Below are 230,686 nucleotides of genomic sequence, written 5' to 3'. Positions count from 1 at the left end.
CAGGTAGATCCCTTTTTCATTGTTGTGTGGAGCTGTTGAGTGTCTGATGTGTATGTCTATACTAAAAGTATTGTCTTTTTCTCGTCAGAGAATACAGAATCTTTTTCTGTATAAACTAGTTTTAAATTAGCTGGCTTTATTTTAGTGTCAAATGTTAATTGATTCAGGGGAGGTAGCTTAATTGCTATAGAACGAATTGAATCAAAAATAAAACAGGAAAACGTGATGTGTGAATTATTGTATCCTAGTAATGAACTATTATCGGGAATTCGTTTACCAGAAAGTGCCATGATTGCGGGAGAAGAACATTTAGCATTACGTTTCCTGGAAGGAATGAAAGCGGAGCCCCTGATCAGTTTCCATTCTGGTCAAATTACGGGATACGAATTTCTTAGTCAGCTTTCTGCTGGTATCTGTAGTGAGATTTTTTTTCGCCAACAGTCTGCAGGTTCACTGGCAGAGTTATTTTTACTTCAGCTACGCCTGAGTTCAGGTTTGACTACCAAAAAACGTTTTTTGAATCTCCCTGTCAGGGTGCTTGTCAGGAGATCTTTGTGTGAGATTATTTGTCGCAATAATCTGAATGGTATTGTCGTGGAGATCCAGGATCCTGAACATTTGACAGACCTCTGCTCTGAGGAACAGGATTATTTGCGTCAAAACCTGAATCACTTACTGTTTGCAGGTGCTGAAGTTTATGCTGACGATGTCAGCCCGGCATGGATGAAAACACTGTCCGGGAGGAAATTACCCCTGTCGGGTATGAAAGTCTCACGACAACAGTTTCTGTCTCAAATAGATAACTATACGTTCTCTCACCCGAGGCTTCATCCATCGAGTGATTCAGCCACTTGTCTGGTGGCAGAAGGCATCGAAACACCAGAGCAGTGCATGCTGGCTATTATGCTTGGTTTTACTCATGGTCAGGGATGGCTCTGGCCGGCAAATGTATGGCGCTTTGTGCTGGAGCGGTCATCTTAGCTATATTCTCTTTCTCAGGGCGATCACAGATCCCTCATTGTGTCCATCCGGAGAGAGTCAAATTTGCTGCAGAAGTGGATGAAAGCCGGACTTTTTTCACCGTTGAAATAAGTTCTCAATAAACTGGGAAAAGAACACATCAGAAAAAGAATATACGCAGGCAAAACCAATTTTACGTCTTAAGTGATTAATTTTGAAATGAATGTGGCGGTGAGGGGTGCCGCGTTCGCAGTCTGTCCAACTGGCTGCGCCAGTAGTCGAACCCCGGTCCGGGCTTCTCATCCCCGCCATGCTGTGCATTATGCGAAAAAAAAAGCCCGTACTTGCGTACGAGCTCTTCTTTAAATATGGCGGTGAGGCGGGGATTCGAACCCCGGATACGTTGCCGTATACACACTTTCCAGGCGTGCTCCTTCAGCCACTCGGACACCTCACCATATTGTATTGCTGCCTGACCGCTTGGGGGGCAACGGGGCGCTACTATAGGGAGTTGCGCTAAAACGGTCAAGCAGAATTTACGTGTTCACTCTCGTTTGGTTACGCAATGTACATATTCCTCCGTCCGGGCAGGCGCGGAGGATAAGATTAGCGCTTAGAGTCCAGTTTTTCGCCGTTAGTCACAACTTCCTGGGCTTTGCTGTAACTCTCGATCAGCAACTGATAAGCCGGGAAGATCTTGGTATACACTTCCGCCCATTCAGCGGCGTCTTCACGGTTCCATGTCCCCTGAATTTCAGACGCGACGGCGGCGGTATCCATCGGGACGACGCCAGTCTGAACAACACGAGCCAGGGTGATTTCCTGCGCCATTTTGCTGTAAGTACCGGAAGCGTCGATCACTGCGAAAACTTTGTAGCCTTCCGCAACCGCGCTGATGGCCGGGAAAGCCATGCACACGCTGGTGATCGTACCGGCGATGATCAGCGTCTTACGACCCGTTGCTTTGACGGCTTTCACGAAGTCTTCGTTATCCCAGGCGTTGATTTCACCTTTACGCGCTACGTATTGGGCATGTGGCGCATTGGCGTGGATCTCTGGGATCAACGGACCGTTAGGCCCCTGTGGTACAGATGCCGTGGTAATCACCGGCATCTTCGCCAGCGTTGCCATTTTAGCCAGCGCGGCGGCACGCGCACGCAGTTCTGGCATGGGCATATCGCCGACGGTCTGGAACAGCCCGCTTTGATGATCAATAAGCAGCATGACGGAATCATTCACATCGATGACCGGACGTGAGCCATTAAAGTTTGCAGGACTGGACATATTCTTCTCCTTCGATTCAGATTTGGCCAAAGCGGCCTGAGTTAAAATCGCGTACGGCTTCGGCGATTTCTTGCTTCGTGTTCATTACAAATGGACCGTAACCCACAATCGGCTCGTTCAACGGTTCGCCAGACAGCAGCAGCACGCAGGCATCGCTGGTGGCTTCAATGTGTAGCGTTTTCCCCTGCTGGCTGAACACCACCAGTTGCGCTTCGCCGGCAGGCGTGGTGCCGTTCACAGTGATATTCCCTTTCAGTACCACCAGAGCGGTACTCCATCCTTCCGGTTGGGAAAACGTAAGTTGATGATTACGTTGCAGGCGCATATCCCATACATTCAGTGGTGAAAAGGTATGTGCCGGGCCTTTTGTCTCTTGATAGTTACCTGCAATCACGCGCACGCTGCCTGCGTCATCTGGCAGGGCGACTGTGGGAATAACATCGCTACTGATGCCCTGATAGCCGGGCACGGCCATTTTGTCTTTTGCCGGAAGATTGACCCACAGCTGCACCATTTCCAGTTCGCCACCCTGGCGGGTAAATTCAGGTGAGTGGAACTCTTCGTGCAATATCCCTGCGCCCGCGGTCATCCACTGCACGTCGCCGGGGCCGATAATGCCGCCGCGACCGGTTGAATCACGGTGTTCAACTTCGCCGCTGTAAACGATGGTCACCGTCTCAAAACCACGGTGAGGGTGCTCGCCTACGCCGCGTTTTTCATTACCTGGCGCGAATGTATGTGGACCGGCGTAATCCAGCAGCAGGAACGGACTTAACTGTTCTGCATGAGACTGGTAAGAGAACATCGAGCGAACCGGAAATCCATCGCCCACCCAGTGCGGGCGAGGTGCGGTGTAGACGCCTGTGACTTGTTTCATATGTGTCTCCTCGGTGGCGTTGTCTTGATGTTAATAAGCTTATATTCATGACAGCGAGCTGAGTAGTCGCTAAAATAGTCCTCACTGTCTCATAAATAGGACAATAAGATGACAAAGCCGGATCTCAATGATTTTGCATGGTTTGTACATGTTGTAGAGGAAGGGGGATTCGCGGCGGCGGGTCGGGCGCTTGATGAACCGAAATCAAAACTGAGCCGACGGATAGCGCAACTGGAAGAGCGGTTGGGGGTACGACTGATTCAGCGAACCACCCGGCAGTTTAACGTGACTGAAGTTGGGCAAACCTTTTACGAACACTGTAAGGCGATGCTGGTGGAAGCGCAGGCGGCACAGGATGCCATTGCCGCGCTGCAGGTTGAACCTCGTGGGATTGTGAAGCTGACGTGCCCGGTTACGTTGCTGCATGTGCATATCGGACCAATGCTTGCCCGCTTTATGGCGCGTTATCCTGACGTATCAGTGCAACTGGAGGCCACGAACCGCCGTGTTGATGTGGTTGGAGAAGGTCTGGACGTGGCGATTCGCGTCAGGCCTCGACCATTTGAAGATAGCGATCTGGTGATGCGAGTTCTGGCGGACAGGGGGCATCGTTTGTATGCCAGTCCGCAGCTAATCGAGAAAATGGGAGCGCTACATTCTCCGGCTGAATTGACTCGCTGGCCGGGTCTGAGCCTGGCCTCCGGTAAACATGTACATCGTTGGGAGTTATTTGGCCCGCAGGAAGCACGTGCGGAGGTACACTTCACGCCACGAATGATCACCACCGATATGCTTGCGCTACGTGAAGCTGCTGTTGCCGGTGTAGGGGTTGTGCAACTTCCTCAGTTGATGGTAAAAGATCAATTAGCTGCAGGCGAGCTGGTGGCATTACTCGACGGCTGGGAACCGAAGCGAGAAATTATTCACGCAGTCTTTCCATCACGCAGGGGATTATTGCCGTCAGTGCGCGCATTAGTCGATTTCTTAACGGAAGAATATGCGCGGATGATTGAGGATTAAATACCTGGCTTCAGCCCACAAAAAAGGCCGGTTAAACCGACCTTTTATTATCTGGACGCCGTTCAGGCGTTAAAAACAATCAGCGACTACGGAAGACAATGCGGCCTTTGCTCAGGTCGTACGGGGTCAGCTCAACAGTCACTTTGTCGCCCGTCAGGATGCGGATATAGTTTTTACGCATTTTACCGGAGATGTGTGCAGTAACCACGTGACCGTTTTCTAACTCTACGCGGAACATGGTATTAGGTAACGTATCGAGAACGGTACCCTGCATTTCAATATTGTCTTCTTTGGCCATCTAATCCTCTGGGGTATCACTACCGTAATTTGAACCGGCAAGATAATGCCGAAGTTCTTTTAATAAGTAAAGATTTGTGCGTTTAAAACACAGCAAATCGGGTTTGGCGCATTACTCTAACCACACACGGCAAAGCTGCACTTAAAGCGCAACGTGTAAGGGAACGAGGAGATAAACGATAGGCGTGGCCTGACGCGAACTGTTCCTTAACGGCGGCGGGGTAATGGGCTAAACCAACTCTGCGCGACAATTATAACACCCCGACAAAAAATGTGCCGAAAACATTCACTTCTGAGGCGAAAATAACGTCCTGGGAACCCAGAAATGGCTCGGTAGCCGCTGCTGGCGCAGTCTGCTCAGGTGTTCAAGGTACTCCCGACGCGGCGTTTCGACGGCGCCCAGCGAGGCTGTGTGGCTATTTAATACCTGGCAGTCGATTAATTTTCCGCCCTGATTTACAAATTCAGCGCAAAAAACGAGCAGTGCTGTTTTGGACGCATTTTCCTGACGGCTGAACATCGATTCGCCACAAAACAACGTACCTTGTGCCACGCCATACATACCGCCCACTAATTCATTTTGTCGCCACACTTCGATTGAGTGCGCATGCCCCAGTTCGTGCAGGCGGTGGTATGCGTCCACCACATCATGCGTAATCCAGGTACCTTCTTCCCGGTCATTCGCACAGCCTTCAATCACCTGCCCAAACGCGTAATTGAGCGTCACGCGATAAGGCGAATTTTTATGAAAGCGCTTCATGCTGCGGCTGAGGTGAAATTTGTCGGGCCAAAGAACAGCGCGCGGATCGGGCGACCACCAAAGGATAGGGTCGCCAGGCGAAAACCACGGGAAAATACCGCGCTGGTAGGCCATCAGCAGACGGGCAGGGCAAAGGTCACCGCCAAGCGCCAACAAGCCATTAGGCTCGCGTAAAGCGCCTTCCGGTGACGGGAAGGCTATAGAATGTCGGGACAGTTGCACCAGGCGCATGACAGCGAAACTCCACTACGCGAGTTTGATCGTTCAATAATAGCTTACAGACGTTGCTTAAACTGGTAATAACGCCCCTGCCTGGCTAACAGATCTGCGTGATTACCTTGCTCAATAATTTGTCCGTTGTCCATTACTATTATTTGATCAAAACGCGACAGCCCGCGCAGTCGGTGTGTAACCATCAGGACGGTTTTATCGCGCATCACATCGCTAATTAATTCAAGCATTTGGCTCTCTGTGGTGGCATCAAGCCCTTCGGTGGGTTCATCCAGCAGCATCAGCGGAGCATCGTGCAATAAGGCGCGGGCGATAGCCAGACGACGGAGCTCGCCGCCTGAAAGTTGACGACCGCCTTCGCCCAGCCAGGCGTTAAGGCCATCACCTTCAAGCAGTTTCTCCAGCCCGACGCGGCGCAATACTGCGGACAATGCGTCGTCGCTGGCGTGTGGTGCTGCCAGCAGCAGATTGTCGCGAAGCGTCGCGCTGAACAGGTGTACGCGCTGTGGCACGACGCTGATGCTCTGGCGCAGCGCGGTTTCAGTGAGGGCTGCAATCGGCTGTTCATTAATCAGGATTTCGCCGCACTGCGGATCCCATGCGCGGGTCAGCAATTGTAGCAGCGTTGATTTACCACAGCCGGTACGACCGAGAATCGCAATGTGTTCACCGGGCGTGGCCTGCAGGGAAAGGGTATCGAGCGCTTTTTGCGCCTGTCCCGGGTAGCTGAATGATACGTCGCGTAGCGTAAGAGTCACCTGCCCGGAAATCGTCGAGCCGGTATCCGGGAAGGCGACTTCCGGCTGCTGTTCAGTCAGTTCGGTGATGCGCAGCGCAGAGGCAATAACTTGGCCGAGATGCTGAAACGCGCCGGTTACTGGTGCTAACGCTTCGAACGCAGCAAGCGCACAGAAGACAAAGAGTGCGATCAGCGCGCCGGGCTGGGTATTGCCGCCCACGCCACCGGAGGCCATCCATAGCATCATAATCACCGCCAGCGCACCGACTAACAGCATCACCGCTTGTGATAATGCCGTTAATTCAGACTGACGTCGCTGGGCTTCGTGCCACTGCAACTCAGTCGCTTCCATTTGCGCGCGATAACGTTCACTGGCACCAAAAATGGTCAATTCAGCCTGGCCCTGTAGCCAGGATGTTAACTGCTGACGATATTGCCCACGCAGATGCGTCAGACTTTGTCCGGTGCTTTTGCCTGCCTGATAAAAGAGCGGTGGCAGGATAAATAAGGTCAGCAGCATAATGCCACCGAGGGTGACAGCCAGCGTGAAATCGAGAACGCTTAACCCCAGCGTAACCACCATGATGACGACAAAAGCGCCCACCAGTGGGGAGATCACGCGTAAGTACAGATGATCGAGCGTGTCGACGTCAGCCACCACGCGGTTGAGCAATTCACCCTGTCCATAACGGGACAGGCCAGCAGGGGAGAGCGGCAGTAGTTTGCTGAAGGTATAAATACGCAAATGTTGCAACACGCGGAATGTCGCATCGTGGCTGACCAGACGCTCGAAATAACGACCCGCGGTACGGGTGATCGCCGCACCGCGTACGCCTGCGGCAGGGAGCATATAGTTAAAGCTGTAAATCCCGGTGACGCCAACCACTGCCGAAGCGGACAGGAACCAACCTGAAAGCGTCAGCAAGCCAATGCTTGCCAGCAGCGTGACGATGGCCAGAACGATCCCTAACGTTAACATCCATTTGTGACGTTTATACAGCGTCAGATAAGGTAGCAAAGCGCGCATTCAGATGTCCTCCTGACGATGAGCCAGTAATGTCGCAAACGCCCCGTTGGCTGCGCCCAGTTCGGTCCAGGTACCTTGTTCAACGATCTGCCCATCCTGCATCACCCAGATAACGTTCCAGTCGGCAAGATCTTCCAACTGATGCGTCACCATCAGCGTGGTCTGGCGGCGCGATGCCGCGTTCAACGCTTGCATCACGCGTTGTTCGCTGTGTGCATCAAGGCTGGCGGCGGGTTCGTCCAGCAGCAGTAACTGACACGGATTGAGTAAGGCGCGAGCCACGGCAACGCGCTGTGCTTGTCCAACGGAAAGTCGAGCCGCCTGATCGCCCACTGGCGTATCCACACCCTGCGGCAGCAGCGGTAAAAACTCGCTGACCCAGGCGCTGTCGAGTGCAGCTTGCAGCTGTTCTTCGCTGGCATCTGGGCGAGCCAGTAGCACGTTTTCACGTAACGTGGAGGCAGGAAGCTGAGGGTTTTGCCCGACCCATGACAGTTGTTTGCGCCAGGAGTCAGGCGACAGGTCGCGCAGTTCAAAGCCGTTAATTCGCAGCGAACCTTGATAAGAGAGGAAACCTGACAGGACATTGAGCAGAGAACTTTTGCCGGAGCCGCTGCGTCCAACCAGCACCGCGCGTTGACCAGCCGCCAACGCAAAATTGAGCGGACCGGCCAGCACTTTGCCTTCCGGCGAGGTGATGACCAGATCTCGTGCTTCAATTGACACGGCGTCTTTTGTCGCCAGCTCAATATCGCCACGTTCAGGATGAGCCAACGGGGTTTCCATAAAGGTTTTCAGGCTGTCCGCAGCCCCCACCGCTTGCGCTTTAGCGTGATAAAACGTGCCCAGATCGCGCAAGGGCTGGAAAAACTCCGGAGCCAGAATGAGCGCGAGGAAGCCTGCCGCCAGCGTGACGCCCGTCCCGTAGTGGCCGAAATCAAGTTCTCCAAGGTAGGAAAAACCAAAGTAAACCGCGACAAGCGCAATAGAAAGCGAGGTAAAGAATTCAAGGACACCGGATGACAGGAACGCCAGGCGCAGCACTTCCATGGTGCGTTGGCGGAAATCTTGCGACGCAGCACGGATGCTTTCCGTTTCGGCTTCACCGCGACCAAATATTCTTAGCGTCTCCATGCCCCGCAAGCGATCGAGGAAATGACCGCTGAGGCGGGCAAGAGCCTGAAAATTGCGGCGGTTAGCATCGGCTGCGCCCATACCGACCATTGCCATGAACAATGGGATCAACGGGGCAGTTCCAAGCAGAATAAGAGCGGCCACCCAGTTTGAGGGGAATACCGCCGCCACAATTAATAAGGGGACGCACACGGCCAGCGCCATTTGCGGCAGATAACGCGCATAGTAATCATGCATATCGTCAATCTGCTCCAGGATCAACGTGGCCCAACTCCCGGCCGGTTTGCCTTTTATCCAGGCCGGACCTGCCTGTTGTAGACGGTCAAGCACCTGGCGGCGAATTTCAAAGCGAATATGCTGCCCTGCGTGAAACCCGACCCGTTCGCGTAACCAGACGACCCATGCCCGCAGGATGAAAATCAATACCAGTACGATGAAAGGAAGCAGAAGCGCTTCTCGGGGAATATTGGCCATGATCATATGGTCCAGAATTCGGGCCATGAGCCAGGCCTGAGCGACGATTAACAGTCCGCTCACGAACCCCAACAGGCGCGAAATGTTCAGCCATCGTTGGGAAATTACACTTTGCTGTTTTAACCAGCGGGTCAGCTCTTTTTGACGGGTTTTATTCATTGCACGCTTAGCAGGTGAGTTATTGGAATTTTTGGGCAGGGCAATGTTACAACGAGGCAAAAATAAAGGCGACTTATAGTCGCCTTTTTTACTTTTGTTACTGATTTGTAAAACTTATTTGTTAGCGTCCGCAAGTCCGTCGAGATAACGTTCTGCATCAAGTGCGGCCATACAGCCCGTGCCCGCAGAGGTAATCGCCTGGCGATAAATATGGTCCATCACATCACCAGCTGCGAAAACACCCGGAATGCTGGTTTGGGTGGCATTGCCGTGAATACCGGACTGAACTTTGATGTAGCCGTTTTCCAGTTCAAGCTGACCGTCGAAAATAGCGGTATTCGGGCTGTGGCCGATAGCGACAAACAGCCCGGCAACGTCCAGTGATTCCACGTTGTCAGTGTTTTGCGTATCGCGCAGGCGGAGTCCGGTTACGCCCATTTGATCGCCGGTCACTTCTTCCAGCGTACGGTGGGTGTGCAGCACGATGTTGCCGTTCTCAACTTTATCCATCAAACGTTTGATGAGAATTTTCTCCGCGCGGAAGCTGTCGCGACGGTGAATCAAATGCACTTCAGATGCGATATTCGCCAGATACAGCGCTTCTTCAACAGCAGTGTTGCCGCCGCCGATCACCGCAACTTTTTGGTTACGATAGAAGAAACCGTCGCAGGTCGCGCAGGCGGAAACGCCACGGCCTTTAAATGCTTCCTCTGAAGGCAGACCCAGGTAACGTGCTGAAGCGCCGGTGGCGATGATCAGTGCGTCACAGGTGTATTCACCACTGTCGCCGGTCAGACGGAAAGGACGGTTTTGCAGATCAACTTTGCTGATGTGATCAAAAATGATTTCAGTGTCAAATTTGGTTGCATGTTCGTGCATACGCTCCATCAGCAGTGGGCCAGTAAGATCGTGCGGATCGCCAGGCCAGTTTTCCACTTCTGTTGTTGTGGTCAACTGACCACCTTTTTCCATACCGGTAATCAGGACCGGTTGCAGGTTAGCGCGTGCAGCGTAGACCGCAGCGGTATATCCCGCAGGGCCTGAGCCCAGAATAAGAAGTTTACTGTGTTTGGTTGCGCCCATGAGATCCCCATAGTTGTTGGCAGGCAATGAGCAGGATTGTAGGGAATTTACAGACGTAAAAAAAGAGTATGGCGATTTTGTTAACAATATGTGTAATAGCAGAAACCGATGAGCGGGGGTAATTATCCGTAATACTATAACGATTTCTACTTAAAATCGGTCAGTTATAAGGTGATAAAATGACGATTTTCCATCACTGCGAATGAATAACTGGCATGTTGTACTAAAAATCGATGTTTTGCTTTGACAATCACCTGCTGTTTTGCGAAAACATTCAAGGAAGAAAAAAACTGTGTCATGTATGTGCTGCATAATCATGCATGTAGATACCATGTTTACCGTGTTAGCGAAATCTACGCATGGTGTGGACAGATGCCATTCGTGATGTCGATAGCCGCCGACAGGCAACGGTCTTCTCACCATAAACCCAGGCATTGCGAACCGAAAATCCCTCTGGGTTGCGGTTAATTTTGATGGGTAGCGACTCTGAACAGTGATGTTAGTAGAGTCAGGCAGGAGTAGGGAAGGAATACAGAGAGACAATAATAATGGTAGATAGTAAGAAGCGCCCTGGCAAAGATCTCGACCGTATTGATCGTAACATTCTTAATGAGCTGCAAAAGGATGGGCGTATTTCTAACGTCGAGCTTTCTAAACGTGTGGGACTTTCACCAACGCCCTGCCTTGAGCGTGTGCGTCGGTTGGAAAGACAGGGTTTTATTCAGGGCTATACAGCGCTGTTAAACCCGCATTATCTGGATGCATCACTTCTGGTTTTTGTTGAGATTACTCTGAATCGTGGCGCCCCGGATGTGTTTGAACAATTTAACTCTGCAGTACAAAAACTTGAAGAAATTCAAGAGTGTCATTTGGTTTCCGGTGATTTCGACTATTTGCTGAAAACACGCGTACCGGATATGTCGGCATACCGTAAGCTGTTGGGGGAAACCCTGCTGCGTCTGCCTGGCGTGAATGACACACGTACTTATGTAGTAATGGAAGAAGTCAAACAGAGCAATCGTCTGGTAATTAAGACGCGCTAACACGGAACAGGTGCAAAATCGACGTAGTTTGATTACACTCCTGTTAATCCATACAGCAACAGTGCCGGGGTAACCCGGTGCTGTTGTCCGTTTTAGCATCGGGCAGGAAAAGCCTAAAACCTGGAGAGCCGTTTTTGAGCCAGGAATACACTGAAGACAAAGACGTCACATTGACGAAGTTAAGCAGCGGGCGCCGACTTCTGGAAGCGCTACTGATCCTTATTGCCCTTTTTGCCGTCTGGTTGATGGCGGCCTTACTCAGCTTTAATCCTTCGGATCCCAGTTGGTCGCAAACGGCGTGGCATGAACCAATTCATAATCTGGGCGGAATACCCGGCGCATGGCTGGCAGACACGCTGTTCTTTATTTTTGGCATCATGGCCTACACCATTCCCGTCATCATTGTTGGCGGCTGTTGGTTTGCATGGCGACACCAGGCCAGCGACGAATACGTCGATTATTTTGCCGTTTCGCTGCGCATTATTGGCGTTTTGGCGCTGATTCTCACATCCTGCGGACTTGCCGCAATCAATGCCGATGACATCTGGTATTTCGCCTCTGGCGGCGTGATTGGCAGCTTGCTCAGTACTACCCTGCAACCATTACTGCACAGCAGCGGCGGTACGTTGACGTTATTGTGCATTTGGGCTGCTGGATTAACGCTATTTACCGGTTGGTCGTGGGTTAGCATTGCGGAAAAACTGGGCGGTTGGTTACTCAATATCCTGACGTTTGCCAGCAACCGTACCCGCCGTGACGATACCTGGGTCGATGACGAAGAATATGAAGATGAAGACGAATCTATCGACGCCGCTGATGGTAAACCTCATGAATCGCGCCGGGCTCGTATTCTTCGTGGTGCGTTAGCGCGCCGTAAGCGTCTGGCAGAGAAGTTTACCAACCCACTGGGCCGTCATACTGATGCCGCGCTGTTCTCCGGCAAACGCATGGATGATGAAGACGAAATTGAATACAGCGCCCGCGGTGTTGTGGCCGATCCTAACGATGTGCTGTTTTCCGGCAATCGCGCGACGTTGCCTGAATATGACGAACTGGACCCGCTGCTGAATGGTCATTCGGTAACAGAGCCTGTGGCCGCCGCAGCTGCAGCAACAACGGCTGCGCAGGCCTGGAGCGCGCCGGTTGATCCGCTGCTGCAAACGTCGCCAGTGACCAACCCCGTTATGGAACAAGCGGCCCCAGCTGTAGCCTGGCAATCCGCGCCAGGCGCGCAAACCGGGGATGCGGTGATTGCGCCAGCACCTGAAGGTTATCCGCAGCCAACCCAGTACGCGCAGCCACCGGTACAGCAACAGTATGAACCCTGGCAGCAGCCGGTAGTGGAGCAGAGTCCTCAGCCACAATATTATGCGCCACAGACCGCGGAACCCACATATGCGCAGCCCCTCGCGCCGCAAGCGCAGGCATTTACCGCGGAGCAAAACTGGCAGCCGGAACCTGTTTACCAACCGGAACCACTGCAGCAACCTGTCAATCAACAGGAGTCAACTTTACAACAGAACGCCGCATTCCAGCAGCCTGCTTATCAGCCGGAGCCAGTGCAGCAACCTGTTTATCATCAGGAATCAACTTTTCAACAGAGCGCTCCGTTCCAGCAGCCTGTGGTTGAACAACCGACGGTGATGGAACCTGAGCCAGTGGTTGAAGAGGTTAAACCGACTCGTCCGCCGCTTTACTATTTTGAAGAAGTTGAAGAGAAACGTGCGCGTGAGCGTGAGCAACTGGCTGCCTGGTATCAACCGATACCAGAGCCGGTTCAGGAGCCTGAACGTGTTAAGCCGTCTATGCCATCTATGCCGACGGCTACATCCATTCCGCCCGTTGAGTCTGTTGCTGCCGTTGCGCCGCTGGCCGCAGGCGTAAAAAGCGCCGCTTTGGGGGCGGGGGCCGCTGCCGCAGCGCCTGTCTTTAGCCTTGCGGGTGGCGGTGCGCCGCGTCCACAGGTGAAAGAGGGTATTGGTCCGCAGTTACCGCGTCCGAATCGTGTGCGCGTGCCTACTCGTCGGGAATTGGCGTCGTATGGCATCAAACTGCCGTCACAGCGTATGGCTGAAGAGAAAGCCCGCGAAGAGCAGCTTGATACAGATGCGTACAGTGACGATGAAATTGATGCCATGCAGCAAGATGAGCTGGCACGTCAGTTTGCCCAGTCGCAGCAGCACCGCTATGGCGAAGAATATCAGGATGATACCCATCAAACTGATGACGAAGATTCAGCTGCAGAAGCGGAACTGGCTCGCCAGTTTGCCTCTTCCCAGCAGCAACGTTATTCTGGTGAGCAGCCAGCCGGAGCGAATCCGTTTTCTCTCGATGACTTTGAATTTTCGCCAATGAAAACGCTGGTGGAAGAGGGGCCGCATGAGCCGCTGTTTACGCCTGGCGTGATGCCGGAGCCTGTGCCACAGTACCAGGAACCTGTTGCACCGCAGCAGCATTATCAGCAGCCAGCGCAGCCTGTCGCACCGCAGCAGCATTATCAGCATCCAGCGCAGCCTGTTGCACCGCAGCAGCATTATCAGCAGCCAGCGCAGCCTGTTGCACCGCAGCAGCATTATCAGCAGCCAGCGCAGCCTGTCGCACCGCAGCAGCATTATCAGCAGCCAGCGCAACCTGTTACACCGCCGCCGCAGGATAGCCTGATCCATCCGCTCCTGATGCGCAATGGCGATAGCCGTCCGGCGCATCGTCCAAACACGCCGCTGCCATCGTTAGATCTGCTCACACCGCCGCCGAGCGAAGTTGAGCCAATTGATACATTCGCGCTGGAGCAAATGGCACGTCTGGTGGAAGCGCGTCTGGCGGATTTCCGCATTAAAGCCGATGTGGTGAACTATTCCCCAGGCCCGGTGATAACCCGCTTTGAGCTTAATCTTGCTCCTGGGGTTAAAGCGGCACGTATTTCCAACCTGTCGCGCGATCTGGCGCGTTCGTTGTCTACCGCAGCGGTACGTGTTGTCGAGGTTATTCCGGGCAAACCGTATGTCGGACTGGAGTTACCGAACAAAAAACGTCAAACCGTTTATCTGCGCGAAGTGTTGGATAACACCAAATTCCGTGATAACTCATCTCCGCTGACCGTGGTGTTGGGTAAAGATATTGCGGGCGAACCGGTGGTGGCCGATCTGGCGAAAATGCCGCACCTGCTGGTGGCAGGGACAACCGGTTCCGGTAAGTCTGTTGGGGTGAACGCCATGATCCTCAGCATGCTGTACAAGGCGCAGCCGGAAGACGTTCGCTTTATCATGATTGACCCGAAAATGCTGGAACTGTCAGTTTATGAAGGCATTCCGCATCTGCTGACTGAAGTTGTGACCGACATGAAAGATGCTGCTAACGCCTTGCGCTGGAGCGTCAATGAAATGGAACGTCGCTACAAGCTGATGTCGGCGCTTGGGGTGCGTAACCTTGCTGGTTATAACGAGAAAATCGCCGAAGCAGCCCGCATGGGTCGTCCGATTCCGGACCCATACTGGAAGCCGGGCGACAGCATGGATGTTCAGCATCCGGTGCTGGAAAAACTGCCGTATATCGTTGTGTTGGTAGATGAATTCGCCGACCTGATGATGACCGTAGGTAAAAAGGTGGAAGAACTGATTGCTCGCCTGGCGCAAAAAGCGCGTGCGGCAGGGATACACCTGGTGCTGGCGACCCAGCGACCGTCGGTCGACGTTATCACCGGTCTGATTAAAGCGAATATTCCAACGCGTATCGCCTTTACCGTCTCCAGTAAAATTGACTCGCGTACCATTCTTGACCAGGGCGGAGCGGAATCGCTGTTAGGTATGGGGGACATGCTTTATTCCGCACCAAACTCGACGATCCCTGTGCGTGTTCACGGCGCCTTTGTTCGTGATGAAGAAGTTCACGCGGTGGTTCAGGACTGGAAGGCGCGCGGTCGTCCGCAATACGTTGACGGCATTACCTCTGACAGCGAAAGCGAAGGCGGCGGTGGCGGCTTTGATGGTGGCGAAGAGTTGGATCCGCTGTTCGATCAGGCGGTAAACTTTGTGACCCAGAAACGCAAAGCCTCAATCTCCGGCGTCCAGCGTCAGTTCCGCATCGGTTACAACCGAGCTGCGCGCATCATCGAACAAATGGAAGCGCAGGGAATTGTCAGCGAACAAGGACATAATGGTAATCGTGAAGTGCTGGCTCCGCCGCCCTTCGAATGATTGCAAAGTTAAGTAATTCAGTATTTTCTACTTTCCTCATGCTGATTTTTGGCCTGAAATGGATAGCAGAGGGATCTCCCCGTTGGGAGTGACGTATTTTGAGGAATAACGATGAAAAGAATCGCAATCACCTGTGCATTACTGTCTAGCTTTGTGGTGAGCAGCGTCTGGGCTGACGCTGCCAGCGACCTGAAAAGCCGCCTGGATAAAGTCAGTAGCTTCCATGCCAGCTTTACTCAGAAGGTCACGGACGGTAGCGGCGCAGCAGTGCAAGAAGGTCAGGGTGATTTATGGGTTAAACGTCCTAATCTGTTTAACTGGCATATGACGCAGCCTGACGAGAGTATCCTGGTTTCCGATGGGAAAACGCTGTGGTTCTTTAACCCGTTTGTTGAACAGGCGACCGCGACCTGGCTGAAAGACGCCACTGGCAATACGCCGTTCATGCTGATTGCACGTAACCAGGCCAGCGACTGGCAGCAGTACAACATTAAGCAAAACGGTGATGATTTCGTACTGACGCCTAAAACCAGTAGCGGTAACCTGAAGCAGTTTACGATCAATGTTGGGCGTGACGGGACGATCCACCAGTTTAGCGCCGTTGAACAAGACGATCAGCGCAGCAGTTATCAGCTGAAATCTCAGCAGAATGGTGCGATCGAACCTTCCAAATTCACCTTTACCCCGCCGCAAGGTGTAACGGTTGACGATCAACGTAAGTAGAGGCGTGTGAGTGAGCAATCTGTCGCTCGACTTTTCTGATAATACTTTTCAGCCACTGGCCGCGCGCATGCGGCCAGAAAATTTAGCGCAGTATATCGGACAGCAGCATCTGCTGGCTGCGGGTAAGCCTTTGCCACGCGCTATCGAGGCAGGGCATCTGCACTCCATGATTTTATGGGGACCACCGGGAACGGGCAAAACCACCCTTGCCGAAGTTATTGCCCGTTACGCCAACGCTGATGTTGAACGCATTTCGGCGGTTACGTCTGGTGTGAAAGAAATTCGTGAAGCGATTGAGCGTGCGCGTCAGAACCGTAACGCTGGTCGGCGTACGATCCTGTTTGTGGACGAAGTTCACCGTTTTAATAAAAGCCAACAGGATGCATTTTTACCGCATATTGAAGACGGAACCATCACGTTTATTGGCGCGACAACAGAAAACCCCTCGTTTGAGCTGAACTCAGCGCTGCTATCACGTGCACGCGTTTACTTACTGAAATCGTTAACCACCGACGATATTGAACTGGTACTGGACCAGGCGATGTCAGACAAAGCGCGGGGCTACGGCGGACAGGATATCGTACTCCCGCCTGAGACGCGTCGGGCGATTGCCGAACTGGTTAATGGTGACGCGCGCCGGGCGCTGAATACGCTGGAAATGATGGCCGATATGGCCGAAGTTGATGATTCCGGCAAGCGCATATTGAAAGCAGAATTGCTCACTGAAATTGCCGGTGAACGCACCGCGCGTTTCGATAATAAAGGCGATCGTTTTTACGATCTCATCTCCGCATTACACAAGTCGGTACGCGGGAGTGCACCGGATGCAGCGCTTTATTGGTATGCACGTATTATCACCGCTGGTGGTGATCCGCTGTACGTTGCCCGCCGCTGTCTGGCGATTGCCTCTGAAGATGTTGGTAATGCCGATCCTCGCGCTATGCAAGTGGCGATTTCTGCATGGGATTGCTTTACTCGCGTGGGGCCAGCTGAAGGCGAACGCGCGATTGCTCAGGCGATTGTTTATCTGGCCTGTGCGCCGAAGAGTAATGCAGTTTACACCGCCTTTAAAGCCGCACTTGCTGATGCCCGTGAACGTCCGGATTACGACGTGCCGGTCCACCTGCGTAATGCGCCGACTAAGCTGATGAAAGAGATGGGCTACGGTCAGGAATATCGTTACGCCCATGATGAGCCAAATGCATATGCCGCCGGAGAAGAGTACTTCCCGCAGGAAATGGCACAAACGCGCTATTATCATCCCACAAACAGAGGTCTTGAAGGCAAGATTGGCGAAAAGCTCGCCTGGCTCGCCGGACAGGATCAAAATAGCCCTATAAAACGCTACCGTTAGTGTTATCGTTGCGGTAATGTTGTCTCTGTATCCCTGTGACCGCAGGCTGTGGTCACTTTCTCCTATTTTAATTCGATAAGCACAGGATAAGCATGCTCGATCCCAATCTGCTGCGTAATGAGCCAGACGCAGTCGCAGAAAAACTGGCAAGCCGGGGCTTTAAGCTGGATGTAGATAAGCTGCGCGCTCTTGAAGAGCGTCGTAAAGTTCTGCAGGTACAAACTGAAAACCTGCAGGCAGAGCGTAACTCTCGATCGAAATCCATCGGCCAGGCAAAAGCGCGCGGGGAAGATATCGAGTCTTTACGTCTGGAAGTGAACAAACTGGGCGAAGAGCTGGATGCCGCGAAAGCTGAACTTGATACCTTACAGGCTGAGATCCGCGATATTGCGCTGACTATTCCTAACCTGCCAGCAGACGAAGTTCCGGTAGGTAAAGATGAAAATGATAACGTCGAAGTCAGCCGCTGGGGTACACCGCGCGAGTTCGATTTCGAGGTGCGCGATCACGTTACCCTGGGTGAAATGCACACGGGTCTTGATTTCGCTGCGGCGGTTAAGCTGACCGGCTCTCGTTTCGTTGTTATGAAAGGCCAGATTGCGCGTATGCACCGAGCGCTGTCCCAGTTCATGCTTGATCTGCACACTGAGCAGCATGGTTACAGCGAAAACTATGTCCCGTATCTGGTTAACCATGACACCCTGTACGGCACAGGCCAATTACCGAAATTTGCTGGCGACTTGTTCCACACGCGTCCGTTGGATGAAGAAGCTGACAGCAGCAACTATGCGCTGATCCCAACGGCAGAAGTGCCGCTGACAAACCTGGTACGTGACGAAATCATCGACGAAGATGCGCTGCCGATCAAAATGACTGCGCATACGCCGTGCTTCCGTTCTGAAGCAGGTTCTTACGGCCGTGACACTCGTGGTCTGATCCGTATGCACCAGTTCGATAAAGTTGAGATGGTGCAGATTGTTCGTCCAGAAGATTCGATGGATGCGCTGGAAGAGATGACCGGTCATGCTGAGAAGGTCCTGCAACTGCTGGGTCTGCCGTATCGCAAGATCATCCTGTGCACTGGCGACATGGGCTTCGGCGCATGCAAAACCTACGATCTGGAAGTATGGATCCCGGCACAGAATACCTATCGCGAAATCTCTTCTTGCTCCAACGTGTGGGATTTCCAGGCTCGTCGCATGCAGGCGCGTTGTCGCAGCAAATCCGACAAAAAGACCCGTTTAGTGCATACGCTGAATGGTTCTGGTCTGGCGGTAGGACGTACGCTGGTTGCGGTAATGGAAAACTATCAGCAGGCTGATGGCCGCATTCAGGTTCCGGAAGTATTGCGTCCGTACATGAATGGCCTGGAATTCATCGGTTAAGCTACTTTTCTCTGCTAAAAAAGCGCCTCAGGGCGCTTTTTTTACACCTGTTTGACGCTGGACAATAACACCTACTCATTCAGGAGTAATACTGCCTTCGAACGAAGGTTGGTATTTATCACTGCCTTTCTGCAAATTCATTACCTACCTGTCTGTATATCGATAGTAACGTTATATAAAAATCTATACAACGAATATTTGCCTTTTGTTTATTGTGAGCAGCAGAGTGAGCCACTATGAAAACTAAGATCCCCGATGCCGTACTGGCAGCTGAGGTTAGTCGCCGCGGTCTGGTGAAAACGACGGCGATAGGCGGGCTGGCGGTGGCCAGTAGCGCGTTTACCCTGCCATTTACCCGTATTGCAAATGCCGCAGAGGCCCTTAATCCAAAACAGATTAATGAGAAAGTGATCTGGAGCGCGTGTACGGTGAACTGTGGTAGCCGCTGCCCGCTGCGTATGCATGTGGTAGACGGTGAAATAAAGTATGTCGAAACCGACAACACCGGTGATGACAACTATGATGGTCTGCACCAGGTACGCGCCTGTCTGCGTGGGCGCTCCATGCGTCGTCGCGTCTATAATCCCGATCGTCTGAAATATCCGATGAAACGCGTCGGTAAGCGCGGTGAAGGTAAGTTTGAGCGTATCAGCTGGGATGAAGCCTACGAAATCATTGCCAGTAATATGCAGCGTCTTATTAAAGACTACGGCAACGAGTCTATCTATCTGAACTACGGTACCGGTACGCTGGGGGGCACCATGACGCGCTCCTGGCCGCCGGGCAAAACGCTGGTGGCACGGTTGATGAACTGCTGCGGCGGTTACCTGAACCACTACGGGGATTACTCTTCTGCGCAGATCGCTGCCGGGTTGAACTATACCTATGGCGGTTGGGCAGACGGCAACAGCCCGTCCGACATTGAAAACAGCAAGCTGGTGGTCCTGTTTGGTAATAACCCTGGTGAAACGCGTATGAGCGGGGGCGGGGTAACCTATTACCTTGAACAGGCGCGACAGAAATCCAATGCTCGTATGATTATTATCGATCCCCGCTACACGGATACCGGCGCGGGCCGAGAAGATGAATGGATCCCGATCCGTCCAGGCACCGATGCGGCGCTGGTTAATGGTCTGGCGTATGTCCTGATCACCGAAAACATGGTTGATCAACCGTTCCTCGACAAATACTGCGTGGGTTACGACGAGAAAACCTTACCGGCCGACGCGCCTAAGAACGGTCACTATAAGGCATATATTCTTGGGCAGGGCAAAGATGGTATTGCCAAGACGCCTGAGTGGGCGGCGCAGATTACTGGCATTCCCGCTGAACGTATTGTCAAACTGGCTCGTGAAATTGGTAGCGCAAAACCGGCATACATCAGTCAGGGGTGGGGGCCGCAGCGTCACGCCAATGGTGAAATAGCGACTCGCGCTATTTCTATGCTGGCTATCCTGACCGGTAACGTTGGCATCAACGGCGGCAATAGCGGGGCACGTGAAGGCTCATACAGTTTGCCGTTTGAGCGTATGCCTACGTTGGAAAACCCTGTAGAAACCAGCATCTCGATGTTTATGTGGACGGACGCGATTGAGCGAGGCCCGGAGATGACGGCCCTGCGTGACGGTGTGCGCGGCAAAGACAAGCTTGATGTTCCCATTAAGATGATCTGGAACTATGCTGGTAACTGTTTAATTAACCAGCACTCTGACATCAACCGTACGCATGAAATCCTGCAGGATGAGAAGAAGTGCGAGATGATCGTCGTCATCGACTGTCATATGACTTCCTCGGCTAAATATGCGGATATTTTGCTACCGGATTGCACTGCCTCCGAACAGATGGACTTCGCGCTGGATGCCTCATGCGGGAATATGTCCTATGTGATTTTCACCGATCAGGCAATCAAACCACGCTTCGAATGCAAGACTATCTACCAGATGACCAGCGAACTGGCGAAACGCCTTGGCGTTGAGCAGCAGTTTACAGAAGGTCGAACTCAGGAAGAGTGGATGCGTCATCTCTACGAGCAGTCACGCAAAGCGATTCCTGAACTGCCAACGTTTGAAGAATTCCGTAAGCAAGGGATCTTTAAACAGCGCGACCCACAAGGGCATCACGTCGCGTACAAAGCGTTCCGCGAAGATCCTAAAGCTAATCCGTTGACCACCCCGTCAGGTAAGATCGAAATTTATTCGCAACAGCTTGCCGAGATTGCGGCAACCTGGGAACTGCCGGAAGGTGATGTGATCGATCCGTTGCCGATTTATACCCCTGGATTTGAAAGCCTGAACGATCCGTTGGTGGAGAAATTCCCTCTGCAACTGACCGGCTTCCATTACAAGTCTCGTGTCCATTCGACCTATGGCAACGTGGATGTTCTAAAAGCATCCTGCCGTCAGGAAATGTGGATCAACCCTATGGATGCGCAGCGACGCGGCATTAACAACGGCGACAAGGTGCGTATCTTTAACGATCGTGGTGAAGTGCATATCGAGGCGAAAGTGACGCCGCGTATGATGCCTGGTGTGGTGGCATTAGGCGAAGGCGCCTGGTATGACCCGGATGCAAAACGCGTGGATCAGGGCGGTTGCATTAACGTCCTGACAACTCAGCGTCCGTCTCCTCTCGCGAAGGGGAACCCGTCACACACGAACCTTGTTCAGGTTGAAAAGGCGTAAGGAGTAACCGATGACAACCCAGTATGGATTTTTTATTGATTCCAGCCGTTGCACCGGTTGCAAAACCTGCGAACTGGCCTGCAAAGATTTCAAAAATTTAACCCCGGAGGTCAGCTTCCGCCGCATTTATGAGTATGCAGGCGGTGACTGGCAGGAGGACAACGGCGTCTGGCATCAGAATGTCTTTGCCTATTACCTCTCCATTGCCTGTAACCACTGTGAGGATCCGGCCTGTACCAAGGTATGTCCGAGCGGCGCGATGCACAAACGTGAAGATGGTTTTGTCGTTGTCGATGAAGACGTGTGCATTGGCTGTCGGTATTGCCACATGGCCTGTCCTTACGGTGCGCCGCAGTACAATGCTGAAAAAGGGCATATGACAAAATGTGACGGCTGCCATGAGCGTGTCGCTGAAGGCAAGAAACCTATCTGTGTCGAATCCTGCCCGTTGCGTGCGCTGGATTTTGGCCCGATTGAAGAGCTGCGCAAAAAGCATGGTTCCCTGGCTGCGGTTGCGCCACTGCCGGGTGCGCACTTTACCAAACCAAGTATTGTCATCAAACCTAACGCCAATAGCCGCCCGACCGGGGATACCACAGGTTATCTGGCTAATCCGAAGGAGGTGTAAGATGGGAAGTGGATGGCATGAATGGCCGCTGATGATCTTCACGGTCTTCGGACAGTGTGTGGTTGGTGGCTTTATTGTTCTGGCGCTGGCGCTGATGAAAGGGGACTTACGTCCTGAAACGCAGCAGCGCGTGATCGCCTGCATGTTTGGACTGTGGGTATTGATGGGTATTGGCTTTATTGCTTCTATGCTTCATCTGGGCTCGCCGATGCGCGCCTTTAACTCACTCAATCGTGTAGGGTCTTCGGCGTTGAGTAACGAAATTGCCAGCGGCTCCATCTTCTTTGCCGTTGGTGGTATCGGCTGGCTGCTGGCCACGTTGAAAAAAATGTCGCCCGCGTTACGCAATCTGTGGTTAGTTGTCACCATGGTACTGGGCGTGATTTTTGTCTGGATGATGGTACGTGTGTATAACACTATCGATACTGTACCGACCTGGTACAGCGTCTGGACACCGTTGGGCTTCTTCCTGACGATGTTTATGGGCGGTCCGCTGCTGGGGTATCTGTTACTGAGAATTGCCGGTGTTGACGGTTGGGCGATGCGCTTGCTGCCGGCTATCTCAGTGCTTGCTCTGGTGGTGAGCGCCATCATGTCAGTAATGCAGGGGGCTGAACTGGCGACGATCCACAGTTCGATTCAGCAGGCGTCTGCGCTGGTTCCGGATTACGGATCGCTCATGGCGTGGCGGATTGTGGCGCTGGCATTAGCGCTGTGCTGCTGGATTGTACCGCAAGTGAAGGGTTACCAGCCTGCAGTTCCGTTGCTTTCCGTCGCATTTATTCTGTTGCTTGTTGGAGAGTTAATAGGTCGTGGCGTGTTCTACGGCCTGCATATGACCGTTGGTATGGCGGTAGCGAGCTAAATGATAAACCGGGGCTTAGCCCCGGTTTTTTACTTCTGTTTCGTTAACGTGTCGTAGCTGGTCATCAGATTGCGATAATCGGGGATGTGGTTAGAGAACAACGTTGCCAGCCCCTCGATATCGCTGCGCCAGTCGCGGTGCAGCTCGCATGCGACGCCAAACCACGTCATCAGTTGAGCACCGGCCTGCGACATCCGATCCCATGCTGAATGGCGGGTAATTTCATTAAATGTGCCTGAGGCATCGGTGACAACAAAGACGTCAAAACCTTCTTCAATAGCCGAGAGCGCAGGGAAGGCAACGCAAACTTCCGTCACGACGCCGGCGATAATCAGCTGTTTTTTGCCGGTCGCTTTCACCGCTTTCACGAAATCTTCATTATCCCACGCGTTAATGTTTCCGGGGCGAGCAATATAGGGCGCGTCGGGAAATTGCGCTTTTAGCTCCGGCACCAGCGGCCCATTGGGTCCGGTCTCAAAACTGGTTGTCAGAATGGTCGGGAGTTTGAAGTATTTTGCTAAGTCACCGAGGGCAAGCACGTTATTTTTAAATTTATCGGGATCGATATCCCGAACCAGAGAGAGCAGGCCAGCCTGATGGTCGACCAGCAGTACTGCCGCATTATCTTTATCAAGTCTCACGTAAGGTTTAGTCATGATATTTCTCCTGTTCAGCATCAGTGGGGAAAATTTGATGAGTTTAAGTCTACAGAGAGAGCGAAATTTGGATTAGATAGGTAAAAAGGAACTCACAGTTCTATTTTGAGGACAATGCAGGTTTGCATCCCGCATAGAGTTTAGTAAGAAATAAAAGCACGGGGAGTCCATGAAATTTTTCGACTGAACGGAACGCGAGATTTTTGTTTTAGATCAATAAAAACAAGCAGATGTGTTTTTGAGCTTTTTATCTATTCACATTAAGAATCAGTAATGCAAATCGATCGGCCAGAAAGCGCCACAGCCCTCTGATTACGCCGATTGACAATGTTTTTGGCAGTGGCATGATGCGCATGAAATTTGAACTTCCTCACGGTTTTTATTCATGTCCACCTATACTCGTCCCGTCATGCTGCTGCTGTGCGGGCTGCTTCTGTTGACCCTGGCGATCGCCGTGTTAAACACGCTCGTCCCGCTTTGGCTCGCCCATGAAAACCTGCCCACCTGGCAGGTAGGCGTGGTGAGCTCGTCTTACTTTACCGGTAATCTGGTAGGGACGTTGTTGACCGGGTATTTAATCAAACACCTTGGCTTTAATCGCAGCTATTACATCGCCTCGTTTATTTTTGCTGCGGGTTGTGTCGGGTTGGGGATTATGGTGGGATTCTGGAGCTGGATGACCTGGCGCTTTATCGCCGGTGTTGGCTGCGCCATGATTTGGGTGGTGGTGGAAAGCGCGCTGATGTGCAGCGGGACTTCGCGTAATCGCGGACGTTTACTTGCCGCCTATATGATGATCTATTATGTGGGGACGTTTTTAGGCCAGCTGCTGGTGAGTAAAGTATCCACGGAATTGATGAACGTCCTGCCGTGGGTGACAGGGACTATCCTGGCTGGTGTTTTGCCACTGCTCTTTACTCGCATTGCCAATCAGCAGGGTGATGAGCAGAAGTCCACACCTATTGTCTCCATGCTGAAACTGCGACAGGCGCGCCTGGGCGTGAATGGCTGTATCATTTCCGGGATTGTGCTGGGGTCTTTGTATGGCCTGATGCCGCTGTATCTCAACCATCAGGGAGTGAGCAACGCCAGTATTGGCTTCTGGATGGCTGTTCTGGTTAGTGCCGGAATTCTGGGACAGTGGCCGATTGGCCGCCTGGCGGATAAGCTGGGACGCCTGTTGGTTTTACGCGTCCAGGTTTTCGTGGTCATCGTTGGCAGTATCGCCATGCTAAATCAGGCGGCGATGGCGCCCGCATTGTTTATGTTGGGTGCTGCAGGTTTTACCCTCTATCCGGTGGCGATGGCCTGGGCCTGTGAAAAGGTGGAACATCATCAGCTGGTCGCCATGAATCAGGCATTGTTATTAAGCTATACCGTGGGCAGCCTGCTTGGTCCTTCATTTACCGCGATGCTGATGCAAAATTATTCAGATAGCTTGCTGTTTATCATGATCGCCAGCGTATCGTTTATTTATTTACTGATGCTGTTACGTAAAACGGGCCATACGCCCAATTCTATTGCGCATGTTTGATCTGATTTAACACAAACCGACCAGGTTCCCATACATATTGTTTATGTATGCTTTATGTGGACCTGGTATTATTTAATCGCACGCATCTGTCCTGAAAATAAAGTGTGCAGAAGGTTATAGTTTTACATCCCGCCGTTTCCGCTCGTTCATTTTAACGCGCATAATCCCACGCCTTATATATTAATACTCAAAAAGCTTCTACGAAGGATCGCGTATGGCTGGTGTGCAGGAAAAACAATTGCGATGGTACAACATCGCATTGATGTCGTTTATCACCGTTTGGGGTTTTGGCAACGTTGTTAACAACTATGCTAATCAGGGACTGGTTGTTGTCTCCTCATGGATATTTATTTTTGCGCTCTATTTTATTCCCTATGCGCTGATTGTTGGACAACTTGGTTCTACCTTTAAAGATGGGAAAGGCGGGGTCAGTACCTGGATTAAGCACACGATGGGGCCAGGCCTTGCCTATCTTGCTGCATGGACCTATTGGGTCGTGCATATTCCTTATCTGGCGCAAAAGCCGCAGGCCATTCTGATTGCGCTGGGATGGGCGCTAAAAGGCGATGGGTCACTGATAAAAGAGTATACCGTTGTGGCCCTGCAAGGACTGACGCTGGCGCTATTTGTCTTTTTCATGTGGGTTGCGTCCCGTGGTATGAAATCACTGAAAATTGTGGGCTCAGTGGCGGGCATCGCGATGTTCGTGATGTCTATTCTGTATGTCGTGATGGCGGTAACTGCTCCGGCGATCACCGATGTGCAGATAGCAACAACCAATATCACATGGGAATCGTTCATCCCGCATATCGATTTTACCTATATTACCACGATCTCAATGCTGGTCTTTGCCGTTGGCGGCGCCGAGAAAATATCACCTTACGTTAATCAGACACGTAATCCGGGCAAAGAATTTCCGAAAGGGATGCTCGTCCTGGCGGTGATGGTGGCAGTGTGTGCGATCCTCGGGTCGCTGGCCATGGGGATGATGTTTGACTCCCGGCATATTCCTGATGATCTCATGACCAATGGTCAATATTACGCCTTCCAGAAATTGGGCGAGTATTATGGTATGGGTAACTCGCTGATGGTTATTTACGCTATTGCCAACACATTAGGACAGATCGCGGCATTAGTATTTTCTATTGATGCACCGCTTAAAGTTCTGCTGGGCGATGCGGATCGTAAATATATTCCGGAAAGCCTGTGTAAAACCAATGCCTCGGGGACACCGGTCAATGGTTATATTCTGACGCTGGTGCTGGTAGCGATTTTGATTATGTTGCCAACCCTGGGGATTGGCGACATGAACAATCTCTACAAGTGGTTGCTAAATCTCAATTCAGTCGTGATGCCATTGCGTTATCTATGGGTGTTTGTGGCGTTTATTGCTGTTATTCGCCTGGCGCAGAAGTATAAGCCGGAATATGTCTTTATCCGGAATCGATCGCTGGCGATGACGGTGGGGATCTGGTGCTTCGCTTTTACCGCATTTGCTTGTCTGACCGGGATCTTCCCGAAAATGGAAGCCTTTACCCCTGAGTGGACATTCCAGCTCACGCTGAATATCGTGACGCCGTTTGTGCTGGTAGGATTGGGGTTGATTTTCCCGCTACTGGCGAGAAGAGGGCGCTAAGGTAGAGTCTGGTGGGTAACGGGTCCGTTACCCACCATAAATATCAATACATCACTTTATGTCCATATTGCTCGAGAATGCCTTTCACGCGCTCCATGGTCTCTTTCTTCGGCGGCTTAACGCCGTCCAGCTTGTACTCTTCACCCATCGCCACCCATTTGTGCTTGCCCAGTTCGTGGTAAGGCAGCAGCTCGATTTTTTCGACGTTGCCCATATCGCGGGTAAACTCGCCCAGGCGGTGTGCGGAATCGTCATCGTCAGACCAGCCAGGCACGACTACGTAGCGGATCCAAACCTTGATATCTTTGTTAGACAAATAGCGAGCGAACTCCAGCGTACGATGGTTAGATACGCCTACCAGATTCTGATGGATTTCATCGTTCATCTGTTTGAGATCGAGCATTACCAGGTCGGTGACTTCCAGCAGTTCATCAATCACCGGATCGTAGCGGCGAACAAAACCGTTGGTATCCAGACAGGTATGAATGCCTTCTTTTTTACAGGCGCGGAACCAGTCACGTACGAATTCAGCTTGCAGGATAGCCTCACCGCCGGACGCTGTCACACCGCCGCCGGAAGCGTTCATAAAGTGGCGATAGGTCACGACCTCTTTCATTAATTCATCGACGGTGACTTCTTTACCGCCGTGCGTATCCCATGTGTCGCGGTTGTGGCAATACAGGCAGCGCATCAGGCAGCCCTGGAAAAAGGTAATAAAACGGATGCCCGGGCCATCAACAGTGCCACAGGATTCAAAGGAGTGAATGCGACCAATAACTGACATTGCGGTGTTTCTCCAGGTGTGGCCCATCCGGGGCCAGTGTTAGTGCACAGTTATTAACTGTGTCGAGTCTGTTTTGGCTGATATCCATAAGTATAGATAGCTGACAAAGCAGGCTATTAAAAAGGCCCCACTTACGTGGAGCCTTTATTGTACGCTTTTTAAAGTACGATTTCAGTCAAAACCAATTACATGGTCTGAGTGAAGGTACGAGTAATAACGTCCTGCTGCTGTTCTTTAGTCAGGGAGTTAAAACGTACTGCGTAGCCAGAAACACGGATGGTCAGCTGCGGATATTTTTCCGGATGTTCCATCGCATCCAGCAGCATTTCACGGTTCATGACGTTCACGTTCAGGTGCTGACCACCTTCGATGGATGCTTCGTGGTGGAAGTAGCCATCCATCAGACCAGCCAGGTTGGTCTTACGAACTTCGTCGTCTTTACCCAGTGCGTTCGGAACGATAGAGAAGGTGTAAGAGATACCATCTTTAGCGTATGCAAACGGCAGTTTAGCAACGGAGGTCAGAGAGGCAACAGCACCTTTCTGGTCACGACCGTGCATTGGGTTAGCACCCGGTCCGAATGGCGCGCCAGCACGACGACCGTCTGGGGTGTTACCCGTTTTCTTACCATAAACCACGTTAGAGGTGATGGTCAGAACAGACTGAGTCGGGATAGCGTTACGATAAGTAGTCAGTTTCTGAATTTTCTTCATGAAACGTTCTACCAGATCAACCGCCATGTCATCAACGCGAGAGTCGTTGTTACCAAACTGCGGGTATTCGCCTTCGATTTCGAAGTCGATAGCCAGACCGTCTTCGTCACGAATCGGCTTAACTTTCGCATATTTGATTGCAGACAGGGAGTCAGCAGCGACGGACAGACCAGCGATACCACACGCCATGGTGCGGATAACGTCACGGTCATGCAGTGCCATCAGAGAGGCTTCGTAGCTGTACTTGTCGTGCATGTAATGGATAACGTTCAGTGCGGTGACGTACTGTTTAGCCAGCCAGTCCATGAAGTGATCCATGCGGTCCATCACTTCGTCGAAGTTCAGAACGTCGCCTTTGATCGGTTCAGATTTAGGACCAACCTGCATTTTCAGTTTTTCATCAACGCCGCCGTTGATTGCGTACAGCATGGTTTTCGCCAGGTTTGCACGCGCACCGAAGAACTGCATTTGTTTACCAACAACCATCGGGCTTACGCAGCAAGCGATAGCGTAATCGTCGTTGTTGAAGTCCGGACGCATCAGGTCATCGTTCTCGTACTGCAGAGAAGAGGTGTCGATGGACACTTTAGCGGCGAATTTCTTGAAGTTCAGAGGCAGTTTTTCAGACCACAGAACGGTGATGTTCGGCTCCGGAGAAGGACCCATGGTGTACAGGGTGTTCAGGAAGCGGAAGCTGTTTTTGGTAACCAGAGTACGGCCATCAACGCCCATACCACCGATAGATTCAGTTGCCCAGATTGGGTCACCGGAGAACAGTTCATCGTATTCTGGGGTACGCAGGAAGCGAACCATACGCAGTTTCATGACCAGGTGGTCAATCATTTCCTGAGCGTCTTGTTCGGTGATTTTGCCTGCTTTCAGATCGCGTTCGATGTAAGCATCCAGGAAGGTGGATACGCGACCGAAGGACATTGCTGCGCCGTTCTGAGATTTAACCGCGGCCAGGTAGCCGAAGTAAGTCCACTGGATAGCTTCCTGAGCGTTGGTAGCCGGACCAGAGATATCGCAGCCATATTTAGCAGCCATTTCTTTGATCTGACCCAGTGCGCGGTGCTGTTCAGCGATTTCTTCACGCAGACGGATAGTTGCTTCCAGGTTTACGCCGTTTTCCAGATCGGACTGCAGAGAGACGAACTGAGCGTATTTGTCTTTCATCAGGTAGTCGATACCGTACAGCGCAACGCGACGGTAGTCACCGATGATACGGCCACGGCCATACGCATCTGGCAGACCAGTCAGAACACCGGATTTACGGCAGTTCAGAATGTCTTTGGTGTAAACATCGAATACGCCCTGGTTGTGGGTTTTGCGGTATTCGGTGAAGATTTTTTTCAGCATCGGGTCCAGTTCGCGGTTGTACGCTTTGCAGGAACCTTCAACCATTTTGATGCCGCCAAACGGAATGATCGCACGTTTCAGCGGAGCTTCAGTCTGCAGACCAACAATTTTCTCGAGCGCTTTGTTGATGTAGCCAGCGTCGTGAGAAGTGATGGTAGAAGCAACGGAGGTGTCAAAGTCAACAGGCGCGTGAGTGCGGTTTTCCTGTTTAACGCCTTCCATCACGCTGTCCCACAGTGCAGTGGTCGCATCAGTTGCGCCAGCCAGGAAGGACTCGTCACCCTCATATGGAGTGTAGTTTTTCTGAATGAAGTCACGTACGTTTACTTCATTCTGCCAGTCACCTTTGGTAAAACCTTCCCAGGCTGTGGCTAACTTTTCATTAAGCTCGGACATGTAACACCTACCTTCTTAAGTGGATTTTTTATTTACTGCGTGTAATGGGCATCATCAGATTAATGATGATCGTTACCACGCAGATAAATGACCCAGTATGTCAACCCGACCAACAAACCGCCGCCGATAATGTTACCGATCGTAACCGGAATCAGGTTATCGGTGATGAAATTCATCACGGTCAGGTGAGAAAAATTCTCCGGAGAAGACCCAACAGCGGTCCAGAATTCCGGGGTGGCGAAATCGCGTATTACAATACCCATAGGGATCATAAACATGTTTGCGATACTGTGCTCAAAACCGCTGGCAACAAACATTGCGACCGGTAATACCATGATAAACGCTTTGTCCATCAGGCTGCGGCCAGAGTAGCTCATCCATACCGCCAGGCACACCATCAGGTTAGCAAGGATGCCAAGGCTTACTGCCTCAACAAAAGTATGGTGCACTTTGTGGTCGGCTGTTTGCAGGACGTTGAGCCCCCACGCGCCGTTGGCGGTCATGTATTCGCCGGAAAGCCACATCAGTAGCACGAAGAGCAAGCAACCCACCAGGTTACCGACATACACGTTAAGCCAGTTTTTAGCCAATTGGCCCCAGGTAATACGACCACTGGCTTTTGCTACGACAATCAATACGGTTGAGGTGAAGAGGTCTGCGCCGCAGACAACGCAAAGAATCAGCCCCAGGGAAAAGCAGATACCACCTACTAATTTTGCCATGCCGAAAGGCATAGTTCCGGTACCGGTTGTTGCGGTGATATAGAAAACAAAGGCAATTGAAATGAATACACCGGCAGTAATTGCCAGATAGAACGTCTTAAGCGGATGTTTCGTTGCTTTATAGACGCCTGCTTCTTCGGCAACTTTGGCCATTGCAGCAGGAAGAATAAGATCAAAAGGGTTGTCAGCTTTCACACTAACTCTCTCTTTATTAAGTCGGCGACGAGATACTAACAAAGCATTATAGATGAGAATTTGATATAGATCATATCTCGCCTGGCTTATAGGCCCGTAAGACGCATGGTTTTTATGCAATTACGGAGTAACTTGTTGATTATCCACATAAAAATAAATTTTAAAAATTATAAAGTGAGTTGAATTTTTTCTTTTTGTCTCCTGTTAGACGGTTAATTAAAATGGAGTAATTGAGATAAAAAACTGCATTAATACGCTAATTTTTTTAATATCAACTACTAATATTTAACCTTGTTTTTACATTTATTTTCCGATTTGACCAAAATAAAAAAACAGGGCGCTCAAAGCGCCCCGTAATATATCCCAGACAAAACTTTTAGCCTACTTAGCGCAGGCTGACTGTCATTATTTTGACCAATGTGCCGCTTTCGCGCGCTGTAGTTTTTCATAGGCTTTCAGCAGAGACTGATGCGCCGGGAAAGCCTGCAGATCGCTATCAACGGTTTGCAACCCGTAGAATGGCGCTTCGCCACTCAATGCTGCACTTGCCGCTTCAACCGCCTCGGCACCGTACATGCGGACAAACGCATTCAGATATTGCAGCGGCTGACGATCTTCTTCCTGAGAGAGCAGAAGCAGCGTTTGCAGACAGCGGTAGTAGTTGGCACGTTCAGCGCTAAAGACGGAGGCATTGAATTCCATCGTCCATTCTGTCCAGACCAGCGCCTGCTCCAGGTCGCCACCGGCCAGCGCCAGCATCACTTTTAGCTCGCCAATACGCAGGGTGTACCAACCGTTATCCGCGCCGGTTGCCAGACCAAGTAGTTCGCGGACGCGGGTGAAGTCGTCAAAGCCTTCTTCATCCAGTTGTTCGATCAGGTTGAGATAGTCTTCTTTATCCCATTCACTTCCCGGCAGAGAGAGGATGGTGTCACGCAGATGGGCGCCCATGGCGTTGTTGGCTAACCACAGATCTTCAGACGGGTAGATGTCAGACATTCCCGGAACAATAATGCGGCAGGCGTAAACGCTCAGATGCTCATAGTCGGCGATATACACTTCTTTATCTTCAGCATTGAAGATAGCCATTAGGGTGGCGAACTCTTCTTCCGTGGTGCCAGAGAAATTCCAGTCAACGAACGGATAGTCGGCATCCTGCTTGAACAGATCCCATGAAATCAGACCGCTGGAATCAATGAAGTGGGTTTCAAGGTTAGTGTGTTCAGCCACTTCTTCGTCGTCAAAAGTCGGTGGGGTGAAGACATCAAGGTCTTTCAGACCACGGCCCTGCAACAGTTCAGTGACGGTACGCTCCAGTGCTACGCCGAAATCCGGGTGCGCGCCGAAGGAGGCAAAGCAGGTACCGTTCGCCGGGTTGAACAGGACAACGCAAATCACCGGATACTTGCCGCCCAGCGAGCCATCGTAGGCGAAAATTGGGAAACCTTCCGCTTCCAGTTTGGCGATGGACTCCACCACAGCCGGATAGCGCGCCATGACTTCGGCCGGGATTTCCGGCAGGCTGATGCTTTCCGCAATAATGCGGTTCTTCACATGACGCTCAAAGACTTCAGACAGGCCCTGAACGCGAGCTTCGTTTCGCGTGTTACCCGCAGACATGCCGTTAGAAACATACAGGTTGCCGATAATATTCATCGGTATATAGACGGTCTGGTTATCAGACTGGCGGGTAAACGGCAGACCGCAGACGCCACGTTCTTCATTACCGGACTGTAGATCGATAAGCATGCTGCCAGTCAGTTCGTTTTCTGGATCGTAAAACGCTCGCAGTCGTGCATCCAGCAGACCTTCTGGTACATCGTCGTTTTCAGTCAGCGGGAACCATTTTTCGTTCGGGTAATGCACGAACGGACCGTTGGCGATGGTTTCACCCAGCCAGAAATCCGCAAAGAAGTAGTTAGTCGACAGACGCTCAAAGTATTCGCCCAACGCGGAAGCCAGTGCCGCTTTTTTTGTCGCGCCTTTCCCGTTGGTAAAGCACAACGCGCATTCTTTGTCGCGAATATGTACAGACCAGACGTTAGGGACGGGATTCAACCACGAGGCTTCCTCAATTTGAAAACCAAGGTCGAGCAATTTTTGCTGGAAGCGAGCGATGGAGTCTTCCAGAGCGGCATCTTTGCCGGGGATAAATGTTTGCGTCATGAAAATCACTTTTGTCGTACGGAAAGCGCGCAATGATACGGGTTTTCAATGAACGGCGCTATCGTCGCCGGATTCCAGGCGTAAATAAAAGCATTAGCTATGCTTTCTTACAGCCAACCACGTTTAGAGCATATTAATGAAAGCATTCGATTTACACCGTATGGCGCTTGATAAAGTGCCGATGGATTTTCTGGGCGAAGTTGCTTTGCGCAGCCTCTATACCTTTATATTGGTTTTTCTGTTTTTAAAAATCACCGGACGTCGCGGCGTACGTCAGATGTCGCTTTTTGAAGTCCTGATCATCCTTACGCTGGGTTCCGCAGCGGGAGACGTGGCGTTTTATGATGATGTTCCAATGCTGCCGGTGCTGGTGGTCTTTATTACCCTTGCAGTGCTGTACCGGTTGGTAATGTGGTTGATGGCACACAGCGAAAAAATGGAGGATTTGCTGGAGGGGAAGCCTGTTGTGATCATTGAAGATGGTGAGCTGGCATGGTCAAAGCTCAATAGCGCCAATATGACGGAATTCGAGTTCTTTATGGAATTGCGTTTGAACGGCGTAGAGCAATTAGGACAGGTGAAACTGGCCATTCTGGAAACGAACGGGCAAATCAGCGTCTATTTCTATGCCAATGAAGATGTAAAGCCGGGACTCAGTATTCTGCCAAAACGCTGTACGCAACGCTTTAAGATAATGCCTGAAGCTGGGGACTATGCCTGCATACGTTGCAGTGAAGTGGTGCAAATGAATGCCGGCGATCATCAATTATGCCCGCGCTGTGCAAATCCAGAATGGTCGAAGGCCAGTCGGGCAAAACGGGTTACCTGACAGCGAAAATCTCGGTTTTTACCCGTCAATCCGATAGATTCTGTTGTGTGACCAACGACACATTTTTACCCTGGTCATTTTTACCCATTGCGGCGCGTGTCACTGAATGATAAAACCGATATCCACAGGAATAACTTATACCAATATCTGTCACCGGATTATCGTCAATGACAGGATGTTGATTGGACAACAACACAACGTGGTGAGGGGAAATGGCTCAGGTCTTCAATTTTAGTTCAGGTCCGGCAATGCTACCGGCAGAAGTACTTAAACTGGCTCAACAGGATCTTCGCGACTGGAACGGTCTTGGCACGTCGGTGATGGAAATTAGCCACCGTGGCAAAGAATTCATTCAAGTCGCAGAGGAAGCAGAGCAGGATTTTCGCGATCTTCTCAGTATCCCCTCCAACTATAAAGTGTTGTTCTGCCATGGCGGTGGCCGTGGGCAATTCGCGGGTATCCCGTTAAATATTCTGGGTGACAAAACCACGGCGGATTACGTGGATGCTGGGTATTGGGCCGCCAGTGCAATTAAAGAAGCGAAGAAGTACTGTACGCCAAACGTTATCGACGCCAAAGTCACCGTTGACGGACTGCGTGCCGTTAAGCCGATGAGTGAATGGCAGCTTTCTGACAATGCGGCGTACTTGCACTATTGCCCGAATGAAACCATCGATGGCATTGCGATCGATGAAACGCCGAATTTTGCCAGCGACGTGGTGGTTACGGCGGATCTGTCCTCGACCATTCTTTCCGCACCGATTGACGTAAGCCGCTATGGCGTAATTTATGCCGGAGCGCAGAAAAACATTGGCCCGGCGGGGCTGACGATTGTCATCGTGCGTGAAGATTTGCTGGGTAAGGCCCATGTGTCTTGCCCGTCAATCCTCGATTATACCGTGCTGAATGACAACGACTCCATGTTTAATACGCCGCCAACTTTTGCCTGGTATCTGTCTGGCCTGGTCTTTAAATGGCTGAAAGAGCAGGGCGGTGTTAACGCGATGGATAAAATTAACCAGCAAAAAGCGGAACTGCTGTATGGCGTAATCGATAACAGCGATTTCTACCGTAATGACGTGGCGAAATCGAACCGTTCTCGCATGAACGTCCCGTTCCAGTTGGCTGATAGCACGCTGGATAAACTCTTCCTGGAAGAGTCTTTCGCTGCGGGCCTGCATGCGCTGAAAGGGCATCGTGTGGTCGGCGGTATGCGCGCGTCCATCTACAATGCAATGCCGCTGGAAGGTGTAAAAGCGCTGACCGATTTCATGGTCGATTTCGAGCGTCGCCGCGGTTAATCAGCTTTATTTTCATCCCCACAGCCAACCTGTGGGGTTTTTATGTCTGTTTTTGAGAGTCGAGTTTCATGGAATCCCTGACGTTACAACCCATTGCGCGGGTGGATGGCACCATCAATCTGCCTGGATCCAAAAGTGTTTCTAACCGCGCTTTGCTGCTGGCTGCATTAGCAAATGGCACCACTGTTCTGACCAACCTGTTGGACAGCGATGATGTCCGCCATATGCTTAATGCTCTGAATGCGTTAGGGATTATCTATACCCTTTCAGCCGATCGCACGCGTTGCGAGATAATCGGTAATGGCGGTGCGCTGCATGCAGAAGGTGCTGTGGAGCTGTTCCTTGGCAATGCCGGAACCGCAATGCGCCCGCTGGCCGCAGCGCTGTGCCTGGGCAACAATGACATCGTGCTCACGGGCGAACCGCGCATGAAAGAGCGCCCGATTGGTCATTTGGTTGATGCGCTACGCCAGGGCGGAGCCAACATTGAATACCTGGAGCAGGAAAACTATCCGCCTTTACGTCTGCGCGGTGGTTTCACCGGAGGACAGGTTGAGGTTGACGGCAGCGTATCCAGCCAGTTCCTCACGGCATTGCTGATGACTGCGCCGCTGGCGCGGCAGGACACGACGATCGTCATTAAAGGCGAGCTGGTATCCAAACCTTACATTGATATCACACTGAACCTGATGAAAACGTTTGGTGTTGAAATTGAGAATCAGAACTACCAGCGCTTTGTCGTGCAGGGTCAGCAGCAGTATCAGTCGCCGGGTGCATATCTGGTTGAAGGTGATGCTTCATCAGCTTCCTATTTTCTCGCGGCAGGCGCTATTAAAGGCGGTACGGTAAAAGTCACCGGGATTGGCCGAAACAGTATGCAGGGTGATATTCGCTTCGCTGATGTACTGGAAAAAATGGGGGCGAAAATCACCTGGGGTGATGACTTTATTGCCTGTACTCACGGTGAGCTGAATGCAGTAGATATGGATATGAACCATATTCCCGATGCGGCGATGACCATTGCCACGGCTGCGTTGTTCGCTAAAGGCACCACGACCTTACGTAATATCTACAACTGGCGCGTCAAAGAGACCGACCGCCTGTTCGCGATGGCGACCGAGTTGCGTAAAGTGGGGGCGACGGTGGAAGAGGGCGAGGACTATATTCGCGTTACACCGCCAGCGACGTTACAGTTTGCAGATATCGCGACCTACAACGATCACCGCATGGCGATGTGTTTCTCGCTGGTGGCGTTGTCTGACACGCCGGTAACCATTCTGGACCCTAAATGTACTGCCAAAACCTTCCCGGATTATTTCGAACAGCTGGCGCGTATTAGTACACCTGTCTGATTTTATTGCCGCACCCTTGGGTGCGGCACATTCCGTCATCTCCGGCTGTCTATTTATTCTACACTCAGCTTCAATGATTCTGCATTTTTCACACAAAGATAACGATCGTTGTCGTTGGCGCGTATAATGCGCGGCGTTCACGTTAACGTATGCCCGTTTAAGGAGAAAAAGATGACGGCAATTGCCCCGGTTATTACCATTGATGGCCCAAGCGGTGCAGGAAAAGGCACCTTGTGCAAGGCAATGGCGGAAGCATTGCAGTGGCATCTGTTAGATTCAGGCGCGATCTACCGCGTACTGGCGCTCGCAGCGTTGCATCACCATGTTGATGTCACTTCTGAAGATGCTCTGGTACCGCTTGCCTCACACCTGGATGTGCGTTTTATCTCAACGGACGGCAACCTGGAAGTCATTCTGGAAGGCGAAGATGTTAGCGGCGAAATCCGCACCCAGGAAGTGGCGAATGCAGCCTCTCAGGTCGCTGCGTTTCCTCGCGTGCGCGAAGCGCTGTTACGCCGCCAACGCGCATTTCGTGAAGCGCCCGGCCTGATTGCCGACGGGCGTGACATGGGAACCGTGGTGTTCCCGGATGCTCCGGTGAAAATTTTTCTGGACGCCTCCTCGCAAGAACGTGCGCACAGACGTATGCTACAGTTGCAGGAAAAGGGCTTTAGTGTTAACTTTGAACGCCTTTTGGCCGAGATCGAAGAACGCGATTACCGCGATCGTAATCGTGCTGTAGCGCCGCTTGTTCCCGCTGCTGATGCTTTAGTTTTGGATTCAACCCGATTAAGCATTGAGCAAGTGATTGAAAAAGCGTTACAATACGCGCGCCAAAAACTGGCTCTCGCTTAAGTGCGACCGAATTTGCAGTACCCCCGTTGCAATGGATTGACAGCGGGTATGTTAAACAACCCCATCCGGCACGGAGCCAGGTGGACGTTAAATATGAAACCTGAAGATTAAACATGACTGAATCTTTTGCTCAACTGTTTGAAGAATCCTTAAAAGAAATCGAAACCCGTCCGGGTTCCATCGTTCGTGGTGTTGTTGTTGCTATCGACAAAGACGTAGTACTGGTTGACGCTGGTCTGAAATCTGAGTCCGCCATTCCGGCAGAGCAGTTCAAAAACGCCCAGGGCGAGCTGGAAATCCAGGTTGGTGACGAAGTTGACGTTGCTCTGGATGCAGTAGAAGACGGCTTCGGTGAAACCCTGCTGTCCCGTGAAAAAGCTAAACGTCACGAAGCTTGGATCACGCTGGAAAAAGCTTACGAAGAAGCTGCAACCGTTACTGGTGTTATCAATGGCAAAGTCAAGGGTGGCTTCACTGTTGAGCTGAATGGTATTCGCGCGTTCCTGCCGGGTTCTCTGGTAGACGTTCGTCCGGTCCGCGACACGCTGCACCTGGAAGGCAAAGAGCTTGAATTCAAAGTAATCAAGCTGGATCAGAAGCGTAACAACGTTGTTGTTTCCCGTCGTGCCGTTATCGAATCCGAAAACAGCGCAGAACGCGATCAGCTGCTGGAAAACCTGCAGGAAGGCATGGAAGTTAAAGGTATCGTTAAGAACCTCACTGACTACGGTGCATTCGTTGATCTGGGTGGCGTTGACGGCCTGCTGCACATCACCGACATGGCATGGAAACGCGTTAAGCATCCGAGCGAAATCGTAAACGTTGGCGACGAAATCACTGTTAAAGTGCTGAAGTTCGACCGCGAGCGTACTCGTGTATCTCTGGGCCTGAAACAGCTGGGCGAAGATCCATGGGTAGCTATCGCTAAGCGTTATCCGGAAGGTACCAAACTGACTGGTCGCGTGACCAACCTGACCGACTACGGCTGCTTCGTTGAAATCGAAGAAGGCGTTGAAGGCCTGGTTCACGTTTCCGAAATGGATTGGACCAACAAAAACATCCACCCGTCCAAAGTTGTTAACGTTGGCGACGTAGTGGAAGTTATGGTTCTGGATATCGACGAAGAACGTCGTCGTATCTCCCTGGGTCTGAAGCAGTGCAAAAACAACCCATGGCAGCAGTTCGCGGAAACCCACAACAAGGGCGACCGTGTTGAAGGTAAAATCAAGTCTATCACTGACTTCGGTATCTTCATCGGCCTGGACGGCGGCATCGACGGCCTGGTTCACCTGTCTGACATCTCCTGGAACGTTGCAGGCGAAGAAGCAGTTCGTGAATACAAAAAAGGCGACGAAATCGCAGCCGTTGTTCTGCAGGTTGACGCAGAGCGTGAGCGTATCTCTCTGGGCGTTAAACAACTCGCAGAAGATCCGTTCAACAACTGGGTTGCACTGAACAAGAAAGGCGCAATCGTAAACGGTAAAGTCACTGCAGTTGACGCTAAAGGCGCAACCGTAGAACTGGCTGACGGCGTTGAAGGTTACCTGCGCGCTTCTGAAGCTTCCCGTGACCGCGTTGAAGATGCAACTCTGGTTCTGAGCGTAGGCGACGACGTTGAAGCGAAATTCACCGGCGTTGATCGTAAGAACCGTGCAATCAGCCTGTCTGTTCGTGCTAAAGACGAAGCTGATGAGAAAGATGCAATCGCAACTGTTAACAAACAGGAAGATGCTAACTTCTCTAACAACGCAATGGCTGAAGCTTTCAAAGCAGCTAAAGGCGAGTAATATCGAGTGCTCTAAATCCTTTGTGCTGTTAACAGCACAAAGGGTGACGAGTAGCTTGACAGATTACAGGATTCGTCCTGTAATCAATGACAAAGGGCGGCTACGGCCGCCCTTAATCAATGCAGCAGCTAATTATGCCTTTAAGGAACCGGAGGAATCATGACCAAGTCAGAATTGATTGAAAGACTTGCAACCCAGCAACCTCATATTCCCGCGAAAGCGGTTGAAGATGCAGTTAAAGAGATGCTGGAACATATGGCCTCGACTCTTGCGCAGGGCGAGCGTATTGAAATCCGCGGTTTCGGCAGCTTCTCTTTGCATTACCGCGCACCACGCACCGGACGTAATCCGAAGACCGGCGATAAAGTGGACCTGGAAGGAAAATACGTTCCGCACTTTAAACCAGGTAAAGAACTGCGCGATCGCGCCAATATTTACGGTTAAGTTTTTAGCGAAACTTAACGCCGAGAAAAGCACCCGCATGGGTGCTTTTTTCATTTCTGTTTGCTAATTCCGGAATCCTCATCCCAGTTAATTTGTACGTTACTTCCGCCGCTAAATGTCAGCGGAACGCACGCCGTATAACGATAAATTGTTGCCAGACAACTGTCGAAGAGTGCTGCACACTCCCTGCTACAGGGAGGTAATTGATGAAAATAACAACGGTTAGTACGTGCGCATTATTCGGCATTCTCCCGCTTATATTATTACCCGTGCTGCCAGGCATGCTGTGCATCAGCGTTGTATTTTGTCTGGCGTGTGTACTCTGTCTTTTTTCCTGTAGGCATTTGCGTTTTGCCGGAATAACCCTACTGTTCTTTCTTTGGGGCATCCTGGCAGCAAAAGATGCTCTGTGGGCTGGTAATACGCTCCCTGCGAAAACCCAGCAAGCTGTTGTGCGGATAACCGGAACTGACAATATGACGACGCACTATGGTCAGATTACGCATCTGCAGGGGAAACGCCTCTTTCCCTCCGTCGGAATTATCCTGTATGGACAGTACTTACCTGGTGACGTTTGTGCGGGTCAGACATGGGCGATGACGCTGAAGGTCCGTGCCGTACACGGCCAATTGAACGAGGGAGGATTTGATAGCCAGCGTTATGCGTTGGCGCAGCACCAACCCTTGACGGGACGATTTTCGCAGGCCTCGGTTATCACACCACAATGTAGCCTGCGAGCGCAGTATCTTGCCTCGTTGAAAACCACGCTAGCTGATTTCTCCTGGCAGCAGGTCATACTGGGGCTGGGAATGGGGGAGCGCTTGTCCGTGTCGCAAGAGGTGAAATACATTATGCGTGATACCGGCACGGCGCATTTGATGGCGATTTCCGGGCTGCATATTGCATTTGCCGCCCTTCTGGCTGCAGGAATAATTCGCGCGGGCCAATTTTTCATGCCAACCAGGTGGATTTGCTGGCAGATTCCGTTAGTAGGGGGGATCGTCTGTGCAACATTCTATGCCTGGCTAACGGGGTTGCAACCCCCGGCATTACGGACGGTTGTTGCGCTGCTGGTCTGGGGGGCGCTAAAACTTAGCGGCAGGCAGTGGAATGGATGGTCGGTGTGGATCTGTTGTCTGGCAGCCATTCTGGTGGTAGATCCTGTCGCCGTTCTTTCACAAAGTCTGTGGTTGTCTGCTTTTGCCGTTGCAGCGCTGCTGTTCTGGTATCAATGGGTTCCTGCGCCAAATTGGCCGTTATCGTTCGTTGGACGTCAATTCCTGGCGCTTGCTCATCTGCAACTGGGTATTACGCTTCTGCTTCTGCCGGTGCAAATCGCGATGTTCCACGGTTTCAGTCTGACCTCTTTTCTGGCGAATTTGTTTGCCGTACCGCTGGTCACGTTTATTGCCGTACCCTTGATATTAGCAGGCATGATCGTGCATTTAACCGGGCTGGTGATGGTTGAATCGGGCCTGTGGTTTTTAGCCGATCGCTCTCTGGCGCTGCTGTTTTGGGGACTCAGGAGCCTGCCTGAAGGGTGGACCAATATTGATGCACGCTGGCAAGGGTTTGCATTTTTACCCGGACTGACGATCATCGCATGGCGCCTAAATATCTTGCGTACGCTACCGGTGGTCTGTTTCACGGTGCTGATTATATTGAGTGGGCCATTCTGGCGTACCTCACGTACTGATGTGTGGCAAGTGCATATGCTGGATGTCGGGCAGGGGCTGGCGATGGTGATTGAGCGTAATGGGAAAGCGCTGCTTTATGATACAGGTCTGGCATGGCCTGAAGGTGATAGCGCGCAACAGCTGATTATTCCCTGGTTACGCTGGCACAATCTGGAGCCGGAAGGGGTAATTTTAAGCCATGAGCATATGGATCACCGGGGCGGGTTAGGCTCGCTGCAGAAAGCCTGGCCGTCGCTATGGATAAGAAGTCCGCTAGGTTGGGAAGGGCATCTGCCCTGTTTTCGCGGGGAAAGTTGGCGATGGCAAGGATTAACCTTTAGTGCGCACTGGCCGGTGCGTGGCAATACAGATGTAGGGAATAACCACTCTTGCGTGGTTAAAGTTGATGATGGGTATCAGAGTATTCTGCTGACCGGCGATATTGAGTCTCCCGCTGAACAAAAAATGCTAAGTCACTACTGGCAGCATCTGCAGTCTACGGTGGTGCAGGTTCCACATCATGGCAGCAATACCTCATCATCACTGGCGTTGATTCAGCGGGTCGGCGGACAGGCTGCGTTAGCCTCTGCATCCCGTTACAATGCCTGGCGTCTACCGTCCTGGAAGGTGAAACAGCGTTATCAACAACAAAATTATCAATGGCTGGATACACCACATCAGGGGCAGATCACGCTGGATTTCTATCAAAACAACTGGCGAATACACAGCTTGCGGGATCAGATTTTACCTCGTTGGTATCATCAGTGGTTTGGCGTGTCGGAGGATAACGGGTAGAATATGCGGCTATTCTAACAAATGCCGGTTTTTTGAATGCATAACGATAAAGATCTCTCTACGTGGCAGACGTTTCGCCGACTATGGCCAACCATAGCGCCTTTTAAATCGGGTCTGATCGTGGCGGGTATAGCGTTAGTCCTTAACGCGGCCAGCGATACCTTCATGTTATCGCTCCTTAAGCCATTACTGGATGATGGTTTTGGTAAAACCGATCGCTCAGTGCTGCTGTGGATGCCGCTGGTGGTCATTGGACTGATGATAGTTCGTGGCTTAACCAGCTATGTCTCCAGCTACTGTATCTCATGGGTGTCAGGCAAAGTGGTTATGACCATGCGCCGCCGCCTCTTTGGTCACATGATGGGCATGCCGGTCTCCTTCTTTGATAAGCAGTCTACAGGTACGCTGCTGTCACGTATTACCTATGATTCAGAGCAGGTCGCGTCATCATCTTCTGGCGCGCTAATCACCGTGGTACGTGAAGGTGCCTCGATTATTGGCCTGTTTATCATGATGTTCTATTACAGCTGGCAGCTGTCATTGATCCTGATTGTGCTGGCGCCAATTGTGTCAGTGGCAATCCGAGTGGTTTCCAAGCGCTTTCGTAACATCAGTAAAAACATGCAAAACACCATGGGGCAGGTTACGACCAGTGCGGAGCAGATGCTGAAAGGCCACAAAGAAGTTTTGATTTTTGGTGGCCAGGAAGTCGAAACCAAGCGCTTTGATAAAGTCAGCAACAAGATGCGTCTGCAGGGGATGAAGATGGTTTCTGCCTCTTCTATCTCTGACCCTATCATCCAGCTGATTGCGTCTTTGGCGCTGGCCTTCGTGTTATATGCGGCCAGCTTCCCAAGCGTAATGGAAAACCTGACGGCAGGGACAATTACCGTTGTCTTCTCCTCAATGATCGCGCTGATGCGTCCGTTAAAATCGCTGACTAACGTCAACGCGCAGTTCCAGCGCGGTATGGCAGCATGCCAGACTTTATTTACTATTCTGGATAGCGAACAGGAAAAAGATGAAGGTAAACGCGTTATCGAACGTGCGACCGGCGATCTCGAGTTCCGCAATGTGACTTTCACCTATCCAGGACGTGAAGCACCGGCTCTGCGCGACATCAACCTGAACATTCCAGCGGGCAAAACCGTTGCTCTGGTTGGCCGTTCGGGATCTGGTAAATCCACCATCGCCAGCCTGATTACGCGCTTCTACGATATCGATGAAGGGCAGATTCTGATGGACGGACACGATCTGCGCGAATATACCCTGGCGTCCCTGCGCGATCAGGTCGCGTTGGTTTCGCAGAATGTGCATCTGTTTAACGATACAGTCGCCAACAACATCGCCTACGCGCGTACCGATATGTACAGTCGCGAGCAGATCGAAAAAGCGGCACAGATGGCCTACGCCATGGATTTCATCAATAAGATGGATAATGGGCTGGATACGGTGATTGGCGAAAACGGCGTCCTGCTTTCCGGTGGCCAGCGCCAGCGTATCGCTATCGCCCGCGCCTTGTTGCGTGACAGCCCGATTCTGATCCTTGATGAAGCAACGTCGGCTCTCGATACAGAATCCGAACGCGCGATTCAGGCTGCTCTGGATGAACTTCAGAAAAACCGTACTTCCCTGGTGATTGCTCACCGTCTTTCTACCATTGAACAAGCGGACGAAATCATCGTGGTGGAAGACGGTATTATTGTTGAACGTGGAACCCATAGCGAGCTGATTGAGCAGCGCGGGGTCTATGCGCAATTACACAAAATGCAATTCGGCCAATGATCGCACGAATCTGGTCTGGTGAGTCGCCACTGTGGCGGCTGTTACTTCCACTCTCCTGGCTGTATGGCCTGGTGAGTGGCGGGATCCGCCTATGCTACAAGCTTGGGCTGAAACGCGCATGGCGCGCGCCAGTACCGGTTGTGGTGGTCGGAAACCTTACAGCCGGCGGCAATGGCAAAACACCGGTGGTAATTTGGCTGGTTGAACAACTGCAGCAACGCGGGATTCGCGTGGGCGTAGTGTCGCGTGGTTACGGTGGGAAAGCGGCTGCTTACCCGTTGGTATTGACTGCAGAGACCACCACCGCAGAAGCGGGTGATGAACCGGTGCTGATAGCCCAACGTACCGGCGTGCCGGTAGCGGTATCCCCGGTAAGATCGGATGCGGTAAAAGCCATTTTGGCCCATCACGACGTGCAGATCATTGTGACGGACGATGGTCTACAGCATTATCGTCTGGCGCGGGATGTTGAAATCGTGGTTATTGATGGTGAACGTCGGTTTGGCAATGGCTGGTGGCTTCCCGCAGGCCCAATGCGGGAACGCGCAGGTCGCCTTAAATCGGTAGATGCGACTATTGTGAACGGTGGAGTTGCGCAGCCAGGGGAAATCCCGATGCGACTTGAACCTGGACTGGCGGTTAATTTACGCACGGGCGAACGCCGCGATGTGGCGCTCCTGCCCAATATTGTCGCTATGGCGGGCATCGGCCATCCACCGCGTTTTTTCGCCACACTGGAAGCGTGTGGGGCCAGAGTGCAAAAATGTATCGCGCTGGCAGACCATCAGTCTCTGACCTACAGTGAGGTCAGCGCGCTTGCCAACCCCGGACAAACGCTGGTGATGACGGAAAAAGATGCGGTTAAATGTCGTGCATTTGCTGATGAAAACTGGTGGTATTTACCGGTTGACGCTCATTTGTCAGGCGACCGGCCTGACGTGTTGCTGGATAGCTTAATCTCGCTGACTCGCTAACGGGTTCATACTGCGGCAGCGAATCATTTATGAGGCCATAAATGTCGTTGCCGCGTCTTTCTCTGACGGATGCCCGCCATCTTCACCTTGCGGCCCAGGGGCTGCTGAAAAAAACACGCCGCCGGGCAACGCCTGCAGATATTCTTCCCACCATTTCGCGCATGTCGTTACTGCAAATCGATACCATCAATATTGTCGCGCGTAGCCCCTATCTGGTGCTGTTTAGTCGTTTGGGCAATTACTCGCCCCAGTGGCTGGATGACTCACTCCTGCAGGGTGAATTGATCGAATACTGGGCGCATGAGGCCTGCTTTTTGCCACGCAGCGACTTTATGTTGATCCGCCACCGCATGCTGGCCCCGGAGAAAATGGGCTGGAAGTATCAAGCGGCGTGGATGAAAGAACATGCGCAGGAGATCGAGCAACTGCTCCAGCACATCCAGCATAACGGAGCAGTACGCTCTGTCGATTTTGAGCATCCGCGCAAGGGTGCCAGCGGCTGGTGGGAATGGAAACCGCACAAACGCCATCTTGAAGGCTTGTTCACTGCCGGGAAAGTCATGGTAGTTGAACGGCGTAATTTCCAGCGCGTGTATGATTTAACCCATCGCGTCATGCCGCACTGGGATGATGAACGCGACCTACTTTCGCAGGAAGATGCTGAAAGCGTCATGCTGGATAACAGCGCCCGCAGTCTGGGGATTTTTCGCGAACAGTGGCTGGCAGACTATTACCGACTGAAGCGCCCGGCGCTAAAAAGCTGGTGTGAGGTGCGCAAAGAACAGCAACAAATTATTCCTGTCGACGTTGAAGGGCTGGGAACGCTATGGCTGCATAGTCACCTTCAGCCGCAGTTGGAACAGGCGCTGGCGGGTAAATTAACGGCGACCCATAGCGCTGTTTTATCGCCTTTTGATCCGGTGGTTTGGGATCGTAAACGGGCAGAGCAGCTATTCGACTTTAGCTATCGGCTGGAATGCTATACGCCAGCGCCGAAACGTCAATATGGTTATTTTGTCTTGCCGTTGCTGCATCACGGGCAGTTGGTTGGGCGGATGGATGCCAAAATGCACCGCAAAACGGGCGTACTGGAGGTTATTTCGCTGTGGTTGCAGGATGGCGTCAAACCAGGGGGCACTTTGCGAAAAGGATTGTTTCAGGCGATTGATGATTTTGCCCGCTGGCAGCAGGCAACTCGCGTAACGCTGGGGCGCTATCCTGAAGGTTTATTTGCTGATGCAAGCCATGGTTGGGAAATAGACCCAGCCCTGTAAGCGATTATGTTAATATTTACGGATTCACAATCCGGTCCATCTGGAGGAACTATGGATCATCGTCTGCTTGAAATCATTGCCTGCCCGGTATGCAATGGCAAACTCTGGTTTAACCAGGAAAAACAGGAACTGATTTGTAAACTGGATAACCTTGCTTTCCCACTGCGTGATGGCATTCCCGTGTTACTGGAAACCGAAGCCCGCATTCTGACTGCTGATGAGAGTAAATCATGAGTTTTGTGGTCATTATTCCTGCGCGTTATGCGTCCACTCGTCTGCCGGGCAAGCCGCTACTGGATATCAACGGCAAGCCAATGATCGTGCATGTCCTGGAGCGTGCGCGTGAATCTGGCGCCGAACGCATCATCGTTGCGACCGATCACGAAGATGTTGCTCGCGCGGTAGAAGCGGTAGGCGGTGAAGTATGTATGACTCGCGCGGATCACCAGTCCGGTACGGAGCGCCTGGCGGAAGTTGTCGAGAAATGTGGCTTTAGCGACGATACCGTTATTGTGAACGTTCAGGGTGATGAGCCGATGATCCCGGCGGTCATTATTCGCCAGGTCGCTGAGAATCTGGCGCAGCGCCAGGTTGGTATGGCGACCCTTGCAGCCCCGATTCACAGCGCGGAAGAGGCCTTTAATCCGAATGCGGTAAAAGTTGTTCTGGACGCCGAAGGGTATGCGCTCTATTTTTCACGCGCGACCATTCCGTGGGATCGTGACCGTTTCGCCAAAAGCCTGGAAACGGTGGGTGACACCTTCCTGCGTCATTTGGGTATTTACGGCTATCGTGCCGGGTTTATCCGCCGCTATGTTAACTGGCAGCCCAGCCCGCTTGAGCATATTGAAATGCTGGAGCAGTTACGCGTGCTGTGGTACGGCGAAAAAATTCACGTTGCCGTCGCAAAAGAAGTCCCCGGAACCGGCGTAGACACTGCCGAAGACCTTGAACGCGTGCGCGCTGAAATGCGTTAGTTTTTCTCATGACACTCCCCCCGGTGATGCGAATTTTTGGGAGGAGTGTCGTATCGTTACGTTTTCCCTCCACTTTTCTTTTCATCAATTGATCTCATCCGGGTGACATCTGTCTGCACGACGCTCATTATGAAAGCAGTAGCATTAATGAGGGCAATCTGAAATGGAACAGTTGCGTGCCGAACTCAGCCATCTGCTGGGCGAAAAACTCAGTCGTATAGAATGCGTGAATGAAAAAGTGGATACGGCCCTGTGGGCACTGTACGACAGCCAGGGAAATCCAATGCCGCTGATGGCAAGAAGTTTCACTACGCCGGGTATGGCGCAGCAGCTGGCATGGAAAACTTCGATGCTGGCGCGCAGTGGAACGGTACGTATGCCCGTTATTTATGGAGTCTTAACGCACGAGGAGCATCCCGGTCCCGATGTGCTACTGCTTGAACGTTTACGCGGGGTGCCGGTTGAAGCGCCAGCCCGAACGCCCGAACGTTGGGAACATTTAAAGGATCAGATTGTAGAAGGTCTGCTGTCATGGCATCGGCAGGATAGCCGTGGCTGCGTGGGAATGGTGGATAACACGCAAGAGAATGTCTGGCCATCCTGGTATCGTCAACGAGTTGAGGTGCTGTGGACTACGTTAAGTCAGTTCAACAATACCGGGCTGACGATGCAGGACAAGCGGATCCTGTTTCGGACCCGCGAGTGTTTGCCCGCTTTATTTGAAGGATTCAATGATAACTGCGTGTTGATCCATGGTAATTTCAGTTTACGCAGCATGCTTAAAGACGCCCGTAGCGATCAGCTTCTGGCCATGGTGGGACCCGGTTTGATGCTGTGGGCACCCAGGGAATATGAATTGTTCCGTTTAATGGATAATGCGCTGGCGGAAAGCCTGCTATGGCAATACCTGCAGCGCGCGCCAGTAGCGGAGTCGTTCATCTGGCGGCGCTGGTTATATGTGTTATGGGATGAGGTGGCGCAATTGGTTAACACCGGGCGTTTTAATCGTTCCAACTTTGACCTGGCTACGAAATCACTGCTGCCGTGGCTCGCCTGAACCTTTTAGCCACTGCCATATGCGCCCCAGCGTTTCGTAACCCGCGCGGTCGCTATGCATCAGCCAGACGGGTGAAGGAATCGCGCGTTCCCACGGATTAAGCGGAGAATCAATCGCTAACTGATTAGCTGGCGCTGGCAAAGGATGTAACCCGGCCTGCTGGAAGAAGATCATCGCTCGCGGCAAGTGTGAGGCTGAGGTTACCAGCAAGAACGGCGCGTTACCGATGGCCTGTTTTACCGCGGCGGCTTCTTCTTCGGTATCTTTCGGTTGATCCAGGGTGATTATTTCATCGGCTGGCACCCCCAGCGACTGCGCAACGCGTGCACCAGCTTCTGCGGTACTGACGTTATTAGTTTTTGCGGCAGCGCCAGTAAAGATAAGCTTAGATCCCGGGTTTGCGCGCCATAGGCGAATACCTTCACTCAGGCGTGGAAGGCTGTTGTTGATCAGGTTTGAACTTGGTGCCCACTGCGGATTCCAGGTATATCCGCCCCCCAACACCACAATGTACTCCACTTTTTGTTTATCCTGCCAGGTTGGATAACTATCCTCAATCGGTTTCAACAAGCTATCGGCGACGGGCTGCAAACTTAAAAGTAACAGCGCCAGCCAACTCAGGCTAATACACACTTTCCCTGTTTTTTGAAAACGGCTAAACCAGATCAGTGCCAGGCCTATACCCATCATAATTAGCATCAGTGGCAGCGGCAGCATCATACCGCCCATCACTTTCTTCAGCGTAAAAAGCATGCTTTTTGGTTCCTTTTTTAACCATACAGCAGGGGATCTGCAGGGATATTACACCAGGAAGGTTCCTTCTTGGCGTGGGTGTGACAAAATAGCGGTTTTACTTAGTCACCCTAAAGCCAGTATGTGGAGAGCCCGATGCGGGATCGCAATTTTGATGACATTGCAGAGAAGTTTTCCCGTAACATTTACGGCACCACCAAAGGTCAACTAAGGCAGGCTATCCTTTGGCAGGATCTGGATCGATTACTGGACTCGTTCGGTGAGCAAAAACTGCACATTCTGGATGCCGGTGGTGGTGAAGGGCAAACGGCCATTAAAATGGCAGAACGTGGACATTTTGTCACATTATGCGATCTGTCAGGCGAGATGATCGCTCGTGCGCAACAGGCGGCAGAGGCAAAAGGTGTGAGCGGAAACATGCATTTTATACAATGCGCCGCTCAGGATGTTGCTTCGCATTTGGAAAGCCCGGTTGATCTGATATTGTTTCATGCTGTGCTGGAGTGGGTGACAGATCCGGTCGGCGTGTTGCAGAGTTTATGGTCAGTGCTGCGTTCTGGCGGCGCGCTGTCGTTAATGTTCTACAATGCTAACGGTCTGTTGATGCACAACATGGTCGCAGGGAACTTTGACTATGTTCAGGTGGGGATGCCGAAACGTAAAAAGCGTACGCTTTCACCGGATTACCCACGCGATCCGGGGCAGGTCTACCAGTGGCTGGAAGAGATCGGTTGGCAAATTACCGGTAAAACGGGCGTCCGCGTGTTTCATGATTATCTGCGAGATAAGCACAAACAGCATGACGATTACGAAATGTTACTTGAGTTAGAAACGCGCTATTGCCGTCAGGAACCGTATATCAGCCTTGGGCGCTATATTCACGTCACCGCGATTAAACGTCCGGCCCGAGCCGCAGATGCAAGGATAATTTATGAGTGAATTTTCCCAGACAGTCCCCGAACTGGTTGCCTGGGCCAGAAAAAATGACTTCTCCATCTCTCTGCCGGTAGACCGACTTTCGTTCCTGCTGGCTGTCGCCACACTGAACGGTGAGCGACTCGACGGCGAGATGAGTGAAGGTGAGCTGGTGGATGCGTTCCGCCATGTGAGTGATGCGTTTGAGCAAACCAGCGAAACCATCGGCGTGCGCGCCAACAACGCGATCAACGATATGGTGCGTCAACGTCTGCTGAACCGCTTTACCAGCGAGCAGGCTGAAGGCAACGCCATTTATCGTTTAACGCCGCTCGGAATTGGCATCACGGATTACTATATTCGACAGCGCGAATTCTCTACGCTGCGTCTTTCCATGCAGCTGTCAATTGTTGCCGGTGAACTGAAGCGCGCGGCGGATGCGGCGGAAGAAGGTGGCGATGAGTTTCACTGGCATCGCAACGTCTACGCGCCATTGAAATATTCGGTGGCGGAGATTTTCGACAGCATCGATCTGACTCAGCGCATCATGGATGAACAGCAGCAGCAGGTAAAAGACGATATCGCGCAGTTGCTGAACAAAGACTGGCGAGCGGCGATTTCCAGCTGTGAACTGCTGCTTTCTGAAACGTCTGGTACGCTGCGTGAATTGCAAGATACGCTGGAAGCGGCAGGGGATAAGCTACAGGCTAACCTGTTACGCATTCAGGACGCCACGATGACGCATGACGATCTGCATTTTGTCGACCGGCTGGTGTTTGACTTACAAAGCAAGCTCGATCGCATTATCAGTTGGGGCCAGCAATCTATTGATTTGTGGATCGGTTACGATCGACATGTGCATAAGTTTATCCGTACCGCGATCGATATGGATAAAAACCGCGTCTTTGCCCAGCGTCTGCGCCAGTCTGTGCAGACATACTTTGACGAACCGTGGGCGCTAACCTATGCCAACGCCGATCGTCTGCTGGATATGCGCGACGAAGAGATGCTACTGCGTGACGAAGAGGTCACTGGTGAGCTTCCGGCCGATCTGGAATACGAAGAGTTTAACGAAATCCGTGAACAGCTGGCGGCGATCATCGAAGAACAGCTGGCTATCTACAAATCCAGACAAACACCACTGGATCTCGGTTTGGTCGTGCGCGAGTATCTGGCGCAATACCCACGTGCCCGTCACTTCGACGTTGCGCGTATTGTTATTGATCAGGCGGTACGTCTTGGCGTAGCGCAAGCAGATTTCACCGGACTGCCCGCAAAATGGCAGCCGATTAATGATTACGGAGCCAAGGTACAGGCGCATGTCATTGACAAATATTGAACAAGTGATGCCGGTTAAGCTGGCGCAGGCGCTGGCGAACCCGTTATTTCCAGCGCTGGATAGCGCCTTACGTTCAGGCCGTCATATCGGCCTGGATGAACTGGATAATCATGCCTTCCTGATGGATTTTCAGGAATATTTTGAAGAGTTTTACAGCCGCTATAACGTGGAATTGATCCGTGCGCCGGAGGGGTTCTTCTACCTTCGTCCACGTTCAACGACGCTCATTCCCCGTTCGGTTCTGTCTGAACTGGACATGATGGTCGGTAAAATTCTTTGTTATCTCTACCTCAGCCCGGAACGCCTGGCGAACGAAGGGATTTTTACCCAGCAAGAGCTGTATGACGAGCTGCTGACGCTGGCGGATGAAGCCAAACTGCTGAAGCTGGTGAACAACCGTTCAACCGGTTCGGACGTTGATCGCCAGAAACTCCAGGAAAAGGTTCGTTCTTCGCTAAACCGCCTGCGCCGTTTAGGCATGGTGTGGTTTATGGGTCATGACAGCAGCAAATTCCGAATTACGGAATCAGTCTTCCGCTTTGGCGCGGATGTGCGCAGCGGTGACGATCCGCGCGAAGCACAGCGTCGCTTAATTCGTGATGGCGAAGCGATGCCGGTCGAGAACCGCCTGCAGCTCAACGATGAGCCCGAAGAGAATCAGCTGGACAGTGGAGAAGAAGAATAATGATTGAACGCGGTAAATTTCGCTCACTTACGCTGATTAACTGGAATGGTTTTTTTGCCCGTACGTTCGACCTTGATGAACTGGTTACCACGCTGTCAGGCGGTAACGGTGCGGGTAAATCCACTACCATGGCGGCATTTGTTACGGCGCTTATCCCTGACTTGACCCTGCTGCATTTCCGTAACACCACCGAAGCCGGTGCAACCAGCGGTTCACGTGATAAAGGCCTGCACGGTAAGCTGAAAGCGGGTGTCTGTTACTCAATGCTTGACGTCCTCAACTCGCGCCATCAGCGTGTGGTCGTGGGTGTGCGTCTGCAGCAGGTTGCTGGCCGCGATCGTAAAGTGGATATCAAACCGTTTGCCATTCAGGGACTGCCGATGTCCGTGCAGCCAACCCAACTGGTAACGGAAACACTGAATGAACGCCAGGCGCGCGTGCTGCCCCTCTCTGAGCTGAAAGAGAAGCTTGATGAGATGGAAGGCGTGCAGTTTAAGCAGTTCAACTCGATAACCGATTATCACTCGCTGATGTTCGATCTGGGCATCATCGCCCGTCGTCTGCGCTCAGCCTCAGACCGCAGTAAGTTCTATCGCCTGATTGAAGCATCGCTGTACGGCGGGATCTCCAGCGCCATTACCCGCTCGCTGCGTGACTACCTGCTACCGGAAAACGGTGGGGTGCGTAAAGCGTTCCAGGATATGGAAGCTGCGCTACGTGAAAACCGCATGACGCTGGAAGCGATTCGCGTAACCCAGTCTGATCGCGACCTGTTTAAGCATTTGATCAGCGAGGCGACCAACTATGTGGCCGCAGATTATATGCGCCACGCCAACGAACGTCGTATCCATCTTGATAAAGCGCTGGAATATCGCCGTGAGCTGCATACCTCACGCAAGCAACTGGCCGCAGAGCAGTATAAGCATGTGGATATGGCGCGTGAACTGGGTGAGCATAACGGCGCTGAAGGCGATCTGGAAGCCGATTATCAGGCTGCGAGCGATCACCTGAATCTGGTGCAAACCGCGCTGCGTCAGCAGGAAAAAATTGAACGCTACGAAGCGGATCTCGAAGAACTGCAGGTTCGTCTCGAAGAACAAAATGAGGTGGTCGCGGAAGCCGTTGACCGCCAGGATGAAAACGAAGCCCGCGCGGAAGCCGCCGAACTGGAAGTAGATGAGCTGAAAAGCCAGCTTGCCGATTACCAGCAAGCGCTGGATGTCCAGCAAACGCGCGCCATCCAGTACACTCAGGCGATTCAGGCGCTAAATCGGGCGAAAGAGCTCTGTCACTTACCGGATCTGACGCCCGACAGTGCTGTCGAATGGCTGGAGACGTTCCAGGCGAAAGAGCAGGAAGCCACGGAAAAACTGCTGACGCTGGAACAAAAAATGAGCGTGGCACAAACCGCGCACAGCCAGTTCGAGCAGGCTTATCAGCTGGTGGCGGCTATCAACGGTCCGCTGGCGCGCGGTGAAGCCTGGAGCGTGGCGCGCGAACTGTTGCGGGAAGGTGTTGAGCAGCGCCATCTGGCGGAGCAGGTTCAGCCGTTACGTATGCGCCTCAGCGAGCTGGAGCAGCGTCTGCGCGAACAGCAAGACGCCGAGCGTCTGCTGGCTGAATTCTGCAAGCGTCAGGGTAAACAGTTCGACATCGATGAGCTGGAAGCGCTTCACCAGGAGCTGGAAGCACGTATCGCCGCCTTGTCTGACAGCGTCTCTTCTGCCAGCGAACAACGTATGACGTTGCGTCAGGAGCAGGAGCAACTTCAGTCTCGTATCCAGCATCTGATGAAGCGTGCGCCTGTCTGGCTGGCCGCGCAAAATAGCCTGAACCAGCTTAGCGAGCAGTGTGGCGAAGAATTTACCTCCAGCCAGGACGTCACCGAGTACCTGCAGCAGTTGCTGGAGCGCGAGCGTGAAGCCATTGTTGAGCGTGATGAAGTCGGCGCGCGCAAAAATGCGGTTGATGAAGAGATTGAACGTTTAAGTCAGCCGGGCGGGGCGGAAGATCAGCGTCTGAACGCGCTGGCGGAACGCTTCGGCGGCGTTCTGCTGTCTGAAATCTATGACGATGTTAGCCTTGAAGATGCGCCGTACTTCTCTGCGCTGTACGGTCCTTCGCGTCATGCTATCGTGGTGCCGGATCTGTCGCTGATCACCGAACAGCTTGAAGGACTGACGGATTGTCCGGAAGATCTCTATTTCATCGAAGGGGATCCTCAGTCGTTTGATGACAGCGTTTTCAGCGTTGATGAGCTGGAAAAAGCGGTAGTAGTAAAAACCGCCGAGCGTCAATGGCGTTATTCCCGCTTCCCGACGGTGCCGATTTTTGGTCGTGCCGCGCGCGAAAGCCGTATCGAAACCCTGCATGCCGAGCGTGAAGGGCTGTCTGAACGTTTTGCAACGCTCTCCTTTGACGTCCAGAAAACCCAACGTCTGCACCAGGCGTTTAGCCGCTTTATCGGCAGCCATCTGTCGGTGGCGTTTGAAGCCGACCCGGAAGCGGAAATTCGTCAACTGAATGGCCGTCGCGTTGAACTGGAACGTGCGCTGACCAATCATGAAAATGATAATCAGCAAAGCCGTATGCAGTTTGAACAGGCGAAAGAGGGGGTTTCTGCTCTTAACCGTCTGCTGCCGCGTTTGAATCTGTTGGCAGATGACACGTTGGCCGATCGTGTGGACGAAATTCGTGAGCGTCTGGATGAAGCCCAGGAAGCAGCGCGTTTTGTGCAGCAGCACGGCAATCAGTTAGCCAAACTGGAGCCGATGGTTTCGGTTCTGCAAAATGACCCTGAGCAGTTTGAACAACTGAAGGAAGACTACGCATATTCCCAGCAGATGCAGCGCGATGCGCGTCAGCAGGCTTTTGCCCTGACCGAAGTGGTGCAGCGCCGGGCGCACTTTAGCTATTCCGACTCGGCCGAAATGCTGAGCGGTAACAGCGATCTAAACGAAAAACTGCGTGAACGTCTTGAACAGGCGGAAGCTGAACGTACCCGCGCCCGTGAAGCTTTGCGCAGCCACGCCGCGCAGTTAAGCCAGTACAATCAGGTCATGGCGTCGCTGAAAAGCTCGTACGACACCAAAAAAGAGCTGCTTAACGATTTACAACGTGAACTGCAGGACATTGGCGTTCGCGCGGACAGCGGTGCCGAAGAGCGTGCGCGTATCCGTCGTGATGAACTGCATGCGCAGCTCAGTAACAACCGCGCTCGTCGCAACCAACTGGAAAAAGCGCTGACCTTCTGCGAAGCGGAGATGGATAACCTGACCCGCAAGCTGCGCAAGCTGGAACGCGATTATTTTGAGATGCGCGAGCAGGTGGTTACTGCGAAAGCGGGATGGTGTGCGGTAATGCGAATGGTGAAAGACAACGGTGTTGAACGTCGTCTGCACCGTCGTGAATTGGCGTATCTGTCCGGTGATGAACTGCGCTCTATGTCGGATAAGGCGCTCGGCGCGCTGCGTCTGGCCGTTGCGGATAACGAACATCTGCGCGATGTGCTGCGCATGTCTGAAGATCCAAAACGTCCAGAGCGTAAAATTCAGTTCTTTGTCGCGGTTTACCAACATCTGCGTGAACGTATTCGCCAGGATATTATCCGTACCGACGATCCGGTTGAAGCCATCGAACAGATGGAGATTGAACTGAGCCGTCTGACGGAAGAATTAACCTCCCGCGAACAGAAGCTGGCGATCAGCTCTCGCAGCGTGGCGAATATTATTCGTAAGACGATCCAGCGCGAACAGAACCGTATTCGCATGCTGAACCAGGGGCTGCAAAGCGTGTCGTTTGGCCAGGTAAACAGCGTGCGTCTGAACGTCAACGTACGTGAGACCCATGCCACCTTGCTGGACGTACTTTCCGAGCAGCATGAGCAGCACCAGGATCTGTTTAACAGCAATCGTCTGACCTTCTCTGAAGCGCTGGCGAAGCTGTATCAACGTCTGAATCCGCAGATTGACATGGGACAGCGTACGCCGCAAACCATAGGTGAAGAGCTGTTGGACTACCGTAACTATCTGGAGATGGAAGTTGAGGTAAACCGAGGTTCTGACGGTTGGCTGCGTGCTGAATCAGGCGCGTTGTCAACGGGGGAAGCGATCGGTACCGGGATGTCTATTCTGGTGATGGTCGTACAAAGCTGGGAAGATGAAGGGCGTAGACTGCGCGGGAAAGATATTTCTCCTTGCCGTCTGCTGTTCCTTGACGAAGCTGCGCGACTTGATGCGCGCTCTATCGCGACCCTGTTTGAACTGTGCGAACGTCTGCAAATGCAGCTGATTATCGCCGCGCCGGAAAACATCAGCCCGGAGAAAGGCACAACCTACAAACTGGTGCGTAAAGTCTTCCAGAACACTGAACACGTTCACGTGGTTGGTCTGCGTGGGTTTGCGCCTCAGTTACCTGAGCCGCTGCCAGGGACCGAAGATGCCTCGTCGCAGGCAAGCTGAATAAAAAGGCGGTCAAATGACCGCCTTTCTTCTTTTCCGAAAAGTCTCAATTGCAGGTGCAATTTCTTTTAACTTCTTTACATTATACCAGGTAAAACATTGGCGAAGTTTATATACTGAAGTTAAGCCTGACGGGTATGCAGGCTTACTCGTCATACTTCAGTTGTATTGGCGTCTACAGGCGTTCCACACCCGGTTAATGGTGCCTGGCTATAGAGTATGATAAAGAAAACAGGGGGCAAGGGATGTTGCTTAATAAAATGTATGGTCGTCGGCTGTCGGCAATCAGTTTGTGCCTGGCCGTAACATTCGCTCCACTGTTCAATGCGCAGGCCGATGAGCCTGAAATGATCCCTGGCGATAGCTCAGCGAGCGTCAGTGAACAGCCAACAGCGTTATCGCAACCGCAGGTACAATCTTCCGCGACGGCTATCATGGCGGGAATTCAACCGCTGCCGCAGGGCGTGTCCGTTGATCAAGCCCGCGCCGAATTACAATCTCAACTTCCAGCGGGCTTCACGCCGGTTTATATGAACCAGCTGGAACTGCTGTATGCCGCACGCGAAATGAAACCGATGTGGGAAAATCGTGATGCGGTAAAAGCCTTTCAGCAACAGTTAGCCGAGGTGGCGATTGCCGGGTTTCAGCCGCAGTTTACCTCTTGGGTTGCGCTTCTGACTGACCCGGCAGTGTCCGGCCAGGCGCGAGACATTGTGCTGTCTGATGCAATGATGGGATATCTGCACTTTATAGCCAATATTCCCGTTAAAGGAAATCGCTGGCTCTATAGCGATAAGCCCTATGCGCTGACGACGCCGCCGATTTCTGTGATCAACCAGTGGCAGGTCGCGCTGGATAACGGCCAACTGACGTCGTTCGTCGCCAGCCTGGCGCCACAGCATCCGCAGTACGCCGTAATGCATGACTCACTACTCAAGCTGGTGAGCGATACGCAACCCTGGCCACGGTTAACCAGTACCGCGACGCTGCGTCCGGGAGAGTGGAGTAACGACATTCCCGCGCTGCGTGAAATTTTGCGCCGTACTGGAATGCTGGGGTCTGCCGTCAGTACGTCTGCTAAAGAAGGTCGTAGCGCTTACGATCGTGAACTTGTCGACGCGGTAAAGCGGTTTCAGACATGGCAGGGGCTTGGCGCCGATGGCGCGATTGGCCCTGCGACGCGTGACTGGCTGAACGTAACGCCTGCTCAGCGTGCGGGAGTGCTGGCGTTAAATATTCAACGCTTGCGCCTGCTGCCGAGCGATCTGTCTACCGGTATCATGGTAAACATTCCTGCCTACTCGCTGGTTTATTATCAGAACGGAAATCAGGTGCTAGCCTCGCGCGTTATCGTCGGGCGCCCCGATCGTAAAACGCCGATGATGAGCAGTGCGCTGAATAATGTGGTCGTTAACCCGCCGTGGAATGTGCCGCCGACGCTGGCCCGAAAAGATATCTTGCCTAAATTATGGAATGATCCGGGGTATCTTGAACGCCATGGCTATACCGTGATGCGCGGCTGGAACAGTAAAGAGACGATAGATCCGTGGCAGGTTGACTGGGCCACCATCACCGCCTCTAATTTGCCGTTCCGCTTCCAGCAGGCTCCGGGTGCACGTAACTCGCTCGGGCGCTATAAATTCAATATGCCGAGTTCGGATGCTATTTATCTGCACGATACGCCGAACCACAATCTGTTCCAGAAGGAAACGCGGGCGTTAAGCTCCGGCTGCGTACGTGTGAATAAGGCATCTGAGTTAGCGAATATGCTGCTACAGGATGCGGGATGGAATGATACGCGCATCTCGGATGCCCTGAAGCAAGGGGATACGCGATACGTGAATATCCGGCAGAATATTCCGGTTAACCTCTATTATCTGACCGCATTTGTTGGCCCGGATGGCCGCACGCAGTATCGTACAGATATTTACAATTACGATCTGACAGCGCGATCCAGTGCACAAATTGTGTCAAAAGCTGAACAATTAATCAGATAAATGAAGCAGTTCGAGGAAAATGATTGTCGTAAGTTATGCGGGAAACGGGGCGGAATGGCTGTAAGCCCCGTGTTTCCTGGGGTTGGGAGCCTTGACGTGGACTACTTAGCCAGATAAGGTTTCTCGCGTGCGCTAGAGCATACATACGATAACATTGACCTTGTAGACCTTAATACCATGGACAAATTTGACGCTAATCGCCGCAAACTGCTGGCGCTTGGTGGTATTGCCCTCGGCGCTGCCATCCTGCCTACGCCCGCGTTTGCCACTCTTTCCACCCCACGTCCGCGTATATTGACTCTGAATAACCTGCATACCGGTGAGTCAATAAAAGCAGAGTTTTTTGATGGCAGGGGCTATATTCAGGACGAATTAGTAAAACTTAACCACTTTTTCCGTGATTTTCGGGCCAATAAAGTGAAATCCATTGACCCGGGATTGTTTGATCAACTCTTCCGTCTGCAGGGCCTGCTGGGCACGCGTAAACCCGTACAGCTAATCTCAGGCTATCGCTCTATCGATACCAATAACGAACTCCGTGCACGCAGCCGGGGTGTGGCAAAGAAAAGCTACCACACCAAAGGCCAGGCCATGGATTTCCATATTGAAGGCATCGCATTAAGCAATATTCGCAAAGCTGCGTTATCTATGCGCGCAGGTGGTGTAGGATACTACCCCAGCAGTAACTTTGTGCATATCGACACCGGGCCTGCCCGGCACTGGTGATCCATAAGCTTAATGAAACAGGAGCTGTATGAACTATCGTATTATTCCGGTCACTGCATTCGCCCAGAACTGCTCGTTAATCTGGTGTGAGCAGACTCGTCTGGCCGCGCTGGTCGATCCCGGCGGTGATGCCGAGAAAATCAAACAGGAAGTGGATGCCAGCGGTCTGACGCTTATGCAGATTCTGCTTACCCACGGTCATCTTGACCATGTAGGGGCAGCGGCTGAACTGGCACAGCATTATGGTGTTCCGGTTATTGGTCCGGAAAAAGAAGATGAGTTCTGGTTACAGGGACTCCCAGCTCAGAGCCGCATGTTTGGCCTGGGCGATTGTGAGCCGCTGACGCCCGATCGCTGGCTGAATGAAGGCGACAGAGTAAGCGTTGGCAACGTGACGTTACAGGTACTGCATTGCCCGGGCCACACGCCGGGACATGTGGTTTTCTTTGATGAGCAATCAAAGTTACTGATTTCTGGTGATGTGATTTTCAAAGGCGGCGTAGGGCGCAGCGATTTTCCACGCGGAGATCACAACCAATTGATTGATTCGATTAAACGTAAACTTTTACCATTGGGTGATGACGTGACGTTTATTCCGGGTCACGGCCCACTTTCTACACTGGGTAACGAACGGCTACATAACCCGTTCCTGCAGGATGAAATGCCCGTCTGGTAACACCGCAGATAAATAAAAAGGCCGCGATTGCGGCCTTTTTTATGCGCGATAAATTACAGTACTGCGACAATCGCTTCGCACAGCGGTGCCATGTTATCTGGCGTCATTCCTGCGACGTTTACACGCCCGGAAGCGACGGCATAGACACCAAACTCTTCACGCAGACGCAGAACCTGTTCTTTTGTCAGGCCGCTGAAAGAGAACATGCCGTTCTGTTTGATGATAAAGCTGAAGTCGCTGTTCGCACCTTTTTCCTGCAGCGTATTCACGAACAGTAAACGCATGCGCTGAATGCGTTGGCGCATATCAGTCAGTTCCTGTTCCCAGATAGCCCGCAACGCGTCGTTGCTCAGAATCGTGGCAACTACGGATGCTCCGTGGGCTGGCGGGTTGGAATAGTTAGCGCGAATGGCGGATTTCATCTGACTAAACGCACGGTCGACGGTTTCAGCATCAGCTGCAACCAGCGTACAGGCGCCTACGCGCTCATTGTAAAGACCAAAGTTCTTGGAGTAGGAACTGGCGACAATCAGCTCTTTGTGCAGCGCGGCGAACGCGCGCAGACCTTCGGCATCTTCTTCCAGACCGCGGGCAAAGCCCTGGTATGCGAAGTCAAACAGCGGCAACCATCCTTTTTCGACAGAAAGCTGAGCCAACGTTTGCCACTGTTCAAGCGTAGGATCGATACCGGTTGGGTTATGGCAGCAGCCGTGGAACAGTACTACATCGCCAGCCTGCGCTTCGCTGAGGCTTGCCAGCAGCGCATCAAAGTCTAATGAGTGGTTCGCTGCATCATAATAGTTGTATTCACGAACTTCCAGACCGGCAGAGTTAAAGACGCTCTTATGGTTCGGCCAGCTTGGATTGCTCACCCATACGCGTTTAGTCGACGTATTTTTTGCGAGGAAATCAGCTGCCACTCGCAGTGCGCCAGTGCCGCCAGGAGTCTGTGCTGTACGTGCGCGCTTATCAATGATAAGCGAACTCGTTTTACCAAACAGTAATTCCTGAGTGCAACGACCAAACTCTGGAATACCGTCAATGCCAAGGTAATTTTTGGTGGTTTCATTTTCCAGTATATATTGCTCGGCTTTTTTAACGCTGGTCAGTACTGGCGTTTTGCCTGTCTCATCTTTATATACACCGATCCCGAGGTTTATTTTTCCAGGGCGATCATCGGCACGAAACAAATCAGCCAGACCCAAAATGGGGTCGGCAGGAGCAGCGGTAATGTTCTCAAACATGACGAGGTTCCATAGTGATTACAGAAGGGAAGTCCGCTATCAGGTTAACGGTAGATTTACAAAATGCCAACCGTTACTGGCGAAAAGCTGAGGTGTTTTTTTAAGACGCAAGAATCCGCTGGCAGATATAAAAAAACAGGACCGAAGTCCTGTTTTTAAGGCATTTAACAAAGAGGTCTGCTATTAGAACTGGTAAACGATACCAACTGCAACGATGTCGTCAGAGTTCACGCCCAGTTTGTTGTCAGAATCGATTTGGTTAATCTTGTAGTCAACATAGGTGGACATGTTTTTGTTGAAGTAGTAGGTCGCACCTACTTCGAAGTAATCGACCAGATCCACATCACCGATACCTTCTACGTCTTTCGCTTTAGACTTGTTGTAGGAGAGGGACGGACGCAGGCCGAAATCGAACTGGTACTGAGCAACGACGAATACGTCTTCAGTTTTGTTCGCAAAACCGCTGTTACCAGCACCTGAGATGCGGGTCGCGTTACGGGTTTCACCGTAGTTAGCTGCCAGGTAGATGTTGTTAGCATCGTATTTCACGCCGGTCGCCCACTGCTCAGCTTTTTTACCGCCATTGCCGTAGAAAGAGTTTTCCTGCGCGTTGGTGCGGTCAGCTGCGCCGTAAGCACCCACGATACCGAAACCATCCATTTCGTAGCTTACAGAACCGCCAACGCCGTCGCCGTTAGAGCGACCGGTATTGCCATCACGTTCGTTTTTACCCAAATACTGGATACCGAAGTTCAGACCGTCAACCAGACCGAAGAAGTTGGAGTTACGGTAGGTTGCAACACCACCAACACGACCAACGAAGAAGTTGTCGCTGTATGCGGTGTCACCACCAAATTCTGGCAGCATATCGGTGTAACCCAGAGCATCGTAAACGATACCGTAGTTACGACCGTAGTCGAAAGAACCCAGGTCTGCGTATTTCAGACCAGCGAATGCCAGACGGGTTTTGTTGCCGTTCTGAGCGTCACTACCGCCTTCAGAGTTGTTACCGGCAAAGTTGTATTCCCACTGACCGTAACCGGACAGCTCGGAGTTAATCTGAGTTTCCCCTTTGAAACCAAGACGAGCATAAGTCTGATCGCCATCGTCAGCAGCGCTGTCAGAAAAATAATGCAGACCAACGGTTTTACCGTAGATATCCAGCTTGTTACCATCTTTGTTGTAAACTTCTGCAGCGTTAGCTGCCCCGGCTACCAGCAGAGCAGGGATAACCACTGCCAGAATATTGCGCTTCATCATTATTTATTACCCTCATTGGTTTTTATATGACACCTGCCACTGCCGCCAATAAATTCCGTCAATTAAAATTTACGGAACTATTGATGAGAGTTTGGTGTCTTTATGTGTCTGACAGGCATCTTTCCATTCAAACTATCGTTTCGCTACCGTCAAAGTGCTACAAATATAAAGATTTGGTTTCAGAAAGAAAAAATGTGTAACAAAATGTTGTTTTTGTGCAACTTTGTGAACAACGTCAAACTTCAGATGTCTCTGCACTAAAATTCACCGCTTTTAATTCTATTTATATGATTTTCTTATGTTTAATTTTGATAAGGCATTTTTTGCTGTGTTGCATCGCAAAGATCCGGTTTTCCAGATGGCTATTTTTGGACGTCTGGAATGCTGTGCGCGTGGTCATAAAATGTACTATTTAATCAGAAAATGCTAATCCACAATAAAAGTGCTGATTTTTTTTGTGCGAATGTGTTGCGGTGAAATAATAAGTAACAGGAAAAGGGAAAGTTGTGTTTTAAGTGAAGAGTCCCATCGTGGGGAAACGGGTACAAAAAAGGCCAGCAGTGCTGGCCTTTGAATCAAACATTCAGGTTTAGAAAGTGGCGTTACGCGGTGTACGCGGGAATGGGATAACGTCACGGACGTTTTGTACGCCAGTAACGTAAGCGATTAAACGCTCAAAGCCCAAACCGAAGCCGGAATGCGGAACGGTACCGTAGCGACGCAGGTCGCGATACCACCAGTAATCTTCTTTATTCAGACCCATTTCCAGCATGCGGGCATCCAGTACGTCCAGACGTTCTTCACGCTGAGAACCACCGATGATTTCACCGATTCCCGGAGCCAGAACGTCCATTGCCGCAACGGTTTTACCGTCTTCATTAAGGCGCATATAAAACGCTTTGATATCTTTCGGGTAGTTTTTAACTACGACCGGCGCTTTAAAGTGCTCTTCAGCAAGATAACGCTCATGCTCGGAAGAGAGATCCACACCCCAGTAAACCGGGTTTTCGAACTTTTTGCCGCATTTTTCCAGAATGCTCACCGCGTCGGTATAGTCCACTTGCGCGAAGTCAGCGTCAATAAAACGTTCCAGGCGCGCAATCGCATCTTTGTCGACTCGTTCAGCGAAGAATTTCATATCATCCGCACGCTCTGCCAATACGGCTTTGAACGCGTATTTCAGCATCGCTTCAGCCAGACCTGCAACATCGTTCAGGTCGGCGAACGCCACTTCGGGTTCCAGCATCCAGAACTCTGCCAGGTGACGACTGGTGTTAGAGTTTTCCGCACGGAAAGTCGGACCAAAGGTATAAATTTTGGACAGGGCGCAGGCGTAAGTTTCGCCGTTTAACTGACCGGAAACGGTCAGGAACGCTTCCTTACCAAAGAAGTCTTTATCGAAATCGACTTTACCCTGATCGTTACGCGGCAGGTTTTCCAGATCCAGCGTAGAAACACGGAACATTTCACCCGCACCTTCCGTATCGGAAGCGGTGATCAGCGGAGTCGATACCCAGAAGAAACCCTGCTCGTGGAAGAAGCGATGCAGCGCTTGCGCCAGCGTATGACGTACGCGCGCTACCGCACCAATCATATTGGTACGCGGACGCATGTGCGCCACTTCACGCAGATACTCAATGCTATGACGCTTAGCCGCCATTGGGTAGGTATCAGGATCTTCAACCCAGCCCGCGACTTCAACCTCAGTGGCCTGAATTTCAAAGCTCTGTCCTTGCCCAGGGGATGCAACGACTTTACCCGTTACAATAACTGAACAACCTGTCGTCAGGCGCAGTACGTCCTGATTGTAATTGGGCAGAGAATTATTGATGACGGCCTGTACAGGATCAAAGCAGGAACCGTCATAAACGGCGAGGAAGGAGATGCCAGCTTTTGAATCTCGGCGGGTACGCACCCATCCGCGCACGGTGACTTCGCTGTCAACGGCTACGCGGCCCTGGAGTACGTCGGCTACAGGCACAACGCTCATAATATTCTCTCTGTTAATAGTCGGATATATAAACACATGTCCACCCGCAATGGGGGGATACCTATGTTACCTGGCATCTGCAATCAGACAAGCAGAATTCGTAGCTGGAGTGAAAGATTTCGGAAATAAATGCGAATTAGGGAGCCCAAATGGCTCCCTGGAAGGTTTAACTGGCTTTTTTAATATGCGGGAGATCGAAGGCTTTGCGCAGCGCACGAACAAACGCTTTATCGTGGCAGATGGTTTTACCCGGGCTGTCAGATAACTTCGCCACTGGTTTGCCGTTACATTCCACCAGCTTGATGACTATATTGAGCGGCTTAACCTGGGGAATATCACAGGTTAGTCGTGTCCCAATGCCAAAACTCAACTGCACACGAGAAGAGAAGTGGCGGTAGAGCTCAATCGCTTTTTTCAGATCGAGGTTATCTGAAAACACCAGCGTTTTGCTCAGCGGGTCAATACCCAGTTTTTCATAATGGGCGATGGCTTTTTCACCCCATTCCACCGGATCGCCTGAGTCATGGCGTAAACCCTGGTAGCGGGTCGCAAACTCGACGCCAAAGTCGCGTAGAAACGCATCCATGGTGATGCAATCTGTCAGCGCGATGCCGAGTTGGTCAGGGTATTCATTTAACCAGGCGGCCAGAGCAACGCGCTGGCTGGTGGCAAGCTCGGGGCTGATTTGCTGATGAGCCTGGAACCACTCATGCGCCTGCGTACCCATTGGTGTTAATGACAGGCGGCGGGCGAGATCGTAGTTGCTGGTACCGACAAACCAGGACTCTTGCTGCAGGCGTTTAACAATAGCCTGCTGGACTTCACGTGAAAAACGACGACGCGTGCCGAAATCCATCAGATGGAAGCGGGACATATCGACATCTTTTGTTAAAGCAGAGAATTCTACTAGTTTACTTTCCAACTCATCGAGTGCCTGTGGGACGCCTGATTCAGGCGAACGGTAATGGTGTACCAGCTCGCTTATTACCGCCAACAGCGGAACTTCCCACATGATCACTTCGCGCCATGGACCAGTTAAGCGAATGTTCAACTTACCGTTATCATTGGTGACGCAAACCTGTTCCGGGTTATAGCGGAAATCACTTAACCAGGTAAGGTAATCAGCTTTGAAGAAAGGCAGGCCGGAGAGCCACTGGTACTCGTCCTCCTGCAGTCGCAGGTGCTGCATAGCATTCACCTGCTCACGAATAGAATCGGCATAAATACCGAGCAGGTCATCGCCACGGCAACGAAATTCAGCCGCTACTTGTACATCATAGTAGTGGTGAAAAACGGCTTGCTGCATATGCAACTTATAAGCGTCTGTATCCAGCAGCGAGTGCAGAACAGGAGAAGCGAATTGTGTCATAGGTGCGCAGTAGCATCCTCTCACGGGAGCGTTTAGTACAATAAACAACTAAGAAAACCGCTGGAGTATACCCTGTTTAGCGATTTATTGAACCCCGATCACACCATAAGCTGTCTTTCTGGTCGAGGGCAATTCGTGCCGCGTGTTATAAAAATGTAGCAAAAAGGGCGTTTGTGCCTGAAAAGATGAACATTCTGCGTAGCGCGATTTACGCAACAGGAATAGACTGAAGCCGAGACTCTACCAAAGATGCTAAAGGTTTTTTTATGACACAACAGCCACAAGCCAAATACCGCCACGATTATCGTGCTCCGGATTACCAGATTACTGATATTGACTTGACCTTTGACCTGGATGCTGAAAAAACCGTGGTCACCGCAGTGAGCCAGGCTGTCCGTCATGGCGCGTCCGACGCGCCCCTGCACCTGAATGGCGAAGATTTGACCCTGGTGTCAATCCACGTGAATGATGAACCGTGGCAAGCATATAAAGAAGAAGAGGGCGCTCTGGTCATCAATCAACTGCCGGAACGTTTTACGCTGCGTATCGTGAATGAAATTAGCCCAGCGGCGAATACCGCGCTGGAAGGGCTTTACAAGTCAGGAGATGCGCTGTGTACCCAGTGCGAAGCAGAAGGTTTCCGCCATATTACCTGGTATCTTGATCGCCCGGACGTGCTGGCGCGCTTTACTACCAAAATTATCGCCGATAAAACCCAATATCCGTTCCTGCTTTCCAACGGCAACCGCGTGGCGCAGGGCGAACTGGAAAACGGTCGCCATTGGGTTCAGTGGCAGGATCCCTTCCCTAAACCGTGCTATCTGTTTGCGCTGGTAGCGGGTGTTTTCGACGTGCTGCGTGACACTTTTACCACCCGCTCCGGGCGTGAAGTGGCACTGGAACTGTACGTCGATCGCGGCAACCTGGACCGCGCGCCGTGGGCGATGACCTCGCTGAAAAACTCCATGAAATGGGATGAAGAGCGTTTTGGCCTCGAATATGACCTCGACATCTATATGATTGTCGCCGTGGATTTCTTCAACATGGGCGCGATGGAGAATAAAGGACTGAACATCTTTAACTCCAAATACGTGCTGGCACGTACCGATACCGCTACTGACAAAGACTACCTCGATATTGAGCGCGTCATTGGGCACGAATATTTCCATAATTGGACTGGCAACCGCGTGACCTGTCGCGACTGGTTCCAGTTGAGCCTGAAAGAGGGGTTAACCGTGTTTCGCGATCAGGAATTCAGTTCCGATCTTGGCTCACGTGCGGTAAACCGTATCAGCAATGTGCGTACCATGCGCGGTCTGCAGTTTGCTGAGGACGCCAGCCCGATGGCGCATCCTATCCGCCCGGATATGGTTATCGAAATGAACAATTTCTATACCCTGACCGTCTATGAGAAGGGTGCAGAAGTCATTCGTATGATCCACACCCTGTTGGGGGAGGCTAACTTCCAGAAAGGGATGCAGCTGTACTTTGAGCGTCATGATGGCAGCGCTGCAACCTGTGATGATTTTGTGCAGGCGATGGAGGATGCGTCCAACGTCGATCTCTCGCATTTCCGCCGCTGGTACAGTCAGTCCGGTACGCCGATTTTGACCGTGCGTGATGACTATAACCCATCAACGGAAGAGTACACGCTGACTATCAGCCAGCGCACGCCGGCCACGCCGGATCAGGCAGAAAAACAACCGCTGCATATTCCTTTCGCCCTCGAGTTGTATGACAACGAAGGGAAAGTGATCCCGTTACAAAAAGGCGGGCACCCGGTGAATTCAGTACTCAACGTTACCCAGGCAGAGCAGACGTTTGTCTTTGATAACGTCTACTTCCAGCCGGTACCCGCGCTGCTGTGCGAATTCTCCGCGCCGGTGAAACTGGAATATAAATGGAGCGATCAGCAACTGACCTTCCTGATGCGTCATGCGCGTAACGATTTTTCTCGTTGGGATGCGGCGCAAAGCCTGCTGGCGACCTATATTAAGCTCAACGTTGCCCGTCATCAGCAGGGACAGCCGCTGTCACTGCCGGTACACGTGGCCGATGCATTCCGCGCGATTTTACTGGATGAGAAAATCGATCCGGCGCTGGCGGCTGAGATCCTGACGTTGCCTTCGGTAAATGAAATCGCCGAACTGTTCGACATCATCGATCCGGTGGCGATAACAGAAGTACGTGAAGCGTTAACCCGCACGCTGGCGGCTGAGCTGGCGGATGAATTCCTCGCCATCTATAACGCTAATCATCTTGATGAGTACCGCGTAGAGCATGCCGATATTGGCAAGCGTACGCTGCGCAACGCCTGCCTGCGATTCCTGGCCTTTGGCGAAACCCATCTGGCTGACACGCTGGTCAGCAAGCAGTACCGTGAAGCGAACAATATGACCGATGCGCTGGCGGCGTTGTCTGCGGCAGTAGCGGCGCAACTTCCTTGCCGTGACGCTCTGATGCAGGAGTATGACGATAAGTGGCACCATGACGGTCTGGTGATGGATAAATGGTTTATCCTGCAATCTACCAGCCCGGCGGATAATGTACTGGAAACGGTACGCGGCCTGTTGAAGCATCGCTCCTTTAGCATGAGCAACCCGAATCGCATCCGTTCGCTGATCGGTGCCTTTGCAGGTAGCAACCCGGCGGCATTTCATGCGGAAGATGGCAGCGGCTATCAGTTCCTGGTCGACATGCTGACTGAGCTCAATAGCCGTAACCCGCAGGTAGCGTCACGTCTGATTGAGCCGCTGATTCGTTTAAAACGTTATGATGCAAAACGTCAGGCGAAGATGCGTGCGGCGCTGGAACAGTTGAAAGGCCTGGAGAATCTCTCCGGCGATCTGTTCGAGAAGATAGCTAAAGCATTAGCCTGATAATATTGCCGGATGGGGCCGGCCTACCATTCACGTGTAGGCCGGATAAGCGGTAGCGCCATCCGGCATTTTTAACCATGCCTGCGTAGCTGAACTTCATTTTCGCCGCGTTGCATCACCCGGTTCAACACCTCAGCTTCCAGTTCTGCCAGACGCACTGAACCAATCCGGCGTGGTCGCGCAATATCCACCGTTAAATCCAGTCCGATTTTTCCGTCTTCAATGAGCAATACGCGATCGGCCATTGCTACTGCTTCGCTGACATCATGGGTGACTAACAATACGGTAAAGCCGTGTTCCTGCCATAAAGAGACAATCAGATCCTGCATCTCAAGGCGGGTTAACGCATCCAGCGCGCCGAGGGGTTCATCCAACAGCAGCAGACCGGGGCGGTGAATTAAAGCCCGCGCCAGGGCCACGCGCTGTTTTTGTCCACCAGAAAGGGCCGCAGGCCATTCCTGGGCACGACTCTCCAGTCCAACTGCGGCCAGCGCATCTCGCGCTGCATTGCGCCAGTGACCTTGCAGACCCAGACCCACGTTATCGGTAACCGTCTTCCATGGTAGCAGACGCGCATCCTGAAACATCATTCGTGTATCATCCTGAATCTCTGCCAGCGGTGTGGTTCCGGCGAGTAATGCGCCTGAGGTGGGCGACTCCAACCCAGCCAGCAGGCGCAGTAACGTGCTTTTACCTCCGCCGCTGCGACCGACCACGGCAACGAACTGTCCGGCTGGAATATGCAAATCTAACTGATTGAGCACCGTATTGGCGGCGTATTGTTTCGTCACGGCGCTCAGCAAAAGCGGTGTGCCCTGGTTCAGGCGAGCGGTGTTCATACATTAGTTTCCTTTAAATGGTAAGCCGGGTGCCAGCGTAGCCAGATACGTTCCAGTAATTGGGCGCTGACGTCGGCAAGTTTGCCGAGTAGGGCGTAGAGAATAATGGCCACCACGACCACATCGGTTTGCAGAAATTCGCGGGCGTTCATCGCCAGGTAGCCAATACCGGCATTGGCTGAAATGGTTTCTGCGACGATAAGCGTCAGCCACATCAGCCCGAGAGCAAAACGTACGCCGACCATAATCGAGGGCAGGGCACCGGGGAGGATCACATGAATAAACAGTGAAAAGCCGGATAACCCATAGCTGCGCGCCATCTCTACCAGCCCGCGATCGATGTTACGGATCCCATGCCAGGTGTTGATGTAAATCGGGAACAGCGTGCCCAGCGCGACGAGAAAGATCTTGGCGGACTCATCAATACCGAACCATAAAATGACCAGTGGGATCAGCGCCAGATGCGGGACGTTACGCAGCATCTGCACCGACGTGTCCAGCAGGCGTTCTCCCCAACGCGAAAGGCCGCTTATCAGCCCCAGCGTCAGGCCAATTGATCCACCGATGGAGAATCCGATCAGCGCCCGCCAGGCGCTGATCGCCAGATGCTGCCAAAGTTCGCCGCTGGCTGAAAGCGTCCAGAAAGCTTCGATCACGCCCTCCGGTGAGGGCAGTATGCGGGTGGACAGCCAGCCCATTGATGATGCGAGCTGCCAGAGTGCCACCAGACCGAGCGGTAAAAACCAGGGCGCGAGGCGCAATAACCATCTGTTTTTCGGCGTTGCCATTAGCCGCTCCTTAGCTTTGTGCGACTTTGCGCGGGATGAATTCATTCGCAACCGCTTCGCCTTGCTGTTGCAGGCGCTGTGGTTGCGGAATTTCGGGTATCGCGACATCCAGATGTGGGAACAGCAGCTCACCAACCTTGTACGCTTCTTCCAGATGCGGATAGCCGGACAGCACAAAGCTGTCGATTCCCAGCGCGGCATACTCGTTAATACGCGCTGCGACCGTAGGACCATCTCCAACCAGGGCGGTCCCTGCGCCACCGCGCACCAGTCCTACTCCTGCCCACAGGTTCGGGCTAATTTCCAGTTTGTCGCGTTTACCGTTGTGCAGCGCAGCCATTCGCTGCTGACCAACCGAATCCGTTTTTGAGAAGGCGGCCTGGGCTTTGGCGATGGTGTCGTCATCCAGATGGCTTATCAGACGATCCGCAGCCTGCCACGCCTCTTGTGTTGTCTCTCGTACGATCACATGCAGACGAATACCAAAGCGGATCTTGCGCCCGAGCGCCGCCGCTTTGGCCCGTACTTGTTCAATCTTCTGTTTCACCTGTTCAGGCGGTTCGCCCCAGGTCAGGTAGAGATCAACCTGCTCGGCAGCCAGATCTTGTGCGACATCAGACGAGCCGCCGAAATAGAGTGGAGGATGCGGCTGCTGGATCGGCGGGAAGAACAGTTTTGCCCCGCGGACATGAATATGTTTGCCGTTGAAATCCACGGTTTCACCTTGCAGTAAGCGTCGCCAGACCTGAGTAAATTCACCAGAGGCTTCATAGCGCTCGGTGTGATCGAGGAACACGCCGTCGCCAGCCAACTCCTGCGGATCGCTACCGGTCACCAGGTTAAATAGCGCCCGACCATTAGAAAGCCTGTCGAGCGTTGCTGCCTGACGCGCGGCAACCGTCGGTGAGGTGACGCTTGGACGCAGCGCGACCAGAAATTTTAATCGCTGAGTAACCGGGATCATCGAGGCGGCCACCAGCCAGGCATCTTCGCAGGAGCGTCCGGTGGGGATCAGCACACCGGTAAATCCCAGACGATCGGCCGTTTGCGCAATTTGTTGCAGATAACCATGATCGACCGGGCGCGAACCCTCTTCCGTTGCAAGATAATGACCGTCACCGTGGGTGGGTAAAAACCAGAACATGTTCAGACTCATAATTTTTCTCCTGCCTGCTGAGTGGGTTGCCAGATACGCTGGCGGATATCGATTTTTTTCGGCACCAGACGGTTGTCATAAAACAGATTGGCGGTTTGTTGCTGCAATGCGGCAACAGAGTCGCTGATGGGTGTAATGGTGGTTGGCGGGCGGTGATCCAGATAGGACGCAATCACCGGTTCGGGCAGACCCATGGTTTTAGCCAGCAGGGTGATGCTTTGCTGGCGCTGGCTGAGGGTTAACGCATCGGCCTGGCTAAAGGTATTCAGTACGTCAAGAACAAAAGCGCCATTTTTCTCGGCATAAGGACGAGCGGCGAGATAAAACGAACCGGTCTGCTTCAGATCTGAGCCGTCTTTGAGCACGCGCACATCACCTTGCAGTAACGCGGCGGAATAGTAGGGATCCCAGATAGCCCATGCCTCAACGTTTCCTTGCTGGAAGGCCGCTCGCGCATCGGCGGGGGTCAGATAAGTCGGTTGAATATCGGTAAATTTCAGCCCGGCCTGTTGCAGCGCTCGGAGCAGTAAATTGTGGGCGCTTGACCCTTTCTGGAATGCGACTTTATGTCCTTTAAGCTGCGCGACGTTCTGAATCGGGCTATCTTTTGGCACCAGAATCACTTCAGCTTTCGGTTTGGGGGGCTCAACGCCCACGTACACCAGATCGGCTCCGGCAGCCTGGGCGAATATTGGTGGAATGTCACCCGTACTGCCGAGATCGATACTGCCGATATTCAAGGCTTCCAGCATTTGCGGCCCGGCTGGGAACTCAACCCACGAGATTTTGGTCTGTGGATAGCGCTTTTCCAACAATTGATGGCTTTTTGCCAGCACCATACTGACGCTTCCTTTCTGATAGCCGATACGCAGGGCATCGGGCGCAGACTCTGCGGCATACGCCAGCGTTGACAGTGACAGCAACCCGGCCAGTGCGAGCCATGACCTCTGGCGCTTGAGCAAATTAAGCATGGGCAGTACCCCGCAGTGTGTTCAGTTGGGGGCGTTGGATATCGCGACGATGCAATGCCAGCCAGAAGGTGTCGAGCGCACTGTCCAGGCGCTGCTGCAGGTTGGGCGTAAACTGCGGTTTATGCAGATAATCGATGACCTGTGAATCATCGGCAAATACGCCGTGCAGGATCTCCTGGGCTTTTAACGTACTTAGTACCGGTTTCAGCGCGTAATCGACGGCCAGTAAATGCGCCACGCTGCCGCCGGTCGCCAGCGGCAACACCACTTTTCCTTCCAGCGCCCGCTCGGGAAGCAGATCGAGCAGCGTTTTCAGTACGCCAGAGTAAGCGGCTTTGTAGATCGGCGTGGCGACAATCAGCCCGTCAGCATCCTGCAATTGTTCGCTGAATGTCTTCAGCGTCGGACTATCAAAACGGGCACAGATGAGGTCTTCCGGGGCAAAGTTGTGCAGGTTCCAGTGAAAGACTTCGACATCCTGACCATTGAGTTTTTCTCGGGCATATTCCAGTAACGCGCTGGAGCGAGAGGGAAAGCGTGGGCTTCCCGCCAGAGTAATGACGCGCATAATTTTAATCTCCACTTATAACTAATTGTTTGCCTTTGTTTAACATTGATAACAATTATTGCAGTCTGGCAGAGAGGCTCTGTTTATCGAAATGATTTATGCGGGATAGAAAAGTTGAAAAATGGATAAAATGAGTGAGACAGGAAAACGATTGCTATTTATTGCCGCAGGTCAATTCCCTTTTTGCTCACGATCGCACATAATACGCCCCCGGTTTGCACACCGGGAATCCAGGAGAGTTCATGTACTACCCCTTCGTTCGTAAAGCCCTTTTTCAGCTCGATCCAGAGCGCGCTCATGAATTGACATTCCAGCAATTACGTCGCATTACCGGCACGCCGCTTGAAGCGCTTGTCCGCCAGAAGGTACCTGCAAAACCGGTTACCTGTATGGGGCTGACGTTTAAAAATCCGCTCGGGCTTGCTGCCGGACTGGATAAAGACGGGGAGTGTATTGATGCGCTCGGCGCGATGGGATTCGGTTCCATTGAGATTGGCACCGTAACGCCGCGTCCTCAGCCGGGTAACGATAAACCGCGTCTGTTCCGTCTGGTTGATGCAGAAGGTTTGATCAACCGCATGGGGTTTAATAACCTGGGTGTTGATAACCTGGTTGAGAACGTTAAAAAATCGCATTTTGACGGTATTCTGGGGATTAATATTGGCAAGAATAAAGATACCCCGGTAGAGAATGGCAAAGATGACTATCTGATTTGTATGGAAAAAGTCTATGCTTATGCGGGTTATATCGCGATTAATATCTCTTCACCGAATACACCGGGATTACGTACGCTGCAATACGGTGAGGCGCTGGACGATCTCCTGACGGCAATTAAAAATAAGCAAAATGATCTGCAAGCGATCCACCATAAATATGTTCCAGTGGCGGTAAAGATCGCGCCGGATCTTTCTGTGGAAGAACTGATCCAGGTTGCTGACAGTTTAGTTCGGCATAATATTGATGGCGTAATTGCGACTAACACCACGCTCGATCGCTCTCTCGTTCAGGGAATGAAAAATTGCGATCAAATGGGTGGTCTTAGCGGGCGACCATTGCAATTAAAAAGTACAGAAATTATTCGCCAGTTGTCTCAGGAATTAAAAGGTCAACTGCCGATTATCGGAGTTGGTGGTATCGACTCGGTCATCGCCGCACGTGAGAAAATAGCTGCCGGTGCTTCACTGGTGCAGATTTATTCGGGCTTTATTTTTAAAGGTCCGCCGCTGATAAAAGAAATCGTCACCAATATCTGAATGCTACCTTAATCACAATCCAGGGCTTTATTTCTGGCCCTGGTTGTTTTATATTCCTTTACTGTTGCTTATTTAAACATTCTGAGCTTTTATTATTAAGGCAATAAGCGAAGCGGCAAAAGGATACTGTCGTAATGGCGATGATTAAGGAAAGGAGAGAAACTGATGCGAATTAAACCCGACGATAACTGGCGCTGGTATTATGATGAAGAGCACGATCGTATGATGCTCGATTTAGCCAATGGCATGTTATTCCGTTCGCGTTTTGCTCGTAAAATGCTCACTCCCGATGCATTTTCACCGTCGGGTTTTTGTGTTGATGACGCCGCGCTTTATTTTTCCTTTGAAGAAAAATGTCGCTATCTGGATTTAGCCAAAGAACAAAAAGCGGAACTGGTGCTCAATGCACTGGTGGCGATTCGTTATCTTAAACCACAAATGCCAAAAAGCTGGCACTTTGTCGCGCACGGTATTAACTGGTCGCCAACCGTGGGTGATGCCGCCTGTGTGGATTTAAGCGATACCGATGAACAGGTAAACCTGTTAGTGGTCGAGCCGGGTGAAAACGCCGCGCTTTGTCTGCTTGCACAACCTGGCGTGGTTATTGCTGGAAGAACCATGCAGCTTGGTGACGCGATTAAAATAATGAATGACAGACTGAAACCGCAGGTCGTTGTTGACAGTTTCAGCCTTGAGCAGGCGGTTTAACTCTCCAGCCTGATTGTCGTTTTCGGAACACAACTGCAGCACAGAATTGTCCCGTCATCTCCTATCGCTGATTTTTTCAGCGGGTTAACTTCGCCTTCTACCAGTCGAATTCGACAACATCCGCAAATCCCTGCCCGACATGAATAGGGAATCCGGATACCCTGATTTTCCAACTGTTCAAGCAATACCTGTTGATTATTGCCACGGAAGGTCTGCCCCTGCCAGTCAATCAGTACCGTGGCATCAGGCTGTTGTTCCTGTGCGGTATCATCTGACTCCGCCGCGCCGTATGCTCTGGCGGGGCCGGTTGCCAAAATTTCGACGTCATCGCCAACGCGAATCACGCCGCTGTTGCGCGCGATGAGATTCTGGCCGAAATCAACATCGCCGTTATCCGCGGCCGTGCGGAAAGTTTGCAGCGTGGCGAGCGGCTCGCCAGACGGATGTTTCTGGCCTTTCTCTGGGCTGACGGTGGTGAATATGCAGCGGCTACAAGGTTTTGCCACATCAAAAATGACGTCGCCAATGCGAATCACTTTCCAGGTATCTTCTTCCCAGGCGCCAGCCCCTGAAATCACCAGATTAGGGCGAAACTGTTCCATTTTCACGCTTGCCGGGCAGCGTTGCTGCAGATCGCGCAGCGACGCTTCATTGGTCAGCAGGTAGGGATAACCGTCGGCGAAGGATAAAGGAACATCATCGTGGCGCTTCACCCGACGCGTCAATTGTGGGCCAACCCAGCGCAGCTGCACGTCACGGGAGAAAAAGCTGCTCAGCCATTGGTTGATAGCGGATGGCGCGATACGCGCGGTAAAATGGTTTCCCCACACTTCTGTCGGCGCATCCTGGGTGGCGAAATCGGCAAATCGCACCAGCGCGCTGCTGCCGTCTGGCGCCGTAAGATGCAGTCCATCGTGGAAAGGGGAAGGGGTAAAGCGGACCATTTGCGGGAACTGTCGGGCAGTAATGAACGTTCCGTCGGCTTCGGTAATCATAAATATACGGTCAAAGGCGAGGCCGCTGACGTCTGCCAGGGCGTGCGTGAGCCCAATTCCACGCATAGATTTAACCGGATGAATAAAAAGTCGGGTCAACGTTACCACTGTACAGCCCCTCGAGCGAAAATAAGCCTTCAACTTTATGACATACAGCCCATATTAGCTATAATGCGCAGCAATTTTATTGGAGTAAAAGTGACATTATGAATTCTCTGTTTGCCAGTACGGCCCGCGGGCTGGAAGAGCTGTTAAAAACTGAACTGGAAAACCTCGGCGCGCTGGAGTGCCAGGTCGTTCAGGGTGGGGTCCATTTTAAGGGCGACACGCGGCTTGTTTACCAGAGCCTGATGTGGAGCCGCCTGGCCTCGCGCATTATCCTGCCGATGGGAGAGTGCAAGGTCTACAGCGATCTTGATCTGTACCTCGGTGTTCAGGCAATCGACTGGACAGAGATATTTAATCCTGGTGCGACGTTTGCCGTCCATTTTAGTGGCCTGAACGAGACCATTCGTAACAGTCAGTACGGCGCGCTGAAGGTCAAGGATGCGATTGTCGATGCCTTCACCCGTAAAAATCTGCCGCGTCCAAATGTGGATCGTGAATCTCCGGATCTGCGCATCAACGTCTGGTTGAACAAAGATACCGCCAGCATTGCGCTCGATCTTAGCGGTGACGGTTTGCATCAGCGTGGTTATCGCGATCGCGCTGGCCAGGCGCCGATCAAAGAGACGCTGGCTGCGGCCATCGTTATGCGTTCTGGCTGGCAGCCAGGCACACCGTTGCTCGATCCGATGTGCGGCTCCGGCACGCTGCTGATTGAAGCTGCGATGTGGGCAACCGATCGTGCGCCGGGCCTGCACCGCGGGTACTGGGGTTTTAGCGGTTGGGCGCAGCACGATGAAGTCGTCTGGCAAGAAGTCAAAGCCGAAGCACAGGTGCGTGCGCGTAAAGGGCTGGCTGACTACTCCTCGCATTTCTATGGTTCCGACAGCGATGCGCGGGTAATTGAAAAAGCGCGCAGTAACGCCCGCCGCGCGGGTATTGCCGACCTGATGACGTTTGACGTTAAAGATGTTGCCAAACTGAGCAATCCGCTGCCGAAAGGACCGTATGGTACGGTTATCAGTAACCCACCATACGGCGAACGTCTGGATAGCGAACCGGCGCTGATAGCCCTGCACAGCCTGCTGGGGCGGACGATGAAAAACCAGTTTGGCGGCTGGAATTTGTCGTTGTTTAGCGCCTCGCCGGATCTGCTCAGCAGCCTGCAATTACGTGCCGACAAGCAGTTCAAAGCGAAAAACGGCCCGCTGGATTGTGTACAGAAGAACTATCACGTTGCAGAGACCACCGCGGACAGCAAGCCAGCCACGGTCGCGGAAGATTATGCCAACCGCCTGCGCAAGAACATCAAGAAGCTGGAAAAATGGGCGCGCCAGGAAGGCATTGAATGCTATCGCCTGTATGACGCTGACCTGCCGGAATACAATGTTGCAGTTGACCGTTACGGCGACTGGGTTGTGGTTCAGGAATATGCTCCGCCGAAGACAGTTGATGCACAAAAAGCACGTCAACGCCTGTTCGACATTATCGCCGCAACGCTGTCGGTACTGGAAATCGCGCCGAATAAACTGGTGCTGAAAACCCGTGAACGGCAGAAAGGGAAGAATCAGTATCAGAAGATGAATGAGAAGGGTGAATTCATTGAGGTAAGCGAGTACAACGCGCGCCTGTGGGTCAACCTGACAGACTATCTTGATACCGGTTTGTTCCTCGATCATCGTATTGCACGCCGCATGCTCGGTCAGATGAGTAAAGGTAAGGATTTCCTTAACCTGTTCTCCTACACCGGCAGCGCCAGCGTACATGCAGGATTGGGCGGTGCGCGTAGCACCACGACTGTTGATATGTCGCGCACCTACCTGGAATGGGCGGAGCGTAACCTGCGTCTGAATGGCCTGAGTGGCCGCGCGCACCGTTTAATTCAGGCCGATTGCCTGGGCTGGCTGCGCGAAGCCAATGAACAGTTTGATCTGATTTTCATCGATCCGCCGACGTTCTCTAACTCAAAACGTATGGAAGACTCGTTTGACGTACAGCGCGATCATCTGGTGTTGATGAAAGATCTAAAACGCCTGCTTCGTAAAGACGGCACAATCATGTTCTCCAACAACAAACGTGGATTCCGTATGGATCTCGACGGTCTGGCAGCACTGGGATTGAAAGCACAAGAAATCACTCAAAAAACGCTTTCCCAGGATTTTGCCCGTAACCGTCAGATCCACAACTGCTGGCTGATTACCGCAGCCTGAAAGGAAAATTAAATGTCATTAATCAGTATGCATGGTGCATGGCTGTCGTTCAGCGATGCGCCGCTTCTCGATAATGCTGAACTGCATATCGAAGATAACGAGCGCGTCTGTCTGGTTGGCCGTAATGGCGCAGGCAAATCGACGCTAATGAAGATCCTGAATCGTGAACAGGGTCTTGACGATGGGCGTATTATTTATGAGCAGGATCTGGTTGTGGCGCGTCTGCAGCAGGATCCGCCGCGCAACGTGCAGGGTAGCGTCTACGATTTCGTCGCTGAAGGAATTGCAGAACAGGCGGTTTACCTCAAGCGTTATCACGATATCTCGCATCTGGTGATCGCCGATCCGAGTGATAAAAACCTTCAGGAACTGGCGAAGGTTCAGGAACAGCTGGATCACCACAATCTGTGGCAGCTGGAAAACCGTATTAATGAAGTACTGGAACAGCTTGGCCTTGAAGCAGACATGGAGCTGGCATCGCTTTCCGGCGGCTGGCTACGTAAGGCGGCGCTGGGCCGCGCGTTAGTGAGTAACCCGCGCGTATTGCTGCTGGATGAACCGACGAACCACCTGGATATTGAAACCATTGACTGGCTGGAAGGGTTCCTGAAAACCTTCAATGGGACAATCATTTTTATTTCCCACGACCGTTCGTTTATCCGCAATATGGCGACGCGCATTGTCGATCTTGACCGCGGCAAGCTGGTTACCTATCCGGGTAACTACGATCAGTATCTGCTGGATAAAGAAGAAGCATTACGCGTAGAAGAGTTACAAAACGCGGAATTTGATCGCAAGTTGGCACAGGAAGAAGTCTGGATCCGTCAGGGTATCAAAGCGCGTCGTACGCGTAACGAAGGTCGCGTGCGTGCGCTGAAAGCCATGCGTCGCGAGCGTGGTGAACGTCGCGAAGTGATGGGCACAGCGAAGATGCAGGTCGAAGAGGCAAGCCGTTCTGGCAAGATTGTCTTTGAGATGGAGAATGTTGATTACCAGGTTGACGGAAAGCAACTGGTGAAAGATTTCTCCGCGCAGGTGCAGCGTAGCGACAAGATCGCGCTAATCGGACCTAACGGCTGCGGCAAAACTACGCTGTTGAAGCTGATGTTAGGTCAGCTTCAGGCTGACAGTGGACGCATTCATGTTGGAACTAAGCTGGAAGTGGCATATTTCGATCAGCATCGCGCCGAACTGGATCCGGATAAAACCGTGATGGACAACCTTGCTGAAGGTAAGCAAGAGGTGATGGTTAACGGCAAACCCCGCCACGTGCTGGGCTACCTTCAGGATTTCATGTTCCATCCGAAACGCGCGATGACGCCAGTACGCGCGCTCTCTGGCGGGGAACGCAATCGCCTGCTGTTGGCGCGTTTGTTCCTGAAACCCAGCAATTTGTTAATTCTCGATGAACCCACGAACGATCTGGACGTCGAAACGCTGGAACTGCTTGAAGAATTGATTGATAGCTATCAGGGCACCGTGCTGCTGGTGAGCCACGACCGTCAGTTTGTCGATAATACCGTGACCGAATGCTGGATCTTCGAAGGCGGCGGTAAAATTGGCCGTTATGTCGGCGGTTATCATGATGCGCGCAGTCAACAATCGCAGTATGTGGCGTTTAAGCAGCCAGTTGCGAAAAAAACAGAGGAACCTGCTGCTCCTAAAGCAGAAATTGTCAAACGCAGCACCAGCAAACTAAGCTATAAACTGCAGCGCGAACTGGAGCAACTCCCCGCGCTGCTTGAAGAACTGGAAGCTAAGCTGGAAGCCTTACAGGCTCAGGTTGCTGACGCCACGTTTTTCAGTCAGCCGCACGAGCAAACGCAGCAGGTATTGGCTAATCTGAACGAAGCGGAACAAGAACTTGAGCAAGCCTTTGAGCGCTGGGAGTATCTTGAGTCTTTGAAGAATGGCGCATAATTAAAGGAGCACATATGTGCGAACATCACCATGCCGCGAAGCATATTTTGTGCTCGCAGTGTGACATGCTGGTGGCGTTACCTCGCCTGGAGCATGGTCAGAAAGCGGCATGTCCACGATGTGGCACTACGTTAACCGTTGAGTGGGACGCCCCCCGGCAGCGTCCCACTGCCTATGTTTTAGCCGCACTATTTATGCTGCTGCTGTCAAACCTCTTTCCCTTTGTGAATATGAACGTCGCAGGGGTGAGTAGTGAAGTGACACTGCTGCAAATTCCTAGCGTGCTCTTTTCTGAAGATTACGCCAGTCTCGGCACCTTCTTTATCTTATTCGTACAGCTGGTTCCGGCCTTTTGTCTGCTGACGATCCTGCTACTGGTAAACCGCGCTCAGATGCCTGATCGGCTTAAAGCATGGCTGGCGCGTATTTTGTTTCAGTTAAAAAGCTGGGGAATGGCAGAAATCTTCCTCGCGGGCGTGCTGGTGAGCTTTGTTAAGCTGATGGCCTATGGCGATATCGGCGTAGGTAGCAGCTTCATCCCGTGGTGTTTGTTTTGTGTACTCCAGTTGCGGGCGTTCCAGTGTGTGGACCGCCGTTGGCTGTGGGATGATATTGCTCCTATGCCAGCTATCGAACAGGAATTAAAGCCTGGTGTGCCTGGAATCCGGCAGGGTTTGCGCTCTTGCTCTTGCTGCACTGCTATTCTTCCCGCTGACGAATTAGTATGTCCGCGATGTCAGGCCAAAGGTTATGCGCGGCGTAAAAACAGTCTGCAATGGACGTTGGCATTACTGTTTACGTCTATCATGCTTTATCTTCCTGCCAATATTCTGCCGATTATGATCACCGACCTGCTCGGGTCAAAATTGCCATCGACGATCCTTGAGGGGGTAGTTTTAATCTGGAGTGAAGGTTCTTACCCGGTGGCAGCGGTTATCTTTATTGCCAGTATTATGGTGCCGACCTTAAAAATGATCGCGATTGCCTGGTTGTGTTGGGATGCTAAGGGGCACGGCAAACGCGACAGTGAACGGATGCATTTTATTTATGAGGTTGTAGAATTTGTTGGTCGCTGGTCAATGATCGACGTTTTTGTAATTGCCGTACTCTCTGCGCTGGTGCGCATGGGGGGGTTAATGAACATTTATCCTGCAATGGGTGCTTTGATGTTTGCTTTAGTCGTCATTATGACAATGTTTTCTGCGATGACATTTGATCCGCGTCTGTCGTGGGACCGTGAACCAGAACCAGATCATGAGGAGTCCTGACAGCATGGAATCTAAAAGTGGGGAAGCCAAAGTGCAGAAGGTAAAAAACTGGTCTCCGGTATGGATATTCCCAATCGTCACTGCGCTCATTGGTGCATGGGTGCTGTTTTATCATTACAGCCATCAGGGACCAGAAGTTACGCTGATCACCACCAATGCCGAAGGCATTGAGGGGGGGAAAACGACAATTAAGAGCCGCAGCGTAGATGTCGGCGTCGTTGAAAGCGCTACCCTGACGGATGATTTGACCCATGTGCAGATTAAAGCCCGTCTTAATTCCGGTATGGAAAAGCTGCTGCATAAAGATTCTGTCTTTTGGGTGGTGAAGCCGCAGATAGGGCGTGAAGGTATCAGCGGTCTGGGTACGTTGTTGTCTGGGGTATATATTGAACTGCAGCCCGGCAATAAAGGCAGCAAACTGGAAAATTACCAGTTGCTGGACTCGCCGCCGCTGGCACCGCCGGATGCCAAGGGGATCCGTGTGGTGCTTGACAGCAAAAAAGCCGGACAGCTTAGTCCGGGCGATCCAGTGTTATTCCGTGGATACCGCGTAGGTTCTGTTGAGACCAGTACCTTTGATCCGCAAAAGCGAAGCATTAGTTATCAACTTTTCATCAATGCGCCTAACGATCGCCTGGTCACCAGCAATGTGCGCTTCTGGAAAGACAGCGGGATCGCGGTCGATCTGACGTCTGCGGGAATGCGTGTAGAAATGGGATCGCTGACGACGCTGTTTGGTGGCGGCGTGAGTTTCGACGTCCCAGAGGGGCTGGACCAGGGGCAACCCGTCGCGGAAAAAACCGCGTTTAATTTGTACGACGATCAAAAGAGTATTCAGGATTCTCTGTATACCGACCATATCGATTATCTGATGTTCTTTAAGGATTCTATTCGCGGTCTACAGCCGGGCGCGCCGGTAGAATTCCGTGGGATCCGTTTAGGAACCGTCGGCAAAGTGCCTTTCTTTGCGCCAGGTTTACGCCAGGCATTCAATGACGATTACCGTATCCCGGTGTTGATTCGTATTGAACCGGAACGTCTGAAAGCGCAGCTTGGCGAGAGTACCGACGTGGGGGCTCATCTGACGGATCTGCTGAACCGTGGGTTAAGAGCTTCTCTGAAGACCGGGAACCTGGTAACAGGGGCACTGTATGTGGATCTGGACTTCTATCCTAAAGATCCACCGTTAAAAGGCATTCGTGAGTTTGACGGCTACCAAATCATTCCGACCGTGAGTGGAGGGCTGGCGCAAATCCAGCAGCGTCTGATGGAGGCGTTGGATAAGATTAATAATCTGCCGTTGAACCCAATGATTGAGCAGGCGACTACGACTCTGTCGGAAAGTCAGCGCACGATGAAACATCTGCAAACTACGCTGGATAACATGAATAAGATTACTTCCAGCCAGTCAATGCAGCAGCTTCCGGGGGATATGCAGAACACATTGCGCGAACTGAATCGGAGTATGCAGGGCTTCCAGCCGGGCTCCGCTGCCTACAACAAGATGGTGGCAGATATGCAACGTCTTGATCAGGTTCTGCGTGAGCTGCAGCCGGTACTGAAAACGCTGAACGATAAGAGCAACGCGCTGGTGTTTGAAGCGAAGGATAAAAAAGATCCAGAGCCGAAGAGGGCGAAACAATGAAAAAGTGGCTAGTGGTGATGATGGCGTTCTGGCTGACGTCATGTAGCTCCAGCGGAGAAAATAAAAGCTATTACCAGCTTCCTATTGCACAGGGTGGGGTACAGAGCACAACTAACCAGGGGAATCGTCTGTTGTGGGTTGAGCAGATTTCGGTACCTGACTACCTGGCGGGTAATGGCGTGGTATACCAGACCAGCGATGTAAAATACGTGATCGCCAATAATAATCTCTGGGCCAGTCCATTAGACCAGCAACTGCGTAACACGCTAGTGGCGAATCTCAGCACCCAATTACCGGGATGGGTTGTTGCTTCTCAACCATTGGGAAGCGTACAGGACACTCTTAACGTCACCGTGACAGGCTTCCAGGGGCGCTATGATGGGAAGGTAATTGTAAGTGGGGAGTGGTTGCTGAATCATCAGGGTCAGTTAATTAAACGTCCGTTCCACATCGAAGCGGTGCAGACTCAGGATGGTTACGATGAAATGGTGAAGGTGCTGGCCAGTGCCTGGAGCCAGGAAGCGACGGCTATTGCTCAGGAGCTGAAACGCCTGCCTTAAGCTTAAATAATTGTAAATTATGCCGCCTCTGGTTCATTGCCCGGGGCTGTTTTTTTTATTTTTTTAGCCGTGGAGATAGCTGTTCTGACTGACTATTTTTGTACAAATGATTTTTCGGGTAGCTCACAAATATGACACTGGCGTGAATTTTGCGCATTGACGGCTCTGATGTTTAGGGGTATTCGTTTAGTGTGATTGCACACTTAGTAATCACTGTTTTCTTTTCCACCAGACCTAAAGATGAGGGAAACGAGGCATGAAGAGACAAAAACGAGATCGCCTGGAACGGGCACATCAACGTGGTTATCAGGCCGGCATTGCCGGACGCTCAAAAGAAATGTGTCCCTATCAGACGCTGAATCAGAGGTCATACTGGCTGGGAGGCTGGCGAGAAGCCATGGGGGATAGGGTTTTAATGGCCTGATTCTGTCTCTTTAGATAAAAGAAACCTCCGCAGAGCGGAGGTTTCGCCTTTTTGCCCACCAGACAAGACGAATAAACGTTAATGACTGGCAGATACACGGACCTGGATTAGAACGCGGAAGTATCCTGGAACAGACCCACTTTCAGATCGTTTGCGGTATAGATCAGACGACCATCAACCAGCACTTCACCATCAGCCAGGCCCATGATCAGGCGACGGTTAACGATGCGTTTGAAGTGAATGCGGTAAGTCACTTTCTTCGCGGTCGGCAGAACCTGGCCGGTGAATTTAACTTCGCCTACGCCCAGCGCGCGGCCTTTACCTTCGCCACCCAGCCAGCCGAGATAGAATCCAACCAACTGCCACATGGCATCAAGACCCAGGCAGCCTGGCATCACCGGATCGCCGATAAAGTGGCATCCGAAGAACCACAGGTCCGGGTTGATATCCAGTTCAGCTTCAACATAACCTTTGTCAAAGTTGCCGCCGGTTTCGGTCATCTTGATGACACGGTCCATCATCAGCATGCTTGGTGCAGGCAGTTGTGGCCCTTTTGCGCCAAACAGCTCACCGCGACCAGAGGCAAGAAGGTCTTCTTTTGTATAGGATTCGCGTTTATCTACCATGTTCTCTGTAAGCCTTATTTTATTGAAGCACGCAGGATAGCTAACACGTGTACGCTGAACAAGTCCGATCAGTTCGGAATAATCCAGTTCAGCCAACGTAGCGGCCAGGGAAAACGGTGACGACCTTCCTGTTGCGTTGCCGTAGCAATACGCTCCTGGATAGTTTGCATCAACGTTGTCTGACCTTCACCATCCCACACCAGATTTAACAACAGTGGCAGCGCATCGGTCACGTCGTCCACCGCCCAGATAGTGAATTTTTCTTCTTCTACAGCCTGTAGCAGCGTGGGCTGCAGGCTCAGATGTCTGACATTAGCTGAAGGAATAATAACGCCCTGCTTGCCGGTCAGCTCACGCTGCTGGCAGATGGCGAAGAAACCTTCAATTTTCTCGTTCAGACCACCAACAGGTTGCGCGCGACCAAACTGATCGACAGAACCGGTAATGGCGATGCTTTGATTAACAGGAACGTCGGCGAGGGCGCTAATCAATGCGCACAATTCGGCCATGGATGCGCTGTCGCCGTCGACTTCGCTGTACGATTGCTCAAAGGTCAGTGAGGCGGAAAAGGGGATTTGCTGTTCAAGCTGGAGTTCCGACATCAGGAACGCCTGCATAATCATCATGCCCTTGGCATGAATATTTCCGCCGAGCTCGGCTTTGCGCTCAATATCCGTAAATTCGCCATCGCCAATATGCACCACACAGCTGATACGTGAAGGCTCACCAAACGCGCGCGGATGTCCAGGGAATTCAATCACCGACAGGGCGTTAATTTGGCCAATACGCTCGCCTTCCGTCTCAATAAGGATCTGTTCCTGAAGGATCTCATCTTGCATACGTTCAGCCAGGAAACCTTCCCGCCATTCTCGCTGAGCTAGCATCAGGCCAAACTGCTCAGCGTTGCAGGTGTCGCTCTCGCATAACGGAGCCACTTCTTTGAACTGCCGGATTATCCATAATGGATTAAGCGGCAATGTATCCTGTTCGCCGGTGTAGCGCACGGCTTCACGAATCAGTACCTGCCAGGCATCAGGAGCGGGATAAGGTAAATGGTTACGCGTAGCGGTATGCGTTACCCACTGACACCACTGCGTCATGGTTTCGGCATCCACTATCTGTAGATTATCTTCAAACTCGCTATAAATAGCCTGCTCAGCCAGTTCTGGCTCCATTTCCTGGAAGTCTGCCAGTGATTCACGTTCACCCACTAATATCACTTTCAGTTTGAGCGGCATAGGTGGAACGGAGACAGGAAGTGGGCGCGACTCATCAAAAGCTACCCAGTCAAAACGCTCGTGGCTGACAATGGCTTTCAGGCGCATCCACAGCAGCGGCTGGGCCAACAGCGTGCGCAATGAAATAACCAGCACGCCACCGTTAGCCTGATGTACAAGTCCTGGCTGCAGGGTCACTTCGCCATTGAACTGACGCAGGCAGCCAAATAGCTGTTCGGCTTCAACCCAGTCAGCGCTGACTACCTGAGTTAACGTTGCAAAATTGTCTTCTGCTTTCTCAGCTGTACGATAGCGAATAGTGTGACCGGAGATATCATAATGACCTCCGGTCAGGCTTCCGGCATCCGTGTGCAGCGTACGTGCTGCTGCTGCAATAAGGTTGAGATACTCAAGCTCTTCCGGCGCTTTTACCAGCATGAACGAGGACGTCGTCCAGTGCTGAAGAAGCTGCTCTAATGCAAATTGTAAACGCGGTTGAGTATCGCTAAGTAAGGTGTCGGTGTCGTCAGTGACGTGCGGCTGTGCAAATACTTCCTGATAACTGTCGGTATCAGGAACCAGATCACGCCATGCAAGTTTCGTAATGGTCAAAGTTGATGTTTTTTAGTCTGTTGTAAAAAACGCGATTATACCGTAACCATCATCACTGCACACGTGGAAAGCGCCGGGAAACGAATGTGATGACGCGCGGCAGTTCACAGGCTGGATATTCTTTTCTTCAGATGCCGAAAAAGCTGATATTCTGATAAGAGTTACACGGTAACATTGAGATCGCAATGAAATATCAACAACTTGAAAACCTTGAAAGCGGCTGGAAATGGAAGTATCTGGTGAAGAAGCATCGTGAGGGGGAGTTAATCACCCGTTACGTAGAGGCCAGCGCTGCCAAAGAAGCCGTTGATTTATTGCTAACCCTCGAAAATGAACCGGTTCGGGTCAATACCTGGATTGAAAAACACATGAATCCGGCGCTGCTAAATCGTATGAAACAAACCATACGAGCAAGGCGTAAACGGCATTTTAATGCTGAGCATCAGCATACGCGCAAAAAATCAATCGATCTGGAATTTATGGTCTGGCAGCGCTTAGCGGGGCTTGCGCAGCGGCGTGGTAAAACGCTTTCTGAAACTATTGTGCAACTCATTGAAGATGCAGAGCATAAAGAGAAGTACGCGAACAAAATGTCGACATTGAAGCAGGATTTACAGGCGTTGCTGGGAAAAGAATAGCGGTAGGGTGTGGTTCGGCGTAACGTTCTGGTGCGTTTTTAACGAAAAACAGCTGAAAAAAAACCCCGCAAAGCGGGGTTTTTTACTAGACGATAACTTAAGCCTGAGGCTGAGTTACAACGTCTTTGATACCTTTAACTTCGATCTCAACACGACGATCCGGAGCCAGGCAGTCGATCAGTGCAGCGCGAGCTTTCACGTTGTCACAGGTGTTGCCAGTAACCGGGTTGGATTCGCCCATACCACGTGCAGAGATTTTGTCAGAAGGAATACCTTTAGAGATCAGGTAATCAACAACGGACTGAGCACGTTTCTCGGACAGACCCTGGTTGTAAGCGTCAGAACCGATGCGGTCAGTGAAGCCCAGAACCACTACGGAACCGTCTTTCGGATCCAGGTTGCTCAGCTGGCTGTACATCTGGTCCAGAGCCTGCTGGCCTTCTGGTTTCAGAGTTGCTTTGTTGAAGTTGAACAGAACGTCAGACTTCAGAGTGAAGTGTTTGGTCTGTACTTCTGGAGCTGGAGCCGGAGCCGGTGCAACTACTGGAGCTACAGTTTCCTGACCGAAACGGTAAGAAACGCCAACGCTCAGCAGGCCGTTATCCGGACGACCACCAACGGTGTTCGCGTCACCGATGTTGTTGGTCCACTGGTATTCCAGACGGGTAGCGATTTCAGGAGTAATTGCATACTCTACGCCACCAGCGAATACTGGGGATACACCAGTGTCGTGGTCTTTGAAACCTTCGTTGTTTTTAGCGTCTGCACGCCAAACCATACCACCCAGACGGGTATAAACGTCCAGATCGTCAGTGATTGGGTAACCCAGTTTAGCGGTCAGCTGAACGCCCTGAGCTTTGAAAGCGCCGTTTTGATGAGTAGCGTCGGTGTAGCCTTTGTACGGCATACGACCTAACCAGTCGTAACCCATTTCAAAACCAACGTACGGGTTAACCTGATAACCACCGAACGCACCAGCACCCAGTTGGCTTTCGTGGGTAGGACCGGCGTTGTTGATCTGGTTGTTACCAATGTCATGGTACTGAGACCAGCCCATTTTAGCACCAGCGTACCAGGTGTTATCTTTCGGAGCGGCCTGCGCCACGGTAGCGAAACCAGCCAGTGCCACTGCAATTGCGATAGCTGTCTTTTTCATTTTTTGCGCCTCGTTATCATCCAAAATTCGCCATGAATATCTCCGAAGAGAGATAACACGGTTAAATCCTTCACCCGGGGACCAGTTCAATAGTTACTCTACCGATATCTGCGGCTTACGCCGAGCACCCCTGGCGATGTAAAGTCTACAACGTAGTTGAAAACTTACAAGTGTGAAGTCCGTCAGGCATATGAAAAAAAAAGGCTTGTATACACAATATTTAACATTTTTGGATGAATAAATGTACTGAGGATATCCTGAAAACCGCTTCAGACAAGCGTTCTCACGAAAAACCCGTTAAGGCTCAAAACCAAATTGAGACATGAAAAAAAATTCCAGGATAAATCCTAATTTTACTTAATGATACAAATTCGAGTGAATTTTTAGCCCGGAATGCTGTCTCCCCGCAAGTGTCTGAGCGCGAACAGGACGCATAATAAACCCCATCGCATTACCTTCATCTGCCGCTTTTACCAGTTCGGCATGTTCATCTTCGGTTAACTCCTCCGTCAGCCAGCCGATAACGACGCTGTAGTTGCCCGTGCGCAGTGCTCGAACCATAGATTCCAGCGTATTGCAGGGAGAGAGCTGACTAATTTGCATGACTTTCGTCAATGGAAGCCCGGCCGACTGTACCCACTCCCGACTTAATTTTTGCTGAGGTGTCAGCCACAGCTGCCAGCGGGATTGCTGCCCTAACTGTTGCAGGAGTGGAAGCAGCAGGAGCTGTGTCATCATGGGCTGGTCTTCGCGATAGACCACTTCACTGATAAGCCCAGTGGTAGCGTTCTCTGACGACACGCGCGCAATGCTGCTTGATGCAGAAGAGAACGACGAAGAACGATTTGCATAACCTGAAGTGTACATAATCAATCCAGCCCTGTGAGTTACTGTATGGATATACAGTAACCCTGCCATCAATAAAGATCAACCTTATTTTCGGAAACAGGTTCGCAATTTTTAGTCGCCGTCACGGGAAAAATTAAATTCATCTTGCCCCATTCGAATAAGTTGCCTATTTTCGTCATTAACGGATCTGCTACTGAAAATCATTTGGTTACGTTATGATTTAAAAGGATTTTTATGAAAGAACTTTCTTATGCAAGGATCTATAAATCTCAAGAATATCTGGCTTCTTTGGGGGCGATTCACTATCGCTCATTGTTTGGCAGCTACAGTCTGACTGTTGGGGATACGGTCTTTGCCATGGTTGCCAGCGGTGAACTATATCTTCGGGCATGTGAGCAGAGCGCTCAGTACTGTGTAAAAAACTCTCCTGTCTGGCTGACATTTATCAAGCGCGGACGTCCGGTTGTACTCAATTATTACCAGGTGAACGATGCCCTGTGGCAAAACCAGCCGCAGTTGGTGATGCTATCACGCTATTCGCTGGATGCAGCTGTTAAGGAAAAACAGAGCCGCTTTGCACAACATCGTCTGCGGGAGCTACCCAATATGACGTTTCATCTGGAGACTCTGCTAAATGAAGCAGGAATTAAAGATGAGGGAACATTGCGTTCGCTGGGAGCACAAATGTGCTGGCTGAAACTTCGGCAAAATAACCCCGCCTTGACGGTAAAAATACTCTACGCCCTTGAAGGAGCGGTCGGGGGAGTGCATGAAGCCGCGCTCCCGGCGACGCGTCGCCGGGAGCTGGTAGAGTGGGTGAGTTCTCTTACGTCGAAACTGGGGTATTAGAGGGCAGCACGGCAATTTGCTGCTGTAATCGCCGGATCTCCGGGAGTAAGGCAATCAATAGCCCAACTTGCTGTATGACCAGCGGCTCTTTACTGTCCGAACGCGGCTCAAGACGCTGAATTCGCTGCTTCAGTCCCTCCAGTGCCTGGTATACGCGCTGCTCGTCAGCGGGTTGATGGTGAAGCGCATCATCAACATAGCAGACGGCATCGTCTAGCAATGCCAGGACCTCCGGATTGGTTAGCTGTTCGCGATGCGCACCCAATGCGGAAATATAGCTGGTAAATGTATGGTTCAGACACAGCAAGCGGAACGCCGTTTCGCGCGTTTGGGCCGTGACGTCCGGTTCACTCGACATGTTCGACACCACGGAGGCCAGTTCCGCGTCACGATTGTGCGCGTCCCTCCGGGCGATACGGTATGTAAGGCGATTATCGCGACCCTGATGATATTGTTCGAGTATTGCATCAAGATAACGACAGTTTGCATCAGTCGCCCGTTCAATCACCCGCGGCAGATTACGAAAACGCCAGTCTGGCCAGATAAAGCTGACAGCAGCCCAGGCGATAGCGCAACCAATCAGCGTATCAATGACACGCGGCAGTGCGACCTCAAAACCTTCACCAAGCAGGTTAAAGCACAGTAGCACCAGCAGCGTGATAAACATTGTGGCATGCGCATACTGGACGTTGCGAAAAGCAAAAAACAGTACGCCGGTGATCACTAAAAGTATCAATTGCCCTTCGAGAGAAGGCACAAACCACAGGATCGGTAAACCAATAGCGATCCCGACGAGTGTACCGATAATCCTCAGCGCCAGGCGATGTCGCGTTGCGTTGTAGTTTGGCTGACAGACAAACAGGCTGGTCAACAGGATCCAGTACCCGTGGTTCATACCTGTTATCTGGATAATGGCATAGCCGACGCAGAGCACCAGCGACATACGGATAGCATGGCGAAACAGGGCGGACTCGGGCGTGAAATTACGACTCAGACGTAACCAGATATCACTGAACCCATGCGGACTGTCATCAGCAAGCTGATTTTCAGACTCATTGCGTGAGAGTACCTGAGCCTGTTCGGACTCAATAGTAGCCAACTGGGCATCGATGGCTCGCAGATTCGACAGCAAAAATCCCAACGTGTTGAGCAGATCGGCTGGCTCACCACTGGCACGCATGCGCTCAAGCGCAGCATCTATATGGGTGAAAACGCGCTCAAAGTGTGGGTCGTGCTGATAAGGTGTGCGCAATAAAATACAACGGGACAGCTGTGAACAGGCTTGCCCCTGCATCGACATCAGACGCTGGAAGCGGAACATCACATCGCTGTGGCGGAAATGATCGCGCAGCGTTTGGTACTGAATATGCGAGGAGCTGGCGCGTTCATGGATATCCTGCGCCACAAAATAGTAATGTAGCGTACGCCGAGTTCCCCGTTGCCCGCGGTCGCCGCGCAGGCGAGTCAGTAACGACACCTTCGTCTGGTTTAACGTCGCCATCAGTTGCCCATTCGCGAGAGCTAAATCATACAACGGTGCCTGGCTTTCATCTTCTATATCGGGATCAAACAGACGCGATTTCAGTTCCAGATAGTGCGCTAACTGTTCGTAGCTACGTGCCAGATTATCCTGCAAGGGACGGATGGGGAACAGAAGATGCCCGGTCAGTGTTAACAGGTTGTACCAAATAGCGCCAGCGAGCAGCAGGATCGGTTGCTGATACCACTGATCGTAAAGCGAAGTGCCAAGCATCGTGTAAATGGCGATCAGCAACGCGCCAAAAGCGATGGTTGCATAGCGTTGACCTAATCCACCCAGTAATATAAAGCCGCTGGTGGAGAGCGTTAACCCAATGGCAAACAGCCATGGCCATGGGAAGAGCAGTTCGACAGAAGCCGAGGCAATAAAAAAGCAGACCAACGTAATAATCAAATTGCGTAGCCGGCCTGCAAGACGATCGTCCAGGTCGGTCAGTGCGGCAGCAACCATACCCAGCGTGAGCGGGATGGTTAGTTTAACGTCGCCCAGCCACCAGGGCAGTGCCGTTGTGCCGCAGAGCGCGATAAAAATCCGCACGTAGTACAGCCAGGTGCTGTTCCAGGTATAGCGTTTGAGCAGAGGACTTAACATAAAGGCCATCGGTCCTGATTATTCAAAGCGACGACGCGCATTGGCTTCACGTGCTGCACGAGCAACTTCTACTGATACCACCCGGCGACCAACTGGCCAGAGTGCAATTGCGGCGATTTTAAAATTCGCGATGCCAACCGGAATACCGATGATGGTAATGCACTGGGCAATACCGGAGACAATGTGCATCAGGCACAGCCACCAGCCGAAGAAAATCAGCCAGAAAATATTGAGCACTGTGCCGCCGGTATTCAACAAAACGTTTTTACCTGCCGGGTTCAGTTCATCGACATGAATTGCTTCGTTGCCATAAGGAAACAGCGAGAGTCGGGTTATCTCCCAACATGAACGGGTCAAGGGTAGAGTAAAAATAAGCACAATACTGACCAGCGTAGCCAGTAACCAGGCTAAGGTGGTGGCGAAGCCCCCGAGCACAAAATTTAAAATATTCAGAACAGTACGCATAAACCCTCGGTTAACTCTGGTTTTCTGTGATTTCGGCAATTGTAACGTTTTTTTGGGCTGGAGCACGTTTTCTCTGGCGGTTACACTGATAAGTAAACCTCTTCGTGTGGATCCGCCTGAGTCTTATGGAACTGAAAGCAACTTCTCTTGGAAAACGTCTGGCACAACACCCTTACGATCGGGCTGTTATTCTCAATGCCGGGATTAAAGTTTCCGGCGATCGTCACGAGTATCTTATTCCCTTCAATCAGTTACTGGCTATTCATTGTAAACGCGGCCTGGTATGGGGCGAGCTGGAGTTTGTGCTCCCGGATGATAAGGTGGTGCGACTTCACGGTACAGAGTGGGCGGAGACGCAGCGTTTCCATCACCACTTGAACGCACTCTGGCAGCAGTGGAGTCAGGAAATGAGCGCCGTCGCTGCGGGAGTTTTACAGCAACAGCTGGATGCGATCGCGGCACGTACCAGTGATAACAAATGGCTGACGCGCGAACAAACGACAGGGCTGCAGCAGCAGATCCGTCGTGCCTTTGCCGCGCTACCACTTCCAATCAACCGACTGGAAGAATTTGATAATTGCCGTGAGGCGTTGCACCAATGCCAGGCATGGTTGAAGGACATTGAAGCCTGTCGCCTAAAGCACAATCAAGCCTATACCGAAGCAATGCTGGAAGAGCATGCCGAGTTTTTCCAGCAAATTGAATCCTCACCGCTGAATCCGGCCCAGGCGCGTGCTGTGGTCAACGGTGAGCAATCCTTATTGGTCCTTGCTGGGGCGGGAAGCGGCAAAACATCCGTATTGGTCGCCCGTGCGGGCTGGTTGCTTGCGCGAGGAGAGGCAGCGGCTGAACAGATCCTGCTGCTGGCGTTTGGACGAAAAGCGGCCCAGGAGATGGACGATCGGATCCGTGAACGCCTGCATACGCAAGACGTCACCGCGCGCACGTTTCATTCGCTGGCGCTGCACATTATTTCGCAGGGCAGCAAAAAAGTTCCGACGGTTAGCAAGCTGGAAAATGATGCCGCCGCTCGCAGTAAACTCTTTATAACGACCTGGCGTCAGCAGTGCAGCGAGAAAAAAGCTCAGGCCAAAGGCTGGCGGCAATGGTTAGAAGAAGAGATGCAGTGGTCTGTACCCGAAGGCAACTTCTGGGATGACGAAAAATTACAGCGCCGTCTGGCTTCCCGGCTGGATCGTTGGGTTAGCCTGATGCGTATGCATGGCGGAGCGCAGGCGGAGATGATTGCCACTGCGCCAGAAGAGATCCGCGATCTGTTCAGTAAACGCATTAAGCTGATGTCGCCCCTGCTCAAGGCCTGGAAGAGCGCGCTGAAGGATGAGAATGCCGTCGATTTTTCCGGGTTGATTCATCAGGCTATCGTTATTCTGGAGAAGGGGCGGTTTATCAGCCCGTGGAAGCACATTCTGGTCGATGAATTTCAGGATATTTCTCCTCAGCGTGCCGCTCTGTTAGCCGCCCTGCGTAAGCAGAACTCACAGACTACGCTGTTCGCCGTGGGGGATGACTGGCAGGCCATTTATCGCTTTAGCGGGGCGCAACTTTCGTTGACTACCGCATTTCAGCAAAACTTCGGCGAGGGCGATCGTTGCAATCTGGACACGACTTACCGTTTTAACAATCGTATTGGTGAAGTTGCAAACCAGTTTATCCAGCGAAACCCTCACCAACTTACGAAACCGCTCAACAGTCTGATGACCGGTGATAAAAAAGCCGTCACGTTGCTCGATGAAAATCAGCTGGATCTGCTGCTGGATAAGTTGTCAGGGTTTGTGAAGACTGAAGAGCGGATTTTGGTGTTGGCGCGATACCATCATCTGAAACCAGCGAGTCTGGAGAAAGCGGCCACCCGCTGGCCTAAGCTACAGCTGGACTTTATGACTATCCATGCCAGCAAAGGACAGCAGGCGGATTACGTCATTATTGTGGGGCTTCACGACGGTAATGATGGTTTTCCAGCTCCGGCCCGCGAGTCGATTATGGAAGAGGCGTTGCTCCCGGCGGTGGAAGATTTTCCGGATGCAGAAGAGAGACGCCTGCTGTATGTGGCGCTAACACGTGCGCGGCATCGGGTATGGCTGCTATTTAATAAAGAAACACCCTCATGCTTTGTTGATGAGCTTAAGCAACTGGATGTTCCGGTTATCCGAAAACCCTGAAACGCAGGCGGCGGTAGCCACCTGCTTGGGATCATTTGAGGCGTTCTGCAAGATAGCGGGCGTAATCTGGGATCAAGATGTCCGCAGCATCGTTGAAGTTTGGCGACTGAATAATAAAATCGGCCGTCGACACGTTGGTGGCGACCGGGATATTCCATACCGTCGCCAGACGCAGCAGGGCTTTGACATCCGGATCGTGTGGTACGGCGTTGAGCGGATCCCAGAAGAAGATCAGCACATCAATTTTCCCTTCTGAAATGAGCGCGCCCACCTGCTGGTCACCGCCCATTGGGCCGCTCAGCATGGCGTTGACGTCCATTCCGGTCGCGCGTTGGATTAAGTTTCCTGTCGTCCCGGTGGCATACAGAACATGCTTTTCCAGCAAGGGTTGGTGGCGTTCCACCCAGCTCATCAACATCTTTTTACAGTGATCGTGTGCAACCAACGCAATATGCTTACGCGCTGGCAATGTGCGAGTCGTTAATTCCATAGTACAGCTCCCAAGTTAACCTGGTTACAGAGTACTGGAAGCGCTTGACGCTGCAAGAGAAAGACCAAAAAAATGCGATGCGAAGATAAATGTCATGAAGGAGGTTGTTTTTGGGCCCATTGCAAAAAGTTACTTCGCGTTTGCGCGTCAGCCTGTTGGAACCAATATTTTAAGCGCTGTTCGGTCAGCGTTTGCGACTGAGGCGGCACGCGATCCAGTTCAGAAACCCCGGATAGCAGAGAGCTGTCATCGGCCATCATTGTGGCGAATTGTGGCAACGAAGCATGTTTAGCCGCTTTGTTATAGCGTTCTGTTTCCATTTCATAATCCACGGTTTTCGCCGTGGAGGTGATGGACAGAATATCCAGCTTGACGGGGATAGGCATAGAGTCCCCATCCAGCAGTTCCACGCGGGGAACCTCATCGAAACGAGCGGCATCCAGCTCATTGTTCAGACGCGGGAGGTGAAAATTAACCTGACTGACGAGTTGGGTATCAAAGCTTATGACCAGCGGGGATGAGATATAGAGACGTTCTTCGTGGCTGGACAGACGAATGGATTTTTCTACGCGAAACACGAGCTGGTGCCGACCATTTTCCAGCTCAATACTGTCGGCACCACGTAGTAATGAGCTGGAGACTTTTTTTCCGTCGAGCACCAGCAGGTCAATATCATTTGACAGACGTAAAGAGGTAGCAAAAACGGTTACCGGCAAACACAGGGCTATTAAGGCTGTCACAATGCCGGTTTTCATAGGTTTCTCCTGACCAGAAATTATCTGTATAAGATGTATCTAAATTTTTCGATAATCATGTTTACTAACATATAGACATATTTTTGAGTTTAGCTCTCATACGCCAGTATGGGATGAATGGTTGCGTGCTCAGGTTTGTCGTACACTTTGCTAAACAGCCTGGAGGAAAACGATGAAAGAGACCGATATTGCTGGCATTTTGACAACGACCCGCACGATTGCACTGGTGGGAGCAAGTGATAAACCCGATCGCCCAAGCTATCGGGTCATGAAATATTTACTTGACCAGGGCTATCACGTTATCCCTGTTTCGCCGAAGGTTGCCGGGAAAACGCTGCTGGGACAACAGGGCTATGCGACGCTGGCGGATGTGCCTGAGAAAGTGGATATGGTTGATGTCTTTCGTAATTCAGAAGCGGCGTGGGGCGTTGCTCAGGAAGCTATCGCCATCGGTGCGAAGACACTGTGGATGCAGCTTGGCGTGATTAACGAGCAGGCGGCCGTGTTGGCGCGTGACGCAGGGCTGATGGTGGTAATGGATCGCTGTCCGGCGATTGAGATCCCGCGTTTGGGGTTGGCGAAGTAAATTCGTGCGGATGATTGGATACGAATCCGGCCTACGACAGATATCGTTGTAGGCCGGGTAAATGCGATCAGTTACGCAGGCGCGGAGCCTGAAGCTGTTTACGGATTGTTCGCGCCAGTTCATCCATTGACGGTTGCTCCGGATGTTCTTCCTGTAGCTCGCTACTCAGCTGTGCTTCGGCCAGATACGTATGTACGGGCAGGCCATTATCGTCTTCCATCACCACGTGATACCAGGGAGCGGCGCGAAGTTCGTCGTTGACCGCCAACTCATCGGCTGACGGCTCATCAAGCGAATATTCCGGGTCGATATCCACGACCACTCCGAGGTAACCTAACAGGGAATGGCGGACCTGCTGGCCGATACCGAATTTGCTGGCAATCATAGTCACCTCCCGGGAAATAGATACCCTCTATGTAAGGGTAATATTCCACTTTTCAAGTTACATGATGCGACAGGCAAACCCTTTCAGATACAGCCCTTCCGGGTAGGTAGCGATCACCGGGTGATCGGCGGCCTGACGGAACTGCTCTATAAATTGTACATCACGACCAGCATCTATTGCGGCATCAGCGATGATTTTCTGAAATAAATCGGTGGTCATCAGCCCGGAACAGGAGAAAGTCAGCAGTACGCCGCCCGGATTGAGTAATTGAATCGCCAGCATATTAATGTCTTTATAACCGCGGCAGGCGCCCATCAACTGGCTTTTGTTTTCGACAAATTTAGGCGGATCCATGACGATGACATCAAATTTCTCACCGCGATCGCGATAGGCGCGCAGCAGTTTGAACACGTCATCACGCACGAACTCGGCTTTGTTCAGCTCCAGTTTGTTCAGTTCCACGTTCTGGCGGGCAATATCAAGCGCCTCCTGGGAGGTGTCGACGCTGACTACCTGACGGCATCCACCCATTAATGCTGAGACAGCAAAGCCGCCGGTATAAGAGAAACAGTTCAGGACACGTTTGTTTTCCACGTAACGACGCGTGGCCAGGCGACTGTCGCGTTGATCGAGGTAATAGCCAGTTTTGTGACCGTGCTGAATATCAACCAGTAGCTTCATGCCGTGCTCTTCAATCGGCAGCAGAGCAGGCGGCAATTCGCCTGTTACAGGCCCTTGGGTCAGCTCCATACCTTCTTTTTTGCGCACGGCGACATCGCTACGGTCATAAATTGCGCAGTCCGGGAAAACAATTTGCAAGGCGCTGATCAGCGCCGCACGTTGATATTCAGCACCAGCGCTGAGCAACTGCAATACCAGGAAGTTACCAAAGCGGTCAATAGTGATGCCTGGCAAGCCATCAGATTCGCCAGCGATCAGACGGTAGCTGTCCAAGCCATCTTTGCTTGCCAGCCAGTCACGCCATGTCTGTGCTTTCTGCAGACGACGAGTGAAGAAATCAATATCGATGGATTCAGACTTGTCAAAGGTCCAGACGCGCGCGCGGATCTGTGACGCAGGTGAGAACGCGCCGCGCGCTAACCATTTACCCTGGTGATCAACAATATCAACGGTTTCACCAAGGTTGGCTTTGCCTTCCATACGGGCGACAGCACCGGAAAATACCCACGGATGGCGGCGAACTAAGGACTTTTCGCGCCCTTTGGCTAACACTAAACGAGGATAATGTAGAGTTGTAGATTCAGTCATGCGGAGCAACCTCTCACAAACAGTGACGCGGGCTGGAGTAAAATACCAGCCTGAAACCATTAAAATAAAATGGCGCGTAGAGTAGCACAGATGATGAGGTCAATCATCAGCGCATGGCGCTGAGCGTTTCGGCACAAAACGCTATCGCAGAGGCACAGTTTCTTTTATGCCCACCGTTTACATTGCTATTTCTTAATGAGAAAAAGGAAATACAATGAAAGCTATCTTCTCTCTGGCTACCGCCGCCATTGTCGCGCTGAGTTTTGATGCCTCTGCAGCCTCGGCGTTTCGCCTCACCAGCACCGACATACCCGCTAACCTGCAATTAACGCAAAAACAGGTGTTTAAGGGGTTTGGCTGCAGTGGTGACAATATCTCCCCGCAGCTGAGCTGGCAAAATCCGCCAACTGATGCCAAAAGTTTTGCCATTACGCTGTTTGATCCCGATGCGCCAACGGGAAGCGGCTGGTGGCACTGGACCATTGTGAATATTCCGGCCCAGGTGCATTCGCTTCCTGGCGGGGCCAGCACGAATAAGATACCCGTAGGAGCTGTTCAGGGACGTAATGATTTCGGTTATGCTGGATTTGGGGGCGCCTGCCCGCCGCCGGGCGATAAACCTCACCGCTATCAGTTTACCGTGTGGGCGTTAAATACCGACGCGTTGCCAATTGACAGTAATGCCAGCGGCGCGCTGGTCGGTTTTATGCTGAACAGCCATGTGATTGCCAAAGCTGAATTAACCGCGACGTACGCAAGATAATAGAGGATGAACGGGTGCAGGATGTACATTTTCGCCATAACAACCTTACCACCGCAGAGGTGCGTTCCGGCCATTTGCACCGCCTGCACCGGGTAAAACTGTTTTCTGCTGCTATTTGCCACATTACGCAGGGAAGTAAGGTCATTATTCAGGACGAAAACCGCCTGGTTGCGGGGCCGGGCGAGCTGATTATCATCCCAGCCAATACGCCTCTGGAGATTATTAATCAGCCGGAGCAGGGGGCATTTCGCTCGGATTTGCTGTTGCTGTCGACAAATATCATTACCGCGTTTAAAAATAACTGGGTCGAGGATTTCCCACCGGCAAAGTTGACATCGCTCTGCACGCCCATGAGCAGCGGTTTGGCATTTATGTGGGAAAGCTTGCTGGATGCAGTACGCCAGAATTTACCGGCAAAATTGCAGGAGCATCAGGCGATGGGATTATTGCTGGCGTTACTGCACGATGGTGTGGCGGGACCACTGCTTATCGAGCGTCGATTTAATCTAACCGAACAGGTGCGACAACTTATTATGTTATCCCCTGCTAAGCTATGGACAGCTCAGGAAATTGCCGGTCATCTTTCCATCGGTACCTCAACGCTACGCAGACGATTGCAGATGGAGTCGCAGAGTTATCGGCAAATCGTAGAGGAAGTGCGTATGTCCTGCGCACTCTCTCAGCTGCAATCGACCACGCTGCCGATTGGTGAAATTGCGTTACGCTGTGGTTATCTGTCAGGTTCACGGTTTACCGCAAGATTTCGCCAGCATTATGGATGCCTGCCGAAGCAGGTGCGTTGAGGCATCGGGAACTGTTTCTTCATTTATGTTGATAAGGAGAACCGCCATGTCGAAAGTCTGCATCATCGCCTTGGTTTATGGCCGGGTTCAGGGGGTAGGATTTCGCTACACCACCCAGCATGAAGCGCAACGCCTCGGACTGACCGGCTACGCAAAGAATATGGATGATGGCAGCGTAGAGGTTGTTGCCTGTGGCGAAAGTGAGCAGGTGGAACAACTGATGAAGTGGTTGAAAGCCGGAGGACCGCGTAGCGCCAGAGTTGACCGGATCCTCAGCGAACCGCACCGCCCTGGCGACGAGCTAAAAGGATTTAGTATCCGCTATTAAATGCATTTCACCGGTTTCGGCAGGCCGGCAATTTTAGTCGCCTGCTTAGCCGGACCTTTCGGAAACAGGCGGTAGAGATAACGGCTGTTGCCTTTCTCTTCGCCAAACTTGTTGGCCATCGCTTTTACCAGCATGCGTATAGCGGGGGAGGTATTAAACTCCAGATAAAACTCGCGAACAAAACGCACAACTTCCCAGTGTTCCGCGGACAGCGTAATACCTTCGTTTTCGGCAATGGCAGCCGCCAGCGGCTCGCTCCATTCGGTAGTATCTTTTAGATAGCCTTCGCTATCGGTACTGATTTCTTTACCTTCAAAGATCAACATAATTTGTCACTGCGTTAGTCAAACTGGCGGCAGTTTACCAAAAAAGAAAGCCCCGCATAAGCGGGGCTGGATAATGCGTGTTGACACCTTAATCGCGGCTGGCGAAGCCCAGAATGCTCAGCAGGCTGACGAAGATGTTGTACAGCGAAACGTACAGGCTAACGGTGGCACGGATGTAGTTGGTTTCACCGCCACGGATGATATTGCTGGTTTCAAACAGGATTGCGCCTGAAGAAATCAGGATAAACACCGCGCTGATCGCCAAATGTAACGCCGGCAGCTGCAGGAAGATATTCGCAACCATACCAATCAGCACCACCACGATACCTGCCATCAGCATACCGCCGAGGAAGGACATATCCTTACGCGTGGTCAGCACATAGGCCGAGCAGCTGAAGAAGACCAGCGCCGTACCGCCCAAAGCCATGGCGATAACATCACCCATGCCTGCAGACAGGTAAGTGTTCAGTATCGGTCCCAGAATGTAGCCCAGGAAACCGGTGAAAGCGAAAGCGGACAGGATACCGACCGGTTTATCCGCCGTTTTATAGGTCAGGAACATCAGACCATACATACCCACCAGCGTCAGGATAAGTCCCGGAGAAGGCAACATCAGTACGGTACTGGCGGTCGCCGTGAGCGCTGAAAACGCCAGCGTAAGGCTGAGCAGGAAATAGGTATTGCGCAGCACCTTATGTGTGCTGAGTAGCGATGTACGATCGCGTGAAGAACTAATAATACGATCCATGAGTCACTCTCTTATGACAGATGTAATTAATGATGAAGGATAATGAAATCAAGGGGAATGACACAGCGGTTTTACCCATCTTTACGCATTTTAACCCGCCAGGCTTAAGCATATTATTTCAACAAAAGCTCCCGAATCAGATGTTAGCACTGTATGTGCAAAAATGTCAGATCCACCTCTGCCAGGTAACTGAAAAATATTGCGTTATTCCCGAATCTCTCTGACAGTGACTGAGGTGTCTACAAAAACAGAGCGATAAGGTAAAGGGAATGATTCAACACAAATCGAAGATATTGACGTTTACGCTGTTGGCTGTCTGTTTGATGTCTATCAACGGCGTGACGAGGGCGGCAAATGTGCCTGCAGGTACACTACTTGCAGAAAAACAGGAGCTGGTCAGGAATAACGGCAGTGAGCCAGCGTCGCTGGATCCGCATAAAGTCGAAAGCAACGTTGAGTTTAATTTAATCAGTGATATGTTCGACGGGCTGGTGGCAGTTAAGCCGGATGGCTCTATTGAACCCCGTCTTGCCGCGTCCTGGGAGAACAAAGACAACACCGTGTGGACCTTTCATTTGCGTCCGGGCATAACCTGGTCAGATGGGTCAGCTATTACCGCGCAGGATGTTGTCTGGAGCTGGCAGCGTCTGGTCTCTGTACAAACGGCTTCCCCTTATTCTTCGTATCTGGGCAATATGCATGTTGCGAACGCCGTCGATATTGCTCAAGGGAAAAAAGATCCTGCCATGCTAGGAGTCAAAGCCCTCGATGATAGCATGCTGGAAATTACTCTTACGCAGCCGACGGCGGCGTTTCTGGCGATGCTGGCGCACCCGTCTCTGGTTCCACTGGATAAAGTGCTGATAGGCCGCTTTGGCGATAAGTGGACCCGACCAGAACATTTTGTCAGTAGCGGACCGTACAAATTGTCGCAGTGGGTGGTCAATGAGCGCATTGTTGCCGAGCGTAACCCACATTACTGGGACAATCAGCACACGGTCATTAATAAGGTTACCTATTTGCCCATCAGTTCAGAGTCTGCTGACGTTAACCGCTATAAGGCCGGTGAAATTGACATCGTGTATAGCGTACCGGTCAATCAATTCGCGCAGCTGAAAAAGACGATGGGTGATGAACTTCATGTCTCACCTCAGCTTTCAACCTATTACTATCAGTTCAATACGACCCGAGCGCCGTTTAATGACCCGCGCGTGCGTCGTGCGCTGAATATGGCGTTAGATAAAGACATCATTGCACAAAAGGTAATGGGGCAGGGGCAACGCGCAGCGTGGCTTATCAGCCAGCCGGAAATAGGGGGAGTACAACTGCATGCGCCGGAATATGCGTCGTGGCCGCTTGAAAAACGTATCACTGAAGCGAAGAAGCTGCTGGCTGAAGCCGGTTTTGGCCCCGAGCATCCGCTTAGTTTAAATCTGCTCTATAACACGTTTGAAACCCATCAACGTATTGCTATTGCCGCATCATCAATGTGGAAGAAAAACCTCGGCGTAGAGGCGAAGCTGCAAAATCAGGAATGGAAAACCATGCTGGACACCATGCATACCGGTAATTTTGACGTCGTACGTTACGCGTGGATCGCTGACTATGATGATGCCTCAAGTTTCCTCAACATCTTCCGTACCGGAGATAGCGAAAACACCACCGGCTACAGCAATCCCGCCTTTGATGAAGCGATGCGTAATGCAGCGAAAGCAACTTCGCTCCAGGAGCGAGGCAAATATTACCAGCAGGCTGAAGACCTTTTAGGGGCAGATGTGCCAGCGATTCCGGTTTACCACTATGTTCGCACGCATCTGGTGAAGCCGTGGGTGGGGGGATTCGCACCGGATAACCGCGGAAACTACTACACCAAAGATATGTACATCAAAAAACTTTAAGCGCTGGAGCCCGTATTTGTGCTGAATAAACGGTCAATTTGTTGTTATTTAAGTCAATTAACAGCATTTTGGCTGTTTTTCAGGCAAACGAACACATTGGTGCTTTACAGGTCCGTTCGGGATGTTTATAGTGCGCCTCATTGGAAGCGTGGCCGAGCGGTTGAAGGCACCGGTCTTGAAAACCGGCGACCCGAAAGGGTTCTAGAGTTCGAATCTCTACGCTTCCGCCAATTTATCAACAAAATCAATAAGTTAAGCGTTAGTTTTGATTTTGTAGTGCATAGAGTATTGCATAAAAAGCCCGTGTAAAACGGGCTTTTTTTGTATCTAAAATCTGGTTTTTCCCCGCAAAAAATATTTTAAACACTCCGTTCTTGCCTGAGAAAGGCCCCTACCTGTTTCTCTTCCTATACAGATTAACCAAGCAACATCCTTAGACCACAAACCTGTAATCGTGATGGTTAGCTGGACAACCAATTGTTCTGTCGGTAAAACAGCTAAAAAAGTTAACTGGTAATTGAAAATGAAAGCTAGTGAAGTCATGAAGGCGGTAAAGACGTGGTTTAAGGTGAGCAACTATGATGCTTTGCAGGAGATCACGATTGAAGACCTGAAGAGGGAAGCGTTTGCCCGAATGAGGTTAGCTAAACATGATTTTGATGGAGAGTTGAATGACGATGATGACCGTGAGATCCGCCAGCGTTATCTGGACTATGAAGCTAAAATTTTAGCGGGAAAGCCTTTATTAGTAAGTCCAAGCAACGCCCCAGCTCCCACCTATGGAAAAGACTACCCACTCAGGCAGGCAGTGGAAAACCCTCTCCAGAACGCAAAAATATATATCAAACACATCACCGTAGCGGATGCTGCGAAATATGAGCGTCAATTAAGAGAGATAAAGATACTCAGGCGTATGGGGCTTAAGGAAGAAGGGGTAACCATGCCAGCCTCAGAAGAGATTGGGCGGTGGCGGTTGACTGATATCGAAATGCTTCATCCCCACAAACCACTTTATCTGGAACTCAACATCAGAAGGCTTACTGACGAAGAAGTCATCGAACATATGAAGCGTATGCTTCCAGAATGGCGCAGGACGCATGGTATCCCGGAACCGTTAACGGGAACATTCAGGTTCGGGCTTAGCACGATCAAGAGGCTGATTAACTTCAAGATCATCCCTCTACTGGATCTGCTGTTCTGGGCCAAGAGAAACAACGAAAAAATTTCCTATGAACAGCTTAGCAGGCTTCTTTATCCCAATGATTCTGAGGATATCAGAGGTGGATCTCAAATCAAAGACACGGATAAGCTATTGGCTGACAAGGTGCTTACCCGTGAGTTTGATAGGATGTTTAACATCTACCTGAGCAAAAATGACAGCATGATACACACCAAAGTTGCTGAGGCCTTGAAGATGAACGAAAAAGAGCAGCAAGACGAGTAACTTTTCTTCTGCGATTCGGGGCTTCTGATAAAGAGGCGCCCCGTTCTTCAAAACCAGCGAAATCCGCAAATTTCCATTTTCCCCGAAAATCATTTCTTTTGACTTTCTCATAAAAATCTTGTTTGCCGATCTCTGCATCCAGCGATCTCAATTTTTCCTACTATAGCTCTTGTCGAAACAACATAGAGAAAAACGAAATCTCATAGAGATTACGTAAAACAACAGAGGAAAAGACAAATGAGAAATGAAATCGCAGGAAAAAGATTAATCCGTGTTCCTGAAGTTCTGAGAAGAGTCGGATTTAGTCGAACCACAATGTATGAGCTTATCAAGGAAGGGCGATTCCCGGATAAGGTAATCATAGGGGCAAGATCTGTAGCCTTTGTGGAAAGTGAGATTGATGCATGGATTGAAAATACCATTTTCGATTCACGTAGAAATAATAAATAACATAAAAGAGGAAGGTAAAATGAAAGTACAAAAGATAGAAATACATGTTAGCAATGATGATACAAAATATTTTGTTCTAAAAAGTGGCGAAGAGTATGACTACTATTTGCGGTGTATGCACGAGTATATGGGGGAAAGATTCTATCATAACCTTAAAGACGATAGTTATATGGAAGGTGTTTTAAAATCAATAATAGAGAACGGTAAGAAAGATTTTAATGAGTTCTTGAAAAAACATAAGTATAAAGCATCGATTAAAAACGTATATTTTGATGAAGTACTTGTCAATCTTAGGCAGATACATCATGTGATGAGTCACTATATTTTACATACATAATCGCTGGCGTCATCTATTCGGCCCGCAAGGGGCTAATATAAAACGAAATAAATAAAATAAGCATTTAATTATAAGGATATAAACATGGCTAAAGAAAATACTATTGAAAATAAATCAACAGAACTGTTTTATGATCTTGCTTGTAGATCGTTTTCCGCAAGTTGGAATATGTTTATGGAAGTTAATGGCGATGGAGATGCCAATGACTATCTGGATGATCCGGATTTTATGAGTTCCTTTATTATTTATGTGATTGACCATATTCAGAATAATTTTGAGAGATTTACCACGCAAGAAGGAAACTGTGGTGATATTAATCAGGTCAACTTTGAACAAGTAGCAGCCCTGCTAGTAGGGTATTCAGAAAACTTTAGAAAGTAAGCACTACTCTTGCCCCGCAAGGGGCCAACTATAAACAATAAGGATAAAAAGATGAAGAATGATATGTCAGTAATCGTAAGTATGTTATGTAAGAAAACACCTAAAGTGATGAGTCTTATCCAAGAGAGCTTGGATATATTTATCGCATTAAGAGGTTGCGCTGTCGAAGAAATCATGAATGATAAGACCTTGTTAGATGATTTAAATCGTTATGTAAATGAAAGACTGTATGATGAGATGGATCTGGAATATGGTTCTGTAATCATCAAAATAGTATCTAATAAATAGTATTAATACCTTCTCGATATTTATCTAATATTTAACTTAATAAAAGGAATCAGTATGAAAGAGATTATTTTGAATGAAAGTAATAAAATAGCAATAAATATTATTACAAATGTATTGCAGAGATATTGCGAAACGATCTATAGCATATCTGAAAAACAGCTTGAAACAGCCATGAATATTTTAACAGGGGAAAAGTTATCAGAGATACTTTATGGTTTTTTGATTGTCTGTGAAGTTGACGAGTATGTTAAAAGCGGAAGAGGCAAAGATGTATCTGAGATCAATATGGATGAGTTAAAGGAAATGATTTTATACTGGCATAAAGAGCATATCATTGAACTTGTACTGAAAAACATAAAACCGGATGATGCTGATGAGCGTATTTACTGGAAGTTAAAAATTACTGTGAATCAGTATTGAAAAATGGCAATACTCCCTCGTACAGAGGGAAGTAATCCTATAATAAACTGGAGATAACCAATATGAACGATGAATTCCATGTTATGTATATGTATAAAAAAATCCAAGCAGAAGCTGCTACAACCGACATCAAAACACTGGAACAGCTTTTGAAGAAGTTCCGTGTAGTTGTTGCAGAGCGCCGGGAGGAATACTATCAAGAGATTGGCGAGAAGAAGGCACAAAAAGTAAGAGAAAAAAGGCTTCAAAAGTTATGTGAAAAAATGGCACGTGACAGAGTTTTGCCACATGACTTTTTATAATATGTCATACCTTCAATTAAGGCGCGTATTTTTCTTACTAAAATACTGAGAGCAAGAAAATGTTAATGTTGCAGAAAAATGTGATATGCATGCGATATGTAAAATTTGTTAAGGAGTTGAGCTGTTGTATAGTTGATATCTCATAACTTTATCTCTTATAGTTTCTATTTCTATAGATGAGAACTGAAAACGCATTTTAGACAGAGAATTTTTAGTAAATAACCAGTTATCAGGCCGATAAGGATTCTGTTTAGTTTTGAGAGGACTTTCATGAATTTTGAAGAGAAAAAAGAACGCGCCATTGCCATTATGAAAAGCAAGAAAATGTGGAGCAGTAACTATGCTCCCCCTTTGCTACGTCTTGCATGGAGAATGGGGTTCAGGATTCCACCATTACCTTTCGCGCCATTCTGGCAAGTTGCTTTGTTGATGGGAGTTCCTATTGGATCTGTCTGGGGATTACTGATGTGGTTTTTTACATGGAAGGAAGGGGGAATGCTGCCAGCAGATGCTATAGCTAGGAGTATCTTTGCTGACGTTTGTATGGGGATTTTTATGGCGTTATACCACTGGTGGAGAAGGGTAGCTAATAGTCTTCCTGACTGGGATAGTCTTAGATGAATATTTGAAAGTTTTCCGGGCCTGCTATATTGGAGAACAGTGAAGCCCGGATATACTGTAGCGGTTAGATCGCGAAGTCTTCCAGCTTCTTACCAGCTTTAATCGCTATAGCAAGTGCTTTAGGAGTACGGCCCTGACCAGTCCAAGTCTGCTCATTACCGTTTTCATCGGTGTATTTGTATTTAGCTGGTCGAGGAGCACGAGTCGCTTTTGCTTTAGTCTGAGAGGAGGAAATTGAAGCGAGGAGTTCAGCAGGATCAATTCCATCTTCTAACAGCTTCTGGCGGAAGGCATCAAGCTTAGCCTGATGCTCTTCTTTCTCTTTACGGGTTGCATTTTCTTCTTCACGCCTGTCTTCAACGATAGCGGTAAATTTTTCCAGCATTTCTTCCAGAACTTGGAGTTCTGTTTCACGAGCCTGCGCACGAAGCGTACGAATATTATTCAGTGCTTTAATTGCTTCACTCATAGTATGTTATCCATAGTAAGAAGGGGTGAGACTAATCTTAAGTTATAGAACAGCATAAAACATAACCAACTACAGAATATAGTAAATACCATGAATTAATCAATACATTAATACCCAATTTGCATACATGTGCGAGTTTGTTTTTTAAAGAGATATTTTCCAGCGTTTTTGGCTTGATGTTTCGAATTCTGAGGAGATACAAGACAGTTGCTCAAGACATTTATCAAGCGAACGTTGAAACTCGATAGCGGCTTCTGTACGCTGTTTAATTACTAATGCAATTATTTCATTATCACTTTTTTCAAGGAGACTTCTTCTGTAGAGACTATAAGTTTCGAGCTTATCTTTGTTTTTGGATGCAATAGCTGAAGAGTGATTAACAGGGTTAAGCTCATCAAGAAATTTATCAAGAAGGGATTCTCTTTTCCTGTCCAAACGTCGTAGTTCGGTATGGGCAGATTTGAATTTTTGGGCCTCAATCAAAGGGACATCATCTGAACGCAGTTTGCGATATTCGTTTCTATATTCTTCAATCGAAATGTGATTTTTTAATTCTTTGATTGTTTCTAAATATTGTATTAAATCATTGTTATCTGTTTTTACTCTTTTCATATATGACCTCGTTAATAAAAATAGTGGATATATTTATATTACGAGATATGGTTCAGGTGTCAAATATGACATATGCATAAAAGATTATTTTGTTTTATACTGTTCAAAAATAAGATTACCTGAATCTGTATAAATTTCCACTTTTCCTACTTTCCCATCAGTGCCTTTTATCGAGAAACGAATTAATCTTTTATTATAATATTTTTCTAATAAGTCTGGTCGTTCAATAAAATATCTTGATTTTGTGGAACGTTCTTTCAGATAGTCGCAACTTGAACAAACCTGCTTTTTGAAATCCTTCTCAGATAAACCACTTTCTTTTATTTTTGAAGAAATAAAAGCCTTTAAAGGTCGTTCATATTCCTCTCTTTCTTTTGCTTTGCGTATTTGTTCCGCTTTCTTGCGCTGTTCTTCAATACGGTAAAATCTGACTTGTTCTTCCTGCGCTCGTATTATATCCTCTTGGATCATTTTACTGATGATTGAAGCTGGAACAACACTGATACCTTCAGACCACCCCTGATAAGGATTATTGTTTTGTATATTTCGGACTGTCGCAGATATTCTGTCTATATCCAGTTCTTTATCGAAGGAAACAATACGTTGTCCGTTTTCTTTTGATATGAGCTTAGCCGTGTTTACAGGGGTTTCAAGGCCCTTTAATTTGAATGTGGCTACAGCACTGTTGTGACTTCTATAATATAATGCTTGTTTCTTATCTCCAATATAACATTCAAGGTAAGAGAAAATCTTAAACTCCTGAATGCCAAATGTTTCCTCAAGCATGGTCATTTGTTCAGCTAATATATTTAGTATATCACTCTTGGATAGTTTTTCGTGGAGCTTAATCTCAAGCGAACCGGGTAGTTTCTTCATTGTTATTTCCTTGTTGTTGTTATTTTATCAGGATACTTTCTGCATATGAGAGCCTGCGTCAACAGCGTTTCTTCTTGCTTCCTCATTTTCCTTTGTTCTTTTATATACTTTTCGTGGTTTATCAATATGTATGCTATTGTTGGTATTAGGAACAGCGTTATTCTTTTTCTTCTTACTGAAAACAAATGCGTCAGTATAGATTTCTTTGGTTTCAGTTTCTAAGGATAGGGTTCTTCTTTCACTTTTTGACATGTCTGAATAGCTTTCTGGATATTGTTCTATTTCAGCATAAAGGTTGCGAGCGTTGCTTAGTTGTTCTTTACGTTTCTTATCAAGTTGATGGCTCATCCCTTTAGCGAAGATATTGGAGTTGATGTATAGATGTCCATGATGTTCAACGAGTATTCCTTTCTGTTTAAGCTTTTTGAAAATGTTAGACATATTACCAGAGGCGATATTAAGTGCTTTGCACAACGATGATTGTGAAAGATTAATCAGATTTCCAAACTCCATATATTCCAAGATGTAGGTTAATACGCGGAATTCATTTTTGGATATGTCAAGATCGGAAAAAACACGAAAGTTGGATGTAAAAGCAAATACATAAGGTTGCGAAAACGAGATCGCTTTATCTTCCTCAGATGAAATAACAGTCGTTGATTTTATTTCTTTATTTTGTAGCAAGCGTCTTGCGATATCAATCTTTTGCTCAGTGGTTAATGACTCAAATAGGTGTAAAAGATCTGCATCATTTGTATTCATATTATTCTCTCTTATTATTTTAGTTATACGTATTTTAATACTATGCAAAAATATGAAAGTCAATAATATTACTATAAATAAAATAGAAAATATATTTCATGATAACATTGTATATGTTAAAAAAACTATGTTCGAACATTGATCTTGCTATGTTCGAACATAGGAAAGAGCTATGTTTGAACATAGGAACTTGCTATGTTCGAACATAGGAATAAAAGTTGCGAAACCGCTATTTTACTGGTCCGGGACTATGCTTATAATTAAATAATTAGTAAGAAGTTAAGAGAGTCCAGTTTTACTTTTGTGTTATGTTTTAGTGGTTTTACAAGGGATGTTGTATTCCTTAATAACTGCTATCAGCGAAGTGATTGTATTAAACAATCACGAACAGCTGCTTTTACTGTGAGAGCTTAATTAAGATTTCTTTTGTTTTATTGGCGTCTTCGACGCGATCTTTTTTGGATAAATCCAACATTAACAGGGATGAACCCTGTTCAGCAATGTGATTGTCTTGAACAATCACTAAGTGCTGCTTCTATAAATATATTTTTACTATGTGTTTAAGAGCAAATGCTATATGTTCGATCAAAGGAACCGAATTATAACTGAGTGGAGAGAATGATCTTTATACTGGCTCCTTTACTTTCCACTAAAAATTTAATGTTATATAGATAATTAAGGAAAATAATTTTATACAAACGTCAGGGCGTAGCCGTGCGTCAGCACAAGAGATGTGTTTTCAAAAAATAGTTATCAAATATATCAGGTGAAAATTAATATCAATGAATATAAGTGATCTTTTTTCACAGCCTAATAAACAGCGCAGGAACCTTCGTAAGACGTTTGGAGCAGGAAGATGATATATGTGTCATCTTTGCGGTTAAGACGCTTACAACGGATTACAGGCAGTAATTTTATATGAAGAAAATTATTAATGAGAAATCCATCATCAACAGGGATGAACCCTGTTCCAGCAATGTGATTGTTTTGAACAATCACTAAGTGCTGCTTCTGAAAATATAGTTTTCCTATGTGTTTAAGAGCAAATGCTATATGTCGAGAATAAGATATTATGTGCAGGCACATGATCGGTTTTCGATGTTAGTATAATTCTTTCAACATTAAATCTCATTCCATATCAGCGTCAGGGCGTAGCCGTGCGGTAGCACATGAGCGTTAGTTCATAAGATAAATATTCTTTTCAAAAAGAATGATAACAAAGAAGTAATCCATGCTGCGCATGGTGAGTTAAATTTGATTTTACTCAGTGATAAATGGTATTTAATTACATAACATACAAAATAAGGAAGGCGTGTAATGAAAAAAATAAAAACAATAAGTATCTTTAAATCAAATGAAAATATCCCTTTTATGACGTGTATCGTAAACGATATAGAAGAAAACAAAGATGGAATAAAGCTTACACTGGAAAACGGCGAAAACATCAATATTAAAGAATACGGTTCTTTCTTCCTGTCAGAGGCCGAAGGCGATTTGGATAGGGAGCGAATGGTAAGCTGCTACAGAAGGTTGATTTCTGAACTCAGTCAGATCAGTGAAGAAACCGTAAAATCATTAATGCTCTAACCTGAACATCCCACTGCTGCTGTCATGCAGTTAACTGCATGAAAATATTACTTTTTAAGTAAAATTAGAAATCGGTAAGTGACAAAACTCGTGTGTTCATCACCGAGCAGCAGGGGTATAAGCTATGCCATGTCGGCTTAGGTCAAGTCTGTGACATTTTCCTCTGTTTCAGATCGCTGTAGACAGGTTTTGTTCCACCTATAAAAGTATCAGAACAAATCATGTGTGCTGCTTTATTCCTTGTCCCTTGATCATTTAGCTAAAGCACGCCAACTGTGGTTATCGAACATTTCCCATCACTCCCAATCAATTGATACAAAAGATCGATAAATCACTATTGATAGCTTTAAGCGATTGAAATCTGATTATCGATCGATGTTTTAATTGTTAGTATCGATCAATAATCGTTGTTTGATAGTTTTAAGCTATCATTTGTTTTGTATCGATCGATTTAAACGATATGACGAACACTAAAAATAATTCAATTCTATCAATTGATTAGATGCCTAACTCCGCTCTGCAGCCATGAGTATTGAGGCGAGGAGAAGCAAATTTGACTAAATCCTTGAGGAATATATGAAAGGACATAAATTTTTATCAGTAGTGTTCTCTCTGGTCTTTGTGTCTGGATGCCAGCAACTCAACGATGGCGTGAATACAGTTAATGGAGTAATCAGTTCTTCGTTGTCTTCAGTAGGTAAAGCGCTGGGGGGAACTGCCCACACTCAGAGCCTTGGCCCGGTATCGTCTGTATCTGGCCTTGGTGCTGTCTGCAAAGACTATGAAGAAAATGCAATGGCAGCAGAAAAGAAATGGATAGGAAAAAGGATCTCAATCGTAAACGCCACTGTTCTTGAAGTAACAAAGGGTAGAAGTGCAAGCGATATGATGACGGGAATGACCAAATCAGTACCTAACTATTATCTGCTTTTCAAAACATCCGATACCAGCTACTGCGGCGGAATGGTCTGGCTTGATTACTACTCTGGTATTGATGATGCAGTTCTTACCTATAAGAAAGGCCAGAAAGTCAGCGTCACCGGAACTGTAAACAATTTCGAAGTCCGTGGATTCGCTACCGTCAACAATGCCGATATGCCAATTCGTCTGGTGGTTATGAGAAACGGCACAATCAACCAATAACTTTGGGATAACACTATGCGTAAAATTTTACTCGTGGCAGGTCTTGCTGCTCTTTTATCTGGATGCGGTGAAAAAGGTGATTTTGAGAAAGCGATAAACGCGAAAATATCAAAATCAAAGCTGTGCTACTCACTGCAGGACAATGACATTGTGTTCAATAAGGGTTTCCCCATCCGGGTTAATCACGGCTATCGTTCTGCTGGATACAGTGCCAGTGATGAAATCTTAAAGGGGCTTGCTAATCAGGGGCTGCTTGATGTCTCCCAGCAAACTAACGGTTTTGGCAGTGTTGATGTTATGGAAGTAACAGACAAAGGCCAAGAGGTTGAGTTTTGGGATCGTAAAGTTGGTGCCTGTGTTGGTCACCGTGCTGTAGCTGAGGTTAAAAGCTGGACTGAACCGAGTGAGGGTAATGGCGTTAAAATGACGCAAGTGACCTATACGTGGAAACTGGATGGCGTGCCGGGTTGGGTTGATAAAAATGCCTTCTCTGGCGTGAAAGGGATGTCTGAACCAGAAGAAGCCAAAATTGTTCTGGTGAAAACCAATAATGGCTGGGCCGCAAGGTAATTACAGGGAAAAGCTATGAATTCGATCTCTTGGGTGATTTTCATGGGGCTGCTGATAAACATACCATCACTGATTCCGATGCTGTTTCTAAATAAGATATCAAAGAAGGTGAAGGTATCGCTGGCATTCAGACTGTTTCTGCTTAACGCTTTCTTGGTGCTGTCCCTTGTGACGCTATCGCAGAACACCACGCAAAAATACGGGCTGTTTCCTGTATGGCTGATCATCACTGCTATCGGACTGTTTGCAGTCACGCTAGTGCCAACGGTAAAATTTATGCGTAAGCATTTAGCCGTAGGTAAAAGTCGGGCGGTTATCCTCTCATCATTCCTGATTGTCTATGCCATCAGATTTCATAGCGTATTTTCAAACGCTTATGGCAGCGGATTCACGCTTAATGGATACAATGTGGTGTGGACGTTGTTCTTCCTGTTTGCATGCCTACTTGCTTATCTTGGTTGTGCAGGGAGTAAAACATATTCTGGTTATTCTGTGTCGTCGTCTGCATCGCAACCAGATTATTTTAAGCCAACCAAAGAATATGAGACGCAATCACAGATTGATTACGATATTGCTGTGAAGGGGCGGAGTGTTCTATCTGATCCCAGTCTGAGTATTGTTGAGCAGCAGCGTTATCGTGATGCGCTTGAGAAAAAAGAAAAAGAGGATTGATAATATATATTAGTCGCGACTTGATCTGACACATAACCTTTCAAGGTCATGTGTCATATTTACCTATGGCTGGCTTGATCAATACAATCATAGTTAAAACAACAGATAATGCTCTTTACCCGCTTAGTGTCTTTTTGGAGGCTTGGAAATCTCTGTGGTTGGATTGGTACAATAAGAAAATTTTACTCTCTAGTTGTTGACCCGCTATGGCGGTTTTTTGTTGCTGTAAAATTAGAACAATGATATAAAAAACAAACACTTTAAAAGGATGGAATGATAATGTACCCGTTTCAAAGAACAGTCAAAAACGATGTTTACACTTTCTATTATGATGAGTCAAACAACGTGAGGAAACTGTATCTGTCTAAGCAAATAGATGGTTATAACGTAGATCACGATGAAGATAAAAATACCGGTGTAAATTTTATCTTAGGCGGGATTGCTCATAAAGGGGATAGCTCTACTGCTAATTTTGATGCTCTAAAAAAAATGATAATGTTACAATCAACCGCGAAAGAGATAAAGCTAAAGCAGATAGCAACAGGTGATTTTATCTATATGCTAAACTCAAAAAAACTTACAGGTTTTTTAGAGTGGTTAAACGAAAGTGATTTGTTTATTCAGTATTTTAATTTAAATATGGAATACTGGTCTTATCTTGACATAATAGAAGATTGTGTTTTGTTTTGTATGGAAAAAAAGCTTCTCAGATTTTACGATGAGATTCAGTTCAGACAGTATCAGGATCTTCATAAAGATGAGTTGTATAAAGTTATTCTGAATGATAAAACTTCTTTCATAAAGGAACTTAAAAGTTTTGACTATCCATATTTAGGAGGGAAAGAGCGAGAGTTTTTAAAAGTTATGTTCAATCTGACAGCAGAATATGCAGAAAGGATTTTCAACTTTCCTTTATCTACACAAGATGAGAAGCTACAAATAAATAGCTTATGTGATCTCTTGGAAATGTGCATTGAAAATGGCATGGAAGAGTTTACTTTTACATTAGATGAGCGCTTTGATAATGAAGTTCGGGATAATGATAATTATATTTTAGATGCTTTCACTTTCTTCTACCGACATAGAGCAACCGAGTTTTCTGAAAGTAAACACAGATTTGATGTGGAAGAGATCGTTAAAGAGGAGTTTGATAAGCAAAAAGAAAACGATAAAGAGTTAGCAAAAGTAGATATAAGCTTTATTGTTTCTGATGATAATTATTTTGTTCAAGTCAGCGATGTTGTAGCAGGGCTCTTCCAAAGATATTTTCATTACATAAATATAAGTAAGATTGTTGACGTTAAAACTGTCAGAGCATCCCTCAACCCATTACAGCTAAAGAATCTGGAGTTATTCAAATCACTAATTACTAAGTCTGATAATGAGAATGATAGTTTCCTTTTCTACGTAATGTCTAAGAGTGAGCACGAGAAACACATAGCTTTTACTTTTCCTGAAAACGCATAACAGCAGGATGTATGGCAACTGTTTTATATAGAACCTACCCCGGCTGGTATGCTTTCGTTGTTATATTATTGACCTTCGGTCTGTCTATACTGATCGGAATGTCTACAGGCATGGCAGGAGCTACTATCAGCCTACCAATCATTGCGGCTGTTGGGTTTGTCGCTGGTAAGGCAATTTTCTCTGATAATGTTGTGTTCAGGCGAAGGATGTAGTTGGCTACAAGTATCGAACCGACTCAGTATATAGTCTGGTGGTGGTTCATTAGATTAAACGGAAATTATTTCCCGATGATCTTATTTGTTTTGTCCTTTATGTTTTATATCCTGATGACCTCCTATGTGGAACCTTGTCTTTGCTGGTTCGTGTTATGAGAACGATGTGATGATCTCGTTATGACTAATCCTGCTTAAGTGTAATAACAATGAAATAAGGGAAAATAGTTAATGTGCATCTTGTTTGTGAAAAATTTGACTTCTTTTAATTTAATATGCTAAACTGTTCTCAGTTATCTATTGATAGTTGACCGTTCGGTGGAGTGATCCCAATATCTTATAGAGAATGATTGGGCAGGCTACTGACTTGTGTTGGTTCAGTCTTGAGGCAAGCACCAAAAGCTTTTGCTTTAGCGCCGCAACCCTCCTGATTGCCGCAGCGGGATGCAGATCATTAGAATGATAGATAAAAGCGGAAGATCAATATTTTTGATTTCCGCTTTTTCTTTTTAAAAATGATCATTAGTAAACATGTTTAGATGAGTTTTCCCATTTTCTGCTGTGATTATATCATTATGGCAATTCGGGAATTGCCCTGAAATATAGGTTTTATCACCGTCTCCCTTGCTGACGTTATAGTGATGGTCTGTAGATATTTTTCTTCCAAACCTGAAACTCCCATTTACAACGCAGTGAGGCTGATGCGGTTCACCTGTAGGCAGTACGGCATGTTCTTCTTTCCCGAAAACAAAATGCTTTTTATCATCATCTATAAAATATTTTGTATTATAACTTGATTTTCTTCTTGGTTTTTTTCGCTTTCCTATCGCGAAAATTTGTTGTTTCACGCTATTATGAAAGTGTGATTCAAGAACATCATCTCGGTAAAGGCGGCATAGCTCTGCCAGTTCTGGAGCATTGAAATTTCTTCTAGGGAGGCGCATTGCTTGTTCAATGTCTGACGAGTTCATTTTCTCCATCGTAAATATGACCGATTTAAACAGTTTAGCTAAACGACTGGAAAAGAAATTGTGAATGTTTCCATTCTTAACTTCAGAAGGATTAATACTTGTGCTTAGGATGGCATAGCGAATATTCTCACAATAGTTTTCTATCTCTTCAGTTATAAGACAGGTAGCATAGTCGAACCCATTAATTTCTTGCAATATGTGTGAGTCAACAGTGTATTTCCCGCTTGAAATCAGTGGATTAAATGCATCAAATTTAAAATCACATTTTTTTGGTAATTTGTCCCTTATTGCCTTGGGGATCAGGGATTCTTTGACAGCATTAAATTCTTTAATCAGATCAGTGTCTGAAGATATAAGGCCGACATAAACTCTCATACTGTTATTTAATCATTTTAACGAGAACTGAAACAGGAATTTGAACTTTTTCCTGATCTTTTTCAGGTAGTTTTTTAAGGGCCTTTAGAAATTCAATTAATGCTTTTTCAGCATTGCGGTCGATGATTACTGATTGCTCATGTTTTTCATCTAACTCAGGGAATTTATATGATTCATCCTTAGGGAGAAGTGCTACTTTTGCCCTTTGATATGGATGTTCAATAAGTTTATATTTGCCCTCTGATTCTTTAATGAATTTTTTTAAAGAACGGCCTGAAAGAATATCTTTATAATCGGGTAAATTCTTCATTAAAAGTGGAGGTAGATTACTCAACAAAACTGGTTGTTTGTTTGTATTCCAGTGTTGTACTGCAATTTTCTCTAAAGTATCTATTAATTTTTCTTGTGTCATGATGGTTAATCCTGATTTATATGATCCCCCCATTTTCAATGTTAATACATACAAATGTCAACGTAAAAAAGCTGTGTATCGTTGAAAGTTGTACGCTTCATCAACAAAACTGATACCACCAACATCTCAAACACCTTCGTTAAGAAATGTGCATGTTCACTTTCCCGGCGGCCTGAAATTCGGATAGTGACTCCTTCTTACATGTTCAGGTAGGGGGGTTGGCGTGAGGTCCATATTGTGATCACGTTCAGGTAGTCCAGTTTTAGGGCGACTTGGGAAACGTCGAATCTCATCAGGTGTTGGTTTGTAAGCATCACTGTTAAACTTAGCTCGTTTCTCATATTCAGCTCGTGGAACAGGATGACCTAATACTTCATCAAAGACATAGTTTTCAGCAATACGTTTATCATGTTCTTCATTGATAATATCAAATTTGGCTTTGTTTACTTTAGCCCATACAAACTTCTGCTTGAAAAAATCTATGACAAGAGTTGTGAAACGTTTAAAAATATTATCCTGACGTGGAGTAGCCTGTTTCCTCTTAACACGTTCAGGGGCGCTTCTGGATGCCCTGTTTGGGTTTTGAGAAGAGGGTGTTTTCAGAATAGTATTTATTCCAGAATCAGAAATACTGACAGATGGATTCTTACCAGTGATAACCTTACTTACTTTGGATTTATCACGGTAAGATTTAACACCACGCAGACGAGTATGAGGAACTGGTGCTACCAATACAGGTCTTTGTGTTTCATGAGTAGAAGAGCCGGATCGCGTTTCTGGTAATACGATCTCTTCTGGTTCAGCAAGATGTGTAATCGTAAAGCTTCTGACATCAACGACGATTTCAAGGTCAAGTTCACTGAATGTCTTGTAGACTTCAACAGCTTCCTGTTTCGCTGCGTCACGAACAGCCTGTTCTGCGGCTCTTTGCTCTTGAGCTGCTTTACTACGCCATTTGGCACTATGGATACGTTTCATTGCAGGGCGGTTTGTTTCGGCGGCTTTGGCAAGCCATAGTGCTTTTTCTTCATTATCCAAAGCAACTGCTGCTTTTTCTAATGCCTCTTCGTGCTGGGTCTGAAGGGAACGATGATCAATACGTTCTGATGAGCCAGCGGATTCTAGATATCTGTTAGCCATAGCTGACCATGATTCACGCCACAACACAGACATTTTTCTGTCGTTCCAGCTTCTTTCTTTTTTACCAAAACCTTCAGGGCCTAAGGTTTTTAATGTCAACATAACGTGAGCATGAGGATTATCGCTATCAAGATCATGGAAAGCGATATCGGCAATCATACCTTTATCAACGAAGTTTTTCTGGCAATACTCCAGAACAAGTTTTTTCTTGTCGTCATTGTTTAACTCAGCGGGAATAGCAACATCGAAATAACGAGCAGTTTGACCATTGCTCTGACGTTCAACCCTCTCAACCTCATTCCAAAGCGCTGAGGAGCTTTCAACTATATGAGCGGGAGCATTAACAGGTGCTAATATGAAATGTCCGTATAAATCAGTACGGCGGCTATAATCATAGGTATCACCTGTTCTTTCATCTGTTATACGTGTACGAGCATGATAGGCAGCCTTCGCAACGGAAGACCTACCTTCTGAACGTTTCACAATTTTAAAATCAAGATGAAAAATTGCCATAAAATAAAAAATTACTCCTTTCTGTTATCTCAGTTTTAGTTTCTTAGAACTTGGAACTTCTAGTGATTGTGATTTTGATTGCTTATCTGACACTGGCAATGATTCCGGTTTGTTTTCATTATCAAAATCAGATGGATTTGTTATATAAGATGATTTTTTATTAGAGTTTAAACTCTGTTCTTTTGTATGCTTTTTCTGTCTGTTTTTTCTAACCAACTCTCAGAATTCTTTTTCAAGCTCTTTACTCATGCTGATTTCCTTCCAGTTAACATCCATAGAGGGAAAGCATAAAACGCGGTAAACAGTATCAACCCAATATTGTTCAGATACTTTTCCTTGATAAAATAGATTTCCAGTATCAAGTTCGGCCTTTTTGACATTTCTGTATGTTCTAATAGCTTCTCTTAATGTCTTTATTTCTCTAACCATTTTCATCTCCTTATATAGTGTGCTAACTGTTAATTGAAAAGGTGCTTTTAAAGTTAAAATAAAAATCATATTAAAAATTTTTTACCTGACCAATATTAACGCTATTGACCTTTTCTGGTTTTAGTTTTTCGTAAGAAAAACTCTGGTGTTGACGTTGACCTTGTTTCCGAAGGAAACGGTGTTAGCCTGCGGCAGGCAACCGTCGGTAGACCCCACACACTGCGTAGCAGTGTATAGGTGGGCATTGCTTTATTTTTATATCTCCTAAAGGAGCTAAAAATAACGACAATGTAAAAAGTTTTCTTACTCTTAAATAATAACGCTAGTTTCAATGTCTGTGAAATTAAACGGAGCAGAATCGGATAAGCGGTTGAGGTAGGGTAATAATATTGAATATTTGGGTTTTAGATAGCGCCCGTAAGGGCAGAAGTAGTGTTTTCCCCTCCCGCCGTAAGGCGGGAAAGAGGAATTTAGATAAAATCGTGAAAATAACAGCAACTATTATGTGTTGCACAATTAACATATTAAATCCAGAAACCAAAGTCTAAAAACGACATGTGAAATTGTTTTCATTGGTTTGATAAAATAAGTAACGCGTAGAGTATCAGGCATTTAATGTTAGTGATTGCACTCGTATGTGTTGCATAATTTTATAATGAGCTTATTGAGATCTCATTTTTTAAACCAAAACACTATTTTTCGGGATAAATCCCATCATTAACAGGGCAAGCCTGTTCAGCAGGTGATTGTTTAAAACAATCATCAAGTGCTGCTAACTTTGCTTTTTGAAAAACAATATTTGACGGTGTTATTCTTTAGTGATATTCCATTATTTACATATCAAACAAAGGAGATAAATATGTGTGAACAAATGAACTATGTTTTAAATATTGATACTTACATTTTACAGAACAGCCATGAAAAGATTACTGATATATTTATGACTAAACATAAAGAAGCGGTAATAGAACACTGTGGTTCCGATATGGAACATTTCGAGTTTTACTTTGAAGCTGGACTACATACGATTGGTATATGGCAAATGCAGGTTGATGCGGGGACCTGCAACAATGAAGAAGATGAGGTACTAAGATTCTTTAGTGAATTGCGTCCAGACGATGCTGGTAAACTGGCTGAGTCTATTTTACAGTTCAGTGATGTTTTCAATATGAGTGGTGCAGATATAATAATATATATTTCTTAAATTAAGGATGAACTATATGGATGATAACAGCAGAAAACCAAAAACAGAAAAATCAATTAATCAAAAAATAGCCTCAGCGCAGATGCGTCTGAACAGACTTAAAAGTAAAGAAAAATCACTGTCCAAAAGCGCTGAGACACGCCAGAAGATCATACTTGGTGCGGAGGTGGCTAAGGCTGTGGGCTGTAAAGTAGAAGAGGTGGATAAAGAGTTAATATTAGGACTGATATTACAATCTTCAAATATTAGCATTGAAGACAAAGCAAGATTAAAATTACGAGGAAAAAGATTTCTTGAGGATATGGTTGGGAGACAGAAATGATTGGTAGACAAGAGTAAACATGTAATGGTGCCGATTGAGTTTATTTTTAGATTAAAAAACATATCGTTAAAAGTGCCAAAGAGTAAGATTGGTAGCTATAACAATAAGCTTTTATATGATATTTTTATTGTTTAGTAACCAACAGGTCAAGGACATTCTTTCTTTATTTGTAGGTAAAACTTCATGTAAAATATCACTCGAAATAAAACAAAGGATGCTTCCACCTGTCGGATTTAAAAGTATTTTTTTGTTATCACCATATAAGCATATTTCTCCACCATCACTATCTGTCCATTCTTGGTTGAGATAAATAATCACTGTAATTACTCTGTTATTCTTGCCTCGAAAATTGTCAAAATGGGGTTTGTAAAATGCTCCCACAGGATAAGTAGCAAAATGAGCTTCATAATCATTAAGTCCAAGAAATAGCTCTCTATTAAAAACATTAGATAATTCTTTTATGAAGCTTATATATTTAATAACGGAGTCTGAATATTCATTATCGGTTAACCAAGAAATCTCATCAGAGCGGATATTTTCATCAATGCTTCTGCATTTACCTATGCCCGCTTTAAAAAACGAACGGGAGTTACACTCTTTCACCAACTTGTCAACAACCTCATTTGTGAAAAAGTTCTCTTGATAAAACCAGCCTTTTTCAATCAAATTACTTATTAATGTGCTTTGGCTCACAGTACTATCCCTTCGTGTTAAAAAATATTCATTCTCATAACTGAGATGTCGCTGTTATGAAAGCATACTATAAATAAACTACATAGTTTGCAATGAGGTTTTCTTCAATCCAGTGGTGACGCTGATTAGTTTGTTGTAGCAAGAGGATTTGATAACTTTAGAATTTCAGTGAATAGTATTTATAACAAATAATATCGCTATCTTTAATTATTGAAGAGATTCATATCGTCAGTTATTTTTCTGTAAATCACTACGTGAAATTGTATAAGATTTATTAAAATCCACTTGAATAAATTTAAGATTTCCACATATAAGCTTTCCTGTCTTATTGATAAAAGTGAATGTTAATAAACTTGGTCTCTTTAATTTGTTGTTATTATATTTATTTAAATGTCTTTTTAAATCAAATATAAAATCATAATTTGATGCTGAAAGAATAATGCCCTTATTTTCTGCTACTGATATATCGAATAAATTGTTCGAGAATGCGGATGAAATAATCTCTTGAATATACTCATGGCATTTTATACCAATAATTAAAAGATTTTTGTCTGTATTATGACTGTAAATATTGAATGGTAACACTACTGTGGTTTTCTCATGCATATAATATCCTTGATTAAATTATCTCCGGTTATTTGACAAATATAATCAATAATATAATTTAAAAATAACGATTTCAAATTTATAAAGGTGATTGTATGAATAAAAAAGGTTTTTCTTTGCTTGAATTGATACTGGTGTTATCAGTAGGAACAGGTATAGGGTTGATTAAATTTCAAGATTTAAAAAATAATCAAGAGAATATGGTTGCAAAAGCTGCTGGTGCTCAGATTAAACAGTTGGGGAATGCTGTTAATAGCTATATTAATATTAAATATGATAAGTTATCAACATTAACATCCTCATTAGGCTCAGGAAATGATCCGGGGCCAAGAACATGCTCTGCCATTTCATGTATTATTACGTATCAGACACTTATCAATGAAGGTCTATTGCCTGCTTCATTCACTGGTTTGAATGTAAACAAATCGCAATATTCAATAGTTTTGTTAAGGTCAGGAACAGCACCTAATTATGTTGTTAATGGATTAATCACTACAACAACACCGTGGAGTGAAGGTGGAGAGATAAGATATGATTTATTGGGTAAAGCGATGCAGGAGGCTGGGATTGATAGCGGAATGACACAATCACCAACTGTTGCATCTGGATTTCAGGGGGAATGGTCTGAAAATTCCAGTGTATTTAATAATATTAATAATGCCGGATTGCTTGCGTATCGTGTAGGATACGATTCTGCAATGTATTCAGTTTATTTACGTCGTGATGGAACACTTCCAATGACTGGCGATCTGAATATGGGTGGCAATAGTATAAATAACATTAAAAGCATTACAGCAAGTGGTGATGTGATATTGGGGGGTAATATGACAGTTAACGGCAGTACTGCTTTAAAAGGTACGGTAAATATAAATGGAACCACAACTGTTAATGCGCCACTTTATGTATGGAATGATATAGTTGGAAATAAAATCCATGCCAATGGAAATATTCAGGGACAAAACCTTGCGCTGGTTTATGGCGCTACAATAGGATCATCTTTAATGGTAGGTGATTTTAGCATCCTAAATGATCAGGCTGGATGGATTCAGGCATCTGGGGATATAAAATCCGTAAATGGTGATTTGTATGGCAAGAAATTGCATATACAAAGTATCAAAACTGCTGGAACAAGTTGTACCGGAGTAAATGAAGGGATTGGAACTTACGTCAGAGACAGTAATGGATTCTTATTATCTTGTGTTAATGGTATATGGACAGGAAATATTACTGTTGGAAATTATGTGCCTTTAGGGACATATAGCAGTTCATATTCAGAAGTTAATAATACAGGGAAGTCATTTAAAATTTATGCTTATGGTGGAAACCCGCCTCCTAAAAAGATCTCATCAAGTAATGCCGATGACTGTGCTAATACTTATGCTTTAATTGGTATAGTCAATGGGATCACAGTTTCGAATGCAACAAGTGCGAACTCTGAATGGGGTAAAAGCGGTAGTATCGCATTTGATGTACCTGCTGGTGCAACATGGTCAATTGTTTCTGATGGTATGAGAGGTTATGGGTGTGGTGCCGGAAGTTTTAGTATGATTAGCTACCAATAATTTTGATTAATTATTATTGTAATCGTTGACTTTAATTAGTAAACTGTTATGAATATTAGTATCTGATATTTGTTTTAAGCTTTTATCAGATTTCCTTTTAATTTTTTACTACTATAAAGGTTGTTATATACCTTGTCCTGATAATCTAAAATATAACACTCCATATTGCTATAAATAAGGCGTCAGGAACTTGGTTTGATCCTCCAGACAGATTTGTTGTGGAGGATTAAATTTATTCGTGGCTCTTAGTTAGGATAATTTTTTAAAAACCAGTCATATATACTTGACAATTGATGTTTCATGTTATATTTAATAAGTGTTCCTTGCGAATATTCACTTCATGAAGTGTCTGATTGCCCCATATATGGGGAGTAGTTTACAGCTCAATGGGCTGATTGATTTTCCCCAAGTGTGGGGATATGTATTCTCTCCAATGGAGAGTTCCCTTCAAGGGAAAAGGGAAGGGCCGTAAGGCCCTTTTATAATTTTTAAAATCATTTTCCAAATTTATTATCAGTGTCTTTTTAGTCTTTTATTATTACATCTAAACTTCCATCTCATTAATTTTATTAGGAATGAACTTGGCATAAGTTTCTTTTAAGTAATTTGTAGCAGAATCACGATTAATATCAATATCTAATAAATTACTAAAAAACATCAGTCTAGATCGCGCTTGTCCTATCAACTCTCCCCAAGTATATATCCATATTGAAACATTTCCTTTAGAATATAATTGTCCGTAAGGGCGATCATCTTGAGAAATTCTATTCTGAACTAAAGGCGCTATCTCGTTAGATACGGCGATGAAAATCCATTTCGTATTCTGTTTATCAAACCTGCTGTCATTACTAACAGCATAAGCATAACTTTCAACTTGATTTATAACAGATAAATCTATTTTTTGTGTTGGCCTTTTCAATTCAACAACTAAGTGTTCAAGCTCACCTTCTCTTGGCTGACGTGCTTTGCTAAGTAGCAAATCAACCCTGCCTGTGGTTCCATCTTCTCTAACAACAGGCAGTTCTGCATCATAAGTGATACCTATTTTATCAGCATGATATTGTAGCACTTGATTGAGTGTATTTTCGCTACGAGATAAATTGAAATCCTCTCTAAAGAGCCATGCTTCATTTTCTAGAAGTTTGTGTAATTGATCTCTTTCTAAAAATTTCTTTTTTGTATTGTCATCAAACAATAGCTGTTCTAGCCCAGTTAAGAAATTTAACCTATCTGATACAACTTGTGAAGCTTTGATAATATTAGGTAGAGTTGTCTTTTCTAATAAATTCGCCATTGAGTCCTGATCGTCTGAACTCATGACCAATACTTCAGATAAAATTTTTCTAACAGAATTTGGATTGTCCTTCAAAGCCTGAGATAGTAATTTAAATGTAAATTTTTTGATGCTGTTATTAGATTTGTTAAAAGATGTTAGATAGCTTTCGACATTCACAGCTAATATGTTGAATACTTTTTGTTCAGCTTCTTCAACACTACCGGGTAATGGAGAGCGTTCATACGGATAAATATTTTGTTCTTTCCACTCATCTACTATTTTTGCTTTTTGTAAGAATTCTTTGTTGATGAAATGTTTTCTACAAAGATCAATGACTTTATCTTTTAACTCTTTAATACCAGATTCTAAACTTCCAAGCGAAAGGACATTTTCTTCAAATTTCTTCTTAATGAATGGGGACTTTATATATACTGTGAAATCCACGCCATATGATCTAACAAGTTTCCCTGCGCTTTCATTGAAAAGTGAAAAGCCATTTTCGTCACAGTAATGAATTTCACGGGGTGTCTTAAATTTCCATTCTATTATTGAAACAGACACATTTTCTTGGACAGATTCTATCTCAACGTCTCCGAGATTATACTCTTTTTTGTCAAGCCACACATCCGAAGGTGTAATATATGCGTTATCATAAAATAATTTTTTATGAGGGTATTCTGTCAGATATAACGCATACTCTTTGGTGATTGATTCTTTAGACGAATCTGTTGCAAGTGAGGATGCCTGTTTTACTAAATTAAAGATCTCAACCTGAGTACCTTTTGTTTTATCATTTGTTTCAGAAGGTTCACTGATTTCGAAGCGTTTAATATTATTAGCATTCCCTTTGATAGAATATTTATAATATTTTCCATTATCTTCTATGCAAGTAGACCATATGACTATCTCTCCTAGGGAAAATGCCTTAAAACGTCCTTTACCAAACTGACCATGTAATGAACGATCCCCATTTTTTTTTGCATCCTTTTTCCAAGATTCACCAAGACTGCCAAATAATGATGAGACATTATTGTGAGGAATGCCTTCCCCTTCATCCTGAATGATTATTTTGTCAATTGTATTTGTATTCTGACATTGCTGAAACAGAACTTTTACTATTAACGATTTGGAATCAAAAGCATTCCATATTATCTCTTTAATTGCTGGAATTGGTTTTGCAGAAGAAATATCTTCTAAATGGTCTTTACCAAGGATGACGTCAATGTTTTTCATTTTATTATCCCGAATATATTTTCTGAATATAGTATACGGGATACTCAGACGCTTTTACCAGCTTTGATAAGAAGTTATGTTACTTTTTATGAGCAAATTCAAATGTTCTGACCATAACGTTATGGCTTGCATCAAGATAATCAGCCACCACTGAAGCATCAGGCGGCGATGCTCAAGATGCTTGGCTTTGAGCACGGATATTGTTGCTTTCTATTGGCTCATTTGAACCTCCACAGCGTCTACTGAACTACAAACCAGTGTGCTAAAACCGTGTCCATAGATGTCCTGCTTCGTGTCAAAGCCCATATTGCGAAGAGCTTTGTGGTTTTTATTTCGAAAGAGAACAATTACACATTGGTTGGACAACACACTTACTTAGTAGTTATATATTTTTTTAAGTAAGAATGATAAAAATCTTCCTTTTAAAGACGTATGTATTCTATTAGGATTATAGGTTGGCTCAGTTCTATATAGTTCACGTATCACAAATGGGCTATAGTTTTCTAATACTATCTTGGCATCTTGAGTAGTCATTGGTGGGATTTCTTTCCAATTGCTATAATCAATATGAATTGAAGATATCGGGAGTTTTACGACTCCTGTTGGTGAACGATTCAATACCACCCATTCTCCGGTTTCTACTGTTTCACTTTTACCAGAACGATTTGCTATCAGATTGCTACAATAAAAAATATCTTTCGCTGGAATTTTCATTTCTAAAAAAATATCACCAGAGTAGCCTCCCTCATCACTAAAAGAATTTAATGTATCCATCTCAATTTTTAGTGAAGTTAGACCGGTTATTTCCGCAGCCCTTTTCATCTCAATGATACTTTTTGCGTAACATGAGTTTTTGCCGCCAATTCCAGATATTTTTCTACCAAGATACACATGGTCAATACTTTTTTCTTTTAAGTGACTTTGTGTATTTTGATAAAGTTTATTTATTTCATTGCAAATTGATTCCATCCTGTCTATATCAATTTCTGAGAGTATATTATTGTAGTTGCTATGATTGTTAAAGTAATTACAATAAATACGGTCTTCACAAAAAGGAATTCTGTGTATATTAAGTGCTCTGGTTGTAAAATAAGTTAACAGCGCATAACCAAATTGTTTCCCAGCATTGAAGCCAGTAACTCGTTTTGGATCGTGGCTGCAATTTCTTCCAATCCCTATACAGTCATAGAGAAGGTCGTCGTTAATATAAAAACGATATCTATTATCAATTGTAGGAAAAAGATCGTTCTGTTTAGTAAAAGTATAATTATTCATGGGTTTCTATTAGGTAATTAGGAATTATGTTTTAGTATTTGTTATGTTAATAATGCTTAAGTATGCGCTCTATATCTGTCATTTGCACCTAATATATTAAAATTGACTTTTAGATTTTTATTTTAATCATGGTATTTACTTTTCAGGTAACTTATTTGCGCTATGATTAATCATCTGATTATTTAATATAAGACCACTACGAGATTTAAGATGATTCGGTTTGTCTAATAAGCCGGGGAAGGGTTGATGGATTGGGCTAAAAGCAAGAATAATAATTTTATTCATGTTTTGACGATTATACCACCTGTAATGAACTGCGGCAGCAGATGTCAACCCATCTAAATTAATTTCACGAATCTTTTTGCTAAGATATGCAGGAGACGAAGAAGTATAAGGACCAATATGATAATGCCATAATCCTGATGCTTTATAACCTAATAAGTGTAACATTTCCTCGCCATTGCGATTAGTCCATGATGGTTTGTTTTTCCCACATAAAATATCACCATCTTGAACTGCAGTAATAAAATCAAATAATAGGTCAGTTTCGTCAATTAAATATGGAGGAGAAGTTTGAAGTCGAGAATAGTCACTGAATGAATTGCTGCGGTATAATCCACTATAAAAATCAATGTGATAACAAACATTGGCAGGCATCTAAAAAAGTCCTATATTCTAGTTATGAATCTCTTCTACTCGAACTATGGCTTCCTGTTCGTTCAATCTACGAACCATTTCAGCATGTTGAGCTTTCATTGCTCGTTTGCGCTCTTCTTTCGAACCAACGGACGGGACGTCTACGCACATATCCTCTTTGATTCGGCGTGCTCTCTTAAGAAGCATTTGTTCTTCTAAATTTTTGGTGGACATAGCAACAGACTCCTAACATACATTTATGAGTAAAATTTAATCTAAATGTTAAATTCTGTCAAATTATCGACCATTTGATGCTTTTGTGCTATCGCGGCGCCAGTTTTTTAACTACCAGAGATTTTCAGATAGCGGTGATACAAAAAAATTTTTCATTTACACATCTTTTCTTATGTTCATTGAGCAATATTCGGTCCAATCATCCATTAACAACACACGCTTAGGCCATAAGGTGCCACGCTGGTATGCGGCTTCGGCCTTATCTGCCAATTGATGAGCCAGCGCATGTTCAATAACCTCTCGTTGATGGTCTGTGGTTTCACCAGCCCAGTCACGAAATGTTGAACGGAAGCCATGTTGTGTTAAACCACTATGTCCCATTCGTTTCAAGACTGCCAGCAATGACATATCAGAAAGCATTCCACCTCTTGGGGCAGGGAATACAAGATTATTGTCTTTGAAGCGGGGTAAATCCTTTAACAGGGCAATGGCAGCCTCAGGCAGTGGAACCTTATGCTCTTTGCTGGCTTTCATTCTGCTGGCAGGGATGGTCCAAGTTTTGTTCTTCAGATCTATTTCTGACCATTCAGCGCCACGGACTTCACCAGAGCGCGAAACTGTCAGTATTGAAAACTCAAGTGCTCGCGCTGAAATGCCTGCTCGTTTACGTAGTTCGGTCATGAATGAACCGATCTCGTTGTAGGGTAATGCAGCATGATGCTTTTGGGTCTGAAGCTTGCTTGGCATTGGCAGAAGGGGCTTAAGCATACCTTTCCATGCTGCAGGGTTATCACCTTCAAAGTATTCTTTCGCTTTTGCGTAATCAATGATCGCTTCAATGCGACCACGAAGACGGCTGGCAGTTTCGTTTTTTGTTAACCAGATTGGTTCAAGTATCGCTAATAGGTCAGTCTTTGTAATCTCAGCTATGGGTTTTTGACCAATAACAGGATAAGCATACGTTTCCAGTGTGGACCGCCATTGGGCAATGTGTTTCTGGTTCTTTAGCTCTTTGGTCTTAATTGCGATAACGTCTTCAGCACAGCTAGCAAAGGATTTGTTCTTATGGGCCAGACGTTCCTGATGCGCTTTATGGGCGTGCTTTTCTGCAAGAGGGTCAATGCCATTACGGATTTGTTTACGCAGCTCTCGAGCTTTGTCACGAGCTTCTGCTAATGAAACTTCAGGGTAGGGGCCAAGACCCATGTTTAAACGTCTCGGAACGGTTCTTCCTAGCGCGTTAACTCTTACCCCCATAGCAACGCAAAGCACCCATGAACGCGACTGGCCTCTGTTTCGAAGATACAGGCCGTCAACGCCACCGACGGCAAAAGAGCCTTCTTTTTTTAACTTAGCAACTGCGAGTCCGGTGAGTTCTTTTGCTTTTTTCGGCATAGTAAAATCCTGTCATACAAACCGCCATGCATAAGGTACTGCATAAAATGTCAGATTTTTCCGTATGTAGCAAGACGTCCTCGAACAACTGTATTTGACAACATATTGTTTATTAATGGTTAAAATGAACTATTCCTGACAATTTCGGACATTAGTTTGGCGGACTACGCTTCCGCCAAATTCGAAACCCAAGTCGTTATGCGACTTGGGTTTTTTGTTTTTTATCCGTTTCCATTATGAATACCCAGTATGCCATTGCCGTCCGGATTGCACTGGTGGGCATGAGAATTCATCAGACTTAGCATTCCGACTTCCCTGAGAGCTTGTTCATTTGACGACAACAGTACAGCTGAATCTGTGTTGTCTTCATTGTTATCGAAAATGATCCTGCTGTTGCATCAGATGTTGCCCTGTAGCCAATCGTTCAGATATTGAGAGCGGTTTCAGTGGTTAATTGCGGCATGAAAATAGCTGGTGATTACTGAGGATGGTTACCAGTCGAAGGTGGCAAAGCCAGGCAGTACTTAGCCCGAGGTCGGTTCTGTGAGAAAGATGATCTCGTTTAATATGTGATTTTTTCACGATACAAATACTAACCGGTGATTTCATGATGTGTATATCCTCGCGTTCAGTGGAGCAGCGCAGACAGACCCTTTGCAGTATTGCCTTTGGCGCTTGACCTGCGTCCGTGAATATGAGGCTGGCAGGTCCCTCACAGCCCAGATACCGTTGTGACGGCCTCTTACCCATGTCAACGCCATGATCTTTGACCATTCTGTCTTAACTGGAAGTAGATATTTGACGGCGTGGGGGAAAGCATTTCGATACTCACCCCTGACACACATTGAGCAGTGCTGGAGTATGGATTTTGTGTTGGATAGTCTGGTTAACGGAAACCGTTTCCATGCACTGACTGTAGAGAATAATTTTAATCAGAAATGTCAGGCGTTCCATGCCAAAATATCATTGAAGACTGAGGACGTTGTCAGCGCAATAAAAGCGCTGAGAATGCAGGATAAGTGCCTGCTGGTATGTCTTAAGACAGAAAACGGCAGCGAGTTTATCTCAGAGCAGTCTGGATAAATGGGCATATGAACAATGTAATCACGATGTACTTTTCCTTCCTGAAAACTGACAGATAACCCGTTTGTAAAGTATCTGAAAGGTAAAGTGCCTTGATTTATCACCAGACTGATTCTGCAATCAAACTATTTATAGAAGGTGGTTATTTAACATGAGTCACAAAACGAAACGTTTAAATATTTTGGTGATACAAAATGAGATTTTGCCTAGTTTAAATGTGATGAATCTTATATATTCATAAATAATTTAAAGGATATAATTCCAGCACAAAACTTAATGATAATACGAGCCATTGATGGCGAGGAAAAATTTATAATATTTTAATATTGGTCTCGTTGTTTATCACGGTGATGATCACTGAAGATAAAATCATTGCGACACTTTTTTTTATATTCAATCCGGGCATCGCGGACACCAGGGAAAAGTCTATTTCGATTATATAGAGTCGGGGTTGGAGGTTGTTAGAATAATTGTTTTTCATATTTATATGTCGTTTTTAATTGATGGCATTTAAGTTCCCCGAAATAACTTTGCAATTTAATCAATAAGTCAATATTTACATTGGCAGCATCAGCGTGCTACACGTTTTATCATTGTCTTTTTTTACCTGCTGATTATTGGATTTTTAAAAAAGATCTGACACCTTGACTGATTACAGAAAATCATGAGATTTTGGTACTTACATTACAAATTTAATACTATTTAAAATAATCATGATCCTGACAGTGGTAGAGTCGTTAACTCTGAAAATGTTCTAGTAATGTGAAATATATATACTCCTGCCACAATGTTGCAACGACTACAGTGATTGACTGCCAAAGTAGAACGCGTGATGAAATGGTATGACAACACGAAATAGTGCTGGAGAACATGACAAAGGATACAGACGCAAGGGTAAGCCGATGACAAAGATAGTCCCAAACACATTTTGTTTGTACAGCAATATCACGTTCAGCGCCCTGGTGGATGAACTGAATGATGAGTTCAGGCGTTTACAGCCAGGGCGGGACACTATGTGTGTGATGTTCACGGACGGGGATGCGGCTACACCACTACGAGTCAATCCTGCCTGCCGGAAAACGTTTTTTATTGTATCATTGGTCCGGTCGGTTTTAGACGTGTCGCCCAGTATACATGCTGGTGCGGACCTGGTCGTCAGTAAAAAAATACAACCAGCAGCGTTAAAACAGCAGATGTTGCGGGCACTGAAAGCTCGTGAGACAAACCGTTTTCGTCCTGCTAAAGAATGGAAACGAAAATGCGCTTCCATTACTGAACAGCAGGTTCTGGCGTTGCTTCTGCATGGCTATCCTACATCGCAGGTAGCTGAAAGGATGAATCTGACGGTGCAGGCTGTTAGCCCCTATCGGATATTGGCTGTGAAGCGTGCTGGGCTCAGGAACTTTAACGAACTGGTGCTGGACCACATAAAATACAACAGAGTACTGCCAGCTCTGTCTGGGAAAGGGAGCCGTGTATCAGCGAAATGAAAGCATGTGACTGTAGTGACTTGTACTGGTACCTGCCACGTGTAAAGCAACGTTATATACTGTGTGTAAAAATCATAATTAATGAAATCATATTATAACCAATAGTATTAAGTGTAGTTGCGACTTTATGCCCAATAGGATGCCATTATTCAATAAGTTATCTAACGGAATCTGACAATATGATCCCCGTATGGCTAACGCTTCTAAAATCAGTGATAACAATAACTATACCTTTAACAAAAATACAGATATTAACTAAATCGATTTTAGGACGTTATTACGACTAAGAAATTTCGTTAATAGCTGTCGTGAAGATAAATCAATATCCGAAACTAAGTTATTGAATAGTTGCTTTTTGTGGTTTATTTATTAAATAGTAGAGAATAATGATTTTCTTATTACACTTTAACCCTAATCAAGGCCAGTGCTTCATAATGGAATGATTTATTTAATTAGTGACGCCCGAAAAGGATGCCATGAGCCTAGCAATCAAAATTATCCTGATTATTTTAGTTTTGTTTTTTTGTTTTCGTGAATATGCTGCGATGTCTAAGAAGTCATGTGAATGGAAGTTGAGAATGAAAGATGAATGGTTAAATGAGATAGTCTGGATGGTATGTCTCATTCTATGCCTTTTGTTTTTTTGGGGGATGCTTTATGTTTCCTCAATGGTGATATATGAATTGGTTATTATTGGTGAGAAGTTTCATTTTCGATACGGCAATAATCTATTGCCTCCCAGTACTTATTGTCTTTTATTTATATAAGAACAAAAAATAGTGTTCAAAAGAGTATTGCACGTACGCATGCTACCACTGCACATCCCGGCGCGCGAATGTCATTCCAGCGTTCATTTTAATGGGGGCTGTGAGATATCTTTTTTGGGCTAGATTTGATGCACTTGTTGGAACTAAAGTTGCGTACATTACTCTTGATTAAGGAGCGCTTTACTACCGCCCGGTTGAATTCTGCAATTTTGTGTAGATACCCCTCGGACTGTTCATGAGAAAAGACTTTATACTTCGAACCAGGTTGGATTGGATAAAGTGAAAACGACTGGCCTGCCAATGATGGCATCTCGCGCAGCCGCCTTCAGGAAGATCACTGTTGTGCGCGCCCGGTAATTTTTGGCGCGTATCCTCATTGAGAATTTCGCGCAGCTGCATGAACAAGGGATGCGTGCTGGTGTACTCCTGACCATAAGTAAGATTAAATGCATAATTGAAGTCTGGCGGATTAATCCCCTGGTTGTGCTGGAGGATCGTTTCGAGTTTGTCGAGTGCCTTGACGGCTCTGGCTTCCGGTGAAGCGGCACATTCGTATTCCTGCCAGAGTGACAGAATTTCCTCCCGTTGCTTTTCACCAAGCGCACGAGTGAGATGCAACAGCGCGTCTTTCTCCTGTTCTCCCTTATCCGGGTGCAGATCCCGCTCGACAGCGGGAATATCACCATGGATTGCTTCTCCCAGATCGTGAACGAGACACATCTTGAGAACTCTGAGCATATCTACCCCTGCTAATTCATCCTCAAAGATCATGGCCATCAGGCTCAGGCGCCACGAGTGCTCGGCCGTGCTCTCCGTTCTACCAGTAGAGGTATGCGCACTACGAAGCACACTTTTGAGTTTTTCTGCCTCCTGAAGGAAGCTCAAACGCTCTTTAATTTTTACGATATCCATGTCTTGCCCTTACCGGTCGTTGAGGATGGATATTCTATAGCCAGAGTGTTCCCGCGTGAAACAACTTGTCATGTTCGAGAGAAGCACAGATGAACGACATATAGCGACCGCTTTGGGTGAGAAACTGACATTGTAGTGGCCTATCTTTCCTGTTTTTTTGCTCTGGTTCTTGCTCTTGCTCTAAGGAGAGATTGTAGTGTCGTTTGTACATCAGAATCGGATATCATTATCTACTATTCAGGGCGCTTTGGCTGAGTTTGAGAGTTCATCTCCTCAATAAAGACTGCTTTTGAGGGCTAAAATAAATTACAATGTTCGATTGTTGAAATGTTGAGTTAATTAAAAGTATACTTTACTTGTGGGGTCATATGTATCGTAGCGGCTTTCCAAAAACACTGAGGTATAATAGCGACTTGCTGATTGTGTTATATCTCCTTTTAAAGTTGAAGAATGTAAAGGCGGTAGCGGCTCAACTTCACCTTACCCCACCAGCAGTCAGTCAGAAATTATCACGACTAAGGGAAATCTTTAACGATCCTTTGTTGGTACGAAGTAAAAAAGGGATGATTTTAACAACCCTAAGTGAAGTTCTTCTTCCAAGTCTTGAAAGTATTGTGCTGAAAATTGAAAGTTTCTACAACATCAGCGAATACTACAACAATACAATTATTCCATTAAAAAGAGAGTATGTGCTATCGGTTAATGCGGATACTCATTTTTACGAGGATATTGGGTTTCTTGATGCCTGTGTGCAAGAATCAGGTGGCGATCTCGATGTCTCTTTCTCTATCTTATTGAGGGATGATAATTCCATTCATGATTTACTTTCAGCGAAACTTGATTTTTATTTTGGCAATGTGAATGTATTGGAAGATAATTTAACGCGTATAAAGGTAAGCGACCTGGAATACTCATTCGCGGTAGGGAAGCATCATCCTCTTGCAGGGAAAAAAATAAAACTATCGTCAATTGATGAATTAAATGAGTTTAAATACATAGCCTTGTTAAGTTTACCGGAAAAACTAGAGGAAAAGTATAATGATGTTTTTGGTCGTGAGCCATTTAGACCCTTCATCAAAATACAATCAATCAGAACGATTGCTGACTTTTTGAATCGAAGTGATTACTTTTCTTTTTTAACCGTCCGTTCAATAAATAAGCTGGGATTATCACGCGTTTATGTCGGCACTGAAAGTATATTCTTACAGCAATATTTGTACTGGCATAAAAATATGGAAAATGATAGCTTTCATAGATATTTGAGAAATTCTTTTATTGAAACTTTATCAAAGAAAGATGTATGACATTAACTACGTAATGTCGGCAAGGGGGACAGGTGAATACGCACAATGTGTCGGTTGAATATTTTTCCGGCCAGATACCTATCCTTCGATTGTCCCGGTCATAACAGCCGTGGTCGTGCCGCGAACGTTGGCTCCTCCGTTCGGTTATCTATTCTTTTACACCCGGTTTACGGACCTCATACGCCTGAGTTAGCTAAAGCGCGCGAGAGCAGTAACCCATCGATATCTGTCATCTCCTTTAAGGTTCTGACCATGGTAATAAATTTGAGCAGAAAATAAACGCAGGGGAAAACCTCAAAAGACGATCTTGTTCATCAGATTCAACAAATTAGAGGTATTGCCTATCGCGATTTGTGAAGATTATGGATAACAATACGTAAATAAATAAGGATGTTGTATATGAATTTCAGGCCATAAGAATCCTTGTAGAAAATTTGCTCCGCAACGAGTTGCGACTCTCTGTTGCTGGATATTTTCAATACCTTCTACTGTTACATTTTGAGTTAGCGTATGGCAATCGTATATAAATTGCCGTAAGTGTTCGGGCGTTTCGCTGAGAGTCCAGAACGCATGTTTATCGATTTTAATCCCATCAAATTTAAAAAGAAGTGAAGAAACGTCATCAAATAACGCTGGCGCAATGTCATCCAGCCAGATGGGGATATCGTTAGCACGAATCAGGTTTAGGTTGTGATTTAACACACGTGCCGCCGAGGGAGAAAGGCGACTAATATTTTCCGGATCCTGTAGTTCAATAATTATGTTGTTATGTAGTTCTGGCAGAAGCTGTTCTATAGCAAACATATCGCTTAATAAGGCAACGGGTAAATTTAAATAATAACGAGAATAATCATTTCGCTGTTTGATTATATTTAACTGCTGTACCAATAGGGTTTGATGTGAGGCGGCACTCAGCGACGAAAAAAATGTCTCGCAATCCTGAGCAGGTAAAGGACCACTCAGGACTTCATAACCGTGAATTATCCGTTTTGTGACAGAATAAATTGGTTGTAAACGTAGCATTACGTGCATCATGTTCTCTTATCAGCAGCGCACTTAAAAGCTGCGGTTGCCTTTAACGATATTGCCATCATCATCAATCAATTCAAATGTAGCTCGCTTTGGCTCACCTAAGGGAACAATATCTGCATTGATTATTTTGGCGCTAAAGGGTGATAGCATTCCCGGATCAATTGTTTGCATGCTCTTTTCTCCTACGAGACTTAATGAGCGATAGGTTGCAAAATATGGCGTTGGATTACTTATCTTTATTGCCAGTCTACCCGGCATTCTTTGTGGCTCTATCTTTTGTTCTTCAACGACTTTATCTGGTGAAGGAGACAAGTTTTCCGGGCGGAAAAACAGTTTAAGCTGCAAACGAACCGCAACTTTTACCGCTGATAAACTGGCTGGTAGTTTCGTCTCTACTGGCGAGATTTCATACATATTCAGCCAGTATAATGATTCGCGATCGGTTGCCTGAGGTATGTGAGTGGCCAGTAGTCGGAGATTTTTTTTCTCTTGTGGTTCCAGACGAAAAACGGCAGGTAAAGGAATTACTGGAACGTTGTCTACCGTTTCCGGCGTATTTTTCAAGTCACCATTATCCACCCACGTTTGTACGATCACCGGATAACTATTATTGTTAGCCAGCAGTAACGAGCGTTCTCGATCGGACGCTGAAAACACCACTCGAGAGGACTCGATGGTCATCCCTGCCTGACAGACATTGCCGAGTAACAGGAGGTGCAGAAGATATATTCTTAGCTTTTTCATTATTGTACCTGGATGATCACCTGTGCTGTTGCATTAAACTTACCCGGCGTAATGGTTTTCCCCGGTAAAGCCTTAAACGTGGCGTTTATTGTTTTTGTGTAGGTTGTAACTCCATTCACCACTGAACCTGCGGAAGCATCATCCAGCACCGGATACCATCCGACCGCATTGCCACCTAATACCGCTCCGCTGAGCGTGCTGAGGAGATTCAGCGGCGAGCCGTTGGCTCGGGTAAACTGGATGCCCACACCGGTAGCGATATTTGGAGAAGAGTTGTAATTATCGGAAAGGAGATAACTGACGCCGGAACCTGCCGTACCAAAGCCTTCCGAAACAGCGGCAGCGGCGTTAGCTGGATTGACCAGAATTCCCATCGCGGTCTGATTTGCGGCAACGCCGCTGACAAAGGCACCAACACCCGTATTGGCTGGACTTCCCGTTTGACAGTTAAAACGGATAGCTATAGGTTTCTGCCGTGTTACGCCCGACGAAAGTTCTGAAACAGAAATTGTCGGAAAAACGACTGTTGGCGTCACGTTTGTCACCGAACAGGTCGCTGAACGACGGATATATATACGGTTATACAAATTTACAGCGCCGGGCCAGGCATTATACCAACCACTATATTGTGAGTTTGAGTCGCTGCCGATGGTTAGACCGGATGAAAAGCCTCCTCCCTGGAATGCAATGTAGGTGGCTGGCTGTGAATGTGGGTAAATACCTGTAAATACCGCTCCCGCGCTTCTGTCGAGTCGAAAGAGCTCAACCCTGGTGTCACTGAAGTCTTTGGCTTTTACCAAAATCCAGCCCAAAGAATCACGATCGAGATTAGTTAGCGGTCTGGATTTCCAGTAACGGCTGTAATATTCACCGGTCACCATATTGGTTGCACGTAGTGCCATTCCGCTGGCATAGGTTTGATAGCTTTCCGGTAACCCGTTGCTTGCACCGACTTCGACTTGTCCACCATATGTTGAGTCACCGTTAGTGGCATAGTATTCATACAACTTGCCGTCTTCGCTGGCAGTACAACGAAATAGAATTTGGTCGCTGTTGTAGGACTGAGCGCCGGATTGCAAGACGTTGACAACGCCGGAAGCGATCAAAGTCCCATTTGGTTGAAAAGTACTGTTATTAATATTTATTACCGTGGGTAATGTCCCTGCAGAACCCGATGAATCGGTAGCTCCATCCCAGTTCGCCGCAGTGCCTTTTCCTGGCTCGGTGTAATAATTAGAGCTTGAGTTAGTATTAGTCGTAGTGATTCGATAGCAGGCGGCCCATGTAGGCTCAACCGGCAGCAACGCAAACAGCATCAGAAACGCCACAGATATTCTATTATTCATGATTTATTTCCCATCAGATACTGATGCATGGCAGGTCGAGTCTGTAAAGGGACTGCGATATATCGGTGTCCTGTAAGTCATACTTTAAGAGACATTGTTCGGATGGCGATTCACCCCATTTCACACGCAGCGTTCCTTTTTTCTTTGGTGCGCGGGCATACACCTGATTTCCCTGGCCGACGAGACCAATAACAGTGTCTTTACTGTCATAAACATCCGCCCCTAACGGGAGACTTCCTTCAGCTTTTCGCTGGATCTTGATTAACAAGGGATATCCGACCAATGTTCTGAAGCGCACCTTGACGACTGCTCCGGCATAAGGTGCTACGCGTTGCTGGTTTTCGGCCAACTCCGCGCTCTGGTTTTTAATACCTTTGGCGTCGAGGCCGATATCGTTGTACCGATAAGGCACCAACGAAGGGACAATGGCATATCCAAAGTTGTTAATTTTTGCCCCCATACCGTTTTGAACCTCTGCGCCATCTACACCTTCAGCTTCGATAACACCAAAAGTATCGCCAAGGTAGGGACCAAGTGTAACGCCACCAGAATGGGCAACCAGAGCACCACGTAAGCTTGCCCCCCCTTGGGTGTAATCACGACTATGTGATGCGCTACCGTTAACTGTGACCCAAGGCAATTGTTGGGTGACGTTTGCGCCTACGGAAGTACCGGTTCCTGCGTTGTCATAAGCCCCATTCACGGTGTAACTAAGTGCTTGATTTTCTCCCAGCGTCCCAGTGAGTGAACTTTGATAAAAGGTGCTGCTATCGTCTCCGGATTGGTGGCTTACGCCAGTGGTCAGAATAGGCGAACGAGAACCTTCACCAAACGGGACCGTGATTGAAAACATCAGGGTGTTTTGCGTACGACCAGAATAACCAGAAGCATTATTGCTATAGCCTTGTGAAGACTGCACGCCATAACGAGTGCTGCCGGTTTGCTGCCTGCTCAACGAGAGGTTATAACTGACTGAACCCCAGCTATTGGAGTATCCCATCTGATACTGCGTGTCGCGGCTACGACGGTCACGATAATCGCTGGTTGAACCAGAAACGTAGAGTTGCCCGTAGTTGGATAGCCCCTGACTTATTGTCAGTACGAACTGATTTTTCTGTTGATAGGTGCTGGAATTCCATGTGCCGTTGCGATCGTGCGCATCGCGCAAACCTAGTACATCGCCGAGATCGCGGTAGCCATCGGTCGAGTATCGATAGCCCGCCAACGCGACAGTAGTTGCCGTCGGAGAAAATGTACGACTATAGGTGGCTCCCAGACGCCAGCCATTAAGGTTTTCACCCAGAATATCCGCTCGCGAATAAACGGCATTCAAACCCAGCGCCCCTAACTGATTAGTGAAGACAAAACCGCCCAGCAAAGACTGATACCCCTGCGAAATTCGTACACCACTATTCGCCGTTATGGCATTGCTTAAGCCAGTTTGCCACGTCAGATCGGTGAAATTTGCGTCACTGTCGCCAATGTCCCGTACCTGCCCGGCAGAGAAATTCACATGGGAACGTCCAGGCCGCATGGAGTTTGGCACGGCAGAAAATGGTACGGTAAATGACGAAATACGCCCATCGGCTTCCTGAATTTCAACAACTAAATCCCCTTCATAACTGGTGGGGTAAAGGTCATCAATGACAAATGCTCCCGGCGTCACGGTGGTTTGATAAATTTTATTGCCTGATTGAGACACAGTGACTTTTGCTGCAGTAGAAGCAATACCGCGAATTGTTGGTGCATAGCCTCGTTGAGATTCCGGCAACATACGATCGTCCGTTTCCAACTGGAGTCCGCGAAATCCAATACTGCTAAACAGATTGCCAGAGGTATAACTGTCGCCCAGTGTCAGTTGACTGCGCAAGGCCATGATAGGTCTCTGAACATAAGTTCGTAGTGGTGTCCAGTGGTTGCTGCCTGGACCTGAATCGCTAGAATAACGGTTATAGTTTGCCTGGTGGCGGAATTGCCACAACCCCAGGTTTAACCCGGCGTTGAGGCCTAAATAAGTAGATTCTGACGTCTGACCAGACGTATCAGTGCGATAGTAGTTCGTATCATAATTCGCAAACGCGACTGTTTCTCCCGCAGACAAATCGCCTGCAGAAACTTTGCCACGAGGGGTACGCACCATGAGTGCCTGAGGAATAAATAAATCCAGTCGTAACCTCGCAAAGTCAAAATGGTTTGACGAATCTTTAACCTGACTTTCCAGCGTTGCACATTGCGCCGTATGATCTACTGGCGTAATACTCTGTGGGTCGACGCCACCTTTGGTTAACAGTTCTTGCGATAGGCAAGGAGATACCTTTCCCTGAGCATTGGGCGCAAAAACGAGCGATTCTCGGGAATAGAAATTACCGTTAATAAAAATATCGACCTGATACGTACCAGCGGCAACGCTATTTGCATGGTTAAACCGCGCAATGATCTGTTGGTCTTTTGCGTTACCAAGCAGCATGGCATCATCAAACTGATATTGGTTTTCAGCCTCCAGTTGAGTTTCGGAAAACGCAAAAGATGGACATAAAATTAGAGCGATGAGTAAGCATTTGATAGGAATTCTCCGTCCCGAAATAAAACGGAAATAAACCTGACTACTTGGTACATTGCTATGCAAAGTTTTAGCTTCTGGAATGTACAGCATCCATTCCTCCAGTAATTGAATAAACTCTGCACTCAGAGTTGAAAAGTTAGTTTTTGAGTGGAGCTTCAGCACTCGTATGACCACCGTAGTCATTCACCAAAGTAAATTTAACTTTCAACGGTTTTGAAGAAAGCCGGCTATTTTTAGCGACCCAAAGCATTTGAGTTTTGGGAGCAACCATACTGGCAGGAAAAGCAATTTTCTGTGTACCAGCAATAACGTCTGCACTAATGAAAGAGGCATAATAACCTGAATCATTAATCACGGTAAGCTGTACATTTCCACGTTCTTCTTTAACGGAAAAATGAATCTGATTCACCACGTCATCAACACTGCCAATGATCGTTTTTGGTCTGTAAAATATTTTATTTCTGTTTCTCAGAACGACGACCATTTGGTTTTGTGCTTTGGCCATATTCTTCGGTGGAATTTGCACAAAGTTAAGATAAAAAACAGATTCGCGATCTTGAGGTAGATTCTTTCCAGTAAAAAAAAGGCGCACCGATTGACCTGTTCTGGGTTCAATACGAAATAAAGCGGGCACCGCCATAAAAGGGCCATCGGCATTATCTGGGGTAGATGCTGGATTATTTTTATCTGACCAGATTTGCATTATATAGGGAATGTTATCATTATTAGTAAATTGTAAGGTTTCAGATTGAGCATCCCCTGGATAAATGACCCTGGTGTTGAGCATTACCACACTAGCCATTGCTGGCGTGGTTACTGTTAAAACTAATGCAGCCCACAATAGCGCGTTGAGGATTTTTCTTGGCATTATAATTTCTCGTGTATAAATACCCCTTCCATAAACTGGAAGGGGATTGGTGCTTATTGGTAAGACACAGCGTACTGTACGCTTCCCAGAACTGAGCCAGCGGTAGCAACGCCTTCGGCATAGTATTCAACTGCAAAGTCATAGGATGCTGAAGTTGCGTTAGCTGCAAGGTTTAAGCCAGGAGAGCCAGTTTGACCTGTCAGATCTAACGGTGTAGTTGGGCTTGCAGGATCAACCAGTTGTAATGAAACATTCGTTGCGCTACCGGAGTTTCCCATACGACCATTACTGGTCAGGTTATTTCCGACAAATACCGTTTTGATCGCGGTTGCAGAGGTGGTAGCTGTACAACCACTCAGAGAAACAGCGAAAGGCGTTTGGCCCGCGGTCTGACCGGAAGCAGCCAAGGCAGATTTAGGCACCGTAGGCAAAAGAACCAGCGGTGAAGAGGCATTGCCGTTAATACTAACAACGCACGTTTGATCGGCTACTTCACCCTGAAAACGAATAGTGTTATCCGCCACTGCTGAAGCCGAGATAGCAACAGTACAAATGAGAGCTAGCGTCATTCTTTTCATATTTAATTTTCCTTATTTCTGAATCAAGCATATAACAATGTTATTTGCCAATATATAACTACACTTTTACGTCTCTCTCATTAATGCAATGTCTTAATTAAAGAGCCAGCAAAATCCGTTATTGAAATGGGTAACTGTATGTTTATTAAGGTGTTTAATGAAACTACATGATCAATATTTGTATTCGATATATTTTTAACTGCAACGCCTCCTATTCAATCAGGTTCTCACCAACAAGTATCTTATATAACTCACTAATTGACCTGACGTTAAATTTTGCATAAATATTAGAACGATGCGTCGATACCGTCTTTACGCTGATAAATAGTAAGTCGGAAATTTCTGAGCTACTTCTTCCTTTCATTATTAGCTTCAGGATTTCACTCTCTCGACTTGAAAGTGAAAGGTAATGAAGCGCATTCTTTTCTTTCCTTCTATAACTTTCATTCGATTCTTTTGCTAACAATATGTTAAGTTCGTGATTTATAATGCTTGAGTAGATCTCTACTGGATCATTTCTTTTTAGTACAATATCGCAGAAGGTATTATAAAAATAAGCATTATGCTTATAGTCCCAGTGACTGCATATCGCCACAGTTTTTACAGTTCGATGAAGCTTTGCTATTTTCTCAATTACCCTAATTTTTTCCGAAAAAAAAACGGCATCAAAATCAAATATGATCAATGAACTGTTTTCATTTTTCAATAAGCTCCTGAAAACCTCATTCAGGTCTATGACATCTGTAAGAATAAAGTTTACCTTCTGATAAGTTGGAAGCTTCCTGATTTCTGATAGTAGGTTACTCAGCGCAAATTTCAGGAGATTATCTTCACTAAACACGATGAAATTAATGTTTAAATTTGACAAATAATGCGTCCTATCACCAGTTATCGGTAATGTCATTAATATCCTCACTTTGTATATGTAATTATCTTATTTTGATTAAGTCTGCGTATATAAGAAAATACCCATTTGAACTAGGAATCATCTCATCCACCAGGATGAGATGTATAAAGTTCTTGTTATGTAGTCTATGTTGAGCCAGGAACCAGTAGGCTTTTATAAAATGGTTTTATCCTAAAATCAATGTAATGCTAAATCAGAGGCCTTTTGTATACTCCGGATAAACTCAGACAGAACCTATGCTATTTAATGATGAACATGCTCTTTAATGAGTATATTCTTTGTGACAGTTGTCGACTTTTTTCTGTAGCAGACGCCTATCTATGTTCCAGTATTCATCTCGTAACGCCCATTAAAACTCTTTGGTTCAGCGCCTCAACGGTTCTGCTAGTTGTCGGATAACCAAAAAACAACGCTAGAACTACTGATTACCCAGATAATTCTTAATAGATTACCCACACTCAGGCCAGCCACTTAATATAATGATTGTTATTTAACACATTTATAACAAAATACTTCTAACTACGTTAGAAGAGGTTGCAACATTGACTAATAGCAGATGCTCTATTGCAAATTCTTTGTGGTGTGGTTCCATTTACCCACGCCAGAGGAGCAGTTATATACGACGGCAATCGACGCATCTGTGTTCCTGTGTAATCGTCTTTACTTCGGTCTTTTCATGTCATCACTGTTTACATTATCTATAAAAAGTGACAGTTAGAGATAATGCGTTTACGACAGAGATCATGGATATAAAATCCAATATTCGAATCTCGCGACGAATACTCATTCATATCGCACCGTGTTAACCAGTGGGAGGCTGGCTAACTATTGTTCTCATAACTCGTATTGCGCCTAATGTGTAACTATTTTGCTGTTAAGCCGCGAAGTACAAAAGTGTTAAATCCTAAATGATGCATAGAAATTTCGTTACGCAATAAATATTACATTTTAAATGAAATTAGTGAAAGTTATTTTTTCTAACTGAGGGGATAAGGATTATTTATTTCATCATAACTCCTACTATTATATTAATGAAAATGCATTATAAGAAAACAACTTTTACAATGGTCTAACCACGTCATAAATTAACAATCTAAACTCCTCCTGAGTTTTTATTAAGTTCAGATAATATGGAAGAAACATTCACTCGGTGTCAGCTTATCCAGCAATTCGCTCGAAAATTATCATTTGTATTTTTATAACAACCTTTCTGTGATTACATGTTCACTATCCAACATACTGAACTATAAGGTGACAATAATTATTACTGTGATGAGACAAGCTCAATACCAACCACGGGTTCATCTGTTACCGCCAACGTGCTCTGTGATCCTTCTCACGTAATGTAAATTTAGCTTCAGGCGCTCCAGTTACACTCATCCGATGCTTCAAAAAATATAATTTTTTTATAAGGTTAGACCGTTATATAAGAAAGCGCCCAGAACAAATGGGTGTTTTCTTATATATAAGACAATAACAATAAAAGATAATAACAAAAATAAAATAGGGATATTTAATAACGTTATTATAAACAATAATCGAAGACATAACTCATTGATATAAAAACTAACCTGGCATTTTTTTAAGAATAGCGCCATGAGACAGGATGCAGGCAATTCATATATCCGAAATATAGAAACCTTTTATTCATCAGATGGTGAATTTTAAGAGTTACATTTTTACAACATTTAATTCCTTCCGGGAGATGACTGAACATATGAACATTTCACGTATGCGCAACATTAACTCAGTAATATTTAATAAAAAACTGCTTGCCAGTTTGATTACTCTTTTTGTTAGTCCGGCCTATGCTGCAGGAGCATGTGACTATATCTCACCAGTGGCTCCTGTTCCTGGAGTAACCTGTTCATTAGTCGATGACTGGCGGAATATTAATATTAACAATGATATTCTTAAAAGTGATAACCTTGCCCCTGCTTATCATTTTGAGTCTTACCATGCCGATAACATTACTTACAAAACAGTTATTAATCTGGAAGATGGGAAAACAATTACGTCAGATGTTACAGGCATTATGGCTTTAGGGTTTCCTTTGGCGTCATATGACTCTCATGGAGAGCCATATGTAAATGCAGAGCAAATTGAAATTAATGTTTCAGGGAATATATATACTGGTAGAGCCACCGATATTGATGGTTCTGCACCACAAGAACCAATTGTAGGGCCTTCTGGCTCTATGATCTTTGCCGAGAATAATATTCGAGAGACACAACATTCGGGTATTTATATGGCGGGGGCTTCTGGTATGCTCTTAGGTTTGGGGGTTGTACATCAGAACGTAGATAGTCAGATTATCAATAAAAGCGCCAGCAAGGATACTGCGGCTGTTTATATTAAGGCTCTCGAATCCCGCGTTACAACCTCCGGTATTATTCGTTCTCAGGTTGGCGATGCAGTACGACTACAAGATACAGGCCCCGTTTATAATTATAGCAGCGGGGGATATGTCATTCACGACCCAGAAAATATTTTTGACGTTAAACTTCAGGCTGGTAGCGTCGTTGAGGGGGGAGCTGAAGGGGCTGGTCTGAAAATTATCGGTGGCGCTACCTCTAATATTATTATTGATGCAGGTGCAACATTGGGGGCTCTATCAGACATTGCTATTAGCGCTGATGGTTATGAACATTATGGTTATAATGATTATGGTGAATTTGTATCGCGTCATTATACGGGCGCGGAGACAAACATCACGAATGCAGGAAGTCTGAATGGTGTTATTCAACTGACTAGCGGAAAAGATACCTTCATTAATGAAGTGACTGGTGTCTGGAATGTTAGAGAGTGGTCAGATTCTGATCGTGATGGCATCAGGGATACCATTGCACCTGTGGCAACAAGTGACTTTGGTGGTGGAACAACAGAGTTAATCAATCGTGGACAAATTATACTGGCGGCCAACAGTGATGGAACCCCTAACGATGCACTCTTTCAAAATCTGAATACATTTAAAAACCAGGGTCGATTGACATTGGCCAACGGTGTTGCAGGCGATCGGTTCATAATTGGAGGTGATTACATTGGCGATCAAGGTGTAATTGAACTTGATACTCATCTTGGAAGCGACGACTCTCCGTCAGACAGAGTGATTATTAATGGCTCGACATCAGGTCAAACCTATCTATCGGTTAATAATATTGGCGGGAAAGGTGCTCAGACAGTTGAAGGCATCAAGGTTATTGAAGTCCAGGGGGCCTCATTAGGTGAATTTGTACAGCAAGGCCGTATTGTCGGTGGTGCATACGAGTACTATCTGCATAAAAATGGTGTGAACGACCAAAATGGAGATTGGTACTTGCGATCGCAACTTCCTGCAATAATACCGCCGACTACGGACCCAGTACCACCTATTACTGACCCAGTACCGCCAACTACTGACCCAGTACCACTTACCCCTATTAACAGGCCCGAACCTGGCAGTTATATGTTTAATCATATGGCAACAAATACTCTCTTTTTGCTACGTCTACACGACCGCTCAGGGGAGACTCAATATACAGATATCCTGACAGGAGAGGACAAAGTAACCAGTTTGTGGTTACGCCAAACTGGTGGACACAACCGAGCCAGTGACAACAGCCAGCAGTTGAAAAATCAGGGGAATCGCTATGTCACTCAGATTGGGGGAGATATCGCTCAATGGAGTAGCGATGGCCTGGATCGCTGGCATCTCGGCCTGATGTCGGGATATGCGAGACAAAATAGCAATACAGTATCTGAATACTCTGAATATACATCCAGCGGCTCCGTTGAAGGGTACAGTGTGGGTCTTTACGGTACGTGGTATGCCAATAATAAGGATAAAACAGGTAGCTATATTGATACATGGGCACTTTATAACTGGTTTGATAACGAGGTTAAAGGTGAGCAACTCGCAACGGAAAAATACAAATCCCGTGGGATCACTGCCTCACTTGAAGCGGGCTATACTTACAAGCTAGGAGAAAGATACAGTAATGGTGATAAATACTTTCTTCAGCCCAAAATTCAGCTTGTGTGGATGAATGTCAGAGCTGACGAGCACACAGAGCGCAACGGTTCGCGAATCTCATTTGAAGGCGATGGTAATATTCAGAGCAGAGTTGGTGTCCGGGCTTATATCAATGGTCACAACACGATTGATAACGGGAAAGATCGCCAATTCCAGCCGTTTGTTGAAACGAACTGGATCCATAACACCCGAGCTTTTGGTGTAACTGTCAATAACGACTATAACAATATTGATGGAACTAAAAACATTGCTGAATTGAAGGTGGGGGTCGAAGGACAACTGTCCAAAAACGTGGATTTGTGGGGCAATGTGGCACAACAGCTGGGAGATAATGGTTACAGCGACACCCAGGCTATGTTGAGCCTTAAATACCGTTTCTGACCACAAAGGAAATCAGTCAAGCTTGTTATAGTTGACTGATTTCATGATTAACCTATTGATATTGCTACATGCATCTCAGATTGTACAACAGGAACAACTATGCAACCTCGGGTTTTAATTGTTACAACTGAAGCTCCTGATATATTTTTCAGTGGCCTTAGCTTCTTTAATCAAGAGTTTTGGGCGGAGTTAAAACGTCGCAACTATCCTTTTAAAGTTTTATATCTGAATAACCAAAAAACACGACCATCCCAATTGGCTGACTATGAGGTAATAGTTGAGCCTGCTTTACCTTTTGATTCATCGTTTGAGTCTCTTGTATTAAACGTAGCATGGAGTACATCACAGAAAATCGCTCCAATTTTGAAGGAATTCAATCCAGATGTTATCTCTGTACACGAGAATACTCCATTGCTTCCGTTCTATTTCGAATTGGAACGTGTTCAGTTCACTCTGCATTCAAGCTATATAGGCATGCAGCATTATCTAACCCGGACGCAAAAAGGTATGCAGAATTATTGGGAACAACGAATCGCCGTCAGGCAAAGTGGTGCTCTCATATTGCATAGTAATTGGGCTCATCGTTCAGTTATTGATTTTGTATCCGCTGATAGTATTACACCCAATATCTTTCCTATCGGCGTTGACTTCACTCACTACCCGACAAAGAAAATACATCATCCTGAAGGGAAGATTGTCATTAGCTTTTTTGGACGTTTTACTGATATTGTTAAAAACTTTTATGTTTTTCGCGATGCTATCAACACATTACCTTCGTCATATCGAAATCGCGTGGAAGCAAGAGTCTATGGCCCTGAAAAAATCCCTGATTATCTGGTAAATGAGGGGTTTAAAGGACTGACATTCGTTCAGGGAGAAGATAAAAAACAAGCGCTGGCTGAAACTGATATTGTCGTTTTCCCAAGTATACAAGAAAGCTACGGAATAGTGGGGCTGGAAGCATTACTATCAAACTGCGCGCTTATCGCTACACCAGGGTTAGGTATGGATAGCTATATGAAATCTGAATATAGCTGTGAACCAACGGTTTCCGCGATACAGAATAAGATTATAGGCTATTTATCAAATGTGAAAAAACTGCGTAGCGATCAAGCTGAGAATACTTTTCGAAATAGCGTCAACCGCTCTGAGTTTACTCTTGGGAAAATGACTGAGTCGTATATAAAAGTCTGGAAGGAACTGTATGAAAAAAATTTAGCATCATCATTCGGCAATAAATAGCAAGTTGATAATCACAAAGATGAGAAAAAGTTGTACCCAATACCACGACACTTTTTTCTGATTATGTGTTCTTCTGAGAAAAAGATTGGCAGTGACGGTAAGGTAGCTAAATTTCCAGCAATCACCGCATTGAGCGGCATTGATGATTACGAGTTAGAATCAGTCTTGCATCGGGGAAGTCTGCAGAAAGAAGAAAATTTCTGAGCCCACTTTCTACATCTATGGACTCCCCGTTTTGTACGTACAGAATTTTGTTTTGCGTTGTAGCTTTCATCTATCCGGCCAGGAAGATCACTTTTCGCATTTACTTTTCGTAAAAATGAGGTGAGTGGCATATCGGATAAAATGCTCTGCTTATGCGCAGGAGGGGAAAACAAGCTCCCTGTGCAACCCCCCGCATCTAACTCTCAGAAATGAGAGGCCGATCCTCTGAGCAGGACTTTTGTCCTCAATCCTCTTCAAACGTCTGGTTACAATCCCTGCATATCTCCAATACTCATAATTCAGGAATTGTTATGACTGCACATATTAATGCTAAAGCGGGTGATTTTGCGCCAACCGTGATTATGCCGGGCGATCCGCTGCGCGCTAAATTTATTGCCGAAAATTATCTTATGGATTACCGCGAAGTTACCAACGTGCGCAATATGCTGGGCTATACCGGTCTTTATTTTGGGCAACCTGTTTCGGTGATGGGACACGGCATGGGTATTCCGTCTATGACGCTATACGCCCATGAGTTGGTACATGATTTTGATGTGAAGAGAATTATTCGCGTTGGTAGCCTGGGGGCAACACAACAGCATGTAAAAATGCGCGACATTATCCTGGCTCTTGCTGCCGGAACGGACTCTGTAACAAATTTAAAACGTAGCGCGGGCTACACGATGGCGACATCCGCTCACTTCCCATTACTACAACAAGCGTGGATGCTGGCGCAGAAGGCCGGGATTGACATTAAAGTCGGCAATATTTTTAGTGGCGATCTCTATTACGATCCTGACGAAAACCTCATTCCGGCACTGGAAAAGTTTGGTGTACTGGGTGTGGATATGGAAGTGGCCGGCTTATATGCCTTAGCACACCAATTTAATATTGAAGCACTGGCTATTTTAACGGTGTCCGATCATTGCCTGACAGGCGAAGAAACCACGGCAGAGGAACGACAATTAACCTTTAAAAATATGATTGAGCTGGCGCTAAATACAGCCGTTACGGCTTAGCATAGGCTTTTAATTGAACCAATCAGGGATGTCATTATATGAAGAATAAAATAGCGCTTACACTGATTAGTTTTCTGGCAAATTTTATTATGGCGGGGTTTGCCAGTCAGTTTGGAATGCTGATTGAACCGATTGCGGTACGTTACAGTGCTGATGTGAATACCGTTGCTTCGATATTTTCGCTGCTTAACGGTGGGGCGTTAGCTGGGACCATTGCTGCCTTTTTCCTGATAGAAAAAATTGGCGTCAAGCGAATGACGTTTATTATCTATTCGATAGTGTTCCTTTGCGCTCTGGCAATGCACTTAAGCCCTGGCTTATGGCCGGTGATGGTCGCCATGACTCTGGTGGGATTCTGCGGTGGGATTGGTCTGTGCGTGGCGGGAACGATTGTCGTTTCGGTGTGGCAGGATCGCATTCAAAGTACGATGCTGGTGGTGCAAGACGCCACCTTTAACGTCGCAGGCGTGGTTTTCCCGCTGATCACCACCTTCGCCCTGACGCACAATATGTCATGGAGTTACAGCTATCTGAGCGTTGGCATGGTGGCCTTACTTACGTTAGGTGTTGTGGCGCTCACTCGTTTTACTGCCTGTGAAACCGCACCTGCGGAGGATCGGACAGACGCGGTGAAATCTGAGTGGAACCCAGGGATTATCAGCGGAGGAATTGGTCTGTTCTTAGGTATGTTGGCGTTGTATACCTTCCTGACCTGGGCACCATTATTTGTGAAGAACAAATTTGGCATTCCTTTTGAAGAAGCTGGCAATATTATTACGCAATACTGGGGAGCGGCGTTGGTTGGGGCGCTAGTATCAACTGTCATTGTTTCTCGTGTAAGGATACATTATTTCCTGTTGAGTATTATATTGCTCGCTTGCGTAATTACTACAATTATTGTATCGAAAGAAAATATCTCCGGACTTGATTATCTGGCATATAGTTACGGATTTGTTTGTGCGGCGCTGTATAACTCCTTTATCGCCTATGGAGTTTCATTTGTGAAGCGCGCAAGTAGTCAGAACGTTTCTTATATTTTAATTAGCGGTAGCGCCGGGGCCATGTTTAGTCCAGCGATCAGTGCGTTAATGGAAAAAACAATGGGATTGCAGAAAATCATGTACGCAATACCAGTATTATATTTAATTATCTTTATCATGTTGATAGGTACATTAAGACTTAAACGTAACAAAGTGCAGTAATAACTCTTACCTCTCTAATTAGATAGTCAGTCGCCACACCATTTATTTGGTGGGGCGACACTCAACCTTGCTCAAAGGAATTGAAAATGCTGAAGAATAAATTAATGATTAAAAAAGCTGTTCTGGGCGCAGTCGTTGCTATGAGCTGTACGCAAGCGCTTGCTGCTGATTATACCGATGGCAACATCCGAAAAAATGATTTTAACTGGATGCAGATGAACTTAATGCAAAGTGTGGATGCGAAAGTGCCATATGGTATTCGTAATGACACTTATCTGGAACTGGAGTTTGGGGCACGTTCCGGAATTATCGATCTGTATGGTTATGTCGATTTCTTCGATATTTTGGACCGCAAGCAGGATGACCGCCACGGCGGCGATAACTTCTTCGCCAAGATATCCCCACGGTTTTCCCTGGATGCTCTTTTTAATAAGGATTTATCCGTTGGGCCGTTTAACGAATTCTATATCGCAACGGTAAATAACATTGGCGACCGGGAGTTATTTGAGCATTATGTCGGTCTGGGCACGGATGTTAAGGTTCCGTGGTTTGGCCTTGTGGGAATGAACATCTATGCGCATTATGTGCGAGAAAACTACGGTGCGGATAATGAAGGCAAGTGGGATGGCTATATGTTCTCGACCAACTGGTCGACGCCGTTCTATACCTTTGCCAACGGCAGCTACCTGAATTATCAGGGTTACTTTGACTATCAGTTCGCCGCTAACAAGATTGCTAATCAACCGTTATACAGCAATAACGCGATTGAATGGTATAACGGCATCTACTGGCATTCAGAGCATTATGCGGTAGGTTATGGCCTTAAGTATTTCCGTAACATGGCATTGATGGAAAATCACGGTGGAGCAGGGCGCACCACCGGACTCGGTCACTATTTCAACCTCAGCTATAAATTCTGATTGTGCTGAACTGACACACTTACCCTCTTTGCGGGGATGGTGTGTCAGTCAATGATGTCATTGCCGAGGAATTTTCGTAGCCCATCCAGATCCTTAATTTCCAGTCCTTGTTTCGTGCGCGTTACCAACCCGGCATCCGTCAGGGCTTTAACCGCCCGCCGATAGACCCGATCGGTGGTACCGAATCGTTCTGCTTCCTGATATTTTTTATGGAAACCATCCATCGGTTGTTTGTTCTGATGCTGGCGATACAGGTCATACGCCACGTTATGAACGATAGGGTAGAGCATCCGGTGCAGGAAGATTTCCAGCATATCCTGATAATCAATCGCCATCGCACTGGCAAAAAATATCGCCAGTCTGGGATGTTGGTTCAGCGCTTCTTCCAGACGTTCGCAGCTACACACCGCCACGGTCAGCGGCTCTTCGGCCACGATATCGAGCTGGCAGCGATACCCGGTAAAAAACTCCATTTCACCAAACAGTTGCTCATCGCATTCCATTGCGCCAAGCTGAAAACGGCGACCATTTTCCGCACTGTAACGCAGGGAAATTCTCCCTGATTGCACCATGATAAGTCGATCGACTACCTGTCCCTGGTGATAGAGATACTCATCTTCGTGGATAATCTGCGTTTCAGAGAGTAGCTCCTGGAATATCTTCTCAATTAAGGCATCATCCTGCTGCCAGATATTGTGAAAACGACCTTTTGTGAGGGGCTTAAGCTGCATGACTCAACGTCTTAGTGTTTGCGAAAATTCTTATCACTGACTGTATGCTATCTACTGCTTAATGTCATTAAGAGCAGGTTTCGGACAATAAAAGGGCCAGCCCCATGCCGGCCCTGAGAATTTAAGGATGACTGATAAAACGAGACAACCGCTGGCGCAGGAGGCGATTTTCCTGCCGCAGTTGAACGTTCTCTTCCAGCAACGTCAACGCAACGGCTATTCCTGGCCAGTCAAGCTCCAGTTCCTGACGCAGGCGCACCGCGCGACGCATTATGGTTAGCGCATGATCGTCGAACGTTTCGTCTTCATGGGGTTCTATCACTCCTAAGCCGACAATCTCATGCAGCTCCTCTTCTGATACCCCGGTGTACAGACAAAATTCGGTAATAGTAAAGGTGACGGTGACGTTAGCCATTATGCTTTCCCCCACTCTTTGCGCGGATCAAAGGACTTTTGTGCATCCGCCAGTTGCTGCCACAGGGCGGCGCTGGTGTCGTCTGGTTTTGGCGGCATGACGATTTTGATCACTGCATACAAATCGCCAGTGTGTTTTTTACTTACCAGGCCCTTGCCCTTAATGCGTAACCGCTGCCCGGCCTGGCTACCCGCTGGAATGGTCAGCAGGATGCTCTCTTTTAGCGTAGGAACCGTTACTTTCGCGCCCAATGCGGCTTCCCATGGTGCCAGAGGAACCACCACTTCAAGATCCTGATTAACGATGTCGAACAGCGGATGCGGTGCAATATGAATTACCAGCCACAAGTCACCGTTCGGCCCACCGTTTTCACCTGGGGTGCCCTGGCCTTTAAGACGGATACGCTGACCGTTGCCGACGCCAGCCGGAATTTTCACATTCAGCGTTTTGGGAATTTCACGTTCTACCATGCCGAATGCGTTGTAGACCGGCAGGTTGTAACTGATCGTGCGGCTATGCTCAGTAAGCGTTTCTTCCAGGAACACCGCAACTTCAATTTCAATATCGTGTCCGCGGCTGGCATGACGCTGGCGCGGCTGGTGTGCATGCTGACCAAAAATGGAGGAGAAGATATCGTCGAAATCTTCGGCGCTGTAGCTTTGCCCCTCACCTTGCTGGAATTGACGGTTGAACTGTGGGTCGTTGCGATGCTGCCACAGCTGGTCGTACTCGGCACGTCGCTGTTCATCACTCAGGACTTCCCAGGCTTCAGCAACCTCTTTAAACCGGGCCTCAGCGTCAGTCTCTTTGCTGACATCAGGATGATATTTACGGGCGAGTCGACGATAGGCGGTCTTGATTGTCTTGAGATCGTCTGTCGGTTTCACGCCCATAATGGCGTAATAATCCTTTAATTCCATAGCGTTCTCTCGTGTAAATCAACACTTGAAGAAGGTGTACCCCGACAACAGGTAACACCGCTAAGTTGAGGGTAATCCTGATAACGGCGAATGCCAACCGGGAAGAAAGGATATTGGTATAAATGATGTGATTGCGCACCACCAACAGCGCTTTTTGCCAGTTGTGTGGTGCGAAAAGTGAGATTAGCGAAAGGTCAGGATTTGGTGATCAGATAGCGAACCGTATCTGCGTAGCTCTTCACAAAAGAGTTCAGGTCATCCGATTTCAGTCCTTTCGGATTGATCATATATTTACCGTTGATAAAAATGGCGGGCACACCGGTTAAATCTACAGCTTTAGCCATTTCTTGCTGTTTTGCGGTTAGTGATTTCACGGCAAAACTGTTCCATGCGGCATCATAATCACTGGCGCTGACGCCCGCGCTGATAAATACGTTACGAATATCGTCCGCTGTTTTAATGGTTTGTTTTTTCTGCACGGCATCAAAAAGCAACGGTTTAACTTTATCTTGTACATTCAACAGCATGGCGACGGACCAGGCATGCGTCATGTCTTGCCCCAACGGGCCTAAAAAGTCGACATGGTATTCGGTGAGTTTTACATCAGCAGGCAAGACTTTTTTCACGTTATCGGTGATTTCAAAAACTTCATCGTACTGATAACAGGAAGGGCAATAGAATGAGAAAAACTTCAATGCAGCTGGTGCGGAAGCGACAGGTTTTTCCAGTGAGATGAACTCTTTGCCGTCGGTAAATGATGCTGCCTGGGCGCTCATTGTAAAAAGTAACGCAATCAGGGGTAATAAATATTTTTTCATTTCCATATACTCTAAATAACATTTAACAAACAAATTTCGGCAAATGAATACACCATTCATTGCGTCTGGCTATAATACGATAATGACCTGAAAATGCGCTGACCCTTACTTTCATTTACGCATTCGTAAGTTGTGGTCATTATTTATGTGCAGTCATAGAAATACTCACGGGTATTCTTCGCAAATAGTGAATAATAACTTCCGTGATATTTATGTGGTTATTTTTAGCAATGTTATAGTGTAATGAATAAAGGCGAAAATAGAGTCATTATCATTTCGCTTGTAAAACGTGAGTGGTAAGGCGTTGCGCATACATTATGCCAAAGTATCTGAAAGATTTTCTTGTCGCACAGGAATGAATAGGGTAAGTGTCAGAGACGAGCAACCAAATGGATATCGTTATGATTGACCGCCTGGATCACCTGGTACTGACCACCAATAATGAAGAGGCTTGCGTACGTTTTTATGTCGAACTATTAGGAATGAGGCTGGAAACTTTCGCGCAAGGGCGCAAAGCCTTCGTCTTTGGTAATCAAAAGATTAACCTCCACATTCGGGGAAAAGAGTTTGAACCCAAAGCTTATCTACCTACACCGGGGGCGCTGGATCTGTGTTTTATCACCACGCGTACGCTGGATGAAGTGATGGCAACGTTTCAAACGCATGGGATCGATATCGTTGAGGGACCGGTGGCGCGCACTGGCGCGACAGGAGCGATTCGCTCGGTTTACATCAGAGATCCCGATCTTAATCTGATTGAAATTGCGGTATATCCAGCCGACAGCAGGACATAACTTTACAGCACAAAGGTTGCCAAAACCTGGCGAGTGGTTAAGATAACTCGCATCAATCAGTGAGGGTATAATGGCGAAACGTCAACGGATGGGATGGTGGTTCCTCTGTCTGGCATGTGTTGTGGTGATGGTTTGCACCGCACAACGCATGGCAGGTCTGCATGCGTTGCAGATGAACACTGTTGCCGCCAGCATTGTCGTAAGCGCACCCGCTCAGACCGATGAGGCCTCACCCGTTACCCCGTGTGAACTGAGCGCGAAGTCGTTACTTGCCGCACCTCCTGTACTGTTTGAAGGCGCTATTCTGGTGCTGTGTCTGCTTTTGTCGCTGCTGGCGCCAGTGCGGGCATTTCGTTTGCCTTTTTTCCCACCGCGAGCCATCTCGCCCCCCACTCTCAGGGTACATCTGCGATTTTGTGTCTTCCGTGAATGACAGAACAGCTGTTGCTGACTGTTAGATAATTATTCACGGAGAAAATTTATGATGACTGTTTTCAGGCAGGCGCTGTTCTGTCTGTTATTGCTATGGCTGCCCGTATCCTGGGCGGCTGAACCAGGCTGGCTGCGTTCACCCGATAACGATCACGCCAGCGTACGGTTACGCGCTGATACGTCCGCTGGTGGCGAAACCCGTCTGTTGCTGGATGTTAAACTGGAAGATGGCTGGAAAACTTACTGGCGTTCGCCGGGTGAGGGCGGGGTCGCACCTTCTGTCGCCTGGCAAGGGGAAATGCCCGTGGTCGACTGGTTCTGGCCAACCCCTGCACGCTTTGAAGTTGCCAACATTACTACCCAGGGGTATCACGATCAGGTGACGTTCCCAATGGTTGTGCGCGGCAGATCACCTGCCACGCTCAACGGTATTTTGACGCTATCCACCTGTAGCAACGTATGCCTGCTGACGGATTTTCCCTTTTCCGTGACGCCCACAGCTCAGGACCCGGCTTTTGCGCATGACTATGCTCAGGCGATGGGGCAGGTTCCGCTGGCCAGCGGCCTGACCGATGCTCTGAGCGCCGGCGCACGGGCGGGAGAGTTAGTCGTCGAAGCTCATCGCCAGGGCGGCTGGACCCAGCCTGAACTTTTTCTGGATACCGTTGATGATGCGGATTTTGGTATGCCGCAAATTCACGTCGAAGGTGAGACCCTACGCGCTACGGTACCTGTTCATGACGGTTGGGGGGAAGGCGCGCCGGATTTACGCGGTAAGTCAGTCACGCTGGTTCTGGCGGATAACGGTGTTGCCCAGGAAAGTCGTCTTACGATTGGCGAAGCCCCGGTTATTGAAAACGCCTCACTCCCGTTGTGGCAGGTGGTGTTAATGGCGTTATTGGGCGGTTTGATTCTCAACCTGATGCCCTGTGTGTTACCGGTTCTGGGCATGAAGCTGGGCTCAATTTTGCTTGTTGAGGAAAAAAGCCGTCGCCAGATCCGCCGTCAGTTTCTGGCATCGGTAGCCGGAATACTGGTTTCCTTTATGGCCCTGGCGCTAATGATGACGGTGTTGCGTTTAACCAATCAGGCGCTCGGCTGGGGGATCCAGTTTCAGAATCCGTGGTTCATTGGCGTGATGGTATTGGTGATGCTGACGTTCAGCGCCAGCCTGTTTGGTTGGTTTGAATTCCGCCTGCCGTCGGCGATGACCACGACGCTGGCGACTCACGGCGGCAACGGCCTGTCGGGACATTTCTGGCAAGGCGCATTTGCGACGCTGCTTGCTACGCCGTGCAGCGCCCCGTTTCTGGGAACAGCGGTGGCGGTAGCTTTAACCGCTTCGCTGCCAACATTGTGGGGGCTGTTTATCGCACTTGGGGTGGGGATGAGCTTGCCGTGGCTGCTCGTGGCCCTGCGTCCCGGTCTGGCGCTGCGTTTGCCGCGGCCAGGGCGCTGGATGAATATTTTGCGGCGTCTGCTCGGTGTGATGATGCTGGGTTCGGCTATCTGGCTTGCGACACTGCTGCTCCCGCATTTAGGGTTTGGTGGGCAAGGTGGCGCGAAAGAAAGCGTGAACTGGCAACCGCTAAGCGAGCAGGCGATAGAGGATGCACTGGCGCAACATAAGCGCGTGTTCATTGACGTGACTGCCGACTGGTGCATTACCTGTAAAGTAAATAAATACAACGTCTTGAATACAGATGACGTACAAGCCGCTTTACAACAACCGGATGTGGTGGCGTTGCGCGGCGACTGGACGCTCCCTTCTGAAGCCATCACCGAATTTCTCAAAAAACGCGGCCAGGTTGCTGTGCCGTATAACCAAATTTATGGCCCCGGTCTGCCGGAAGGCCAGGCGTTACCCACGTTGTTAACCCGCGATGCGGTACTGCAAACGCTGACCAATGCCCAAGGAGTCACTCCATGAAGATGATGATTGTTCTGCTGTTAACCCTGTTTTCTGCCGTCAGCGTAGCGAAAGAGCCGGCACCGTTTACTCCGGAACAGGAAAAGCAAATTGAAGCATTAATTCAGGAAGCCCTGTTCAACGATCCCAACAGCCCGCGGATTGGCGCAAAGCAGACAAAACTGACCCTGATAAACTTCACTGATTACAACTGCCCATACTGCAAGCAACTGGATCCGATGCTGGAAAAAATAGTGCAGAAATACCCTGACGTGGCGGTAGTGATTAAACCGTTACCGTTTAAAGGGGAAAGTTCGGAACTTGCGGCGCGGACCGTGCTGACTACCTGGCGTGAGCATCCGCAGCAGTTTCCGGCGCTACATGAAAAACTGATGCAGAAGAAAGGTTACCATACCGACGTCAGCATCAAACAGGCGCAGGAAAGAGCGGGTGTCAATCCGGTGACGTTGGACGCCCAAAGTGCGGAAACGCTGAGCACTAACCTGCAATTGGCGCGGCTGGTGGGTGTGCAGGGAACTCCCGCAACGATTATTGGCGATGAACTTATTCCCGGTGCAGTGCCGTGGGAAACTCTTGAGGAAGTGGTAAAAGAAAAGCTGGCGGCGGCCAATGCTCAGTAAGCTGCGCCGCTGGCTGCGCGAAGGACTGATTTTACTGGCGCTGTTGGCAGGGACGATGCTACTGATGGATGTCTGGCGCGCGCCGCAGGTCCCTGCCTCTTTTGACAGCACGCATTTGCAAACGCTGGAGGGGGAAACCGTCACCCTGGCGACGCTCAGTAAAGACAAACCGGTGTTGCTCTATTTCTGGGCGAGCTGGTGCGGTGTATGTCGCTTTACAACGCCGGAAGTTGCCAGACTGCGTTCAGAAGGGGAAAACGTGATGACCATTGCGTTACGCTCCGGAAGTGAAGCCGAGGTATCTCGCTGGCTGTTGCATAAAGGCGTGGAGTTTCCGGTGATCAATGATGCGAACGGAGCCATCTCCCGTAGTTGGGATATTAGCGTCACACCGACATTGGTGGTGATGTCACAAGGACGGGTAGTATCAACAACCAGCGGTTGGACCAGCTACTGGGGCATGAAGCTTCGGTTGTGGTGGGCGAAAACGTTCTGATATTCGTGCCGGGGAAACCCGGCATTTTTTTATCATTCCCCGTAAATGGGAAGACATATTTCGTTGCCTGGCGAAGCTGGCACGGCGTTCAACGTCCAGAACAGGTTATCTTCGCTTTTCAGGAAAATTGAAAGTGAGTTCGGCGTTAAAACAACGCGGTAGATGATTAGTTTTGCGAAAGCGTTCCCGGAAAAATGTCATATTTCTGTCACACTCTGTTGTGATTGATAACAACAAGAGGTCGTAGGGATGAATAAATCGTTAATCGCCGCAGCCGTGGCAGGGGCTGTATTACTGTCTACCGCCGCGCAGGCTCAGACCGCGCCGGAAGGCTATCAGCTTCAACAAGTATTGATGATGAGTCGGCATAACTTACGCGCACCTTTAGCCAATAACGGCAGCGTTCTTGAACAGTCCACCCCCAAGCAATGGCCAGAATGGGATGTCCCCGGCGGACAACTGACTACTAAAGGCGGTGTGCTGGAAATCTATATGGGCCACTATATGCGGGAGTGGCTGGCAGAGCAGGGGATGGTGAAATCGGGCGAATGTCCGGCACCGGATACAGTCTATACCTATGCTAACAGTCTGCAGCGTACGGTCGCCACGGCGCAGTTCTTTGTCACCGGCGCTTTCCCTGGTTGTGACGTTCCGGTTCATCATCAGGAAAAAATGGGTACCATGGATCCCACCTTTAACCCGGTGATCACCGATGATTCTGCCGCCTTCAGCCAGCAGGCCGTTCAGGCAATGGAGAAAGAGCGTAGCAAAATGCAGCTCAACGACAGCTATCAGTTGCTTGAGCAAATGACCGACTACAAGGACTCACCGTCCTGTAAAGAAAAGCAGCAGTGTTCCCTGACCGATGCCAAAGATACGTTCAGCGCGAAATATCAGCAGGAGCCTGGTGTTTCGGGGCCGCTGAAGGTGGGGAATTCGCTGGTTGATGCCTTCACGTTGCAATATTACGAAGGTTTCCCGATGGACCAGGTCGCCTGGGGCGAGATTAAATCCGATCAACAATGGAAGGTATTGTCGAAGCTGAAAAACGGCTATCAGGACAGCCTGTTCACCTCCCCTGAAGTGGCGCAGAACGTCGCCAAACCGCTGGTGAAATATATTGATAATGCGTTGGTTACGGAACGCGTGAAAGCGCCGAAAATTACCGTGTTGGTGGGCCATGACTCAAACATCGCATCGCTGCTCACTGCGCTGGATTTCAAACCATACCAGCTTCACGATCAGAACGAGCGTACGCCGATTGGCGGGAAGATAGTCTTCCAGCGCTGGCATGACAGTAACGCGAATCGTGACCTGATGAAGATCGAGTACGTGTATCAGAGCTCGCAGCAGTTGCGTAATGCTGAGGCCCTGACGCTGAAGTCTCCGGCGCAGCGCGTAACGCTGGAGCTGAAAGGATGTCCGATAGATGCGGATGGTTTTTGTCCGATAGATAAGTTCGACAGCGTATTGAATGAGGCGGCGAAGTAAAAGAAAAACTCCCCCGCGAGCGCGGGGGAGTCAGAGCGCTAGACGTTTTTGCGTTCGATAGTCTGTTCACCCCAAAAGAGCGAATCTTTGTCTGTTTTCTCAAAGGCTTTGATGAGTACTTCGTCGCTACCTTCTTCCCAAATTTTTTCCGCCAGTTTCTCGTCATAATTCGCGACTTCAAAAATGGCTTCGGCTATTTCCGGCGATGTATTGCGCAGACTTGCCCATTCACCGACGTGATGAGCTTTCGCTTCTTGAGTTGGCATTCGAATCCTCCTGTTGAAGATTAGCCGTTGAGTTTTACTGCCAGACCCGCGACATATTCACCCTGATAGCGGGCGATAGATAATTCTTCCTGACTTGGCTGGCGAGAGCCGTCGCCTCCGGCGATGGTCGTTGCGCCGTAAGGTGTACCGCCGCGAACTTGAGAGACATCAAACAGTTCTTGCGCCGCGTAACCGATGGGCACAATCACCATCCCATGGTGGGCAAGCGTAGTCCAGGTTGAGGTGATGGTTTGTTCCTGGCCACCACCGGTGCCCGTTGAGCTGAATACGCTGGCGAGTTTGCCGTACAGGCCGCCAGAAGCCCACAGTCCGCCAGTCTGGTCGAGGAAGGTGCGCATCTGGCCGGACATATTGCCAAAGCGTGTCGGGGTACCAAAAATAATGGCGTCGTAATCAGCCAGTTCTTGCGGGGTTGCGACTGGTGCGTTTTGGGTTTTGCCGCCAGCCTTGAGGAAAATCTCAGGCTGCATGGTCTCTGGTACGCGCTTAATAATCACTTCCGCACCATCTACCTTATTTGCGCCTTCTGCGACTGCATGGGCCATAGTTTCAATGTGTCCGTACATGGAATAATAAAGCACCAGAACTTTTGCCATTTTACACTACTCCTCGAGTTAACCGTGTCCGTAGCGATTCGCTACCTACATTTAAAGATATGACGTACTGTCAGGAGTGCAAATTTCACAATCACTTCTTTGATTTATAACAATTTTTACACAACCACGTTTTGTAGCAAAATGATACATATTTAAACGGGCTGATTTCAGTAATGATAAGAAAGGCTTATTGATTTCTCGTGGTGATTATTTGTATGTCGCCACTTATCCTGTTGCAGAATATTACAGCCAGCCATTGTTCAGGCCATGCTTCACTATGCTTAATCCCACGCAGTTATTTTCAGGGCATCGCCCATAACGCTGCGTGAGGTATCACTCCTCAGTACCTATGCAATATGATGTCTAAACAATGACGGAGGTCAGTAATGGCAAACCATCGGGGCGGTTCCGGTAACTTTGCGGAAGACCGCGAAAGAGCATCAGAAGCAGGTCGAAAAGGTGGCCAGCACAGCGGGGGCAACTTTAAGAATGACCCGCAACGCGCTTCAGAGGCAGGCAAAAAAGGGGGCAAAAATAGCCACGGCAACAACAAATCGTAATTGCCAGGTTATCTGTCAGATATAGCGTGACGGCTGAGGATCAGAGTCAGACGTTACGAAGCCACCGCCGCCGGGTTTTTCCGGCGGTTTTTTTTATCTGCAAGGTTGAACTGTAACAAAACGCAACGCAGACTAACGATATTCAGTTAATCGGGTGTCTCATGTCATTACTTTCTCGTTATTCCTTCTCTGTTAAACCTCAGGAAGCGATCCTTATTGTGATCACCATGTTCTGGGGTGGCACGTTTCTGGCGGTGCAATATGCCGTTACCCTGAGCGGACCTTTTTTCTTTGTTGGCGTACGTTTTGCCACCGCTGCGCTGGCGGTCGCGCTTTTGTCGTTACGCACATTGCATCAGCTAACGTGGCTGGAATTCAAAGCAGGGGTGGCAATCGGTATCGCCATTGCGCTGGGCTATAGTCTGCAAACCTGGGGACTACAGTTTATTCCCAGCAGTAAATCGGCGTTTATTACTGCGATGTACGTGCCGTTGGTACCGCTTTTACAATGGTTGTGTCTGGGACGTATGCCCGGACTGATGCCGTGTATCGGTATTGTTCTGGCCTTTATCGGGTTGATTTTCCTTGCCGGGCCGGGAGGCAATGTGTTGGCTTTAGGCGAAGGGGAGTGGATAACGCTCGCTGGCGCGGTGGCGATTGCGGCGGAAATTATCCTGATTAGCGCGTGGGCGGGAAAAGTGGATGTGCGGCGGGTAACGGTGGTACAACTGGCAACTGCTTCTATCGTGGCGTTTATTGCGATGGCCCCTGCCGGAGAGTCCGTACCGTCGATGTCTACCGGATTGCTGGTTGTGGCGTTGGGGCTGGGGATTTTCAGTGCGATTATCCAGGTTACCATGAACTGGGCGCAGCGCAGCGTTTCGCCGACGCGCGCGACGGTCATTTATACCGGCGAGCCGGTATGGGCAGGGATCTTTGGTCGTCTGGCGGGGGAACGCTTACCGCTCCTGGCTTTGCTCGGCGCGGCCTTCATTATTGTTGGCGTGCTGGTCAGTGAACTAAAGTTCAAAAAGAAAAAAACGGTGGTACAAGAGGTACCGCCGGAGTCGCTTTAATTTAACCATTCACCGCGTGATTTGGTATGCTGACGCCCTCACAAGAAGGAGAGGGCGCATGGTTCAACGCGCAGAGAAAAAAACAGGTAAGCGCTCGCAGGCCGTCAGTGCAAAACGCCAGGCCATATTAACCGCGGCATTAAATATCTTCTCCCAATATGGGATCCACGGCACGCGCCTCGAACAGGTCGCTGAGCAGGCGGGGGTGTCAAAAACCAATCTGCTTTATTACTACTCGTCAAAAGAGGTGCTTTATATTGCCGTTTTACGGCAAATCCTCGACATCTGGCTGGCACCGTTGAAGGCGTTTCGCGAAGACTTTGCGCCGCTGGTGGCCATCAAAGAATATATTCGTCTTAAGCTGGAAGTGTCCCGGGATTACCCTCAGGCGTCACGGCTGTTTTGTATGGAGATGCTGGCAGGCGCACCGTTGTTGATGGCTGAATTAACGGGCGATCTCAAAACGCTGATTGATGAGAAGTCCGCGCTGATCGCCGGGTGGATTAAAAGCGGGAAGCTGGCGCCGGTCGATCCGCACCATCTGATTTTTATGATTTGGGCATCAACCCAGCATTACGCCGATTTTGCTCCACAGGTGGAGGCGGTGACGGGCGCAACGCTGCGTGATGAAGCCTTTTTTAACCAAACCGTTGAGAGCGTGCAGCGGATGATTATTGAAGGGATCCGCGTGCGTTAACCGGCCGGCGGTAACGGACAGCTTAAATCACCTTCTTCGCACTGTAAGAGCGAGGCGAGAAACGCTTCGCGCTCGTTGGTTTTATCCGTCAGGCACTGGCTGGATATCATCGCCTGGACACTGCCGCCTTCGGTACCGGAACTGATTAACGCACAGTCCGCATCGCACAAGGTTATCCATGCGTTTTGCGCTTTTTTCAGTAAATCGCGCTGAGTTGGGGCGGCGCGCTTCAGCGCATTCTGATAGGTTTCATTCAGTTTGGCATCTGCCGTCTTAAACTGTTCTGCCGCACAGGTGTTCATTTCAATTTGCGTGTTCGCGCTGGCGCAGTCATCCGCCAGTACCTGGCCGCTAAGCAGCAGCGCTGCACATGTCAGTAAAATTCGTTTCATGTTTCCCTCTGACTTTACAAAAAAGGCCCCGTTACCGGAGCCTTAATTAACCACAACCTTAACCGATTGTCATCAGGCTGGCGTTCCCCCCGGCAGCGGCGGTATTGACGCTCAGGGAGCGCTCAATGTACAGCCTCTCCAGCAGAATATTGCTTTCGCCGCGGGCAAAGCCCTGGACCGAGACAATCGCCCCTTCGCGGGCCGCCACCGCTTCGCACAATGCGCGAAGCTGATCGGAATCACCGTGGAAAATAACGGCATCAAACGGCTGCGAGGTGATGTTGTCTGCTTTGGCAAACTGAATGCGCCCGGAAACCTCAGTTGGCAGGCATTTTGCCAGGTCGCGATGGAATGCATCATCAGGCCACAGGATTAAGCTACCTACGGAAGCCACGGCGGCAACCTGTACCAGTGCATCTTGTTCGTCATCGGCAATACATAGCACGCGTTCGCGCGGCAACAGCGTCCAGGTATTGCGCTCGCCGGTGGGGCCTGGCAGCAGACGTTGGGTACCGGCTTGCGCCAGTTCGCCAAACTGCTGGCAGAGCGCACGCAGCGATGGACGATCGGTTGCCCATTCACTGAGCGCTTCCAGCGGCTGAATGAGTGCAGTTTTTAGCTGCGCATCAACCGGGTAGTCTGCATCCTGACGCGCAAGCGTGATGCCTAACGCATTTTCCGGACGGTTAGCCAGCAGGCGATACAGATACAGCGGTCCACCTGCTTTTGGCCCGGTTCCTGACAAGCCTTCGCCGCCGAATGGCTGCACGCCGACGACGGCACCGACCATATTGCGGTTAACGTACAAGTTACCCACATGTGCCGATCCCGTGACCTGGGCAATGGTTTCATCGATACGGGTGTGCACACCCAACGTCAGGCCGTAGCCGGAGGCATTAATTTGCTCAATGAGGCTGCCCAGATTGTTACGGGTGAAACGCACGACATGCAGTACCGGGCCGAACACCTCTTTTTGTAATTCGTCGAAGCTTTCCAGCTCGATAAGCGTTGGCGCGATAAAGGTACCGGTTTGCCATTCACGGGCATCGTCGCTGTTTTCACGCACGGCCTGGAATACCGGACGTCCTTTGGCGCGCATAGTCTGAATGTGGCGCTCAATATTGCTTTTCGCTTCTTCATCGATAACCGGCCCGATATCGGTCGTCAGGCGGCCCGGGTTGCCCATGCGGCATTCCGCCATCGCGCCGCGCAGCATTTTCAGCGTGTGGTCGGCCACATCATCCTGCAGACACAGGACGCGCAGCGCGGAGCAGCGCTGTCCGGCACTGTCAAATGCAGAGGCCAGGACGTCGACCACGACCTGTTCCGTCAGGGCGGAGGAGTCGACAATCATTGCGTTCATCCCACCCGTTTCGGCGATAAGTGGGATTGGGCGCCCCTGAGCATCAAGGCGGGTTGCGATATTGCGTTGTAACAGCGTGGCGACTTCTGTGGAGCCGGTAAACATCACGCCGCGAACGCGCTCATCGGAAGTGAGCTGCGCCCCAACGGTTTCACCCTGACCGGGCAACAGTTGCACCACGCCCGGAGGGACTCCCGCTTCAAGCAAGATTGCGATGCCCTGAGCGGCAATCAGCGGGGTTTGTTCTGCCGGTTTCGCCAGCACGCTATTGCCCGCTGCCAGCGCGGCGGCAATCTGTCCGGTGAAAATAGCCAGCGGGAAGTTCCATGGGCTGATACAGACCACCGGGCCTAATGGACGATGAGTTTCATTATCAAAGTCATCGCGGACCTGGCCGGCATAATAGTGCAGGAAGTCGACCGCTTCGCGTACTTCCGCAATGGCGTTGCTGAAGGTTTTACCTGCTTCACGCACCAGGATGCCAATCAACTGCTGCATCTGACCTTCCATCAGCACGGCGGCGCGATGCAAAATAGCGGCGCGCTCCTGGGGCGGCGTGGCGAACCAGATCGGCGCGTTATTTACCGCGTTCTGCAACGCCAGTTCCACTTCGCTGTGTGTCGCTTCACGCACGTAACCGACAATGTCTTTCGGTTCAGCCGGGTTGACGACTGGCGTCATTTCACCGTCAGCGACCGGTTGTTCGAGCATTGGTTTGGCGTGCCATTTTTGTAGCGCGCTGTTGAGCAGGGCAGAAGACAGCGAGGCCAGACGATGTTCGTTAGCTAAATCCAGTCCGCCTGAGTTTTCCCTGCCTTTACCGTACAGGTCTCGCGGCAGGGCAATCTTCGGATGCGGCAGCCCGGCCTGACCTTCCTGCTGTGCCAGTTTTTCAACGGCTTCGACAGGATCAGCAACCAGTTCATCCAGCGGCAGGGTGGTGTCTGCAATACGGTTGACGAATGAGGTGTTGGCGCCGTTTTCCAGCAGACGACGCACCAGGTACGCCAGCAGCGTTTCGTGCGTGCCGACCGGCGCATAAATGCGGCATGGACGGTTCAACTTGCCATCAGCGACTTTGCCGGTGACCTGCTCATATAGCGGCTCACCCATGCCGTGCAGGCACTGGAACTCGTACTGCCCTGGGTAGTAGTTTTGACCCGCTAACTGATAAATGGCCGCCAGCGTATGGGCGTTGTGGGTGGCAAACTGTGGGTAGATCAGGTTGGGGACGGCCAGCAGTTTTTTCGCACAGGCCAGATAGGAGACGTCGGTGTACACCTTACGGGTGTAGACCGGATACCCCTCAAGACCGTCCATCTGAGCGCGTTTGATTTCGCTATCCCAGTACGCGCCTTTGACCAGGCGGATCATCAGTCGGCGGCGGCTGCGTGTAGCCAGATCAATGAGATAATCAATCACATACGGGCAGCGCTTCTGGTAAGCCTGGATTACAAAGCCAATCCCGTTCCAGCCCGCCAGCTCAGGTTCAAAGCACAGTTTTTCCAGCAGATCGAGGGAGATCTCCAGTCGGTCGGCTTCTTCAGCGTCAATGTTAATGCCGATATCGTACTGACGTGCCAGCAGAGTAAGCGATTTCAGTCGAGGATAGAGCTCGTCCATGACGCGGTCATACTGCGCGCGGCTATAACGTGGATGCAGCGCCGACAGTTTGATAGAAATACCTGGTCCTTCATAGATACCACGACCGTTCGAGGCTTTACCAATGGCGTGGATCGCCTGTTGGTATGAAACCATATAAGCCTGAGCATCAGCGGCGGTCAGCGCCGCTTCGCCCAGCATGTCATAAGAGTAGCGGAAGCCTTTTTCTTCCAGTTTACGCGCATTAGCCAGCGCTTCGGCGATGGTCTCCCCGGTGACAAACTGCTCACCCATTAAGCGCATTGCCATATCGACGCCTTTACGCACCAGCGGTTCACCGCTCTTGCCGATAATACGATTCAGTGAGCGTGAGAGACTGGCTTCGTTATGCGTAGAAACCAAACGACCGGTAAACAACAACCCCCAGGTCGCCGCGTTGACGAACAGGGACGGGCTGCGTCCAATGTGCGACTGCCAGTTACCGTTGCTGATTTTGTCGCGGATTAACGCATCGCGGGTTGCCTTATCAGGAATACGCAACAAGGCTTCGGCCAGACACATTAGCGCGACACCTTCCTGCGAAGAAAGAGAGAACTCCTGCAATAAACCCTGTACCATCCCGGCGCGCCCGCTGGCGGTCTTCTGGTTGCGCAGTTTATCGGCCAGGCTGTACGCCAGCTTATGCGCCTGCTCGGCGATGGGCTGCGGCAGGCGAGCCTGCTCCATCAGCATTGGCACTGCGTCGGTTTCGGCACGGCGGTACGCGGCGGTAATTGCTGCGCGTGAAACAGACTGTGGCAGGATCTGTTCGGCGAACTCCAGGAAAGGCTGATACGCTTCATTCTGCAGCGTGGTGGATTCCTCACCCTCATTCGCAGCGCCCGCCAGCAGAGCTGGCAGTTCAGGAAGCGCATCGTCATTTTCCAGTCTTTCGAGATAATTAAAGATGGCTTGCTTAATCAGCCAGTGTGGTGTGCGATCGATTCGTGATGCTGCTGTTTTAATACGCTCGCGAGTGGCGTCATCCAGCTTAACCCCCATCGTGGTGGTTCCCATGCCATTTACTCCTGTTGTACTTAAATACGGGTCTGATAGTTACCGAGAAATATCCACCATGTTGCAACTTTGTGCAACCATGTTAAATGTGACTTGGTTTGCAAGCTTGGAAATGAATGAAATGTTAATAAATATGATCGTTATGCCAGGGACTGAAAAAGTTACTGAATCTTTTTCTCTGCGGTAGTTAACACTTTTAAAAGGTGCAACCGAAAAAAATGTGAGAGAGTGCAACCTACAGAAAAATGCTATCTACTCTGGATTAAATTTGATGTAAATGGTGTGTTAAATCGATTGTGAATAACCATCGCTTCCGGCAGGATACGGTCGCCTGGTAAACATAGATATCTTTGCCACGTTCCGGCAGGGTAATAAAACGGCAAGCCACGGCATTGCTGATACATAATTTTGGAGAGTTTTGATGGCTATTAGCACACCGATGTTAGTGACATTCTGTGTCTATATTTTCGGCATGATATTGATAGGGTTTATTGCATGGCGTTCGACCAAAAACTTTGACGATTACATTCTTGGTGGGCGCAGTCTGGGTCCATTCGTGACCGCGTTATCCGCCGGGGCATCTGACATGAGCGGCTGGCTGCTGATGGGGCTGCCTGGCGCAATTTTCCTGTCGGGGATTTCAGAAAGCTGGATCGCTATCGGTCTTATTTTGGGCGCATGGATCAACTGGAAACTGGTGGCCGGACGTTTACGCGTACACACCGAATACAATAACAATGCACTGACGTTACCGGATTACTTTACCGGACGCTTTGAAGATAAAAGCCGGATTCTGCGTATTATCTCCGCGCTGGTTATTCTGCTGTTTTTCACCATCTATTGTGCTTCCGGTATTGTGGCAGGGGCGCGTCTGTTTGAAAGCACCTTTGGTATGAGCTACGAAACCGCGCTGTGGGCGGGGGCGGCCGCGACTATCATTTACACCTTTATCGGTGGTTTCCTGGCGGTAAGCTGGACCGATACTGTCCAGGCCAGCCTGATGATTTTCGCCCTGCTCCTGACGCCGGTGATGGTTATTATTGGCGTGGGTGGGTTCGATGATTCACTGGAAGTGATTAAACAAAAGAGCATTGAGAACGTGGACATGTTCAAAGGGCTGAATTTTGTTGCCATCATTTCGCTGATGGGCTGGGGTCTGGGCTATTTCGGTCAGCCGCATATTCTGGCGCGCTTTATGGCGGCAGATTCTCATCATAGTATTGTTCATGCTCGCCGTATCAGTATGGCCTGGATGATCCTCTGTCTGGCAGGAGCAGTTGCCGTTGGCTTCTTTGGTATCGCTTACTTTAACAACAATCCGACGTTGGCCGGTGCCGTTAATCAGAACGCCGAGCGCGTGTTTATTGAACTGGCGCAAATCCTGTTCAACCCGTGGATTGCCGGTATTCTGCTGTCTGCGATCCTCGCTGCGGTGATGTCGACGCTGAGCTGCCAGCTGCTGGTATGCTCGAGTGCAATCACTGAAGATTTGTACAAAGCGTTCCTGCGTAAAAATGCCAGCCAGAAAGAGCTGGTTTGGATTGGTCGCATCATGGTGCTGGTCGTGGCGCTGGTATCTATTGCGCTGGCGGCGAACCCGGAGAACCGCGTGCTGGGTCTGGTAAGCTACGCCTGGGCTGGTTTTGGCGCGGCATTTGGTCCGGTGGTTCTGTTCTCTGTAATGTGGTCGCGCATGACCCGTAACGGCGCGTTAGCAGGGATGATCATCGGCGCGGTGACGGTTATCGTCTGGAAACAGTTTGCCTGGTTGGGTCTGTATGAAATCATCCCTGGCTTTATTTTTGGCAGCATCGGGATTGTGATTTTCAGCCTGGTAGGTAAAGCACCTTCAACTGCTATGCAGCAACGTTTTGCCGAGGCTGACGCCCATTATCACTCCGCTCCGCCGTCGCGTTTACAGGCAGAATAATTTATCTCCTGTCCCTGAAGCCCGCCGTGCGCGGGCTTTTTATTGCGCCCCCGCAAACCTGCATAACCATTACCCGCCTAACTGTTTACATTAAGTCATCATTCTCAAAACATTCTGCTTGAGTTTTTCTTTGCTGTAATGATAATCACTATCACTGTAATTTACTTTTCTTTTCATCAATTGACCGAGAATAACGTTTAAGGGTTCTTCGCATGTTTGTTCCATTTCTCATTATGTTGCGCGAAGGGTTAGAGGCCGCGCTGATTGTCAGCCTGATTGCCAGCTACCTGAAACGGACTCAGCGTGGTCGATGGATTGGGGTGATGTGGATTGGTGTTCTGCTGGCGGCGGCATTGTGCCTGGCCTTAGGCGTTTTCATCAACGAAACCACCGGCGAATTTCCGCAAAAAGAACAGGAGCTGTTTGAAGGTATCGTGGCGCTGATTGCCGTAGTGATCCTCACCTGGATGGTGTTCTGGATGCGCAACGTTTCCCGCAACGTCAAAGTCCAGCTTGAACAGGCTGTCGATAACGCGTTGCAACGCAGTAATCATCACGGTTGGGCGCTGGTAATGATGGTCTTTTTTGCTGTTGCCCGTGAAGGACTGGAATCTGTGTTCTTCCTGCTGGCGGCATTCCAGCAGGATGTCGGCATCTGGCCGCCGTTAGGTGCGATTCTGGGGCTGGGCACTGCGGTGGTACTGGGTTACCTGATTTACCTCGGCGGGATCAAACTCAATCTCGGGGCATTCTTCAAATGGACCAGCCTGTTTATTCTGCTGGTGGCTGCCGGTCTTGCCGCTGGAGCCATCCGCGCGTTCCACGAAGCCGGGTTATGGAATCATTTTCAGGATGTGGCGTTCGACATGAGTAGCGTGCTTTCGACGCATTCGCTGTTTGGCACATTAATGGAAGGTATTTTCGGTTATCAGGAAGCGCCAAGCGTCAGTGAAGTCGCCGTTTGGTTTATCTACCTGCTTCCAGCTTTGGTTATGTTTGCACTACCGCCGCGCTCAGGTACTACGGCATCGCGTACCGCACCCTGATAAAAATGCGATGCAGAATATTTTTTAGTTACAACATACTTATTAAAGGGCCAGGTTATGACGCTTCATTTTCGCCGTAGTGCGCTGCAGTTGGGTATTGCTGTGCTGTTTGCATCCGCTTTTTCTGCTCAAGCCGCCGATATTCCGCAGGTAAAAGTCACGGTTAACGACAAACAGTGTGAGCCGATGACCCTCACGGTTAACGCCGGGAAAACGCAATTCATCATCCAGAACCATAGTCAGAAAGCGCTGGAGTGGGAAATTCTTAAAGGCGTCATGGTGGTTGAAGAGCGTGAAAACATTGCGCCAGGCTTTAGCCAGAAAATGACGGCTAATCTGCAGCCTGGCGAATATGAGATGACCTGTGGTCTGTTGACTAACCCGAAAGGCAAACTGATCGTAAAAGGTAGCGCAACGGCGGATGCTGCGCAGAGCGATGCTCTACTGAGCCTGGACGGTGCGATTACCGGATACAAAGCCTATGTGACAGCAGAAACCGCGCAGCTGGTTACGGGGACTAAAGCCTTCACCGATGCGATTAAAGCCGGCGATGTGGAAAAAGCGAAATCGCTGTATGCGCCAACGCGTCAGCATTATGAGCGTATTGAACCGATTGCTGAATTGTTCTCCGATCTCGACGGCAGCATCGATGCCCGTGAAGACGACTACGAGCAAAAAGCCGCTGATCCTAATTTCACCGGTTTCCACCGCCTGGAAAAAGCGCTGTTTGGCGACAATACCACCAAGGGTATGGATAAATACGCCGATCAGTTGAACAGTGACGTTATCGATCTGCAAACGCGCATTAGCGAACTGGCCTTCCCACCGTCAAAAGTGGTTGGCGGGGCAGCCGGTTTGATTGAAGAAGTCGCTGCCAGCAAAATCAGCGGGGAAGAAGATCGCTACAGCCATACCGATCTGTGGGATTTCCAGGCCAACGTCGATGGCGCACAGAAAATTGTCGATCTCCTGCGTCCTCAGTTACAAAAATCCAATGCTGAACTGCTGGCGAAGGTGGATGCGAACTTCAAAAAAGTCGATAGCATTCTGAGTAAGTACCGTACCAAAGACGGTTTTGAAACCTATGACAAACTGACCGATGCCGATCGCAATGCGCTGAAAGGGCCGATCACGACGCTGGCGGAAGACTTGTCGCAATTACGCGGTGTTCTGGGCCTGGATTAAGCACTATGCAGCAAGATTATGAAAACGGCGTGAGCGAACCGTCACGCCGACGTTTACTGAAAGGGATGGGCGCTCTGGGTGGGGCGCTGGCGCTGGCGGGTGGGTGTCCGGTTGCCCACGCGCAAAAACCACAAAGCGCGCCGGGAACGCTGTCCCCTGATGCGCGTAGCGAAGCGCAGCCGTTTTATGGTCAGCATCAGGCTGGGATCCTGACGCCGCAGCAGGCATCAATGATGCTGGTGGCGTTCGATGTGCTCGCCAGCGATAAAGCCGATCTTGAACGTTTGTTCCGGTTACTGACCAGCCGATTTGCGTTTCTGACTACCGGCGGGCCGGCGCCGGATACGCCGAATCCGCGTCTCCCCCCTATGGATTCCGGTATCCTCGGCGCATATATTGCACCAGACAACCTGACGATGACGTTATCAGTCGGCTCCTCGCTATTTGATGAACGTTATGGTCTGAAATCGCAGATGCCGAAAAAGCTGCAAAAAATGACCCGCTTCCCAAATGATTCGCTGGATGCGGCGCTGTGTCATGGTGATTTGCTGCTGCAGATTTGTGCCAACACGCAGGACACCGTCATCCATGCGCTGCGCGATATTATTAAACATACGCCTGATCTCCTCAGCGTACGTTGGAAACGTGAAGGGTTTATTTCCGACCACGCCGCGCGCAGTAAGGGTAAAGAGACCCCGGTCAACTTACTTGGCTTTAAGGACGGCACCGCGAATCCTGACGCTACGAATGCGAAGTTGATGCAAGAGGTCGTGTGGGTGACGGATGGGCAGGGTGAACCCGCGTGGGCGCAAGGTGGGAGTTATCAGGCCGTCAGGCTCATTCAGTTCCGCGTTGAGTTCTGGGATCGTACGCCGCTACAAGAGCAGCAAACGATTTTTGGTCGCGATAAACATACCGGCGCGCCGCTGGGTATGCGGCACGAGCACGATGTGCCTGACTATGCCAACGATCCTGACGGTGAGGTGATTGCGCTCGACAGCCATATCCGTCTGGCAAATCCTCGCACCAAAGAGACTGACTCCAGTTTGATGATGCGCCGTGGCTATAGCTATTCACTCGGCGTGACCAGTTCCGGTCAGCTGGATATGGGACTGTTGTTTGTTTGCTATCAGCACGACCTGGAAAAAGGTTTTTTGACGGTGCAGAAACGTCTGAACGGCGAAGCACTCGAAGAGTATGTCAAACCGATTGGTGGGGGATACTTCTTTGCTTTGCCGGGCGTCAAAACCGCAAACCATTATCTGGGACAGGCCCTGATCGAAGCCTGATGATGATGCCCCGCAGTAAAGCGGGGCTTTTCTGACATCTTCATGAATGAACAAATTATTTTTTATGCTTGGTGCGTGACTGAAATATTTCTGTCATCTGTCTGCAAGAGACTGTCTCTGGTGATAAGATAGACATTAAGTTAACGACAAGTAAAAATATTGTTGCATTGGCAAAAAATTATGATGTACTTATAAGTATTAGCGGTAGTTCCCGGCGGTGATGGTTGTTCACTATGGAGATCGCGAATGGAAAAGTCCTGCATTGGACATGTTTTTCACAATAGCAGCTGTACCCTACGCGGACGTTTCTCTTCCGGTAGCCTCCTCGTCACCGCTAAATCTCTCACTCATTCACTTCTTCTCCTTGTAACTGACACCCTGTACGGTGCGCGTAGCCGTGTGTGGCGTCTTATCCGAAAGCAAGCAATGGCTTACAAGGAAGCCAACCCTCAGATGTTCGTGCGCATAATCGTGCCGCCAACGGCGCGTGTGATGTATACCTACAACTCAAGGTGCTATCCATGGGAAGACAAAAAGCAGTGATCAAAGCTCGTCGTGAAGCAAAACGTGTGCTGAGGCGGGATTCGCGTAGTCATAAACAACGTGAAGATGAGTCGGTCACATCGCTTGTGCAGATGGGCGGCGTAGAAGCGATCGGTATGGCGCGTGATAGTCGCGATGCCACGCCAATCACGGCGCGAAATGAGGCTCAGGCGCACTACCTGAATGCTATCGAGAGTAAACAGCTGATCTTCGCCACCGGTGAAGCCGGGTGTGGTAAAACCTGGATCAGCGCGGCAAAAGCAGCAGAGGCCCTGATCCACAAAGACGTGGACCGGATCATTGTAACCCGTCCAGTTCTGCAAGCTGATGAAGACCTCGGCTTCTTACCTGGAGATGTTTCTGAGAAGTTCGCTCCCTATTTTCGCCCAGTGTATGACGTACTGGTGAAGCGCCTGGGAGCCTCCTTCATGCAATATTGCCTGCGACCTGAGATTGGTAAGGTGGAAATCGCACCGTTCGCCTATATGCGTGGACGTACATTTGAAAATGCAGTGGTCATTCTTGACGAGGCTCAGAACGTTACTGCTGCGCAAATGAAGATGTTTTTAACTCGCCTCGGGGAGAATGTGACGGTGATTGTGAATGGGGATGTGACCCAGTGCGATCTACCTGCGCACGTTCGCTCAGGGCTAAGCGATGCGCTGGCCCGTTTCGAAGAAGATGATATGGTTGGTATAGTTCGTTTCAATAAAGACGATTGCGTCCGTTCGGCGCTCTGTCAGCGGACGCTCAACGCTTACAACTGATAAGTACTCCGTCTCCAGAGCCCGGGAAACCGGGCTTTGTTATTTGTTAACGGTATTACAGAATATCTTTTATAGCTGCCGTCGTCATTGTTGCTTCAAATGGGATCAGCTCAACTTTTGCGATACCTGACTGTTGGAAGGGATCCTGGTTGAGGTAGTTTTTAAGTTTTTCAGTATCATCACATTTTGCCAATATCACGCCACCAGAACGTGGGATTTTTGGACCTGAAGTCAGGAATAAACCCTCGGCATAACCCTTTTTCAGCCACTCGACGTGTGCAGGAAGTAGGCTATCAACTTCATTTAACGGTTTGACATAGGTTAAAACGACCACACTAATAACGCTCATTTTATTGTCCATGTATACATGCGGGATACCACGGTAGCATGCGACTCAATAGAGATAGAATATTTATTGGGGTTGCCAGGGGATTTAATGCTATTCCGGACGGATCACATACGAAAAAAAGTCTGTGCTTGCGTACGAGATCTTGTTTAAAGATGGCGGTGAAGGGAACTGCTAAATATGAATACAAAGGTGTGCTATACGGCACGCTGATAGTCAATCCTGATACTTTCCGCCTCCTGGTTCTTCTTGATGACAGCTACAGAAAACAGTTTGCTCAGTTGTCAAAAACACAACTGCTTATCCTGGACTGTCTGAGCATAACACTCACCGGTTGGGATGAAAGGTGAACCAACGAGATATGCTGGTACAGGTTGACACAAAATGAATAGTGGAGCTGATAAATTAATGTTAGGGCATGTTAAGAAATAACGCGTTCACGTTCCTCAGAAGCGAAATATACACAAGTTGTAAAAACTGGCGGCTGTTGTAGATTTTGCGCAGCTGGCGTCCTGAAAATGCAGGGGATTCGCGGCTGTGGAATAAACTCTAATTGAGATAGATTCTTAATTTAATAAATATGGCGATATTAAATGAATTAATGTTTTATATTATAAAACATCATTTTAATGCTCTTGATGTTATTGTTTGATGTGATTGGTATGCAGACGTGAATTTAATCTTGATTAATTCATTTTCTATTTTTAGTTAAAACTAACGGAATATTTCATATATGAAAATTAATAAACTTGTCATTGCTGTGGGAGTAGGTTTGGTAATGGCTTCAGGTAGCGCCTTAGCTTTGCCGGGTGCTGACTCTGGTCATGGTACCGTGACTTTTACGGGGACCATTATTGATGCGCCGTGCTCCATTGCTCCTGACTCTATCGATCAGACTGTTAGTCTGGGACAGATCTCTAACAAGGTGTTGGAAGGTGGCGGCAAGTCAACACCGGTTCCTTTCCAGATCAAACTGGAAGATTGTAATGTCGAATCGCTGACAGATAAAACAGTAACGACAACGTTTGATGGTACTCCGGCCGGTTCTGCAACGGATCTGTTTGCCATTGCAGGTACTGCTTCTGGCGCAGGCGTTGCCGTTACTGCTGACGATGGCGTTCCCGTGACATTAGGTGAAGCGGCCTCAACCACTGGTATTATGAGCGGTGACAACGAGCTGAATTTTGCCGCCTATCTGACCGCGTTGGATGCTTCGAGCGCCATCGTTCCAGGTGACTTCACTTCTGTAGCAAACTTCACTCTGGCTTATAACTAAGTACTGAGTAAACGAAAAGGGGAGCAATCCCCTTTTATCAATTCTGATAAATAAAGGTTAAATGTATGGGGCGGCTTTTTATTATTGATAAGTTTAGCCTGCATTTACCTATTTTATTATTGACGCCAGCTTGGGTGGGTGCGACAGATTTTGGACATGGTAATGTCAATGTCGGTGGTTCGATTGTTGATACTCCTTGTGCTATTGATACCGAAAGCCAGGATCAGACTGTGCTTATGCCGACGATGACGGTTGGTTCTATATTAGGACAAAACAAGAAGAATAAAAAAGATTTTTTTATTAAGTTAATCAACTGCGACACAGTTTCAGTGAGTAAACCAGATCATCAATGGGGATATTATAGTATTACATTCTATGGTGATAATACCAGCCAAACGTACCCTTCGAGATTATTTGATGTAAAAGGTGAGGCAAAGGGAGTTGGGCTGGCGATAAGAACAGTTGCGGGTGAGCAAGCTACTCCAGGGGCTTCCTTTGATAATCACATGATAGCTAAGGGCGAGAACATACTGGCGTACTCCATGTATTTAGAATCAAATGGGCAAAAGATTAAGCGTGGTACTTATAGTGCAGTGATTCGATTCGCCATGAATTATTATTAATATTATGACTCATTATTTTCAATACATTTCCTTTTCAGGTGAAAAATTGTTTATGTTTTTCATTCTGATTATATACTCTAATTGTAGTAATGCAGCGCAAGAACAAATTGAATTTAATACAGATGTCTTGGATGTTGCTGATCGCTCCTCAGTGGATTTGTCGAAGTTTTCTGCTGGTGGTTACATTATGCCAGGCAAATATCCGATGGTTATTCAGATCGGTGAGAGTACCTTGCCTGAGCAGTTGGTTGAATTTTATGCTGAGTCAGATGATAAGAGTTTACCCTGTGTCAATAAAGACATTGTTGATTCTTTAGGATTTAAGAAGAAGTTTCTTAGCGATCTAAAGTGGGTTCGTGATAATCAATGCTTAGATTTGTCTAGCCTCAAGGGATTTAGTGCGAAAGGCGATCTGTCGGCGGGGGCATTATACATTAATGTTCCTCAGGCTTATGTTGAGTATGTGGATGAAAACTGGGAGCCTTCCGCACGTTGGGATGAGGGACTTTCCGGTGTCATGCTTGATTACAACATTAATGCGCAGCGGCAATATATCTATCAGGGCGATAATTCAACGAACGTTAGTGCCAATGGAGTATTAGGGTTGAATGCTGGTCCCTGGCGTCTACGTGCCGACTGGCAGGAACAGTATGAGAAAAGTAAGTTCGTGACGGATTCTCAGTTCGATTTTTCGCGTTTTTATGCCTATCGAGCCTTAAAGGATCTGCAACTGAAGTTGGTTTTGGGAGAGGATTATTTTCGTTCGGATGTATTTGATTCATTTCGTTTTGCAGGGCTAAGTGTGCGCTCGGATGACAGCATGTTACCGCCAGGCCTGCGGGGATATGCGCCGGAGGTGAGAGGGATTGCGCAAAGTAACGCCAAGGTAACGGTGAGCCAAAAGGGTCGGATAATCTATCAAACGCAAGTGGCAGCCGGGCCGTTCCGTATTCAGGATTTGGGAGATACGGTGAACGGTAAGCTCGACGTCAAGGTGCAGGAAGAGGATGGTTCGGTCAATACGTTCCAGGTCGATACTGCCTACGTGCCTTATCTGACTCGTCCGGGAACTGTACGCTATAAATTTGCCTCCGGGCGACCAAGCAACATGGATCATAGTGTTGAAGGTCCATTGTTTGCCTCTACAGAGGCGACCTATGGGGTGAATAATGGTTGGTCAATCTATGGTGGGGGGCTCTTTGCAAAGGATTACGGAATTGGTGCTGTGGGGATTGGCCGCGATTTATTGACTTTCGGGGCAATATCGCTGGATATCTCTCAGTCGAAAGCGCAGGTTAGGGAGTACTCCCTGTCGGGAAGATCGTATCGCATTAACTATTCGAAGACTTTTAGTGATTACGATAGCCAGATAACGTTTGCCGGATATCGCTTTTCCGATAAAGACTTCCTGAGTATGGATCAGTTTATCGATCTGTTACGCGATGATGCTATCTATTCGAGGGGGAGGGAACTTTACACTGTCACATTTAATCAGCAATTAAAAAAACTAAATCTAAACTTTTTTCTTAACTACAGTCGCCAGACTTACTGGGATCGACAGCCCGACAGCACCTACAGTCTGACTGTTTCTCGTTATTTTGATATTGGTAATTTTAAGAATGTGAATGTCAGTTTATCGGCGACGAAGACCAAGAATAATTATCAAAATGATGAGACTTCATATTATCTCGGTATGTCGATTCCTATCGGCGATCGTGGAAGTATAGGCTATAACCTGCAAGAAGATAGAGGCAAGGTATCCACGGGTTTAAGTTATTACAATGCTATTGACGATAATAACTCTTACCAGGTTAGAGCTGGATTAGACAATGGCGATCGCTCGCGGGCGAGCGGTTACTTTCAACATGATGGTGACATGGCTTCAGTCACGGCGTCGGCGGGGTATTACAACCAGAGTTATCGCAGTTTGGGGCTTTCCATGGAGGGGGGGGTGACTGCAACGACACAAGGGATTGCTCTGCATCGCATCAATAGCCCGGGTGATACTCGGATTATGTTGGATACAGGGGTGGCAGGGATCCCGGTACGTGCTGAGTATGGCGGGGTCATCTTTACTAACCGTTTCGGCAAGGCCGTTAGTCCCGATGTCCAGAGTTATTATAAGAATAGTTATTATATCGATTTAAATAAATTACCTGATAACGCCGAGGCTATTGTTTCGCTCAAACAGTCGGCCCTGACGGAAGGTGCTATTGGTTATCAATCCTTTAATGTGTTAGCCGGTAGTAAGGCAATGGCGGTAATCCGCTTTGCCGATGGGAGTTATCCACCGTTCGGCGCGATGGCGAGCAATTTGAAAGATATCTCTACAGGTATGGTCGCGGATAATGGCGTGATATGGCTGGCCGGGATGAACCCTGATGAAACAATGAAAGTTGCCTGGGGGGATGGGAATACATGTGAATTCACCTTGCCGCATGAGATCCCCACCGCGTTTGACACTAAATTACTGTTGTTATGTAAATGATATAGGTTGAATTTTAATGAACTTAAAAAAACAGCTGTCGATGACCTTGATTAGCGTTCTGTATGCACTGTCTGGCTACGCTCATGCGGCAATTGCCCTGGATCGGACGCGCATCGTGTTTAATGGTGACGCTTCATCTATGAGCGTCAATATTCAGAATCATAATAAACAGCTGCCCTATTTAGCGCAGGCATGGGCAGAGGATGCCCAGGGGAAAAAGATCACCTCGCCATTGACTATTCTGCCTCCTTTGCAGCGCGTTGAACCGGGAGCAAAGAGCCAGGTAAAATTGCAGCTGACCAACGAGGCGGCCAGAGGGTTACCTCAAGACAGAGAGAGTCTTTTTTTCTTTAACTTGAGAGAGATTCCACCTAAAAGCAATAAGCCTAATACGTTGCAGATTGCCTTGCAGACAAAAATCAAGATTTTTTATCGACCGAAAGCTATCGTCATTAAGGACTATGGCGATCCTTTTCAAAAGGGGATAACTATTGAGCGCAAGGGGAATAAACTCGTGGTTAATAACCCGACACCTTATAACGTAACTATTGCCTATGCTTCTAATTCGGAGAAGGGAAAAGCGCTTGGCGGGTTTGAGCCCATCATGATTGCACCGAAGTCGAGTGCCGATTATAAGGGAGATGAGAAGGCGTTGGGGAGTACGCCAGTTCTGACGTATATCAATGACTTTGGTGGCCGACCGAAACTGGTGTTTGGCTGTAGCGGAAGCCAGTGTAAAGTCACATCGAATATTAACGGTTAATGTGTGATTGAAACGGCGCGATATTGGTGGCTTTTATCGGTGGAGGCATATGATTAGCTCCTATATAAAGAGACTGTATATTGTACTCGCGTCTCTGATGATCACGGTGAGTGTTAATGCCAGAGCCCTTGACTCGCTGGCCATTGATGGTGAGCATGGGACTTTAAATGTAATTGGTGAGTTAGTCGAAGGGGCATGCTGGATCGATAATGGCTCGGTGTATCAACAAATCGAGCTGGGTGAAGTGAACTTTGCCGAACTGGCTGATGAGAATGCGAATATTCAGCCTCGCCGATTCTTTATCGCCTTGCGTGATTGCATTTATTATTCTGGAGATATGCGTGACGCGCGTAACGGTAATCTGACGACGAACAGCATGCAGCCTATTGTTAAGATCTCATTTGCTACAGTACAAGAACAAGAGCAAAAAAACGTTATCGAGGTCGAAGGCATGGCACAGGGCATCTCTTTACGATTGAGTGACTCGCAATATCGTCCTGTCTATTTGAATGATAATAATAGGCCCTACGTCATCAATTCTATCAATGATAAGCTTATTTATAATGTGCAAGTTGTACGTAATAACCATAAGTTGATCGCCGGACCTTACCGTGCGACGCTTAACTTTAAGTTGGATTACGATTGACGAATTATAAGGCAGGGGGAGGTATTTATTGGAGGGGACGTGCTATGATGTACAGGATGTTTTTATTTATACTGTTATCCAGCGTTACCATTATTGGCAGGGCCGATACGAGAAAGTTAAATTTTTCTACGGGTATTAATATATCGGGGACTGTAATTTCGACCGGAGCTTGTAGTTTTAATAAGACTGAGCTCGATATCAATTTTGGTGACGTATATATTGCTGATTTGGTAGGAGATAGCAACCGTAAAGACATTGGCTATACCCTTAGCTGTACGGGTGACTATGCGTATAGCGATATTCAGTTACATATATCGGGCACTGTGAGTAGTAGTGATAGGTCTCTTTTAGCAACAAATGTACCAGGCGTCGGTATTAAGCTATTTCGTGATAATATTCAACTTAAGCCAGATGAAATAATTTCACTCGGTGACGATCCATCCATAGCACCTAAATTAAGGGCTGCGGTAGTTATTGGTGATGCCGATGTTTCTAAGTTAAATGGTGTGAGGTTTTTTACCTCTGCAACCTTGACTGTGGCATTTAATTAAGTGAAGGGGGCGTTTTAATGAGGACGTTGATGCTTTGTTTAGGCCTGTGGATATTAATAATGCCAGTTAGTCAAGCAATAACTTCTGATAATCATCTAACAGGTGATACGACTAATTTAAGATTCTATGGGGTATTAAAAAGAAAACCATGCCATATTAATGGTGACAGTTTGATAAATATCGATTTTGGAAAAGTAAGGATCAAAAAAATAGATGGATTAAATTATAAACAAAAAATCCCTTACTCCATCACATGCGAAGAGTATTCTCCAGAGTTAAAGCTGACTCTGGCGATTAATGGAGCCAGTTATTTCGAGAAGTCCGTGCTAACGACAACGGTAGATGGGTTAGGCTTAAAATTACTTGCTAACGGTGCAGACTTTGAAATGAATAAACCGGTTCAGATTAATTTCGATTCGGGAAGTCTAATCCTTGAGGCGGTTCCCGTGCAGAAACCAGGTGCAACGCTACCTGAGAAAGCTTTTAGCGCCACGGCGACGCTACTCGCAGAGTATTTATAAGGGGGAGACATGAGTATTAGAATCAGTTTGCTTATGTTGATTTGTTTAATAGATATGGCGGGAATACATTCGGCTCAGGCAGATGATAACTTAAAGTTTAGTGGTTTTTTAGTTATGGATCCATGTGAACTGGACCCAGATACCTCTGATGTTGAGGTATCTTTTGGAACCATTGTCGACAAGTATTTGTATTTGAACCAGAGAACGCATAGCCAACAATTTGTTATTAATTTAAAAGATTGTGATATTGACTCTGGAAACATCGTACAGATGACGTTTAGCGGTACACCGAGCACAGAATTACCTGGTTATATTGTTCCATCGTCCGGTGAGAAGACGGGTATCGCCGTGGGTATGGAGCGCGTCGTCAATGACGGTTCTGGCCCAATCGTACAGTTATTACCCTTTAATGAGGCTATGCCGACCTCGCCACTGTTTAATGGTACGACGACGTTGAGATTTCGTGCTTTTATACAGGGAATACCTAGCGCGATTGCCTCGCATAGTATTGTTCGCGGTAACTTTAGCGCCGTAGCAACCTTTACTATCGAGTACCCCTGAGGCTGGTATGACGATTAATCTACTGCGAGGCTATACCTATAAGAATGCAATATGCCTACTGATTGCATTGTACTTCCTGGTTCTGATGCATATCTATTTACCAAACCGAGGCGGAAATGGCCTGAATCTTCCTCTCAATATCTTTGCATGGTTGTGGATCTGTATGTTGATGTGCGTAATTGCGTTCAGTGGCAATCGAGGCCGCTTTATCTATCCGCGTTACATCAGCGCTATGGTTTTGGGGGGCTTTCTGCTGACGGTTCCCCTGTTTTGGGCCAGCCGCGCAGGCATGATGAATGCTGTCTGGCGAGTAATGGCATTATGGGGTGGGCTGTTTATTTACGTCCTGCTATACCAATTGAGATTATGTTTCACGCAAAAGATCAGGGTAATGTGGGCGATCTTCGGCGCTACCGTGATTGAAGCGGTTGTCTCCTTATGGCAGATCGGTCAATTGCTGATGGGAGCGGGAAGCCGCCCCGGCGGAATTTTTCAACAAGTTAACGTACTGGCTTCTTTTCTTGCGACGGGGCTGGCCATCTCTTTTATCCTCTATTCGATGAGTAAGCCAGCTTGGGTGAGGGCTTTCCTGGCACTTAGCCAGATTATGATATCTCTGATTTTGGTGATGTTGTCATCGCGAGTCGGCTGGTTGGCGGGGATAGTGGTCTATACACTGTATTTAGGCCGTTATCTGACCAGACGGCACGATACGGTTGCTGCTGTCTTGTTGTACCCTTTGCTCGGCGCGGGAGTGGGCATCGGGATCATGTATGCCGTGCAACAAGGTTGGTGGGTTTTGGACGGCTTATTGGTTGATAAGCAGATGTCGAGCCACTTGCGATGGATCCTTTTGATTGCCACTTGGTCAATGATAAAGGCCCATTTACTCACCGGGGTGGGATATGGTGAATACGCCTATACCTTATTACGTACCCTCTCTGCACCCCAGGCGCAAGAGGCCTGGCGGGTGACACACCCGCATAATGAAATTCTATATTGGTGGGTTGAAGGAGGAATATTAGCACTTGTTGGGATCGGTTGTATCATCTATGGGATTCTGCGTCAGGCGACCACACCTAAATGTAATGAGAATTACTTATGGCTATATGTGATGATTCCCATTGCCTTGCATACAATGACCGAGTTTCCCTTTTATCTGTCAATGCCGCATTTATTTATTTCTTTGCTGTGCATCTCTTTCTTGCGTGATGATGGAAGACCTATTCTCAGGGGGCGCGCACGTCTGCTTAGAATAACTTTTGGCGTTGTTTTTTTTCTTTTTGCTGCGATTTTTATCTTTATGCTACAGGCTAATTTCTATTTATATCAGTTTGAGCGTAGTGGGATGAAGAATAAAGACTATCTGGCACGAATCGATATGCCCATGCTTCAATGGGAGCGCTATCAGTTCGATCGACATATCAGTATGTTGTTGAGTTATAATACTACGCGAAATGATCAATTACTAATCGAGTTTGAGCGTTGGGCCCGTGACTATAGCGACCGAAATAACGATCGAAACGTCTGTTGGACGAGGGTGAATATTGCGAAGCATTTTCGATTGGCAGATAAATATTCCGCACTGAAAAGAGAGTGTACTGTACTTTATCCTTAGCGAGGGTCATAAACTATGTTTTTCAACACTATTTATGAGAAAAGTATATTTTATTTCCAGGATAGATTTGCATTAACTGAGTTTTAATATATTACTTAACAATTTTGTTCTTGTGGAGGGGCTATAGGTGATTAAATCATTGGTATATATTTTTTTCGTGGTTGTGACTTTAGTCACACCCCCAGTATCTGCAAGTTTTTTTTATGGTAAGCCGGGTGATGCGGGGTGTGGGAGCACCTCTGGAATTGCTTGTGTTAAAAGAGGTCCAGCTAATAATTATGTCACTGCCGTACCACATGTATTCGATGTAGTAATGAATGGTAATCCTGCTGTTTGGGCTAAATCAAACGCAATTAAAATTACACTTGGTGTTCGTCAAAGTTCAGTGGGTACCAATACGTATACGGACTCAAATAAGTATACGTGGCTGACTGCATACCATGATTTGTCTAAGTCCGCGGGGCCGCTTAAACCCATGAAATGGGTTAATATAGATCAAACCGATCCCGGTTACTTAGCTCAGGGCATCGCTTATTATTACCCTCAGCTCGGTTCTACGATTACTACGGGTGTGGGTAATGTTTATTGCGTGGGTTTATTCTATAGCACTGGTTCTGGTAATCCCACGGGTATTTCTGGTTTAGTGGAAGGCTTTGGTTGTAAGAGTGATATGGGGGGCTCAGAAAGTAAACCTCCGATCGAAAAATGTGTAGCGACTAGTACGCTGAATATTGATTTTGGTGAGGTTGATAGAGCCGGTATAACGAATACTGGAGCCTACGAAAAATCTGTTAAATTGAGTATTAACTGTAGTGGGGTCTCCGTGCTTCCCGTTCATACTTTTCAGGCCAAATTAAGTGGTACAGGAGTAACATGGGCTGGTGGACAGCTTAAGACTTCCAACCCCGCACTTGGTGTGAAGTTTAATATTGCGGGCAAGGACGTCAATGCAAATTCTTCACCCTTCGATCTTGGGTCAACAAGCGGTGGGGTGCTAAATGTGACAGTAAAGGCGGCCTTAGCCAAGAATCCAAGCGTAATTACACGTGATATTGCTACCGGTAGTTTTAACGCGAATGCGACATTAATTATTGAAGAAAAATAATTGTTTCATATTTTTATATGATGAACTACCCGTATTCCTGGTATATGGTGTTTATCCAGTTTTGAGCGTATGCACTTAACCGGTCTTAGCACCAACTTCCAGAGCTGAATGATGCCAGGGACAGAAGCAATGATAAATAACAAGATGCTTTTCGCTATCTCCTGCGGAAAAAAAGCCTTGTATGTCGCTTTTTCTGGGGGGCTGGTACTGGCCGTAACTCTGGCAACTGTGACCTGGTGGTCTGTCGAATCCCTCCGGAAAGACACTCTCACACGTATAAATTTTGCACAACATCACATTGACACCATTATTTCAAATGCCAGAGCGGTGGCGAATGTGACCCGAAATCTTGTCGGGATGCCCTGTACCGGAAACACACTTTCCCAGCTCCGTCATGATGTAATCCGCACACCGAATGTGCGCGCTATCGACCTGGTACGTCAGGGGCGCATTTACTGCACTTCGCTGTATGGCGCAACAGATGAACCCGACAGGCTCTCCCTCCCGTCTGCCCGGAACAACCTGCAGTTGCTTCCCGGTAACACAGCCACACCGCATTTATCTGTGCTGGTATACCGTACTACCTGGCCCAAGGGCACGTTACTTATTAGTATTGACGGGTATTTTGTTGCTGAAACGCTCTTTGCGATTCGTACACTCCCTTTGGTTTATTTTCAGGTCGGGAATACTCTGATGTCGAAATCCGGCCAAATCCTGACACCTGCGCGACTCCCCGCCGGGAAACGCGAGTTCATTACATCTCCGGACTGGTCTTACCGGCTTGTTATCGTCACGCCGACGGGGACACTGTTCGGCAACATCGTGCATAACTACTGGAGGAGTGTGTTGGTTTGCCTGCTGCTTGCTTTGGCGGCCTCACTTCTGTGTTACCGGATATTGACTCGCCCTCTGACGCCTGTGGAGCAATTACAAAACGCGCTGGCACGCCATGAATTCGTGCCATATATTCAGCCGATCGTCGATATCACTACACATCGCATTAAAGGTGGTGAGATTTTAATTCGCTGGAAACATCCGGAAGCAGGCCTCATCCCTCCGGACCAGTTTATCCCGCTGGCGGAAACCTCAGGTCTGATTGTGCCCATGACGCGGCAGTTGTTTGCAGATACAGGCCGCTTTTTTCAGGCGCACACAGCCCGGCTTCCAGCCGGTTTTCACCTGGGATTCAATATCAGCAAGTCTCACCTTGCAGACCGTCACCTCATGGAGGATTGTCAGAATATCCTGGCCGAGTTGTTGCCCTGCAGGGCAGAGCTGGTCCTCGAGTTACTGGAACGGGATACCGCTGAATGCACTGCTGAAATGAAAACTGCGTTCAGCAAATTAAAGCAGGAGGGGATAAAGTTCGCGCTTGACGATTTTGGAACCGGATATTCGACGCACGCCTGTCTGCAGAATTTCAGTACCGATTATATCAAGATAGACAAAAGCTTTATTCAGATGGCAGGTGTTGATGATATATCCCGGCATATTGTAGACAACGTCATTGCACTGGCAGAAAGTCTGAATATCAATATTATCGCTGAAGGCGTTGAAACTGCGTCGCAGGAGGCATATTTACAGGGGCGTAATGTGAAATATCTGCAAGGCTATCGCTATGGCCGTCCGGTTTCTCTGGATCAATTTGTAAAGAACCACCTGAGTGGTGGCGACGGACCGTTTTTCACAGGTTCACCGGCGTTGGCATATCAGGCTGAACAATAAGTCGGAATACTGCGCACTGATATGACGTCTTTACACCAGTCGCGTTATCCGACAAATCCGCGATGAGCGCTCATTTTCTCGAACAATCTAATCAGGGGCTACGCGGCCCGTAATGCTGCGCTGGCGTTGCATCAGGGAGAGTGGGTGGTGTCCTGAATGCGGATGATGGTATTGCTGACGAGTTTATTGAACCCCGGTGGCGGACGGCAGTTGCGACACAGAGCGACGTGGTGCTATTCAATGTCTGGCATTCTGTTACAGAGCACAACTGAAGGGTCGTACACACCCGGCCACTCTGCTGGCAGAGTTTCACAGGCTACGACTGGATATTTAGCAATGAGACTTTCATCACGCACCGGGCGGATTATTATGATGTTCGTGCGATGATCTATATCGGTGTAATAACAGAAATCATCAGACGGGCGAAACGGGACGGTGTGAGATAAAAAAATCCCCAACGGAGATGATGGGGAAGGTAGTGTTTGAAGTTGTGTTGTTATTATCTGTCGTCAATGTGTTAGCACGTATGATTTTAATTTGATATATAAGTGGTAATCAAATTAAATATTTTAATTGTCATTATTATAATGGAGTAAAGCAAGGTTTATTGAGTAAAAACTTCAGACTCCTACAGCAACAAATTTTCACAAATGTCAGCTGGTTTTATATTCCGGCCTTTTTCAGCTACCGGCACGGGTTACCACTAGCGCTGGGGGGACGGCGTCCTGCAGCTGAATGCCGGACTGAATCATCTGTCTGGTATCCTGGTTAACGAAAATGCCCATGCTATGCTGATTGTCATCATCACCGCCCTGGCCACTGTTTCTCGGTTCTGCCGGCGCGAAATTCTTCCTCAGGAAGGACGATTCCCGCTGTATCGGTTTGATTATGGCGCTTATATTGGGGCGACTGCTGTATGATCCGGATATTTTACCCGTTCGAACCTTCAAGTTCGGATGGTATGTATGCACGCCAAAGTTCAGTATCGGCATCATTATACTGTTTATGTAAGCTGGCATATGTCACCTAATCCCGGACAGTGCTGCGAGTGAACAGTTACGGAGGAAAATGCCATTCTGGCCAGGAATCCGTCTTTTATCTTCATTTTTCCCTCTTGGGGCTCCTCTATGGCTGCGTCAGTATGCCGAATCTGGAAAAGAGTATAATTAGTAGTTTTAATTTCCTTATTAATCATCGACTTTGCGATTTATTAATATATGGAATTAATAATTATCATGTAATGAATGAAGTATTTGTCATGAAAAACATTTTTTTGTTAAAAAAACAAAATGCAAAACGGGTAATTATGCACTCGTGACCCAGAGAAAAGGGGATTAGTTTGGTGACAAAAGAACGCGATTAAACGATCGCGCTGGAAGCGGTAGAAGAATATTTAAACAACATCGACTGGATTAACGATGAGATAAGAGCAACTCTAAATTATGCGATAGAGGCGATGATAAGCACTGCGGAAAAGCACGAAAGTAGAATGTTCAAAATTGTGATGGCGCAGGAAGGAAGGAGGACTGCCTGGGGGCATGAGTTAATCGCAGAAATGGAGCATATCCCGTAACCGTAACGTAGTTTATTAACTAAAACATTCAAAAGGATAAATATGAAAAATATCCAGAGCAGAGATGAAAAAGTATATCGTAGAATGGTGAGTGATACGATGGTTGGGTTCATGAACACAATGGGTGATCTCAGTGATGAAGCAAAAGACGATTTGCTTTCGATCATAGTGGAAGCTATGGAGACGAATGCTAACGAAGACGAAGAAAGCAGGAGAAAAATAAATCTGAAGGTACATGAGGTATCAAAGGAATACAACATTCCGATACTTAACATCTTTTCTGTTATTTCAATGGTTTTCATAGATTTCGAGTACTAAAGTATTCCCAGTTAAAGCTCATGGGAATGTTATTTTCAATAAAGAAAGGAGGGAAGGATGTCTTCATGCAAAGAGGAAGATGATATGTGTAAGAGGATCGTCGCGAGAACAGTAGCTGAATGTCTTAATAGCATTGATAACCTTCATGATGGGGCTAAGGAAGGATTAACCTATGTTATAGCAAGGTTGGTTGATAACCCTGATTCAAATGATGAAATGAAAAAGAACATCATTGCGATATCCAGAGAATACAATATCAGCGAGGGGGTGCTTTTTGTCCTTATTACAGATATATTCACTGTGTGTGAGATGGTGCTAACGCATAATGAAAGGTGTGGGGAAGTAATCCACTAAGTGCGGGTAAAACGTTGCTTACAATTCGTGACAGTTACACTGTATTTTATCTTACAAGCTGTAATGCTACCTTCTATGAGAAATGAAGCCAGGGTAAACATAGAAAAAACTACTGAACACAAAATCCCTGCTCTATGGAAAGCCTACCTGTATCTCAAGAGTAGACTGATGGGGTTGTCGGCCGATTTTTACAAGATATCCAGTGTATAACACCAAAAAAATTTACATATCCTGTCAATAATTTTTCCTGGCATATCTCTTGAGTGTTTTTTTGACTACTAAGTAGGTGGGTAATGATTAAGCAATTGTATTATTTGACAGGGTTAATCTCTGTTATGGTCATGATGCATACGGCGTGGAGCAGCTTCTTACTTCAAAGAAAAACAGTGAAGTGCGTCAGGAGTTCATTTTTTATAAAAATTGAGATGTTATTTGTGATGGTGTCTGTTTTATTGATTCATTGTATGGAAGCATCCATTTTTGCAATATTTTATTATGTTAATGATGCTTTGCCAGATATGGAAACATCCATGTATTTTTCACTGGCCAGTTATGCAACTGTTGGTTACGGTGATGTACTTTTACCTGAGGGGTTCCGATTAACTGGGGCGGCTGAAGGACTTGTTGGTACATTAATGGTTAGCTGGACGGTAGCCACATTAATTAGCTACTTTGGTGATAAAAAATAATGCGATAATCAGACCTTTTGTAAAGAGCTTGGTTTTTGGATTGCTTGCGGCACCTTTTAGTTCACTTGGCTGAACGAAATTAATATGAACGTAACATCGTTTATACAGGGGGGGAGTTGAAAGGGATTTCCAATATTGACTGTGCATCAGATATGATGAAATTGTGGCAAGTGACAGCCAGAAAGGATTAAACTGGACAGCAATTACATCATTGAATCAGTGAGTTAAAAAGAAAAAAAGCCTCAACCCAAAAAGGTTGAGGCAATAAAACTTCAAAGGAAAGTAAGAACAGTTCACCTACTCATATACGCAAAACTATATTGCCAGTGTAATGCTTATCTTGCAAATTAATTGTGTTAAATATCTTTATTAATATTCCTGGGGCGAGGGGGGATTGTAAATAACAATGAATCTACACCTCAGAGCCATTTATGGACGGACCTCATGACAATAGACATTTTATGCTCTTGTAACAAAACCTGTTCGAGAGTCTCAGGGCTTATATCATCAAGGTGACAGTGGTGTCAGACCCAGTTGTAGAACACTTCAATGTAATCGAAGATCAGAGCCCGGGTTTTATAGAACCGTTTTCAAAACCTCTGCCAGAGTATCCGCTCAGATTCGAACACACAATGACTTCACTGTCTGGTTTTCGACGCAATGTCAATTATTGGGTTAAGTTACATATTAACAGCAACAGGTGCTGTTGCGATGGATAAAACAGCTGGGGGAGCTATTGCCGGGGCTACCGTTGGCGCTGGTGCCGGTGGAATGATCGGTAAGGCAGCTCGATAGGATTAAAATCACTAATATGTAGTGAATCCCCTGAGCGGTGGGGCAAAACAATGCTCTAACGAACACGTAATAGCACTGTGGCTGACCAAAAACTCACCGGTTAATCTCGGTACCGTAACACCTGTTCATCAATGTTTCATTGTAGTGAGCCTCATTCTTTCCAGCTAATTCTGAATATAACATAGTTCGCGTTTACCTGAAAATGTGGTTGCTTTCGCAAAGTTGTCTAATGACCGCATTACGGAATTACGCTTTACGCTAATTTTTTATATTGTTGTCTGGAACATCCAAACGTATTCTCAGTTAAGTACCATTATTAATATTCTTTTAGGCGTCTTTACAATGCTACTCTCTACCTGCCACTGATTTTTTAATTGCTTTCTGGTGCTTCTGTTTCACTTACCTAAGAAGTTAAAATTATGGGGTTTTATTATAAATCATTATAATTAATCTCAATAATAATGGTGATTAAAATTAATCCGTTTCTTGTGCGGAACTTAAAGATTAACTTGTGCTATATATATGGCGTAATGTATTGCATTAAGCGTGGCTGGGATATTATCAAATGATAGCGTACATCCAGTGTTAACGTTAGTGGAATACGAAGGAGATGTAATAACAGAGGTTGTGCACCTCGCTCAATCTCATCAATATCTAGCATGGTTTTATAAAATAAAGGATCCTAAAACATGAAAAGAAAAGCACTGGCTCTGGTTATTCCCGCATTACTGGGAATGGGGACAGCACATGCTGCAGAAGTGTACAATAAAGATGGCAACAAGCTTGATCTCTACGGTAAGGTAGATGGCCTGCATTACTTTTCTGATGACTCAAATAATGATGGAGATCAATCGTATGTTCGATTTGGTTTCAGAGGTGAGACACAGATTTCCGAACAACTGACTGGTTATGGTCAGTGGGAATACCAGATGCAGGCTAATCAAACCGAGAATGGCGGTAATGATTCATGGACTCGTGTTGCCTTTGCTGGTCTGAAATTTGGTGATTACGGTTCATTCGATTATGGCCGTAATTATGGCGTACTGTATGACATTGAAGCGTGGACCGATACATTACCTGAGTTTGGTGGTGATTCTTACTCCAAAGCCGATAACTTTATGACTCATCGTGCAAGTGGCCTGGCAACCTATCGAAATGGCAATTTCTTTGGTCTGGTTGATGGTTTGGCCTTTGCTTTACAGTACCAAGGTGCTAACGAAAATCAGTCACCTGAACAAGAAGGTACAGGTAACGGCGGTGACCGCAATATGAAGAGCTCTAACGGCGACGGCTTTGGTATCTCATCTACTTATGATATTGGCATGGGCTTCAGTGCCGGCGCGGCTTACAGTACGTCCGATCGTACCAGTGAGCAAACGAGCAAGTCTACTGCGGGCGGCGACAAAGCGGATGCGTGGACCGTTGGTGCGAAATATGATGCAAACAACATCTATTTCGCAACGATGTACTCGGAAACTCGCAACATGACGCCTTATGGTGACAGCAGTAATACCATAGCCAACAAAACGCAGAACTTTGAAGTTACCGCGCAATACCAATTCGACTTTGGTCTGCGTCCGGCGGTATCCTTCCTGATGTCTAAAGGTAAAGATCTGACTCTGCGAGGAAATGCAACAGGCCCTGCGGGAACCAGCGGCGATAAAGATCTTGTTAAATATGTTGATGTAGGCGCAACCTACTACTTCAATAAAAATATGTCTACCTACGTTGATTACAAGATCAATCTGTTGGACGAAGATGATTCATTCTACGAGAGTAATGGTATCGGTACTGATGATATTGTTGCATTAGGATTGGTTTACCAGTTCTAGTTTCCAAGAAAATTATTCATTTAAAGCAATTATCAAAAGAAGAACCAGTGGTTCTTCTTTTTTATGGTCACCCCTAAGATGGACGCCAACGTTAGAAAATACAGTTTAATTGATTTTTTGTTGGCGTGGTTAAGCATAATAGCTATGAATGTTAATAATTTTACAGCTGGAATACTCTACGTTAAGCTTGTCTTTGCCACTGTTTGCTATATATTTTGATGTTTATTTTATTTTTGCCTCAAACGTATGTTTGAGGCTTTTTTATATTCTCTAATCATATAAAAACAATGTCATTTATTTTATTTGATTCTTGGGTTGGTTATGAGTTATTTTTATGCAAAATACATTTCCAGCAATATTAAAGAGTGATGTGTTTTATTAAATGAATATAAGTTATGTATAGAATTATTAATTGTACTCATGATAATAATGAATATTAATGACTTGCAAAATGAGCATAAAAAAATATCATATAAGAATATTTGTGAAAGAAAACTATTTAATAGGTAGTAAAATGAATTTAAAAAAAAGGCACATTATATTACCATTAACATTGTTACTTACAAACTGCATCATTGTTTCTGCGCGAGCGGAACTGTCATTAGGTACCGGGATTATTGCATTAAATACTCCCTATAAGGACTATGACATGCAAACCACCCCGTTTCCTGTCATTAATTACAAAGGCGACAATTTCTGGATAAATGGACTGGGGGCGGGTTACTATCTCTTCAATGATGCCACAGATAAATTGTCGATTATTGGTTATTATGATCCTACACAATTTAAGCATGACGATAGCGATAGCCGGGAAATGCGGCGTTTACTAACACGTAAAGGAACAATGATGGCCGGGCTTTCATATGTTCACAAAACGCGTTATGGATCGTTAAGAGCTGCCTTAGCTGGCGATGTACTCGATAACAGCGATGGGATGGTTGTCGACATGGCTTGGTTGTACCGCTATGAAAATGGAGCATTCACAATTACCCCTGCAATAGGTTTCAAATGGAACAGTGATAATCAGAATGATTATTATTATGGAGTGTCAAAATACGAATCAAAACGTAGTGGAATTAACACGTATACTCCAGATGCAAGTATCAATCCTTATGCTGAATTATCAGTCAGTTATGAGTTTTTATCCAACTGGAATATATATGGTGTAGGTCGCTGGACACGTTTAAGTGATGAAATAACTGACAGTCCAATGGTGGAAGATTCTTGGGATAGTATATTGTCTATGGGCATTACATATACCTTTTGAGTATTTTTTAGCAAGCGACTTACGAGTATGCTGTTTAAGATGTTCTGCACCCTTTATCATACTCATGATAAAGGGTGCATAAACCCTCCATTACCAATGATGTAAATGATACTTACATTTAGTTTTAAGAAAATATGCTGATAATAATTAATAAAATGTTATGCTTCATAACATAAATTTTCTAGTGCAAAGGGAATCATATGTTGCAAAATAATTTTTCAAAAGTAATCAGGAGTGATATCAACTTATTAGTTACTTTATATTTTTTATTGGAAAACAGGCAAGTGAGTAGAACTGCAAAACAACTATATATAGGTCAGTCTGCAGTTAGCCATCAGCTAAATCGTTTGCGTGAAATGTTTGATGATCAATTATTAGTTCGAACCGCAGCAGGGATGATGCTAACTCCCTTTGCTGAACAAATCTATCCGACACTTGGAAATGTTGTTGCTGACCTTGAGGTATTGCTAAAAAAGAAGAATAAAAATTTACATCCACATCCAATAAAGGATATCTATAGAATATGTGTGCCTGAAGATACTTATATTGAGGATGTATCTGTACTATTTTATGATTTTGCTCATGATGAAAATATTCGTGATAATGTAACCTTCGAAGTTTTTAATAGATATGATTCTTGCATTTCAGATTTAAATGAGGGGAAAATTGACTTTTTCTTTGGTTCCAGCGACAATTTATCAGGAGCTATATGCTCCAGTAAATTAATAGAAACAGAATTTTGCCTGGCAGTTAGAGCAGATCACCCTCTGGCAAATAAAACAGTTCAACTTGCAGATATAGTTAAATATCCTTGGATAGATATTCTTTTTCGAGAAAAAGCCAATTCTTATGCGAATGAACATTGGGGAGAGGCAATTAATAACATGAGGTGTGTATTAAAAACATCTTCAGCGAATGCGGCAATTACGTTGCTAAGTCATTCTGATGCAATATGTTCATTATCTGATGATATTATTAATAAGCGTGGGCTTGCCCAAGTAAAAACTAGGAATAAAATAAAAATCACAAATTATCTTTACTGGCATAAAATTATGGGTGATGACGCTTTTCATCGTTATATTCGTGAGGGGTTAATTAGTAGGTATGTTTCTGAAAATATCAACGCAAGAAAATAAATAGCACACAGAACTTACCAACTATTTCTCTATTACTTCTTTGGTAGCTTCAGGCGCTACCAAAGAAGTAATTAATGCTATTGATGAAGTTAATTTATTATATTTAACTATGATGGTGGGTGTTTCACTGAGTGCAAGTGTGATAATACGAAGCATGGTGGTTGGTGGTATTTTTGTAATGAGTTACTAATTCTCTTGATGAGATGAACAGGAGAAGTATAATATGATGGGAAATATGAGATTATTATTAACGAATGATAATTCTCCAGCAGCCATAGGGGTTTGTAACATCTTAGAGAATCTACCGTCGCGTAGCATTTTGTCTAATAAACATATTTTTGTTATGACTGGTGGGCTTCCTTATACTGAAAAACAACATAAAATTATTACACAAGTCATCACAGATCCTTCCATGATAGTAATCATTATTGAGCTTAGATCTAGAGCATTATCAAACTATCATCTGCACCTTCAGCGTGATTATGTCTATTATTTGGATGGAACAATTAGTCTTCAGGCGATCACCAGTCATCTTAAAAACATTTTGAATAGTGTTGCGGATGAAGTAAAAAATAACTTTGGGACACTGCCGGAACAATCTATTGTCGATAGAGTTACCATTGCCGAAAAAGCGTCCATTGTGGGAATGCTTTCTAATCAAAGTTGCAAATTATATGCTGAAACATATGGGCTCAGTATAAGGTCGGTCAGCGAGGACAGGCGGAACGTGATTGTAAAATTTGGTACATGTAGTCCAGCATTATTACATGCCCAACTCTGTGTGGATAGTGCCCTCGAAAATAATATTGTAAAGGCTACATTTAATGAGAAGGGTACTGCCAGTTCAATATACTATGCAAGGATATTGCAAGATCTAATTACTCTTGAAGGCATCAAAGTTCTTCGCGATCTTTAATAAAAAAAGTATATCTAAAACTATCAAAAACTGTTGTAAGTATCCCGCATAATCGTGCCATTCACATTTAGAGATCCTCCGGCATAATCGCACTTGAGATGATGCCAGAGCATAGGGTGGCAGTTTCACAAACTGGTACAACGTTGAACATAAACCATAAACATAGTGGGATAAAATATATCACGCCAGAAGAACGCCATCAAAGTCTGGACGAGAAAATACTGGCAGCCAGAAAATCGGTCTGTTAATTAGCCTGGGCGCTCATCCTGAACATTAGAGTAAGCAACTACGTCACTGGGACTACATATCAGAAGTTTATTTGAACCCTGAAAAAGAAACGTCATAACGTAATTTTATTGCATTAAGCGACAATTTCTATGACAAACGCCGTTGCTCACCGATCTCCTTCATGGTAATACGCAGTTATGCTGCTTTGACGTTAAATTAAAGAACAGTAAATTTAGCGCCGATTCAAATCTCCATTTAAACTGGCGCACATACCAGCCATCACTACTTCACGGTCCACGCCTCGCTGTACTCCTTTTCCTGGAACAATTCCGCCAGCCCGCTGATTTGCTTTAGTCTCAGCACTTCGTCAGCATCCATGCCTAACTCTTCAGAAATTCGGGCATCACCCCAGCCCAGTTTATACAGGTCCTGTACAATCGCACTCATTGCGGCTATATGATGTTTTCCTCTGGCACGATTATGACGGATGGTTGCTGCAATGCGATCGGCCGGTTTCAGGTTTCGTTCCGTTACCAGCGTAACAGGGAGATAACCATTCAGTTTTTTCCGCAGCACAGGTTTAGATTTGCCCAGAGAATAACGATGGAAGCCATCAATGATGGCATAGCCTTTAGCACACGCTGTCACAACAACAGGCTGGGTATACCCATCGGTTTCAAGGGACCGCTGAAGCAGTTTTTTTTCCGGGGGAGCCATGACATTTGGATTATAATCATTGGGATGTAGTGCCGTTGACTGAATCCAGAGCACACAGTCAACCGGTTCACCTGAAAACGGACTATGTTGATGTAGTGCTTTTTTAAAGGTGTTAAGCACTTCAATTTTTTGCTTCTCGTCAATTATATTTTCGAAAAAAGTATCAACTTCAGCCAGTAAATCTTTTAAAGACATCATTATATTATTCCCCATTGCTGACGCTTTTGTTTCATTCGCTCAAGGTAACGCTTGTAATGTCGGGGGCGTTGGGGCTGAAAGAAAGTCGCTGGCACCAGAAATCATTTCTTATTAGTGTCTTGCATATTCTTCGCCAGGACGGAATATCTTTACAACCCAGGTCCTTTTCTTGCTCGTCAGGAATGCCGTGCGGCCAGTCGTGCTCCAGATACCACTTGAGATAAATCGCCAGCTTGTTCCGGTAATGTTCTGCTGTGTGTTCGGGCATGCTTTCCAGTAAAAAATAGGCATAACTTTCCCAGGTGTGATGTTCTGGTTTGGTGATGCTTTTATGTAGTGCAAAAAATTCCCCGCTCTGACTTCCGTAACAGGCTCCACTGTTCGCGCCAGCTACCCGGTAACACATCCGCTCCCAGGTATCAGGTTCCAGAACATGGTAAAGCCAGAGGCCTCGTCTTTGTTCAGGTCCAAAAGGTTCACACACGCGCATACTTCCAAGAGGAACTCCTGCCTGGTACATTAAATCATACAGTGAGTTATATGCTTTGTTCTCTTTGGCACAGTACGTCCATATATCACTGGCTTTCCAGTCATAAAGGGGATAGGCAGTATAATACGTACCTTCAACTGATGCTGTTGTCCACGGTTTGTCATCGGCGTAGCGCAATTTCGAGTGCGAGCTGATGGCCATCATTCGGTGCAGTGATTCATCAGCCCGTATACCCACGAGTATAATCTGGGAATAATCGCCATTCTTTTTTGTCAGCCAGCGGGAGAATGCGGGGATGAATTCCTCGAATGTCATTGCATGTTTGTAAAAGGAGAAAAAAGACTCATCCGTGATAGCACCATGTGGTGGTTTTCGAACCCACTGAGCGCCCGGTGCCCAGGCCACCCATTCGGGCTCATGCTGGGATACTCCACTGACAGTCGTCATGGGGAGTGCCACCCAGTAGAAATTATCAATAACATCAGCGTACAAATGTTTCATCTTTTCGATATGCTCAATAGTCAGAGAAAATTGCGCTTCCCAATCGATGAACAGTACCGATATTTTCCTTTTTTGTCTTCTTGCAGACTCAGCGACAAGATGCAGGAGTACTGTCGAATCTTTGCCCCCAGAAAAAGAAACACAGATATGCCTGAATGTATCAAATGTCCATGAGATGCGTTTGCGGGCAGCGGAAAGAACAGTGATTCCTTTGAAACTTTTGTTCACAAATAAACACCTGGCATTTTTGAAGATTTTAATAAAATAAATTATTACTTTTCTTATTTCAATGTTATTTGTATTCATAGAGAGCATGAATATAAATAACATTACTTCATGTCGGAGTGTGGTAGAATCACCGAGGATATAAGATTTTATTTTGTGAGTTACTCATTGTTTTATATTGATGATGACTGATTCTCTGTACGAAGAAAAAAATTATATCATTATGATGAGAATACTATAAATAATATTTATATTATCACGCGATATTTATTGATACTTAACTCAGTACGTGTATTGAATATTTATTCTATCTTTAATGGGTTGAATAATAATGATTAATTAACAATCTAAGATTATATCCGGTTATGCGTTTAAATTTAGTTTCTTTTTTACTCTTTATTTTTGCATCTTCAGCGTCGAATATTGCGGGGGAAACTAGCGTTATCAAATTCGAGGGTAATGTCGTTGTGGATACCCGCAGACTGGCCTCGGCGTCAAAAAATCAGTCTGTTCCTCTGGGTGATGTATCCGCAAATGCATTTACAGGCACCGGCACCACAACCAGGGACACGGCATTCTCTATCGTACTGGACGACTGTGACATAACAATTGCAAAGACGTCGACAATTTGGAAGAACTTCCTCTTTCAGGAATAAATCATGTCTGTCTCATTTTTTACTAAAAAGTGGGTGGTATCAGTATTGCTGGCCGGGTTGTTCCCGGCAATGGCCTATGCAGGCGGCGGTATCGTGCTGGGCGGAACCTGTATTATCTATCCTGCCGGTCAAAAAGAAGCCAGCATTTCGGTGCGTAACACGTCGGACACGTCCCGCTTTTTGGTGCAGTCCCGGGCAGAAGACCGCAACGGTAAAAAGGCTGCCGATTTTATCATCACTCCATCGCTTTATGTCAGCAATCCGGGGAGTGAGAACACCCTGCGTCTGATGAATGCCGGTCCCGCTCTACCGTCTGACCGTGAAACCCTCTTTATATCTCTCGGTCAAAGCCATTCCGGCTGTTGATAAATCCGGGACTGCAGGGAAAAACGTTCTGATGCTGTCGGCCGCCACCCGTATAAAGCTGTATGTCCGTCCGGCTGGTCTGAAACCGTCCCCGAAAGAAGCGGTGTCAAAACTGACCTTCAGCCGTAATGGCAGGCAGATCACCATCACTTATCCTGTTGCCAATGCCTGCAGATAGCATTGCCACTGCTTTTTGCTGGTGAAAATCTGTATCGACGGAGCCTCAAACGATTTCTGTTATGTGGCAATGCTCACACATAAATATCACAGATGGCGATAGTTTGGAGATGCAGAAGAGAGCTATCTGCGATGTGTTTAACGTATCCAGGGATGTTTAATGTTTCCAGAGTATCGAGAGTTAATTACACGTTTAAAAACACAGCACCCACGTTTTCAGTCACTGTTTGAGAAGCACAACGCGCTTGATCATGAAATAGCACGACTGGAAGGTGAAGATGGACACGGGTATGGACAGGAGGTGGCAAAGCTGAAAAAAGAAAAGCTACAAACTAAAGATGCAATGTATCAGATACTCCTCGAAGTGAGTTCAAAATCCTGATAGCGAAATTTCTACTATCCTGAGGCCCCGCAATCGCGGGGCTTTTTTGATACTGAAGCGAAAATAAGATGGATTTTTTTCATTCGATTCAACTCTGAGAGTTGAAGAAAAAAACGGAGGGGAATTTTTTGACTGGGGGCCTGACAGGCTCAGGAAAGAGACTGAACTTTAAAGATAAAAATTATTATAATAAATGGCAATCATTATCATTTGATGGTGAATTAATCCTGGTGACCACTTACCGATGCTGCCACTCGACCTTTCCATTCCTCATACTGAACCCTGTTTTAAAAAGTACTCCAGGCTGACAGCTCTGCCACGAAGGGTAGCGGTAAATGAAAGAAGAGGTGGCTGTGTTGAAAAGCCTGGAGACAATCACACGGAGCAGCGCTGGCTGGCCGGAGGGCAGGAATTAACCGTTCCACGACGCCTGTCATTCTGGAAATGGCAGGACACTATCAATGATGTGTTTACACGCCTTTTTCTTTATATCTTTCTGAGGATAACAGTGATGTGATTTAAGTGCCTGCCGGGATCGAGAGTGATCTTACCAGCGCGTCCCGTTTTCTTATGTGTCAAAGAGTTAAATAAACTGAAACTGTAATTATTAAGAAATATAAAATTTTGATTAAGCAGTATATCCATAAAGAATTTTAAACTAAAACCACCGTTAACAGGTGGTTTTAGTTAGGTTTTTATTTAATATTTGCGGCTTCCATTGTTTGCTTGAGCGCGTCAAGTCCTTGTTTACATGTCATTTCCTGACTTTCTGCTGGCAGGTTTTTAATCTGTGTAAAAGACTGTTCGAATTGCTGTGACAACATATCTATCTGAGTTTGCTGAGTACCCATTTCTTTCATTTTAATTAAGTATGAATCCATCTGCTTTTTATAAGATTCGCATGATTCTGAAGTGGCAGCAAGGGCACTGTTTACAAATAATAAACTCAGGGAGAGGATGATGATTTTTTTCACTGATTATTTCCTTGTTGATAAGAGTAAATCTGCAACATGTATGGGATAACGTTAGTTTGTCACCCAGAATCCAGTCTGGGTAATACTTATATGCCAAATAAATAGCAAAAAAAATATGATATGCCGCAAATTAATATTCTGTTCAAAGGTGATCAGATGAGCAGGAAAACTCCTGGTATTATTGATTTTTCATTAATCCGATATTTGAAAATTGTAAGCCGCGGTGTTTGGCGCTGCAGTACCATATTGGGCCCGGATAGCTGGACACCCTGGCGGCATTCTGCACCATGTAGCTCTCGACATTAACAAGACCTGCTGCCCACTGAACTCCCGTGCTGACACTTCAATGGCATTAACATATAGCAGAGATAACCATCATTTGAATTAGTCTGATTTTTATTGACCCTCTGTCAAATCTCGTCCCAGGTCGCTACGGTATCGTTATATTTCCTTCCTGAGAATTCAGTCATGGTTTTTGTTAACGAGAAATTACTCCCCGAAGGCCGCGCCCGCAATGACTTTGGGCGTGAGCAAGTCGCTTTCCACAATCACTCACGCCTGGAAAAACCACTTCCACCGCTGCGGCTACTCCATGGTGAAGCATGCTTCAAGAGAAAATCTGATTCTGGCGCTGCCTTATATGAAATTAAAGAGAAATACAATGTTATTGAGATAAAATGATGATGGCAAGTAATAATGAAGATATTAAAGATGGTATTAAATTCAAAAAATACAATTTTTTTGATAAGCGATTTGATTGTTTTTTTGCAACTGCAATCTATTCGCAAGTAATCGGTTCAATTATTAATGAATTTTGCGATTCAATAATTTTAAAAACAATAGTTATCCCTCTGTTTTTAGTGGCTATATTTTCTGTTCTATATTCTTTCTATCTTAATAACTATCTTGAGCCAATAAGAAGGAAAATTCAATATGTATCAAAAGGAGAGGTTGTTGCGGCAATATTTGATAATGTTGAATTTTATCTAATCATTTTTTCATTAATTGTGTATGACATTAAATCTATGTTTGACATTATTTTCTTATTCTTAAAAGGCTAATGGAGGAATATCGCCATGCTAATAGCGGGATATACAGGGAAAACAGCGCTGAAACCGGTTAACGTGTTTAGAAAAAGAATGGAAAAAAACATGAAGAATAATTACCCAGCCGTTTTTGAAACGGGTGATATCGTTTTTACCTGTATCGGAGCGTCCTTGTTCCGTGAAGTGTCGACCGCCTCGCGGTGCTGGTGCAACCATGTCGGGATCATCACCGGATATCATGGTGATGATTATCAGGTGGCTGAAAGCCGTATTCCCCTCTCCGGCGTCACTACTCTGTCGGCATTCATTCAGCGTTCTGCCGGACAACGTTATGCCGTGCGTCGTCTGCAGGGAGGGCTGACCGTGGAACAAAAGCTGGCAGTGATGCAGCAGGTCCCCACACGTCTGCATAAACTGTACCATACGGGGTTTGACTACGAGTGTTCCCGGCAATTTTGTTCAAAGTTCGTGTTTGATATTTACAGAGATGCGTTGGGTGTTCAGGTTGGCAGCGTGGAGACCTTTGGCCAGTTACTGAAAAATAACCCGGGAACCGATCTGCTGTTCTGGCGGTTCTGGTTCCTGGGCGCCATTCCGTGGGACAGAAAAACGGTCACACCCGCCAGTTTATGGCAGCATCCGGGGCTTGAGGGGATTTATGACAGTCCCAGATAGTCGCTTTCTGTTCGGGCGTGTAGTAAATGAGCGTTCTTCGTTTTATTGCAACGTCCCCCTTTGATTAAGGATAGCGTTGCATAGACCCGTTGAAATCACAGCTCTCAGCGGACGTTCGTATAATTGTTGGCCGACGTGGAATGGCAGTAGCGCTTTTGATGGGACGTCGCATTCATCAGCCTGTTTCCGAGCAGAGTAACGTCATTATCTTACATCTGATTTTGCAGAAGAATCATGATTTCCTCATTTATATGGTCCAACAAGGCATACCGTCTCCGGTATTCCGCGCGTTTTTTACTGGCAAGCTCATTAAAAGACTTACGCTCTACAGAAATTGGCAACTTATACCACTTACCGTATGGACGACCAGCAACTGATTCCCAAAAATCACTGTACAGGGCAACAAAGTATTTACGTTTCTTATACCGGTATCGCCATTGCCTGAAAACATGGCTCTGTTCACTGACTGCTAAAATATCAGTGATTTCACAGCAACGCATCAATGAACAAAGTGCCTCAAAAACGATCCGCTTAGGGAATAGTCCATAGCAGGCTTTAGTAGCGTCCCGAATAATGTCTGGACCAATATTTTTTGGCGCCCCCTGCAAACCGCCAATAAATGCACAATGTCCTTTTTTTGACGGGATAACCGAGAAGGACAATCGGGCCACCGGGATGTTGTTAAAACTAAGAGACAACATCAGTTCGCCTTCACGATCAAAACCGCCTGAAGAACAGTGAATATTAAAATCCTCACCATTTTTTCCGGTGAATTGAACCAATAGCACATCTTTGTCTGGTAATAAAAACGCCTGTTGTTTCATTGGTAAACTTTGGACAAAACGGTAGTGTCCGACAATGTTTTTCCTTCGATTTCGTGCCAACCCTCCTTTATACAAATAGGGACGATGAATTTTTGCTGGTAACGTAGGTTGTATCTCCAGAATCTTATCAATTGATTTAAGAGAAAGTAATTCTTGATAATATCGAACACTGGAGACTGGACTTATCATAGAGCGTAAAAGATACATGAGTCGAAATTTTTTGTTCTTCCATTTGCCATGTAACGGGTCACGTGCCAATAAAGTTTTGTTAAAAAAGCTTAGGTATGATGTATTTTTCATAAGTATTTATCATTAAGCCAGGATGTATAAATTCATTTACGTGCAAGGTGTAAATGCTGGAGTCTCTACACTGTTTTGTTAATGCGAAAAATTACTGTTAAATGAATTCATGTCTGACATGCCAGTTTTATTGATAATCATTAGGGTGCTCTCTCGTTAGCCTGTCCTGATAAAACAATTTTTTCATTCTACAGAGAGGAACATATATATTTGTTAAACAAAATGTGTTTTACAAACATATCGCTGTTCATTGAGTAAACTGGTGAGTTGAGTTGTCAACAACATAGCGAAGTAAATCATGTGCTTCAGCGAACATGGGGGGAATGCACGATTTTGAACGACAGGACAAATTTCTGAACGATGACGGCTAACTTAATTGGATGTAATCCCGCGAAATATGCCGATTTTCGTAGATTAAGTTCAAATTGAATATCTTAAATGGGGGGTGCGTCATTCCTGACTTCTTTCCGGATATAATGCCCTGTATATTTTTGATAACTTTTTGTGCTGAAAGGCGTTCGCTTTGTATGTTTATGAAACTGGTCAGCAAAAAAATACCAGGGGAGACCTGATTCGTTGGCGTTTTATTTAATCTCGATAAATGACGGGGTAATCTTGAGTAAACAAACTCGAGTTGTTTACTCATTCATATCTGAGCGCGTGTTCCAGTAAAACGAAAATGCATACTGAGTTATACACTCAGCATGTACATTACCGTAAAGTGCCTTCCGGATGATTCCTTTTAGCTCCTGGAGGATAACGTCGGTAATGATAGTAAAGACTCTCAAATATACATAGCAATAATCCAAACCATACTGCTGAAAAACACAATAACTCGGGGTAATTAATAACCTCTCTAAATATAAGTATGGCAATGAGAAATTGCAGTGATGGCTCAATATACTGTGCAAGACCTGTCACAATAAGGGATGTATGATTTAACGCTACCGCAAATAACACTAACGGGATGACTGTAACGGGAGCGGTTAATATATAAAGAAAGACAGGGATATCAGATGATGTTGTTATACTAGAGTCAGTATATATAAAAATGATAATAGCGACAGGCAGAGCCCAGAATGTTTCAAGTGTGATTGAGGTTATTGCATCGTAATGGATAAATTTACGCGCCAGTCCGTACAATGCAAAAGAAAACCCCATGATTAGCGCCAGTGAAGGGAAACTGTTCGCGGAAATAATCTGATAGGCAAGACCACATACCCCGGATATTACCGCTATAAGCTGAAATAATGATAGTTTTTCTTTAAGGAAAATACAGCCAAGGGAAATGACAATAAGTGGATTGATAAAATATCCCAGACTGGCATCAAGTACTTTATGATTTGTTAGTGCATAAATAAAAGCTGACCACGAAATTACCATTAACAAACCTGCTATCATGCAGGATATGAAGGATGTTTTATCTTTCAGTAAATCGCGAAAAAACGTTCTCTTACGAAATAACAGTCTTATTGGCAGTAATAGAGGTATAGACCAGAAAACTCTGTACATCAAAATCTCAGCAAGGGCTCCGCCGGACAGATATTGATAAAACAATGGGATCAGGCCCCATAATATAAATGCCAGAACAACAACTGCGGGTCCATTTCGCAGAAACTTTACCATTTATGTGTATCCTTGCTTGCCATACCGACATGTCCTTCTGAAGAGCATTTTTAGCCCTTCATTCTGGCTCGTACCTGCTCTTAAGAGCAAAGTTTTCTGTTACAGAACTCAATCTCATTTACAGTCAGGTTGATATAAAAAATAAGGTCAATTTTATCATAGTCGTATCGGTAAATGATGATAAAAATCAATGGGAAGACTTCCGATTTGTATCGCGGACTGATGGAGGACATTTCTGAGCAGCCACAGGTAATGCGGCCATTCTCGCTGACCCAACAGCTTGCTGATATCTCAGCACTAATCGGGAGTATTGGCGGGCCAACTGTGCAGGACTGGGCAATGGGTGATGGCTTCTGTTGCCCGCGATAAGTGGAGCAGAAACCTTGAGTGGGACGATATCCCCGCCATCAGCGAAGAGAACATTATCAGTACCTTTAAGCCGTTGCATTGCAGCAAAGATAAAATAAAAATCCTATGTTAATTAATAATATGCACTCGTAATATGGCGGTGAGGCGGGGATTGACTCGCTTAGCTCGCCCTGCGGGCAGCCTGCTCGCTGCACTCGCAGTCTGTCCAACTGGCTGCGCCAGTAGTCGAACCCCGGTCCGGGCTTCTCATCCCCGCCATGCTGTGCATTATGCGAAAAAAAAGCCCGTACTTGCGTACGAGCTCTTCTTTAAATATGGCGGTGAGGCGGGGATTCGAACCCCGGATACGTTGCCGTATACACACTTTCCAGGCGTGCTCCTTCAGCCACTCGGACACCTCACCATATTGTTGTTCCTGTGCTACCGGAACGGGCGCTAATTTAGGGAAATACCGCTGCGGCGTCAATCAACTTTTTGAAAAAAACGTGCATTTACACAAACTTCAATCAATATGGAGCTTAAATAAGCGGGAATTGTTTTTTTTGCCAGCATCCTAAAATTTGCTACTCTGATGTTCCCTCTAAAAATGATGATTATAAGTGCGAGAAAGCTCCGCATAACAATGTTCAGGAGACAATATGGATATAATTTTCTATCACCCAACATTCGATACGAACTGGTGGCTTAAGGCGCTGATAAAGGCCATTCCTGGAGCGAACGTTCGGCAGTGGAAAGCGGGTGATAATGCCCATGCAGACTATGCGCTGGTCTGGCATCCTCCGGTTGAAATGCTCGCCGGACGAAAATTAAAAGCTGTATTTGCGCTGGGCGCGGGCGTCGATTCTATCCTCAGTAAACTCAACACTCATCCGGAAATGCTGGATGCCTCAATCCCGCTTTTCCGTCTGGAAGATACGGGTATGGGCCTGCAAATGCAGGAATATGCGGTCAGTCAGGTACTGCACTGGTTTCGTCGCTTTGATGATTACCAGGCATTAAAAAACCAGGCGAAATGGCAACCTTTGCCAGAATATACCCGCGATGAGTTTACCGTCGGGATCATGGGTGCCGGTGTTTTAGGGGCGAAAGTTGCAGAAAGTCTGCAAACATGGGGCTTCCCGCTGCGCTGCTGGAGTCGTACGCGTAAATCCTGGTCTGGTGTGGAAAGCTTTGCCGGTACTGAAGAGTTAGGCGCGTTTCTGAGTCAGACACGCGTGCTTATCAACCTTCTACCCAATACGGCAGAAACCGTGGGCATCATTAACGCGGAGTTACTCAACCAATTGCAGGATGGCGCTTACGTGCTGAACCTGGCGCGTGGCGTTCATCTCAATGAAGACGATCTCCTGGCATCGCTGGACAGTGGCAAGGTGAAAGGTGCCATGCTGGATGTCTATAGCCGTGAACCGCTGCCGGAAACCAGCCCTCTTTGGAAACATCCACGTGTGGCCATGACACCGCATATTGCTGCCGTAACACGTCCGGCAGAGGCGGTGGACTATATCTCCCGCACGATTTTGGATCTTGAGAGCGGGAAATCTGTTACGGGTCAGGTCGATCGCGTGCGAGGCTACTAAAGCCAAGCCAGTCGATGCCGGGTTTCAGCTAAATACCCGTCATACTTCAAGCTGCATGTGCGTTGGCTGCGGTTGTTCACCCGAATAACTTACTTCAGTAAGCTCATCGGGTATCACCCCCTTGCCGCCAGCCTGTAACTCGAATTATTTAGGGTATTATTGGCGACGATACCTGCTATCCTTGACGGAAAATGACTACAGGAGAGAGTTATGTATCCCGTTGACCTGCATATGCATACCGTCGCCAGCACCCACGCTTACAGCACCTTAAGTGATTACATCGCTGAAGCCCGTCGCAAAGGCATCAAGTTGTTTGCCATTACCGATCATGGACCGGATATGGCGGATGCGCCTCATCACTGGCACTTTATTAATATGCGCATTTGGCCACGTGTTGTAGATGGCGTAGGGATCCTGCGCGGCATTGAGGCGAATATTAAGAATATTGAAGGTGAAATTGACTGTTCAGGTCCTATGTTTACCTCTCTGGATCTGATCATTGCGGGTTTCCATGAGCCGGTTTTTGCACCTCACGATAAAGACACGAATACCAAGGCGATGATAGCCACGATGGCCAGCGGCAATGTGCATATCATCAGCCATCCGGGGAATCCAAAGTATCCCGTTGATATAACAGCAATTGCACAGGCTGCAGCAAAATATCAGGTCGCGCTGGAAATCAATAACTCCTCGTTTTTACATTCGCGTAAGGGTAGTGAGGATAATTGTCGCGCGGTTGCTGCGGCAGTACGGGATGCCGGCGGCTGGGTAGCGTTAGGATCGGATTCACACACTGCTTTCACGTTGGGAGAATTTGGCGAATGCCGTAAAATTCTCGATGATGTGAATTTCCCGGAAGACAGAATTTTAAACGTCACACCCAAACGCCTGTTGGCGTTTCTGGAATCGCGAGGCATGGAGCCGATCGCGGAATTTGCTGAACTGTAATTGTTACTAACTGGAATATATCAATGAACGAGTTTTCTATCCTGTGCCGTGTACTGGGCTCGCTGTTTTACCGCCAACCGCAGGACCCTTTACTGGTTCCCCTGTTTACCCTGATTAGTGAAGGTAAACTGTCCGCCAGCTGGCCGCTGGAACAGGATGAACTGTTGGCCCGTCTGCAAAAGAGCTGCGATATGTCTCAGCTGGCTGCGGATTACAATGCGCTGTTTGTCGGTGACGAGTGTGCGGTGTCGCCTTATCGTAGCGCCTGGGTAGAAGGGGCGAAAGAATCCGATGTTCGCGCATTTCTTTCTGCTCGCGGAATGCCGCTGGCAGATACGCCGGCAGATCACATTGGTACGTTGTTGCTGGCGGCATCCTGGCTTGAAGACCAGTCTGCGGAAGATGAAAGCGAAGCGCTTGAAACGTTGTTTGTAGAATACCTGCTGCCCTGGTGTGGTACGTTCCTTGGCAAAGTTGAAGCGCACGCCAGCACGCCGTTCTGGCGTACGATGGCGCCATTAACGCGCGATGCGATTAGTGCAATGTGGGACGAATTGCAGGAAGATACGGACGAATAAATGTGATTTAGATCACTTTAAACTGCAACACAAATTAGGCTCTTGCATAATTTGTGTGCACGATCTCATTCCTATGCCGTTTTTCTGCTAAGATACGCGGCATGAACATACTTCTCTCAATTGCAATCACAACGGGCATCCTCTCCGGGATCTGGGGATGGGTGGCTGTTTCTCTTGGCTTACTCAGTTGGGCTGGCTTTCTGGGCTGCACGGCCTATTTCGCCTGTCCGCAGGGTGGACTGAAAGGGCTGTGGATCTCGGCGTGTACGCTGCTAAGCGGTGTGGTGTGGGCGTTGGTGATTATTAACGGTAGCGCGCTCGCCCCGCATATGGACATCATTGGTTATGTCATGACGGGAATTGTCGCGTTTCTGATGTGTATTCAGGCAAAGCAATGGTTGCTTTCATTTGTGCCAGGCACGTTTATTGGCGCATGCGCGACGTTTGCAGGGCAGGGGGACTGGCATCTGGTCGTGCCATCTCTGGCGCTGGGTCTGGTATTCGGCTATGCGATGAAAAACAGCGGATTGTGGCTGGCGTCTCGTCGTGAGAATCGAATATCGTCGACGCTGACCAGTAAATAAAAAAAGCGTGAGGGTATGCCTCACGCTTTTTGTACCTTCCCGACCACTCAGGATTCCGGAGGTACCGACATATGGCGGTATTTTACCAGAATGTCATTATCAACTTGTTTCTTATCCTGCAAATCCCACAACCCGCGATCAATCCCGTCATTAATCAGGAAGATAACGCCGGTTTCAATCGCTGACATCAGGCAAAGCATAACCGGTTCGTTAGAGGTATAGCCAATTTCACCTTCCAACAAACGCTGGTAGTCAATAAAGCGGAATACCCCAGCCTGGACTTCATAAGACAGGATGGTTTTGCTGGTATTCACCGATGAGAGGATTTCACCGGTACTGACGTTAACCACGCGCAGGTTTACCGCTATCTGGTCGAGTTGATATTGCGTATCGGCACCAATACCGAAATAGCGTGCCCCAACGCCACCCGATTTAACGTTGCTTTCGTATCCAATAATGGACCCTTCCACCATGATGTTAGCCGCGGTTAATGACTGCAATGGTATCCGGTTATTCACGGCAACGGTACCGTTTTCCTGCGCCGCACGAATAATTTTTCGTTCATTCAATAAGTTCTGTAACCCCTGACGTTCCAGCGGTATGAACCAACGAGAATCTTTCAATGCGGTGACGAGCATCGCCGTGGCGCTTTGCGGGACGGCGGTTGAGAAGTTACTTGCCGGATAAGGTTTGAACTGGCCAGTCTCATCCTGAATATTGTATACCGACACAAAAATCTTACCTGTAGGCATGGGCAGATGTGTCAAGTCTTTATAGCTTTGAGCCCGGGGCATTAATGTCGGCTTCGCGGCTTCTTTCGGCGGGGCTGTTAAACATCCGCTGAGTAAAATTACTGCCACCATGATAAGTAAGCGCTGCATGATTTTTTCCTTTCGTGGCTATAATTTAGAAATCCGTCGACTGATTTTGTAAACCCGACACTTCAATAGTCGACGTTCTCCCCGTTTTCCTGTCCGTGACATTCAATTGCAGTTGTCCATCCCGGTTGGCGATATCAACGATAAAATCGCTGGTTACCATCCTTCCCGGCTTACCGGTATTGATATTGGTGAGCAAACCACCGAGTATTTGCGACTGTATCGCCTGGGTAAAGTTATCCAGCGCTGATGGGGTTTCAATCCCGTAGTCGCCAGCACTCGGATCCTTATACGAGTTTTGCGCCTGGGCGCTGTTCAGTAAAAAAGAGCCGTTGTTTGGGTTGCCACCAAAGTTAGGGTTGCGGAACTGGAACGTCATGTTTCCGGCCCAACTTAATGGTGAAATCAGCATGAGCAAAACCACTGCATGTTTGACACGCATGAAAGCCTCCGGACAAAATCATGTTTTAGAATTCATCGCGCGCTAAATCGCTCGTGCTTAATAGTGTTTGATCTATTTGCCGACGATTTAATGCTTCCTCAGTTTCTGCCAATGCGAAGACCACAATTTTGTCGAAGTCTCTTTTCGTCGGGAATAAAAAAGTCTGGAAGATAACGTCCTGATTGACAGTTATGGTGATCCAGCTTCCCCAACGTGCACTGGGCCTTTCATTAATGGTTAAGTTTCCTGTGTACTTACTTTCCCACTTGTCACTAAAGGCCCGATAAAAATCATGGCCAATGGAAGAGACAGTGTGGTCAGTCAACAGTCCGGGAACCTCCACCTCTACAGCCGCGTGTAGATTCCCGGCAGCAAGGAACAGATTTGCTGCCACAATCCAGGTCAAATAGCGTTTCATGGCTTTATCGCCTGAGGTTATCATTGGCCCACGAAACCGCCTGCGTACGATTTTTGACAGCTATCTTTTTGAAAAGATTATAAAGATGTGTTTTCACCGTATTTTCACTGATAAATAGTGAACGCGCGATTTCAATATTTGAGGCGCCAATACGCAGTTTATTAAGGATCTCTTTTTCACGGTGCGTAAGTAATGCCGACTCCGTGCTGTTATAGCGGTAGTTCCCGGAATGCGTGATTAGGTAGCTGGCGAGCTTTTGTGAAAAGTAGCATTCGCCACGCAATACACCTTGTAATCCGCTGACGACACGCTGCTCATCTTCCGTTGCGTAGAATACGCCATTGATATGCGGCCAGTTTTCAATATCCCGATAAGGATAATCATCTGGGGTATTCAATAATAAAGTCTTTATGCTGTTGTTTTTTCTGCTCAAATTATCTTGCCAGTAATGGATCAGTTTCTTATCTGCCTCCATCATATCCAGTAGAACAATGCAGCTGGAGGAAATATCATCCAGAGAACGTTGAATATTATGTAGTTTTCCGGTTAACGCCAGCGATTGTTTTAAATGCTGTAACAACGCAGTTGCCTGCAGGGAAGGTTTTGTGATCAACAATAATGTATGACCATGAATACTATGGACTTCATTAAACATGATGAAACTCCACTTTTTTAGTCGCACACCTGACAGTTGCCTCACCTAAAATAGAGACCCCAGAAGTACTGGCAGATGTTGCACTGCTGTGTAGAAATAAAATATCGACCCAATGGGGTGAAAATATTAAAACAAATGGACTTCAACTGATTTCAATCTAGCTATTACAAATCTTAAAGCAAGTGTTAAACATGTTACAGGATGTAAATTTATATATTAAAATGTGATTTTTGAGTTTTCCAGGAGTTTAGATTTGATAGTAAAGTTGTACATTTTAGCTTTATTGCATAGATTTAAAAAATCATACAAATTATAATATGTTATTGATTAATAATGATTAAATTTATGATTAGATGGTTTTTTATTTCTAGTGAATTCAGGTTTTTTTGTCTCACTTGAAGTTGGACAATTTTAGATGAAAAAAAATGACAGTTGTCACGAGTTGTACCGTTAACTATCGAAGTACCTCGCTACGAAGCCCAGAAAACACGGAAAGCGCGTTTTTTGTGTTACTGCATAGAAATTCATTTTCCGGGTTAAAAAAGAAATAAAATCCAGAGCTGCAACGGTGTTGTTCACTGTTAATTAGTACTTTGGGGTGAATCTTAATATAAAAATACAACTGGCGGGTGAGTTATTTAAAATGTTTCCGCAGACATACTCTTCATCGTAACGTGGCGTTAACAAATGTAAGTCATGTTAACAACAATTTGAGTGGTAATTAATTTTACTTTATGTACGACCAGGTCCAGGGTGACAACATGAAAAACAAGTTGTTATTTATGATGTTTACAATGCTGGGTGTGCCTGGGATTGCAGCCGCGACGACAAGTTATGATTTGGCTAATTCAGAATATAACTTTGCGGTAAATGAATTAAGTAAGTCTTCATTTAATCAGGCAGCCATTATTGGTCAGGTTGGCACTGCGAACAGTGCAAATACTCGCCAGGGGGGCTCGAAGTTATTGTCAGTCATTTCGCAAGAAGGTTCTGGTAATCGGGCGAAAACAGACCAGACGGGATCATATAACTTTGCATATATTGATCAAGCGGGTAGTTCCAATGATGCGAGTATTAAACAAGGTTCATACGGTAATACGGCGGTGATTATCCAGAAAGGTTCTGGTAATAAAGCCAATATTACCCAGTACGGTACACAAAAAACAGCAGTTGTGGTGCAGAGACAGTCGCAAATGGCAATTCGCGTGACTCAACGCTAATCCATTAACGACGTTTAAATCAATCCGATGGGGGTTTACCATGAAACTTTTAAAAGTGGCAGCATTCGCAGCAATCGTTGTTTCTGGCAGTGCTCTGGCTGGTGTTGTTCCGCAATGGGGCGGCAATCATCATGGTGGCGGCAGTAATTATGGCCCAGACTCTTCACTGAGTATCTATCAATATGGGTCAAGCAACTCTGCGAATGCTTTGCAAAGTGATGCGCGTAAATCAGATGTCACCATCACACAACACGGGCGTGGTAACGGAGCTGTTGTTGGCCAGGGTGCTGATGACAGTACTATCAGCCTGAAACAGACCGGCTTCCAGAACAGTGCCACTATCGATCAGTGGAATGCAAAAAATGCTGATATTAGCGTGACCCAGTTCGGGGGCCGCAACGGTGCGTTGGTTAATCAGACAGCTTCTGACTCCAATGTGCTGATTCAGCAGGTTGGCTTTGGCAACAACGCTACTGCTAACCAACACTAATTCAGTTTTCTGACTGATAATAAACAGGGCGTGAGCCCTGTTTTTTTTCGGGAGAATATGATGCATACGCTCTTACTCATTGCCGCGCTGGCAAATCAAATAACATTCAATACAACTCAGCAAGGTGATATCTACACCATTATTCCTCAGGTGACGTTAACTCAACCGTGCGTATGTGAGGTACAAGTCCTTGCCATACGTAAAGGGCAGGGGGGGCAAAGTCAATCGCAGCAGAAAACAAGCCTTTCAGTCCCCGCTAATCGGCCGATTGAATTAACCAAACTGAGTTTTAATATTTCACCTGAGGATTCGGTCAAAATTATCGTTACCGTTTCGGATGGGCAGTCTCTGCATCTGTCTCAGCAATGGCCAGACTCAAACAGTCACCCATGATTTTTTTGCTGTATTTGCATTAAGGGTGTGGCTGGGAATGCACTGCTGTTCTATGAATATAGAAACGTGTAAACGTTTTAATTTGATCGTTAATCACAGCGGTGAAGGATCATTTCGATCCCTCAAGGATGGCTAATCATTGAGGAACCCTTATGTGTACATTATTAAAGCGTTTTCTAAGTATCAGCTTGTGCAGCATTTCTCTTTTTACCCTCCCCGCAATGGCGCAGCAAATCTCAACCGGTGGGGTTATTCATTTTCGCGGTGCAATAGTTGAATCACCTTGCGATGTTAACGCTCGGCATCAGCAAATTGAATTGTCATGTATGCGCGACGGCACCACTCGTAATAGTCTCTACAATCAGCAACAGGTCGCGACTGCCCCTCAAAATGTGCAGCAAATTGCCACAGTCAAAATGCACTATCTCAATGAACAGAAAAACATGGCAATTCTTAACATTGAATATAAATGAATCATTCTGGCGTACATATGCACACGTGTGGTTAAAAAGTGAGATTTCCGGGAAAACCCTGCTGTACACTTAGCAAATAGTGTTTTGTCAGGGGGGAACTTATGCAATCACGTGTTCATGTGTTACATGGCGATATTACAACGATCGCTGTTGATGTGATTGTCAACGCAGCGAATCCATCGCTATTGGGCGGCGGTGGCGTCGATGGTGCAATCCATCGCGCTGCCGGACCTGCGTTGCTGGCGGCCTGCAAGCAGGTTATCCAGCAACAGGGTGAATGCCCAACAGGTCATGCGGTGATCACCCTGGCGGGAAATTTGCCCGCCAAAGCGGTGATCCACACAGTGGGGCCCGTCTGGCAGGGCGGCGATCATCATGAAGCTGAACGCCTCGAAGAGGCTTACTTGAATAGCTTGCAACTAGCCTTAGCCAATGGCTATCAGTCCATTGCTTTTCCGGCAATCAGCACCGGGGCTTATGGTTATCCCCGCGCGGCGGCAGCAGAAATAGCGGTAAATACGGTGCTGAAATTTATTACCCGCCGCGCACTGCCCGATCAAATCTTCTTCGTGTGTTTTGATGAAGAAAACGCCCAACTTTACAAGAGATTGCTGACCCAGCAAGACGATGCTAACACGGACTGATATGACGCGACTTGAGCGTGCGATCACGCCACTTTGTGAAAACCACCCGGGAGAATGCGGCATTCTTGCGCTGGATGACAGCCTCGATGCGTTTGCTGCTCGTTATCGGTTAACGGAAATGGCAGAGCGTACTCTGGATGTGCAGTATTACATCTGGGAAAGCGACATGTCCGGGCTATTGCTCTTTTCCGTGCTGCTGGCTGCGGCGAAGCGTGGCGTACGTGTGCGTTTGCTGCTGGATGATAATAATACGCCAGGGCTGGATGACACGCTGCGCCTGCTGGATAGCCACCCGAATATAGAAGTTCGCCTGTTTAACCCTTTTTCGTTTCGCATTCTGCGTGCCCTCGGCTATTTAACTGACTTTGCCCGACTTAATCGGCGTATGCACAATAAAAGTTATACCGCTGATGGCGTGGTGACCCTCGTGGGTGGGCGTAATATTGGCGATGCCTATTTTGGCGCGGGAAAACAACCGCTGTTTTCGGATCTGGACGTCATGGCTATTGGGCCGGTGGTTAAAGATGTCGCCGATGATTTTGAGCGTTACTGGCATTGCCGCTCGGTTTCAACGTTAAAAAATGTGCTTGAGATGTCTGAGCCAGATTCTGTGCGCCATATTGAGCTGCCCGAATCCTGGTATAACGATGATATTACCCGTCGTTATCAGCATAAGCTGGAAACCAGCCAGTTTATGACCCATCTTGATCAACGGTCGCTGCCGCTGGTTTGGGCAAAAACGCGTTTGCTGAGTGATGATCCTGCAAAAGGAGAAGGGAAAGCACCGCGTCACTCGCTGTTACCACAGCGTTTGTTTGACGTGATGGGTTCGCCGACCGAACGTATTGATATCATTTCAGCCTACTTTGTGCCGACTCGCGCCGGTGTAGCGCAGCTCCTGAAACTGGTAAGAAAAGGCGTCAAGATCGCCATTTTAACCAATTCACTGGCGGCGAATGATGTGGCAATCGTTCATGCTGGCTATGCACGCTGGAGAAAAAAACTGCTGCGCTACGGCGTGGAATTATACGAACTCAAACCGAACCTTGATCGCGTCCCGGTCGTTCACGATCGTGGGTTAACCGGTAATTCAGGTTCCAGCCTGCATGCGAAAACCTTCAGCATTGACGATCGCAAAGTGTTTATTGGCTCGCTTAATTTTGATCCCCGTTCAACACTGCTTAATACGGAAATGGGATTTGTGATTGAAAGTGAAGTGCTGGCAGAGTTGATTCATAAGCGGTTTATGCAAAGCCAGCGAGATATGGCCTGGCAACTACGCCTCGACCGTTGGGGAAGAATTAATTGGGTCGACCGACTTTCTGGCAGTGAACAGGTACTGAAAAAAGAACCCGCCACAGGATTCTGGAAGCGGGTGCTGGTCAAGCTGGCGTCAGTGTTACCCATTGAGTGGTTGCTCTGAATCACTCAATGGTTGAAAGAAAAACTAACGGGCTACGGCCTTGTTTTTATCCTGCTTAACGGGTGGTTTACCCGAAAAGAGAAACTTCAGCACCGGTATGCGTAAATGGATTTCGTACAGTATTACCGCAATCCCGACCACAAACAGTAGACCACAGAGAAAACCCAGCAGATTCGACGAGATATGCGGAGTAATGTAAGCGCCAAAAAACAGTGTTAACGGATGATGCACCAGATAGATAAACAGGGATGCGTTGACAAAATAGGTCACGCGGGCTGACTGGAAATTCAGTAAGCGGTGACCAAGTGAAAAGACGACGTTCACCATCCACAAGCCCATGACCATGGTAATGACATATTCAGATTCATACATCCAGGCATCACCGTTACCATAGCGCTGATTGAGCAGATAGGCGACAAATGCGCATGCGGCTCCCAGCGTGCAACCGCGCGACGGTGTGGTAAACAGCGCTTTCAAATTAGGATTGATAAACGCCAGCGCGCCGAGCATAAAGAAAGGCACATAGAACAGCGTTTGCATAACGACAAAATTGAACATACCGTCGCTGAGAATCGAAGGATAAAAGATGAAAATAGTCCTTCTGACGGCGGCATAACCGATACCAAGCACTGCAAAAATCAGCGTTAATTTTGTCATCGACACCGAAGGCGAACTGCCGATGTCGCTTTGCGTTAATCTGTTTTTCATCTGGGTGAACATCCACATGCTTACGGTCGTTAACACCACCAGAACCAGTAAAAACCACAGATGGGAAATCAGCTCCCAGGCCAGCGCATTGTATTTCTCGTAGCTGCTGAGAGTATGCCAGCTGTCTGCTTTTCCTTTCACGTACTGCAGCATGATAAATTGCGGTAGCGTAAGCAATGGAATCGCAGTTAGCATCGGGATCCCCACGCGTTCCACACGTACTTTCCACCAGCGCTTTAACGGATAGCGTAGAAATAGCATGTAGGAAAAATAACCCGAAATGACAAAGAAGACTTGCATGCGAAAAGCATGGATAAAGTCATTAAACAAGGTCAACCACCACGATGGTTCTGCGCTGTTCACATGCCAGGTGTGGGTGGAGTAGATCAATGAAATATGGAACGGGATCCCTAACAACATTAGCCAGGCACGGATGGAGTCAAGAAAATATTCGCGTGGTGGTGATACAGAGCTCATAGACAGTTATGTATTCTCAGACTTTTCGTCTTATCCCTAAGACGAATAATGGTTACATTCGAAGGCAACCCTACACGAAGTCTAACAACCTGTCTCCAGGATAAGCACGCAAAGTGAAAACAGGCAGACGAACCTGCTTAAACCATAAGCCAGCGCGCGAACAATACAGGGATTCAGTTGTCGGAATACCCGATTATCCATTAAAATGGATCGGATCAATATAAGCACACAAAGGGGGAAGTGCTTACTAATTATGAAACATAAACTACAAATGATGAAAATGCGTTGGTTGGGTGCAGCAGTCATGTTAACGCTGTACACATCATCGAGCTGGGCATTCAGCATTGATGATGTTGCAAAACAAGCTCAATCCTTAGCCGATAAAGGCTATGAGGCGCCAAAAAGTAACTTGCCCTCCGTTTTCCGCGACATGAAATATGCGGATTATCAGCAGATCCAGTTTAATCATGATAAAGCCTACTGGAGCAATCTTAAGACCCCATTTAAGCTCGAGTTCTACCACCAGGGTATGTACTTCGACACGCCGGTCAAAATCAACGAAGTGACCGCTACTGCGGTGAAAAGAATCAAATACAGCCCAGATTACTTTAATTTCGGCGATGTTCAGCATGATAAAGACACGGTAAAAGATCTCGGTTTCGCCGGGTTCAAAGTGCTGTATCCGATCAACAGCAAAGATAAAAACGACGAAATCGTCAGCATGCTCGGTGCCAGCTATTTCCGTGTTCTGGGTGCAGGCCAGGTCTACGGCCTTTCTGCGCGCGGTCTCGCGATAGATACCGCTCTGCCTTCTGGTGAAGAATTTCCCCGCTTTCGTGAGTTTTGGATCGAGCGTCCGAAACCAACTGATAAACGTTTAACCATTTATGCCTTACTGGATTCTCCGCGTGCAACCGGAGCGTATCGCTTTGTCATCATTCCTGGTCGTGACACGGTAGTCGATGTTCAGTCCAAGGTTTATCTGCGCGACAAAGTGGGCAAACTTGGCGTTGCACCGTTAACCAGTATGTTCCTGTACGGACCAAACCAGCCTTCTCCGACGACTAACTATCGTCCAGAACTGCATGACTCTAACGGTTTGTCCATCCACGCTGGCAACGGCGAATGGATTTGGCGTCCGCTGAATAACCCGAAACATCTCGCGGTGAGCAGCTTTGCTATGGAAAATCCGCAAGGTTTCGGTCTGTTGCAGCGTGGCCGTCAGTTCTCGCGTTTTGAAGACATCGACGATCGCTACGATCTGCGCCCAAGCGCCTGGATCACGCCAAAAGGCGATTGGGGCAAAGGTAAGATTGAGTTAGTTGAAATTCCAACTAACGATGAAACGAACGATAACATCGTTGCGTACTGGACGCCGGATCAGCTGCCTGAAGCCGGTAAAGAAATGAACTTTAAATATACCCTGACGTTCACGCGCGATGAAGACAAGCTTCATGCGCCTGATAATGCCTGGGTACAACAGACCCGTCGTTCTACCGGTGATGTTAAACAGTCCAACCTGATTCGTCAGCCTGACGGTACCATCGCGTTTGTGGTGGACTTTACTGGCACCGATATGAAAAAGCTGCCGCAGGATACGCCTGTTACCGCACAAACCAGTATTGGCGACAACGGTGAAATCGTTGAAAACACCGTGCGCTACAATCCGGTCACTAAAGGTTGGCGTTTGGTATTGCGCGTGAAAGTGAAAGACGTGAAGAAAACCACTGAAATGCGTGCTGCCCTGGTCAATGCCGATCAGACGCTGAGTGAAACCTGGAGCTACCAGTTACCTGCCAATGAATAAGACAACTGAGTATATTGATGCAATGCCGCTTTCGGATATCGAAAAAGCGGCACTGCCGAAAACTGACATCCGCGCCGTTCATCAGGCGCTGGATGCTGAGCATCGTACGTACTCGCGCGAAGATGATTCACCGCAGGGTTCTGTAAAAGCTCGCCTTGAGCAAGCATGGCCGGATTCTGTGGCTAAAGATCAGTTGATTAAGGACGATGAAGGGCGCGATCAGCTACAGGCGATGCCAAAAGCAACGCGCACCTCTATGTTCCCCGATCCCTGGCGTACCAACCCGGTCGGCCGTTTTTGGGATCGTCTGCGAGGGCGTGATGTGACGCCGCGTTATCTTTCTCGTTTGACGAAAGAAGAACAAGTGAGCGAGCAAAAATGGCGTACCGTTGGCACCATTCGTCGCTATACGCTGTTGATCTTAACACTGGCGCAAACGGTCGTCGCAACCTGGTATATGAAGACAATCCTTCCGTACCAGGGGTGGGCATTCATTAATCCTGCAGACATGATGGGGCAGGATTTGTGGGTCTCCTTTATGCAACTGCTGCCTTACATGCTCCAGACCGGCATCCTTATTTTGTTTGCCGTGCTTTTCTGTTGGGTATCAGCGGGGTTCTGGACCGCGCTGATGGGCTTCCTGCAACTGCTGATTGGACGAGATAAGTACAGTATCTCTGCCTCAACGGTAGGGGATGAACCGCTGAATCCTGAACACCGTACCGCGTTGATTATGCCTATCTGTAACGAGGACGTTGACCGCGTTTTCGCGGGACTTCGTGCCACGTGGGAGTCGGTCAAAGCAACGGGCAATGCTGAGCATTTCGATGTTTACATCCTGAGCGACAGCTACAACCCCGATATCTGCGTAGCAGAACAAAAAGCGTGGATGGAGCTGATTGCCGAAGTGCAGGGTGAGGGGCAAATTTTCTACCGTCGTCGTCGTCGTCGCGTGAAGCGTAAAAGCGGCAACATTGATGACTTCTGCCGTCGCTGGGGAAATCAGTACAGCTACATGGTAGTGCTGGACGCGGACTCCGTAATGAGCGGTGACTGTCTGAGCGGACTGGTACGCCTGATGGAAGCCAATCCGAATGCCGGGATTATCCAGTCTTCACCGAAGGCTTCCGGTATGGATACGCTGTATGCGCGCTGCCAGCAGTTTGCGACCCGTGTGTATGGGCCGCTGTTCACTGCCGGACTTCACTTCTGGCAGTTAGGCGAATCACACTACTGGGGCCACAACGCAATTATCCGCGTGAAGCCGTTTATCGAGCACTGTGCGCTTGCGCCGTTACCGGGCGAAGGCTCGTTTGCGGGCTCGATCCTCTCCCATGACTTCGTGGAAGCGGCGTTGATGCGGCGTGCCGGCTGGGGCGTGTGGATTGCTTACGATCTGCCGGGCTCTTATGAAGAGCTGCCACCGAACCTGCTGGATGAACTCAAGCGTGACCGACGCTGGTGCCACGGCAACCTGATGAACTTCCGTCTGTTCCTGGTTAAGGGGATGCACCCGGTTCACCGCGCGGTATTCCTGACCGGCGTTATGTCCTATCTGTCCGCGCCGCTCTGGTTTATGTTCCTCGCGCTGTCTACGGCATTACAGGTGGTTCACGCGGTAACGGAACCGCAGTACTTCCTGCAACCACGCCAGTTGTTCCCGGTATGGCCGCAGTGGCGTCCTGAACTGGCGATAGCACTGTTTGCTTCGACGATGGTGCTGCTGTTCCTGCCGAAGCTGCTGAGTATTTTGCTCATCTGGTGTAAAGGGACGAAAGAGTACGGTGGGTTCATCCGCGTTACGCTGTCGCTGCTGCTGGAGGTTCTGTTCTCCGTGCTGCTGGCACCGGTGCGTATGCTGTTCCATACCGTCTTCGTCGTGAGCGCTTTCCTCGGATGGGAAGTCGTGTGGAATTCCCCGCAGCGTGATGACGATTCCACCCCGTGGGGGGAAGCGTTTATGCGTCACGGCTCTCAGTTACTACTGGGGCTGGTGTGGGCTGTGGGTATGGCCTGGCTGGATCTGCGTTTCCTGTTCTGGTTGGCACCGATCGTTTTCTCGCTGATCCTGTCGCCGTTTGTTTCCGTGATTTCCAGTCGTTCCACGGTTGGCTTACGTACCAAGCGCTGGAAGCTGTTCCTGATCCCGGAAGAATATTCTCCGCCGCAGGTGTTGGTAGATACAGATACCTACCTGGTGATGAACCGCAATCGTACGCTGAACGACGGCTTTATGCATGCGGTGTTTAACCCGTCGTTTAACGCTCTGGCAACGGCAATGGCGACTGCGCGTCACCGTGCCAGCAACGTGCTTGAGATAGCCCGCGACCGTCATGTGGAGCAGGCGCTGAACGAAACGCCGGAGAAACTGAACCGTGACCGCCGCCTGGTCTTGTTGAGCGATCCAGTAACGATGGCGCGATTACATTACCGCGTCTGGAATTCACCTGATAAGTATTCTTCTTGGGTGAATTACTATCAGGGGCTGACTCTGAACCCGCTGGCGCTCAGGAAAGAATAAGCGTTCTATGACGTGAAAATACCGGCCTGGTGCCGGTATTTTTTTATACTGAATAAAAGAGTCGGGAGGTATCAGGTGCGAATATTAGCTGTGGGGATCATGGTGTTCTTCCTGAGCGGATGCGGCAGTATTATTAGCCGAACCATCCCAGGACAAGGGCACGGAAACCAATACTATCCGGGCGTGCAATGGGATGTCCGCGACTCCGCATGGCGTTACGTCACCATTCTCGACCTGCCTTTTTCGCTGGTGTTTGATACGTTGCTGCTACCGCTCGATATTCATCATGGACCTTACGAGTAACTATCGCTCATCCCATTCATCGGCTGCGGTTTGACCCTCTTCAGTATCAAGGGGAGGTTCCAGCTGGAATTCACCTTCATCCCATTCATGAAGGGTGTTTTCTTCCTGCCACTCCTGACGGATTTCAATCTCGTCATAGTCGCCATCAAAAACGCTCTGCGCCGCTTCACCGCTCAGCATTGGCAGACATTCGCCTTCATCACTCTCTTCGTCAGCAAAAAATTCCGCCTGCCACATGATGTCCCCATCCTGTAGCACGTATTTTTGTACGTTTAACTGCCCGACACTGGCTTCGTCTGGTTCAAGATCGGGGTTATCTGCCAAAAATTGTTCACGAGCGGCATCAATGGCTTCTTCCAGCGTGGCATACATGGTCATCGGAGTCTCCCTTTGATTTAATGAAGCATTCAGGGAAATAATAGTTGATTCTGCGATATTGCAAGTATGAATACACGAAATTCATCCAGCGGCCTCAGCGCTTCGGCGACGGCGCAGGCTATTCCACGAGTAGAGAGCGTTAAACAGCACGATGCCCGCGGTCACGCAGAACACGGCGCGAAAACCATAGTTGGCGGATATTGCCGCCCCCATTAACGGCCCCGTTACGTTGCCGATATCACGAAATGACTGGTTATAACTGAAAATACGCCCGGCGATCTGATTGGTCGAGTTATAGACCAGCAGCGTTTGTACCGCCGGGAGCAGAGCCCCGTCGGCTGCACCCAATAAAAAGCGCAACACGCCAAGTTGCCAGGGCGATTGTACAAACGACATTGGAATAAGCAGCAGCACGGAAATGACCAAAGCAACAATCAGGATCTTCTCTGGGCCAATTCGGTCACCGAGTTTGCCAAGCCTTGGAGCGCTAATTAACGCAGCTACACCAGGTACAGAGGCAATCATGCCGCTGATAAAAGCGATATTACTGACGTTGCCGGCCAGTTCCCGAACGTACAACGTCAGAATTGGCGCGATGGAGCCGGTTGCTACCTGGATTATCAGCGTTGTAACAAACAGGCTCAGCACCAGTTTGGGGTTCTTTAACGAGGCTACAACTTCGCGAATGTGCAGCATTTCTTTCTTGCTCACCGGCTGGAAATGCTCGCGAATAAAAAATAACGTCAGAATAAAGCAGAGTAGCAGCACGCTGGCGGTAATAAAGAAAACGGGGCGTAGCCCATACTGGTCGGCAAGTAAGCCTCCTGCCAGCGGTCCGAGGAGTGCGCCGCTGACGCCACCGGTTGATAACGTTCCCAGCGCCCATCCGCTTTTATTGCGCGGAACCTGGGTGGCGATCAGTGCATTGGCGTTGGGAATGAAACCGCCGAGTAGCCCCAATAGTGCTCGCAGGATCAAGAACTGCCAGATATTTTGCGCCAGGCCCATCAGCAGCATCACAATAGCCATGCCCAACGCGGAACGCAGCAGCATGATTTTTCGCCCTTTGCGATCGGCAAGACCACCCCAGAAAGGAGAGGCGATGGCGGAAAAGAGAAAAGTGATGCTGAAGACCAGGCCTGACCACATGTTCAGGGCGCTATGACCTGTGACGCCGAGACTCTCGACATAGAGGGGTAAAAAGGGCATAACCAGGCTAAATGCTGCGCCGGTTAAAAAACAACCGAGCCAGGCAACGGTGAGGTTACGTTTCCAGTTTATGGGGGCTTCTGTGGGTGACATAGCGTTCCGCAGTGTGGCGCGCTGTTTGCGCTATCGATTGAATATAAGTAAGCAGGCTAATTATGCGCCTGGTAGATAGTTGCTGCAATGCGGATAGCAGTTAAACCTAAAGTGGGTAGGAAAGGGGTTGCAGTCCAGTGGACTGCAACAGTGCTTTAGTACAGGGAAGGGGAGCCTTCGGGACGCGTCTTGAAGCGTCGGTGCAGCCACATATACTGCTCTGGCGCCATCATGATGCATTGTTCAACGATCTTATTCATCCACGCCGCCGTAGTTTCCGCGTCGTCTAACGGTGGTGAACACTCCGCAGGCAGCATAATCAATTGATATCCTTTGCCGTCCGGCTTGCGGCGAGGAACAAACGGTACCAGGCAGGCGTTCGACATGCGTGACAGCATCCATGTTCCGGAGGTTGTTGCGGCCTGCTCAACAGCAAAAAGCGGGACAAACACGCTGGCGCGAGGACCGTAGTCATGATCCGGCGCATACCAAACCACTTCGCCTTTTTTCAACGCTTTAATCATTCCTTTCAGGTCTTTACGATCGAGCATTGATTTATTCGAGCGCATACGCCCCCAGGTTTGTAGCCAGTCGAGCAGCGGGTTGTCGTTAGGGCGATACACGCCGATCCCCGGCTCCTGCAAGCCAAACTGGCGCGCACCCAGTTCCAGAGTCAAAAAGTGCAGGCCCACTAACAAAATTCCCCGCTTTTGCGCCTGAACGTCGCGGATATGTTCCATCCCGATAACTTCTGTCCAGCGTGAAATGCGCTTGTCGGACCAAAACCAGGCCATTCCAGTTTCCATCACGCCCATGCCCACAGACTCGAAGTTCCTGACGACCATCTGCTGGCGTTCATGTTCGCCCATCTGTGGAAAGCACAGTTCAAGATTACGGGAAACAATTTTAGCCCGACGTTTCATCAAACGTAACGCCAGTCGACCTAATGCGCAGCCTAACTTATAAAGAATCGGGTAGGGTAACTGCACGATTAACCAAAGGATGCCAATGCCCAGCCAGGTTAACCAATAACGTGGATGCAGTAACGCAGCCGAAAACTTGGGTAAATTCGTCATGTCTATCCTGTCTTCAAACGACCAATTCCCTGTATTGTCGCATTTTTTCGCGCGTATCAAAAATTTGCGACGGGAGAATGGTGATTAAATCAGCAATTGTTGTTGCGATTTTATAATGGAGTAAGAAATGTAGCGTAAAATGTGTGGATGTAAATTGGCGATGTTTGCTTTATTATGCCGCCGATTTTCATTTTCTCCCTTTTTGCAGGATACGTACACCATGCCAGTGTTACACAACCGCATTTCAAACGATGCTCTTAAAGCCAAAATGCTGGCCGAGACTGAGCCGCGCACAACCATCTCGTTCTATAAATATTTCATGATCAATGATCCTCAACTCACACGAGATGCGTTGTACCAGATGTTCACTGCGTTGAACGTCTTTGGGCGCGTGTATCTTGCCCATGAAGGCATCAACGCGCAAATCAGCGTGCCGCAAAGCAATGTCGAGGCACTCCGCCAGCAACTGTATGCGTTTGACCCCGCATTAAACGGATTACGTCTGAATATCGCGCTGGATGATGACGGGAAATCTTTCTGGGTGCTACGTATGAAAGTGCGCGAACGCATTGTGGCGGATGGGATTGACGATCCGAACTTTGATGCCAGCAACGTGGGTGATTACCTGAAGGCGGCGGAAGTGAATGCCATGCTGGACGATCCTGACGCGGTATTTATTGATATGCGTAATCACTATGAATATGAGGTGGGCCATTTCGAGAATGCGCTGGAGATCCCGGCAGACACGTTCCGCGATCAGTTACCGAAAGCGGTTGAAATGATGCAGGAGCATAAAGATAAAAAAATCGTTATGTACTGCACGGGCGGCATACGTTGTGAGAAGGCCAGTGCCTGGATGAAACACAATGGATTTAGTAAAGTCTGGCACATTGAAGGCGGTATTATTGAATATGCCCGCAAGGCGCGAGAACAGGGACTTCCGGTGCGCTTCGTGGGTAAAAACTTTGTTTTTGACGAGCGGATGGGCGAAAGGATCTCTGAAGATGTTATTGCGCATTGCCATCAGTGTGGAACCGCCTGCGACAGCCATACAAATTGCAAAAATGACGGCTGCCATCTGCTGTTTATCCAGTGTCAGTCCTGTGCGCAGAAGTTTAAAGGCTGCTGTAGCGAGCAGTGTTGCGAAGAGAGTGAGTTGCCGGAAGAGGAGCAACGCCGTCGTCGCGCGGGGCGTGAAAGTGGCAACAAAATCTTTAATAAGTCACGCGGTCGCCTGAATACCAAACTGGGGATTCCGGATCCTGCGCAATAGTCGCTATGCCGGATGGTGGCTTGAGCCCCATCCGGCCATTCACACGTTACTTCTGTTGCACACCTTCCACTGAGATGATCAGATCGACCTCCTGAGACGCGGGGCCGAGATCGGTGGTGATGTTGAAGTCTTTTAACTTAATTTTCCCTTGTGCTTCAAAACCAGCGCGCGTGCCGCCCCACGGATCGCCGCCCTGACCAATTAGTTTTGCGTCCAGCGTAACGGGCTTGGTAACGCCGTTCAGGGTCAGATTACCCGTGATATCAAGGTCGTTTCCTTCTTTTTTCACGCTGGTGGAGTTAAAGGTCGCTTGTGGGAATTTAGCAACGTTAAGGAAGTCTGCGCTGCGCAGATGCTTATCGCGTTCGGCGTGATTGGTGTCAACGCTATTGGTGTTGATGGTCACGTTTACCTTATCGGCTGCGGGGTTTTTCTCATCAAAGGTAAACGTACCGTCGAAATCTTTAAATGTGCCGTACAGCCAACTGTAACCCAGATGCTGAATACGGAAATTAACAAAGGCATGCTGTCCTTCTTTGTCAATTTTGTAATCTGCCGCCACGGCCGACCCGGTGGTGAATAACAGAGAGGCGAGTGTAAGTCCCAGCAGGTTTTTTTTCATTTTAAGCTCCATAGTCAGATGACGATTTTCCCAACATGCGATTGAGGGTATCGTCGTTATCGATAAAGTGATGTTTCAGCGCCATCACGCCGTGCAGAAGCGATAAAATCACTACGCTCCACGCAAGCCACAGATGCAGGCTACCGGCGAGGTCGGCCTGAGCGCCCGCATTAGCAAGGGTCGCAGGAATATCGAACCAGCCAAATACGCTTATCGCTTTGCCATCAGCGGTGGAAATCAAATATCCGCTAATGACAATAGAAAACAGCAAGGTGTATAGCGCGAGGTGACCCAGAGCCGCAGCGATGCGAGTAAAACGGGAATAGTTTGCCAACGCAGGAGGCGGTGGTGAGATCCACCGCCAGACAACGCGAATAACCAGCCCTAACATGAGCAGAACGCCGATGCTTTTATGCAGTTCTGGGGCCTGGTGATACCAGCCGTCGTAATAGCTGAGTGTGACCATCCACAAGCCCAGCGCAAACATGCCATATACAGCAATCGCAATCAGCCAGTGTAATGCGGCAGACACCACGCCATAGCGCTGAGGACTATTATTGAATTGCATAATCACACCATTAGATATTTCAGAAGTGAATGAAAATGGCGCGGAAAAGACATTAATGCAACTAATAAATAACAATGATGATGATATTTATTTTTAATTCAATAAAATTGATTGAATTATTAAGTAATCATCAAGGAATCAGAGGGTGGCGGAAGTTAAGGCTTAATTTGACGGGGTTGGAGTTGTTTCCATTATTCAGTTAATTGCAATGAATTTTAAGTTAATATCAGTTTGTGTCAATTATTGTCAGCGCAACAAGATTAAAAAAACATAATATATATCACATCCATGATTGCCAGCAGCGACCATAAAATAATGTAGAGCATAAGGTGCTCGCGAATATTATTAACCAGATAGTGAAAGATGCGACGCATCAACGTTATTCCTGTCATTAAAAATGGCCTCATCAACGAGGCCATCCATTTATTATCGCTTAAAGCGGCTCAACCTGAAGGGAGTCAGGTCAAAGTCAGACGGTTTATTCTGGGCGAAGTCTGCCGCAATCTCTCCCAGTACGGAGGCAAACTTAAAGCCATGTCCGCTTAGTCCGGTAACGATCAGCGTGTTGTCATGCTCCGGTAGAGTATCAATAATGAAGTCTTCATCCGGTGAGTTATCATAGGTGCAGGACGCACCGTGCAGGCAGCAGCCAACGCCTGGCAGAATTGTGCGCAGGAATGGGAAGGCTTCAGAACCGTCGCTGGCGACAGCGGCAAACGGCTTACGTTCATCTGCAGAATGAATTACCTGTCCGCCATTGTGCTTACCAATTTTTAGCTCATCGTTTTCTGCCGGGAAACCGTAGTATTGATCGCCATTTGGCAGTTCGCCGGTGAAAGCAGGGAAGTTATTCTTAACGCTGTAGCGCCCATCAGCCTGATACCAGGCGAACACTTTACGTACCGGTTGTATTGGTAGTTCAGGCACCAATGCCTGCACCCAGGTTCCGGCGCAAATCACCGCTTTTTGCGCGTGATAGTCACCGTCGGCGGTTTCTACCGTCACGCCATCATCACTGTGGTGAATTGCGCTGACCGGGCATTTAAATAGCTGCGCACAACCGGCTTCTTCTGCCAGGCGGATCCAGGTTTTAATCGCTAATTCACTGCGTAAAAAACCTGACTCGGCTTCAAACAGGCCGATATAGTTTTCAGGTACGCGAATCTCTGGCCAGCGAGCCATGATGGCTTCTGCATCCAGTTGTTCAACATTGAGTTGCCACTGTTTTGAACTTTGCGCCGCGGTTGCTAAGAAGGTGGAATCTGCCGGACCGAGATTGATAACACCGGAGCGAACAAAAATTGGCTCTTCATTTTGGGTGGACAGTTCATCCCATAATGTTTGCGCACGCAGCACCAGCGGAACGTATTTTTCACCTTCGCCATAAGCATGACGAATTAATCGAGTGTCGCCGTGGTGGCTGCCCTGCTGATGCGGGGGCATATGCGCATCGATCATCAGTACCTTCAGACCGGCGCGAGTGGCATAGTATCCGGCTGCGGCACCCACGGAACCGCTGCCAATAATGATTAAGTCGTATTTCATCCGCTTCTCTCTGCAATCGCGATAGTATACCTTAAATAATTCGAGTTGCAGGAAGGCGGCGACACAGCGAATCCCCGGGAGCGTACATAAGTACGTGACTGGGGTGAGCGAGGAAAGCCAACGCACATGCAACTTGAAGTATGACAGGTATAGCAGAGTAAATAACTGACCCGGAATATTCAACCTGGAAATAAGAAAGGCACCGATAAGGTGCCTTTTGATGGTTGGATGTATCAGGTTTAATGTCGCTGATACTCATTTACCTGGTAATCGCCGGATTCAATTTTAGCGATTCCTGCTTCTAATATCGAAATAAATTGCCTGGCAACATCAGTGGTTAACCAGAGCGTTTGACCAACTTCAGTCCCATCCGGGTCCGGGCGATTCGGGGTCTGGTAGTGCAAACGCAGCATCAGCGCATCATAGCTATCAACAGTGCTGATGTCCCATCCTACAAGTGGATGAGTCTGAATGACTTCATTATTCTTTTCCATCATGCCCCCTAATTCGTGTTACTAGACAACGGTTTTCGAGGTTCAATGCGTTTTTTCTGAAGCAACTTCAGTATATCAATAAATAAGGGTATTCATTGAAAATTTAAAGAGGGCAGTGCATAAATTTTTTGTTTTCAGCGTTTTCTGACTAAGAAACCAACATGTTATTCATTTTTTTTAGCATGTTGCACAATTATTTTGGTGTTGTGGTTAAAATATGACCAGGAATTAATTATTAAATTAAAAGTTCGTTGTAAGGAATGCGCGATTGATTAAAAGATAGTGCGTATAAAAAAGCCGGGGCGACCCGGCAAAAAAACATCACTGCATATCATTATTTATTCGTTGATGAACCAGTCATCTGCGCTTTCCCATGTCTCCTGCAGGATCTCGCTGATGCGTTCTTTGTCCTCTTTTGTCGCGCCAATGACCGACAGATTGTTTGCGCCAGCATAACGGACGGTAACATTATCTTCGTTATCCGGAAAATGATGATGAATACGACGGGAGAGTTCGCCCGCCAGTGCGTCAATTGCACCGGCAGGTAAAGGTGAAGTTTTAGCAATAGTGAC

213 protein-coding genes, 3 tRNA genes, 1 other RNA gene and 5 pseudogenes (1 of these 222 running past the window's edge) are annotated in these 230,686 nt (G+C 47.5%); 129 read left to right on the top strand and 93 right to left on the bottom strand.

Annotated features, from left to right (window positions below; genetic code table 11):
• Positions 1 to 225 precede the first annotated feature (225 nt).
• Positions 226 to 981, top strand: a complete 756-nt coding sequence (locus NMD08_RS17200; protein WP_370618646.1) for an EAL domain-containing protein — start codon at positions 226 to 228, stop codon at positions 979 to 981.
• 348 nt (positions 982 to 1,329) lie between these two features.
• Here NMD08_RS17200 and NMD08_RS17195 read toward each other — a convergent pair.
• The 3 genes from NMD08_RS17195 to NMD08_RS17185 form a co-directional block, all read right to left on the bottom strand.
• Positions 1,330 to 1,417: transfer RNA gene (locus NMD08_RS17195), tRNA-Ser, on the bottom strand.
• 149 nt (positions 1,418 to 1,566) lie between these two features.
• The gene (locus NMD08_RS17190; RefSeq protein WP_151218812.1) at positions 1,567 to 2,244 is read right to left on the bottom strand and encodes an isochorismatase family protein; all 678 of its coding nucleotides are present in this window, start codon (positions 2,242 to 2,244) and stop codon (positions 1,567 to 1,569) included.
• A gap of 16 nt (positions 2,245 to 2,260) precedes the next feature.
• Positions 2,261 to 3,121: a pirin family protein gene (locus NMD08_RS17185; protein ID WP_151218813.1), complete on the bottom strand. Its 861-nt coding sequence runs from the start codon at positions 3,119 to 3,121 to the stop codon at positions 2,261 to 2,263.
• Positions 3,122 to 3,229: 108 nt separating this feature from the next.
• Between NMD08_RS17185 and NMD08_RS17180 the strand changes: the two genes are divergently transcribed.
• Positions 3,230 to 4,141 (top strand): LysR family transcriptional regulator, encoded by a 912-nt coding sequence (locus NMD08_RS17180; RefSeq protein WP_048212151.1) that lies wholly within the window; start codon positions 3,230 to 3,232, stop codon positions 4,139 to 4,141.
• A 79-nt stretch (positions 4,142 to 4,220) separates the two neighbouring features.
• Here NMD08_RS17180 and infA read toward each other — a convergent pair whose 3' ends face one another.
• The 7 genes and pseudogenes from infA to trxB all read right to left on the bottom strand — a co-directional run bounded on the left by infA (position 4,221) and on the right by trxB (position 10,045).
• The gene (infA, locus tag NMD08_RS17175) at positions 4,221 to 4,439 is read right to left on the bottom strand and encodes a translation initiation factor IF-1 (protein ID WP_002211347.1); all 219 of its coding nucleotides are present in this window, start codon (positions 4,437 to 4,439) and stop codon (positions 4,221 to 4,223) included.
• Positions 4,367 to 4,543: pseudogene (locus NMD08_RS17170) on the bottom strand (hypothetical protein); the annotation flags it as partial. The pseudogene NMD08_RS17170 and the gene infA, both read right to left, overlap by 73 nt.
• Before the next feature lie 40 nt (positions 4,544 to 4,583).
• Positions 4,584 to 4,724 (bottom strand): annotated as a pseudogene (locus NMD08_RS17165) (hypothetical protein); the annotation flags it as partial.
• Entirely contained in the window at positions 4,725 to 5,429 is a 705-nt protein-coding gene (gene aat, locus NMD08_RS17160) for a leucyl/phenylalanyl-tRNA--protein transferase (protein WP_151218815.1), read from the bottom strand.
• Positions 5,430 to 5,473: 44 nt separating this feature from the next.
• Positions 5,474 to 7,195, bottom strand: a complete 1,722-nt coding sequence (gene cydC, locus NMD08_RS17155; protein ID WP_210904887.1) for a cysteine/glutathione ABC transporter ATP-binding protein/permease CydC — start codon at positions 7,193 to 7,195, stop codon at positions 5,474 to 5,476.
• On the bottom strand, positions 7,196 to 8,962 hold the full coding sequence (cydD, locus tag NMD08_RS17150; protein WP_151225122.1) for a cysteine/glutathione ABC transporter permease/ATP-binding protein CydD: 1,767 nt from the start codon (positions 8,960 to 8,962) through the stop codon (positions 7,196 to 7,198).
• Positions 8,963 to 9,076: 114 nt separating this feature from the next.
• The gene (gene trxB / locus NMD08_RS17145; RefSeq protein WP_151218818.1) at positions 9,077 to 10,045 is read right to left on the bottom strand and encodes a thioredoxin-disulfide reductase; all 969 of its coding nucleotides are present in this window, start codon (positions 10,043 to 10,045) and stop codon (positions 9,077 to 9,079) included.
• Positions 10,046 to 10,593: 548 nt separating this feature from the next.
• Between trxB and lrp the strand changes: the two genes are divergently transcribed.
• From lrp to NMD08_RS17105, 8 genes are all read left to right on the top strand, one after another.
• Positions 10,594 to 11,088: a leucine-responsive transcriptional regulator Lrp gene (gene lrp, locus NMD08_RS17140; RefSeq protein ID WP_002439523.1), complete on the top strand. Its 495-nt coding sequence runs from the start codon at positions 10,594 to 10,596 to the stop codon at positions 11,086 to 11,088.
• Positions 11,089 to 11,222: 134 nt separating this feature from the next.
• The gene (gene ftsK / locus NMD08_RS17135; RefSeq protein WP_210904889.1) at positions 11,223 to 15,281 is read left to right on the top strand and encodes a DNA translocase FtsK; all 4,059 of its coding nucleotides are present in this window, start codon (positions 11,223 to 11,225) and stop codon (positions 15,279 to 15,281) included.
• Between the two features lie 111 nt (positions 15,282 to 15,392).
• Positions 15,393 to 16,004, top strand: a complete 612-nt coding sequence (gene lolA, locus NMD08_RS17130) for an outer membrane lipoprotein chaperone LolA (protein ID WP_003831898.1) — start codon at positions 15,393 to 15,395, stop codon at positions 16,002 to 16,004.
• A 10-nt stretch (positions 16,005 to 16,014) separates the two neighbouring features.
• Complete coding sequence (gene rarA, locus NMD08_RS17125; RefSeq protein ID WP_286545207.1) at positions 16,015 to 17,358, top strand: replication-associated recombination protein RarA; 1,344 nt, start codon at positions 16,015 to 16,017, stop codon at positions 17,356 to 17,358.
• A 92-nt stretch (positions 17,359 to 17,450) separates the two neighbouring features.
• Positions 17,451 to 18,743 (top strand): serine--tRNA ligase, encoded by a 1,293-nt coding sequence (gene serS / locus NMD08_RS17120; protein ID WP_003836908.1) that lies wholly within the window; start codon positions 17,451 to 17,453, stop codon positions 18,741 to 18,743.
• Positions 18,744 to 18,979: 236 nt separating this feature from the next.
• A complete protein-coding gene (dmsA, locus tag NMD08_RS17115; RefSeq protein WP_151217915.1) occupies positions 18,980 to 21,424 on the top strand; it encodes a dimethylsulfoxide reductase subunit A in 2,445 nt (814 codons plus the stop codon).
• 10 nt (positions 21,425 to 21,434) lie between these two features.
• Positions 21,435 to 22,052: a DMSO/selenate family reductase complex B subunit gene (locus NMD08_RS17110; RefSeq protein WP_151217916.1), complete on the top strand. Its 618-nt coding sequence runs from the start codon at positions 21,435 to 21,437 to the stop codon at positions 22,050 to 22,052.
• Position 22,053: 1 nt separating this feature from the next.
• Positions 22,054 to 22,917, top strand: coding sequence for a dimethyl sulfoxide reductase anchor subunit family protein (locus NMD08_RS17105; protein ID WP_187252723.1), 864 nt, complete (start codon positions 22,054 to 22,056; stop codon positions 22,915 to 22,917).
• Between the two features lie 29 nt (positions 22,918 to 22,946).
• On the opposite strand, the gene ycaC is transcribed toward NMD08_RS17105, so the two are convergent.
• Entirely contained in the window at positions 22,947 to 23,573 is a 627-nt protein-coding gene (gene ycaC, locus NMD08_RS17100) for an isochorismate family cysteine hydrolase YcaC (RefSeq protein WP_370618642.1), read from the bottom strand.
• 385 nt (positions 23,574 to 23,958) lie between these two features.
• Between ycaC and NMD08_RS17095 the strand changes: the two genes are divergently transcribed.
• On the top strand, positions 23,959 to 25,107 hold the full coding sequence (locus NMD08_RS17095; protein ID WP_187259766.1) for an MFS transporter: 1,149 nt from the start codon (positions 23,959 to 23,961) through the stop codon (positions 25,105 to 25,107).
• Between the two features lie 214 nt (positions 25,108 to 25,321).
• Positions 25,322 to 26,743: an amino acid permease gene (locus NMD08_RS17090; protein WP_151217918.1), complete on the top strand. Its 1,422-nt coding sequence runs from the start codon at positions 25,322 to 25,324 to the stop codon at positions 26,741 to 26,743.
• 43 nt (positions 26,744 to 26,786) lie between these two features.
• Here the strand turns inward: NMD08_RS17090 and pflA are convergent, their stop codons facing one another.
• The 4 genes from pflA to ycaO all read right to left on the bottom strand — a co-directional run bounded on the left by pflA (position 26,787) and on the right by ycaO (position 33,078).
• Entirely contained in the window at positions 26,787 to 27,527 is a 741-nt protein-coding gene (pflA, locus tag NMD08_RS17085) for a pyruvate formate lyase 1-activating protein (protein WP_003035751.1), read from the bottom strand.
• A 185-nt stretch (positions 27,528 to 27,712) separates the two neighbouring features.
• Positions 27,713 to 29,995, bottom strand: a complete 2,283-nt coding sequence (pflB, locus tag NMD08_RS17080; protein WP_003035753.1) for a formate C-acetyltransferase — start codon at positions 29,993 to 29,995, stop codon at positions 27,713 to 27,715.
• A 59-nt stretch (positions 29,996 to 30,054) separates the two neighbouring features.
• Positions 30,055 to 30,912, bottom strand: a complete 858-nt coding sequence (focA, locus tag NMD08_RS17075; RefSeq protein ID WP_003035756.1) for a formate transporter FocA — start codon at positions 30,910 to 30,912, stop codon at positions 30,055 to 30,057.
• Between the two features lie 405 nt (positions 30,913 to 31,317).
• A complete protein-coding gene (gene ycaO / locus NMD08_RS17070; protein WP_370618640.1) occupies positions 31,318 to 33,078 on the bottom strand; it encodes a 30S ribosomal protein S12 methylthiotransferase accessory factor YcaO in 1,761 nt (586 codons plus the stop codon).
• Positions 33,079 to 33,214: 136 nt separating this feature from the next.
• Between ycaO and NMD08_RS17065 the strand changes: the two genes are divergently transcribed.
• The 13 genes from NMD08_RS17065 (at position 33,215) to NMD08_RS17005 (ending at position 48,184) form a co-directional block, all read left to right on the top strand.
• Positions 33,215 to 33,907, top strand: a complete 693-nt coding sequence (locus tag NMD08_RS17065; RefSeq protein WP_151225128.1) for a DUF421 domain-containing protein — start codon at positions 33,215 to 33,217, stop codon at positions 33,905 to 33,907.
• A 212-nt stretch (positions 33,908 to 34,119) separates the two neighbouring features.
• Entirely contained in the window at positions 34,120 to 35,208 is a 1,089-nt protein-coding gene (gene serC / locus NMD08_RS17060) for a 3-phosphoserine/phosphohydroxythreonine transaminase (protein WP_151217919.1), read from the top strand.
• 68 nt (positions 35,209 to 35,276) lie between these two features.
• Positions 35,277 to 36,560 carry a 3-phosphoshikimate 1-carboxyvinyltransferase gene (aroA, locus tag NMD08_RS17055; RefSeq protein WP_187259762.1) on the top strand — a complete coding sequence of 428 codons (1,284 nt, stop codon included), beginning with the start codon at positions 35,277 to 35,279 and terminating at the stop codon, positions 36,558 to 36,560.
• 171 nt (positions 36,561 to 36,731) lie between these two features.
• Positions 36,732 to 37,415, top strand: coding sequence for a (d)CMP kinase (gene cmk, locus NMD08_RS17050; RefSeq protein WP_005123561.1), 684 nt, complete (start codon positions 36,732 to 36,734; stop codon positions 37,413 to 37,415).
• A 113-nt stretch (positions 37,416 to 37,528) separates the two neighbouring features.
• On the top strand, positions 37,529 to 39,202 hold the full coding sequence (gene rpsA / locus NMD08_RS17045; RefSeq protein WP_003035776.1) for a 30S ribosomal protein S1: 1,674 nt from the start codon (positions 37,529 to 37,531) through the stop codon (positions 39,200 to 39,202).
• A 159-nt stretch (positions 39,203 to 39,361) separates the two neighbouring features.
• Positions 39,362 to 39,646, top strand: a complete 285-nt coding sequence (gene ihfB, locus NMD08_RS17040) for an integration host factor subunit beta (RefSeq protein ID WP_003035780.1) — start codon at positions 39,362 to 39,364, stop codon at positions 39,644 to 39,646.
• A 206-nt stretch (positions 39,647 to 39,852) separates the two neighbouring features.
• Positions 39,853 to 42,117, top strand: a complete 2,265-nt coding sequence (locus NMD08_RS17035) for a ComEC family protein (protein ID WP_151225130.1) — start codon at positions 39,853 to 39,855, stop codon at positions 42,115 to 42,117.
• 36 nt (positions 42,118 to 42,153) lie between these two features.
• On the top strand, positions 42,154 to 43,902 hold the full coding sequence (msbA, locus tag NMD08_RS17030; protein ID WP_151217921.1) for a lipid A ABC transporter ATP-binding protein/permease MsbA: 1,749 nt from the start codon (positions 42,154 to 42,156) through the stop codon (positions 43,900 to 43,902).
• Positions 43,899 to 44,876, top strand: coding sequence for a tetraacyldisaccharide 4'-kinase (gene lpxK / locus NMD08_RS17025; RefSeq protein WP_187252718.1), 978 nt, complete (start codon positions 43,899 to 43,901; stop codon positions 44,874 to 44,876). The genes msbA and lpxK overlap by 4 nt, the downstream gene beginning before the upstream one ends.
• Positions 44,877 to 44,917: 41 nt before the next feature.
• Entirely contained in the window at positions 44,918 to 46,150 is a 1,233-nt protein-coding gene (locus tag NMD08_RS17020; protein ID WP_370618637.1) for a winged helix-turn-helix domain-containing protein, read from the top strand.
• Between the two features lie 51 nt (positions 46,151 to 46,201).
• The gene (gene ycaR / locus NMD08_RS17015) at positions 46,202 to 46,384 is read left to right on the top strand and encodes a protein YcaR (protein ID WP_151217924.1); all 183 of its coding nucleotides are present in this window, start codon (positions 46,202 to 46,204) and stop codon (positions 46,382 to 46,384) included.
• Positions 46,381 to 47,127, top strand: coding sequence for a 3-deoxy-manno-octulosonate cytidylyltransferase (gene kdsB, locus NMD08_RS17010; RefSeq protein ID WP_016152452.1), 747 nt, complete (start codon positions 46,381 to 46,383; stop codon positions 47,125 to 47,127). The genes ycaR and kdsB overlap by 4 nt, the downstream gene beginning before the upstream one ends.
• Before the next feature lie 163 nt (positions 47,128 to 47,290).
• On the top strand, positions 47,291 to 48,184 hold the full coding sequence (locus tag NMD08_RS17005; RefSeq protein WP_151217925.1) for a YcbJ family phosphotransferase: 894 nt from the start codon (positions 47,291 to 47,293) through the stop codon (positions 48,182 to 48,184).
• Here the strand turns inward: NMD08_RS17005 and elyC are convergent.
• Positions 48,161 to 48,937, bottom strand: coding sequence for an envelope biogenesis factor ElyC (gene elyC, locus NMD08_RS17000; protein ID WP_187252716.1), 777 nt, complete (start codon positions 48,935 to 48,937; stop codon positions 48,161 to 48,163). The genes NMD08_RS17005 and elyC overlap by 24 nt on opposite strands.
• Positions 48,938 to 49,072: 135 nt before the next feature.
• On the opposite strand from elyC, the gene cmoM reads away from it, so the two are divergent.
• The 7 genes from cmoM to NMD08_RS16965 all read left to right on the top strand — a co-directional run bounded on the left by cmoM (position 49,073) and on the right by NMD08_RS16965 (position 59,735).
• Positions 49,073 to 49,876: a tRNA uridine 5-oxyacetic acid(34) methyltransferase CmoM gene (gene cmoM, locus NMD08_RS16995; protein ID WP_151217927.1), complete on the top strand. Its 804-nt coding sequence runs from the start codon at positions 49,073 to 49,075 to the stop codon at positions 49,874 to 49,876.
• A complete protein-coding gene (gene mukF, locus NMD08_RS16990; protein WP_151217928.1) occupies positions 49,869 to 51,191 on the top strand; it encodes a chromosome partition protein MukF in 1,323 nt (440 codons plus the stop codon). The genes cmoM and mukF overlap by 8 nt, the downstream gene beginning before the upstream one ends.
• Positions 51,172 to 51,876, top strand: a complete 705-nt coding sequence (gene mukE / locus NMD08_RS16985; protein ID WP_370618634.1) for a chromosome partition protein MukE — start codon at positions 51,172 to 51,174, stop codon at positions 51,874 to 51,876. Before mukF ends, mukE begins: the two co-directional genes overlap by 20 nt.
• Positions 51,876 to 56,336 (top strand): chromosome partition protein MukB, encoded by a 4,461-nt coding sequence (mukB, locus tag NMD08_RS16980; protein WP_187259758.1) that lies wholly within the window; start codon positions 51,876 to 51,878, stop codon positions 56,334 to 56,336. The genes mukE and mukB overlap by 1 nt, the downstream gene beginning before the upstream one ends.
• 245 nt (positions 56,337 to 56,581) lie before the next feature.
• Positions 56,582 to 58,333, top strand: coding sequence for a L,D-transpeptidase (ldtD, locus tag NMD08_RS16975; RefSeq protein ID WP_370618632.1), 1,752 nt, complete (start codon positions 56,582 to 56,584; stop codon positions 58,331 to 58,333).
• 177 nt (positions 58,334 to 58,510) lie between these two features.
• Complete coding sequence (locus NMD08_RS16970; protein WP_370618630.1) at positions 58,511 to 59,059, top strand: DUF882 domain-containing protein; 549 nt, start codon at positions 58,511 to 58,513, stop codon at positions 59,057 to 59,059.
• A gap of 28 nt (positions 59,060 to 59,087) precedes the next feature.
• On the top strand, positions 59,088 to 59,735 hold the full coding sequence (locus tag NMD08_RS16965) for an MBL fold metallo-hydrolase (RefSeq protein WP_065944967.1): 648 nt from the start codon (positions 59,088 to 59,090) through the stop codon (positions 59,733 to 59,735).
• A gap of 53 nt (positions 59,736 to 59,788) precedes the next feature.
• Here the strand turns inward: NMD08_RS16965 and aspC are convergent, their stop codons facing one another.
• From aspC to pncB, 4 genes are all read right to left on the bottom strand, one after another.
• Positions 59,789 to 60,979 (bottom strand): aspartate transaminase, encoded by a 1,191-nt coding sequence (gene aspC, locus NMD08_RS16960; RefSeq protein ID WP_151217931.1) that lies wholly within the window; start codon positions 60,977 to 60,979, stop codon positions 59,789 to 59,791.
• A gap of 183 nt (positions 60,980 to 61,162) precedes the next feature.
• Entirely contained in the window at positions 61,163 to 62,239 is a 1,077-nt protein-coding gene (ompF, locus tag NMD08_RS16955; RefSeq protein WP_016149871.1) for a porin OmpF, read from the bottom strand.
• A 589-nt stretch (positions 62,240 to 62,828) separates the two neighbouring features.
• On the bottom strand, positions 62,829 to 64,229 hold the full coding sequence (gene asnS, locus NMD08_RS16950) for an asparagine--tRNA ligase (RefSeq protein ID WP_187259756.1): 1,401 nt from the start codon (positions 64,227 to 64,229) through the stop codon (positions 62,829 to 62,831).
• Between the two features lie 166 nt (positions 64,230 to 64,395).
• The gene (gene pncB, locus NMD08_RS16945; RefSeq protein WP_370618628.1) at positions 64,396 to 65,598 is read right to left on the bottom strand and encodes a nicotinate phosphoribosyltransferase; all 1,203 of its coding nucleotides are present in this window, start codon (positions 65,596 to 65,598) and stop codon (positions 64,396 to 64,398) included.
• Positions 65,599 to 65,864: 266 nt separating this feature from the next.
• Here pncB and pepN point away from each other — a divergent pair, with 266 nt between their 5' ends.
• Entirely contained in the window at positions 65,865 to 68,477 is a 2,613-nt protein-coding gene (gene pepN / locus NMD08_RS16940; protein ID WP_370618626.1) for an aminopeptidase N, read from the top strand.
• Positions 68,478 to 68,548: 71 nt separating this feature from the next.
• On the opposite strand, the gene ssuB is transcribed toward pepN, so the two are convergent.
• Genes ssuB through ssuE form a run of 5 tightly spaced genes read right to left on the bottom strand, consistent with a single transcriptional unit; the run spans position 68,549 to position 72,799 of the window.
• Positions 68,549 to 69,316, bottom strand: coding sequence for an aliphatic sulfonates ABC transporter ATP-binding protein (gene ssuB / locus NMD08_RS16935; RefSeq protein WP_370618624.1), 768 nt, complete (start codon positions 69,314 to 69,316; stop codon positions 68,549 to 68,551).
• A complete protein-coding gene (ssuC, locus tag NMD08_RS16930) occupies positions 69,313 to 70,104 on the bottom strand; it encodes an aliphatic sulfonate ABC transporter permease SsuC (RefSeq protein ID WP_370618622.1) in 792 nt (263 codons plus the stop codon). Before ssuC ends, ssuB begins: the two co-directional genes overlap by 4 nt.
• A 10-nt stretch (positions 70,105 to 70,114) precedes the next feature.
• Positions 70,115 to 71,260 (bottom strand): FMNH2-dependent alkanesulfonate monooxygenase, encoded by a 1,146-nt coding sequence (ssuD, locus tag NMD08_RS16925; RefSeq protein WP_370618620.1) that lies wholly within the window; start codon positions 71,258 to 71,260, stop codon positions 70,115 to 70,117.
• Positions 71,257 to 72,231, bottom strand: coding sequence for a sulfonate ABC transporter substrate-binding protein (locus NMD08_RS16920; RefSeq protein WP_187259713.1), 975 nt, complete (start codon positions 72,229 to 72,231; stop codon positions 71,257 to 71,259). Before NMD08_RS16920 ends, ssuD begins: the two co-directional genes overlap by 4 nt.
• Positions 72,224 to 72,799 carry an NADPH-dependent FMN reductase gene (gene ssuE, locus NMD08_RS16915; RefSeq protein WP_370618618.1) on the bottom strand — a complete coding sequence of 192 codons (576 nt, stop codon included), beginning with the start codon at positions 72,797 to 72,799 and terminating at the stop codon, positions 72,224 to 72,226. The genes NMD08_RS16920 and ssuE overlap by 8 nt, the downstream gene beginning before the upstream one ends.
• 242 nt (positions 72,800 to 73,041) lie before the next feature.
• Here ssuE and pyrD point away from each other — a divergent pair, with 242 nt between their 5' ends.
• Together pyrD and zapC are read left to right on the top strand one after the other, a co-directional pair.
• A complete protein-coding gene (pyrD, locus tag NMD08_RS16910) occupies positions 73,042 to 74,052 on the top strand; it encodes a quinone-dependent dihydroorotate dehydrogenase (protein ID WP_016152472.1) in 1,011 nt (336 codons plus the stop codon).
• Between the two features lie 165 nt (positions 74,053 to 74,217).
• A complete protein-coding gene (gene zapC, locus NMD08_RS16905) occupies positions 74,218 to 74,760 on the top strand; it encodes a cell division protein ZapC (RefSeq protein ID WP_151217940.1) in 543 nt (180 codons plus the stop codon).
• Here zapC and NMD08_RS16900 read toward each other — a convergent pair.
• Positions 74,757 to 75,863: a YcbX family protein gene (locus NMD08_RS16900; protein WP_370618616.1), complete on the bottom strand. Its 1,107-nt coding sequence runs from the start codon at positions 75,861 to 75,863 to the stop codon at positions 74,757 to 74,759. The two genes, zapC and NMD08_RS16900, sit on opposite strands and share 4 nt — an antisense overlap.
• 98 nt (positions 75,864 to 75,961) lie before the next feature.
• Here NMD08_RS16900 and rlmKL point away from each other — a divergent pair, with 98 nt between their 5' ends.
• From rlmKL to rmf, 6 genes are all read left to right on the top strand, one after another.
• Complete coding sequence (rlmKL, locus tag NMD08_RS16895) at positions 75,962 to 78,070, top strand: bifunctional 23S rRNA (guanine(2069)-N(7))-methyltransferase RlmK/23S rRNA (guanine(2445)-N(2))-methyltransferase RlmL (RefSeq protein WP_151217942.1); 2,109 nt, start codon at positions 75,962 to 75,964, stop codon at positions 78,068 to 78,070.
• Positions 78,071 to 78,082: 12 nt separating this feature from the next.
• A complete protein-coding gene (locus NMD08_RS16890; protein WP_151217943.1) occupies positions 78,083 to 79,990 on the top strand; it encodes an ABC transporter ATP-binding protein in 1,908 nt (635 codons plus the stop codon).
• Between the two features lie 14 nt (positions 79,991 to 80,004).
• Positions 80,005 to 81,258, top strand: coding sequence for a membrane integrity-associated transporter subunit PqiA (gene pqiA / locus NMD08_RS16885; RefSeq protein ID WP_151217944.1), 1,254 nt, complete (start codon positions 80,005 to 80,007; stop codon positions 81,256 to 81,258).
• Between the two features lie 4 nt (positions 81,259 to 81,262).
• The gene (pqiB, locus tag NMD08_RS16880) at positions 81,263 to 82,903 is read left to right on the top strand and encodes an intermembrane transport protein PqiB (protein WP_151217945.1); all 1,641 of its coding nucleotides are present in this window, start codon (positions 81,263 to 81,265) and stop codon (positions 82,901 to 82,903) included.
• The gene (gene pqiC / locus NMD08_RS16875; protein ID WP_151225156.1) at positions 82,900 to 83,463 is read left to right on the top strand and encodes a membrane integrity-associated transporter subunit PqiC; all 564 of its coding nucleotides are present in this window, start codon (positions 82,900 to 82,902) and stop codon (positions 83,461 to 83,463) included. The genes pqiB and pqiC overlap by 4 nt, the downstream gene beginning before the upstream one ends.
• Positions 83,464 to 83,719: 256 nt before the next feature.
• Entirely contained in the window at positions 83,720 to 83,887 is a 168-nt protein-coding gene (rmf, locus tag NMD08_RS16870; protein ID WP_003035871.1) for a ribosome modulation factor, read from the top strand.
• Between the two features lie 107 nt (positions 83,888 to 83,994).
• On the opposite strand, the gene fabA is transcribed toward rmf, so the two are convergent.
• Both fabA and NMD08_RS16860 read right to left on the bottom strand, forming a co-directional pair.
• A complete protein-coding gene (gene fabA / locus NMD08_RS16865; protein ID WP_003035875.1) occupies positions 83,995 to 84,513 on the bottom strand; it encodes a bifunctional 3-hydroxydecanoyl-ACP dehydratase/trans-2-decenoyl-ACP isomerase in 519 nt (172 codons plus the stop codon).
• 68 nt (positions 84,514 to 84,581) lie between these two features.
• Positions 84,582 to 86,342, bottom strand: a complete 1,761-nt coding sequence (locus NMD08_RS16860; protein WP_151217947.1) for a Lon protease family protein — start codon at positions 86,340 to 86,342, stop codon at positions 84,582 to 84,584.
• Positions 86,343 to 86,527: 185 nt separating this feature from the next.
• On the opposite strand from NMD08_RS16860, the gene matP reads away from it, so the two are divergent.
• The gene (gene matP / locus NMD08_RS16855; RefSeq protein ID WP_151217948.1) at positions 86,528 to 86,980 is read left to right on the top strand and encodes a macrodomain Ter protein MatP; all 453 of its coding nucleotides are present in this window, start codon (positions 86,528 to 86,530) and stop codon (positions 86,978 to 86,980) included.
• Positions 86,981 to 87,077: 97 nt separating this feature from the next.
• On the opposite strand, the gene ompA is transcribed toward matP, so the two are convergent.
• The gene (gene ompA / locus NMD08_RS16850; protein WP_151217949.1) at positions 87,078 to 88,136 is read right to left on the bottom strand and encodes a porin OmpA; all 1,059 of its coding nucleotides are present in this window, start codon (positions 88,134 to 88,136) and stop codon (positions 87,078 to 87,080) included.
• Positions 88,137 to 88,493: 357 nt separating this feature from the next.
• Positions 88,494 to 89,003, bottom strand: coding sequence for an SOS-induced cell division inhibitor SulA (gene sulA / locus NMD08_RS16845; RefSeq protein ID WP_151217950.1), 510 nt, complete (start codon positions 89,001 to 89,003; stop codon positions 88,494 to 88,496).
• Between the two features lie 216 nt (positions 89,004 to 89,219).
• Between sulA and NMD08_RS16840 the strand changes: the two genes are divergently transcribed.
• Positions 89,220 to 89,834 carry a TfoX/Sxy family DNA transformation protein gene (locus tag NMD08_RS16840; protein WP_151225160.1) on the top strand — a complete coding sequence of 205 codons (615 nt, stop codon included), beginning with the start codon at positions 89,220 to 89,222 and terminating at the stop codon, positions 89,832 to 89,834.
• On the opposite strand, the gene yccS is transcribed toward NMD08_RS16840, so the two are convergent.
• Both yccS and NMD08_RS16830 read right to left on the bottom strand, forming a co-directional pair.
• Positions 89,812 to 91,965: a YccS family putative transporter gene (gene yccS / locus NMD08_RS16835; protein ID WP_151217952.1), complete on the bottom strand. Its 2,154-nt coding sequence runs from the start codon at positions 91,963 to 91,965 to the stop codon at positions 89,812 to 89,814. The genes NMD08_RS16840 and yccS overlap by 23 nt on opposite strands.
• An 18-nt stretch (positions 91,966 to 91,983) precedes the next feature.
• A complete protein-coding gene (locus tag NMD08_RS16830; protein WP_016152485.1) occupies positions 91,984 to 92,430 on the bottom strand; it encodes a YccF domain-containing protein in 447 nt (148 codons plus the stop codon).
• A 125-nt stretch (positions 92,431 to 92,555) separates the two neighbouring features.
• Between NMD08_RS16830 and helD the strand changes: the two genes are divergently transcribed.
• Positions 92,556 to 94,610, top strand: a complete 2,055-nt coding sequence (gene helD / locus NMD08_RS16825; protein ID WP_210904905.1) for a DNA helicase IV — start codon at positions 92,556 to 92,558, stop codon at positions 94,608 to 94,610.
• A gap of 31 nt (positions 94,611 to 94,641) precedes the next feature.
• On the opposite strand, the gene mgsA is transcribed toward helD, so the two are convergent.
• Positions 94,642 to 95,100 (bottom strand): methylglyoxal synthase, encoded by a 459-nt coding sequence (mgsA, locus tag NMD08_RS16820; RefSeq protein WP_114682373.1) that lies wholly within the window; start codon positions 95,098 to 95,100, stop codon positions 94,642 to 94,644.
• A 92-nt stretch (positions 95,101 to 95,192) separates the two neighbouring features.
• Entirely contained in the window at positions 95,193 to 95,855 is a 663-nt protein-coding gene (locus NMD08_RS16815) for a DUF2057 family protein (RefSeq protein WP_151217953.1), read from the bottom strand.
• Positions 95,856 to 96,027: 172 nt separating this feature from the next.
• On the opposite strand from NMD08_RS16815, the gene NMD08_RS16810 reads away from it, so the two are divergent.
• A complete protein-coding gene (locus NMD08_RS16810; protein WP_151217954.1) occupies positions 96,028 to 96,441 on the top strand; it encodes a CoA-binding protein in 414 nt (137 codons plus the stop codon).
• A 67-nt stretch (positions 96,442 to 96,508) separates the two neighbouring features.
• Here NMD08_RS16810 and hspQ read toward each other — a convergent pair whose 3' ends face one another.
• Entirely contained in the window at positions 96,509 to 96,826 is a 318-nt protein-coding gene (gene hspQ, locus NMD08_RS16805; RefSeq protein WP_043015794.1) for a heat shock protein HspQ, read from the bottom strand.
• 57 nt (positions 96,827 to 96,883) lie between these two features.
• Positions 96,884 to 98,095 (bottom strand): 23S rRNA (cytosine(1962)-C(5))-methyltransferase RlmI, encoded by a 1,212-nt coding sequence (gene rlmI / locus NMD08_RS16800; RefSeq protein ID WP_187259703.1) that lies wholly within the window; start codon positions 98,093 to 98,095, stop codon positions 96,884 to 96,886.
• A gap of 214 nt (positions 98,096 to 98,309) precedes the next feature.
• Between rlmI and NMD08_RS16795 the strand changes: the two genes are divergently transcribed.
• From NMD08_RS16795 to yccX, 3 genes are read left to right on the top strand one after another with little or no spacing between them, the layout of a single operon-like run.
• Positions 98,310 to 98,858 carry a YbhB/YbcL family Raf kinase inhibitor-like protein gene (locus tag NMD08_RS16795; protein ID WP_151217956.1) on the top strand — a complete coding sequence of 183 codons (549 nt, stop codon included), beginning with the start codon at positions 98,310 to 98,312 and terminating at the stop codon, positions 98,856 to 98,858.
• Positions 98,859 to 98,872: 14 nt separating this feature from the next.
• Positions 98,873 to 99,661: an AraC family transcriptional regulator gene (locus NMD08_RS16790; RefSeq protein WP_151217957.1), complete on the top strand. Its 789-nt coding sequence runs from the start codon at positions 98,873 to 98,875 to the stop codon at positions 99,659 to 99,661.
• Between the two features lie 46 nt (positions 99,662 to 99,707).
• The gene (gene yccX / locus NMD08_RS16785; protein WP_370618613.1) at positions 99,708 to 99,989 is read left to right on the top strand and encodes an acylphosphatase; all 282 of its coding nucleotides are present in this window, start codon (positions 99,708 to 99,710) and stop codon (positions 99,987 to 99,989) included.
• Here the strand turns inward: yccX and tusE are convergent.
• Both tusE and yccA read right to left on the bottom strand, forming a co-directional pair.
• Positions 99,986 to 100,315: a sulfurtransferase TusE gene (tusE, locus tag NMD08_RS16780; RefSeq protein WP_151217959.1), complete on the bottom strand. Its 330-nt coding sequence runs from the start codon at positions 100,313 to 100,315 to the stop codon at positions 99,986 to 99,988. The two genes, yccX and tusE, sit on opposite strands and share 4 nt — an antisense overlap.
• 88 nt (positions 100,316 to 100,403) lie before the next feature.
• Positions 100,404 to 101,063 (bottom strand): FtsH protease modulator YccA, encoded by a 660-nt coding sequence (yccA, locus tag NMD08_RS16775; RefSeq protein ID WP_016152501.1) that lies wholly within the window; start codon positions 101,061 to 101,063, stop codon positions 100,404 to 100,406.
• Between the two features lie 269 nt (positions 101,064 to 101,332).
• Between yccA and NMD08_RS16770 the strand changes: the two genes are divergently transcribed.
• The 10 genes from NMD08_RS16770 (at position 101,333) to NMD08_RS16725 (ending at position 107,204) form a co-directional block, all read left to right on the top strand.
• Positions 101,333 to 102,961 (top strand): ABC transporter substrate-binding protein, encoded by a 1,629-nt coding sequence (locus tag NMD08_RS16770; protein WP_252838071.1) that lies wholly within the window; start codon positions 101,333 to 101,335, stop codon positions 102,959 to 102,961.
• A 142-nt stretch (positions 102,962 to 103,103) separates the two neighbouring features.
• Positions 103,104 to 103,191 (top strand) — tRNA-Ser (locus tag NMD08_RS16765).
• Positions 103,192 to 103,484: 293 nt separating this feature from the next.
• Positions 103,485 to 104,405: a DUF6387 family protein gene (locus NMD08_RS16760; RefSeq protein ID WP_370611591.1), complete on the top strand. Its 921-nt coding sequence runs from the start codon at positions 103,485 to 103,487 to the stop codon at positions 104,403 to 104,405.
• A 237-nt stretch (positions 104,406 to 104,642) separates the two neighbouring features.
• A complete protein-coding gene (locus NMD08_RS16755) occupies positions 104,643 to 104,855 on the top strand; it encodes an AlpA family transcriptional regulator (RefSeq protein ID WP_008499902.1) in 213 nt (70 codons plus the stop codon).
• Positions 104,856 to 104,874: 19 nt separating this feature from the next.
• Positions 104,875 to 105,192, top strand: a complete 318-nt coding sequence (locus tag NMD08_RS16750) for a hypothetical protein (RefSeq protein WP_370611590.1) — start codon at positions 104,875 to 104,877, stop codon at positions 105,190 to 105,192.
• Between the two features lie 84 nt (positions 105,193 to 105,276).
• Positions 105,277 to 105,573 (top strand): hypothetical protein, encoded by a 297-nt coding sequence (locus tag NMD08_RS16745; protein WP_370618611.1) that lies wholly within the window; start codon positions 105,277 to 105,279, stop codon positions 105,571 to 105,573.
• Between the two features lie 51 nt (positions 105,574 to 105,624).
• Positions 105,625 to 105,861, top strand: a complete 237-nt coding sequence (locus tag NMD08_RS16740) for a hypothetical protein (RefSeq protein WP_370611588.1) — start codon at positions 105,625 to 105,627, stop codon at positions 105,859 to 105,861.
• A gap of 54 nt (positions 105,862 to 105,915) precedes the next feature.
• Positions 105,916 to 106,281, top strand: coding sequence for a hypothetical protein (locus tag NMD08_RS16735; protein ID WP_370618609.1), 366 nt, complete (start codon positions 105,916 to 105,918; stop codon positions 106,279 to 106,281).
• Between the two features lie 62 nt (positions 106,282 to 106,343).
• Positions 106,344 to 106,583 (top strand): DNA-binding protein, encoded by a 240-nt coding sequence (locus NMD08_RS16730; RefSeq protein WP_370611585.1) that lies wholly within the window; start codon positions 106,344 to 106,346, stop codon positions 106,581 to 106,583.
• A gap of 270 nt (positions 106,584 to 106,853) precedes the next feature.
• Complete coding sequence (locus NMD08_RS16725; RefSeq protein ID WP_370611584.1) at positions 106,854 to 107,204, top strand: DUF6404 family protein; 351 nt, start codon at positions 106,854 to 106,856, stop codon at positions 107,202 to 107,204.
• Positions 107,205 to 107,268: 64 nt separating this feature from the next.
• Here the strand turns inward: NMD08_RS16725 and NMD08_RS16720 are convergent, their stop codons facing one another.
• From NMD08_RS16720 to NMD08_RS16705, 4 genes are all read right to left on the bottom strand, one after another.
• Entirely contained in the window at positions 107,269 to 107,673 is a 405-nt protein-coding gene (locus NMD08_RS16720; RefSeq protein WP_370611583.1) for an H-NS family nucleoid-associated regulatory protein, read from the bottom strand.
• 144 nt (positions 107,674 to 107,817) lie between these two features.
• Complete coding sequence (locus NMD08_RS16715; RefSeq protein WP_370611582.1) at positions 107,818 to 108,285, bottom strand: DUF4756 family protein; 468 nt, start codon at positions 108,283 to 108,285, stop codon at positions 107,818 to 107,820.
• A gap of 84 nt (positions 108,286 to 108,369) precedes the next feature.
• Positions 108,370 to 109,161 carry a hypothetical protein gene (locus tag NMD08_RS16710; RefSeq protein WP_370611581.1) on the bottom strand — a complete coding sequence of 264 codons (792 nt, stop codon included), beginning with the start codon at positions 109,159 to 109,161 and terminating at the stop codon, positions 108,370 to 108,372.
• A gap of 27 nt (positions 109,162 to 109,188) precedes the next feature.
• On the bottom strand, positions 109,189 to 109,923 hold the full coding sequence (locus NMD08_RS16705) for a replication/maintenance protein RepL (RefSeq protein ID WP_370611580.1): 735 nt from the start codon (positions 109,921 to 109,923) through the stop codon (positions 109,189 to 109,191).
• A gap of 1,317 nt (positions 109,924 to 111,240) precedes the next feature.
• On the opposite strand from NMD08_RS16705, the gene NMD08_RS16700 reads away from it, so the two are divergent.
• From NMD08_RS16700 to NMD08_RS16675, 6 genes are all read left to right on the top strand, one after another.
• The gene (locus NMD08_RS16700) at positions 111,241 to 111,510 is read left to right on the top strand and encodes a hypothetical protein (RefSeq protein ID WP_370611579.1); all 270 of its coding nucleotides are present in this window, start codon (positions 111,241 to 111,243) and stop codon (positions 111,508 to 111,510) included.
• 576 nt (positions 111,511 to 112,086) lie between these two features.
• Positions 112,087 to 112,653: a hypothetical protein gene (locus tag NMD08_RS16695; RefSeq protein ID WP_370611578.1), complete on the top strand. Its 567-nt coding sequence runs from the start codon at positions 112,087 to 112,089 to the stop codon at positions 112,651 to 112,653.
• Between the two features lie 15 nt (positions 112,654 to 112,668).
• Positions 112,669 to 113,223 carry a lipoprotein gene (locus NMD08_RS16690; RefSeq protein WP_370618607.1) on the top strand — a complete coding sequence of 185 codons (555 nt, stop codon included), beginning with the start codon at positions 112,669 to 112,671 and terminating at the stop codon, positions 113,221 to 113,223.
• Positions 113,224 to 113,238: 15 nt separating this feature from the next.
• Positions 113,239 to 113,895, top strand: coding sequence for a hypothetical protein (locus NMD08_RS16685; protein ID WP_343517163.1), 657 nt, complete (start codon positions 113,239 to 113,241; stop codon positions 113,893 to 113,895).
• Between the two features lie 279 nt (positions 113,896 to 114,174).
• The gene (locus NMD08_RS16680) at positions 114,175 to 115,362 is read left to right on the top strand and encodes a DUF3800 domain-containing protein (RefSeq protein ID WP_343517162.1); all 1,188 of its coding nucleotides are present in this window, start codon (positions 114,175 to 114,177) and stop codon (positions 115,360 to 115,362) included.
• Complete coding sequence (locus NMD08_RS16675; protein ID WP_370620217.1) at positions 115,359 to 115,574, top strand: hypothetical protein; 216 nt, start codon at positions 115,359 to 115,361, stop codon at positions 115,572 to 115,574. Before NMD08_RS16680 ends, NMD08_RS16675 begins: the two co-directional genes overlap by 4 nt.
• A 509-nt stretch (positions 115,575 to 116,083) precedes the next feature.
• Here the strand turns inward: NMD08_RS16675 and NMD08_RS16670 are convergent.
• The 4 genes from NMD08_RS16670 to NMD08_RS16655 form a co-directional block, all read right to left on the bottom strand.
• A complete protein-coding gene (locus NMD08_RS16670) occupies positions 116,084 to 116,920 on the bottom strand; it encodes a hypothetical protein (protein WP_343517161.1) in 837 nt (278 codons plus the stop codon).
• A gap of 4 nt (positions 116,921 to 116,924) precedes the next feature.
• Positions 116,925 to 117,332, bottom strand: coding sequence for a hypothetical protein (locus NMD08_RS16665; protein WP_153257788.1), 408 nt, complete (start codon positions 117,330 to 117,332; stop codon positions 116,925 to 116,927).
• 156 nt (positions 117,333 to 117,488) lie between these two features.
• Entirely contained in the window at positions 117,489 to 118,985 is a 1,497-nt protein-coding gene (mobQ, locus tag NMD08_RS16660) for a MobQ family relaxase (protein ID WP_370618604.1), read from the bottom strand.
• 219 nt (positions 118,986 to 119,204) lie between these two features.
• Complete coding sequence (locus tag NMD08_RS16655) at positions 119,205 to 119,414, bottom strand: hypothetical protein (RefSeq protein WP_370618602.1); 210 nt, start codon at positions 119,412 to 119,414, stop codon at positions 119,205 to 119,207.
• Positions 119,415 to 120,273: 859 nt separating this feature from the next.
• Between NMD08_RS16655 and NMD08_RS16650 the strand changes: the two genes are divergently transcribed.
• Together NMD08_RS16650 and NMD08_RS16645 are read left to right on the top strand one after the other, a co-directional pair.
• The gene (locus NMD08_RS16650; protein ID WP_370611575.1) at positions 120,274 to 120,618 is read left to right on the top strand and encodes a hypothetical protein; all 345 of its coding nucleotides are present in this window, start codon (positions 120,274 to 120,276) and stop codon (positions 120,616 to 120,618) included.
• A 16-nt stretch (positions 120,619 to 120,634) separates the two neighbouring features.
• The gene (locus NMD08_RS16645; RefSeq protein ID WP_370611574.1) at positions 120,635 to 120,940 is read left to right on the top strand and encodes a conjugal transfer protein TraD; all 306 of its coding nucleotides are present in this window, start codon (positions 120,635 to 120,637) and stop codon (positions 120,938 to 120,940) included.
• 111 nt (positions 120,941 to 121,051) lie between these two features.
• Here NMD08_RS16645 and NMD08_RS16640 read toward each other — a convergent pair whose 3' ends face one another.
• Together NMD08_RS16640 and NMD08_RS16635 are read right to left on the bottom strand one after the other, a co-directional pair.
• Positions 121,052 to 121,633, bottom strand: coding sequence for a 2OG-Fe(II) oxygenase (locus tag NMD08_RS16640; protein WP_370611573.1), 582 nt, complete (start codon positions 121,631 to 121,633; stop codon positions 121,052 to 121,054).
• 228 nt (positions 121,634 to 121,861) lie between these two features.
• On the bottom strand, positions 121,862 to 122,239 hold the full coding sequence (locus NMD08_RS16635) for a hypothetical protein (protein ID WP_370611572.1): 378 nt from the start codon (positions 122,237 to 122,239) through the stop codon (positions 121,862 to 121,864).
• A gap of 95 nt (positions 122,240 to 122,334) precedes the next feature.
• Here NMD08_RS16635 and NMD08_RS16630 point away from each other — a divergent pair, with 95 nt between their 5' ends.
• Positions 122,335 to 123,801, top strand: a complete 1,467-nt coding sequence (locus NMD08_RS16630; RefSeq protein WP_370618600.1) for a hypothetical protein — start codon at positions 122,335 to 122,337, stop codon at positions 123,799 to 123,801.
• A gap of 544 nt (positions 123,802 to 124,345) precedes the next feature.
• Here the strand turns inward: NMD08_RS16630 and NMD08_RS16625 are convergent.
• The 7 genes and pseudogenes from NMD08_RS16625 to NMD08_RS16595 form a co-directional block, all read right to left on the bottom strand.
• Positions 124,346 to 126,310: an ATP-binding protein gene (locus tag NMD08_RS16625; RefSeq protein WP_370611570.1), complete on the bottom strand. Its 1,965-nt coding sequence runs from the start codon at positions 126,308 to 126,310 to the stop codon at positions 124,346 to 124,348.
• A gap of 79 nt (positions 126,311 to 126,389) precedes the next feature.
• Positions 126,390 to 126,643: pseudogene (locus NMD08_RS16620) on the bottom strand (integrase); the annotation flags it as partial.
• 42 nt (positions 126,644 to 126,685) lie between these two features.
• Positions 126,686 to 127,585, bottom strand: coding sequence for a hypothetical protein (locus NMD08_RS16615; protein WP_370611569.1), 900 nt, complete (start codon positions 127,583 to 127,585; stop codon positions 126,686 to 126,688).
• 135 nt (positions 127,586 to 127,720) lie between these two features.
• Complete coding sequence (locus NMD08_RS16610; RefSeq protein WP_370611568.1) at positions 127,721 to 128,242, bottom strand: hypothetical protein; 522 nt, start codon at positions 128,240 to 128,242, stop codon at positions 127,721 to 127,723.
• Positions 128,243 to 128,260: 18 nt separating this feature from the next.
• Positions 128,261 to 128,455, bottom strand: a complete 195-nt coding sequence (locus tag NMD08_RS16605) for a hypothetical protein (RefSeq protein ID WP_370618598.1) — start codon at positions 128,453 to 128,455, stop codon at positions 128,261 to 128,263.
• Positions 128,456 to 128,611: 156 nt separating this feature from the next.
• A complete protein-coding gene (locus tag NMD08_RS16600; RefSeq protein WP_370611567.1) occupies positions 128,612 to 129,850 on the bottom strand; it encodes a tyrosine-type recombinase/integrase in 1,239 nt (412 codons plus the stop codon).
• 221 nt (positions 129,851 to 130,071) lie between these two features.
• Positions 130,072 to 130,313 (bottom strand): annotated as a pseudogene (locus NMD08_RS16595) (hypothetical protein).
• A gap of 1,522 nt (positions 130,314 to 131,835) precedes the next feature.
• Between NMD08_RS16595 and NMD08_RS16590 the strand changes: the two are divergent.
• Positions 131,836 to 132,423 carry a hypothetical protein gene (locus NMD08_RS16590; RefSeq protein WP_370618597.1) on the top strand — a complete coding sequence of 196 codons (588 nt, stop codon included), beginning with the start codon at positions 131,836 to 131,838 and terminating at the stop codon, positions 132,421 to 132,423.
• Between the two features lie 950 nt (positions 132,424 to 133,373).
• Here the strand turns inward: NMD08_RS16590 and NMD08_RS16585 are convergent.
• Positions 133,374 to 134,102 carry an HD domain-containing protein gene (locus NMD08_RS16585; RefSeq protein ID WP_370618595.1) on the bottom strand — a complete coding sequence of 243 codons (729 nt, stop codon included), beginning with the start codon at positions 134,100 to 134,102 and terminating at the stop codon, positions 133,374 to 133,376.
• A gap of 368 nt (positions 134,103 to 134,470) precedes the next feature.
• On the opposite strand from NMD08_RS16585, the gene NMD08_RS16580 reads away from it, so the two are divergent.
• Positions 134,471 to 135,406, top strand: a complete 936-nt coding sequence (locus tag NMD08_RS16580) for a LysR family transcriptional regulator (RefSeq protein WP_151217963.1) — start codon at positions 134,471 to 134,473, stop codon at positions 135,404 to 135,406.
• 360 nt (positions 135,407 to 135,766) lie between these two features.
• On the opposite strand, the gene NMD08_RS16575 is transcribed toward NMD08_RS16580, so the two are convergent.
• From NMD08_RS16575 to NMD08_RS16545, 7 genes are all read right to left on the bottom strand, one after another.
• Positions 135,767 to 136,429: an EAL domain-containing protein gene (locus NMD08_RS16575; RefSeq protein WP_210904909.1), complete on the bottom strand. Its 663-nt coding sequence runs from the start codon at positions 136,427 to 136,429 to the stop codon at positions 135,767 to 135,769.
• 33 nt (positions 136,430 to 136,462) lie between these two features.
• The gene (locus NMD08_RS16570) at positions 136,463 to 137,182 is read right to left on the bottom strand and encodes a molecular chaperone (protein WP_370607555.1); all 720 of its coding nucleotides are present in this window, start codon (positions 137,180 to 137,182) and stop codon (positions 136,463 to 136,465) included.
• On the bottom strand, positions 137,182 to 138,528 hold the full coding sequence (locus tag NMD08_RS16565; protein ID WP_370618593.1) for a fimbrial protein: 1,347 nt from the start codon (positions 138,526 to 138,528) through the stop codon (positions 137,182 to 137,184). The genes NMD08_RS16570 and NMD08_RS16565 overlap by 1 nt, the downstream gene beginning before the upstream one ends.
• Positions 138,529 to 138,541: 13 nt before the next feature.
• On the bottom strand, positions 138,542 to 141,181 hold the full coding sequence (locus NMD08_RS16560) for a fimbria/pilus outer membrane usher protein (RefSeq protein ID WP_370620216.1): 2,640 nt from the start codon (positions 141,179 to 141,181) through the stop codon (positions 138,542 to 138,544).
• Positions 141,182 to 141,227: 46 nt separating this feature from the next.
• Positions 141,228 to 141,959 carry a molecular chaperone gene (locus NMD08_RS16555; protein ID WP_261990774.1) on the bottom strand — a complete coding sequence of 244 codons (732 nt, stop codon included), beginning with the start codon at positions 141,957 to 141,959 and terminating at the stop codon, positions 141,228 to 141,230.
• 53 nt (positions 141,960 to 142,012) lie between these two features.
• Positions 142,013 to 142,537, bottom strand: a complete 525-nt coding sequence (locus tag NMD08_RS16550; RefSeq protein ID WP_151217967.1) for a fimbrial protein — start codon at positions 142,535 to 142,537, stop codon at positions 142,013 to 142,015.
• 211 nt (positions 142,538 to 142,748) lie between these two features.
• Complete coding sequence (locus NMD08_RS16545) at positions 142,749 to 143,441, bottom strand: response regulator transcription factor (protein WP_151217968.1); 693 nt, start codon at positions 143,439 to 143,441, stop codon at positions 142,749 to 142,751.
• A gap of 1,720 nt (positions 143,442 to 145,161) precedes the next feature.
• On the opposite strand from NMD08_RS16545, the gene NMD08_RS16540 reads away from it, so the two are divergent.
• The 5 genes from NMD08_RS16540 to NMD08_RS16520 all read left to right on the top strand — a co-directional run bounded on the left by NMD08_RS16540 (position 145,162) and on the right by NMD08_RS16520 (position 152,424).
• Positions 145,162 to 147,837 carry an autotransporter outer membrane beta-barrel domain-containing protein gene (locus NMD08_RS16540; protein WP_370618590.1) on the top strand — a complete coding sequence of 892 codons (2,676 nt, stop codon included), beginning with the start codon at positions 145,162 to 145,164 and terminating at the stop codon, positions 147,835 to 147,837.
• A 99-nt stretch (positions 147,838 to 147,936) separates the two neighbouring features.
• Positions 147,937 to 149,079, top strand: coding sequence for a glycosyltransferase family 4 protein (locus NMD08_RS16535; protein WP_151217970.1), 1,143 nt, complete (start codon positions 147,937 to 147,939; stop codon positions 149,077 to 149,079).
• A 515-nt stretch (positions 149,080 to 149,594) separates the two neighbouring features.
• The gene (gene deoD, locus NMD08_RS16530) at positions 149,595 to 150,302 is read left to right on the top strand and encodes a purine-nucleoside phosphorylase (protein ID WP_151217971.1); all 708 of its coding nucleotides are present in this window, start codon (positions 149,595 to 149,597) and stop codon (positions 150,300 to 150,302) included.
• 38 nt (positions 150,303 to 150,340) lie between these two features.
• On the top strand, positions 150,341 to 151,504 hold the full coding sequence (gene tsgA / locus NMD08_RS16525) for an MFS transporter TsgA (protein WP_151225181.1): 1,164 nt from the start codon (positions 150,341 to 150,343) through the stop codon (positions 151,502 to 151,504).
• An 86-nt stretch (positions 151,505 to 151,590) separates the two neighbouring features.
• Complete coding sequence (locus NMD08_RS16520; protein ID WP_151217973.1) at positions 151,591 to 152,424, top strand: outer membrane protein OmpK; 834 nt, start codon at positions 151,591 to 151,593, stop codon at positions 152,422 to 152,424.
• A gap of 44 nt (positions 152,425 to 152,468) precedes the next feature.
• Here NMD08_RS16520 and NMD08_RS16515 read toward each other — a convergent pair whose 3' ends face one another.
• The 4 genes from NMD08_RS16515 to dsbA form a co-directional block, all read right to left on the bottom strand.
• Positions 152,469 to 153,155: a Crp/Fnr family transcriptional regulator gene (locus NMD08_RS16515; RefSeq protein WP_151217974.1), complete on the bottom strand. Its 687-nt coding sequence runs from the start codon at positions 153,153 to 153,155 to the stop codon at positions 152,469 to 152,471.
• A 121-nt stretch (positions 153,156 to 153,276) separates the two neighbouring features.
• Complete coding sequence (gene cbpM / locus NMD08_RS16510) at positions 153,277 to 153,570, bottom strand: chaperone modulator CbpM (protein ID WP_151217975.1); 294 nt, start codon at positions 153,568 to 153,570, stop codon at positions 153,277 to 153,279.
• A complete protein-coding gene (gene cbpA / locus NMD08_RS16505; RefSeq protein WP_151217976.1) occupies positions 153,570 to 154,490 on the bottom strand; it encodes a curved DNA-binding protein in 921 nt (306 codons plus the stop codon). The genes cbpM and cbpA overlap by 1 nt, the downstream gene beginning before the upstream one ends.
• A 194-nt stretch (positions 154,491 to 154,684) precedes the next feature.
• A complete protein-coding gene (gene dsbA, locus NMD08_RS16500) occupies positions 154,685 to 155,308 on the bottom strand; it encodes a thiol:disulfide interchange protein DsbA (protein WP_151217977.1) in 624 nt (207 codons plus the stop codon).
• 389 nt (positions 155,309 to 155,697) lie between these two features.
• Here dsbA and NMD08_RS16495 point away from each other — a divergent pair, with 389 nt between their 5' ends.
• From NMD08_RS16495 to agp, 6 genes are all read left to right on the top strand, one after another.
• The gene (locus NMD08_RS16495; protein ID WP_151217978.1) at positions 155,698 to 156,102 is read left to right on the top strand and encodes a VOC family protein; all 405 of its coding nucleotides are present in this window, start codon (positions 155,698 to 155,700) and stop codon (positions 156,100 to 156,102) included.
• Positions 156,103 to 156,172: 70 nt separating this feature from the next.
• Positions 156,173 to 156,535: a copper resistance protein gene (locus tag NMD08_RS16490; RefSeq protein ID WP_151217979.1), complete on the top strand. Its 363-nt coding sequence runs from the start codon at positions 156,173 to 156,175 to the stop codon at positions 156,533 to 156,535.
• A gap of 48 nt (positions 156,536 to 156,583) precedes the next feature.
• Positions 156,584 to 158,464 (top strand): protein-disulfide reductase DsbD family protein, encoded by a 1,881-nt coding sequence (locus NMD08_RS16485; protein WP_370618588.1) that lies wholly within the window; start codon positions 156,584 to 156,586, stop codon positions 158,462 to 158,464.
• Positions 158,461 to 159,084: a DsbA family protein gene (locus tag NMD08_RS16480; RefSeq protein WP_370618586.1), complete on the top strand. Its 624-nt coding sequence runs from the start codon at positions 158,461 to 158,463 to the stop codon at positions 159,082 to 159,084. Before NMD08_RS16485 ends, NMD08_RS16480 begins: the two co-directional genes overlap by 4 nt.
• Positions 159,074 to 159,580 carry a protein disulfide oxidoreductase gene (locus tag NMD08_RS16475; protein ID WP_278238789.1) on the top strand — a complete coding sequence of 169 codons (507 nt, stop codon included), beginning with the start codon at positions 159,074 to 159,076 and terminating at the stop codon, positions 159,578 to 159,580. Before NMD08_RS16480 ends, NMD08_RS16475 begins: the two co-directional genes overlap by 11 nt.
• A gap of 249 nt (positions 159,581 to 159,829) precedes the next feature.
• On the top strand, positions 159,830 to 161,071 hold the full coding sequence (gene agp, locus NMD08_RS16470; protein WP_151217982.1) for a bifunctional glucose-1-phosphatase/inositol phosphatase: 1,242 nt from the start codon (positions 159,830 to 159,832) through the stop codon (positions 161,069 to 161,071).
• Positions 161,072 to 161,109: 38 nt separating this feature from the next.
• Here the strand turns inward: agp and NMD08_RS16465 are convergent, their stop codons facing one another.
• Both NMD08_RS16465 and wrbA read right to left on the bottom strand, forming a co-directional pair.
• Positions 161,110 to 161,337, bottom strand: coding sequence for a YccJ family protein (locus NMD08_RS16465; protein ID WP_061067654.1), 228 nt, complete (start codon positions 161,335 to 161,337; stop codon positions 161,110 to 161,112).
• A gap of 20 nt (positions 161,338 to 161,357) precedes the next feature.
• Positions 161,358 to 161,954, bottom strand: a complete 597-nt coding sequence (wrbA, locus tag NMD08_RS16460; RefSeq protein WP_003832057.1) for an NAD(P)H:quinone oxidoreductase — start codon at positions 161,952 to 161,954, stop codon at positions 161,358 to 161,360.
• A 386-nt stretch (positions 161,955 to 162,340) separates the two neighbouring features.
• On the opposite strand from wrbA, the gene NMD08_RS16455 reads away from it, so the two are divergent.
• From NMD08_RS16455 to rutR, 3 genes are all read left to right on the top strand, one after another.
• Entirely contained in the window at positions 162,341 to 162,514 is a 174-nt protein-coding gene (locus tag NMD08_RS16455) for a general stress protein (RefSeq protein WP_003036022.1), read from the top strand.
• 161 nt (positions 162,515 to 162,675) lie between these two features.
• A complete protein-coding gene (locus NMD08_RS16450; RefSeq protein WP_187259687.1) occupies positions 162,676 to 163,590 on the top strand; it encodes a DMT family transporter in 915 nt (304 codons plus the stop codon).
• A gap of 58 nt (positions 163,591 to 163,648) precedes the next feature.
• Positions 163,649 to 164,287, top strand: a complete 639-nt coding sequence (gene rutR, locus NMD08_RS16445; protein WP_151217983.1) for an HTH-type transcriptional regulator RutR — start codon at positions 163,649 to 163,651, stop codon at positions 164,285 to 164,287.
• On the opposite strand, the gene NMD08_RS16440 is transcribed toward rutR, so the two are convergent.
• Both NMD08_RS16440 and putA read right to left on the bottom strand, forming a co-directional pair.
• Positions 164,284 to 164,679, bottom strand: coding sequence for a lysozyme inhibitor LprI family protein (locus NMD08_RS16440; RefSeq protein ID WP_370618584.1), 396 nt, complete (start codon positions 164,677 to 164,679; stop codon positions 164,284 to 164,286). The genes rutR and NMD08_RS16440 overlap by 4 nt on opposite strands.
• Positions 164,680 to 164,737: 58 nt before the next feature.
• Positions 164,738 to 168,700, bottom strand: coding sequence for a trifunctional transcriptional regulator/proline dehydrogenase/L-glutamate gamma-semialdehyde dehydrogenase (putA, locus tag NMD08_RS16435; RefSeq protein ID WP_151217985.1), 3,963 nt, complete (start codon positions 168,698 to 168,700; stop codon positions 164,738 to 164,740).
• Between the two features lie 421 nt (positions 168,701 to 169,121).
• Here putA and putP point away from each other — a divergent pair, with 421 nt between their 5' ends.
• The 5 genes from putP (at position 169,122) to phoH (ending at position 175,460) form a co-directional block, all read left to right on the top strand.
• Positions 169,122 to 170,630 (top strand): sodium/proline symporter PutP, encoded by a 1,509-nt coding sequence (putP, locus tag NMD08_RS16430; protein WP_278238791.1) that lies wholly within the window; start codon positions 169,122 to 169,124, stop codon positions 170,628 to 170,630.
• 212 nt (positions 170,631 to 170,842) lie between these two features.
• The gene (efeU, locus tag NMD08_RS16425; RefSeq protein WP_278238792.1) at positions 170,843 to 171,676 is read left to right on the top strand and encodes an iron uptake transporter permease EfeU; all 834 of its coding nucleotides are present in this window, start codon (positions 170,843 to 170,845) and stop codon (positions 171,674 to 171,676) included.
• Positions 171,677 to 171,733: 57 nt separating this feature from the next.
• Positions 171,734 to 172,861, top strand: a complete 1,128-nt coding sequence (gene efeO / locus NMD08_RS16420; protein WP_252838117.1) for an iron uptake system protein EfeO — start codon at positions 171,734 to 171,736, stop codon at positions 172,859 to 172,861.
• A 5-nt stretch (positions 172,862 to 172,866) separates the two neighbouring features.
• The gene (gene efeB / locus NMD08_RS16415; protein WP_370618581.1) at positions 172,867 to 174,150 is read left to right on the top strand and encodes an iron uptake transporter deferrochelatase/peroxidase subunit; all 1,284 of its coding nucleotides are present in this window, start codon (positions 172,867 to 172,869) and stop codon (positions 174,148 to 174,150) included.
• Positions 174,151 to 174,671: 521 nt separating this feature from the next.
• The gene (phoH, locus tag NMD08_RS16410) at positions 174,672 to 175,460 is read left to right on the top strand and encodes a phosphate starvation-inducible protein PhoH (protein WP_003036052.1); all 789 of its coding nucleotides are present in this window, start codon (positions 174,672 to 174,674) and stop codon (positions 175,458 to 175,460) included.
• A gap of 55 nt (positions 175,461 to 175,515) precedes the next feature.
• Here the strand turns inward: phoH and NMD08_RS16405 are convergent, their stop codons facing one another.
• Entirely contained in the window at positions 175,516 to 175,809 is a 294-nt protein-coding gene (locus NMD08_RS16405) for a YciI family protein (RefSeq protein ID WP_151217989.1), read from the bottom strand.
• A 38-nt stretch (positions 175,810 to 175,847) separates the two neighbouring features.
• On the opposite strand from NMD08_RS16405, the gene NMD08_RS16400 reads away from it, so the two are divergent.
• From NMD08_RS16400 to NMD08_RS16310, 19 genes are all read left to right on the top strand, one after another.
• Complete coding sequence (locus tag NMD08_RS16400; protein WP_370618579.1) at positions 175,848 to 176,156, top strand: hypothetical protein; 309 nt, start codon at positions 175,848 to 175,850, stop codon at positions 176,154 to 176,156.
• A gap of 383 nt (positions 176,157 to 176,539) precedes the next feature.
• The gene (locus NMD08_RS16395) at positions 176,540 to 177,082 is read left to right on the top strand and encodes a fimbrial protein (protein ID WP_151217990.1); all 543 of its coding nucleotides are present in this window, start codon (positions 176,540 to 176,542) and stop codon (positions 177,080 to 177,082) included.
• 65 nt (positions 177,083 to 177,147) lie between these two features.
• Positions 177,148 to 177,705 carry a fimbrial protein gene (locus NMD08_RS16390; RefSeq protein WP_187259681.1) on the top strand — a complete coding sequence of 186 codons (558 nt, stop codon included), beginning with the start codon at positions 177,148 to 177,150 and terminating at the stop codon, positions 177,703 to 177,705.
• A gap of 52 nt (positions 177,706 to 177,757) precedes the next feature.
• Positions 177,758 to 180,193 carry a fimbria/pilus outer membrane usher protein gene (locus NMD08_RS16385; protein WP_187259680.1) on the top strand — a complete coding sequence of 812 codons (2,436 nt, stop codon included), beginning with the start codon at positions 177,758 to 177,760 and terminating at the stop codon, positions 180,191 to 180,193.
• 16 nt (positions 180,194 to 180,209) lie between these two features.
• Complete coding sequence (locus NMD08_RS16380) at positions 180,210 to 180,956, top strand: fimbria/pilus periplasmic chaperone (RefSeq protein WP_151217995.1); 747 nt, start codon at positions 180,210 to 180,212, stop codon at positions 180,954 to 180,956.
• A 49-nt stretch (positions 180,957 to 181,005) separates the two neighbouring features.
• Positions 181,006 to 181,602 carry a fimbrial protein gene (locus tag NMD08_RS16375; protein WP_151217996.1) on the top strand — a complete coding sequence of 199 codons (597 nt, stop codon included), beginning with the start codon at positions 181,006 to 181,008 and terminating at the stop codon, positions 181,600 to 181,602.
• A gap of 44 nt (positions 181,603 to 181,646) precedes the next feature.
• The gene (locus tag NMD08_RS16370; RefSeq protein ID WP_187259678.1) at positions 181,647 to 182,153 is read left to right on the top strand and encodes a fimbrial protein; all 507 of its coding nucleotides are present in this window, start codon (positions 181,647 to 181,649) and stop codon (positions 182,151 to 182,153) included.
• A gap of 59 nt (positions 182,154 to 182,212) precedes the next feature.
• Positions 182,213 to 182,674, top strand: a complete 462-nt coding sequence (locus NMD08_RS16365) for a fimbrial protein (RefSeq protein ID WP_187259677.1) — start codon at positions 182,213 to 182,215, stop codon at positions 182,672 to 182,674.
• A 9-nt stretch (positions 182,675 to 182,683) separates the two neighbouring features.
• Entirely contained in the window at positions 182,684 to 183,235 is a 552-nt protein-coding gene (locus tag NMD08_RS16360) for a fimbrial protein (protein WP_247604985.1), read from the top strand.
• A gap of 7 nt (positions 183,236 to 183,242) precedes the next feature.
• Positions 183,243 to 184,853: a Wzy polymerase domain-containing protein gene (locus tag NMD08_RS16355; protein WP_370618576.1), complete on the top strand. Its 1,611-nt coding sequence runs from the start codon at positions 183,243 to 183,245 to the stop codon at positions 184,851 to 184,853.
• A 127-nt stretch (positions 184,854 to 184,980) separates the two neighbouring features.
• Positions 184,981 to 185,958 carry a fimbrial protein gene (locus tag NMD08_RS16350; protein ID WP_370618574.1) on the top strand — a complete coding sequence of 326 codons (978 nt, stop codon included), beginning with the start codon at positions 184,981 to 184,983 and terminating at the stop codon, positions 185,956 to 185,958.
• 129 nt (positions 185,959 to 186,087) lie between these two features.
• A complete protein-coding gene (locus tag NMD08_RS16345; RefSeq protein ID WP_370618573.1) occupies positions 186,088 to 187,683 on the top strand; it encodes an EAL domain-containing protein in 1,596 nt (531 codons plus the stop codon).
• 1,615 nt (positions 187,684 to 189,298) lie between these two features.
• Entirely contained in the window at positions 189,299 to 189,574 is a 276-nt protein-coding gene (locus NMD08_RS16340; protein ID WP_151218002.1) for a hypothetical protein, read from the top strand.
• Between the two features lie 57 nt (positions 189,575 to 189,631).
• Positions 189,632 to 189,928: a hypothetical protein gene (locus NMD08_RS16335; RefSeq protein ID WP_286545131.1), complete on the top strand. Its 297-nt coding sequence runs from the start codon at positions 189,632 to 189,634 to the stop codon at positions 189,926 to 189,928.
• 293 nt (positions 189,929 to 190,221) lie between these two features.
• On the top strand, positions 190,222 to 190,617 hold the full coding sequence (locus NMD08_RS16330; RefSeq protein ID WP_151218004.1) for an ion channel: 396 nt from the start codon (positions 190,222 to 190,224) through the stop codon (positions 190,615 to 190,617).
• Between the two features lie 1,484 nt (positions 190,618 to 192,101).
• On the top strand, positions 192,102 to 193,244 hold the full coding sequence (ompC, locus tag NMD08_RS16325) for a porin OmpC (RefSeq protein ID WP_151218005.1): 1,143 nt from the start codon (positions 192,102 to 192,104) through the stop codon (positions 193,242 to 193,244).
• Positions 193,245 to 193,758: 514 nt separating this feature from the next.
• On the top strand, positions 193,759 to 194,511 hold the full coding sequence (locus NMD08_RS16320) for a MipA/OmpV family protein (RefSeq protein WP_187259771.1): 753 nt from the start codon (positions 193,759 to 193,761) through the stop codon (positions 194,509 to 194,511).
• Between the two features lie 200 nt (positions 194,512 to 194,711).
• Positions 194,712 to 195,647, top strand: a complete 936-nt coding sequence (locus NMD08_RS16315; RefSeq protein WP_370618572.1) for a LysR family transcriptional regulator — start codon at positions 194,712 to 194,714, stop codon at positions 195,645 to 195,647.
• A gap of 223 nt (positions 195,648 to 195,870) precedes the next feature.
• The gene (locus NMD08_RS16310) at positions 195,871 to 196,563 is read left to right on the top strand and encodes a hypothetical protein (protein WP_252838128.1); all 693 of its coding nucleotides are present in this window, start codon (positions 195,871 to 195,873) and stop codon (positions 196,561 to 196,563) included.
• Positions 196,564 to 197,073: 510 nt separating this feature from the next.
• On the opposite strand, the gene NMD08_RS16305 is transcribed toward NMD08_RS16310, so the two are convergent.
• Together NMD08_RS16305 and NMD08_RS16300 are read right to left on the bottom strand one after the other, a co-directional pair.
• Complete coding sequence (locus tag NMD08_RS16305) at positions 197,074 to 197,703, bottom strand: ParB/RepB/Spo0J family partition protein (RefSeq protein ID WP_151225212.1); 630 nt, start codon at positions 197,701 to 197,703, stop codon at positions 197,074 to 197,076.
• A gap of 2 nt (positions 197,704 to 197,705) precedes the next feature.
• Positions 197,706 to 198,925: pseudogene (locus NMD08_RS16300) on the bottom strand (phosphoadenosine phosphosulfate reductase).
• A 656-nt stretch (positions 198,926 to 199,581) separates the two neighbouring features.
• Between NMD08_RS16300 and NMD08_RS16295 the strand changes: the two are divergent.
• The 3 genes from NMD08_RS16295 (at position 199,582) to NMD08_RS16285 (ending at position 200,503) form a co-directional block, all read left to right on the top strand.
• Positions 199,582 to 199,944, top strand: a complete 363-nt coding sequence (locus tag NMD08_RS16295; protein WP_151218804.1) for a fimbria/pilus periplasmic chaperone — start codon at positions 199,582 to 199,584, stop codon at positions 199,942 to 199,944.
• The gene (locus NMD08_RS16290) at positions 199,898 to 200,122 is read left to right on the top strand and encodes a fimbria/pilus periplasmic chaperone (RefSeq protein WP_187259668.1); all 225 of its coding nucleotides are present in this window, start codon (positions 199,898 to 199,900) and stop codon (positions 200,120 to 200,122) included. Before NMD08_RS16295 ends, NMD08_RS16290 begins: the two co-directional genes overlap by 47 nt.
• Before the next feature lie 159 nt (positions 200,123 to 200,281).
• Complete coding sequence (locus NMD08_RS16285) at positions 200,282 to 200,503, top strand: YdcH family protein (protein ID WP_151218806.1); 222 nt, start codon at positions 200,282 to 200,284, stop codon at positions 200,501 to 200,503.
• Between the two features lie 695 nt (positions 200,504 to 201,198).
• Here NMD08_RS16285 and NMD08_RS16280 read toward each other — a convergent pair.
• A complete protein-coding gene (locus NMD08_RS16280) occupies positions 201,199 to 201,477 on the bottom strand; it encodes a DUF5339 domain-containing protein (RefSeq protein WP_151218808.1) in 279 nt (92 codons plus the stop codon).
• A gap of 468 nt (positions 201,478 to 201,945) precedes the next feature.
• On the opposite strand from NMD08_RS16280, the gene NMD08_RS16275 reads away from it, so the two are divergent.
• The 3 genes from NMD08_RS16275 to NMD08_RS16265 all read left to right on the top strand — a co-directional run bounded on the left by NMD08_RS16275 (position 201,946) and on the right by NMD08_RS16265 (position 203,198).
• Positions 201,946 to 202,158 carry a hypothetical protein gene (locus tag NMD08_RS16275; RefSeq protein ID WP_151218809.1) on the top strand — a complete coding sequence of 71 codons (213 nt, stop codon included), beginning with the start codon at positions 201,946 to 201,948 and terminating at the stop codon, positions 202,156 to 202,158.
• The gene (locus NMD08_RS16270) at positions 202,155 to 202,538 is read left to right on the top strand and encodes a hypothetical protein (protein WP_370618570.1); all 384 of its coding nucleotides are present in this window, start codon (positions 202,155 to 202,157) and stop codon (positions 202,536 to 202,538) included. The genes NMD08_RS16275 and NMD08_RS16270 overlap by 4 nt, the downstream gene beginning before the upstream one ends.
• A 90-nt stretch (positions 202,539 to 202,628) precedes the next feature.
• Positions 202,629 to 203,198, top strand: a complete 570-nt coding sequence (locus NMD08_RS16265) for a YebB family permuted papain-like enzyme (RefSeq protein WP_370618568.1) — start codon at positions 202,629 to 202,631, stop codon at positions 203,196 to 203,198.
• Between the two features lie 209 nt (positions 203,199 to 203,407).
• Here the strand turns inward: NMD08_RS16265 and NMD08_RS16260 are convergent, their stop codons facing one another.
• Positions 203,408 to 204,322 (bottom strand): VirK/YbjX family protein, encoded by a 915-nt coding sequence (locus tag NMD08_RS16260; RefSeq protein ID WP_370618566.1) that lies wholly within the window; start codon positions 204,320 to 204,322, stop codon positions 203,408 to 203,410.
• A 711-nt stretch (positions 204,323 to 205,033) separates the two neighbouring features.
• Entirely contained in the window at positions 205,034 to 205,948 is a 915-nt protein-coding gene (rarD, locus tag NMD08_RS16255; RefSeq protein WP_187259664.1) for an EamA family transporter RarD, read from the bottom strand.
• Positions 205,949 to 206,170: 222 nt separating this feature from the next.
• On the opposite strand from rarD, the gene NMD08_RS16250 reads away from it, so the two are divergent.
• Both NMD08_RS16250 and NMD08_RS28355 read left to right on the top strand, forming a co-directional pair.
• Positions 206,171 to 206,317: a hypothetical protein gene (locus tag NMD08_RS16250; RefSeq protein WP_187252668.1), complete on the top strand. Its 147-nt coding sequence runs from the start codon at positions 206,171 to 206,173 to the stop codon at positions 206,315 to 206,317.
• The gene (locus NMD08_RS28355; protein WP_373276863.1) at positions 206,295 to 206,429 is read left to right on the top strand and encodes a DUF4942 domain-containing protein; all 135 of its coding nucleotides are present in this window, start codon (positions 206,295 to 206,297) and stop codon (positions 206,427 to 206,429) included. The genes NMD08_RS16250 and NMD08_RS28355 overlap by 23 nt, the downstream gene beginning before the upstream one ends.
• A 22-nt stretch (positions 206,430 to 206,451) precedes the next feature.
• Here NMD08_RS28355 and NMD08_RS16245 read toward each other — a convergent pair.
• Both NMD08_RS16245 and NMD08_RS16240 read right to left on the bottom strand, forming a co-directional pair.
• Positions 206,452 to 206,588, bottom strand: a non-coding RNA gene (locus tag NMD08_RS16245) — RtT sRNA.
• Between the two features lie 44 nt (positions 206,589 to 206,632).
• Positions 206,633 to 206,720 (bottom strand) — tRNA-Ser (locus tag NMD08_RS16240).
• 235 nt (positions 206,721 to 206,955) lie between these two features.
• On the opposite strand from NMD08_RS16240, the gene ghrA reads away from it, so the two are divergent.
• The 4 genes from ghrA to NMD08_RS16220 all read left to right on the top strand — a co-directional run bounded on the left by ghrA (position 206,956) and on the right by NMD08_RS16220 (position 210,004).
• The gene (gene ghrA, locus NMD08_RS16235) at positions 206,956 to 207,894 is read left to right on the top strand and encodes a glyoxylate/hydroxypyruvate reductase GhrA (protein WP_151219654.1); all 939 of its coding nucleotides are present in this window, start codon (positions 206,956 to 206,958) and stop codon (positions 207,892 to 207,894) included.
• A gap of 210 nt (positions 207,895 to 208,104) precedes the next feature.
• Positions 208,105 to 208,842, top strand: coding sequence for a phosphatase (locus NMD08_RS16230; protein WP_151219655.1), 738 nt, complete (start codon positions 208,105 to 208,107; stop codon positions 208,840 to 208,842).
• Between the two features lie 23 nt (positions 208,843 to 208,865).
• Entirely contained in the window at positions 208,866 to 209,420 is a 555-nt protein-coding gene (locus tag NMD08_RS16225; protein WP_151219656.1) for a molecular chaperone, read from the top strand.
• A 101-nt stretch (positions 209,421 to 209,521) separates the two neighbouring features.
• On the top strand, positions 209,522 to 210,004 hold the full coding sequence (locus tag NMD08_RS16220; protein ID WP_151219657.1) for a DUF1097 domain-containing protein: 483 nt from the start codon (positions 209,522 to 209,524) through the stop codon (positions 210,002 to 210,004).
• 47 nt (positions 210,005 to 210,051) lie between these two features.
• Here the strand turns inward: NMD08_RS16220 and csgG are convergent, their stop codons facing one another.
• The 4 genes from csgG to csgD are packed head-to-tail and all read right to left on the bottom strand — an operon-like array spanning position 210,052 to position 212,397.
• Entirely contained in the window at positions 210,052 to 210,885 is an 834-nt protein-coding gene (gene csgG / locus NMD08_RS16215) for a curli production assembly/transport protein CsgG (RefSeq protein WP_151219658.1), read from the bottom strand.
• Positions 210,886 to 210,910: 25 nt separating this feature from the next.
• Positions 210,911 to 211,324: a curli production assembly/transport protein CsgF gene (gene csgF / locus NMD08_RS16210; protein ID WP_003036084.1), complete on the bottom strand. Its 414-nt coding sequence runs from the start codon at positions 211,322 to 211,324 to the stop codon at positions 210,911 to 210,913.
• Between the two features lie 25 nt (positions 211,325 to 211,349).
• Positions 211,350 to 211,742 carry a curli production assembly/transport protein CsgE gene (csgE, locus tag NMD08_RS16205; protein ID WP_016152600.1) on the bottom strand — a complete coding sequence of 131 codons (393 nt, stop codon included), beginning with the start codon at positions 211,740 to 211,742 and terminating at the stop codon, positions 211,350 to 211,352.
• 4 nt (positions 211,743 to 211,746) lie between these two features.
• Complete coding sequence (gene csgD / locus NMD08_RS16200; RefSeq protein ID WP_151219659.1) at positions 211,747 to 212,397, bottom strand: biofilm master transcriptional regulator CsgD; 651 nt, start codon at positions 212,395 to 212,397, stop codon at positions 211,747 to 211,749.
• 761 nt (positions 212,398 to 213,158) lie between these two features.
• On the opposite strand from csgD, the gene csgB reads away from it, so the two are divergent.
• The 6 genes from csgB (at position 213,159) to NMD08_RS16170 (ending at position 217,040) form a co-directional block, all read left to right on the top strand.
• On the top strand, positions 213,159 to 213,617 hold the full coding sequence (gene csgB, locus NMD08_RS16195) for a curli minor subunit CsgB (protein ID WP_151219660.1): 459 nt from the start codon (positions 213,159 to 213,161) through the stop codon (positions 213,615 to 213,617).
• 40 nt (positions 213,618 to 213,657) lie between these two features.
• Positions 213,658 to 214,107 (top strand): curli major subunit CsgA, encoded by a 450-nt coding sequence (csgA, locus tag NMD08_RS16190; protein ID WP_151219661.1) that lies wholly within the window; start codon positions 213,658 to 213,660, stop codon positions 214,105 to 214,107.
• 60 nt (positions 214,108 to 214,167) lie between these two features.
• The gene (gene csgC, locus NMD08_RS16185; RefSeq protein WP_151219695.1) at positions 214,168 to 214,500 is read left to right on the top strand and encodes a curli assembly chaperone CsgC; all 333 of its coding nucleotides are present in this window, start codon (positions 214,168 to 214,170) and stop codon (positions 214,498 to 214,500) included.
• Between the two features lie 152 nt (positions 214,501 to 214,652).
• The gene (locus NMD08_RS16180) at positions 214,653 to 214,973 is read left to right on the top strand and encodes a type 1 fimbrial protein (protein WP_151219662.1); all 321 of its coding nucleotides are present in this window, start codon (positions 214,653 to 214,655) and stop codon (positions 214,971 to 214,973) included.
• A 101-nt stretch (positions 214,974 to 215,074) separates the two neighbouring features.
• Positions 215,075 to 215,617, top strand: coding sequence for an O-acetyl-ADP-ribose deacetylase (gene ymdB / locus NMD08_RS16175; RefSeq protein ID WP_370618564.1), 543 nt, complete (start codon positions 215,075 to 215,077; stop codon positions 215,615 to 215,617).
• Positions 215,601 to 217,040, top strand: a complete 1,440-nt coding sequence (locus NMD08_RS16170) for a phospholipase D family protein (RefSeq protein ID WP_151225222.1) — start codon at positions 215,601 to 215,603, stop codon at positions 217,038 to 217,040. Before ymdB ends, NMD08_RS16170 begins: the two co-directional genes overlap by 17 nt.
• Before the next feature lie 24 nt (positions 217,041 to 217,064).
• Here NMD08_RS16170 and mdoC read toward each other — a convergent pair whose 3' ends face one another.
• Positions 217,065 to 218,225: a glucans biosynthesis protein MdoC gene (gene mdoC, locus NMD08_RS16165; protein WP_151219665.1), complete on the bottom strand. Its 1,161-nt coding sequence runs from the start codon at positions 218,223 to 218,225 to the stop codon at positions 217,065 to 217,067.
• Positions 218,226 to 218,496: 271 nt separating this feature from the next.
• On the opposite strand from mdoC, the gene mdoG reads away from it, so the two are divergent.
• From mdoG to NMD08_RS16150, 3 genes are all read left to right on the top strand, one after another.
• Complete coding sequence (gene mdoG / locus NMD08_RS16160; RefSeq protein ID WP_151219666.1) at positions 218,497 to 220,032, top strand: glucans biosynthesis protein MdoG; 1,536 nt, start codon at positions 218,497 to 218,499, stop codon at positions 220,030 to 220,032.
• Positions 220,025 to 222,553, top strand: coding sequence for a glucans biosynthesis glucosyltransferase MdoH (gene mdoH / locus NMD08_RS16155; RefSeq protein ID WP_370618562.1), 2,529 nt, complete (start codon positions 220,025 to 220,027; stop codon positions 222,551 to 222,553). The genes mdoG and mdoH overlap by 8 nt, the downstream gene beginning before the upstream one ends.
• Before the next feature lie 75 nt (positions 222,554 to 222,628).
• Positions 222,629 to 222,856, top strand: a complete 228-nt coding sequence (locus NMD08_RS16150; RefSeq protein ID WP_087052693.1) for a YceK/YidQ family lipoprotein — start codon at positions 222,629 to 222,631, stop codon at positions 222,854 to 222,856.
• Here the strand turns inward: NMD08_RS16150 and NMD08_RS16145 are convergent, their stop codons facing one another.
• From NMD08_RS16145 to NMD08_RS16135, 3 genes are all read right to left on the bottom strand, one after another.
• Positions 222,857 to 223,234, bottom strand: a complete 378-nt coding sequence (locus NMD08_RS16145) for a MysB family protein (protein WP_187252660.1) — start codon at positions 223,232 to 223,234, stop codon at positions 222,857 to 222,859.
• Positions 223,235 to 223,315: 81 nt separating this feature from the next.
• Entirely contained in the window at positions 223,316 to 224,536 is a 1,221-nt protein-coding gene (gene mdtG / locus NMD08_RS16140) for a multidrug efflux MFS transporter MdtG (protein WP_187252659.1), read from the bottom strand.
• Between the two features lie 155 nt (positions 224,537 to 224,691).
• Positions 224,692 to 225,612 (bottom strand): Kdo(2)-lipid IV(A) acyltransferase, encoded by a 921-nt coding sequence (locus NMD08_RS16135; RefSeq protein WP_151219668.1) that lies wholly within the window; start codon positions 225,610 to 225,612, stop codon positions 224,692 to 224,694.
• A gap of 220 nt (positions 225,613 to 225,832) precedes the next feature.
• Here NMD08_RS16135 and NMD08_RS16130 point away from each other — a divergent pair, with 220 nt between their 5' ends.
• Positions 225,833 to 226,885: a rhodanese-related sulfurtransferase gene (locus NMD08_RS16130; RefSeq protein ID WP_370618559.1), complete on the top strand. Its 1,053-nt coding sequence runs from the start codon at positions 225,833 to 225,835 to the stop codon at positions 226,883 to 226,885.
• A 46-nt stretch (positions 226,886 to 226,931) separates the two neighbouring features.
• Here NMD08_RS16130 and NMD08_RS16125 read toward each other — a convergent pair whose 3' ends face one another.
• From NMD08_RS16125 to dinI, 6 genes are all read right to left on the bottom strand, one after another.
• On the bottom strand, positions 226,932 to 227,507 hold the full coding sequence (locus tag NMD08_RS16125; protein ID WP_151219669.1) for a YceI family protein: 576 nt from the start codon (positions 227,505 to 227,507) through the stop codon (positions 226,932 to 226,934).
• Position 227,508: 1 nt separating this feature from the next.
• On the bottom strand, positions 227,509 to 228,075 hold the full coding sequence (locus tag NMD08_RS16120) for a cytochrome b (RefSeq protein ID WP_151219670.1): 567 nt from the start codon (positions 228,073 to 228,075) through the stop codon (positions 227,509 to 227,511).
• A 260-nt stretch (positions 228,076 to 228,335) separates the two neighbouring features.
• Complete coding sequence (locus NMD08_RS16115) at positions 228,336 to 228,449, bottom strand: YceO family protein (protein ID WP_003036148.1); 114 nt, start codon at positions 228,447 to 228,449, stop codon at positions 228,336 to 228,338.
• A gap of 52 nt (positions 228,450 to 228,501) precedes the next feature.
• The gene (gene solA, locus NMD08_RS16110) at positions 228,502 to 229,620 is read right to left on the bottom strand and encodes an N-methyl-L-tryptophan oxidase (protein ID WP_370618557.1); all 1,119 of its coding nucleotides are present in this window, start codon (positions 229,618 to 229,620) and stop codon (positions 228,502 to 228,504) included.
• Positions 229,621 to 229,859: 239 nt separating this feature from the next.
• Complete coding sequence (gene bssS / locus NMD08_RS16105; protein ID WP_003036154.1) at positions 229,860 to 230,114, bottom strand: biofilm formation regulator BssS; 255 nt, start codon at positions 230,112 to 230,114, stop codon at positions 229,860 to 229,862.
• 338 nt (positions 230,115 to 230,452) lie between these two features.
• On the bottom strand, positions 230,453 to 230,686 hold the 3' portion of the coding sequence (gene dinI, locus NMD08_RS16100; protein WP_370618555.1) for a DNA damage-inducible protein I. 12 nt of this gene lie beyond the right edge of the window; 234 of the gene's 246 nt are visible here — the last part of the coding sequence; the start codon falls outside the window, past its right edge — the gene reads right to left on this strand; its stop codon occupies positions 230,453 to 230,455.

The organism is Citrobacter meridianamericanus, from assembly GCF_041320245.1.
GTDB classification, from domain to species: domain Bacteria; phylum Pseudomonadota; class Gammaproteobacteria; order Enterobacterales; family Enterobacteriaceae; genus Citrobacter; species Citrobacter meridianamericanus.
This window is presented reverse-complemented; position numbering and strand designations above follow the sequence as displayed.

Coding starts and splice junctions, on each gene's coding strand:
- NMD08_RS17185 (WP_151218813.1), bottom strand. CDS start 3,121: ATGAAACAAGTCACAGGCGTCTACACCGCACCTCGCCCGCACTGGGTG.
- kdsB (WP_016152452.1), top strand. CDS start 46,381: ATGAGTTTTGTGGTCATTATTCCTGCGCGTTATGCGTCCACTCGTCTG.
- NMD08_RS16485 (WP_370618588.1), top strand. CDS start 156,584: ATGATGACTGTTTTCAGGCAGGCGCTGTTCTGTCTGTTATTGCTATGG.
- NMD08_RS16145 (WP_187252660.1), bottom strand. CDS start 223,234: ATGACCATGTATGCCACGCTGGAAGAAGCCATTGATGCCGCTCGTGAA.
- csgD (WP_151219659.1), bottom strand. CDS start 212,397: ATGTTTAATGAAGTCCATAGTATTCATGGTCATACATTATTGTTGATC.
- pyrD (WP_016152472.1), top strand. CDS start 73,042: ATGTACTACCCCTTCGTTCGTAAAGCCCTTTTTCAGCTCGATCCAGAG.
- NMD08_RS28355 (WP_373276863.1), top strand. CDS start 206,295: ATGGCTTCTGTTGCCCGCGATAAGTGGAGCAGAAACCTTGAGTGGGAC.
- sulA (WP_151217950.1), bottom strand. CDS start 89,003: ATGTACACTTCAGGTTATGCAAATCGTTCTTCGTCGTTCTCTTCTGCA.
- NMD08_RS16755 (WP_008499902.1), top strand. CDS start 104,643: ATGAGAAATGAAATCGCAGGAAAAAGATTAATCCGTGTTCCTGAAGTT.
- ycaR (WP_151217924.1), top strand. CDS start 46,202: ATGGATCATCGTCTGCTTGAAATCATTGCCTGCCCGGTATGCAATGGC.
- csgC (WP_151219695.1), top strand. CDS start 214,168: ATGCATACGCTCTTACTCATTGCCGCGCTGGCAAATCAAATAACATTC.
- wrbA (WP_003832057.1), bottom strand. CDS start 161,954: ATGGCAAAAGTTCTGGTGCTTTATTATTCCATGTACGGACACATTGAA.
- mukE (WP_370618634.1), top strand. CDS start 51,172: ATGTCATTGACAAATATTGAACAAGTGATGCCGGTTAAGCTGGCGCAG.
- NMD08_RS16705 (WP_370611580.1), bottom strand. CDS start 109,923: ATGAATACAAATGATGCAGATCTTTTACACCTATTTGAGTCATTAACC.
- csgF (WP_003036084.1), bottom strand. CDS start 211,324: ATGCGTGTCAAACATGCAGTGGTTTTGCTCATGCTGATTTCACCATTA.
- lpxK (WP_187252718.1), top strand. CDS start 43,899: ATGATCGCACGAATCTGGTCTGGTGAGTCGCCACTGTGGCGGCTGTTA.
- pepN (WP_370618626.1), top strand. CDS start 65,865: ATGACACAACAGCCACAAGCCAAATACCGCCACGATTATCGTGCTCCG.
- NMD08_RS17020 (WP_370618637.1), top strand. CDS start 44,918: ATGTCGTTGCCGCGTCTTTCTCTGACGGATGCCCGCCATCTTCACCTT.
- mobQ (WP_370618604.1), bottom strand. CDS start 118,985: ATGGCAATTTTTCATCTTGATTTTAAAATTGTGAAACGTTCAGAAGGT.
- NMD08_RS16715 (WP_370611582.1), bottom strand. CDS start 108,285: ATGAAAAGAGTAAAAACAGATAACAATGATTTAATACAATATTTAGAA.
- zapC (WP_151217940.1), top strand. CDS start 74,218: ATGCGAATTAAACCCGACGATAACTGGCGCTGGTATTATGATGAAGAG.
- NMD08_RS16650 (WP_370611575.1), top strand. CDS start 120,274: ATGTGTGAACAAATGAACTATGTTTTAAATATTGATACTTACATTTTA.
- NMD08_RS17090 (WP_151217918.1), top strand. CDS start 25,322: ATGGCTGGTGTGCAGGAAAAACAATTGCGATGGTACAACATCGCATTG.
- NMD08_RS16455 (WP_003036022.1), top strand. CDS start 162,341: ATGGCAAACCATCGGGGCGGTTCCGGTAACTTTGCGGAAGACCGCGAA.
- NMD08_RS16375 (WP_151217996.1), top strand. CDS start 181,006: ATGATTAGCTCCTATATAAAGAGACTGTATATTGTACTCGCGTCTCTG.
- NMD08_RS16115 (WP_003036148.1), bottom strand. CDS start 228,449: ATGCGTCGCATCTTTCACTATCTGGTTAATAATATTCGCGAGCACCTT.
- mdoC (WP_151219665.1), bottom strand. CDS start 218,225: ATGAGCTCTGTATCACCACCACGCGAATATTTTCTTGACTCCATCCGT.
- NMD08_RS16565 (WP_370618593.1), bottom strand. CDS start 138,528: ATGAATAATAGAATATCTGTGGCGTTTCTGATGCTGTTTGCGTTGCTG.
- NMD08_RS16920 (WP_187259713.1), bottom strand. CDS start 72,231: ATGCTTAATTTGCTCAAGCGCCAGAGGTCATGGCTCGCACTGGCCGGG.
- ssuC (WP_370618622.1), bottom strand. CDS start 70,104: ATGGCAACGCCGAAAAACAGATGGTTATTGCGCCTCGCGCCCTGGTTT.
- hspQ (WP_043015794.1), bottom strand. CDS start 96,826: ATGATTGCCAGCAAATTCGGTATCGGCCAGCAGGTCCGCCATTCCCTG.
- NMD08_RS16585 (WP_370618595.1), bottom strand. CDS start 134,102: ATGGATATCGTAAAAATTAAAGAGCGTTTGAGCTTCCTTCAGGAGGCA.
- NMD08_RS16615 (WP_370611569.1), bottom strand. CDS start 127,585: ATGAATAATTATACTTTTACTAAACAGAACGATCTTTTTCCTACAATT.
- lrp (WP_002439523.1), top strand. CDS start 10,594: ATGGTAGATAGTAAGAAGCGCCCTGGCAAAGATCTCGACCGTATTGAT.
- NMD08_RS16265 (WP_370618568.1), top strand. CDS start 202,629: ATGAAGAATAATTACCCAGCCGTTTTTGAAACGGGTGATATCGTTTTT.
- pflA (WP_003035751.1), bottom strand. CDS start 27,527: ATGTCAGTTATTGGTCGCATTCACTCCTTTGAATCCTGTGGCACTGTT.
- NMD08_RS16390 (WP_187259681.1), top strand. CDS start 177,148: ATGGGGCGGCTTTTTATTATTGATAAGTTTAGCCTGCATTTACCTATT.
- NMD08_RS16335 (WP_286545131.1), top strand. CDS start 189,632: ATGTCTTCATGCAAAGAGGAAGATGATATGTGTAAGAGGATCGTCGCG.
- csgE (WP_016152600.1), bottom strand. CDS start 211,742: ATGAAACGCTATTTGACCTGGATTGTGGCAGCAAATCTGTTCCTTGCT.
- NMD08_RS16320 (WP_187259771.1), top strand. CDS start 193,759: ATGAATTTAAAAAAAAGGCACATTATATTACCATTAACATTGTTACTT.
- NMD08_RS16890 (WP_151217943.1), top strand. CDS start 78,083: ATGTCATTAATCAGTATGCATGGTGCATGGCTGTCGTTCAGCGATGCG.
- cmk (WP_005123561.1), top strand. CDS start 36,732: ATGACGGCAATTGCCCCGGTTATTACCATTGATGGCCCAAGCGGTGCA.
- NMD08_RS16570 (WP_370607555.1), bottom strand. CDS start 137,182: ATGAAAAAGCTAAGAATATATCTTCTGCACCTCCTGTTACTCGGCAAT.
- cydC (WP_210904887.1), bottom strand. CDS start 7,195: ATGCGCGCTTTGCTACCTTATCTGACGCTGTATAAACGTCACAAATGG.
- NMD08_RS16545 (WP_151217968.1), bottom strand. CDS start 143,441: ATGACATTACCGATAACTGGTGATAGGACGCATTATTTGTCAAATTTA.
- mukF (WP_151217928.1), top strand. CDS start 49,869: ATGAGTGAATTTTCCCAGACAGTCCCCGAACTGGTTGCCTGGGCCAGA.
- mdtG (WP_187252659.1), bottom strand. CDS start 224,536: ATGTCACCCACAGAAGCCCCCATAAACTGGAAACGTAACCTCACCGTT.
- msbA (WP_151217921.1), top strand. CDS start 42,154: ATGCATAACGATAAAGATCTCTCTACGTGGCAGACGTTTCGCCGACTA.
- dmsA (WP_151217915.1), top strand. CDS start 18,980: ATGAAAACTAAGATCCCCGATGCCGTACTGGCAGCTGAGGTTAGTCGC.
- NMD08_RS17110 (WP_151217916.1), top strand. CDS start 21,435: ATGACAACCCAGTATGGATTTTTTATTGATTCCAGCCGTTGCACCGGT.
- NMD08_RS16535 (WP_151217970.1), top strand. CDS start 147,937: ATGCAACCTCGGGTTTTAATTGTTACAACTGAAGCTCCTGATATATTT.
- NMD08_RS16725 (WP_370611584.1), top strand. CDS start 106,854: ATGAATTTTGAAGAGAAAAAAGAACGCGCCATTGCCATTATGAAAAGC.
- NMD08_RS16965 (WP_065944967.1), top strand. CDS start 59,088: ATGAACTATCGTATTATTCCGGTCACTGCATTCGCCCAGAACTGCTCG.
- NMD08_RS16670 (WP_343517161.1), bottom strand. CDS start 116,920: ATGAGAGTTTATGTCGGCCTTATATCTTCAGACACTGATCTGATTAAA.
- NMD08_RS16130 (WP_370618559.1), top strand. CDS start 225,833: ATGCCAGTGTTACACAACCGCATTTCAAACGATGCTCTTAAAGCCAAA.
- NMD08_RS16815 (WP_151217953.1), bottom strand. CDS start 95,855: ATGAAAACCGGCATTGTGACAGCCTTAATAGCCCTGTGTTTGCCGGTA.
- NMD08_RS17065 (WP_151225128.1), top strand. CDS start 33,215: ATGAAAGCATTCGATTTACACCGTATGGCGCTTGATAAAGTGCCGATG.
- NMD08_RS16295 (WP_151218804.1), top strand. CDS start 199,582: ATGTCTGTCTCATTTTTTACTAAAAAGTGGGTGGTATCAGTATTGCTG.
- helD (WP_210904905.1), top strand. CDS start 92,556: ATGGAACTGAAAGCAACTTCTCTTGGAAAACGTCTGGCACAACACCCT.
- ghrA (WP_151219654.1), top strand. CDS start 206,956: ATGGATATAATTTTCTATCACCCAACATTCGATACGAACTGGTGGCTT.
- aspC (WP_151217931.1), bottom strand. CDS start 60,979: ATGTTTGAGAACATTACCGCTGCTCCTGCCGACCCCATTTTGGGTCTG.
- yccS (WP_151217952.1), bottom strand. CDS start 91,965: ATGTTAAGTCCTCTGCTCAAACGCTATACCTGGAACAGCACCTGGCTG.
- NMD08_RS16480 (WP_370618586.1), top strand. CDS start 158,461: ATGAAGATGATGATTGTTCTGCTGTTAACCCTGTTTTCTGCCGTCAGC.
- NMD08_RS16810 (WP_151217954.1), top strand. CDS start 96,028: ATGAAAGAGACCGATATTGCTGGCATTTTGACAACGACCCGCACGATT.
- NMD08_RS16665 (WP_153257788.1), bottom strand. CDS start 117,332: ATGACACAAGAAAAATTAATAGATACTTTAGAGAAAATTGCAGTACAA.
- serS (WP_003836908.1), top strand. CDS start 17,451: ATGCTCGATCCCAATCTGCTGCGTAATGAGCCAGACGCAGTCGCAGAA.
- mdoH (WP_370618562.1), top strand. CDS start 220,025: ATGAATAAGACAACTGAGTATATTGATGCAATGCCGCTTTCGGATATC.
- cydD (WP_151225122.1), bottom strand. CDS start 8,962: ATGAATAAAACCCGTCAAAAAGAGCTGACCCGCTGGTTAAAACAGCAA.
- NMD08_RS16450 (WP_187259687.1), top strand. CDS start 162,676: ATGTCATTACTTTCTCGTTATTCCTTCTCTGTTAAACCTCAGGAAGCG.
- NMD08_RS16555 (WP_261990774.1), bottom strand. CDS start 141,959: ATGCCAAGAAAAATCCTCAACGCGCTATTGTGGGCTGCATTAGTTTTA.
- NMD08_RS16695 (WP_370611578.1), top strand. CDS start 112,087: ATGAAAGGACATAAATTTTTATCAGTAGTGTTCTCTCTGGTCTTTGTG.
- NMD08_RS16690 (WP_370618607.1), top strand. CDS start 112,669: ATGCGTAAAATTTTACTCGTGGCAGGTCTTGCTGCTCTTTTATCTGGA.
- NMD08_RS16475 (WP_278238789.1), top strand. CDS start 159,074: ATGCTCAGTAAGCTGCGCCGCTGGCTGCGCGAAGGACTGATTTTACTG.
- efeO (WP_252838117.1), top strand. CDS start 171,734: ATGACGCTTCATTTTCGCCGTAGTGCGCTGCAGTTGGGTATTGCTGTG.
- ssuB (WP_370618624.1), bottom strand. CDS start 69,316: ATGAACACCGCTCGCCTGAACCAGGGCACACCGCTTTTGCTGAGCGCC.
- cbpA (WP_151217976.1), bottom strand. CDS start 154,490: ATGGAATTAAAGGATTATTACGCCATTATGGGCGTGAAACCGACAGAC.
- NMD08_RS16370 (WP_187259678.1), top strand. CDS start 181,647: ATGATGTACAGGATGTTTTTATTTATACTGTTATCCAGCGTTACCATT.
- NMD08_RS16170 (WP_151225222.1), top strand. CDS start 215,601: ATGCTAACACGGACTGATATGACGCGACTTGAGCGTGCGATCACGCCA.
- NMD08_RS16645 (WP_370611574.1), top strand. CDS start 120,635: ATGGATGATAACAGCAGAAAACCAAAAACAGAAAAATCAATTAATCAA.
- csgB (WP_151219660.1), top strand. CDS start 213,159: ATGAAAAACAAGTTGTTATTTATGATGTTTACAATGCTGGGTGTGCCT.
- NMD08_RS16345 (WP_370618573.1), top strand. CDS start 186,088: ATGATAAATAACAAGATGCTTTTCGCTATCTCCTGCGGAAAAAAAGCC.
- ycaO (WP_370618640.1), bottom strand. CDS start 33,078: ATGACGCAAACATTTATCCCCGGCAAAGATGCCGCTCTGGAAGACTCC.
- NMD08_RS16355 (WP_370618576.1), top strand. CDS start 183,243: ATGACGATTAATCTACTGCGAGGCTATACCTATAAGAATGCAATATGC.
- yccX (WP_370618613.1), top strand. CDS start 99,708: ATGTCGAAAGTCTGCATCATCGCCTTGGTTTATGGCCGGGTTCAGGGG.
- dsbA (WP_151217977.1), bottom strand. CDS start 155,308: ATGAAAAAATATTTATTACCCCTGATTGCGTTACTTTTTACAATGAGC.
- efeU (WP_278238792.1), top strand. CDS start 170,843: ATGTTTGTTCCATTTCTCATTATGTTGCGCGAAGGGTTAGAGGCCGCG.
- NMD08_RS16125 (WP_151219669.1), bottom strand. CDS start 227,507: ATGAAAAAAAACCTGCTGGGACTTACACTCGCCTCTCTGTTATTCACC.
- ssuD (WP_370618620.1), bottom strand. CDS start 71,260: ATGAGTCTGAACATGTTCTGGTTTTTACCCACCCACGGTGACGGTCAT.
- pflB (WP_003035753.1), bottom strand. CDS start 29,995: ATGTCCGAGCTTAATGAAAAGTTAGCCACAGCCTGGGAAGGTTTTACC.
- trxB (WP_151218818.1), bottom strand. CDS start 10,045: ATGGGCGCAACCAAACACAGTAAACTTCTTATTCTGGGCTCAGGCCCT.
- aat (WP_151218815.1), bottom strand. CDS start 5,429: ATGCGCCTGGTGCAACTGTCCCGACATTCTATAGCCTTCCCGTCACCG.
- NMD08_RS17095 (WP_187259766.1), top strand. CDS start 23,959: ATGTCCACCTATACTCGTCCCGTCATGCTGCTGCTGTGCGGGCTGCTT.
- NMD08_RS16360 (WP_247604985.1), top strand. CDS start 182,684: ATGAGTATTAGAATCAGTTTGCTTATGTTGATTTGTTTAATAGATATG.
- ymdB (WP_370618564.1), top strand. CDS start 215,075: ATGCAATCACGTGTTCATGTGTTACATGGCGATATTACAACGATCGCT.
- pqiC (WP_151225156.1), top strand. CDS start 82,900: ATGAAAAAGTGGCTAGTGGTGATGATGGCGTTCTGGCTGACGTCATGT.
- ompC (WP_151218005.1), top strand. CDS start 192,102: ATGAAAAGAAAAGCACTGGCTCTGGTTATTCCCGCATTACTGGGAATG.
- NMD08_RS16830 (WP_016152485.1), bottom strand. CDS start 92,430: ATGCGTACTGTTCTGAATATTTTAAATTTTGTGCTCGGGGGCTTCGCC.
- rmf (WP_003035871.1), top strand. CDS start 83,720: ATGAAGAGACAAAAACGAGATCGCCTGGAACGGGCACATCAACGTGGT.
- phoH (WP_003036052.1), top strand. CDS start 174,672: ATGGGAAGACAAAAAGCAGTGATCAAAGCTCGTCGTGAAGCAAAACGT.
- ihfB (WP_003035780.1), top strand. CDS start 39,362: ATGACCAAGTCAGAATTGATTGAAAGACTTGCAACCCAGCAACCTCAT.
- rlmKL (WP_151217942.1), top strand. CDS start 75,962: ATGAATTCTCTGTTTGCCAGTACGGCCCGCGGGCTGGAAGAGCTGTTA.
- NMD08_RS16745 (WP_370618611.1), top strand. CDS start 105,277: ATGGCTAAAGAAAATACTATTGAAAATAAATCAACAGAACTGTTTTAT.
- NMD08_RS16610 (WP_370611568.1), bottom strand. CDS start 128,242: ATGCCTGCCAATGTTTGTTATCACATTGATTTTTATAGTGGATTATAC.
- NMD08_RS16250 (WP_187252668.1), top strand. CDS start 206,171: ATGGAGGACATTTCTGAGCAGCCACAGGTAATGCGGCCATTCTCGCTG.
- NMD08_RS16330 (WP_151218004.1), top strand. CDS start 190,222: ATGATTAAGCAATTGTATTATTTGACAGGGTTAATCTCTGTTATGGTC.
- NMD08_RS16135 (WP_151219668.1), bottom strand. CDS start 225,612: ATGACGAATTTACCCAAGTTTTCGGCTGCGTTACTGCATCCACGTTAT.
- NMD08_RS17105 (WP_187252723.1), top strand. CDS start 22,054: ATGGGAAGTGGATGGCATGAATGGCCGCTGATGATCTTCACGGTCTTC.
- mukB (WP_187259758.1), top strand. CDS start 51,876: ATGATTGAACGCGGTAAATTTCGCTCACTTACGCTGATTAACTGGAAT.
- NMD08_RS16740 (WP_370611588.1), top strand. CDS start 105,625: ATGAAGAATGATATGTCAGTAATCGTAAGTATGTTATGTAAGAAAACA.
- putA (WP_151217985.1), bottom strand. CDS start 168,700: ATGGGAACCACCACGATGGGGGTTAAGCTGGATGACGCCACTCGCGAG.
- NMD08_RS16635 (WP_370611572.1), bottom strand. CDS start 122,239: ATGCATGAGAAAACCACAGTAGTGTTACCATTCAATATTTACAGTCAT.
- NMD08_RS17200 (WP_370618646.1), top strand. CDS start 226: ATGTGTGAATTATTGTATCCTAGTAATGAACTATTATCGGGAATTCGT.
- NMD08_RS16270 (WP_370618570.1), top strand. CDS start 202,155: ATGATGATGGCAAGTAATAATGAAGATATTAAAGATGGTATTAAATTC.
- NMD08_RS16315 (WP_370618572.1), top strand. CDS start 194,712: ATGTTGCAAAATAATTTTTCAAAAGTAATCAGGAGTGATATCAACTTA.
- NMD08_RS16840 (WP_151225160.1), top strand. CDS start 89,220: ATGAAAGAACTTTCTTATGCAAGGATCTATAAATCTCAAGAATATCTG.
- NMD08_RS16605 (WP_370618598.1), bottom strand. CDS start 128,455: ATGTCCACCAAAAATTTAGAAGAACAAATGCTTCTTAAGAGAGCACGC.
- solA (WP_370618557.1), bottom strand. CDS start 229,620: ATGAAATACGACTTAATCATTATTGGCAGCGGTTCCGTGGGTGCCGCA.
- NMD08_RS16590 (WP_370618597.1), top strand. CDS start 131,836: ATGACAAAGATAGTCCCAAACACATTTTGTTTGTACAGCAATATCACG.
- NMD08_RS16490 (WP_151217979.1), top strand. CDS start 156,173: ATGGCGAAACGTCAACGGATGGGATGGTGGTTCCTCTGTCTGGCATGT.
- NMD08_RS16625 (WP_370611570.1), bottom strand. CDS start 126,310: ATGAAAAACATTGACGTCATCCTTGGTAAAGACCATTTAGAAGATATT.
- NMD08_RS16230 (WP_151219655.1), top strand. CDS start 208,105: ATGTATCCCGTTGACCTGCATATGCATACCGTCGCCAGCACCCACGCT.
- NMD08_RS16395 (WP_151217990.1), top strand. CDS start 176,540: ATGAAAATTAATAAACTTGTCATTGCTGTGGGAGTAGGTTTGGTAATG.
- NMD08_RS16700 (WP_370611579.1), top strand. CDS start 111,241: ATGAAAAAAATAAAAACAATAAGTATCTTTAAATCAAATGAAAATATC.
- bssS (WP_003036154.1), bottom strand. CDS start 230,114: ATGGAAAAGAATAATGAAGTCATTCAGACTCATCCACTTGTAGGATGG.
- NMD08_RS16735 (WP_370618609.1), top strand. CDS start 105,916: ATGAAAGAGATTATTTTGAATGAAAGTAATAAAATAGCAATAAATATT.
- serC (WP_151217919.1), top strand. CDS start 34,120: ATGGCTCAGGTCTTCAATTTTAGTTCAGGTCCGGCAATGCTACCGGCA.
- NMD08_RS16180 (WP_151219662.1), top strand. CDS start 214,653: ATGTGTACATTATTAAAGCGTTTTCTAAGTATCAGCTTGTGCAGCATT.
- ssuE (WP_370618618.1), bottom strand. CDS start 72,799: ATGCGCGTCATTACTCTGGCGGGAAGCCCACGCTTTCCCTCTCGCTCC.
- NMD08_RS16120 (WP_151219670.1), bottom strand. CDS start 228,075: ATGCAATTCAATAATAGTCCTCAGCGCTATGGCGTGGTGTCTGCCGCA.
- NMD08_RS16580 (WP_151217963.1), top strand. CDS start 134,471: ATGTATCGTAGCGGCTTTCCAAAAACACTGAGGTATAATAGCGACTTG.
- matP (WP_151217948.1), top strand. CDS start 86,528: ATGAAATATCAACAACTTGAAAACCTTGAAAGCGGCTGGAAATGGAAG.
- infA (WP_002211347.1), bottom strand. CDS start 4,439: ATGGCCAAAGAAGACAATATTGAAATGCAGGGTACCGTTCTCGATACG.
- elyC (WP_187252716.1), bottom strand. CDS start 48,937: ATGCTTTTTACGCTGAAGAAAGTGATGGGCGGTATGATGCTGCCGCTG.
- mgsA (WP_114682373.1), bottom strand. CDS start 95,100: ATGGAATTAACGACTCGCACATTGCCAGCGCGTAAGCATATTGCGTTG.
- NMD08_RS16495 (WP_151217978.1), top strand. CDS start 155,698: ATGGATATCGTTATGATTGACCGCCTGGATCACCTGGTACTGACCACC.
- NMD08_RS16340 (WP_151218002.1), top strand. CDS start 189,299: ATGAAAAATATCCAGAGCAGAGATGAAAAAGTATATCGTAGAATGGTG.
- NMD08_RS16275 (WP_151218809.1), top strand. CDS start 201,946: ATGGTTTTTGTTAACGAGAAATTACTCCCCGAAGGCCGCGCCCGCAAT.
- NMD08_RS16285 (WP_151218806.1), top strand. CDS start 200,282: ATGTTTCCAGAGTATCGAGAGTTAATTACACGTTTAAAAACACAGCAC.
- ldtD (WP_370618632.1), top strand. CDS start 56,582: ATGTTGCTTAATAAAATGTATGGTCGTCGGCTGTCGGCAATCAGTTTG.
- NMD08_RS16680 (WP_343517162.1), top strand. CDS start 114,175: ATGTACCCGTTTCAAAGAACAGTCAAAAACGATGTTTACACTTTCTAT.
- cbpM (WP_151217975.1), bottom strand. CDS start 153,570: ATGGCTAACGTCACCGTCACCTTTACTATTACCGAATTTTGTCTGTAC.
- NMD08_RS16465 (WP_061067654.1), bottom strand. CDS start 161,337: ATGCCAACTCAAGAAGCGAAAGCTCATCACGTCGGTGAATGGGCAAGT.
- NMD08_RS16655 (WP_370618602.1), bottom strand. CDS start 119,414: ATGGTTAGAGAAATAAAGACATTAAGAGAAGCTATTAGAACATACAGA.
- NMD08_RS16540 (WP_370618590.1), top strand. CDS start 145,162: ATGAACATTTCACGTATGCGCAACATTAACTCAGTAATATTTAATAAA.
- NMD08_RS16750 (WP_370611590.1), top strand. CDS start 104,875: ATGAAAGTACAAAAGATAGAAATACATGTTAGCAATGATGATACAAAA.
- NMD08_RS16220 (WP_151219657.1), top strand. CDS start 209,522: ATGAACATACTTCTCTCAATTGCAATCACAACGGGCATCCTCTCCGGG.
- aroA (WP_187259762.1), top strand. CDS start 35,277: ATGGAATCCCTGACGTTACAACCCATTGCGCGGGTGGATGGCACCATC.
- NMD08_RS16730 (WP_370611585.1), top strand. CDS start 106,344: ATGAACGATGAATTCCATGTTATGTATATGTATAAAAAAATCCAAGCA.
- NMD08_RS16685 (WP_343517163.1), top strand. CDS start 113,239: ATGAATTCGATCTCTTGGGTGATTTTCATGGGGCTGCTGATAAACATA.
- ycaC (WP_370618642.1), bottom strand. CDS start 23,573: ATGACTAAACCTTACGTGAGACTTGATAAAGATAATGCGGCAGTACTG.
- NMD08_RS16760 (WP_370611591.1), top strand. CDS start 103,485: ATGAAAGCTAGTGAAGTCATGAAGGCGGTAAAGACGTGGTTTAAGGTG.
- efeB (WP_370618581.1), top strand. CDS start 172,867: ATGCAGCAAGATTATGAAAACGGCGTGAGCGAACCGTCACGCCGACGT.
- NMD08_RS16550 (WP_151217967.1), bottom strand. CDS start 142,537: ATGAAAAGAATGACGCTAGCTCTCATTTGTACTGTTGCTATCTCGGCT.
- NMD08_RS16260 (WP_370618566.1), bottom strand. CDS start 204,322: ATGAAAAATACATCATACCTAAGCTTTTTTAACAAAACTTTATTGGCA.
- cmoM (WP_151217927.1), top strand. CDS start 49,073: ATGCGGGATCGCAATTTTGATGACATTGCAGAGAAGTTTTCCCGTAAC.
- csgG (WP_151219658.1), bottom strand. CDS start 210,885: ATGCAGCGCTTACTTATCATGGTGGCAGTAATTTTACTCAGCGGATGT.
- pncB (WP_370618628.1), bottom strand. CDS start 65,598: ATGACACAATTCGCTTCTCCTGTTCTGCACTCGCTGCTGGATACAGAC.
- rarD (WP_187259664.1), bottom strand. CDS start 205,948: ATGGTAAAGTTTCTGCGAAATGGACCCGCAGTTGTTGTTCTGGCATTT.
- NMD08_RS17190 (WP_151218812.1), bottom strand. CDS start 2,244: ATGTCCAGTCCTGCAAACTTTAATGGCTCACGTCCGGTCATCGATGTG.
- NMD08_RS16400 (WP_370618579.1), top strand. CDS start 175,848: ATGCGACTCAATAGAGATAGAATATTTATTGGGGTTGCCAGGGGATTT.
- NMD08_RS16305 (WP_151225212.1), bottom strand. CDS start 197,703: ATGTCTTTAAAAGATTTACTGGCTGAAGTTGATACTTTTTTCGAAAAT.
- NMD08_RS16440 (WP_370618584.1), bottom strand. CDS start 164,679: ATGAAACGAATTTTACTGACATGTGCAGCGCTGCTGCTTAGCGGCCAG.
- pqiA (WP_151217944.1), top strand. CDS start 80,005: ATGTGCGAACATCACCATGCCGCGAAGCATATTTTGTGCTCGCAGTGT.
- NMD08_RS16575 (WP_210904909.1), bottom strand. CDS start 136,429: ATGCTACGTTTACAACCAATTTATTCTGTCACAAAACGGATAATTCAC.
- NMD08_RS16225 (WP_151219656.1), top strand. CDS start 208,866: ATGAACGAGTTTTCTATCCTGTGCCGTGTACTGGGCTCGCTGTTTTAC.
- NMD08_RS16720 (WP_370611583.1), bottom strand. CDS start 107,673: ATGAGTGAAGCAATTAAAGCACTGAATAATATTCGTACGCTTCGTGCG.
- csgA (WP_151219661.1), top strand. CDS start 213,658: ATGAAACTTTTAAAAGTGGCAGCATTCGCAGCAATCGTTGTTTCTGGC.
- pqiB (WP_151217945.1), top strand. CDS start 81,263: ATGGAATCTAAAAGTGGGGAAGCCAAAGTGCAGAAGGTAAAAAACTGG.
- NMD08_RS16710 (WP_370611581.1), bottom strand. CDS start 109,161: ATGAAGAAACTACCCGGTTCGCTTGAGATTAAGCTCCACGAAAAACTA.
- NMD08_RS16380 (WP_151217995.1), top strand. CDS start 180,210: ATGAACTTAAAAAAACAGCTGTCGATGACCTTGATTAGCGTTCTGTAT.
- NMD08_RS16600 (WP_370611567.1), bottom strand. CDS start 129,850: ATGCCGAAAAAAGCAAAAGAACTCACCGGACTCGCAGTTGCTAAGTTA.
- tsgA (WP_151225181.1), top strand. CDS start 150,341: ATGAAGAATAAAATAGCGCTTACACTGATTAGTTTTCTGGCAAATTTT.
- NMD08_RS16795 (WP_151217956.1), top strand. CDS start 98,310: ATGAAAGCTATCTTCTCTCTGGCTACCGCCGCCATTGTCGCGCTGAGT.
- NMD08_RS16630 (WP_370618600.1), top strand. CDS start 122,335: ATGAATAAAAAAGGTTTTTCTTTGCTTGAATTGATACTGGTGTTATCA.
- NMD08_RS16515 (WP_151217974.1), bottom strand. CDS start 153,155: ATGCAGCTTAAGCCCCTCACAAAAGGTCGTTTTCACAATATCTGGCAG.
- NMD08_RS16970 (WP_370618630.1), top strand. CDS start 58,511: ATGGACAAATTTGACGCTAATCGCCGCAAACTGCTGGCGCTTGGTGGT.
- asnS (WP_187259756.1), bottom strand. CDS start 64,229: ATGAGCGTTGTGCCTGTAGCCGACGTACTCCAGGGCCGCGTAGCCGTT.
- putP (WP_278238791.1), top strand. CDS start 169,122: ATGGCTATTAGCACACCGATGTTAGTGACATTCTGTGTCTATATTTTC.
- fabA (WP_003035875.1), bottom strand. CDS start 84,513: ATGGTAGATAAACGCGAATCCTATACAAAAGAAGACCTTCTTGCCTCT.
- NMD08_RS16385 (WP_187259680.1), top strand. CDS start 177,758: ATGTTTTTCATTCTGATTATATACTCTAATTGTAGTAATGCAGCGCAA.
- NMD08_RS16365 (WP_187259677.1), top strand. CDS start 182,213: ATGCCAGTTAGTCAAGCAATAACTTCTGATAATCATCTAACAGGTGAT.
- NMD08_RS16770 (WP_252838071.1), top strand. CDS start 101,333: ATGATTCAACACAAATCGAAGATATTGACGTTTACGCTGTTGGCTGTC.
- NMD08_RS16560 (WP_370620216.1), bottom strand. CDS start 141,181: ATGCTGTACATTCCAGAAGCTAAAACTTTGCATAGCAATGTACCAAGT.
- deoD (WP_151217971.1), top strand. CDS start 149,595: ATGACTGCACATATTAATGCTAAAGCGGGTGATTTTGCGCCAACCGTG.
- NMD08_RS16520 (WP_151217973.1), top strand. CDS start 151,591: ATGCTGAAGAATAAATTAATGATTAAAAAAGCTGTTCTGGGCGCAGTC.
- ompF (WP_016149871.1), bottom strand. CDS start 62,239: ATGATGAAGCGCAATATTCTGGCAGTGGTTATCCCTGCTCTGCTGGTA.
- NMD08_RS17035 (WP_151225130.1), top strand. CDS start 39,853: ATGAAAATAACAACGGTTAGTACGTGCGCATTATTCGGCATTCTCCCG.
- NMD08_RS17180 (WP_048212151.1), top strand. CDS start 3,230: ATGACAAAGCCGGATCTCAATGATTTTGCATGGTTTGTACATGTTGTA.
- NMD08_RS17005 (WP_151217925.1), top strand. CDS start 47,291: ATGGAACAGTTGCGTGCCGAACTCAGCCATCTGCTGGGCGAAAAACTC.
- NMD08_RS16310 (WP_252838128.1), top strand. CDS start 195,871: ATGATGGGAAATATGAGATTATTATTAACGAATGATAATTCTCCAGCA.
- tusE (WP_151217959.1), bottom strand. CDS start 100,315: ATGTTGATCTTTGAAGGTAAAGAAATCAGTACCGATAGCGAAGGCTAT.
- ompA (WP_151217949.1), bottom strand. CDS start 88,136: ATGAAAAAGACAGCTATCGCAATTGCAGTGGCACTGGCTGGTTTCGCT.
- rutR (WP_151217983.1), top strand. CDS start 163,649: ATGGTTCAACGCGCAGAGAAAAAAACAGGTAAGCGCTCGCAGGCCGTC.
- lolA (WP_003831898.1), top strand. CDS start 15,393: ATGAAAAGAATCGCAATCACCTGTGCATTACTGTCTAGCTTTGTGGTG.
- mdoG (WP_151219666.1), top strand. CDS start 218,497: ATGATGAAAATGCGTTGGTTGGGTGCAGCAGTCATGTTAACGCTGTAC.
- rpsA (WP_003035776.1), top strand. CDS start 37,529: ATGACTGAATCTTTTGCTCAACTGTTTGAAGAATCCTTAAAAGAAATC.
- rlmI (WP_187259703.1), bottom strand. CDS start 98,095: ATGACTGAATCTACAACTCTACATTATCCTCGTTTAGTGTTAGCCAAA.
- NMD08_RS16405 (WP_151217989.1), bottom strand. CDS start 175,809: ATGAGCGTTATTAGTGTGGTCGTTTTAACCTATGTCAAACCGTTAAAT.
- yccA (WP_016152501.1), bottom strand. CDS start 101,063: ATGGATCGTATTATTAGTTCTTCACGCGATCGTACATCGCTACTCAGC.
- agp (WP_151217982.1), top strand. CDS start 159,830: ATGAATAAATCGTTAATCGCCGCAGCCGTGGCAGGGGCTGTATTACTG.